Source organism: Mycobacterium sp. M26 (assembly GCF_001494595.1).
In the GTDB taxonomy this organism is placed as follows: Bacteria; Actinomycetota; Actinomycetes; order Mycobacteriales; family Mycobacteriaceae; genus Mycobacterium.
The window spans coordinates 833,973-1,064,658 of the sequence record NZ_LN929907.1 but is presented as its reverse complement, the minus strand read 5'-3'; the positions used below and the strand labels follow the sequence as shown (position 1 = coordinate 1,064,658).

182 protein-coding genes, 1 tRNA gene and 6 pseudogenes (2 of these 189 only partly in view) are annotated in these 230,686 nt (G+C 67.5%); 106 read left to right on the top strand and 83 right to left on the bottom strand.

Annotated elements, in window-relative coordinates:
* From BN3385_RS04965 to BN3385_RS28525, 5 genes are all read right to left on the bottom strand, one after another.
* On the bottom strand, nt 1-494 hold the 5' portion of the coding sequence (locus BN3385_RS04965) for a putative antibiotic biosynthesis monooxygenase (protein ID WP_231748632.1). It extends 451 nt beyond the left edge of the window; the window shows 494 of its 945 coding nt (coding positions 1-494); it begins with the start codon at nt 492-494; its stop codon lies beyond the left edge, outside the window.
* A gap of 40 nt (nt 495-534) precedes the next feature.
* The gene (locus tag BN3385_RS04960) at nt 535-1,932 is read right to left on the bottom strand and encodes an amidohydrolase family protein (RefSeq protein ID WP_059015501.1); all 1,398 of its coding nucleotides are present in this window, start codon (nt 1,930-1,932) and stop codon (nt 535-537) included.
* A gap of 49 nt (nt 1,933-1,981) precedes the next feature.
* Nucleotides 1,982-2,962, bottom strand: coding sequence for an antibiotic biosynthesis monooxygenase (locus BN3385_RS04955; protein WP_082690378.1), 981 nt, complete (start codon nt 2,960-2,962; stop codon nt 1,982-1,984).
* 9 nt (nt 2,963-2,971) lie between these two features.
* A complete protein-coding gene (locus BN3385_RS04950; protein WP_231748631.1) occupies nt 2,972-4,246 on the bottom strand; it encodes an FAD-binding oxidoreductase in 1,275 nt (424 codons plus the stop codon).
* A gap of 235 nt (nt 4,247-4,481) precedes the next feature.
* Nucleotides 4,482-4,841, bottom strand: coding sequence for a hypothetical protein (locus BN3385_RS28525; RefSeq protein ID WP_059015498.1), 360 nt, complete (start codon nt 4,839-4,841; stop codon nt 4,482-4,484).
* Between the two features lie 82 nt (nt 4,842-4,923).
* On the opposite strand from BN3385_RS28525, the gene BN3385_RS04940 reads away from it, so the two are divergent.
* The 9 genes from BN3385_RS04940 to BN3385_RS04900 all read left to right on the top strand — a co-directional run bounded on the left by BN3385_RS04940 (nt 4,924) and on the right by BN3385_RS04900 (nt 13,304).
* Nucleotides 4,924-5,592, top strand: coding sequence for a GAP family protein (locus BN3385_RS04940; RefSeq protein ID WP_059015497.1), 669 nt, complete (start codon nt 4,924-4,926; stop codon nt 5,590-5,592).
* An 80-nt stretch (nt 5,593-5,672) separates the two neighbouring features.
* Nucleotides 5,673-6,842, top strand: coding sequence for an FAD-binding oxidoreductase (locus tag BN3385_RS04935; RefSeq protein ID WP_059015496.1), 1,170 nt, complete (start codon nt 5,673-5,675; stop codon nt 6,840-6,842).
* A 94-nt stretch (nt 6,843-6,936) separates the two neighbouring features.
* Nucleotides 6,937-7,194, top strand: a complete 258-nt coding sequence (locus BN3385_RS04930) for a hypothetical protein (protein WP_059015495.1) — start codon at nt 6,937-6,939, stop codon at nt 7,192-7,194.
* Between the two features lie 7 nt (nt 7,195-7,201).
* Nucleotides 7,202-8,989: an acetate--CoA ligase gene (acsA, locus tag BN3385_RS04925; protein WP_059015494.1), complete on the top strand. Its 1,788-nt coding sequence runs from the start codon at nt 7,202-7,204 to the stop codon at nt 8,987-8,989.
* The gene (gene pdhA, locus BN3385_RS04920) at nt 8,986-9,954 is read left to right on the top strand and encodes a pyruvate dehydrogenase (acetyl-transferring) E1 component subunit alpha (protein ID WP_059015493.1); all 969 of its coding nucleotides are present in this window, start codon (nt 8,986-8,988) and stop codon (nt 9,952-9,954) included. Before acsA ends, pdhA begins: the two co-directional genes overlap by 4 nt.
* The gene (locus BN3385_RS04915; RefSeq protein ID WP_059015492.1) at nt 9,951-10,928 is read left to right on the top strand and encodes an alpha-ketoacid dehydrogenase subunit beta; all 978 of its coding nucleotides are present in this window, start codon (nt 9,951-9,953) and stop codon (nt 10,926-10,928) included. The genes pdhA and BN3385_RS04915 overlap by 4 nt, the downstream gene beginning before the upstream one ends.
* On the top strand, nt 10,925-12,139 hold the full coding sequence (locus tag BN3385_RS04910) for a dihydrolipoamide acetyltransferase family protein (protein ID WP_059015491.1): 1,215 nt from the start codon (nt 10,925-10,927) through the stop codon (nt 12,137-12,139). Before BN3385_RS04915 ends, BN3385_RS04910 begins: the two co-directional genes overlap by 4 nt.
* A gap of 10 nt (nt 12,140-12,149) precedes the next feature.
* The gene (locus BN3385_RS04905) at nt 12,150-12,392 is read left to right on the top strand and encodes an acyl carrier protein (RefSeq protein WP_082690377.1); all 243 of its coding nucleotides are present in this window, start codon (nt 12,150-12,152) and stop codon (nt 12,390-12,392) included.
* 9 nt (nt 12,393-12,401) lie between these two features.
* Nucleotides 12,402-13,304: an aldose 1-epimerase gene (locus tag BN3385_RS04900; RefSeq protein ID WP_059015489.1), complete on the top strand. Its 903-nt coding sequence runs from the start codon at nt 12,402-12,404 to the stop codon at nt 13,302-13,304.
* Nucleotides 13,305-13,390: 86 nt separating this feature from the next.
* Here BN3385_RS04900 and BN3385_RS04895 read toward each other — a convergent pair whose 3' ends face one another.
* From BN3385_RS04895 to dnaK, 4 genes and pseudogenes are all read right to left on the bottom strand, one after another.
* Complete coding sequence (locus BN3385_RS04895) at nt 13,391-13,771, bottom strand: heat shock protein transcriptional repressor HspR (RefSeq protein WP_059015488.1); 381 nt, start codon at nt 13,769-13,771, stop codon at nt 13,391-13,393.
* Nucleotides 13,768-15,022 (bottom strand): annotated as a pseudogene (dnaJ, locus tag BN3385_RS04890) (molecular chaperone DnaJ). Before dnaJ ends, BN3385_RS04895 begins: the two are co-directional and overlap by 4 nt.
* 30 nt (nt 15,023-15,052) lie before the next feature.
* Nucleotides 15,053-15,688 (bottom strand): nucleotide exchange factor GrpE, encoded by a 636-nt coding sequence (gene grpE, locus BN3385_RS04885; protein WP_082690287.1) that lies wholly within the window; start codon nt 15,686-15,688, stop codon nt 15,053-15,055.
* Entirely contained in the window at nt 15,685-17,538 is a 1,854-nt protein-coding gene (gene dnaK / locus BN3385_RS04880; protein ID WP_059015487.1) for a molecular chaperone DnaK, read from the bottom strand. The genes grpE and dnaK overlap by 4 nt, the downstream gene beginning before the upstream one ends.
* Nucleotides 17,539-17,734: 196 nt before the next feature.
* Between dnaK and BN3385_RS04875 the strand changes: the two genes are divergently transcribed.
* Nucleotides 17,735-18,154 carry a GlcG/HbpS family heme-binding protein gene (locus BN3385_RS04875; protein WP_059015486.1) on the top strand — a complete coding sequence of 140 codons (420 nt, stop codon included), beginning with the start codon at nt 17,735-17,737 and terminating at the stop codon, nt 18,152-18,154.
* 214 nt (nt 18,155-18,368) lie between these two features.
* Complete coding sequence (locus tag BN3385_RS04870) at nt 18,369-21,605, top strand: ATP-binding protein (protein WP_231748630.1); 3,237 nt, start codon at nt 18,369-18,371, stop codon at nt 21,603-21,605.
* Nucleotides 21,606-21,625: 20 nt separating this feature from the next.
* Here BN3385_RS04870 and BN3385_RS04865 read toward each other — a convergent pair whose 3' ends face one another.
* The 5 genes from BN3385_RS04865 to BN3385_RS04845 form a co-directional block, all read right to left on the bottom strand.
* Entirely contained in the window at nt 21,626-22,993 is a 1,368-nt protein-coding gene (locus BN3385_RS04865; RefSeq protein WP_059015485.1) for a PE-PPE domain-containing protein, read from the bottom strand.
* Nucleotides 22,994-23,143: 150 nt separating this feature from the next.
* Nucleotides 23,144-24,367: an MFS transporter gene (locus tag BN3385_RS04860; RefSeq protein ID WP_059015484.1), complete on the bottom strand. Its 1,224-nt coding sequence runs from the start codon at nt 24,365-24,367 to the stop codon at nt 23,144-23,146.
* 8 nt (nt 24,368-24,375) lie between these two features.
* Nucleotides 24,376-25,140: a GAP family protein gene (locus BN3385_RS04855; RefSeq protein ID WP_059015483.1), complete on the bottom strand. Its 765-nt coding sequence runs from the start codon at nt 25,138-25,140 to the stop codon at nt 24,376-24,378.
* Between the two features lie 4 nt (nt 25,141-25,144).
* Nucleotides 25,145-25,765, bottom strand: coding sequence for a DsbA family oxidoreductase (locus BN3385_RS04850; RefSeq protein WP_059015482.1), 621 nt, complete (start codon nt 25,763-25,765; stop codon nt 25,145-25,147).
* 35 nt (nt 25,766-25,800) lie between these two features.
* Nucleotides 25,801-26,826 (bottom strand): TIGR03617 family F420-dependent LLM class oxidoreductase, encoded by a 1,026-nt coding sequence (locus BN3385_RS04845; RefSeq protein ID WP_059015481.1) that lies wholly within the window; start codon nt 26,824-26,826, stop codon nt 25,801-25,803.
* Between the two features lie 43 nt (nt 26,827-26,869).
* Between BN3385_RS04845 and BN3385_RS04840 the strand changes: the two genes are divergently transcribed.
* The 7 genes from BN3385_RS04840 to BN3385_RS04810 all read left to right on the top strand — a co-directional run bounded on the left by BN3385_RS04840 (nt 26,870) and on the right by BN3385_RS04810 (nt 35,306).
* A complete protein-coding gene (locus tag BN3385_RS04840) occupies nt 26,870-27,727 on the top strand; it encodes an SDR family oxidoreductase (protein ID WP_059015480.1) in 858 nt (285 codons plus the stop codon).
* A gap of 327 nt (nt 27,728-28,054) precedes the next feature.
* Nucleotides 28,055-30,340: a hypothetical protein gene (locus tag BN3385_RS04835; RefSeq protein WP_156432559.1), complete on the top strand. Its 2,286-nt coding sequence runs from the start codon at nt 28,055-28,057 to the stop codon at nt 30,338-30,340.
* Complete coding sequence (locus BN3385_RS04830; RefSeq protein WP_059015478.1) at nt 30,337-31,278, top strand: glycosyltransferase family 2 protein; 942 nt, start codon at nt 30,337-30,339, stop codon at nt 31,276-31,278. The genes BN3385_RS04835 and BN3385_RS04830 overlap by 4 nt, the downstream gene beginning before the upstream one ends.
* Entirely contained in the window at nt 31,275-32,387 is a 1,113-nt protein-coding gene (locus tag BN3385_RS04825) for a glycosyltransferase family 4 protein (protein ID WP_059016400.1), read from the top strand. Before BN3385_RS04830 ends, BN3385_RS04825 begins: the two co-directional genes overlap by 4 nt.
* On the top strand, nt 32,384-33,601 hold the full coding sequence (locus BN3385_RS04820; protein ID WP_059015477.1) for a glycosyltransferase family 4 protein: 1,218 nt from the start codon (nt 32,384-32,386) through the stop codon (nt 33,599-33,601). Before BN3385_RS04825 ends, BN3385_RS04820 begins: the two co-directional genes overlap by 4 nt.
* Nucleotides 33,598-34,884: a lipopolysaccharide biosynthesis protein gene (locus BN3385_RS04815; RefSeq protein ID WP_059015476.1), complete on the top strand. Its 1,287-nt coding sequence runs from the start codon at nt 33,598-33,600 to the stop codon at nt 34,882-34,884. Before BN3385_RS04820 ends, BN3385_RS04815 begins: the two co-directional genes overlap by 4 nt.
* On the top strand, nt 34,881-35,306 hold the full coding sequence (locus BN3385_RS04810; protein ID WP_082690285.1) for a protease inhibitor I42 family protein: 426 nt from the start codon (nt 34,881-34,883) through the stop codon (nt 35,304-35,306). Before BN3385_RS04815 ends, BN3385_RS04810 begins: the two co-directional genes overlap by 4 nt.
* On the opposite strand, the gene BN3385_RS04805 is transcribed toward BN3385_RS04810, so the two are convergent.
* Nucleotides 35,303-37,042: an acyl-CoA dehydrogenase family protein gene (locus BN3385_RS04805; RefSeq protein ID WP_059015474.1), complete on the bottom strand. Its 1,740-nt coding sequence runs from the start codon at nt 37,040-37,042 to the stop codon at nt 35,303-35,305. The genes BN3385_RS04810 and BN3385_RS04805 overlap by 4 nt on opposite strands.
* Nucleotides 37,043-37,252: 210 nt before the next feature.
* On the opposite strand from BN3385_RS04805, the gene BN3385_RS04800 reads away from it, so the two are divergent.
* The 4 genes from BN3385_RS04800 (at nt 37,253) to BN3385_RS04785 (ending at nt 40,693) form a co-directional block, all read left to right on the top strand.
* Complete coding sequence (locus BN3385_RS04800; protein ID WP_059015473.1) at nt 37,253-37,888, top strand: hypothetical protein; 636 nt, start codon at nt 37,253-37,255, stop codon at nt 37,886-37,888.
* Nucleotides 37,858-39,201 (top strand): alkaline phosphatase family protein, encoded by a 1,344-nt coding sequence (locus tag BN3385_RS04795; RefSeq protein ID WP_231748629.1) that lies wholly within the window; start codon nt 37,858-37,860, stop codon nt 39,199-39,201. Before BN3385_RS04800 ends, BN3385_RS04795 begins: the two co-directional genes overlap by 31 nt.
* 66 nt (nt 39,202-39,267) lie before the next feature.
* Entirely contained in the window at nt 39,268-39,750 is a 483-nt protein-coding gene (locus BN3385_RS04790) for a hypothetical protein (protein ID WP_059015471.1), read from the top strand.
* A 10-nt stretch (nt 39,751-39,760) separates the two neighbouring features.
* The gene (locus BN3385_RS04785; RefSeq protein WP_082690283.1) at nt 39,761-40,693 is read left to right on the top strand and encodes an LLM class F420-dependent oxidoreductase; all 933 of its coding nucleotides are present in this window, start codon (nt 39,761-39,763) and stop codon (nt 40,691-40,693) included.
* Nucleotides 40,694-40,833: 140 nt separating this feature from the next.
* Here BN3385_RS04785 and BN3385_RS04780 read toward each other — a convergent pair whose 3' ends face one another.
* Entirely contained in the window at nt 40,834-41,139 is a 306-nt protein-coding gene (locus tag BN3385_RS04780) for a hypothetical protein (RefSeq protein ID WP_059015470.1), read from the bottom strand.
* A 15-nt stretch (nt 41,140-41,154) separates the two neighbouring features.
* On the opposite strand from BN3385_RS04780, the gene BN3385_RS28000 reads away from it, so the two are divergent.
* Both BN3385_RS28000 and BN3385_RS27470 read left to right on the top strand, forming a co-directional pair.
* Entirely contained in the window at nt 41,155-41,328 is a 174-nt protein-coding gene (locus BN3385_RS28000; protein WP_156432557.1) for a hypothetical protein, read from the top strand.
* Between the two features lie 18 nt (nt 41,329-41,346).
* On the top strand, nt 41,347-41,970 hold the full coding sequence (locus tag BN3385_RS27470; RefSeq protein WP_082690282.1) for a hypothetical protein: 624 nt from the start codon (nt 41,347-41,349) through the stop codon (nt 41,968-41,970).
* A 6-nt stretch (nt 41,971-41,976) separates the two neighbouring features.
* Here the strand turns inward: BN3385_RS27470 and BN3385_RS04770 are convergent, their stop codons facing one another.
* The gene (locus BN3385_RS04770; protein WP_059015468.1) at nt 41,977-43,461 is read right to left on the bottom strand and encodes a dynamin family protein; all 1,485 of its coding nucleotides are present in this window, start codon (nt 43,459-43,461) and stop codon (nt 41,977-41,979) included.
* Nucleotides 43,462-43,518: 57 nt separating this feature from the next.
* On the opposite strand from BN3385_RS04770, the gene BN3385_RS04765 reads away from it, so the two are divergent.
* Nucleotides 43,519-43,962 (top strand): hypothetical protein, encoded by a 444-nt coding sequence (locus tag BN3385_RS04765; protein WP_059015467.1) that lies wholly within the window; start codon nt 43,519-43,521, stop codon nt 43,960-43,962.
* On the opposite strand, the gene BN3385_RS04760 is transcribed toward BN3385_RS04765, so the two are convergent.
* From BN3385_RS04760 to BN3385_RS04750, 3 genes are all read right to left on the bottom strand, one after another.
* Nucleotides 43,963-45,789 (bottom strand): dynamin family protein, encoded by a 1,827-nt coding sequence (locus BN3385_RS04760; RefSeq protein ID WP_059015466.1) that lies wholly within the window; start codon nt 45,787-45,789, stop codon nt 43,963-43,965.
* Between the two features lie 79 nt (nt 45,790-45,868).
* Entirely contained in the window at nt 45,869-46,876 is a 1,008-nt protein-coding gene (locus BN3385_RS04755) for an IniB N-terminal domain-containing protein (RefSeq protein ID WP_059015465.1), read from the bottom strand.
* A gap of 232 nt (nt 46,877-47,108) precedes the next feature.
* Nucleotides 47,109-47,645 carry an Rv0340 family IniB-related protein gene (locus BN3385_RS04750; RefSeq protein WP_059015464.1) on the bottom strand — a complete coding sequence of 179 codons (537 nt, stop codon included), beginning with the start codon at nt 47,643-47,645 and terminating at the stop codon, nt 47,109-47,111.
* Between the two features lie 232 nt (nt 47,646-47,877).
* Between BN3385_RS04750 and BN3385_RS04745 the strand changes: the two genes are divergently transcribed.
* The 3 genes and pseudogenes from BN3385_RS04745 (at nt 47,878) to BN3385_RS04735 (ending at nt 55,433) form a co-directional block, all read left to right on the top strand.
* Entirely contained in the window at nt 47,878-49,875 is a 1,998-nt protein-coding gene (locus BN3385_RS04745) for an Hsp70 family protein (RefSeq protein WP_082690281.1), read from the top strand.
* A 7-nt stretch (nt 49,876-49,882) separates the two neighbouring features.
* Nucleotides 49,883-52,378 carry an isoniazid response ATPase/transcriptional regulator IniR gene (gene iniR, locus BN3385_RS04740; protein ID WP_197415123.1) on the top strand — a complete coding sequence of 832 codons (2,496 nt, stop codon included), beginning with the start codon at nt 49,883-49,885 and terminating at the stop codon, nt 52,376-52,378.
* A 386-nt stretch (nt 52,379-52,764) separates the two neighbouring features.
* A pseudogene (locus BN3385_RS04735) lies at nt 52,765-55,433 on the top strand ((Fe-S)-binding protein).
* A gap of 73 nt (nt 55,434-55,506) precedes the next feature.
* On the opposite strand, the gene BN3385_RS04730 reads toward BN3385_RS04735, so the two are convergent.
* Nucleotides 55,507-55,944, bottom strand: a complete 438-nt coding sequence (locus tag BN3385_RS04730; RefSeq protein ID WP_059015462.1) for a hypothetical protein — start codon at nt 55,942-55,944, stop codon at nt 55,507-55,509.
* Nucleotides 55,945-56,104: 160 nt separating this feature from the next.
* On the opposite strand from BN3385_RS04730, the gene BN3385_RS04725 reads away from it, so the two are divergent.
* Both BN3385_RS04725 and BN3385_RS04720 read left to right on the top strand, forming a co-directional pair.
* Nucleotides 56,105-57,397 carry a pyridoxal phosphate-dependent aminotransferase gene (locus BN3385_RS04725; protein ID WP_059015461.1) on the top strand — a complete coding sequence of 431 codons (1,293 nt, stop codon included), beginning with the start codon at nt 56,105-56,107 and terminating at the stop codon, nt 57,395-57,397.
* A 31-nt stretch (nt 57,398-57,428) separates the two neighbouring features.
* Nucleotides 57,429-58,679 carry a YibE/F family protein gene (locus BN3385_RS04720; RefSeq protein WP_059016396.1) on the top strand — a complete coding sequence of 417 codons (1,251 nt, stop codon included), beginning with the start codon at nt 57,429-57,431 and terminating at the stop codon, nt 58,677-58,679.
* On the opposite strand, the gene rfbA is transcribed toward BN3385_RS04720, so the two are convergent.
* From rfbA to dcd, 8 genes are all read right to left on the bottom strand, one after another.
* Entirely contained in the window at nt 58,630-59,496 is an 867-nt protein-coding gene (gene rfbA / locus BN3385_RS04715; RefSeq protein ID WP_059015460.1) for a glucose-1-phosphate thymidylyltransferase RfbA, read from the bottom strand. The two genes, BN3385_RS04720 and rfbA, sit on opposite strands and share 50 nt — an antisense overlap.
* Nucleotides 59,497-59,545: 49 nt before the next feature.
* On the bottom strand, nt 59,546-59,899 hold the full coding sequence (locus tag BN3385_RS04710; RefSeq protein ID WP_059015459.1) for a VOC family protein: 354 nt from the start codon (nt 59,897-59,899) through the stop codon (nt 59,546-59,548).
* A 65-nt stretch (nt 59,900-59,964) separates the two neighbouring features.
* Entirely contained in the window at nt 59,965-60,339 is a 375-nt protein-coding gene (locus tag BN3385_RS04705) for a nuclear transport factor 2 family protein (RefSeq protein WP_059015458.1), read from the bottom strand.
* Nucleotides 60,340-60,358: 19 nt separating this feature from the next.
* The gene (locus BN3385_RS04700; RefSeq protein ID WP_059015457.1) at nt 60,359-61,123 is read right to left on the bottom strand and encodes a maleylpyruvate isomerase N-terminal domain-containing protein; all 765 of its coding nucleotides are present in this window, start codon (nt 61,121-61,123) and stop codon (nt 60,359-60,361) included.
* A 9-nt stretch (nt 61,124-61,132) separates the two neighbouring features.
* Nucleotides 61,133-63,475, bottom strand: coding sequence for a putative bifunctional diguanylate cyclase/phosphodiesterase (locus BN3385_RS04695; RefSeq protein ID WP_059015456.1), 2,343 nt, complete (start codon nt 63,473-63,475; stop codon nt 61,133-61,135).
* Nucleotides 63,476-63,562: 87 nt separating this feature from the next.
* Nucleotides 63,563-64,891, bottom strand: coding sequence for a UDP-glucose dehydrogenase family protein (locus BN3385_RS04690; protein ID WP_059015455.1), 1,329 nt, complete (start codon nt 64,889-64,891; stop codon nt 63,563-63,565).
* Nucleotides 64,892-64,918: 27 nt separating this feature from the next.
* Nucleotides 64,919-66,613, bottom strand: a complete 1,695-nt coding sequence (locus BN3385_RS04685) for a DUF7159 family protein (RefSeq protein ID WP_231748628.1) — start codon at nt 66,611-66,613, stop codon at nt 64,919-64,921.
* Nucleotides 66,614-66,769: 156 nt separating this feature from the next.
* Complete coding sequence (dcd, locus tag BN3385_RS04680) at nt 66,770-67,351, bottom strand: dCTP deaminase (protein ID WP_059015454.1); 582 nt, start codon at nt 67,349-67,351, stop codon at nt 66,770-66,772.
* 37 nt (nt 67,352-67,388) lie between these two features.
* On the opposite strand from dcd, the gene BN3385_RS04675 reads away from it, so the two are divergent.
* The 4 genes from BN3385_RS04675 to BN3385_RS04660 all read left to right on the top strand — a co-directional run bounded on the left by BN3385_RS04675 (nt 67,389) and on the right by BN3385_RS04660 (nt 69,878).
* Complete coding sequence (locus tag BN3385_RS04675) at nt 67,389-68,243, top strand: hypothetical protein (RefSeq protein ID WP_231748627.1); 855 nt, start codon at nt 67,389-67,391, stop codon at nt 68,241-68,243.
* A 58-nt stretch (nt 68,244-68,301) separates the two neighbouring features.
* Nucleotides 68,302-68,372, top strand: a tRNA-Gly gene (locus tag BN3385_RS04670).
* A gap of 120 nt (nt 68,373-68,492) precedes the next feature.
* Nucleotides 68,493-69,152 (top strand): MOSC domain-containing protein, encoded by a 660-nt coding sequence (locus BN3385_RS04665; RefSeq protein ID WP_059015452.1) that lies wholly within the window; start codon nt 68,493-68,495, stop codon nt 69,150-69,152.
* A 222-nt stretch (nt 69,153-69,374) separates the two neighbouring features.
* A complete protein-coding gene (locus BN3385_RS04660; protein WP_059015451.1) occupies nt 69,375-69,878 on the top strand; it encodes an EXPERA domain-containing protein in 504 nt (167 codons plus the stop codon).
* 64 nt (nt 69,879-69,942) lie between these two features.
* On the opposite strand, the gene BN3385_RS04655 is transcribed toward BN3385_RS04660, so the two are convergent.
* Entirely contained in the window at nt 69,943-70,599 is a 657-nt protein-coding gene (locus BN3385_RS04655; protein WP_197415122.1) for a VldE C-terminal domain-containing protein, read from the bottom strand.
* Between the two features lie 250 nt (nt 70,600-70,849).
* Between BN3385_RS04655 and cax the strand changes: the two genes are divergently transcribed.
* Complete coding sequence (gene cax / locus BN3385_RS04650) at nt 70,850-71,968, top strand: calcium/proton exchanger (RefSeq protein ID WP_082690279.1); 1,119 nt, start codon at nt 70,850-70,852, stop codon at nt 71,966-71,968.
* 1 nt (nt 71,969) lies between these two features.
* Here the strand turns inward: cax and BN3385_RS04645 are convergent, their stop codons facing one another.
* On the bottom strand, nt 71,970-72,317 hold the full coding sequence (locus tag BN3385_RS04645) for an intersectin-EH binding protein Ibp1 (protein WP_156432555.1): 348 nt from the start codon (nt 72,315-72,317) through the stop codon (nt 71,970-71,972).
* A 69-nt stretch (nt 72,318-72,386) separates the two neighbouring features.
* Complete coding sequence (locus BN3385_RS04640) at nt 72,387-75,239, bottom strand: MMPL/RND family transporter (protein WP_059015448.1); 2,853 nt, start codon at nt 75,237-75,239, stop codon at nt 72,387-72,389.
* 297 nt (nt 75,240-75,536) lie between these two features.
* On the opposite strand from BN3385_RS04640, the gene BN3385_RS04635 reads away from it, so the two are divergent.
* Nucleotides 75,537-75,950: a hypothetical protein gene (locus BN3385_RS04635; RefSeq protein WP_059015447.1), complete on the top strand. Its 414-nt coding sequence runs from the start codon at nt 75,537-75,539 to the stop codon at nt 75,948-75,950.
* A 6-nt stretch (nt 75,951-75,956) separates the two neighbouring features.
* On the opposite strand, the gene BN3385_RS04630 is transcribed toward BN3385_RS04635, so the two are convergent.
* Nucleotides 75,957-76,763 carry a glycoside hydrolase family 16 protein gene (locus BN3385_RS04630; RefSeq protein WP_059015446.1) on the bottom strand — a complete coding sequence of 269 codons (807 nt, stop codon included), beginning with the start codon at nt 76,761-76,763 and terminating at the stop codon, nt 75,957-75,959.
* Nucleotides 76,764-77,005: 242 nt separating this feature from the next.
* On the opposite strand from BN3385_RS04630, the gene BN3385_RS04625 reads away from it, so the two are divergent.
* From BN3385_RS04625 to poxB, 9 genes are all read left to right on the top strand, one after another.
* Entirely contained in the window at nt 77,006-78,772 is a 1,767-nt protein-coding gene (locus BN3385_RS04625) for an acyl-CoA dehydrogenase (protein ID WP_059015445.1), read from the top strand.
* 50 nt (nt 78,773-78,822) lie between these two features.
* Entirely contained in the window at nt 78,823-79,731 is a 909-nt protein-coding gene (locus BN3385_RS04620; RefSeq protein ID WP_059015444.1) for a hypothetical protein, read from the top strand.
* Nucleotides 79,732-79,886: 155 nt separating this feature from the next.
* The gene (locus BN3385_RS04615) at nt 79,887-81,530 is read left to right on the top strand and encodes an ABC transporter substrate-binding protein (RefSeq protein WP_059015443.1); all 1,644 of its coding nucleotides are present in this window, start codon (nt 79,887-79,889) and stop codon (nt 81,528-81,530) included.
* An 8-nt stretch (nt 81,531-81,538) separates the two neighbouring features.
* The gene (locus BN3385_RS04610) at nt 81,539-82,516 is read left to right on the top strand and encodes an ABC transporter permease (RefSeq protein ID WP_059015442.1); all 978 of its coding nucleotides are present in this window, start codon (nt 81,539-81,541) and stop codon (nt 82,514-82,516) included.
* A 2-nt stretch (nt 82,517-82,518) separates the two neighbouring features.
* Nucleotides 82,519-83,481, top strand: coding sequence for an ABC transporter permease (locus BN3385_RS04605; RefSeq protein ID WP_059015441.1), 963 nt, complete (start codon nt 82,519-82,521; stop codon nt 83,479-83,481).
* Nucleotides 83,478-84,467: an ABC transporter ATP-binding protein gene (locus tag BN3385_RS04600; RefSeq protein ID WP_059015440.1), complete on the top strand. Its 990-nt coding sequence runs from the start codon at nt 83,478-83,480 to the stop codon at nt 84,465-84,467. The genes BN3385_RS04605 and BN3385_RS04600 overlap by 4 nt, the downstream gene beginning before the upstream one ends.
* The gene (locus tag BN3385_RS04595; RefSeq protein WP_059015439.1) at nt 84,464-85,450 is read left to right on the top strand and encodes an ABC transporter ATP-binding protein; all 987 of its coding nucleotides are present in this window, start codon (nt 84,464-84,466) and stop codon (nt 85,448-85,450) included. The genes BN3385_RS04600 and BN3385_RS04595 overlap by 4 nt, the downstream gene beginning before the upstream one ends.
* 53 nt (nt 85,451-85,503) lie before the next feature.
* Complete coding sequence (locus BN3385_RS04590; RefSeq protein WP_059015438.1) at nt 85,504-85,746, top strand: hypothetical protein; 243 nt, start codon at nt 85,504-85,506, stop codon at nt 85,744-85,746.
* Between the two features lie 2 nt (nt 85,747-85,748).
* The gene (poxB, locus tag BN3385_RS04585; RefSeq protein WP_059015437.1) at nt 85,749-87,485 is read left to right on the top strand and encodes a ubiquinone-dependent pyruvate dehydrogenase; all 1,737 of its coding nucleotides are present in this window, start codon (nt 85,749-85,751) and stop codon (nt 87,483-87,485) included.
* A gap of 7 nt (nt 87,486-87,492) precedes the next feature.
* Here the strand turns inward: poxB and adhE are convergent, their stop codons facing one another.
* Nucleotides 87,493-90,081 (bottom strand): bifunctional acetaldehyde-CoA/alcohol dehydrogenase, encoded by a 2,589-nt coding sequence (gene adhE, locus BN3385_RS04580; RefSeq protein WP_502688038.1) that lies wholly within the window; start codon nt 90,079-90,081, stop codon nt 87,493-87,495.
* Nucleotides 90,082-90,196: 115 nt separating this feature from the next.
* Between adhE and BN3385_RS04575 the strand changes: the two genes are divergently transcribed.
* The gene (locus BN3385_RS04575) at nt 90,197-91,210 is read left to right on the top strand and encodes an alcohol dehydrogenase catalytic domain-containing protein (RefSeq protein ID WP_059015435.1); all 1,014 of its coding nucleotides are present in this window, start codon (nt 90,197-90,199) and stop codon (nt 91,208-91,210) included.
* Here the strand turns inward: BN3385_RS04575 and BN3385_RS04570 are convergent.
* The 3 genes from BN3385_RS04570 to BN3385_RS04560 all read right to left on the bottom strand — a co-directional run bounded on the left by BN3385_RS04570 (nt 91,207) and on the right by BN3385_RS04560 (nt 93,949).
* On the bottom strand, nt 91,207-91,611 hold the full coding sequence (locus tag BN3385_RS04570; RefSeq protein WP_059015434.1) for an Rv0313 family protein: 405 nt from the start codon (nt 91,609-91,611) through the stop codon (nt 91,207-91,209). The two genes, BN3385_RS04575 and BN3385_RS04570, sit on opposite strands and share 4 nt — an antisense overlap.
* A gap of 64 nt (nt 91,612-91,675) precedes the next feature.
* Nucleotides 91,676-92,710 (bottom strand): NAD(P)H-dependent amine dehydrogenase family protein, encoded by a 1,035-nt coding sequence (locus BN3385_RS04565; protein ID WP_059015433.1) that lies wholly within the window; start codon nt 92,708-92,710, stop codon nt 91,676-91,678.
* 3 nt (nt 92,711-92,713) lie between these two features.
* The gene (locus tag BN3385_RS04560; RefSeq protein WP_059015432.1) at nt 92,714-93,949 is read right to left on the bottom strand and encodes a hypothetical protein; all 1,236 of its coding nucleotides are present in this window, start codon (nt 93,947-93,949) and stop codon (nt 92,714-92,716) included.
* 40 nt (nt 93,950-93,989) lie between these two features.
* On the opposite strand from BN3385_RS04560, the gene BN3385_RS04555 reads away from it, so the two are divergent.
* The gene (locus BN3385_RS04555; protein WP_059015431.1) at nt 93,990-94,586 is read left to right on the top strand and encodes a TetR/AcrR family transcriptional regulator; all 597 of its coding nucleotides are present in this window, start codon (nt 93,990-93,992) and stop codon (nt 94,584-94,586) included.
* Between the two features lie 480 nt (nt 94,587-95,066).
* A complete protein-coding gene (locus BN3385_RS04550) occupies nt 95,067-95,546 on the top strand; it encodes a nuclear transport factor 2 family protein (RefSeq protein WP_059015430.1) in 480 nt (159 codons plus the stop codon).
* On the opposite strand, the gene BN3385_RS04545 is transcribed toward BN3385_RS04550, so the two are convergent.
* A complete protein-coding gene (locus BN3385_RS04545; protein ID WP_059015429.1) occupies nt 95,539-96,201 on the bottom strand; it encodes a L,D-transpeptidase family protein in 663 nt (220 codons plus the stop codon). The two genes, BN3385_RS04550 and BN3385_RS04545, sit on opposite strands and share 8 nt — an antisense overlap.
* Nucleotides 96,202-96,676: 475 nt before the next feature.
* Here BN3385_RS04545 and BN3385_RS04540 point away from each other — a divergent pair, with 475 nt between their 5' ends.
* The 3 genes from BN3385_RS04540 to BN3385_RS04530 all read left to right on the top strand — a co-directional run bounded on the left by BN3385_RS04540 (nt 96,677) and on the right by BN3385_RS04530 (nt 99,844).
* On the top strand, nt 96,677-97,111 hold the full coding sequence (locus BN3385_RS04540) for a hypothetical protein (protein WP_059015428.1): 435 nt from the start codon (nt 96,677-96,679) through the stop codon (nt 97,109-97,111).
* Nucleotides 97,112-98,210: 1,099 nt separating this feature from the next.
* Complete coding sequence (locus tag BN3385_RS27995) at nt 98,211-98,873, top strand: DUF5631 domain-containing protein (RefSeq protein ID WP_059015427.1); 663 nt, start codon at nt 98,211-98,213, stop codon at nt 98,871-98,873.
* The gene (locus BN3385_RS04530; RefSeq protein ID WP_059015426.1) at nt 98,870-99,844 is read left to right on the top strand and encodes a hypothetical protein; all 975 of its coding nucleotides are present in this window, start codon (nt 98,870-98,872) and stop codon (nt 99,842-99,844) included. Before BN3385_RS27995 ends, BN3385_RS04530 begins: the two co-directional genes overlap by 4 nt.
* Here BN3385_RS04530 and BN3385_RS04525 read toward each other — a convergent pair whose 3' ends face one another.
* Entirely contained in the window at nt 99,845-101,719 is a 1,875-nt protein-coding gene (locus BN3385_RS04525; protein ID WP_059015425.1) for an alkaline phosphatase family protein, read from the bottom strand.
* Between the two features lie 145 nt (nt 101,720-101,864).
* Between BN3385_RS04525 and BN3385_RS04520 the strand changes: the two genes are divergently transcribed.
* Nucleotides 101,865-103,355: a bifunctional phosphatase PAP2/diacylglycerol kinase family protein gene (locus BN3385_RS04520; RefSeq protein WP_059015424.1), complete on the top strand. Its 1,491-nt coding sequence runs from the start codon at nt 101,865-101,867 to the stop codon at nt 103,353-103,355.
* Here the strand turns inward: BN3385_RS04520 and BN3385_RS04515 are convergent.
* On the bottom strand, nt 103,309-103,974 hold the full coding sequence (locus BN3385_RS04515; protein WP_059015423.1) for a phosphatase PAP2 family protein: 666 nt from the start codon (nt 103,972-103,974) through the stop codon (nt 103,309-103,311). The two genes, BN3385_RS04520 and BN3385_RS04515, sit on opposite strands and share 47 nt — an antisense overlap.
* Nucleotides 103,975-104,080: 106 nt before the next feature.
* Between BN3385_RS04515 and BN3385_RS04510 the strand changes: the two genes are divergently transcribed.
* The 4 genes from BN3385_RS04510 to BN3385_RS04495 all read left to right on the top strand — a co-directional run bounded on the left by BN3385_RS04510 (nt 104,081) and on the right by BN3385_RS04495 (nt 109,455).
* On the top strand, nt 104,081-105,472 hold the full coding sequence (locus BN3385_RS04510; RefSeq protein WP_502688037.1) for a sulfatase family protein: 1,392 nt from the start codon (nt 104,081-104,083) through the stop codon (nt 105,470-105,472).
* 66 nt (nt 105,473-105,538) lie between these two features.
* A complete protein-coding gene (gene stf0, locus BN3385_RS04505; protein WP_059015421.1) occupies nt 105,539-106,342 on the top strand; it encodes a trehalose 2-sulfotransferase in 804 nt (267 codons plus the stop codon).
* Nucleotides 106,343-106,390: 48 nt separating this feature from the next.
* Nucleotides 106,391-108,166 carry an ArnT family glycosyltransferase gene (locus BN3385_RS04500; protein WP_231748626.1) on the top strand — a complete coding sequence of 592 codons (1,776 nt, stop codon included), beginning with the start codon at nt 106,391-106,393 and terminating at the stop codon, nt 108,164-108,166.
* Nucleotides 108,167-108,237: 71 nt separating this feature from the next.
* On the top strand, nt 108,238-109,455 hold the full coding sequence (locus BN3385_RS04495) for an alpha/beta hydrolase family protein (protein ID WP_059015419.1): 1,218 nt from the start codon (nt 108,238-108,240) through the stop codon (nt 109,453-109,455).
* Here the strand turns inward: BN3385_RS04495 and BN3385_RS04490 are convergent.
* Both BN3385_RS04490 and BN3385_RS04485 read right to left on the bottom strand, forming a co-directional pair.
* Nucleotides 109,445-110,344, bottom strand: a complete 900-nt coding sequence (locus BN3385_RS04490; RefSeq protein WP_059015418.1) for a class I SAM-dependent methyltransferase — start codon at nt 110,342-110,344, stop codon at nt 109,445-109,447. The two genes, BN3385_RS04495 and BN3385_RS04490, sit on opposite strands and share 11 nt — an antisense overlap.
* Before the next feature lie 33 nt (nt 110,345-110,377).
* On the bottom strand, nt 110,378-111,280 hold the full coding sequence (locus tag BN3385_RS04485; RefSeq protein ID WP_059015416.1) for an oxygenase MpaB family protein: 903 nt from the start codon (nt 111,278-111,280) through the stop codon (nt 110,378-110,380).
* 82 nt (nt 111,281-111,362) lie between these two features.
* Between BN3385_RS04485 and BN3385_RS04480 the strand changes: the two genes are divergently transcribed.
* Nucleotides 111,363-111,986: a TetR/AcrR family transcriptional regulator gene (locus tag BN3385_RS04480; protein WP_059015414.1), complete on the top strand. Its 624-nt coding sequence runs from the start codon at nt 111,363-111,365 to the stop codon at nt 111,984-111,986.
* Here the strand turns inward: BN3385_RS04480 and BN3385_RS04475 are convergent.
* Complete coding sequence (locus tag BN3385_RS04475) at nt 111,983-112,564, bottom strand: VOC family protein (protein ID WP_059016392.1); 582 nt, start codon at nt 112,562-112,564, stop codon at nt 111,983-111,985. The genes BN3385_RS04480 and BN3385_RS04475 overlap by 4 nt on opposite strands.
* Nucleotides 112,565-112,764: 200 nt before the next feature.
* Between BN3385_RS04475 and BN3385_RS04470 the strand changes: the two genes are divergently transcribed.
* The 4 genes from BN3385_RS04470 to BN3385_RS04455 all read left to right on the top strand — a co-directional run bounded on the left by BN3385_RS04470 (nt 112,765) and on the right by BN3385_RS04455 (nt 118,450).
* Nucleotides 112,765-113,886 (top strand): alpha/beta hydrolase, encoded by a 1,122-nt coding sequence (locus BN3385_RS04470; protein ID WP_059015412.1) that lies wholly within the window; start codon nt 112,765-112,767, stop codon nt 113,884-113,886.
* Nucleotides 113,862-114,848, top strand: a complete 987-nt coding sequence (locus BN3385_RS04465; RefSeq protein ID WP_197415120.1) for a 2-hydroxyacid dehydrogenase — start codon at nt 113,862-113,864, stop codon at nt 114,846-114,848. Before BN3385_RS04470 ends, BN3385_RS04465 begins: the two co-directional genes overlap by 25 nt.
* Nucleotides 114,826-116,154 carry an MFS transporter gene (locus BN3385_RS04460; RefSeq protein ID WP_059015410.1) on the top strand — a complete coding sequence of 443 codons (1,329 nt, stop codon included), beginning with the start codon at nt 114,826-114,828 and terminating at the stop codon, nt 116,152-116,154. The genes BN3385_RS04465 and BN3385_RS04460 overlap by 23 nt, the downstream gene beginning before the upstream one ends.
* A 97-nt stretch (nt 116,155-116,251) precedes the next feature.
* A complete protein-coding gene (locus BN3385_RS04455; RefSeq protein WP_059016388.1) occupies nt 116,252-118,450 on the top strand; it encodes an acyl-CoA dehydrogenase family protein in 2,199 nt (732 codons plus the stop codon).
* 158 nt (nt 118,451-118,608) lie between these two features.
* Here BN3385_RS04455 and fadD2 read toward each other — a convergent pair whose 3' ends face one another.
* Complete coding sequence (fadD2, locus tag BN3385_RS04450) at nt 118,609-120,288, bottom strand: long-chain-fatty-acid--CoA ligase FadD2 (RefSeq protein ID WP_059015408.1); 1,680 nt, start codon at nt 120,286-120,288, stop codon at nt 118,609-118,611.
* 64 nt (nt 120,289-120,352) lie between these two features.
* Between fadD2 and BN3385_RS04445 the strand changes: the two genes are divergently transcribed.
* On the top strand, nt 120,353-121,555 hold the full coding sequence (locus BN3385_RS04445; protein WP_059015406.1) for a DNA polymerase domain-containing protein: 1,203 nt from the start codon (nt 120,353-120,355) through the stop codon (nt 121,553-121,555).
* Here BN3385_RS04445 and BN3385_RS04440 read toward each other — a convergent pair.
* Genes BN3385_RS04440 through BN3385_RS04360 form a run of 18 tightly spaced genes read right to left on the bottom strand, consistent with a single transcriptional unit; the run spans nt 121,534 to nt 152,217 of the window.
* Complete coding sequence (locus BN3385_RS04440; RefSeq protein WP_059015404.1) at nt 121,534-122,256, bottom strand: siderophore-interacting protein; 723 nt, start codon at nt 122,254-122,256, stop codon at nt 121,534-121,536. The two genes, BN3385_RS04445 and BN3385_RS04440, sit on opposite strands and share 22 nt — an antisense overlap.
* A gap of 14 nt (nt 122,257-122,270) precedes the next feature.
* Entirely contained in the window at nt 122,271-123,080 is an 810-nt protein-coding gene (eccE, locus tag BN3385_RS04435; protein WP_059015402.1) for a type VII secretion protein EccE, read from the bottom strand.
* Nucleotides 123,077-124,405, bottom strand: coding sequence for a type VII secretion-associated serine protease mycosin (gene mycP, locus BN3385_RS04430; protein WP_059015400.1), 1,329 nt, complete (start codon nt 124,403-124,405; stop codon nt 123,077-123,079). The genes eccE and mycP overlap by 4 nt, the downstream gene beginning before the upstream one ends.
* Complete coding sequence (eccD, locus tag BN3385_RS04425) at nt 124,402-125,787, bottom strand: type VII secretion integral membrane protein EccD (protein WP_059015398.1); 1,386 nt, start codon at nt 125,785-125,787, stop codon at nt 124,402-124,404. The genes mycP and eccD overlap by 4 nt, the downstream gene beginning before the upstream one ends.
* Before the next feature lie 16 nt (nt 125,788-125,803).
* Nucleotides 125,804-126,628, bottom strand: coding sequence for an ESX secretion-associated protein EspG (locus BN3385_RS04420; protein WP_059015396.1), 825 nt, complete (start codon nt 126,626-126,628; stop codon nt 125,804-125,806).
* A gap of 3 nt (nt 126,629-126,631) precedes the next feature.
* On the bottom strand, nt 126,632-126,919 hold the full coding sequence (locus BN3385_RS04415; RefSeq protein ID WP_059015394.1) for a WXG100 family type VII secretion target: 288 nt from the start codon (nt 126,917-126,919) through the stop codon (nt 126,632-126,634).
* Nucleotides 126,919-127,212, bottom strand: coding sequence for a hypothetical protein (locus BN3385_RS04410; protein ID WP_059015392.1), 294 nt, complete (start codon nt 127,210-127,212; stop codon nt 126,919-126,921). Before BN3385_RS04410 ends, BN3385_RS04415 begins: the two co-directional genes overlap by 1 nt.
* Nucleotides 127,209-128,756 (bottom strand): PPE family protein, encoded by a 1,548-nt coding sequence (locus tag BN3385_RS04405; protein WP_059015390.1) that lies wholly within the window; start codon nt 128,754-128,756, stop codon nt 127,209-127,211. Before BN3385_RS04405 ends, BN3385_RS04410 begins: the two co-directional genes overlap by 4 nt.
* Nucleotides 128,756-129,067: a PE family protein gene (locus tag BN3385_RS04400; protein ID WP_059015388.1), complete on the bottom strand. Its 312-nt coding sequence runs from the start codon at nt 129,065-129,067 to the stop codon at nt 128,756-128,758. The genes BN3385_RS04405 and BN3385_RS04400 overlap by 1 nt, the downstream gene beginning before the upstream one ends.
* Nucleotides 129,064-133,086, bottom strand: a complete 4,023-nt coding sequence (gene eccCa, locus BN3385_RS04395) for a type VII secretion protein EccCa (RefSeq protein WP_059015386.1) — start codon at nt 133,084-133,086, stop codon at nt 129,064-129,066. Before eccCa ends, BN3385_RS04400 begins: the two co-directional genes overlap by 4 nt.
* On the bottom strand, nt 133,083-134,627 hold the full coding sequence (gene eccB / locus BN3385_RS04390; protein WP_059015384.1) for a type VII secretion protein EccB: 1,545 nt from the start codon (nt 134,625-134,627) through the stop codon (nt 133,083-133,085). The genes eccCa and eccB overlap by 4 nt, the downstream gene beginning before the upstream one ends.
* A complete protein-coding gene (gene eccA / locus BN3385_RS04385; RefSeq protein WP_286141632.1) occupies nt 134,624-136,417 on the bottom strand; it encodes a type VII secretion AAA-ATPase EccA in 1,794 nt (597 codons plus the stop codon). Before eccA ends, eccB begins: the two co-directional genes overlap by 4 nt.
* Nucleotides 136,418-136,462: 45 nt before the next feature.
* On the bottom strand, nt 136,463-136,693 hold the full coding sequence (locus BN3385_RS04380; RefSeq protein ID WP_059015381.1) for an MbtH family protein: 231 nt from the start codon (nt 136,691-136,693) through the stop codon (nt 136,463-136,465).
* Nucleotides 136,674-137,960: an NADPH-dependent L-lysine N(6)-monooxygenase MbtG gene (mbtG, locus tag BN3385_RS04375; RefSeq protein ID WP_059015379.1), complete on the bottom strand. Its 1,287-nt coding sequence runs from the start codon at nt 137,958-137,960 to the stop codon at nt 136,674-136,676. Before mbtG ends, BN3385_RS04380 begins: the two co-directional genes overlap by 20 nt.
* Nucleotides 137,957-140,842: an amino acid adenylation domain-containing protein gene (locus BN3385_RS04370; RefSeq protein ID WP_353612217.1), complete on the bottom strand. Its 2,886-nt coding sequence runs from the start codon at nt 140,840-140,842 to the stop codon at nt 137,957-137,959. Before BN3385_RS04370 ends, mbtG begins: the two co-directional genes overlap by 4 nt.
* The gene (locus BN3385_RS29300; RefSeq protein WP_353612216.1) at nt 140,767-142,302 is read right to left on the bottom strand and encodes a condensation domain-containing protein; all 1,536 of its coding nucleotides are present in this window, start codon (nt 142,300-142,302) and stop codon (nt 140,767-140,769) included. Before BN3385_RS29300 ends, BN3385_RS04370 begins: the two co-directional genes overlap by 76 nt.
* Complete coding sequence (locus tag BN3385_RS04365; protein ID WP_059015377.1) at nt 142,299-148,727, bottom strand: non-ribosomal peptide synthetase; 6,429 nt, start codon at nt 148,725-148,727, stop codon at nt 142,299-142,301. Before BN3385_RS04365 ends, BN3385_RS29300 begins: the two co-directional genes overlap by 4 nt.
* A gap of 40 nt (nt 148,728-148,767) precedes the next feature.
* On the bottom strand, nt 148,768-152,217 hold the full coding sequence (locus tag BN3385_RS04360) for a non-ribosomal peptide synthetase (protein WP_059015375.1): 3,450 nt from the start codon (nt 152,215-152,217) through the stop codon (nt 148,768-148,770).
* Between the two features lie 112 nt (nt 152,218-152,329).
* On the opposite strand from BN3385_RS04360, the gene BN3385_RS04355 reads away from it, so the two are divergent.
* Nucleotides 152,330-153,925, top strand: coding sequence for a (2,3-dihydroxybenzoyl)adenylate synthase (locus BN3385_RS04355; protein ID WP_059015373.1), 1,596 nt, complete (start codon nt 152,330-152,332; stop codon nt 153,923-153,925).
* 156 nt (nt 153,926-154,081) lie between these two features.
* On the opposite strand, the gene BN3385_RS04350 is transcribed toward BN3385_RS04355, so the two are convergent.
* The 3 genes from BN3385_RS04350 to BN3385_RS04340 form a co-directional block, all read right to left on the bottom strand.
* Entirely contained in the window at nt 154,082-155,416 is a 1,335-nt protein-coding gene (locus BN3385_RS04350; protein WP_059015371.1) for a salicylate synthase, read from the bottom strand.
* A gap of 90 nt (nt 155,417-155,506) precedes the next feature.
* A complete protein-coding gene (locus BN3385_RS04345; RefSeq protein WP_059015369.1) occupies nt 155,507-156,889 on the bottom strand; it encodes a hypothetical protein in 1,383 nt (460 codons plus the stop codon).
* 165 nt (nt 156,890-157,054) lie between these two features.
* Nucleotides 157,055-157,654: a GNAT family N-acetyltransferase gene (locus BN3385_RS04340; protein WP_059015368.1), complete on the bottom strand. Its 600-nt coding sequence runs from the start codon at nt 157,652-157,654 to the stop codon at nt 157,055-157,057.
* Between the two features lie 53 nt (nt 157,655-157,707).
* Here BN3385_RS04340 and BN3385_RS04335 point away from each other — a divergent pair, with 53 nt between their 5' ends.
* Genes BN3385_RS04335 through BN3385_RS04315 form a run of 5 tightly spaced genes read left to right on the top strand, consistent with a single transcriptional unit; the run spans nt 157,708 to nt 162,405 of the window.
* Entirely contained in the window at nt 157,708-158,649 is a 942-nt protein-coding gene (locus BN3385_RS04335; protein WP_059015365.1) for a daunorubicin/doxorubicin resistance ABC transporter ATP-binding protein DrrA, read from the top strand.
* Nucleotides 158,646-159,383 (top strand): ABC transporter permease, encoded by a 738-nt coding sequence (locus BN3385_RS28855; protein ID WP_059015363.1) that lies wholly within the window; start codon nt 158,646-158,648, stop codon nt 159,381-159,383. The genes BN3385_RS04335 and BN3385_RS28855 overlap by 4 nt, the downstream gene beginning before the upstream one ends.
* Nucleotides 159,380-160,144, top strand: coding sequence for an ABC transporter permease (locus BN3385_RS28850; protein ID WP_059015360.1), 765 nt, complete (start codon nt 159,380-159,382; stop codon nt 160,142-160,144). Before BN3385_RS28855 ends, BN3385_RS28850 begins: the two co-directional genes overlap by 4 nt.
* 13 nt (nt 160,145-160,157) lie before the next feature.
* Entirely contained in the window at nt 160,158-160,625 is a 468-nt protein-coding gene (locus tag BN3385_RS04320) for an SRPBCC family protein (RefSeq protein ID WP_059015359.1), read from the top strand.
* Nucleotides 160,618-162,405, top strand: coding sequence for a sulfatase family protein (locus tag BN3385_RS04315; RefSeq protein ID WP_059015357.1), 1,788 nt, complete (start codon nt 160,618-160,620; stop codon nt 162,403-162,405). Before BN3385_RS04320 ends, BN3385_RS04315 begins: the two co-directional genes overlap by 8 nt.
* Here BN3385_RS04315 and BN3385_RS04310 read toward each other — a convergent pair.
* Nucleotides 162,402-162,620, bottom strand: coding sequence for a hypothetical protein (locus BN3385_RS04310; RefSeq protein ID WP_059015355.1), 219 nt, complete (start codon nt 162,618-162,620; stop codon nt 162,402-162,404). The two genes, BN3385_RS04315 and BN3385_RS04310, sit on opposite strands and share 4 nt — an antisense overlap.
* Nucleotides 162,621-162,756: 136 nt before the next feature.
* Between BN3385_RS04310 and BN3385_RS04305 the strand changes: the two genes are divergently transcribed.
* Together BN3385_RS04305 and BN3385_RS04300 are read left to right on the top strand one after the other, a co-directional pair.
* Complete coding sequence (locus tag BN3385_RS04305) at nt 162,757-163,887, top strand: VOC family protein (RefSeq protein WP_059015353.1); 1,131 nt, start codon at nt 162,757-162,759, stop codon at nt 163,885-163,887.
* Nucleotides 163,884-164,822, top strand: a complete 939-nt coding sequence (locus BN3385_RS04300) for a fumarylacetoacetate hydrolase family protein (RefSeq protein ID WP_059015351.1) — start codon at nt 163,884-163,886, stop codon at nt 164,820-164,822. Before BN3385_RS04305 ends, BN3385_RS04300 begins: the two co-directional genes overlap by 4 nt.
* On the opposite strand, the gene BN3385_RS04295 is transcribed toward BN3385_RS04300, so the two are convergent.
* On the bottom strand, nt 164,813-165,457 hold the full coding sequence (locus BN3385_RS04295) for a TetR/AcrR family transcriptional regulator (RefSeq protein WP_059015349.1): 645 nt from the start codon (nt 165,455-165,457) through the stop codon (nt 164,813-164,815). The two genes, BN3385_RS04300 and BN3385_RS04295, sit on opposite strands and share 10 nt — an antisense overlap.
* Before the next feature lie 106 nt (nt 165,458-165,563).
* Between BN3385_RS04295 and mhpA the strand changes: the two genes are divergently transcribed.
* Nucleotides 165,564-167,081, top strand: a complete 1,518-nt coding sequence (gene mhpA / locus BN3385_RS04290; protein WP_059015347.1) for a bifunctional 3-(3-hydroxy-phenyl)propionate/3-hydroxycinnamic acid hydroxylase MhpA — start codon at nt 165,564-165,566, stop codon at nt 167,079-167,081.
* Here mhpA and BN3385_RS04285 read toward each other — a convergent pair.
* The gene (locus tag BN3385_RS04285) at nt 167,067-167,318 is read right to left on the bottom strand and encodes a hypothetical protein (protein ID WP_059015345.1); all 252 of its coding nucleotides are present in this window, start codon (nt 167,316-167,318) and stop codon (nt 167,067-167,069) included. The two genes, mhpA and BN3385_RS04285, sit on opposite strands and share 15 nt — an antisense overlap.
* 131 nt (nt 167,319-167,449) lie before the next feature.
* Here BN3385_RS04285 and BN3385_RS04280 point away from each other — a divergent pair, with 131 nt between their 5' ends.
* Entirely contained in the window at nt 167,450-168,322 is an 873-nt protein-coding gene (locus BN3385_RS04280) for an LLM class flavin-dependent oxidoreductase (protein WP_059015343.1), read from the top strand.
* Nucleotide 168,323: 1 nt separating this feature from the next.
* Here the strand turns inward: BN3385_RS04280 and BN3385_RS04275 are convergent, their stop codons facing one another.
* Entirely contained in the window at nt 168,324-168,932 is a 609-nt protein-coding gene (locus BN3385_RS04275; protein WP_231748625.1) for a helix-turn-helix domain-containing protein, read from the bottom strand.
* A gap of 102 nt (nt 168,933-169,034) precedes the next feature.
* On the opposite strand from BN3385_RS04275, the gene BN3385_RS04270 reads away from it, so the two are divergent.
* The 3 genes from BN3385_RS04270 to BN3385_RS04260 are packed head-to-tail and all read left to right on the top strand — an operon-like array spanning nt 169,035 to nt 173,045.
* Nucleotides 169,035-170,378, top strand: coding sequence for an NAD-dependent succinate-semialdehyde dehydrogenase (locus BN3385_RS04270; RefSeq protein ID WP_059015341.1), 1,344 nt, complete (start codon nt 169,035-169,037; stop codon nt 170,376-170,378).
* 5 nt (nt 170,379-170,383) lie between these two features.
* Nucleotides 170,384-171,580 carry an acyl-CoA dehydrogenase family protein gene (locus BN3385_RS04265; RefSeq protein WP_059016384.1) on the top strand — a complete coding sequence of 399 codons (1,197 nt, stop codon included), beginning with the start codon at nt 170,384-170,386 and terminating at the stop codon, nt 171,578-171,580.
* A 1-nt stretch (nt 171,581) separates the two neighbouring features.
* Nucleotides 171,582-173,045 (top strand): aldehyde dehydrogenase family protein, encoded by a 1,464-nt coding sequence (locus tag BN3385_RS04260; RefSeq protein WP_059015339.1) that lies wholly within the window; start codon nt 171,582-171,584, stop codon nt 173,043-173,045.
* Between the two features lie 72 nt (nt 173,046-173,117).
* Here BN3385_RS04260 and BN3385_RS04255 read toward each other — a convergent pair whose 3' ends face one another.
* The gene (locus BN3385_RS04255; protein WP_059015337.1) at nt 173,118-174,179 is read right to left on the bottom strand and encodes a zinc-dependent dehydrogenase; all 1,062 of its coding nucleotides are present in this window, start codon (nt 174,177-174,179) and stop codon (nt 173,118-173,120) included.
* A 252-nt stretch (nt 174,180-174,431) separates the two neighbouring features.
* Between BN3385_RS04255 and BN3385_RS04250 the strand changes: the two genes are divergently transcribed.
* Complete coding sequence (locus BN3385_RS04250) at nt 174,432-176,324, top strand: PTS mannitol transporter subunit IICBA (RefSeq protein WP_231748688.1); 1,893 nt, start codon at nt 174,432-174,434, stop codon at nt 176,322-176,324.
* Between the two features lie 10 nt (nt 176,325-176,334).
* Complete coding sequence (locus BN3385_RS04245; protein ID WP_059015333.1) at nt 176,335-177,093, top strand: DeoR/GlpR family DNA-binding transcription regulator; 759 nt, start codon at nt 176,335-176,337, stop codon at nt 177,091-177,093.
* Here BN3385_RS04245 and BN3385_RS04240 read toward each other — a convergent pair.
* Complete coding sequence (locus tag BN3385_RS04240) at nt 177,087-178,553, bottom strand: peptide MFS transporter (RefSeq protein ID WP_059016382.1); 1,467 nt, start codon at nt 178,551-178,553, stop codon at nt 177,087-177,089. The two genes, BN3385_RS04245 and BN3385_RS04240, sit on opposite strands and share 7 nt — an antisense overlap.
* Before the next feature lie 43 nt (nt 178,554-178,596).
* On the opposite strand from BN3385_RS04240, the gene BN3385_RS04235 reads away from it, so the two are divergent.
* The 7 genes and pseudogenes from BN3385_RS04235 (at nt 178,597) to BN3385_RS04210 (ending at nt 196,678) form a co-directional block, all read left to right on the top strand.
* Nucleotides 178,597-179,037: an MOSC domain-containing protein gene (locus tag BN3385_RS04235; RefSeq protein WP_059015331.1), complete on the top strand. Its 441-nt coding sequence runs from the start codon at nt 178,597-178,599 to the stop codon at nt 179,035-179,037.
* 73 nt (nt 179,038-179,110) lie between these two features.
* Nucleotides 179,111-180,088 carry an alpha/beta hydrolase gene (locus tag BN3385_RS04230; RefSeq protein ID WP_059015329.1) on the top strand — a complete coding sequence of 326 codons (978 nt, stop codon included), beginning with the start codon at nt 179,111-179,113 and terminating at the stop codon, nt 180,086-180,088.
* A gap of 365 nt (nt 180,089-180,453) precedes the next feature.
* A pseudogene (locus BN3385_RS04225) lies at nt 180,454-189,492 on the top strand (amino acid adenylation domain-containing protein); the annotation flags it as partial.
* A gap of 55 nt (nt 189,493-189,547) precedes the next feature.
* A pseudogene (locus BN3385_RS29400) lies at nt 189,548-190,954 on the top strand (condensation domain-containing protein); the annotation flags it as partial.
* 167 nt (nt 190,955-191,121) lie between these two features.
* Nucleotides 191,122-192,708: pseudogene (locus BN3385_RS29395) on the top strand (thioester reductase domain-containing protein); the annotation flags it as partial.
* Between the two features lie 17 nt (nt 192,709-192,725).
* The gene (locus tag BN3385_RS04215) at nt 192,726-194,435 is read left to right on the top strand and encodes an ABC transporter ATP-binding protein (RefSeq protein ID WP_059015324.1); all 1,710 of its coding nucleotides are present in this window, start codon (nt 192,726-192,728) and stop codon (nt 194,433-194,435) included.
* A 32-nt stretch (nt 194,436-194,467) separates the two neighbouring features.
* Entirely contained in the window at nt 194,468-196,678 is a 2,211-nt protein-coding gene (locus tag BN3385_RS04210; protein ID WP_059016380.1) for an MMPL family transporter, read from the top strand.
* 19 nt (nt 196,679-196,697) lie between these two features.
* Here the strand turns inward: BN3385_RS04210 and BN3385_RS04205 are convergent, their stop codons facing one another.
* Complete coding sequence (locus BN3385_RS04205; protein WP_059015322.1) at nt 196,698-197,948, bottom strand: cytochrome P450; 1,251 nt, start codon at nt 197,946-197,948, stop codon at nt 196,698-196,700.
* Nucleotides 197,949-198,044: 96 nt separating this feature from the next.
* On the opposite strand from BN3385_RS04205, the gene BN3385_RS04200 reads away from it, so the two are divergent.
* The gene (locus BN3385_RS04200; protein WP_197415119.1) at nt 198,045-198,653 is read left to right on the top strand and encodes a TetR/AcrR family transcriptional regulator; all 609 of its coding nucleotides are present in this window, start codon (nt 198,045-198,047) and stop codon (nt 198,651-198,653) included.
* 3 nt (nt 198,654-198,656) lie between these two features.
* Here BN3385_RS04200 and BN3385_RS04195 read toward each other — a convergent pair whose 3' ends face one another.
* Genes BN3385_RS04195 through BN3385_RS04185 form a run of 3 tightly spaced genes read right to left on the bottom strand, consistent with a single transcriptional unit; the run spans nt 198,657 to nt 201,004 of the window.
* Entirely contained in the window at nt 198,657-199,463 is an 807-nt protein-coding gene (locus tag BN3385_RS04195) for an SDR family NAD(P)-dependent oxidoreductase (RefSeq protein WP_082690275.1), read from the bottom strand.
* Nucleotides 199,464-199,478: 15 nt separating this feature from the next.
* Nucleotides 199,479-200,081 carry a TetR/AcrR family transcriptional regulator gene (locus tag BN3385_RS04190; RefSeq protein WP_059015316.1) on the bottom strand — a complete coding sequence of 201 codons (603 nt, stop codon included), beginning with the start codon at nt 200,079-200,081 and terminating at the stop codon, nt 199,479-199,481.
* A gap of 53 nt (nt 200,082-200,134) precedes the next feature.
* Entirely contained in the window at nt 200,135-201,004 is an 870-nt protein-coding gene (locus BN3385_RS04185; protein ID WP_059015314.1) for a LysR family transcriptional regulator ArgP, read from the bottom strand.
* Between the two features lie 71 nt (nt 201,005-201,075).
* Between BN3385_RS04185 and BN3385_RS04180 the strand changes: the two genes are divergently transcribed.
* The 10 genes from BN3385_RS04180 (at nt 201,076) to BN3385_RS04135 (ending at nt 210,349) form a co-directional block, all read left to right on the top strand.
* Nucleotides 201,076-201,675, top strand: a complete 600-nt coding sequence (locus tag BN3385_RS04180) for a LysE/ArgO family amino acid transporter (protein ID WP_059015312.1) — start codon at nt 201,076-201,078, stop codon at nt 201,673-201,675.
* Between the two features lie 52 nt (nt 201,676-201,727).
* Nucleotides 201,728-202,312, top strand: coding sequence for an acyl-CoA-like ligand-binding transcription factor (locus tag BN3385_RS04175; RefSeq protein WP_059016378.1), 585 nt, complete (start codon nt 201,728-201,730; stop codon nt 202,310-202,312).
* Between the two features lie 14 nt (nt 202,313-202,326).
* The gene (locus BN3385_RS04170) at nt 202,327-203,310 is read left to right on the top strand and encodes an ABC transporter substrate-binding protein (RefSeq protein WP_082690274.1); all 984 of its coding nucleotides are present in this window, start codon (nt 202,327-202,329) and stop codon (nt 203,308-203,310) included.
* A 22-nt stretch (nt 203,311-203,332) separates the two neighbouring features.
* Nucleotides 203,333-204,034 (top strand): queuosine precursor transporter, encoded by a 702-nt coding sequence (locus tag BN3385_RS04165; protein ID WP_059015310.1) that lies wholly within the window; start codon nt 203,333-203,335, stop codon nt 204,032-204,034.
* Between the two features lie 110 nt (nt 204,035-204,144).
* Nucleotides 204,145-204,786: a 5-oxoprolinase subunit B family protein gene (locus tag BN3385_RS04160; RefSeq protein WP_059015307.1), complete on the top strand. Its 642-nt coding sequence runs from the start codon at nt 204,145-204,147 to the stop codon at nt 204,784-204,786.
* 8 nt (nt 204,787-204,794) lie between these two features.
* Nucleotides 204,795-205,688 carry a 5-oxoprolinase/urea amidolyase family protein gene (locus BN3385_RS04155; protein WP_059016374.1) on the top strand — a complete coding sequence of 298 codons (894 nt, stop codon included), beginning with the start codon at nt 204,795-204,797 and terminating at the stop codon, nt 205,686-205,688.
* Nucleotides 205,689-205,698: 10 nt separating this feature from the next.
* A complete protein-coding gene (locus BN3385_RS04150; RefSeq protein WP_059015305.1) occupies nt 205,699-206,250 on the top strand; it encodes a GNAT family N-acetyltransferase in 552 nt (183 codons plus the stop codon).
* Between the two features lie 256 nt (nt 206,251-206,506).
* On the top strand, nt 206,507-206,974 hold the full coding sequence (locus tag BN3385_RS04145; protein WP_231748623.1) for a MarR family winged helix-turn-helix transcriptional regulator: 468 nt from the start codon (nt 206,507-206,509) through the stop codon (nt 206,972-206,974).
* A 37-nt stretch (nt 206,975-207,011) separates the two neighbouring features.
* Nucleotides 207,012-207,452 carry an MmpS family transport accessory protein gene (locus BN3385_RS04140; RefSeq protein WP_059015303.1) on the top strand — a complete coding sequence of 147 codons (441 nt, stop codon included), beginning with the start codon at nt 207,012-207,014 and terminating at the stop codon, nt 207,450-207,452.
* Entirely contained in the window at nt 207,449-210,349 is a 2,901-nt protein-coding gene (locus BN3385_RS04135) for an MMPL/RND family transporter (RefSeq protein WP_059015300.1), read from the top strand. Before BN3385_RS04140 ends, BN3385_RS04135 begins: the two co-directional genes overlap by 4 nt.
* Here the strand turns inward: BN3385_RS04135 and BN3385_RS04130 are convergent, their stop codons facing one another.
* Complete coding sequence (locus tag BN3385_RS04130; RefSeq protein ID WP_059015298.1) at nt 210,350-211,111, bottom strand: isocitrate lyase/PEP mutase family protein; 762 nt, start codon at nt 211,109-211,111, stop codon at nt 210,350-210,352.
* 154 nt (nt 211,112-211,265) lie between these two features.
* On the opposite strand from BN3385_RS04130, the gene BN3385_RS04125 reads away from it, so the two are divergent.
* The 5 genes from BN3385_RS04125 (at nt 211,266) to BN3385_RS28515 (ending at nt 215,419) form a co-directional block, all read left to right on the top strand.
* The gene (locus BN3385_RS04125) at nt 211,266-211,562 is read left to right on the top strand and encodes an Rv0250c family protein (RefSeq protein WP_059015296.1); all 297 of its coding nucleotides are present in this window, start codon (nt 211,266-211,268) and stop codon (nt 211,560-211,562) included.
* 70 nt (nt 211,563-211,632) lie between these two features.
* Nucleotides 211,633-212,469 carry a succinate dehydrogenase subunit SdhC gene (gene sdhC / locus BN3385_RS04120; RefSeq protein WP_059015294.1) on the top strand — a complete coding sequence of 279 codons (837 nt, stop codon included), beginning with the start codon at nt 211,633-211,635 and terminating at the stop codon, nt 212,467-212,469.
* Between the two features lie 37 nt (nt 212,470-212,506).
* Nucleotides 212,507-214,417: a fumarate reductase/succinate dehydrogenase flavoprotein subunit gene (locus BN3385_RS04115; RefSeq protein WP_059015292.1), complete on the top strand. Its 1,911-nt coding sequence runs from the start codon at nt 212,507-212,509 to the stop codon at nt 214,415-214,417.
* Nucleotides 214,418-214,419: 2 nt separating this feature from the next.
* Nucleotides 214,420-215,172 (top strand): succinate dehydrogenase/fumarate reductase iron-sulfur subunit, encoded by a 753-nt coding sequence (locus BN3385_RS04110; protein ID WP_059015290.1) that lies wholly within the window; start codon nt 214,420-214,422, stop codon nt 215,170-215,172.
* Nucleotides 215,173-215,263: 91 nt separating this feature from the next.
* The gene (locus BN3385_RS28515; RefSeq protein ID WP_197415118.1) at nt 215,264-215,419 is read left to right on the top strand and encodes a hypothetical protein; all 156 of its coding nucleotides are present in this window, start codon (nt 215,264-215,266) and stop codon (nt 215,417-215,419) included.
* 24 nt (nt 215,420-215,443) lie between these two features.
* Here the strand turns inward: BN3385_RS28515 and BN3385_RS04105 are convergent, their stop codons facing one another.
* On the bottom strand, nt 215,444-215,926 hold the full coding sequence (locus tag BN3385_RS04105) for a flavin reductase family protein (protein ID WP_059015288.1): 483 nt from the start codon (nt 215,924-215,926) through the stop codon (nt 215,444-215,446).
* A gap of 64 nt (nt 215,927-215,990) precedes the next feature.
* Nucleotides 215,991-217,162, bottom strand: a pseudogene (locus BN3385_RS04100) (NAD(P)H-dependent amine dehydrogenase family protein).
* 248 nt (nt 217,163-217,410) lie between these two features.
* Here BN3385_RS04100 and BN3385_RS04095 point away from each other — a divergent pair.
* Entirely contained in the window at nt 217,411-219,246 is a 1,836-nt protein-coding gene (locus BN3385_RS04095; RefSeq protein ID WP_059015286.1) for an acyl-CoA dehydrogenase, read from the top strand.
* Between the two features lie 67 nt (nt 219,247-219,313).
* On the opposite strand, the gene BN3385_RS04090 is transcribed toward BN3385_RS04095, so the two are convergent.
* Both BN3385_RS04090 and BN3385_RS04085 read right to left on the bottom strand, forming a co-directional pair.
* Entirely contained in the window at nt 219,314-220,234 is a 921-nt protein-coding gene (locus BN3385_RS04090; protein ID WP_059015285.1) for a PE-PPE domain-containing protein, read from the bottom strand.
* 140 nt (nt 220,235-220,374) lie between these two features.
* A complete protein-coding gene (locus BN3385_RS04085; RefSeq protein WP_082690272.1) occupies nt 220,375-221,403 on the bottom strand; it encodes a PE-PPE domain-containing protein in 1,029 nt (342 codons plus the stop codon).
* 107 nt (nt 221,404-221,510) lie between these two features.
* On the opposite strand from BN3385_RS04085, the gene BN3385_RS04080 reads away from it, so the two are divergent.
* A complete protein-coding gene (locus BN3385_RS04080) occupies nt 221,511-222,746 on the top strand; it encodes an alpha/beta hydrolase family protein (RefSeq protein WP_059015281.1) in 1,236 nt (411 codons plus the stop codon).
* Between the two features lie 186 nt (nt 222,747-222,932).
* On the opposite strand, the gene BN3385_RS04075 is transcribed toward BN3385_RS04080, so the two are convergent.
* Nucleotides 222,933-224,228 carry an acetyl-CoA C-acetyltransferase gene (locus BN3385_RS04075; RefSeq protein WP_156432547.1) on the bottom strand — a complete coding sequence of 432 codons (1,296 nt, stop codon included), beginning with the start codon at nt 224,226-224,228 and terminating at the stop codon, nt 222,933-222,935.
* Between the two features lie 126 nt (nt 224,229-224,354).
* Between BN3385_RS04075 and BN3385_RS04070 the strand changes: the two genes are divergently transcribed.
* Both BN3385_RS04070 and BN3385_RS04065 read left to right on the top strand, forming a co-directional pair.
* A complete protein-coding gene (locus BN3385_RS04070; RefSeq protein ID WP_059015278.1) occupies nt 224,355-225,707 on the top strand; it encodes a 3-oxoacyl-ACP reductase in 1,353 nt (450 codons plus the stop codon).
* Nucleotides 225,708-225,712: 5 nt separating this feature from the next.
* Nucleotides 225,713-226,558, top strand: a complete 846-nt coding sequence (locus BN3385_RS04065; protein ID WP_059015270.1) for a MaoC/PaaZ C-terminal domain-containing protein — start codon at nt 225,713-225,715, stop codon at nt 226,556-226,558.
* Nucleotides 226,559-226,561: 3 nt separating this feature from the next.
* Here BN3385_RS04065 and BN3385_RS04060 read toward each other — a convergent pair whose 3' ends face one another.
* Together BN3385_RS04060 and BN3385_RS04055 are read right to left on the bottom strand one after the other, a co-directional pair.
* Nucleotides 226,562-227,188 (bottom strand): TetR/AcrR family transcriptional regulator, encoded by a 627-nt coding sequence (locus tag BN3385_RS04060; RefSeq protein ID WP_059015268.1) that lies wholly within the window; start codon nt 227,186-227,188, stop codon nt 226,562-226,564.
* A 30-nt stretch (nt 227,189-227,218) separates the two neighbouring features.
* Nucleotides 227,219-228,418 (bottom strand): glycoside hydrolase family 3 N-terminal domain-containing protein, encoded by a 1,200-nt coding sequence (locus BN3385_RS04055; RefSeq protein ID WP_059015265.1) that lies wholly within the window; start codon nt 228,416-228,418, stop codon nt 227,219-227,221.
* Between the two features lie 119 nt (nt 228,419-228,537).
* Here BN3385_RS04055 and BN3385_RS27450 point away from each other — a divergent pair, with 119 nt between their 5' ends.
* Nucleotides 228,538-228,711 (top strand): DUF2613 domain-containing protein, encoded by a 174-nt coding sequence (locus BN3385_RS27450; protein ID WP_082690271.1) that lies wholly within the window; start codon nt 228,538-228,540, stop codon nt 228,709-228,711.
* Between the two features lie 61 nt (nt 228,712-228,772).
* On the top strand, nt 228,773-230,686 hold the 5' end (the start) of the coding sequence (locus BN3385_RS04050) for an alpha-(1->3)-arabinofuranosyltransferase (RefSeq protein WP_156432543.1). 2,301 nt of this gene lie beyond the right edge of the window; 1,914 of the gene's 4,215 nt are visible here — the first part of the coding sequence; its start codon is at nt 228,773-228,775; its stop codon lies beyond the right edge, outside the window.

Here is a 230,686-nt window from a genome sequence, read left to right as displayed (position 1 = left end):
GCGGAACCCAGCCAGGTCGAGAGCTGATGATCGGTCCGGAACCGCAGCACCGACATCGACTCGCCACCGGAATCCGGGGCGAAGGTGCAGCAGCCTTCGAAGCCGCCGAAGTGTGCCGTGGCTTGCGCCAATTGCGCTTCGGCGGAGATGAATTCGGCTTGCCGACCGGCTGACACGGTGTGCCGGAACAGCCCCACGCCCGATGGCACACCGTCGCCCTCGGTGATCACCAGATCGGCGGTGGCGCGAAGAATTCCGCGCGCCTCGCCACCGGTGAGCACGGACCGCCGGGGCTCGCCATCCAGCCAGTCGTGCAGGGCCTGCTCGGCAGCGAAGCCGACCGCGATCCCCCAGTCCAGATGCGGCTCACCCAGGACCGAGATCCGGAAGTCGGTGGCGTCGGGCGCGGTGGCCCGTAGTTCTGCGGCCCACGCGGCGAAACCGGGTTCGTCGTTGGTCGGGTGGAAGATCGTGACGACCATGGCTGAGCTCATGCCCGTCAGGATCTCACCTCGCAGCGGCGCGTGACCCGATCTAGAGGGTGACGCGGTTGCCCTTCACGTACACCTCGGCCACCGATGACTCACGGATACCCATCAGGAGCGCGAACAAGGTCTGATCCCGCGCGAGCTCGGCGTCCTCCGAGCGGACGGCGTTACGCAGCAGGCCCTCCAGCGCGCCGGCCGGTTGCACGACCACGAAGTCGGCTTCCTTACCCAGATCGAAGTTGCCGAAACGGTCCTCCATATCGAGAGCCCTTGCACCGCCCAATGTTCCGATGAACAGCATTTCGGCAGGGTGCATCGACACCCCGTCATCGCCAGGCTCGGTGATGTGCTGTTTGAACGCGTCGCCCAGAACGCGGGGGATCAACCATTCGTCGCCACCACCGAAATCCGTTCCCGCCGCGATGTTCACGCCGGAGGCGACGGTGCGCTTCCACGGCATCGTGCCCGAGCCCAGGAACAGCTGCGACACCGGGCAGTGCGCGATCGAGGTACCGGTCTGCGCCATCCGCTCCAGTTCGACGTCCTGGCAGTGCACGCAATGCGCCAGGATGGACCGACGACCCAGCAGGCTCTTTCCGCCGACCGCCGATCCCGGCAAGAACTTCCCGTCGTAGGTATCCAGGTACGAATTGACCTGGAAATCCTGCTTTGTCACGGCGACCTCGCCGGTACCGGGACGGTCGTTCTCGTTCAGATGGGTGTGGAAGTAGACACCTTGGTCGCGGAACTCGTCGTAGAGCTCACCGAGATTCTTCAACGTCTCCGTTGTCACCGCCAGCGAGAACCGCGGCACGATCGCGACGTGCAGCAGCGCGGTGCTGACGTCCCCGGTATCAGCACCGTGCCATTTCTCGATCTCGGCCCGGGTCAGCCGAATGGCATCCTCCTCGGAGGTGATCAACGGCTCGGCGCTGTCCGGCCCGCGGGTGTGGATGCCGCGCCCGGAGACGATCCGCAGCCCGGCCTTCAGCGTCGTGCTGAACAGTGCGTCCTGAGCGTGGGGAAACGGGGAGCCGAACACCATCGCGGCCGTGGTACCCGCGGCGATCCGCCGCTTGGTGAATTCCACGGCGGCCTCGGCGGCGAATTCCGGGTCGGCGAACTTGGCCTCGGAAGGGAAGATGCACAGCGTCAGCCATTCCAGAAGCTGACCACCGCCGTAGGAGTCACCGGCATAGGTTTGGGGAAAGTGGACGTGGGCGTCGACGAAGCCGGGCAGCAGATAGCCACCCGGATGGTCATGTGCCGTGGCCGACTCATACTGCTGCGGTAGTTGCGACCGCTCGCCGACGAAGAGGATCCTGCCGTCATCGCCGACGACCAGCGCGCCGTCGGGGATGGATACCAGTGCGTCGGCAGCCTCGGTGATCGTGGGGCTGCCGGCCAGGTGGAAGATGTGGCCGTAGTGGACGTGTGAGGTCATTGTCTGTTCCTTGCTCGCATTTCGCGCTTGTGCCAAAAACTCCACTGCCTCACGGCAGTGTCCAGAAGTGAACGGTGCAGAGGTAGAAGATGAGCGCCCAGACCGCGTTGACGCCCAGGACCAGCAGGATTCCGCGCACGGCATTGCTGCGATTTCGCTGTGCCGCAGCAGGTTTGAGCCACCACGCCAGCAGTGGGTTGACGTAGTACGGCATGGTCAGATAGCTCATCACGAAGCTGGACAACAGGTTTCCGACGAGCATCCCCAGCCACAGCGGCATCCCGAGCGGAGCCGTCAACAACGTCAGGAACACCACCGTCGGGTACAGGCCGAGCCACACCGCGATGGATGTCCGGAAGTCCGACGGGGGCGGCTGGTTCGCACCGCCGAAGGAGAACCAGTTGCCGTACGAGTGATCGATCTTGCGCATGGTGAAATCACCGAACTGTTCGGCATCACCGAGCAGCGCCGCGCGCTCCGGTGACTCCAGCCACGCGTCGAGATAACGGGCCGAGTCGTAGCGGTAGGCGATCGTGTACTCCTGCGACGTGCTGTCGGGCGGCCGGAAAAGCTCCGAACCACGAAAACCCGGAAACCCCTCCTGCGCTTCATCGATTCGCTTACGCCAGCTCAGGAACTCGGCGACCCGTTCCGGGGCCACCTGATGGCTGATCACCACCGTGACGACCGATTCGAGTTGCTGACCGCCGGGCGCAACCACCTGTGCCGTTCCCGGTCCGTCGAACCAACGCTTGCCCTTGTCGATGAGCTCGAGCCGGGTCGCGCTGTTGAGCCAGTCCTGCAGGTGTGTGACGGTGTCGAACCGGCAGACCGCGATCCAGTCCGACTGACCATCGGCCGGTGCGGTCACCTCGGAGCCCGCGAAACCGGGGAAACCTGCGGCGGCGGTGTTGAACTGGTCCTGCCAGCGCCGGTAGTCCTCGTCGTGACCGTCGACGACACGCTGGCGGGTGATCAGGGTCGCCATATCACCGATCGGATTGTCTTTGGCCACAGCACCTTTCTCCATCATCGGCGCCTACAACGGTTGGGTGCTGAGAAGACGGCCCGGGTCGGTCCGATCGCGTAAAGCGCGCAGCCGAGCGAGATTTGCACCGAAGGCAAGTTCGACCTCACGCTCGGTCTCCGAAAAACCCGGACGCAGTTCAACGCTGTAGACGCCGATCGTGTCAGCCGCCAGGGCCGACAGGGTATGGCGTGCCCAGTCGTAACACGCCTCGCCGTCTTCCCGGTTCTGCCAGATGGCATTGAGCGGGACGTTCCATTCGCCGCCGCGACCCCAGAACGCGGTGTCGGAGTCGGGTATGTCGGCCAGCGCACCACCGGTGTGCTGAAAGTCGATGCGGCAGGCGCGGGTGGGTGCCGAGCGGATCGCGTCCTCGAGGGCCGCAGCGACGTCCTCCCCCAGTGTCGGCCCGCAGAACACCGACTTACCGTAGAACCAGCCGCGGTCCGAATCGTCGGCCGGAATGCTGATCGGCTGGGGCTCTTCGCCTCTCGACCCGGGAATCGCAAATTCCGGCAACCCACTCAGATACCGCCCGACGGTCTCATTCCGATACGTCGTCGGTGCGGCAGATGTCACTGCGGTGGTCGCGGCCCGCGCCGTCGCGATGTCGGAGTCACTGCCGCTGCGGCATGCCGTGTAGACGAACAGCACCGGGTCGGACTGGTCCGTACCGTCCGGGACGTAGCCGAGCACTGCGCCCATGGTGGTGTGGCGGGAAAGGCCAGGCGCGGTGGCAAAGTAGGCGGGTAGGGCCGCCAACCCCACCACCGCACGATCAACGAATACCGGTCCCTGGCGGCAAGTCCGCATCACCGCCGAGGTGACCACCCCGAAACAGGGCGCGCAGCCGCGCACCGCCCACCACAGCTCTGCTTCCTCGCCGTGGCTATCGTCGGACAGCCGCACGACCTCGCCGGTGGGCAACACCAGTTCGACCTCGACCAGATGATCGATGGTCAGTCCGACGCTGCGGGTCAGGTAGCCGACCCCGCCGCGGGTCGCCAGCCCGAATCCGGCCAGCGCGGCGATACCGACCGGGATCACGCGATCGGTGTGCGCCAACCCATCCAGCACGGACCCGACGACAGCCCCGCCTCCGACGGCCACCGTCTCACCGTCTGCGCGCGGAAGCACCCATCCCAGATGCACCGAGAGGTCGATCATCACCGCGCCGCCGGCCACGCAGTTGGAGCTCAGCCCACCGCCCCGAACCGTGACCGACCCACCGTGAGCCGCCACGATTTTCATCGTCTCCGCGACGTCGGCGGTATCGAGCGGATGCACGACGCACGAGGGTCGGCGCCGGGCCGCGTCGGGAAAGAACACTCGCCGAAGGGATTCGAGATATCCGGACGCGCCGGGGAGGTGGACACGGCCGGGCAAAACTCGGCAGAGCGCATCGGGCAGGTCGTCGGTCAGCACCCACCCTCCCGCTGTCAGGAAGCCGCGGACAACAGAACCGACGTTGGCCGGCTACACCTTAACCCGCAGGACACCTGTTGGCTCGGGATCAGCGTGATCAGAAGGCTCCGGCGATCGGCGGCGTCGTCGTGATGTTGGGGTCGGTGCTGGTGGTCGTCTCCGTCGTCGTGCTCGGTTCCGGAGGCACCATCTCGACCGCGCTCTCGGTGGACTCCTCGGTCACGGAGCTGGACTCCGTCGTCGTGGTGGTCGTCGTCGTGGTCGTCGTGGTGGTCGACGTGCGTGACGTGGTCGTGGTGGTGGTCGTGGTGCGCACCATCGTGGGGACCGTGTCAGGGGTGTGGTTCTGCGAGCTCTCCGCAGTGCGCAGCACCGCCCACACCAGGATCGCCAGCAACAGCACCGCAGCGACACCCGAGGCATACACCAGGGTGTGCTCGCGGCTGTCGGGTTCCACGGGCAGTGATAGTACGGACAGCGGCCAGTGGGGAAACGCACAATTGCTCGGCCCAGCTGTGCGGGATTGGTAGGTTCGTCGCGTGACGAGCAGTCTGGGCTCAGAGCTGGCCGAACTCATCCCGCTGGCGCTCGTGATCACGCTGTCGCCGCTGTCGATCATCCCGGGCATCCTGATGCTGCACACGCCTGCCCCGCGGCCGACCAGTCTGGCCTTTCTGCTCGGCTGGATCGTCGGTATCGGCGGGTTGACGGCCGGGTTCGTGGGGATCTCCAACGCCCTGGGCGGACTCAACAAACAGCCGACGTGGGCACCGTACGTCCGGATCGTGATCGGCGCCGCGCTCATCGTGTTCGGCCTGTACCGCCGGTTCACCCGTAACCGCTCCGCCCACACGCCGGCCTGGCTGACGTCGATGACCACCATCAAGCCGCCGCGCGCGTTCGTCACCGCCATCGTGCTCGCGGTGGTCAATCCCAAGGTGCTCTTCATGTGCGCGGCAGCCGGTTTGGCCATCGGTTCGGCGGGCCTGGGGGCCACCGGTGCCTGGACCGCCGACGTGGTGTTCACCGCCGTGGCCGCCTCGTCGGTCGCCCTGCCGGTACTGGCCTACCTGGTGGCCGGCGAGCGGCTCGACGAGCCGCTGACCCGGCTGAAGAACTGGATGGAGGAGAAGCACGCCGTCCTGGTGGCGGTCATCCTCGTCGTTATCGGTGTCATGGTGCTGTACAAGGGAATTCACGGCCTGTAGAGCGCGCGCAGCGCTCAGTGGCCGCGCGGCGGGCGGCCGCCGTCTTCTCCGGCGTTACGACCACGCCTAAAATCGCGGCCGTGGGCCTCGAGGACCGTGACGCACTGCGGGTGCTGCAGGCTGCCCTGGACCCGCACGCGGCCGGATCCGGGGAGCTGATTCGTCGGCTCTACACCCGCTGGTTCGCGATCGACCCCGACGTCCGCGACCTGTTCCCGCCCGAACTGGATCACCAGCGCGCCGCGTTCGGCCAGGCCATGCACTGGGTGTTCGGGGAATTCGTGGCCCAGCGGGCACAGGCCCCGGTGAGCTTCCTGGCCCAACTCGGTCGTGACCACCGCAAGTACGGGGTCACCGAGCACCACTACGTCACCATGCGCGACGCCTGGTACAGCACCCTGCGCAGCCACCTGATCGACGACTGGACCACCGCGGTCGACGACGCCGCCACCCAGGCGATCAACCTCATCACCGGCGTCATGGCGGGGGCCGCCGACGCCGAAGACGGTCCGGCCTGGTGGGACGGCACCGTGCTCGAACACCACCGGGTCTCGCGCGACCTGGCGGTCGTGCGCCTGCACCTGGACCGCCCGATGCCGTATCACCCGGGTCAGTACGTCAACGTGCAGATTCCGCAGTGGCCGCGGCGCTGGCGCTACCTCTCCCCCGCCATGCCGGCCGACCCGGACGGCTACATCGAATTCCACGTCCGCTCCGTGCTGGGCGGAATGGTCAGCAATGCGATGGTCTCGGAATGCCGGCCCGGCGACCGGTGGCGGCTATCCAGCCCGCACGGCGCGATGGAAGTCAACCGCGAGGCCGGCGACGTGCTGATGGTGGCCGGCAGCACCGGCTTGGCGCCGCTGCGGGCGATCATCATGGACCTGTGCCGGTACGGCGACAACCCGCGGGTGCACCTGTTCTTCGGCGCCCGCTACCCCTGCGAGTTGTACGACCTGCGCACACTGTGGGAGATCGCCGCCACCAGCCCGTGGCTGTCGGTCTCACCGGTCTCGGAGTACCCCGCCGACCCGCCGTGGGCGGCGGACTACCCCGACGTGCAACCGCCGCGCGGGCTGCACGTCCGCCAGACCGGCCGCCTTCCCGAGGTGGTGACCAAGTACGGCGGCTGGGGTGATCGGCAGATCCTGATCTGCGGTGGTGCCGACATGGTGCGGGCCACCCGCGAGGCCCTGATCGCCAAGGGCGCGCCGCCGGATCAGATCCAGCACGACCCGCTCTCGGGTTGAGACCCGCGGCCACGAGTTTCGTGACTTAGGTCCCTTACGAACCGCTCCCGGTGCGACGAGCATCACATCCGGGGATGGAAGTGAAGGGGCTGGGATGACGACCACGGGTCCGGCTGGGAAAGCCGGTGACCGCGAACTCGACACCGTCGCTTGGCAATTCCTCTGTTCGCCCTTCACCGGGCGGGAGTACTGGGACTACTCGCTGGAGCGCAGGCTGGATGCCTACCTGCGCCACCACGGCCGCCAGGACATTCTCAAGGACGGCGCCGCGTACGCCGTCGTCATCGAGCGGGTGATGGCGAACATCGGCCGCGCACGCCGCGATGGCGTGCTCACACCGCCACAGCGCTGAGGGGAACATGGACGTCATTCACAAAGGGGCGAGTGACTTCACCGTCACCCCGAACCTCGTCGATTACGAACAGACCCGGGCGTCGTTCACCTGGGCGGCGGTCCCCGACCTGTGCGCCGGGATGGGCGAGGGCGGATGCAACATCGCCTACGCTGCCGTCGACCGGCATGCCGCGGGCCCGCACGCCGACCGGACCGCGCTGCGGTTCGTCGCCGATGTCCCGGACCGCACCGACCTGGTCACCCACGACGTCAGCTATGCCGAGCTGGGCCGGCTCACCCGCAGGTTCACCAATGTGCTGCGCGGGCTGCAGGTCGGCAAGGGCGACCGCGTCTTCGTCATCATGGGCCGGGTCCCCGAGCTGTACGTCTCGATGCTGGGGGCACTGCGCAACGGCAGCGTCGTCTCACCGCTGTTCTCGGCGTTCGGCCCGGAACCGATCGCCACCCGGGTCACGATCGGCTCCGCCGACGTCATCGTCACCACCGCGGCGATCTACAAGCGCAAGATCGCCAAGATCCGCGACCAGCTCACGTCGGTCAAACACATCCTGGTCGTCGGTGACGAGGACGTCCCCGGCACCCTGAACTTCCACCGCCTGATGGCCGAGGCACTCGACGAGGCGCCGATCGAGCACACCACCGCCGCCGACCCGTCGTTGCTCCACTTCACCAGCGGCACCACCGGGACACCGAAGGGCGCCCAGCACGTGCACGGCGCGGTCGCGATGCACTACATCACCGGCCGCTACGCGCTGGACCTACATCCCGATGACATCTATTGGTGCACAGCCGATCCCGGCTGGGTCACCGGCACCTCGTACGGGATCATCTCGCCGTTGCTGCACGGGGTCACCTCGATCATCGATGAGGCCGAGTTCGATGCCGAGCGCTGGTACCGCATCCTGCAGGACGAGGCTGTCACCGTCTGGTACACCGCCCCGACCGCCATCCGCATGCTGATCAAGGCGGGCCCGGAATTGCCTGCCCAGTATCGCTTCCCGAAGCTGCGGTTCATCGCCAGCGTCGGGGAGCCGCTCAATGCCGAGGCGGTGTGGTGGGGAAAACGGGTGCTGGGCTTGCCGATTCACGACAACTGGTGGCAGACCGAGACCGGCGGCATCATGATCGCCAACACACCGGCCTTCGACATCAAGCCCGGCTCGATGGGCAGGCCACTGCCTGGGGTGGACGTCTGCGTGGTCGAGCACGACCAGGAGACTGGCACGGTCAGCATCATCGATGCGCCCGACGTGGAGGGCGAACTGGCCCTGCGGGTGGGCTGGCCGTCGATGTTCCGCGGCTACCTGAATCAGGACGAGCGCTATCGCAAGTGTTTTCACGCCGATCCCGGTGGAGAGCTGTACCTGTCCGGTGACCTGGTCAAGCGAGACGCCGACGGCTACCTGTGGTTCGTCGGGCGAGCCGATGACGTCATCAAGGCTTCCGGCCACCTGATCGGGCCGTTCGAGGTGGAGAACGTGCTGACCGATCATCCCGCGGTGGCCGAGGCCGCGGTGATCGGCAAGCCCGACCCCACCTATGGCGAACTCGTGAAGGCGTTCGTCACGTTGAAGTCCGGGTACAGCGGCGATGACGATCTGCGCCGCGATCTGATGGGCCACGCCCGCAAGCGGCTCGGAGCAGCGGTCGCGCCCAAGGAGATCGACTTCGTGGACTCGTTGCCGCACACCAGGTCCGGCAAGATCATGCGCCGGCTGCTCAAGGCCCGCGAACTCGGTCTGCCCGAGGGCGATATCTCCACCGTCGAAAGCCCGGCGGGGGTGAAGGCGTGACCGACCCCGAACTGGCCCGCGCGCTGCTGACCGACATGATCCGGGTGCGGCGTATGGAGGAGAAGTGCGCCGAGATGTATAGCGCCGGCAAGATTCGCGGCTTCCTGCACCTGTATGTCGGTGAAGAAGCCGTGGCTGCAGGCTCGTTGCGGGTGCTGGGCCCGCAGGACGCCGTAATCGCCACGTACCGTGAGCACGCGCACGCCCTGCTCCGCGGAATTCCGATGACCAAGATCATGGCCGAGATGTTCGGCAAGCAGGAGGGCTGCTCGGGTGGGCGCGGCGGTTCGATGCACCTGTTCGACGCCGATCGCCGCTTCTACGGCGGCAACGCCATCGTCGCCGGCGGTCTGCCTACCGCGGCGGGACTGGCCTTCGCTGACGCCTACCTGAACCGAAACCAGTTGACCGCCTGCTACTTCGGTGAGGGCGCGATGGCCGAAGGCGCGTTCCACGAGACCATGAACATGGCGCAGCTGTGGAAGTTGCCGGTGCTGTTCTGCTGTGAGAACAACCGCTACGCCATGGGTACCGCCATCGAGCGGGAGCTCTCCGACGTCGACCTGGTGGTGCTCGCGGAGTCCTACCGGATTCCGTCGGCGAGCACCGACGGGATGGACGTGCTGGCCTGTCACGACGCCATGCAGCAGGCCGTCGAGCACATCCGCACCAACGGCGGGCCGTTCTTCCTGGAGTTCCGCACCTACCGTTTCCGGCCGCATTCGATGTTCGATCCGGAGCTCTACCGGGACAAGGCCGAAGTCGAGACATGGCGCGAACACGACCCCATCCGCACCTTCACCGAGGCGTGCCTGTCCCATGAGCTGCTCACCGAGCAGGACGTCGCGGGCATCGAGGAGGCGGTGGCCGCCGAGGTCGCCGACGCCGTGGCCTACGCCGAAGCCGGAACGCTGGAAAGCGTCGAAACCCTCACCCGCGACGTGATGACCGGGCAGGCGTCATGAAGGCCACCTATCGCAGCGCGGTCCACGATGCCATCGCCGACGCCATGCGCGCCGACGAGCGGGTGGTGCTGCTCGGTGAGGACGTCGGCCGCTACGGCGGCACCTACGCCGTGTCCAAAGGTCTGCTCGAGGAGTTCGGTCCCGACCGCATCCGCGACACCCCGATCTCGGAGCTCGGCTTCGTCGGTATCGGGATCGGCGCCGCGCTCGGCGGGTTGCGGCCCCTCGTCGAGGTGATGACGGTCAACTTCAGCCTGCTGGCACTGGACCAGATCGTGAACACCGCTTCGGCGCTGCGGCACATGTCCAACGGTCAGTTCTCCGTTCCGCTGGTGGTGCGGATGGCCACCGGCGCCGGACGGCAACTGGCCGCGCAGCATTCGCACAGCCTGGAGAACTGGTATGCCCACATCCCGGGCATCACCGTGCTGGCACCGGCGACGGTGGCGGACGCCTACGGCATGCTGCGCACCGCCTTGGACAACCCGGATCCGGTGGTGATCTTCGAGCACGTCGGCCTGTACAACCTCGCAGCCGACGTCGAGGCGCTGGCGCCGACCGATATCGCCCGGGCAGCGGTGCGTCGCAGCGGTTCCGACGTCACGATCATCGCCTACGGAGGATGCCTGCCCAAGGCGCTCGATGCGGCCGAGCAACTCGCGCAGTCCGGAATCGACTGCGAGGTCATCGATCTGCGGGTGCTGCGGCCGCTGGATGACGAGACGATCCTGGACTCGGTGCGCAAGACGCATCGGGTGGTGATCGTCGACGAGGCGTGGCGCACCGGCAGCCTGGCCGGCGAGATCAGCGCCCGGATCGTCGAGGGCGCGTTCTACGAACTGGACGCACCGATCGCCCGGGTGTGCACCGTCGAGGTGCCCATCCCGTATGCCAAACACCTTGAGGAAGCCGCACTGCCTCAGCCGGACAAGATTGTGGCCGCAGTGCGCGGACTGTTTGGGGAAGCCCCTTGATTGATTTCACGATGCCGGCGCTGGGCGCCGATATGGACGAGGGCACCCTCAACGAGTGGCTGGTCAAGCCGGGTGACACAGTCAGCCGCGGCCAGATCGTCGCTGTCGTCGAAACCACCAAGGCAGCAGTCGAAATCGAATGCTGGCACGACGGTGTGATCGGCGAGTTGCTGGTCCCGGTCGGGCAGACGGTGGCCGTCGGCACACCGCTGGCCACGATCCTGGACGCCGGCGAGACTCCGCAGCCGCGCGCCGCCGAGCCCACCGCCGTTAGCACGGAAACGCCTGCCGCGACGCCGTCCGCACCCGTTACCGCGCACGAGGCGCCCGTCGGGCACCGACTGTGGGTATCGCCGGTGGCCCGGCGCACCGCCGCGTCCCTCGGGGTGGACCTGAAGACGCTGACCGGGACCGGCCCGCAGGGCGCGATCACTCTGCACGATGTCGAACACGCCGCAGCCACGGCACATCACGAAAAGCCCAAGCCGGTACCGAAACCCGTCGAGTCGGCCGAGCCCAAGTCGGCGGCCCAGAAGGCCCGGGAACGCGGTGCGGCCATGCGGGCCTCCATCGCAGCGGCCATGAGCCGCTCCAAACGCGAGATCCCGCACTACTACCTGTCCCACGAGATCATCCTCGACACCGCGCTGGCCTGGCTCACCGAGCAGAACGCCGGGGTACCGATCACCGAGCGGATGCTGGCTGCCGTCCTGCAACTGAAGGCCGTGGCGCTGGCCGCCCAGCGGTACGGCGAGTTCAACGGGTTCTGGCATGACGACGGATTCGAGGCATCGTCGCAAGTCCATGTGGGCGTGGCGATCTCGCTGCGCGGCGGCGGACTGGTCGCCCCCGCGATCCACGACGTCAACGAGAAGAAGCTCGACGAACTGATGCGCGATCTGACCGACCTGGTGGCCCGCGCCCGAGCCGGTTCGCTGCGCAGCTCGGAGATGTCGGATCCGACGATCACCCTGACCAACCTCGGCGACAAGGGGGTGGACTCTGTCTTCGGGGTCATCTATCCCCCGCAGGTGGCGATCGTCGGGTTCGGTAAACCCGCCCAGCGGGTGGTGGTGGTCGACGGTGGTATCCGGGTGGCCACCACGGTGCAGGCCAGCCTGGCCGCCGACCACCGGGCCAGCGACGGCGCGCGTGGCGCCCTATTCCTCGCCGAGATCGATCGGCTGCTGCAACAGCCCGAAGAGTTGTAAGGAGCTCATGATGAGTACCGCCGACATTCGCGATCAAGTGGTCGCCGAACTGCTCGCCATCGCCCCCGAGGTCGAGGAGGGCGACCTGTCCGACAGCGAACTGCTGCGCGACCAGGTGGACCTGGATTCGATGGACTGGTTGAACTTCCTGGTGCGCCTGCATGAGCGCTTCGAGGTCGACATCCCGGAGTCGGAGTACAAGTCGCTGCGCACCATCGACGACCTGACGAGCTACATCGGCTCCCATCGCTAGACTTCGACGATGGCCCAGCTGCCGTCCGTCATCCTGAGCGATCCCGCCTCCGCACTCACCGCCACCTTCGTGCCGTCGGCGGGCATGATCTGCACGTCGCTGTCCGACGGTGGTGTCGAGCTGCTCGGGCAGCGCCGCGGCCTACAGGCCTATCTGGACAACGGCAAGACGATGGGCATTCCCATCCTCTATCCCTGGGCAAACCGGTTGAGCGCCAATACCTATGACATCGACGGCGGCGCGGTGACGCTGACCCCCGGGGTTGGCGGGGTACGCGCCGACGAGAACGGTCTGCCCATCCACGGTGTGCTCTCGGCCTATCCGGGGTGGCTCGTCACCGAACAGACCGGCAACCGATTGACCGCCGATCTCGACTTCGGCGGGCAGCCGAGGCTGCTGGCCAGTTTCCCGTTCCCGCACATCGCCACCCTGGACGTCACACTGGCCGACCGGGCGCTGACGGTGCGTACGGCGGTCACACCGACGACGGCGGCGTCGGTGCCGCTGTGCTTCGGGTTTCACCCGTACTTCAGGATTCCGGACGTGCCGCGCGCGCAGTGGACGCTGCAGACACCGCCGCTACGCCACCTGCCGGTGGACGGCACCGGAATCCCGACCGGGGCGGCCCAGCAGTGGGGCCCGTTCTCGGAACCGTTGGGCGACAAAACCTTCGATGACGGCTTCGACGGTGTCGAGCCCGGTGCGGTGTTCGCCTTGTCGGGCGGGGACCACCGCATCGAGATCGTGTTCGAGCAGGGCTACCCAGCGGCGCAGATTTTCGCGCCGGGTGGTGAGGACGTGGTGGCCATCGAGCCGATGGCCGCCCCCACCAATGCGCTGCGGGTCGGCGGCTATCGCTCCGCGGTGCCGGGCCGGCCGGCGATCTCAGCCTTCACCATCCGCGTCACCTGACAGCACAACGAGATTGAACCCACGCCGGGTGTTACTCGAACATCTTCGGCATGAGTTCAATCTCGGCGCGGGTAGGGGTCGGCGGACTAGCGCCGGGGCTTCCAGACCACCAGCGCGGTGCTCTTGGGCACCACCGCCAGATCGCGCCGCTGATTGGCGCGCAACGAGTCGAGCTCCTTGGCCATCTCCTGCAGACGGGACTGCAGGGCCTCGACCTGATTGGTCAGCTCGATGATCCGCTTGATGCCGGCGAGGTTCACGCCCTCGTCCTGGGAGAGCCGCTGCACCTCGCGCAGCAGCTCCACGTCACGTTCCGAATACCGGCGCCCGCCACCGGAACTGCGCTGCGGGCTGACCAGGCCGAGCCGGTCGTAGGTGCGCAGTGTCTGCGCATGCATACCGGCCAGCTCGGCGGCCACCGAGATCAGGAACGTGCGCGACTCTCGTGATTCGCCGGCTGCGCTCATGCCCGGTTACCTGCCCATCCAGCGCGCGGGTCGAACCCGCTGGCCTTCTCCGCAGCCGCGTAGGCCTCGAGCGCTTCCAGCGCCGGGCCTTCCACGTTCGGTGGCACCGCGACCTTGACGGTGACCAGCAGGTCGCCGTGTCCGCCGCTGCGCTTGGGCACACCACGGCCGCGCACCCGCAGGATGCGTCCGTCGGCGGTGCCCTTCGGCACCCGCACCCCGACCTTGCCCTCCAGCGTGGGAACGGAAAGCGTTGTGCCCAGGGCCAGTTCAGTGAAACTCACCGGAACGGTCACGGTCAGGTCGTCGCCGTCGCGGCCGAAGACCTTGTCGGGACGGACGTGCACGGTGACATACAGGTCACCCGAGGGTGCCCCGCGCAACCCGGCCTCACCCTGACCGGCCAGCCGGATACGCTGACCGTCCTCCACACCCGGAGGGATCCGCACGTTGATGGTGCGGGTCCGGGTCGCGACGCCGGTCCCCCGGCACTCGTCACAGGGGTGCTCGATGATCGAACCGCTTCCGCGGCAGTCGGTGCACGGTTCGGAGAACCCGAACGCGCCCTGGTTGCGGTTGATCATCCCGGAGCCGTTGCAGGTGGCGCAGACCTTCGGGCTGGTGCCCGGCCGTGCGCCACTGCCATGGCAGTTGGTGCACGGAGCCGGGCTGGTCAGCCGCAGCGGCATGGCGACACCCTTGGTCGCCTCCAGGAAGTCGAGATCGGTTTCGGTCTCGAGATCCTTTCCGCGACGGGGCCGGCTCGGCCGGGGCTGGGCGCCCCGTCCGAACAGTCCGCCGAACAGGTCACCGATGTTGGCCCCACCGTCCTGCCCGGCCTGGCCGAACAGGTCGTTGAGGTTGAACTCTCCGCCGTCACCGCTGAAGCCACCGAAGCCGCCGCCGGCACCGCCCCCACCGCCGCCGTTGAAGCGACGGCCGAAGCCGCCCCCGCCGGCCGCCGGCACCGCCCCCACCGCCGCCGTTGAAGCGACGGCCGAAGCCGCCCCCGCCGGCGAACAGCCGGCGGGTCTCGTCGTACTCCTTGCGCTTGGCCGGGTCGGTCAGCACATCGCGGGCTTCTCCGACCTCCTTGTAGCGCTCTTCGGCCTGCGGGTTGTCCGGGTTGCGGTCGGGATGATTCTCGGCGAGCAGCTTCTTGGCGACCCGCTTGATCTCCGCGTCGTCGGCATCAGAGGAGACGCCGAGCACCTTGTAGAAGTCCTTTTCAACCCATTCGCGTTGAACCATGCAGCGTCACCTCCTTACCTGGTCTCGTTGTTACTGATCTGATTCTGCGTTCTGGGCGCCCGACTCCGCCGCGTTCGCGGGCGTGTCGGCGTGCCCGGCCTCGTCGTCGACCGTGTCGACGACCCCGACCAGCGCGTGCCGCAGCACCTGGTCGCCGAGCTTGTAGCCCTGTCGCATCACGGTGCCGATCACCGGCTTGGAGCCCTCACCCTCGTGCTGCACGGCTTCGTGCAGGGACGGGTCGAACTCGTCGCCTTCGGCGCCGAACGCACTGAGTCCCAGCCCGGTCAGGGCGGACACCAGCTTGTCGGCGACCGACTTGAGCGGGCCGCCCTCCAGATCACCGTGGCTGCGGGCGCGATCGAGGTCGTCGAGCACGGTGAGCAACTGGCTCACCACGACGGCCTTGGCCCGTTCGCCGGCCACCTGCTGGTCGCGCAGGGCGCGCTTGCGGTAGTTGGCGAAGTCGGCCTGCACACGCTGCAGGTCGGCGGTCAGTTCGGCGATCTTGTCAGCGTCGCCCGAAGCCGGTGCGGAGCCGCCCTCCGGCGCCGGCCCACCAGGGGCCGGGCCGGAGGCGGCGCCTTCGCGCACCTGGCCGGTGTTCGGGTCGATGCGACGCTTGTCGGTGACGGTCACCGGTTCGTCTGCATGCCCGTCGGTCACTTGTTCTCCTGATCGTCCTCGACAACCTCGGCGTCCACCACGTCGTCGGCACTGGAGCCAGCCTGGGCTCCGCCGCCCGCGGCCTGCTCGGCCTGGGTGGCCTCGTAGATCGCCTGGCCGAGAGCCTGGCTCTCGACGCCCAGCTTCTCCATGGCCGACTTGATGGCACCGATGTCGCTGCCTTCGAGCGCGGTCTTGGCCTCGGCGATGGCGCCGTCGACCTTGGTCAGCGTCTCCTCGGGAACCTTGGAGCCGCCCTCGGCCTCACGTTGCTCGGAGACGAACTTCTCCGTCTGGTAGACCAGCGACTCGGCCTGGTTGCGGACGTCGGCCTCTTCGCGACGCTTGCGGTCCTCCTCGGCGTGCGCCTCGGCGTCCTTGATCATCCGGTCGATCTCTTCCTTGGACAGGCCTGAGCCTTCCTGGATCTTGATCGTGTTCTCCTTGCCGGTGCCCTTGTCCTTGGCCGTGACGTGCACGATGCCGTTGGCGTCGATGTCGAAGGTGACCTCGATCTGGGGCACGCCACGCGGAGCCGGCGGGATACCGGTCAGCTCGAAGCTGCCGAGCAGCTTGTTGTGTGCGGCGATCTCGCGCTCACCCTGATAGACCTGGATCTGCACCGACGGCTGGTTGTCGTCGGCGGTGGTGAAGGTCTCCGACCGCTTGGTCGGGATGGTGGTGTTGCGCTCGATGAGCTTGGTCATCACGCCGCCCTTGGTCTCGATACCCAGCGACAGCGGGGTCACATCGAGCAGCAGGACGTCCTTGACCTCACCCTTGAGCACACCGGCCTGCAGGGCGGCGCCGACCGCGACGACCTCGTCGGGGTTGACGCCCTTGTTGGGCTCCTTGCCACCGGTCAGTTCCTTGACCAGATCGGTCACCGCGGGCATGCGGGTGGAACCACCCACCAGCACCACGTGATCGATGTCGGCCACCGAGATGCCGGCGTCCTTGATCACCTGCTGGAACGGCTGCCGCGTGCGGTCGAGCAGATCCTGGGTGATCTTCTGGAATTCCGAGCGGGTCAGCTGCTCGTCGAGGAACAGCGGGTTCTTGTCGGCGTCGACGGTGATGTAGGGCAGGTTGATCGAGGTGCTCTGCGAGCTCGAGAGTTCGATCTTGGCCTTCTCGGCGGCTTCCCGAAGCCGCTGCATGGCCATCTTGTCCTTGGTCAGGTCGATGCCGCTGGTGGCCTTGAACTTGTCGACGAGCCAGGTCACGACCCGGTCGTCCCAGTCGTCGCCACCGAGGTGGTTGTCACCGGAGGTCGCGCGGACCTCGACGACACCGTCACCGATCTCCAGCAGCGAGACGTCGAACGTGCCGCCACCGAGGTCGAAGACCAGGATGGTCTGTTCCTTGCTGCCCTTGTCCAGGCCGTAGGCCAGGGCCGCGGCAGTCGGTTCGTTGACGATGCGCAGCACGTTGAGGCCGGCGATCTGGCCGGCTTCCTTGGTGGCCTGACGCTGGGCGTCATTGAAGTAGGCGGGCACGGTGATGACCGCGTCGGTGATGTCCTCACCGAGGTAGCTTTCCGCGTCGCGCTTGAGCTTCATCAGCACACGGGCGCTGATCTCCTGCGCGGTGTAGTCCTTGCCGTCGATCTCGACGGACCAGTCGGTGCCCATATGCCGCTTGACCGAACGGATGGTCCGGTCGACGTTGGTCACTGCCTGGTTCTTGGCGGGCTGGCCAACCAGCACCTCGCCGTTGCGTGCAAAGGCAACCACCGACGGCGTGGTGCGGGACCCTTCGGAGTTGGCGACGACGACCGGGTCGCCACCCTCCAGTACCGCGACGACGGAGTTGGTGGTCCCGAGGTCGATGCCGACCGCACGAGCCATGATGTATTCCTCCTGAATAGTTACGTCTTAGGTCTGAGCGGACCAGACTCAAGACTGCTCCTGTCGGAGCCTGGCTGTCAAGCCTTAGTTGAGTCGAGTCCACTCAAGTTGTCGAAGTGGTCAACGGCGGCTGTCGCGGATTTGTTCCCGGTTCGGTCGGCTGCACCCTCTCGGGACAGCCCCTAGGTTGAGGCGCATGACCTCACCGACGATCGACCTGATCACCGCACAGCGGCTGGTGGCCGCCGCCCACACCGAGGCACAACGCCGGTCGATCAGGATTTCCGCGGCGGTGGTGGACGCGGGCGGCAATCTGGTCGCGTTCGGCCGGATGGACGGTGCCGAGATCGCCGGGCCGGTGCTCGCCGTCGACAAGGCCTACACCGCCGTCGCCAACAGCATCGCCACCGCGGAACTCGCGGTACTCGCCGCGCCGGGCGGGGAACTGTTCGGGCTGCAGGCCAATGGCGGCGGCCGATTCGTCATCTTTGGCGGCGGCATCCCGCTCCACTCCGGAGGCGACATCGTTGGCGCGGTCGGCGTCAGCGGCGCCAGCACCGACGACGACGTTGCCTGCGCCCAGGCCGCAGTGAGTTCCTGGGAGGCCGGGGCCTGACTACCGGCCGCTGATCGCGTCACGCCGCCGGCCCAGGAACCGGGCCAGCCACATCTGCGCGACCGCGAACAACGCCAGGAACACACCGACGATCCCGAACGCCCGAAAACGCGAGCGCCCCGGCCGCGAGCGTGCGCGTCAGCACACCGTTACGGCGTGTAGTTGGCGCACGCTCGGGAGTCAGAGTTGGTCGCGCCAGCGAATTGAGCAGACAGTGACGACCAGTGATGCCACGATTGTGGCCGTGGGCGCCAGCCGGGAGGGCGGCGGTGAGCTGACCGCAGCAGAGCACGAGTGCGGTTCATGCGGCGCGCATTCACCCTCGGCGGGCCCCTTCTGTAGCCGGTGCGGCGCCCGACTCGCTCCGGCCACCCACACCTCCGAGTACAAGCAGGTGACGGTCCTGTTCGCGGACGTGGTGCGCTCGATGGACATCGCGGCAACCGTGGACATCGAACGGCTACGCGACGTCATGACCGCAGTCGTGGAACGCTCCGCCGCGGTGGTGCAGCGCTACGGCGGCACGGTGGACTACAACGGGGACGGCGTCATGGCCGTCTTCGGAGCCCCAAAAGCCCTGGAAGATCACGCCTTTCGCGCATGCGCGAGCGCTCTAGCGATCCAAGATGCGATGGCCGAGCTAGCCAGCGAGGTGCAGCGCCGCGACGGAGTGACCCTGCAGGTGCGGGTGGGACTGAATTCGGGCCGGGTCATCGCCGGGGACCTCGGCTCCGGGATGCTGGGCTACGCCGCGACCGGGTCGCCCGTCGGAGTCGCCCAGCGGATCGAATCCGCCGCGCCCGCAGGCGGGGTGATGCTGTCGGAATCGACCGCGCGGCTGGTCGAACACACCGCGAGCCTGGGCGAACTGGAATGGGTATCCATCAAAGGATCCGACCAGCCGGTGCGGGCGTACCGACTCGTCGGAATCAAACCCCGAGACGGCCTCAGGGCGCGCGCCGAGGCCAGACTGGTTGGCCGGAGTTGGGAGATGGCGGCACTCGACGCTGTCGTGGACCGCGCCATAGATGGCCACGGCTCAGTGGTGGAAGTGGTTGGTTCACCGGGAATCGGCAAGAGCCGGACGGCACGTGAGATTGCGGCGTCGGCAGCAGCTCGCGGTGTCGACGTGTTCTGGGCATTCTGCGAATCCCACGCCAGCGACATCCCCTTCCACGCTGTGGCGGGCCTGCTTCGGGCGACAACCGGTGTAGCCGGCCTGGGCAGCGATACCGCCAGGACCCGGGTGCGGGAGCGATTCCCACACGCCGATCCGGAGGATCTGCTGCTTCTCGACGAACTGCTGGGAATCGCCGATCCTGCCGTCCCGCGGCCGGCTATCGCCGCCGATGCGCGCCGTCGCAGGCTGACCGCACTGATCAAGGGTGCGTCGCGGGCCCGCACCCGACCTGCGATGTTCATCATCGAGGACGCACACTGGGTCGATACGGTCAGCGAGTCGCTGATCGCAGACTTTCTGAGCGTGGTCCCGCACACCGCCTCGGCGGTGGCGATCACCTACCGGCCGGAGTACCAGGGGGCCTTGACTAGGCTGCCCGCCTCACAGCGAATAGCACTTGGCCCGTTGGGTGATTCGGACATCGCGGATCTGCTCGAGGAGCTTCTCGGGCCAGATCCCTCGGTGCGCGAACTGGCGGCGATCATCACCCAACGGGCTGCGGGCAATCCATTCTTCGCCGAGGAGATGGTGCACGAACTCGCCCAGCGCGCGGTGCTCGACGGGGACAGTGGAAGCTACGTGAGTCACGTCAGGGCTGCCGATGTGGCAGTGCCGGGCACGGTCCAAGCCGCCATCGAAGCGCGTATCGACAGGCTCGGCACTCAGGCAAAGCGGACGTTGAACGCCGCCTCGGTCATCGGGGCCCGGTTCAGCACCGAACTGTTGACGGCTGTCGGTATCGAAGCAGCAGTCGACCAACTTCTCGATGTCGAACTGATCGAGAGAATCGGGCCGATGAGCAACGCCGAGTATGCGTTTCGGCATCCGCTCATCCTCGCGGTCGCCTACGAATCGCAGCTGAAATCCGATCGTGCCGAATGGCACCGCCGCTTGGCGGCGGCAATCCAAACCCGCGACCCCAGCTCGGTCGAGGAGAACGCCGCACTCATCGCCGAACACCTGGAAGCCGCCAGCGATCTGCCAGCGGCCTACGACTGGCAGATGCGTGCAGCCGAGTGGTCCACCAATCGGGATCTCGTGGCGGCGCGACGTTGCTGGGAGCGAGCTACCGGCATCGCAGATGCACTGTCTGCCGACACCGCCGATCGGATGTCCATGCGTATCAAGCCGCGCGCCATGTTGTGCGCGACGGATTGGCAAGCTCGAGAGGTGCAGGAAAGCAGGAGCCGTTTCGAAGAACTGCAACAGCTGTGCGGTACGACGGGAGATACCGTCTCGCTGGCCATCGCCATGACCGGGCTCGCCACTGAGCTCCTGTATGCCGAGCGGGTGGCCGAGGGAGCGCGGCTGTCATCGCGGCAGATGGCACTGCTCGCCACGATCGACGACCCCGCGCCCGCCATGGGATTGGCAGCAATCGCCTTGTGTAACTGGCACGGAGTCTGCGAATTCGGCGAGGTTCTGCGCTGGGCACAGCGCATTGCCGACGTGGCGGCCGGCGACCCGGTCAAGGGAGCGGGCTACGGTTTCGGCTCCCCCCTCGCGATCGCGCTGGCGTGGCGCGGTACCGCTCGCTGGTGTCTGGGGGAGGAAGGCTGGGGGCCCGATCTCCACCAAGCCGTGGCACTGGCCCGCCGCGCCAACGCCGAAACCCTCTCGGCAGCCATCGCCTGGAGCTACGGATTCGCGATGCAGTGCGCCGTCTTCCACGTCGACGACACCCTGGTGACCGCCTGCGAGGAGGCAGTAGAGATTGCCGAGAAGGCCAGCAGCGATCGCGCGGTCGGTCTGGCCGCGTACACATTGGGTGTCGCACTGCTGCATAGCGACTCCGTCGCGGACCGCGACCGCGGTCTGCGATCCATGGCCAAGGCCCGCGACGTATGGCAGCGCAAGCGCGCCCTCTTTCTCCTCCCCGCCGCCGACGTCTGGACCGCGAGGGAAATGGCTAAGCGCGGGAACCTCGAGGCTGCTGTCGATACCTTGCGCGAAGCTGTCGGTCGACTACGCCGGGGATACCCGTTCTACGGCGTATGGGCCACCGGAGTTCTGGTGGAGACGTTGTTGGAACGCGGTGAAGTCGCCGACATCGATGAAGCCGGGGAGGCAGTCCGACGGTTGTCCAACGAGCCGGTAGCTCAGGGTTCGGTCCTACTCGACATCACCCTGCTTCGCCTGAGGACGCTGTTGGCGCGCGCCCACGGCGAGACCGACGCCTACGCGGATCTGGCGGCGCGCTACCTCGCCAGGGCGGAATCGCTGGGTTTCGAAGGACATATCGCGTGGGCGAGGGCACTCGCTGAGCGGTAGCGCTACTCCTGGTCGGAGTCTCAGCGTGCGGAGCCGCCCGTCGATGCCGCTGCCGCCGGCCGGGCAGCGCGTGCACCTTCGGCCGACTCCCGCTTCGACTGTGAGCGCGCGGAGCGACCAACCGGCTTGACCGGCTTGGTCGTCGACGACCTCAGTTCCCCATTCACGGCCCGCATCGACGGCAGGCTACGAGCGGTGGATGTCGTTGTGGCACCCACTGGTTCGGGTCCAGCCGGCGGAGGCACTTCCTCCTGCTGCGCAGCCGCCGAGGTGACGACGGCCGGGGCCGGTGCATCCGGACTCGGCGGCCCACCGAGGATGGCCAGGGCATTATTGATGCCTTCACCGACGGCCTTCGCCAGATCGGTGAGCACCTTGACCGGATTCAGACGTGGGATCAATCGCGCCGGGGTGGGCTGCCACGGCGGAATGCTGCGGTCGTAACCCAGCTCGACGAGCACACGAAAAAACGGCTCCACGATGTCGATCAGCTTCTCGGGCACGCCCAGGCTGCGCAGCGGTCCGAACAAGGGCAGGTCGGCGGTCGGAAACACGTAGTAGCTGGTGTCGCCGTGAGCCCCCTGGTAGGCAGGTGATGTCGTGGGGTCGTCGGCCGGCAGGCTGACGTCGAACGATCTCGTGTGTAGGTAAAGAATTCCAAGGACCGCGTTGAGGTCGGCCACGAGGTTGAGGGGGTACAGCGGGAAATCGGTAAATCCGTCGTACTGGCGGGCTATTTCGATTGTGTCAAACTGGGTGTCGGTGGGGGCGGCGCCGTTGAAGGTCCACTCCAGGATCGGGATGTGAAAGCCCGGAAAGCGGGCAAGAAGACCGCCGTTGGGAAGATTCTCATCGCCCTGCAGAACGAAATCGATATCGGGAGCAGTGGTGCCCTCGGGGTATTGCACGGCAAGATCTCGCTTGGTGACATTTGCGACGACTGCTCCCTGAGAGAGGCCGTAGATCACCAGATGATCGTCGCCGTGGTGCTGGATCGCCGTCTCCAGATCGGCGGCCCCCACTTCAATCGAACGGTCGAGGGTGAGGTCGAAGAGCCCGGATAGCTTCCACAACGGCACATCCGGCCACGCCGGACCGCCAGGCCCGAAAACGCGCGGGTCCCCGAACGCCAGCCCCAGAAGACGCAGCGCTCCCGTGATCGGCCAGGACTCCTCGGGTGTTGTCACGGCAACGTAGTCGATGTCCTGGCCGGGGTAGGCCGGTGAGATGTACTGATTCTTGACGATGTCGACAAAGGTGTCATCAGGAGTGGGGCAGGTAGTACCGCACAGAACGAGCGCGGTCGAATCGGCAGCCAGCGTCACCTGTGGCGTCGAATCCAGGTGTGCCGTGGCTGCCGCCACCGCAGCGGCGGTGCCGATCGACATCAGTATCGTCGCGGCTCGTCCAAGGGCCCTGACTTCCCGTGTGCGACGCATCCCCTGCCTCCGTTCCCACAGCGGCGATTCCGCTTTGCCCCAGCAACTGTCACTCGGATTCGGGGCCCGGGATTAAGTAGCGCGGCACTGCACCTGCGACTACTGACCGATGACGTCGTCGCGCCGCCGGCCCAGGAACCGGGCCAGCCACATCTGCGCGACCGCGAACAACGCCAGGAACGCACCGACGATCCCGAACGCCCCGTACACCCCGGCGCCCGAGGAGAACGCTCCGCCCACCGCGCTGTTCACCCCGACCGATACCGCCGCGCGGCCGAACTCCGAGGCCGCGGTCACTCCGCCGGCATGCTCCAGCGGCGTGAGTTCCTGACGCCACCGGGTCAGCACCAGCCGGGCGCAGACGTTGCCGATACCGAACAGGAACACCGCCACGATCATCACCGGCAGGTTCGCCGGTATCCAGCCCACCGCGAGCAGCACCGTCCCCACCGCACCGGCGAACACCCAGCCAGCACCCGACCCGCGATGCCGGGTCACCGCGTACAGCAATGCGCCCACCACACCGCCGAGGGCGAACGCCGAACCGACGTGGCCGACGTAGGCCGGTTGGTGCAGAAGGCCTTTGGCGAAGAACGCGCTGAGAATCTTGCGCAATTCGTAGAGGTGGAACAGCATCAAGCCGGCGACGACGATCAACAGGTACCGGTGCGCCACGATGTACTTCAGACCCGCCCACGTACCGCCGTGCGCATGTCCGGTTCCCAACTCAGCTTCCCTGGTCCGCAATGTCTTTGGGATGAGCAGATACAGCGCGGCTGACACCGCGAAGCCGACCGGGATGACGATATGCGGCACGATCCCGGCTGACCAGATCATCAGAGAACCGAGCATCAGCGGCCCGAGCACCGCCCCGACTTCGAAGGCGACCTCGTACCGGGAGTTGATCCGGTCCAGCAGATCACCACGATGCCCGGCCAGTTCGAGCGGCACGGTATGCACCGAGGTGTCGACATAGCCGCGGATCAATGCCTCCACGGTGTAACAGCTCATCACCCAGGTCAAGCCGGCGAATCCGAACGCCATCCCAATCGGGATGCCGGCCAACACGATTCCGCGCAGCAGGGTCGACATCACCAGGACCGTGCGGGCACCGAACCGTTCAGTCGGCCAGCCGCCGAGGTAGGTGCCCAGCATGTGCACCCCGGTACCGAAGGCCGAGAAGAACGCGGCACTGCCGAGCGACCCGGACATGTCGGCCACCAGCAGTGGCTGCGCCAGATGCACCGCGCTGTTGACGACCTGGGTGACGAAGACCCCGCTGAGCAATCCTGTCAGCCGGACCGAGTTCGGGTCGTCAGTCACGACGCACGTCAGTGTGCTGGTAGGTGGATGACTGCGTTGTACGCCACGAACGCTCCCGCTGCCAGCAGGAGAACCGCGACAACCCATCGGCCGTGGACCTTCATGATGCGCTCGTAGCCGTCCTTGATCCGGCCCGACGCCCCCGGCCGGACGAGTTCGATGACGGCGGGCGCCAGTGCGGGCACCACCGCGATGGCCGCGAACATCACCACCCCGAGGCTGCGGTGCGGGCCGTCGCTGATCTCCAGGATCTGGTGGCCCGCCGCGATGGCGATCGGAAAGACCTTGGGGTGCAGCCCGCAGATCGCGAAACCGGCGAAGACGGCTCGGCCGATGCGTTGTCGCGGCGTGAGGTCCGCCGAGGGATCCAAGCGGTGCATGGCCGCCGGGAAGCGTTCGGTGAGCCGGGCCCGTAACCGGCTCGTTTTGCGATCGGGCTCGGAGACATCGGCGATCGGTTTGTGCCGGATGGCGCCGATCGCCCGATAGACACCGATGGTGAGCAACGCTGCCGCGATGACCACCCGCAGGATGAAACCGCCCCAGGTGTCGTGATGGGCGGCTGACGCCGAACCGGCGCCGGACAGGTGAGCCAGCAGGATCCCGATTCCGGTGGCGAAGGCGATGCCCGCGATCCCGCCGGCGGCGAACGCGATCGCCGCCTGCCGGGGCACCTTCTTGTCACTGGCGACCACCAGCCCCAGCACCAGCGTCTCGGGGCTGAACAGGATCGCCAGCGCCAGAGTCGCCAGAACAGCGAAGTGTGTGCTCATCGGCTCACCCCAACAGGCTCTCGACGAAGGCTTCCGTCCCCTGCTTCCAGGCGATGACGAAGTTGCCCACATCGTCACGGCTGATGTCGAGGACCGGACAGAACCTGCTCTCGCCGTCGGCGGTGAAGAAGTGCGGCGACCCGATGACCCCGCGCGCCCGCCCCTCATCCCAATCTGCCTGCACCGCAGCAGAAGTCGCCTCCGCATCAAGAGGCTCAAGACCGAAGCGCGCAGCGATCGGCGCCACGACGTCGGGCTCACCGACATCCAGGCCCTGTTCGAAGACGGCGTCACGCAACGCCATGCCGACCTCCTCGACAAGCACCGCATCTCCGGTCCTGGCCGCGGCTGAGGTCAGCGCGAACGCGGTCATCGACGTCCTCGGGAACGTGGCGGTCGAGAAGCCTGCGAAGAGGTCGGGACGGACCGAGGCACGCAGCGCGGTGATCTCGGCACCGATGTGGTGGGCGTCCAGCGGTGCACCGTTGATCAGTTCCAGCGGCCACGCCCGGATGTTCAGCCGCGGCTCGGTGTGCCCCAGCGCGGTACGACGGTCGATCAGGGTGTGCAGGCCCGCGTGGGTGAACGGGCACAGGACATCGGCGAAGACCTCGACGGTACGCATGGCGGCAGGTTACCGCGACAGCCGGAAAATGCGGCCTACCCCGCGATGGCTGACAGGCGCCGGGCGACCTCTCCGTAACGCTCGAACCGCTGCGGGCTCGCTCCCACCGCGTTGTAGAGCACGATGCGGCTCGCGATCCCGGCGTATTTGGCGGCCAGCGCGTCGGCGAGGCCGTCCCACGTCGACTCGGTGGCGAAGACGGCGATGTGGTCGTCGGTGATCTGAGCGGCCATCCCGGCGAAGTCGCCCGCCTTCTGCTTCTCCCGGATCCGGGCCGTCGTGCCCTCGAAACCGGCTTCGTCCCAGATGAAGGCGTAGTTGGGGGTGCTGCCGTAGAAGCTCAGGCTGGCTCGCACCGATTCACGCTCGGCGTCACGTTCCTCGTCGGTATCACCGGCGATCGTCATCACCGGCACGATCAGCGCGACATCGGCGGCCGACCGGCCCGATATCGCCGCGCCCTCACCGACTTTCGGGACGACATGGCGGGCAAGGTAACCGGGCTCCCCAATCGGATGAACATGAACGCCGTCGGCCACCTCACCGGCCATCCGCAACATCCACGGGTTGACCGCGGCGATATCGACCTTGGGATCGGGGGCGTCAATGGGTCCTGCGCTCCACTGCGGGGTGATGAAGTCCAGGTTGTAGAACTCCCCGTGGTGGTCGAGTTTGCCGGTGCGGAACGCCGCGAAACAGGCTTTGACGGCCAGCACGTAATCACGCAGGCGGGGGCCCGGACGTTCGAACTCGGTGCTGTACCGGCGCACCACATGGGTGCGGACCTGGGTGCCCAGCCCGAGCCGGAACTTCCCGGACGTAGCCTCCTGAAGCTCCCACGCGGTCGCCGCGGTGATGAAGGGGCTGCGCGGGAACGCCACGGCCACACCGGTGGATAGCTGGAGTCCGGGTGCGGCCTGGGAGGCCACCGCGGCGTTCAGATAGGGGGTGCGACCTGTCTCGGTGAACAGCATCCCGGAGAACCCGGCCGCCTGTGTGCGGGCGGCCAGGGCGCCGATCTGGCCGAGCGGAAGAGCAGTGGTCATCACGTCGACGTGCACGCAGCGGACAGTACGCGAATGCCGAGCGCCTAAGGTCTCAAACGTGGGTACCTACGCAGTCACCGGTTCGGCCTCCGGCATGGGCCGTGCCGTCGTCGAGAAGCTTCAGGCCGACGGGCATACCGTCATCACCGTCGACATCAAGGGCGCCGACGTGGTGGCCGACCTGTCCACCCCGGCCGGGCGGCGGTCGGCCGCCGACGCGGTACTGGCCGCCAGCGGCGGCCGCCTCGACGGGGCGGTGCTGGCAGCCGGACTCGGTCCGACGCCCGGCGCCGACCGCTCCCGGCTGATCGTGCAGGTCAACTATTTCGGCGTCGTCGAATTGCTGACGGCCTGGCGTTCGGCCCTGGCCGCCACAGACCGGGCCAAGGTTGTCGTCTTCTCGAGTAACTCGACGACGACCGTGCCCGCGGTACCCAAACGAGCGGTCAACGCCCTGCTCAGCGGGGACGCTGAGAAGGCGGTGCGCGCCGTGCGGTTCTTCGGCCGCAACGCCCCTGCAATGGCCTACGCCGCCTCCAAGATCGCGGTCAGCCGGTGGTTGCGCCGGCAGGCGGTGACCCGCGAGTGGGCCGGGGCCGGCATCCGGCTCAATGCCCTGGCGCCGGGGGCGATTCTGACCCCGCTGCTCGAGGGCCAACTGGCCACCCCGAAGGAGGCCAAGATGATCCGGGCCTTCCCGGTTCCGATCGGCGGATTCGGCGACCCTGGGCAGCTGGCCGACTGGGTGGTGTTCATGCTGTCACCGTCCGCGGACTTCCTGTGCGGCAGCATCGTGTTCGTCGACGGCGGGTCGGATGCCTACTTCCGCGCCGACGACTGGCCAAGAACCGTGCCGGTCCGGCGCCTGGTGCCCTACCTTTGGCGCAGTAGGCAGTTCACCAGCTTCACCGAGTGACCCTCTAGGCCAGCGAATCCCGTTCCCACGAAAACTGATTGCGATCGCGACGAGCGCACCGGCCGCTAAGTTTGGTGAGCCTTCGTTTGCGGTAGCGAGGTCCGAACGGACTTTTCCCAGCACATCCCAGGTCGATATGCCAGTGCCACTGTGCCGTTGGGCGAACGAGGGCTGATCGCCGCTGCCCGGCGCGCGCTGCAACGGTTGGGCGTCATCGATCCATGAGCAATCGCGCCATCACCGGCCGCGGCGGGTGAACGGGGCCGCCGACGCGCCCGACCTGCGAAAGTGACAGCGGCAGCGGCCCAGGACACTCATGATGACACCGTGATTCTTGTCGCCTGGCAGACGCTGGCGCTGGCCCTTCAGGTCGGCGCCATCCTGCTGGCGCAACGGGGCCAGGACGGAATCGCCGAAGTCATCTCCGTTGCCGCATTCGCCCTGGCGTTCGGCAGTGCGCTCTATGTCCTGACCCGGCCGGTGTTGACCCGCGCGGCACGCAACACCGCTGTCGTCTGCCTCGGCCTGACTCCGGCACTGATGTGGCATGCCACCAACCCGTTGCTGTTCACCGGGTTCGACGAGCAACTCCACATGCGCACGCTGGGCGACATCATCTCCTCGCACCGCCTCTTCGAAGCCAACCCGCTGCTCGGGGTCAGCCCGCAGTATCCGGGGCTTGAGGCGCTCACCGTGCTCTTGCACCAGATCGGTCTGCCGGCCATGGCGGCTGCCGTCGTGGTGGTGTTCATCTGCCGGCTGCTACTGGTCACCGTGCTCTGTGATGCCGTCGAACAACTGACGGGTGACGCGCGGGCCGGCGGACTGGCCGTGGCGGCCTACGCGGTGTCGCCGCAGTTCGTGTTCTTCAATTCCCAGTTCGCCTACCAGACACTGGCTCTGCCCCTGGCCCTGGCGGCCGTGAGTCTGCTTGCCAGGGCTCGGTTCGCCGACAATCCCGTCCCGCTGTTCCTCGGAGCCACTGTCTGTTTGTTCGGTGTGGCGGTCACCCACCACATCACCAGCTTCCTCACCGCGGTGTTCCTGGTGCTGTGGACCGTGGTCGAACACGGCCAGGCTCGCATTCGGGTCTGCTACGGCGCGCTGGTTGCCGTGGCGTCGACGCTGGCGTGGGCGATGGTGCAGTGGTCGCTGCTACAGGGCTACTTCGGGCCCATCGTCGACGACGTCGCCGCGCAGCTCTCAGGTGGGTTGCGGCGCAAGCCCTTCCATGATTCCGGCGGGTCGGTGCTGCCGCTGTGGGAACGAATCCTGTTGCTCTACTATGCGATAGCGCTCGCACTCGCCGTTCTGGCATTGGCAATCTACGCATTCAACTGGTGGGGCCGACGGCTGATCGGCCCGCGTGAACACCGTCCCCGGCGCTGGCTGCCGTCCCTGCTGCTGTTGTTCCTGGTCTGCCTTCTCCCGGTTCTGATGGCTGCCCGGGTGGTGCCCAAGGGCGGTGAAATCTTCGACCGGTCCAGCAGTTTCCTGTTCCTGCCGTTCAGCCTTCTGGTGGGCCACTTCGCGGTGCGGTTCTGGTGGCATGACTCCCGGCACTCGAAGTCCCGGCGGGCACCGGCCGGACGAGCCGTGGCCATCGTGCTGGCCTCGCTGATGTTCGTCGGCGGATACATCCTGGGCAGCGGACCCACGTGGTCACGCCTGCCAGGGCCCTACCTTGTTGCCGCGGACAGTCGTTCGATGGATTCCGAGACGCTGGCCGCGGTCGCCTGGTCCCGCGACAACCTGCAACCGGGTAGCCGCATGGGCGCAGACCGGGTCAGCTCGACCTTGTTCGCCTCCGGAGCGGGCCTGTGGCCGGTCATGAAGGACGAAGACCTCGAACTCGACGTTCCCTCGCTGTACTTCGCCGATGACTGGAACCAGGCCCAGACCGACACCGCCCGCGGACTGCGGTTGCGCTACCTCTACGTCGATCGCCGGATGGCCGAGGAGTTACCGCATCTGGGTTCGTACTTCGTCAGCGGCGAGACTCCGGAAATCCAGCAACTCACCGACTGGGAGCTCACCAAATTCGATACCGTTCCCGGCATTCAACTCGTGTACCGGCACGGGCCGGTCTCGATCTACGACTTGAAAGGGCTTGGGGTGCCGGAGGCGCGCAATGGTTGGTACGGGCAGACGCCACACGTCAGTCTGCTGACGCAACTGCTCATCGGCGTCCTCGGCGGGCTCGCGATCACCGGCATCGGGCGAAGCCCATTGGGCGCCCGGATCGGATCCGGGGTACGGCGCTGGTACGACGCGGCCGGACCGGCCCTGATGTTCGCGATCACGGTCGCCGGCGCGGTGCTGGTCTCGATCATCCTGCTACTTCTGCACATCTGGCTGACACCGATCACGGTCGGAGTGCTGATCGCGATCGTGGTGGTATCCAACCCGCGCCGAACCGCAGCGCTGATCCGGGCCGGCTGGGACCGGGTGCAGTGGCGCCGCGTCGGGCAGGGCGTCCTCCTGGCGATTCCCATTTCGGGTGTGCTTGCCGTCGCCATTGTCGACGCCGCCGTGCGCGACAGCATCAGGGTCCACGAGATCCTCGATGATCCGGCGGCCGTTCACGTTCGACCTTCGGGCGGTGGCGCATGATCAGCTGTGCCGTGGTGATCTGTGTGTACACCGAGGACCGCTGGGAGGAGATCCTCGAGTCGGTGGAATCGGTTCGGGCGCAGAACCCGCCGCCACATGACCTCATCGTTGTGGTCGACCACAATCCCGCGCTCCAGGCCCGGCTGGTAGACCGGTTCCCCGACGTGCGGGTGGTGCCCAACAGTCACGAGCGGGGCCTGTCCGGCGCTCGCAACACCGGCGTGGAACTGACCACCGGCGATGTGGTGGTCTTCCTCGACGACGATGCCGCCGCCCAGCCCGGTTGGCTGGCCGGTCTGGCCCGGCACTATGAAGACCCCGACGTACTCGGGGTCGGCGGACGGATCGACCCGGAGTGGGCCACCGAACGTCCCGCCTGGTGGCCGCCCGAATTCGACTGGGTGATCGGCTGCAGTTACATCGGCCAGAAGCCCGGCGTGGTGCGAAATGTGATCGGCGCCAACGCTTCCTTCCGCAGACAGCTGTTCGCCGACGGCGGGTTCGCCTCCGATATCGGCCGCTCAGCGCTGATCTCACGACCGGTCGGCTGCGAAGAGACCGAGTTCTGCATCCGCGCCAACAAGGCCAACCCCGACGGTGTTTTCCTCTTCGACGACACCGCAGCGGTATCGCATCATGTTCCGGCCGGACGGCAGAGCTTCTCCTACTTCCGCACCCGCTGTTACTCCGAGGGTTTGTCCAAGGCACAGGTGACCCGGCTCGTCGGCGTCGGTGCCGGGTTGTCCTCGGAGCGCACCTACACCAGGGTCACCCTGCCGGCCGGGGTGTTGCGCGGCATCGGCGACACCTTCCGCGGGCAGGGCGCCGGCCTGCTGCGCGCCGCGGCGATCGTGATCGGGCTGGGCTACACCACAGTTGGTTATCTGGTCGGGACGGCGTCGGGCCGGATCGGCGCATGGCGGAGCAGGGCCTCATGACCGAACACACCCAACATCGGATGCGGGTCGCCATGGTGGCCGCCCGCGCGCTGCCTTTCATGGGCGGAATCGAGACCCACATCCATGAGGTCTCCCGCCGGCTGGCCGAGCGCGGCGTCGACGTCACCGTGCTGACCACCGACACCTCCGGCGAACTCCCCACTGACGAGATGATGGCGGGCTACCGGGTCCGGCGCTGGCCGGCCTACCCGCGCTCGAAGGACTACTACTTCGCCCCCGGCCTGTCGCGCTACCTTCGCCACACCCACGACTTCGACGTCGCCCACATCCAGGGCGTCCACACGCTGGTACCGCCGATGGCGCTGGCGGCGACCAGGCGGTCGCGGATCCCGACGGTGCTGACGTTCCACACCGGCGGCCACTCGTCAGGGTTGCGGGAGTCCGCCCGCTCGCTGCAATGGAAAGTGATTGCGCCACGGCTGCGTTCAGCGGCGGCCCTGGTGGCAGTGTGCGAGTTCGAACGGGACACCTTCGCCAAGGCACTCGGCATCCCGGCCGCCGAGATCCGGCTGATCCGCAACGGCTGCGACCCGCTGCCGGTCGACACCTCCGCACCGGTCCCCGACGGCGATCCCCTGCTGGTGTCCATCGGCCGGCTGGAACGCTACAAGGGTCACCACCGCATCCTGCGGGCACTGCCCGCGATCCTCGCGCAGGCTCCCGGTGCCCGGCTGGCGCTGATCGGCAGTGGCCCCTACGAGCAGGAGCTGCGGGACATGGCGGCAGAACTCGGTGTCGCAGAACGGGTGTCGATCCGCGGCTACGGCCCCGACGAGCGCGGTGAGATGGGCAACGTGGTGGCCAACTCCGACGTCGTCTGCCTGCTCAGCGACTACGAGGCCCATCCGGTGGCGGTGATGGAAGCCATCGGAACGGGCGCCAAGGCACTCATCGCCGACACCTCGGGGCTGTCCGAAATCGGCCGCGCCGGCCTGGCCACCACGATCGCACTGGAAGCCCCACCCGAGCAGGTCGCCGCGGCCGCCTTGGCCGTGGCGGCGGCCCCGCGTACGCCGCCGCCGCATATCGCGACCTGGGATGACTGTGCCGACGAGTTGCTCCGGCTGTACCAGGAGGTCCGCCGATGAGGATTCTCCTGCTGGCCCAGTTCCTGCCACCGGTGTCCGGCGGCGAGGAACGGCACGTGTGGAACCTCGCGCGCGCCTTGGTATCCCGCTCACATGACGTCACCCTGCTCGGCTTCGCCACCGACGCCGCCAGCGCAGGCGAGACGATCGAGGAGGGCGTTCGGGTGGTCCGGGTGCACACCGCCGCGGCTCGGCTGCCGATGCTCTACAGCGATCCCGAACGCCCGCATGCCCTGCCACTGCCGGACCCTGTCGTCAGCAGCGCGATCCGACGTCAGCTCGAAAGCCGACGCTTCGATGTGGTGCACGCGCACAACTGGATCGTCAACAGCGCCTTGGGACCGGTGGCACGCGCAGGGCTTCCGCTGGTGATGACGCTGCATGACTACAGCCACATCTGCGCCACCAAAAGGCTGATGGAGCATGGCAAGCAGCGCTGCCCGGGACCGGCGCCAAGGCGTTGCCTCTCGTGCGCGGCCGATCATTACGGACTACCGAACGGCACCGTCACCGTCCTGGCCAACGCGTGGACCGCACGGCGGCGGGCCAAGGGCATCAGCAAGGTCGCCGCCGTCAGCAGTGCGGTGGCCCAGGCGGTCGCACTGCCCGGTGACGGCTGGCTGCACCGCGCACGCCTGAACGCACGCGTCATCCCCAACTTCATCCCGGACGAGATCGTCCTGGACGAAATCCCGCCCACCGCGGACGACGCACCACTGCTCTTCGTTGGCGACCTCAGCCCCGACAAAGGTGTTCAAGTTCTGCTGGATGCCTATGCGGCACTGCCGGATCCGCCCCGACTCGTGCTGGCCGGACGGTCTACCGAGCAGTGGCAGTTCCCGCCGGGAGCCCAGTGGACCGGCCCGCTGCCGCACGCCGAAGTGGTCGAACTGTTCCGGTCGGCACGCGCCGTGGTGGTCCCCTCGGTGTGGGCCGACCCCTGCCCCACCGTCGTCCTCGAAGCGATGGCCGCGGGGCGGCCGGTGGTGGCGGCGGCCTCCGGCGGCATCGTGGACATGGTGGTCGACGGGCACACCGGCCGGCTCGTACCCCCCGGTGACGTCGCGGCGCTGTCCGCCGCACTGGCCGAGGTGTTGGCCGACCCGCAGCGAGCCACGGCCTTCGGTGAAGCGGGGCGGGACCGCGCCCGCGAATTCACCATCAGTTCCGTCGTCGAGCGCATCGAGCAGATGTACCGCGAGGCGGCGGGATGACCAGCGACGCCGAGCACCGCGGCAAGCTCGGTTTCCTGTTCCGCAGCGCCGCCTCGCTGGTGTCGACCACGGTGGTCACCTCTGGCCTGGGGTTCATCTACTGGGTGGTCGCCGCGCGCTTCTTCCCGGCCTCGGCGGTCGGTGAAGCGGCCACGGCGATTGCCGCGATGAACCTGATCGCCCCGTTCACCGTCCTGGGCTTCGGTACCGCGCTGATGGCACAACTGCCCTCGATGCGGGAGCGCCGCGGTCAGCTGGTGTCCACCGCCGCCGTCGTCTGCGGCGTGGTCGGCGGTGTCGTCGCCCTGATCTGCGCGCTGGTACTGCCGGCGAGTTTTCTCGGCATCACCGAAGTGGGCCACCAAGTCTGGACCACAGCGCTGTTTGCGGCGGGCGTCGGCGCCCAGGGCATCGGACTCATGCTGGACTCCGCACTGTTGAGCGTGCTCGGCGGCGGTATCCAATTCGGCCGCAATGCCATTCATGCAGTGGTGAAGCTGGCGCTCCTGATCGGGTTCGCGCTGAGCCTGTCATGGTTCGGCTCGATCAGCATCTACGCCAGCTGGTTCGTGGCCAACGTCGTCTCCATCACGGCGGTATCGATCTGGTTGATGTACAAGCGTCGGGTGGGCCTGCGCCGGGTCTTGCCGACCCTGTCGGTGCTGCACGGCCTGCATTTCGAAGCCGCCAAGCACCACGGGCTCAACCTGTCTCTGCAGGTGCCGTACTTCGCGATGCCGATCGTGGCCAATGTGACGATGGGTTCCCAGCAGGCCGGCTACCTCTACTCGGTGTGGTCGGTCGCGGGATTCGTCTTCGTCCTGCCGATCGCGCTATCGACAGCCTTGTTCGCCTCCGGGGCCAGGGATTCAAGCACCATCCTCAAAGAGTTCCGGGTGACGCTGCGCTATTCGATGCTGGCCTGCCTGGCCGCCAACATCCTGATCCTGCCGTTCGGCGGCCTGGTCCTGCGGATGTTCGGCCGTGCCTACGAGGAGTCCGGCCATCTGGCGCTGATCATTCTGTGCCTCGGCGGTTTCGGCGTCGTGATCCGGGACCATCACGTGGCCATGGCGCGCATCCTCGGCACCGTGGGGCGCGAAGCAGCACTGATCAGTGCGCTCAGCGCGGTGGAACTGACGGGCGCCGCGGTGGGTGCGCTGCGCGGCGGGCTGACCGGGCTTACCCTCGGCTGGGTGATCGCCATCGCCGTGGAAGTCGTCGTGCTCGGACCGCTGGTGTGGCGGGCCTACCGCGGACACCTCGAGGTCCCGGCCCGATGAGGCTTCGACTGCTCATCGGGCTGATGCTGGCCGCCGCCACCGCCTGCACCCACACCGACCCCCCGCCGGACAAGACCGTCACCGTCGAGGTGTCCTACGACGAGCTGCTGACCCAGAAGACCATCACCCGCCAAGCCGACCTGCGCGTCGGGGACACGCTGACGATCTCGCTCGGCGCCAACCCGTCCACCGGCTACCAGTGGTCGGCGCAGGCCCAAATCAGCGACGACGCGGTGCTGACCCAGTCCGGCCACCGGAGCATCGCCCCGACCGAAAGCCGGCCCGGCGCATCAGGATCCGACGAGTGGACGTTCCAGGCGATGGCGCCCGGGACCGCGACGATCACCACCACCTACGGCCAGCCGTGGCCCGGCGGTCAGAAGAACGCCTGGACCTTCACCGCCGACGTCACCGTCGGCTAGGGCCGCATCTCGTAGGCACCGTCGAAGTTCCTGACCTGCTGCCACACCCGATCGAACCGGTCGGTGTCGGTTACCGGCTTACGCACCGCCCCCAACGCCCAGTCCTGCTGCGCCTCGGTAGAGCCCGACTTGCCATGCAGGGCAACGGCATAGGCGGAGAAGTCACGGACCTGGACATCGAAGATCTGGTCGATGACGTCGCGGTCGATATCACGCAGTTCAGCCTGTTCCAGGATGAGCTGGCCGTACACCACCAGGGTGAACAGGTGGCCGACCACCAGCATGAAATCGAGGTCGCGCATCTGCTCGGCATCCGGTGCGGCGGTGGCGAGCAACTGCTGCAGTGCCCTGGCCTGCTCGAGGAACCGGCCGACGTTCGGGATGTCGGAGAGCCGCTCGTACACCGGAGCCCAGTCGGCGAACTGGATCTTCGAGGCTCCCCCGGCCGGTCCCTGAGCCCAGAAGAAGACGTCATCGGCTGGGTCGTCACGGGTGCCGATCTCCGGGTACTCGGCGGGGTTGAACAGATAGTTCGGCATGAACTTGAGGATCTGTGTCACGTTCACGTGCACCGTGCCCTCGAGACGGGGTAGTGCGCCGATCAGCCGAGCCACTTCGGCGAAGTACGTATTGCGCTCAAAACCCTTGGCCGCCAGCACATCCCACAACAGCCGGACGACGACTTCGCCTTCCGAGGTGACCTTGGCCTTGGTCACCGGATTGAACAGCAGGTAGCGCCGGTCCTCGAGGCTGGCGCTGCGGAAGTAGTCGATGGCCCGATCACTGAACAGCTTCATCGCCACCAGCCGGGCGTAGACCTCGACGAAACTCGCCCGCACGTGCGGGAAGTCGGTCACCGGGTTGCCGTAGAGAATCCGGTTGTTGGAGTGGGTGATCGCCTCGTAGAAGGCGTGCTCGCACATCCCGATCGAGGCGGTGCACAGGTTGAACTTGCCGACGTTGACGGTGTTCAACGCCACCGAGAAGGCATCCGGCCCGGTGCACAGGATGTCCTCTTCGCGCACCGGGTAGTCCTCGAGCCGGAAGTTGCTCACATACATCTGCCCGTGCACGACATTGCCGATCAGCTTGTAGGCCGGGTGGCTGCTCTCCGCGGCGAACCAGACGTAGCCGTCCGGCCCATCGATGTCGGCGCGGCGGGAGAACACCGAGACCAGGCCGGCGACGTTGCCGTTGCCGATGTAGTACTTCTCCCCCGAGGCGCGGAACACCACGCCCTCCTCGTCGCCGTCTGCGGCGGGCGTCAGGACCATGTCGGTGTTGTAGATGTCGGCGCCGTGCTCGCGCTCGGAGAGCGCGAAGGCCATCACCCCGCCGTTGTCCAGCTCGGCGGCGGCGCGTTCCTTGGCCTTGATGTTGTCGCTCTGCCAGATCGGGCCGAGACCGAGGATGGTGACCTGTTCGGCGTACCAGTAGGCCAGGCCGTAGAAACCGAGGATTTCGCTGAGGGCGGCGTTGCGCGAGGTGTCCCAGCGCTTGTTGTCATCGCCGATGCCGTACTCGGACGGGGTCAGGAACGTCGCGAAGATCCGTTCCTGCTTGATGAAGTCCAGGAAATCCGAAACCCAGGTCGCGTCCAAGTCGTCCTGCAGCAATTTGACCTTGCCGCGCGACTCGAACCAGTCGACGAGTGCCCGAAGCTGGCGACGGGTCTCCGGATCGAACTGCGAAAAATCGTTCGTATTCGGATTGAACAGTAGGGGGGAAGTCGCCATCGGGCTCCTTTCTGGGTACGGCGTCCGAATCTAGCGCGATCGGGGCACGCAAAAGCCTGATCGCCGACAACTCGAAGGTCCTGACCGCTGTCCGTAATAACTGACCTGGGACGGCTCAGCAAAGACTGTGAAAAGCCTGTGCATCCGCTGGCCGCACGTTAGCGTCACGGCCACAGCCGCATGCCAGCCGACGGACACCGGGAGTGCGATATGACGACGATCAAACAAGTTTGCCTGGGTGCCGCGGTCGCGGGCGTGGTCGCAGGTGCGGGAACGGTGCTGGGCACCGCCGTCGCGTACGCCGACGATTCGCCGTCGGACTCGCCAGGGACGTCGCAGTCGGATTCCCCCGGCGCTGCATCGTCGAAGGCCGGTTCGGCGGGCCGGTCGGCCCGATCGGCCGGCGCCACGAACACCGGGAGCGGGTCGGCCTCGGGTGACAGCACGCCGCAGCAGACCACGACAGCCGTGAAGACCCGCTCACCGGAGCCGAGCGCGGCGCAGCGCCGGACCGCGACCCTGTTGCGTGATCTGGCCCCGGCTGAGGAATCGAGCACCGAGACGGTCGCCGCCGAGGAGCCGGCAGCGACCGCCGCCGCGGCGCCGAAAGCCTCGGCGCCACTGGCCGCCGCCGTCGTCCCCGCGCTGGTTCGCGCACCCGCCCCAGCGGCCCCCGTCGCATTCCCGCTGCTGCCGTTGCTGCCCACGCCTGCCGTGCCGGCACCGGCCGCCGCGGTCACCCTGAGCGCCTCCGCGCCCCCGCCCCAGCGGCCCCCGTCGCATTCCCGCTGCTGCCGTTGCTGCCCACGCCTGCCGTGCCGGCACCGGCCGCCGCGGTCACCCTGAGCGCCTCGGCGACCAGTGGCCGGGTGCGCAGCGCCAGTGCGGTGACGACCCTGCTCGCCGCGCAGCCCACCCACGTCCTGCTGATCGGCACCGACGGCACGAACCTGGACAAGATCCTCGCCGACCCGGTGGCCAACGCGGACTTCATCAACCTGATGAACCAAAGCGTCACGGGCGCAACGAGCATCGTCGGGCACACCACGATCTCCGGGCCGTCCTGGACCACGATTCTGACCGGCGTGTGGGACAACAAGAGCGGGGTGATCAACAACCTGTTCAACCCGGCGCCGTACAACTCCTGGCCCACCGTGTTCAACCTGATCGAGTACAACGACTCCACGATCGACACCGCGGTGATCGCCGACTGGAAGTACATCAACGACATCGGCAATGCCGGCGGGTATGCCGCCGACGTCAACGAGTTCGTCGACTTCACCAACAGCTGGGCCGACACCGACGCCGAGGTCGTGTCGAAGACCATTCAGATGATCCAGAACACCTCGGCCACCGACTCGACGTTCATCTTCTCCTACCAGGTGCAGGTCGACGAGGCCGGTCACGCCTATGGCGGCGGCTCACCGGAGTACGCCCAGGCCGTCACCAATGTCAGCGACAACATCGGCGACATCATGGCCGCGATCGACGCTTGGGAGCTCGCCAATCCGGGCGAGGAGTGGACGGTGATCGTCACCACCGATCACGGCCACCAGCAGTCGAAGGGCTTCGGCCACGGCTTCCAGTCACCCAACGAGACGTCGTCGTTCGTCATCTTCGACCTCGAGGGCGACAGCGCCAACGACGGCAAGCAGAACCTGGGCTACACCAACGCCGACATCACGCCGACCATCATCAGCCTGTTCGGTTTGCCGGCACGCTCGGACTTCGACGGGGTGTCGCTGGCCACCAAGGGCAACAGCATCGTCGACCCGGTCGATCTGGTGCAGTCCCTCAACGACGCGGTGGACATGTTCGGCTACCCCAACATCGGAATCGACATCGCCCTCGGTGTCCGGACCGTGTTCGCCTCGATCCCGTACTTCCTGGACGGCTTCGTCACGACCATCACCGAGCAGCTGCAGGGCATCGTCGACCAGGACATCTTCCTGATCAGCGCGCTGGCCGGCATCGCCGAGGCGCTGGTGAAGATCACCGGCGACATCGTGGTGGGAACCACCCAGGCGCTGGCGCGGGTGGTGGCCACGGCCACCGGATCCGGTGTCATCGCGCCGACCGATCCGCCGCTTCCCCCGCCGCCCGGGGCCGCCGTAACACCCAGCCCGGCACCCGTCCTGGTCACCGTCAACGTCGCCTGACCAATCCGGGCTCGATCACTCGAGTCACTGCAGTAACTTTCGTCACGGAGTGCGTAGTCTGGACTAATGCGCTCAACGCACGGCGTGAAGGCCGGCCTGGCGGCGGTCCTGCTGGCCACCGCCACTCTGGCGGGCGCCGGCTGCAGCAGCACCATCGACGGCGCAGCGCCCACCACCACGACCACCCCGTCGGGACCGTCACAGGGCGGCGACACGCTGCCGCCCAGCGACAGCGGATACGTCTACATCGAGACCAAGTCCGGGCAGACCCGCTGTCAGATCAACTCCGAGTCGGTGGGCTGTGAGTCCGACTTCACCAACCCGCCGATCATCAACGACGAGCCGGCCAACGGTGTGGAGGTGACCGCCGAGGGCAGCGTCCGCTGGATCAGCGGCAATCTCGGTGCGATCCCCACCACCACGATCGACTACAGCGTCTACCACGCGGTGGGCTGGACCATCGACGCCAGCAGCAGCGGTACCCGCTTCACCAACGACGGCACCGGCCACGGGATGTTCATCAGCACAGAGGGCGTCGAGGTCTTCTAAGCTGGCGCAGGTGGACTTCCGTGTGTTCGTCGAACCCCAGCAGGGCGCCAGCTACAACGATCAGCTCGCCGTCGCGCAGGCAGCTGAATCCCTCGGCTACTCAGCCTTTTTCAGATCCGATCACTATGTGGCGATGAGCGGTGACGGGCTTCCGGGTCCGACCGACTCCTGGGTGACCCTGGCCGGCATCGCCCGCGAGACCACCACCATCCGACTGGGCACTCTGGTCACTTCCGCGACGTTCCGCTACCCCGGTCCGCTGGCGATCTCGGTGGCCCAGGTCGACGCGATGAGCTCGGGCCGGGTCGACTTCGGCATCGGGGCGGGCTGGTTCGAGGCCGAGCACCAGGCGTATGCGATCCCGTTCCCGCCACTGGGCGAACGCTTCGACCGGCTCACCGAACAGCTTGAGATCATCACCGGGCTGTGGACCACCCCGCCCGGGCAGACCTTCGGCTACGAGGGCACCCATTACACCGTCACGGAGTCCCCGGCGCTGCCCAAGCCGGTGCAGCAACCCCACCCGCCGATCGTCATCGGCGGCGGTGGCGCCAAGCGGACCCCGGCGCTGGCGGCCCGCTTCGCCGCGGAGTTCAACCTGGCATTCCCGACCCTCGACTTCGTCGAACCGCAGTACGGCCGGGTCCGGGCCGCCCTCGAGAAGGTCGGCCGCAGCCCCGACGACATCGTCTACTCGGCGGCGTTCGTCGTCTGCGCCGGGCGCGATGACGCCGAGATCGCCCGGCGGGCCGCCGCCATCTCCCGCGATGTCGATGAACTGCGCACCAACACCCCGCTCGTCGGCACCCCGTCGGAGATCGTCGACCGGCTGGCGCCCTACGTTGAGGCCGGGGTTCAGCGGGTGTACCTGCAGGTGCTCGACATGTCCGATCTCGACCATGTGGAGTTGTTCGCCACCGAGGTGGCCCGCCAGCTGACCTGATTGCGGAAAGTCTCATTCGTGCTGGCGGGGCGGCTAGCATAGGTAGCCGTGGCGAAAACTGACCCCACTGGGGCCACCGGCTATCCGGCCGAGGACGCCATCCCCTTTCCCGATCCGTTCGGCCCATACCCCGATCAGCCCTACCCGAGCGGATCGGCCGTGAGCCCGCCGCAGCCGACATCCAACGGCGCGGGAGAGCCGCCGCCACCGGTTGACGACGACGATCCGCCCACCGATCCCGCGCTGCCCGTGCTGGCCACGGACGACGGGTTCGACCCGTTCTCGGCCGACGCGTTCTGGTTTCCCGAGCGACCCTGGTACCGCAAGCAGTCCGCGACGATCGCCTTGTGGGCCATCGGCGCGGCCGTGGTCGCCATGGTCGTCGCGGCAGTACTGCTGGTGGTCCGCGACTCCGACGAGTCCGGCAGCCCCGGCAATGACGACACCTCGACGACGGCCCCGTGCCGGAAACCCCGCCGTCCTCGGCGGAGCCCCGCAACACCTGGGTGCCGCAATACCCGCGGCAGGCCGACAATGGCAGACCCAACGTCACGACTCCGCAGACCAGGCCGCCGCAGATCAGCGTCCGGCCCACCCACCGCCCGGCGTTCCCCAACCAGCCTGGCGGGGGCTGACGGCTACTATCGGAACCCGTGGCGCGCGACGGTTACCCCGACGACCCGAACAACTACTCCGATAGTGACCCCACCCAGTACGCCAACTACGGCGGCACGGGCGGTGAGGCCTATAGCGATTACCAGCAGCCGGGCTACGACCAGCCGGGCTATGGCCAGCCGACCGGCTACGGGCAGGTGCCCGAGCCTGAGCCGCCGACCCCGTGGCATCGAAAGCCGGTGGCGCTGATCGGTCTTGGTGTGCTCACCGCAGTGGTGCTGGCGTTGCTGGTGTACGCCGTCGTGAAGTTCACCAGTGGTGATTCCAGCAGCCCGGCGGTCACGTCGACCACCACGCCGACCTCGTCGGTGGACACCTCGTCGTCGGCCTCGGTGGCCCCCGGTCCCGGTGGCACCACCCAGACGGTGACCGAGTCGCCGAGCACGAGCACGGAAACCCCGACGACCACCACCGAGACGCCGACCACCACGACCACCACCCAGACGCCGTCGACGAGCACCAGTACGACCACGAGCACGAGCACGTCGACGAGCACCAGCACCACGGTGTCGACGGCCACCGTCACCGAGACGGTGACCACCACCCAGCAGGTGCTGCCCACCCTGCCGTCGCTGTTACCCCGGCCCGGCCAGAACGGCTAGTAGCGCTCAGTAGCCGCGCGAGGCGTACTGGGCGACCAACGCCTCGGCGCTGCGCACCGCGGCTCGGCACGCCCGGGTGGTGAACGGGTCGTTGAGGGGATGTTCGGCCCGTCGCCGCCAGCGTTGGGCCGCGGCGAACGCGGCCCGCGGACCGTCGTAGGGCACCTCGGGTGTCAGCCCGAGCCGGCTGGCCGGGTCGGTGCCCGACCCGCCGATGATGCGGCGCAGCGATGCCATCTCGTCCTCGGTGAATGTGGTTGACCGGGAACGTAACTGGCTCAGCAGCCGCAGTTCTTCGAAGGCGTGGGTGTCGGCCAGCAGCGGGTCGATATCCGCGATCACGTAGGGCGTCGCCTGAATCGGGTGGGTCTCGACGAACCGGCGCAGCGACACCAGCGCTGTGTGCGCCTTGAGCGATTCGGAGCGCTGCGCGAACTGCTGGTCGATGACGTCGCGCAGCGCCACCAGCCCGCTGCGCTCCAGCAGTTCGTCGGCCAGCGCCACCGAATCGGTGACACCCGAGCGCAGTACCGCGATCGAGATGCGGATGCCGAACATGCCGAACCGGTCCAGCAGTGCGGCGCGGGTGGGCACGTCGACGGGCAGCTCGATGTCCGGCCGGACGAAGCGGTCGACGCTGAGCATCGCCTTGTTCAACTCGGCGGGCTCGACGGCGGCGAGTTTCTCCAGTGCGGCGAACTCGCTCTGCCGCAGCGTGCGGGCGGTCAGCGCGAGCAACCCCGACACCGGGACCACCGCCTGGCAGATGCCGGTGCGGTCGAGTTCCTCGGTGAACCGGTTGGCCACATCCTTGGCCGACATCATCGCGTCGAGACGGCCGGCGCCGATCTCGTCGGCGCGGGAGGCCACCCCGATCACCCCGAGGGCGCCGGTGGAGCCGCCGACGAGTTCGCCGATCTGACGCAACAGCGCGATGTCGGCGGCGTTGAGCGTGCGCAGCAGGAACACCACGGCATCGACCCGCGGCACGCCGTCCTCGGGAACCAGCAATCGCAGGGTGCGTTCGGAGACGTCCCGCGACAGCGACGAGGTGCCCGGGGTGTCGATGATCGTGGCGTTGATCAGTTCGGCGGCCGGCCACTCCACGTCGAGGTCGGCGATGTCGACCGGGTCCAGATCACCGAAATCGAAGGTCAGTCCGTCACCGCGGGCGATCGGGACGTTCGTCCGGCGGCCGCCGACGTGATTGGCGGTGACCTTCGGGACCGGGCCGTGCCGGAACCAGGTGACGATCCGGGTGGCCTCGGTAGCATCGGTCGGCGCGATGGTCTCGCCCACGAGTGCATTGACCAGGGTCGACTTACCGGCCTTCAACGTGCCGGCCAGCGCGATCCGAATCGGCTGGTTGAGCCGGGCGGCGATGCGGTCCAGTTCGGCGAACACGTCGGGTCGCTGCTGGTATGCGGGTTCGGACTCATAGGCGCGACGGGTGCCTGCGAGGATGGCGCGGACCTGATCGCTGGTGCTCATCGAGGGTCGAGTCTACGGTCCAGCGCGCGCGGTGCCGGACGGCTAGTATCAGCCGCCATGGCCCCGGAGACGACGCCGTGGTACCGCACCTCGGCGGCCACCTTCGCTGCGGGACTGCTCGGTCTGGGCATCATCGCCGGTTTGGTGTACGCCGTCATCACCATGTCGGGGCAGTGGAGCGGCGACGACAGCGAGACTGTCGTGCCGCCCGGGACGCACCTTCCCGAGCCGCCGCACTTCGCCGCGACCACCACGTCGGCGACGTCGACCACCTACACCACGGTGCGGCTGTCGACCACCGACATCGGGCTGCCGGGCGAGGTGTCCTCCACCACCGGCACGACGACACCGACCGACCTTCCGGTGCCCACCTCGCCGCCGCCGGGCGCTGTGGCTCCGACCTTCCCGGGCAGCTTCCCGACGCGGGTCACCCATCCACCGGGCACCAACCGGACGGGTCCGCGGCTCAATGAGACTCGAACCCTGTTCCCGCAGCCGTAATTACCGTGCCGGAACCAGCTTTTCGGCGTTGTCGAGCACCTGGCCGAGGATGTTGAGCTGCCGTTCGAGCTCGCCGATGCGGTTGTTGCGTTCGGTCTCCTCCAGGCGCGCGGCCGCGATGGTGGACTGCAGTGACTCGTTGAGCGATCGGGTGGTCTGGTTGGCGATCTCGCGATAGTGGTCCCGCAGTTGGCGCTGGACGTTCTTGAGGCGGTCGCGGGATTCCTTGGTGACCACGAACAGGACGTCGTCGACGAAGCGGCGCAGGTTGGTCTTGGCCTCATTGCGCACCCGCATCATCCGGTTCTCCATGTCCTCCTTGTAGGCCTTGCGCCCGAGCAGGAGTCCGGCACCCAGTGACAGCGGGTTGAACATGCCCAGGCCGGCCACCGAGGTCAGCATGCCGAACATCAGCACACCGCCGTAGGAGCCCCGCATGCTGGTGATCACCTTGTGGCCCTTGCCAATCGGTTTGGACTCCAGCCGCGCCAGGGACTTGAGCCTGCCGACTTCGGCGCCCATCTCCCGCGCGCTCACCTCGGGCATCTTGATGGCGTCCAGGCCGGCTTCGACGAACGTGCGGGCCACCTCGGCGGCCAGCGCCTCGGCGCGCTGATAGGCCCAGACGAAGTTGTCCCCGACCGCGTTGGCGACGTCGTCCTCCACCTGGGCGCCGATCTCGGCCCATTGCTGGGTGGGGTCGCAGGAGTCGATGACACCCTCGGCATGCTGGGTGATCGCCCGGAACCGAGCGCGCAGATCGTGGTCGACATCGGCAGTCAGGTCGGCGATCCCGTCGTTGAGCACCTGCTGCCACAGCGCGGTCTGCTGCAGGGCGTCCTGCGCCTCCTGCTTGCGGCGCTCCAGATCGGCCGTCAGCCTGCCGATTTCATCCGGATCACTCAGGGCCGCCAGCTCCGCATCGACAGCAAGCCTCAAATGCTCGGCGGCGGAGCGGATTTCGTTGACCACATGGTCGCGTACCCGATCGTTCTCCCGGGAGAGCACCTTCTCGGACAGGAACTTCACGATCGCCGGGAAGTTGGACTCCTCGTTGAGTTCCTTGTCGTTGTACTGGATGGCGTGGCTGCGCAGCACCGAGGACACCGGGATCAGCGGCAGGTCCAGACCGGCCCGCCGCAGATGGGCGGTGTTGGTCTCGACGATCTGACGCCAGAACGGATACAGGTCGGTCTTGGTGGCGACGATGGCCGCGACCGGGCAGACCTCGTAGGCCTGGCGGATGAACCGCATCTCCGGTTCGGTGAACTCCTGGCTGGTGTCGCTGACCATCAGCATGGCGTCGGCGTCGGGCAGCAGACCCAGGGTGGCCGACAGGTGCGGCTGGCCGTGGCCACCGACACCGGGGGTGTCGATCAGCGTCAGGCCGCCTTTGAGTAACGGGCTGGGAGCGCCGACCTCGACCCGCAGCACCTCGCGTCCACCGGCTTGCGGGGCACGGCGAAGGTCATGGCGGATGTCGGCGACCGGGATGTCGATGACCTCCGGCTCCAGGCCCTCACCGGTCGACACGATCAGCCGGGCGGTGGGCTCGTCGGCGTAAGTGACGACGGTGACCAGCGCGGTGGTCTCGTCGTCGCCGACCCGGGCCACCGGGACATTGAGCAGCGAGTTGAGGAGCTGGCTCTTGCCCTGCTTGAGCTGGCCGGCGATGACCACCCGGATCTGCGGATCGCAGATCCGCTCCTTGGCCACCGCCAGGCGAGCCGCCAGATCACCGCGATCGTTGAGATTGGCGATCGCACTGGTGTGCTCGATCAGCTCGACGATCACCCTGACCCTGCGCGGGTCCTCTGGTTGCGTCACGTGTCCTCCCACTCCTGCCATCAACACCGTAGGCGCACAAAACGGCGGGGACCGTCATCCGGTCCCCGCCGTCGTGCGCTCAGAAGCCGAGCAGGTGATTACCCGACGCCAGCGCCAGGTCGTTGCTGTTGTCGAGCTGGCTGTTCACCAGCGTGGTGTCGTGGCTGGTGTCGAACAGCGCGTGGCTCGAGCTGTCCTGTGTCGAGGTCTCGGTCACGGTGGTGGGGTGCACCGAGCTGTCGGTGTGCTCGCTGACCGTGGTCGTCGTGGTGGTCTCGGTCTGGGTGTGCGTCGGGGTGATCACCGAGTTGCCGCTGTTGGTTGAGGTGTGACCGTCGATGATGGTGATGCCACCGCCACCGGCGTCGCCACCGGAGGTTCGGCCGCCACCAATGCCGATCAGGCTGTCACCGCCGGCCGCTCCGCCACCGTTGCCGCCACTGGCGTCCACGTCGTGGAAGACCGGGCCGCCGTTGTCCTTGATGACGGTGCTGCCACCGGTGGCCGTGGTGCCGTTGTCGTCGATCTGGCCATGTCCGACAGCAACATTGGAGCCGGTCCCGGCCAGCACATCGCCGTTGTTGACGTCGTTGTTGTTGCCGAGCACCGCGCCGTCCCCGCTGACGATGTCACCGCCGCTGGAGCCGCCGACCACGACGCCGCCGTCGGTGGCGGTCTGCGTGGTCTTGTTGCCGAAGGTGATGTCACCGAAGCCGAGGTTGAACGCGCCCTGCTGGGCGTTCGCGCCGGCGGCCTGATCAGGGCTCAGCAGCGAGGTGTCGTTGTGGCTGGCCAGGTCGGTCTGCGGGGCGAAGGTGGGAGCGGGGGCGTACACCGGCTGGAACGACGGCGCGTAGGCCGGGGCGAACCCGTACTGGTTGGACACCGCGCGCTGCAGGCCGACGATCGGGTCGCCGTCGCCGAGCACGAGCCCCGGGACTGCGGTGGCGGCCACCGCCGACACCTGGGCCGCGCTCACACCGGCCAGGCCGGCGTCGCGCAGCGACTGTTCCGGCGCGGAGACGAACGCGCGGGCGGCGTCCTCGTCGCGGAACAGGTTGAGGATCCAGTCGATCAGAGTGAGCATGGTCGGGCCTTTCGGTCGTGCTCGCCGGTCTGTCCGGCGATCTGAAAAACACGCTATGACCGCCGCGGAGCCCCGAAAACGGGGCGCAAACCCCTCGTCGACCGACCCCTACCGGGGGTCATTGAGGGCTCTTCGTTAGGGGATTAGGGGCTCCCTAGGGATTCCGGCAGAAATGGCGAAAGCCCCACGTCATCGGACGTGGGGCTGTCGCGCGCAGGCTCAGAAGAGGTCGTCAGAAGAGGTCGAAGCCCTGGTGCTCGGAGCCGGGGTGGGAGTCGTCGGTGTGTGAGTGCTCCCAGCCGGCGTCGGTGATCCAGTCGGGGGTCAGGCCCGGATCGGCCGGCTGGTCGAGGTACGGATCGGTGACCTGGGTCGACGGGTCGATTCCCGTCGGATCCGCCAGAGCCGGGTCGACGGCGGTATCCGCGACGAGGACGTGCCCGGCGGCGGCCGGATCCTGGATCACCCCGGCGTCGAGCGGGTGGGCATCGGGCAGTGCGTGCGCCGATGCGGCGTCGAACGCGTCGAAGGCGGCGGTGGCAGCCCCGCTGGCCCACACGTTGCCGTCCCCACCCGGGTCGGTACCGAAGCTGGGCGCCGCCATGGACAGTGAATCGGCCACCATCGGGATCAGGTTATTGACGTCGACGCTGGTCACATCTGTCAGATGGGCGTCGGCGATGGCACCGGCCGGGTCGGCGGCGTAGCGTGCGGCGGCATCGGGGTCGCGCACCAACGACATCACAAAGTCGAGCAACGAGTTTGCCATGTCACGCCTTCTCCCCTACCGCCGATAGTCACAGCAGAATTCCAGCTGCTGCCAAGAATGCTATCGGCGAAAGCAGGCGCCGGGATCGGTGCCGAACCCAGCCCGCCGACGTCGGCGTTAGGGGATGCAGCCTTAGGGGATTCGATGTCATTAGGGGTTTCCTGCCGGGGTTGGCGGCAGTCAGCCGCTATGGTGAAAACCGCCGCCGAGCGCAGCGGAAGGGAAGTGCGAATTGAGCGACTCGCTGGGGTTGTCGATCGGGACGGTCAACTTGGCGGCAGCCCGCCCCGGACGCCGGCCGGTGACCCGCCGATCGGTCCTGACGTTGTGGGACAACCGGCCTGCCGAGGTCGGTGTCCCGTCGCAGAACCCGGAGTTGACGAGCCCCAACCTGACCGAGGCCGGTCAGGTGTTGCGGGGCTTCGTCGAACGCGTCGGCGATCCCGTTCCCCTGGTCGCCGCCGACGGGTCGGCGCACAGCGGTGAAGCGCTTGCCGCCGAAGCACTCGAGGCCATGGCGCGCACGGTCGACGATGGCCAGCCGCCGTCGACGATCGTCATTGCGGTGCCGGCCTATTGGGGTCCGGGCGCCATTGGTGCGCTGCGCGGTGCGTTGCGGGCCCGTCCCGCGCTGTCCCCCGGCGGGGTGCCCCCGACGCTGATCTCGGATGCCACCGCGGCGCTGGCCTCCCTGCAGGCCGACCCGGGCCTACCCGGCCAGGGCGTGGTGGCGCTGTGCGACTTCGGCGGCAGCGGAACGAACATCACCCTGGCCGACGCGGGTGCCAACATGGCACCCATCGGCGAGACCGTGCGGTTCGCCGACTTCTCGGGTGAGCAGATTGATCAGGCCCTGCTGACCCAGGTGCTGGCCGCGGTGCGCGACGCAGCCAATGCCGACCCGGCCAGTACCGCGGCGGTGGGCGCTCTCACCCGGTTGCGCGACGAATGCCGTCAGGCCAAGGAGCGGCTGTCCGCCGAGACCGCGACCGTGGTGCCGGTGGAGCTTCCCGGGGTGCGTACCGAGATCCGGGTGACCAGGGCCGAACTCGAGGGCCTGATCGCCGAGCCGCTGGCCGGCTTCCTGGATGCCCTCGGAGATGCCCTGGAGCGCAACAGGATTCCGGCCGTCAACCTGGCCGCGGTGGCCACGGTGGGCGGGGGCGCCGCCATTCCGATCATCACCCAGCGCTTGTCGGAGGAACTGCGCGTGCCGGTGGTCACCACGCCACTGGCCGGGCTCAACCCGGCCATCGGGGCCGCGGTGATCGCCGCGCGGGGCACCGCCCCGGATGCGCCGACCGGGATGTCGGTCGCGGCCGCGGACGCCCCGACCGGTCTTGCACCTGCGGCATGGGCAGCGGGCGCGGCGGGTGCCGCCGCCACCGAGTCGGCCACCGACGGATCACCGTCTGCGACGTTCCGGGCACTGGCCTGGTCGCAGGACGACGAGGCCAGCGACGAACCGGTGCCCTACTCCGGTGAGGACTACACCTTCGACTACGCGCAGCAGGCCCAGGGGGCCACCGGGGCGCGCCCGATGGTCGAGTTCGACTCCGACGACCAGGAGACGATGCTCGTCGACACGCCGGTGCCGTGGTACCGGCGACCGCCGTTGCTGTTCGGCCTGGCCGCCGCAGTGGCGGCGGTGGCAGTCGGCGGATTGGCGATCACTCTGACCAGTGTGGACAGCACACCGACCACCACGACCACCCGCGTCACCAAACCGGGCGAGCAACCGGCCGACGCCGTCACCACGAGTGTCATTCCGCCGCAAACGGTTACGGTCACCGGTGACAACGGCAGTGCCACGGTGTCGACCATCCCGGCCTCGACCACCACCCAGCCGGCCAGCACCACCACGACCACGACGACGCCGTCGACCACCACGACGACGACAACGACGACCACCACCACAACCACGACGACCACCACCACCACCACGACGACCCCGCCGACGACCCCCCCCCCCCCCCCCCCACCGCCCCCGCCGACGACCACCACCACGACCACGACCACGCAGCCGCCCACCACCACGACGACGAAACCGCCGACGACCACCACGACGGAGGCCCCGCCGCCGACCACCACGGTGGCGCCGCCGACGACGACGGTCGCTCCGATCACGACGACGGCGGCTGCCGCACCCACCACGGCGCAGGTTCCCACCACCCAGGTGGTGGTGACCACCGAGGCACTGATCCCCGCCGTCATCGCACCCGAGAGCTAGCCGGGACGTGGCCGAACCGGTTGCGCCGCAAAGCCTTCCACCAGCCGCGAAGGCGATGGTGGAGGCACTGGCGGCGGCCCCGACCGGTCCGGCCAAAGTACTGGTGACCGGCGGAGTCGGTGCCGGCAAGAGCACGGTGCTGGCGGCGGTCCGAGAGGTGCTGCGCGACGGCGGTCTGCCCGTCAGCACCCGGCTCCCGGCCGCCGAGAACCGCCATGCGGTCGTGGTGATCGATGACGCACACCTGCTCAGCGCCGAGGAACTCGGCCGGCTCACCGACCTGACCGGCGATCCGGACTCGACGGTGATCATCGCCTCCGAGCCCCGCGAGAGTGACGATGCGCTGCGCGCGCTGACGACGGCCATCGAGCGCGAACGTCCCCGTGTCGCGCTGGGACCGCTTGGCGCGGCTGAGGTTTCGCGACTGCTGGCCGACCCGTCCGGGCATCCGCCGCGCACCGACCTGGTGACCAACATCATGGTCGCCACCGCAGGGATCCCGTTCCTGGTGGCGGCGGTCGCCGACTCGGTGCGACCTCCCTCGCCGAATTCGACTGCGCAGACGGCGTTTTTCGCGCTGATCGAGCGCCTGCGACGGCTGGGCGAACCGGAACTGGACGCCTTGCTGGTGTGCTCACTGAGCTATGACCTCGGCGCCACCGACCTTGCTGCGGCATTGGAACTTCCCGCCGAGCGAGCACAGGTGCTGGTGGACCGCGCCCGCGCCACCGGCCTGGTGGAGCCGTCGCACAGTCCGCACTTCCTGCGCTCGGTGCACCGCGCGGTGTCCCAGGTGGTGGGCAACGCCCGGCATCGCGAGCTCGAAACCGCCCTGCTGCGCACCCAAATCGAGATGTCCACCCTGTCCCCGGCGTTGGCGCTGCGGCTGGCCGAACACGGTGTCCAGGATCAGCAGCTGGCCGAAGTACTCCGTCGGCAGGCCGCGGCCGGGCGCAGCGATCCGGGATCGGCCGCGCGGCTGTACCGGGCGGCGGTCGACGCGGGCGCCGTCGAGTTGCGTGCCGAGCTCGCCGACGCACTGGCCCGATCCGGCGACGTCGCGGCTGCCGGCGGCGAGACCGACGACCTGCTCAGCTCACCGGACCCCCGGGAGCGGGCCGCCGCGGTGCGCGTCGCGGCGAGCATGGCGGCGCACAGCGGCAACAGCGCTCAGGCGGCTGAGCTGTTCACCTGGCTGGGCCCCTACCCTGACGCGGTGGTCAGCGCCGCCGCGGCGATCGTGCTGACCTCGGTCGGCGACGCGCAGGGGGCCAACGCGGCGCTGGCCGCCGAGGTGGCCGGTCCGCCGACCGCCGCATCGCGCGGTGCCCGCACCCTGGCAGATGGTCTGCTCACCACCCTGTCGGCGCCCTACTCTGCGGCGGCCGCCAAGCTCGGCCAGGCGATGGCCGCCGAGTACTCCGCGGGGCAGGTGCTGCCCGACAGCCCGGCTGCCCTGGTCACCCTCGCCGCCCTGCACGCCGGGGATCCGGTGCGGGCGCGCAGTGTGATCAGCCGGGCGGTACGCGCCGGCCGCGATAGCCCGGACCCGCTGTACGGGCACCGGCATCGGCTGTTGCTGGCCTGGACCAAGATGCAGGACGGCCACCTCGCCGGCGCCTCCAGCGAACTGGCCGGCATCGACGACTCGGCTCTGCACCGCCGCGATGCGCTGTGGGCGGCAGCCCTGCGGACCGCGATCGCGCGGCGCGGCGGTGACACCGGCGGAGTCCAGAAGCATTGGTATGCGGCCATGGAGGTGCTCGCCGAGTATTCGGTGGACCTCTTCTCCCTGCTGCCACTGGGTGAGCTGTGGGTGGCCTCGGCGCGGATGCGTCAGCAGGACCGGCTCACGCCGTCCCTCGACCAGGCGTTCGCGATCCTGTCCGCACTCGGCAACCCGTCCACCTGGTCGGTGCCACTGCACTGGGCCGGTGTGCATGCGGGCATCCTGGCCAGCGACCCGGCGGCGGTCACTCCGCACGGGCAGGCACTGGCCGGGGCCGCCGCCCACAACCCGTTCGCCAAGGCGCTGGCCGGGGCGGGCCGGACCTGGCTACGGGTGCTCGCCAATCAGGTCGACGCCGACGAGGTGAATGCCGCGGCGCACAGCCTGGCCCAGTTCGGACTCACCTCCGATGCCACCCGGCTGGCCGGGCAGGCTGCTCTGCAAGCCACCGATCCCAAGGTCTCAGGCCTGATGCTGCAGGTGGCCCGCGATCTCAAGGTCGCGGCGGGCGACGGCGCCGAGGACTCCGCGACCCCCGAACCGGGGCCCGGCGTCGGCGCGGTACGGCCGGCGTCGTCGCCGCTGTCGGACCGCGAGCGCGAAGTCGCCGAACTTCTTCTGATGGGCATGCCCTATCGGGACATCGGGGCCCAGCTGTTCATCTCCGCCAAAACCGTCGAACATCACGTCGCACGCATCCGCAGGCGGCTGGGCGCCGAATCCCGTTCGGAGATGTTGTCGATGCTGCGGGCAATCCTGACTCCCGAGGCGTGACCCCAGACACGATCTGGGGAAGTTAGGGCAGCCTTTGTGGCGGCGCCGATCGCGAAGATGCAACTATGAGCTGGAATGGAGCCAAGTTACCGACCGGTAACTTGCGCTAAGTTACTAACGAGTAACTTACACTAGGGAGGCAGTCCGTGACCGCTCTCGACTGGGGCCGGCTGGTAATTGGCCTGCTGGCGACCGCCATTGTGCTGGTCTTTGCCGCACGCCGTGTGCAGTTCCTGACCAAGCTGATCCGGTCGGGTCAGCCCGTCGGTGACGCGGCCGGCCGCAAAGACGACATCCCGGACCGGATCAAAGCCCAGTTCACCGAGGTCTTCGGTCAAAAGAAGCTGCTCAAGTGGTCCATCCCCGGCCTCGCTCACTTCTTCACGATGTGGGGCTTCTTCATTCTGGCCACGGTGTACCTCGAGGCCTACGGCGTGCTCTTCAACCCCGAGTTCCACATCCCGATCGTCGGCCGGTGGGACGCTCTGGGCTTCCTGCAGGACTTCTTCGCGGTCGCCGTGCTGCTCGGCATCATCACGTTCACGATCATCCGGCTGCGCTCCGAGCCGAAGGAACTCGGCCGCTCGTCGCGGTTCTACGGCTCGCACACCGGCGGTGCCTGGCTGATCCTGCTGATGATCTTCCTGGTCATCCTGACCTACGCGATCTTCCGCGCCGCCTCGGTCAACGTGCTGGGCGACGCCTTCCCCTACGGCTGGGGCGCCTTCTTCTCGCACGGCCTGGCCAAGCTGCTGGCCCCGCTGGGCCACACGGCCAACGAGTGGATCGAGACCATCGCGCTGCTCGGCCACATCGGCGTCATGCTGGCCTTCCTGCTGATCGTGCTGCACTCCAAGCACCTGCACATCGGCCTGGCCCCGATCAACGTCACCTACAAGCGGCTGCCCAACGCGCTGGGTCCGCTGCTGCCCGTCGAGTACCAGGGTGAGCCGGTCAACTTCGAGGATCCCGCCGAGGACGCCGTGCTCGGCCGCGGCAAGATCGAGGACTTCACCTGGAAGGGTTACCTCGACTTCACCACCTGTACCGAGTGCGGCCGCTGCCAGTCGCAGTGCCCGGCGTGGAACACCGGAAAGCCGTTGTCTCCCAAGCTCGTCATCATGAACCTGCGCGACCACCTGTTCGCCAAGGCGCCCTACATCATCGGCGGCAAGCCGATTCCGAACGGCGAGAACGAGGCCGAGCAGTTCGCCTCAGCCGAGGGCGGTTTCGTCGAGACCAAGCACGACGCCCACGACCACGTGCCGGAGTCCGGCTTCGAGCGCGTCATGGGCTCCGGTCCGGCACAGGCCACCCGCCCGCTGGTCGGCACCGCCGAGCAACTCGGCGTGATCGACCCCGACGTGCTGTGGTCCTGCACCACCTGCGGCGCCTGCGTCGAGCAGTGCCCGGTGGACATCGAGCACATCGATCACATCGTCGATATGCGCCGCTACCAGGTGATGATGGAGTCCGAGTTCCCCGGTGAGCTCGGCGTGCTCTACAAGAACCTGGAGAGCAAGGGCAACCCGTGGGGCCAGAACGCCAAGGAGCGCCTCACCTGGATCGACGAGGTCGATTTCGACGTGCCGGTGTACGGCAAGGACGTCGAGTCGTTCGCCGGCTTCGAGTACCTGTTCTGGGTCGGCTGCGCCGGCGCCTACGAGGACCGCGCCAAGAAGACCACCAAGGCGGTCGCCGAGCTGCTGTCGGCGGCCGGGGTCAAGTTCCTGGTGCTCGGCGACGGTGAGACCTGCAACGGCGACTCGGCCCGCCGTTCGGGCAACGAGTTCCTGTTCCAGCAGCTGGCCGCGCAGAACGTCGAGACCCTCAACGACCTGTTCGAGGGTGTCGAGCGGGTGGACCGCAAGATCGTCGTCACCTGCCCGCACTGCTTCAACACGCTGGGCCGCGAATACCCGCAGGTCGGCGGCACCTACACCGTGGTGCACCACACCCAGCTGCTGAACCGCCTGATCCGCGACAAGAAGCTGGTGCCGGTCAAGCCGGTCGAGGGCGGGTCCAACATCACCTACCACGACCCGTGCTACCTGGGCCGCCACAACAAGGTCTACGACGCACCGCGTGAGCTCATCGGTGCCTCCGGCGCGCAGCTCACCGAGATGCCGCGGCACGCCGACCGCGGCCTGTGCTGCGGCGCGGGTGGCGCCCGGATGTGGATGGAAGAGCACATCGGCAAGCGCGTCAACCACGAACGCGTCGACGAGGCGCTGGCGCTGGACCCGTCGAAGATCGCCACCGGCTGCCCGTTCTGCCGCGTGATGATCACCGACGGCGTCGGTGACCGCGAGAAGGCCGACGAGGTCGAGGTGCTCGACGTGGCCCAGCTGCTGCTCGGCACGCTGGACCTGAGCGGTGTCACGCTGCCGGAGAAGGGTGCCGCGGCCAAGGCGGCCGCTGCGGCCGCTCCGGTCAAGGCCCCGCCGAGCCCACCCCGGCTCCGGCCGAGCCCGCCGCGGCTGCGGCACCGGCTGCTCCGGCGGCACCGGCCGCAGAAGCTCCCGCGGCCGCGCCGGTCAAGGGCCTGGGCATCGCGGGCGGCGCCAAGCGCCCGGGTGCCAAGAAGGCTGCGGCTCCGTCCAACGGCGCAGCGGCCCCGGCTGCTGAGGCTGCTCCGGCCGCTGAGGCGCCCGCCGCAGTGCCCGTCAAGGGACTCGGCATCGCGGGCGGCGCGAAGCGTCCCGGTGCGAAGAAGGCTCCGGCGGCTCAGGCCACCGCAGCGGCAGCGCCGGCGGCCGAGGCGGCACCGGCCGCCGAGGCACCGAAGGCGGAGGCTCCTGCCGCCGAGGCTCCGGCCGTCGAGGTCAAGGGACTCGGGATCGCCGCAGGCGCCCGCCGGCCCGGCGCCAAGAAAGCTCCGGCCGCAGCACCTGCCGCGCCGGCTCCCGCCGAGGCAGCTCCGGCCGCTCCTGCCGCCGAGCCCGCTCCGGCTGCCGAGGCAGCTCCTGAAGCCGCGGCTGAGCCGGAACCGGCCGTCGAGGTCAAGGGACTGGGGATCGCACGGGGCGCCCGCCCGCCCGGCAAGAAGCGCTAGCGCCACCGATCCTGTCGTTGTCGACACCGCCACTCGCGCGACGTGTCGACAACGACAGTTTGGGTGGGAAGTGCTAGCCGATCTTCTGCATCTGGAAGGCGGCCTGGGTGATCTGCCCGCCGGGGCACTCGCCGTTGGAGTCCGTGGTCAGAAAGCCGGTCAGCGTCGCGGCGTCGATCGAGTAGGCGATCGAGACCGGCGCATAGCTGCCGTCGGAGCAGACGATGCCGTCGGGCTTGGTGACGGTGAAGTTCCAGCGGCCATTGGTCAAGGTGGCGACGCTGGTCCACCCGACGGTGCTGACCAGATTGGCTGTGCAGCCGTCAGTGAGGGTGACGCAGTTGGTGGTCGCGTTGACCTGGGCGCCATCGGCGCCGCCGACGACGGCGTAGGTACCACTCAACGGTGCCGGATCGGCGTTCGCCGGGGCGCTCAGCGCCACCGGGATCACGGCAGCGGCCGCCACCGAGACCAGGGTCGCCGCCAATGCAACGGTGCTGTGTTGTTTCATCTCTGCGCCTCCATGCTCGATGCAGCAAATTAGCAGCCTTTTCGCAGGGAATTCGGTAGGCAGCCGCCAAATGCCCGGTTGTGTCCGGGATGCTGCGCAACCGATGACGAACGGTTACGTCAGCGCAGCAAAATTGCGCCCTGACGGGCGGTTAATCGGTTTGCGCCGAGATGGGACAATTCTTGACGTGACTACTCATCAGCTGCCGTGGCATTGCACGAGCCAGCACCCCCGGCAGCGCACGTTCACGCAGTCGACCAAGCTGCAGGACGTTCTCTACGAGATCCGCGGGCCGATCCACGAGCACGCGAACCGGCTGGAGAACGAGGGTCATCGGATTCTCAAGCTCAACATCGGTAACCCCGCCCCGTTCGGGTTCGAAGCGCCCGACGTCATCATGCGCGACATCATCGCCGCGCTCCCCGACGCCCAGGGCTACTCGGACTCCAAAGGCATCGTCAGTGCCCGCCGGGCCGTTTTCACCCGCTATGAGCTGGTCGAAGGCTTCCCGAAGTTCGACATCGACGACGTCTACCTCGGCAACGGCGTCTCCGAGCTCATCACCATGACGCTGCAGGCGCTGCTCGACAACGGCGACCAGGTGCTCATCCCGGCCCCGGACTATCCGCTGTGGACGGCCTCGACCGCGCTGGCCGGGGGCACCCCCGTGCACTACCTGTGCGACGAGACCAACGGCTGGATGCCCGATATCGCCGACCTGGAGTCCAAGATCACCGACCGCACCAAGGCGCTGGTGGTCATCAACCCGAACAACCCCACCGGCGCGGTATACAGCCGCGAAGTCCTGCAGCAGATGGTCGAACTGGCCCGCAAACACCAGCTGCTGCTGCTGGCCGACGAGATCTACGACAAGATCCTCTACGACGAGGCCAAACACATCAGCCTGGCCTCACTGGCACCGGATCTGCTGACGCTGACCTTCAACGGCCTGTCCAAGGCCTACCGGGTGGCCGGCTACCGCTCCGGCTGGCTGATCATCACCGGCCCCAAGGAACACGCCAGCAGCTTCATCGAGGGCATCAGCCTGCTCGCCAACATGCGGCTGTGCCCGAATGTGCCTGCGCAGCATGCCATCCAGGTCGCCCTGGGCGGACACCAGAGCATCGAGGACCTCGTGCTACCCGGTGGCCGGCTGCTCGAGCAGCGCGACGTGGCCTGGGCCAAACTCAACGAGATCCCCGGTGTCTCCTGCGTGAAGCCCGAAGGCGCGCTGTATGCCTTCCCCCGGCTCGACCCGGAAGTCCATGACATCCACGACGACGAGCAGTTGGTCCTGGATCTGCTGCTGCAGGAGAAGATCCTGGTCACCCAGGGCACCGGGTTCAACTGGCCCGCGCCCGACCACCTGCGGATCGTGACGCTGCCCTGGGCGCGGGATCTGTCCAAGGCAATCGAACGGCTCGGCAACTTCCTGGCCAGCTACCGCCAGTAATAGTCCAGGCAGACGCATCTACCCTGTGCGGGTGACGCACTCGCACTCGCACTCACACACCGGCCCCGCGCCGCTGAGCCCACTGGCGGCCAGAACCGTGGCCATCATCCTGGCGGTGATCGGCCTGGCGGTGGTCATCGGCGCGGTCCTGCTGTGGCCGAGCAACCACAAGGTCGACATCCCGCTGCCGTTCCAGAACAGCGCCGGCGGAGCCGTCACCACCGAGGGCGGCCACGTGGTCTCGACCAGCCTCGCCGACTGCGGAAGCCCATCGGCCGGCCAGGTGCTCACCGCCTCGCCGGCGCCCGGACTGGCTGGTAGCGGGCAGTGCATCCAGAACGTCGTCGCCATCGACACCGGACCCAATCGTGGCGCCACCACCCTGCTGGAGTTCTCCCCGGGACCGGGCCAGCCAAACCTGTTGGCCGGAGACAATATTCGCATCTTTCGCCAGGTCGACCAGCAAGGCGCCACCAGCTACGGGTTCTACGACTACGAGCGCACCTGGCCGTTGATCGCACTGGCCGCGGCGTTCGCGCTCGTGATCGTCGCGGTGGCCCGCTGGCGGGGATTGCGCGCACTGGTCGGGATCGTGGTGGCCTTCCTGGTCCTGGTGATCTTCCTGCTCCCCGCCCTGCGGGACGGCTCACCGGCGGTGCCGGTGGCACTGGTGGCCTCGTCGGCCATCCTGTACGCGGTGCTCTACCTGGCGCACGGGGTGAGTCTGCGGACCAGCGCGGCGCTGCTCGGAACCTTGACCGCGATGCTGCTCTCAGCGCTGTTGTCCTGGGGCGCAATCGAAATGGCGCATCTCACCGGGTTGTCCGAGGACCAGAACAATGTGGTGGCCGCCTCGATGGGCCACGTGTCGATCCAGGGTCTGCTGCTGGCCGGGTTCATCATCGGCTCGCTGGGTGTGCTCAACGATGTGACGATCACCCAGGCCTCGGCTGTCTTCGAGCTGGCCCACCTGGGGCACGGTTCGCGGCGGCAGATCTTCCTGCGCGCCATGCGCATTGGCAGCGATCACATCGCTTCCACCGTCTACACCCTGGTGCTGGCGTATGCCGGCAGCTCGCTGTCGCTGCTGTTGCTGTTCAGCGTCGCTAACCGGTCGCTGGCCGATGTGCTGACCAGTGAAAGCGTGGCCATCGAGATCGCCCGCTCCGCGGTGGGCGGCATCGTGCTGGCGTTGGCGGTCCCGCTGACCACGGGGATCGCGGCGATCCTGGCTACCCCCGCTCCAGCAGCTCCAACAGGTAACCGCCATAGCCTGACTTGAGCAGGGTGTGCGCCCGCTCGGTGAGCTGGTCGTCGTCGATGAAACCCATCCGCCAGGCGATCTCTTCCGGGCAGGAGATCTTCAGTCCCTGTCGTGCTTCGATGGTGCGCACGAAATCGGCTGCGTCCAAAAGGGAATCGAACGTCCCGGTGTCCAGCCAGGCGGTTCCGCGTGGCAACACCTCGACGGTCAGCCTGCCCTGGTCGAGATAGATCTGGTTGATCTCGGTGATCTCCAGTTCGCCACGCGCCGACGGCGTGAGGCTGCGGGCGATGTCGATGACGTCGTTGTCGTAGAAGTACAGCCCGGGCACCGCGTAGTGGGATCGCGGGGCGGCGGGTTTTTCCTCTAGCGACACCGCGGTTCCGGTGGCGTCGAATTCGACGACGCCATAGGCCGACGGGTTGGCCACCCAGTAGGCGAAGATCGCGCCACCATCGACGTCGCTGAACCGGCTCAGGCTGGTGCCGACGCCGGGACCGTAGAAGATGTTGTCGCCCAGGATCAATGCCACCGGTTCGGTGCCGATGTGTTCGGCGCCGATCAGGAATGCCTGGGCCAGGCCCGCCGGCCGGTCCTGCACCGCGTAGCTGATCGCAGCGCCGAACGCCGAGCCGTCGCCGAGGAGGCGCTGGAAGGCCGGTGCGTCCGACGCCGTGGTGATCACCAGGATGTCGCGAATCCCCGCCAGCAGCAGCGTGGACAGCGGGTAGTAGATCATCGGCTTGTCGTACACCGGCAGCAGTTGCTTGCTGACTCCGGTGGTCACCGGGTACATGCGAGTGCCCGATCCCCCTGCCAGGATGATTCCCCGCATCCGGTAAGCCTAGAACGAGCGCCACAGTCCAGCCCGCCCGGTGCCGCCGTCAGTACTCGACGCGGAATCCCCCGATGAGCGTGATCTGGTTGCCGTCGGGATCGGCCAGCGTCGACAACCGCACACCCTTGTTCGCCTCGACGATCGCGCCGGGCATCAGGCCGCGGCCGCGCAGCTCCTCGAGGTGGCCGTCGAGATCGTCGACCGCAAAGTTGAGCAGCCCGCCGCCGGCCTTCCCGGGCTCGTCGAACACCTGCACCCACGCGCCGGGACGGACCTGCCACTCCAGCAGCGTGGGCATGGGATGGTTGTCGGCGGGCCTGCCGAACAAGGTCGCGTACCAGCGGCCGCTGGTGTCGACGTCGCGCACGGGGACGACGGCCAGCACATGATCAATCGCCATGTTTCACACCTCCTGTCTCAGAGGGTGTGACTACCCCGGCTCGCCGAAGTCATCGGTGAGGGTGATCAGACCTGCAGGTCCTCGTCGGTCAGCTCGGTGGCCTCCAGCGCGGCGGCCAGGCTGTCGTGGCGGAACACCGAGGTGACGTGGTCGTGGACCACCCGGAACGCCGAGGCCGCGGTGCTGGTGTCGGCGGGATCGGACTTCGACGTCAGTTGCTCTTCGACGACGACGACGCCGTCGTGGTAGTAGATCTGGCCGACCTCGATGGCCACCGTGGAGCCCTGCGCCCAGTCGCGCAGTGCGGCATGACCCTGCGCGGCGCCGTTGGCGTCGCCGATCTCGATGTCGTCGCTGGACAGCGACACCAGGGTGTCGAGGTCCGAGGAGTTCAGCGCGTCATGCCAGGCGAGAACGGTGGCGATCTCAGAGGTGCTCATGAAGGCTCAAGTTACCGGCTCAGAACGGCGTGCGGGCCAACCAGGTGTCCCAGACGTGCGCTTCGCCGAACATCTCGATGTCCAGCTCGGCCACCGGGGCGCGGCGCACGATCGCCAGCAGCAGGTCGCGAGCCGGGCCGCGCAGGGCGGTGGTGGCCTTGCCGTGCTCGTGGTCCACGGCGATCCCGTCGGGCCGACCCAGGATGGTCCACTCGCCGGCGGTCCCGAGGCCGGGGTCGGTGGCGTGCAGGTGCAGCGACTGGCCGTCGCCGAGCGGCCGGTCCCCGCCGGCCGGTCCTTCGGCGTCGGCGCGCACGAACACCCGCTCGAGGTACTCGGTGATGCCGTCGGCCGCGACCGCCGGGTCGAGGTAGAAGCCGGCCCCCAGGGCCAGGGCGGCATCGGCGCGGTGCACGGCGGTCTCGTGCAGGCGACGCCGGATCCACCACTTCGCCGGCCGGGGTCCCAGGAAGGTCCACACGGGGGTGTCCGGGCCGGTTCGGGCGACGGCCTCGATCAGCATCTGCGGGCCCTCGTGCAGCCAGGCCAGCTCGTTGTCGCGGCCCTCCGGGGGCTTACCCCCGGCGACGGTGCGCGGGTCGATGGCGTCCATCGACTGCTGGGCCACGATCTGCGTGCACCAGCGGTCACCCCGGCCGACATGGCGCATCAGCTGCGCGAGCGTCCACTCCGGGCAGGTCGGCACCGGGGTCGACAGGTCGGCGTCGTAGAAGAGTTCGGCGAAGGCCGCGTTCTCGGTGATCAGCTCTTCGGGGAAATCCATAGTCGCAACCTACGTCAGATGGTGTGAATGCCGACCGGGGATCGGTTGTGCGGGGCTGTTGGCCGCCAAGAGAATCTGCAGCAGTTCCAGGGGCGGTACCGGCGGGCTGTAGTAGAAGCCCTGCATCACGTCGCAGCCCAGTTCGGCGACCCGGGCTGCCAGGTCGGCACTTTCGACACCCTCGGCGACCGTCGTCAGACCCAGTTCGTGGGCCAGGTCCACGCTGTAACGCACCACCGTGGCGACCCGGGCGTCGTCGACGACGGCGGCGACGAGTTCGCGGTCCAGTTTCACTTCGTCGACGGGAAGGTCGCAGAGGTAGGCCAGGGTGGAGTAGCCGCTGCCGAAGTCGTCGATGGCGATCGCGATTCCGTTGCCGCGCAACACATCGAGCACTTCCCGGGTCTTCTCCAGATTGCCCAGCAGCAGGTCCTCGGTGATCTCCAGGGTGAGTGCGGAGGAACTGAGATTCCGGTCGGCCAGCGCGCGCGCCACCCGGGTGGGCAAGTGGGTGTCGGCGAACAGCGGCGCGGAGATGTTCACCGCGACAGAGAGATCCGGCGCCACCGTGCGGAACTGCAGCACATCGTCGAGGGCCATGTTGATGACGAGTTCGGTGATGGATCCCATCAGGCCGTAGCGGCGGACCAGCGGCAGGAACTCGTCGGGACCCAGCAGTCCGCGCTCGGGATGCCGCCAGCGCACCAGCGCCTCGACGCCGCCGATGTGTTGGGTGCGGATGTCGACCTTGGGTTGGTACAGGACGGTGAGTTCGAACTGGTCGATGGCCTGCCGGAGTTCGGCAAGCTGGGCGTCGACGACTCGATCCGATTGTCCTGCTGCGCCACCCAGTCGGTTGAGCGAGCCGTCATCGGCCATCCGGTACATCTCCGGGGAAAACCGCTGCACCCCATGGCTCCTGGCCTTCTTGGCCGAGTACATCGCCACGTCGGCTTGCTTGAGCAGATCCTCAGCCGACAGCGCGCCCTGACCGGTGTCGGCGACCGCCAGTCCCACGCTGGGGCGGATGAACAGTTCGTGGCCCTCGATGAGGAACGGCTTGTCGAACGAGGTCACCACCCGCTGCGCGATCCGATCCGCAGTGGCGGCATCACCTTCGACCAGGACCACGAACTCATCACCGCCGAGGCGGGCCACGGTGTCGCTGTTGCGGACGCAGCCGAGGATCCGTTCGCCGGCCCGGTTGAGCAGGTCGTCACCGGCGGCATGCCCCAACGTGTCGTTGACGAGCTTGAAATCGTTGAGGTCCAGCGCGATCAGGCTCACCGGGGTGTTGTCCCGGGCCCGCTGGCCCATCGCCAGGTCCAGCCGGTCGGCGAACATCGCGCGGTTGCCCAGCCCCGTCAGCGGATCACGCAGGGCTTGTTCGGCAACGACTTTCAGCAGGCGCCTGTTCTCACTGACCGCGACGAACTGACGGGCCAACACCGTCACCACCAGCAGCGCGCCGACGAATTCCACCAACGGCGTCTGGAATGTCGACGGAGGTTCGGTGGCCGCCACGATGCCGACCAGTAACAGCGGTGCGTACGGGAACCAGATGGACGCCCATCCCGGCAGCGACACCTGGCGGCGCGTGTCATGGGCACCTTCCCGGCTCGCCGTCGCCGCGACCATGATGAGCAGCAGCCCGGCCACCCACCCGATATCGATCACGTTGCCGCTGGTGTATTCGCTCTTGAGCGACAGGTAGGCAAAGGCACTGTCGGACAGGGCAATACAAGTCATCGCGACAGTGAGCAGGCTCAGCACCAGACGCTGGTCGGGAGCGGCCCGGACGGCTGCGACCGCGGCGATGGTCAGGATCACCACATCGGAGACCGGATAGGCCAGTGAGAGCACGAGAGTCAGCGTGGTGTCGGCACCGGCCTCATACAGCGGCCGCAGGATCGTCACCCAGCTGGCCAGGAACAACGATCCGGCCACGATCAGACCGTCGAGCAGCATGCGCCCACGGAACTGGCGGCTGCGATCGGCGGGGAACAGCAGCAGGCCGACGCAGAAGCCGACGGGCATGATCAGGTAGGCCGCGTCGGCAAGCGACGGGAAGGGCACCTCGTCGGCGGACAGTTCGTAGTAGGCCCAGAGGATGTCGCCGACGGCCCAGCCCACCAACCCGATGGCCATGGCGATCCACGCCGCGCGCAGCCGGCCGTTCGTGGAACGTGCCGCCATGGCGGCCAGGATGACCGACGGGATGGTGAGGACCACGAAGACGATGTCGTCGACGGCCTGCAGCGATGTCCCGTGCGAGAGGCCGCCGATGATCCACCCGACGAAGACGACGAACACGGCGGCGGCGGCAGTCGCGATGTGCGAGGTCTTCAACACATCGCCACCTCCCCCGGCATCGGCCCGACTATTTGCGGGCAAAGCGATCTTAAGGCGCGATGACGCCGGATGTGGCCGAGTGACGCGTTAGCGCGCGGGCGGCCGTCCCAGCGCGTGGACGGTCCAGCCGGCAGCCGACCAGCGTTCGTTGTCCAGGCAGTTGCGGCCGTCGACGATCACCTGGGCCCGCACCGTGGCTGCCAGGGTGTGCGGCTCGAGGTCGAGGAATTCCTGCCACTCGGTGAGCACCAGCACCGCGTCGGCGCGGTCGCAGGCCTCCAGCGCCGAGGTCGAGTAGTTGAGCGTGGGAAACAGCCGCTGCGAGTTCTCCATCGCCTTCGGGTCGTAGACGTTGACGGTGGCACCGTTGAGTTGCAGCATGCCGGCCACGTTGAGGGCCGGGGAGTCGCGCACATCGTCGGATTCGGGCTTGAACGCCGCCCCGAGCACAGCGACGTTGGCGCCCAGCAGCGAGCCGCCGCAGGCGGTGGTGGCCAGTTCCACCATGCGGGTGCGACGGCGCATGTTGATGCTGTCCACCTCCCGCAGGAATGTCAGGGCGTGATTGGCGCCGAGTTCGCCGGCACGGGCCATGAACGCGCGAATGTCCTTGGGCAGGCAACCACCGCCGAACCCGAGTCCGGCGTTGAGGAAGCGGCGGCCGATGCGCGGGTCATAGCCCAGCGCGTCGGCCAGCACGCGGACATCGGCGCCGGCTGCCTCACACACCTCCGAGATCGCATTGATGAACGAGATCTTGGTGGCCAGAAACGCGTTGGCCGAGACCTTGACCAGTTCAGCGGTCTGCAGATCGGTGAGCAGGAACGGCACGTCGTCGGCCAGCAGCGGTGCATACATCTCGCGCAACGCGGCTTCAGCCCGGGTCGAATCCGGTTGCACCCCAACGACGATGCGGTCGGGGTGCAGGGTGTCGTGCACTGCGAATCCTTCCCGGAGGAATTCCGGGTTCCAGGCGACTTCGACGTCGACGCCGTCGCGGGTCAGCGACTGCGCCCGCCGGGCGAGCTCGGCCGCGGTGCCCACCGGCACAGTCGATTTGCCGACGATCACGGCTGGCCGGGTCAGCCGCGGGACGAGTTCGTCGATCACGGCATTGACGTGGCGCAGGTCGGCGCCGTACTCGCCCTTCTTCTGCGGGGTGCCGACGCCCAGGAAATGCACGTCGGCGAAGTCGGCGGCCAGTTCATAGTCGGTGGTGAAGCGCAGCCGACCGGCAGACAAGTTGTCCCGCAACACTTTTGCCAGTCCCGGTTCGTAGAACGGGATGTCGCCGGCGGACAGTTTCGCGATCTTGCCGGGGTCGATGTCGACGCCGACAACCTCGTGGCCCAGTGCGGCCATCCCGGCGGCGTGCGTGGCTCCCAGGTAGCCGGTACCGAATACAGTGCATCGCATACTGCCTCTATAGGCAGCGGCGATGAGCTAACTGCATCGCGACACCAAGCGCCGGGCTAACGGCGGGTGAACTCGGGTCTCAGTGACCGAAACCGGGGAACAACGGCCAGATCGGGTTCTGCGACCCCCCGCCGCCGGACCCGCGGCCGCTGCTGCCATGCGATCCGCCGTCGGAGTCCGATCCTGAGCCACCGGAACCACTAGAACCGTAGTGTAGGTGGGCTCCGGGGTGTAGGTCGGCAGCGGCGTGTACGTCGGCGGCGCGGTGTACGTCGGAGTCGGTGTCGACGTCGGTGGGGTGTACGTCGGCGTCGGGGTGTACGTCGGAGTCGGTGTGTACTGCGGATATTGCGGGGTGCGGGGCCGCAGGAACGGCGGCAGCAGCGGGGGCAGCACCACGATCGGCGGCGCGATGACCGGTGCTTGAATCACCGGGGCCGGGGCCTGCACCACGGGTGCGGGCGCCGGTGCGGCCGGTGCGGGAGCGGGTGCCTCGGGCACCGGTGCCGGGGCCGCCGGTGCGGGCGCGGGTGCCTTCGGCGCCGGAGTCACGAAGACCGTGCGCGGCGCCTGTTGCACCACCTGGACCGGTTCCTGGATCGTCTCGGCGGGCGACGACGGCGCCGGTGCGGGCACCTGGGCTTCCGGTGTCGCCGGGGCCGGTGCCTGGCTGCTGGGGACGATGACGCTCTCGCCCGGGCTGGGCCGCTGGTCGACGGTGGGCCGGATGCTGACCGCCAGCGAGATCACCAGCGCCACCACCCCGACCACGAAGACCGAGGTCAGCGCGCTGCCGACCAGCAGGAACGGCTTACGTCCGGGCTCCTCGACGACGTCGTCGTCGACCTCGTCGAAGTCGGCGGGCACCGCGTCGTAGCCCAGGTCCTCGTCGGGCACTTCGCTGTAGCCCAGCGGGGCCATGTATCCGGCGGCGGCCATCTGGGTGGCGCCGGCGGCCATCTCGGTGTCGGCGCCCGCGGAGTACGCGGCGCCGGCGGTGGTGCCCTCGCGGTCCTGGGCGTAAGCCAGGCCGACGGTGGAGGCCTCGTAGCGAGGCGTGGTCGCCGATGCCAGGGCGGCACCGCGGGCCAAGGCCAGCTCAGCTTCATCCGGCGCGTGCACCGGAAGCGTCGTGCCTTGCGCGACCTGCGACTTGACGGCGGCGACGTCGATGCCGGAGCCGACCATGAACAGGCCCTGCGGCGGCTCGGCCAGGTCTTCGAGATCGGTGACCATCCGGGTCAGTTCGGCCACCGCATCGGGGGCGTGCAGGCTCTGGCTTTCGACCTTGACGATGTCGCCGGTCGCGGTCTGCACCACCGACAGGGTCGCAGTGTCACGCTCGAGGAACATCAGGGCGGTGCGGTCGTAGCCGACGGCTTGTCCGACCGCCTGGGCCAGCGCACCGGCGGCGTGCAGCTCGGACACCAGGACGACGTCGTCGATCTTGCGGGCGGCCAGCGCCTCGCGCAGTTCGGCGGCGCCGACGTAGTCGGTCCACGTGACGCCGGTCGCGATCAGGCGGTGGCCACCCTCTTGCGCGCTCTCCCGGGTGCCCAGGATGGCAGCGATCACCTGGTCGGCAGCTGTGGTTGCCGTGCCTTCATCGGTGCTGATGTCGAACGCGTCGTGGTCGACGGTGATCCCGTCGGCCTTCTCGCCTTCGACCAGCACCATGCGGACCGTTGTTGGTGTCATCGACACACCAAGCACGATGTCCACGAACCCTCCAAGGTTGTTTGCTAGCTGGTCCCGACCCGCTACCGCGCTCCCCCGGCGGAAGCCGGTCGACCTAGAAGTTTCATCGCCGCAGGTAGGGGCGGTGTTACAGCCAATCGGCTTAGCTGGCGGGGCGCAGCTGACCCTGGAGGTTCGAGGTTACTCGCCGCGCGGCGACTGGATGAAGTTCTGATACGAACGCGATGGTGTGGGACCGCGCTGACCCTGGTATTTCGAGCCGACCTTGGCGCTGCCGTACGGGTGCTCGGCAGGGCTGGTGAGCCGCAGCAGGCAGAGCTGGCCGATCTTCATCCCGGGCCACAGCGTGATCGGCAGGTTGGCGACGTTGGACAGCTCCAGGGTGATGTGCCCGGAGAAACCGGGGTCGATGAACCCGGCGGTGGAGTGCGTCAGCAGTCCCAGCCGGCCCAGCGAGGACTTGCCCTCCAGTCGGCCGGCGAGGTCGTCGGGCAGGCTGCAGCACTCCAGCGTCGATCCGAGGACGAACTCGCCGGGGTGCAGCACGAACGGCTCGCCGTCGACGGCCTGGACCAGGGTGGTCAGCTCGTCCTGCTGCTTGGCGGGGTCGATGTGGGTGTAGCGGGTGTTGTTGAACACCCGGAAGAGGTTGTCCAACCGGACGTCCACGCTCGACGGCTGCACCAGGGAGTCGTCGAACGGGTCAATGCCGAGTCTGCCGTCGGAGATGGCGGCACGGATGTCACGATCGGAGAGCAGCACGCGATGAGCGTATAGCTGCCAAGGGGGAGAGATGGGGATGGCGTCAAACGTTGCGCGGATGGCTGCTGCCCTGCTGGTGCTGACCGCGTGCGCGGCACCGCAGCGCGCGCCCGCGCCGGCCGCGATGCCGCTGGCCGACGGATCGGATCGGGCGGTGGCCACGGCGATCGACGCGATCACGACGTTCCCCACCGAGCTGGACCCACGGATCTGGGACGGGACCGCCATGCGCCAGGACGTGCGCTCGATGACGCTGAAGGTCGTCGACCGGGTGGTGGCCACGTCCGGTATCGCGGGCCTGACGGTGGATTCGGTGGAACTGTTCGGCAGCAACGCGTCCTACGAGTACGACGACACCTCCGATTTCGGGGTGCATGTGTTCGTGCATTCGACGTCGCTGTCGCCGGGGCAACTCGACGGGGTGCTCAGGCTGCTCAACGACGACGTGGAGCGGCGCCAGGAGGGACACATCACCTTCAACGGGGTGCCGTTGGAGCTGACGTTTCACGCCGAGCGCACCGAGCGCTACCGCGCCCAGCCCGGGCAAGGCCAGTACTCGATCTCGGCCGCCCGCTGGATCCAGACGCCGGTGCAGCAGCCGGATCGGTTCGACCGTACGCAGATGGACAAGGACTTGCGGATGTTCATCGGTGCGTACAACGACCTGGTGAAGGCCTACACGGCGAACAAGAAGGGTTTCGACTGTGCGCGGTTCGGTGCGCTGGACACCCGGTTGGATGACTACCGAAACTCGGTATTTGCCAACGGTTCTGGCAGCCGCTCGACGCAGAACCTGACCTATCGGGCGTTGCGGCGGCTGAACGTGTCGATCCCCGGCATGCTCGACACGCTCGAGGACGAGTGCGTGTTCGTCAACGAGTCGGTCGGGTGAATCACCGGAGCCGTGTGAACTCCCGGCGTCGGGTTGCTATCCTTCGACAGCACCACATGCCGATGTAGTTCAATGGCAGAACATCAGCTTCCCAAGCTGAATACGCGGGTTCGATTCCCGTCATCGGCTCTCACTTCCCGCTCCCTGATGCCAACCTGGAACCATCCCCCCACGCCCCGCGGTTCACTGCCTCGGATTCCGGCCCACTCAAGCGCTGAGCCCGCACGATATCGGCACTAATCTGACCTGATGGCAAAAGTGTTGTCGGTCAATCTGGCTCAAGTTCGGCCGAATCCCGATCCGGCCGCGCGCGGCAGGCCGACCGGTATCGACAAAGCCCCGACACCTGACGCTGTCTTAGTGCGGGCGCCAGGTCCGATGCACGACGGTCTCGGCAGCGGCCTCGTCGGCGACACCATCGGCAACCACAAGGTCCATGGCGGTGACGATCAAGCGGTTTACGCCTACGCCCGAGAGGACCTCGACGGGTGGGAGAGCGAACTCGGTCGGCCACTGACGAACGGAATGTTCGGCGAGAACCTCACCACGCTGGGAGTCGAGGTTTCGCACGCCCTGATCGGCGAACGCTGGCGGATCGGCACCGATGGGCTGGTGCTCGAGGTCTCCGCCCCGCGCATACCGTGCAATACCTTCAAGGCCTTCCTTGACGTGAACCGATGGGTCAAGACCTTCACCACGGCGGCCAAGCCCGGTGCTTACCTGCGCGTGATATCACCGGGAACCGTGCGCAGTGGCGACGAGGTTCTGATCGACTACCGTCCGGAGCACGACGTGACCATCGAGCTAGCCTTCCGCGCCCGAATGACCGAGCCGGCCCTTGCTCCGCAGCTGCTGGCTGCCGAAGCCCTCTCAGCCGAACTGAAAGACTTCGCCAAGAGCCGGCAGTAACGGCCGATCCATGGCCCGCGACTCGCAGGCGTACGCGGTTTGATGCAGGCGTCGACGTGGAAGCTCTCCACAGCACCCGGCTTGCAGTCGATATCATCACGGACCGAAATGGAATTCACCACGTGTTGTTCGGCTACTCGTTCTTGGCTTCTGATGTTGGGAGCACGGCCCCAGTCCCATTACCGGCGCCACGAATTCGCGCTCCCGCCTTACATTGACCCGATGACAACGACGTCACGCCGGCTGGTGCGGCGGCCGATCGATTACCTGCTGATCCCGGCCTTCATCCTGGGCATCATCAACGCCGTCGCGCTCAGCCTCCCGGAGGCGATCGGGATCCCCGTCGCCACCGACAGTCCGTGGCCGGTGCTACGCGCCCTGCACACCTGGGCCGTCGAGCAGGAACCGCAGCATCTGGTCATGCCGCCGACGTTGCAGGCCTCACTGCTCTACGACGCCTTCGTCCAGCTGCCGTTCCTCATCGTGCTGACCATCGGACTGTGGAAGCTCAAGCAGTGGCCGTGGCTGGGCATCCTGGCCCTGGTCTATTCAGTCAGCGCCGTGATGAACATGTACTTCTACTTCATGCAGACGTTCCTGGGTCCGGACGCTCCCCCGCATCTGGCCGTCTACCTGCCGATGAACCTGCCCTGGGCGATCGTGCCGATGTTGGTGGCCTACCGGTTCTGGCCGTACGGCGTGAACTTGTCGAAGACCGCCGTTTGAGTGTGCGTCCCGGGCGGGTAATCGCGCGAAATCCCGCCGTACACGCACACTCGATGAGCCGCACTCAGCGGTAGTAGACCTCATCACCGGTCGGGTATCCGCCGCCGGTCGTCGTGACGTGCACATGGTCGTAATGGCCGTAGCCGAAGCCTGACGGTCCACTCGGGGTGTAGTAGACACCGCGCCAGATCGCGTCCTGGATCCCGAACCGCTTGGCGTTCTTGAAGACGTACTCCACGATGGCGTTGCCCAGTGCGATGCCCTCAGCACTTCCCGGGTTGGGGATCATCACGTCGACCGCCAGGCCTTCGGGATGCCAGCGCAGCGCATCCGGGCGGACCCCGCCCATGCTGTGGATCTGGGGGAACTCGGCACTGATGGCGCGGGACACCAGAATGGTCTTGACCTGCAGACCCCGCTCCGGGGCCAGCCCGACGGGCAGGAAGCGCGACCGGGTATCCACCACCCACCGCGACGCGCGGGACGCCTGCGCCGCGAAAGCGACGCCCACCGGGTCACCGGGAGCGGCTGTCGCCGCATCGGCCACTACGAGCTGCAGGCAGCACGGTGCGCTCTCGACGACGGCCGGCGCCGGCTCCTTCTGGGCGGCCAGCGGTTGCACGTCGCCCCCGACGACCAGCGCCAGGGCGACGGGGACGCCAACGGCGGCGAGGACCATTGCTGGTCTGCGCCGCTTCTTGGCAAATAGGTGGCGTCCCACGAATGACACAATAGCGTGATCACGAACCAATAACAGCAACGTATCGAATCTTTAAATTCACCATTCTCCGATTCGGAGCCGCGGCGCCCAGGCAGCACGCACCGCTCTTTGCCCGATCGGCGCGCCTGCGGCGACCGGCTGTCGTACGCTGCCGCGGTGGGCCTGATGAGCGCGGCACCCCACGACACCTGATCGAGGTGACGCGAACGCCTCTGCGCCACAAAAGGTTTCGACAACAGAGGGGGAACGTGTGACCACCAGCCACACCACCGCAGCGCCGATGTGGACCCGCCGCGACCTCATCACCATCGCCGTCACGCTGGGCGCCGGGGCCGCCGCAGCAGCGCTGCATTTCGGCAACGGCAACGCCGTGGCCGCCTTCCTGCTGTCCGCGGCCGCGCTGGCCGCCCTGGCCTCGCTGGTCGGCCGCTCCGTCGAGGCACTCGGCGACCGACTCGGCGCCAAGGCCACCGGCCTACTGCAGACCGCGCTGGGCAACCTGCCGGAGCTGTTCGTCATCCTGTTTGCCCTGAAAGCGGGCCTGTTCGACGTGGTCAAGGCCACGCTGGTCGGCTCCATCCTGGCCAACGCGCTGCTGGTTCTGGGCGCCGCCATCATGGTCGGTGGGCTCAAGCACGGCAGGCAGCGTTTCGCCGCCGACGACTCCCGCACATTGGGTCTGATGTTCACCCTGGCGGTGTTCATCCTGGCGGTGCCGTCCCTGACCGCAGCCCTGCACACCCCGGCGGCCTCCCACGAGCGCACCGTCTCGATCGTGGTCTCGGTCATCATGCTGGCGCTGTTCGCGCTGTCGCTGCCGGCAACCATGCTGCGCTCCGAAAAGCACAACCCGATCGCCGCCAATGCCGAATCCGCCGCGGCCGCGAGCAAGGCAGCGGTGCACGGTGAATGGCCACTGGCCCTGGCGATCGGCATGCTGGCCGCCACCGGCGCGGGCGCGGCCTTTGTCTCGGAGTGGTTCGTGGCGGCCCTGCAGCCGGCGATGGATGCCGCGGGCATCAACGAAGTGTTCGCCGGTCTGGTGATCGTCGCGATCGCGGGCAATGCCGTGGAGAACGTCGTCGGTATTCAGTTGGCCGCCAAGAACCAGATGGATTTCGCGATTCAGGTGATCCTGCAGTCGCCAGTCCAGATCGCCCTCACGGTCGCACCGATCGTGGTGCTGGCGGCGGGATTCCTCGGCCAGCCCAGCTTCGATCTCGTGCTCTCACCGCTGCTGCTGGCTTCGATGATCATGTCCGCGCTCGTCGCGGTGCTGGTGACCTTCGACGGGGAGTCGCACTGGTTCGAGGGTGCGGTGCTGATCGCGTTGTATATCGCGATCGCCACCTCGTTCTGGTGGGGCTAAGTCACGGGCTCGGGGGTGCGACGGCAGGGGCCGTGACCGCCACCGACGTTCCGGGGTTCTCCGACAGCGTCGAACTGGCACTCGGGGTGGGCCCGACACCGAGCCCCTGCTCGGCCAGGCCGATGCACTCGTAGGAGTTCTGCCCGGTGCACGGGATGCCGTCGACCACCGGCAGACCGCCCTCCGGGGCGGTGGTTTCTGCGACGATATCGGGCGGAAGGCCCGGCATGCAGATACCGGTGCGCGGGTCGAAAGTCTCGTAGGTAGGGCACTTTTCGCCCGGGGCCGGGGAGGCGGGGCTGGACGTCACCACGCTGACGGCCATCGCGGCCAGCGCCGCGACCGCCATCAGAGGCAGAACAACCACCCGAGCCGACATGGCAAAAGAGTCAACCACAGCGGCCCAGCCTGCGCCGGGTTACCGAACCAGCTCACCCATCGGGGCCGGGCGCTGACGAACCAGTTTCGGCCACCAGAACCAGCGGCCGAGCAGAGCCGCGATCGCCGGGGTCATGAAGGCTCGCACGATCAGGGTGTCGAACAGCAGACCCATCCCGATCGTCGTGCCGATCTGGGCCACCACCACCATCGAACTGACCGACATCGCCATCATCGTGAACGCGAAGACCAAGCCGGCCGCGGTGACCACCGAGCCACTGCCACCCATGGCACGGATGATGCCGGTGTTGATGCCCGCGCCGATCTCTTCCTTCATCCGCGCAACCAGCAACAGGTTGTAGTCCGCACCGACAGCCAACAGGATGATCACCGCCATGGCCATCACCATGAACTGCAGGTCCTTGCCGAGAATGTGCTGCCACAACAGGATCGACATCCCGAACGAGGCGCCCAGTGAGAGCACGACCGTACCCACGATCACCGCGGCTGCGACGATGGCTCGGGTGATCAGCAGCATGATGATGAAGATCAGGGTCAGCGCCGCCACCCCGGCGATCATCAGGTCGTAGGCGTTGCCGATCTCGAGGTCCTTGAACGCCGAGGCGGTGCCACCCAGGTAGACCTTCGAGCCCTCCAGCGGTGTGCCCTTCATCGCCTCGAATACGGCATTCTTGATGGCGTCGATCCGCTTGATGCCCTCGGGGGACAGCGGATCTTCCTCATGCGAGATGATGAACCGGACGGCATGCCCGTTCGGCGAGATGAAGTTCTTCATGCCGCGCTTGAACTCGGTGTTGTCGAAGATCTCCGGCGGCAGATAGAACGTGTCGTCGTTGTGGGAGTCGTTGAACGCCTTGCCCATTGCGGTGGAGTTCTGATCCATCGCGGCCTGCTGATCCTGCTGGCCGGCCTGGGTGGCCTGCATGGTCAGCATCATGATGCGCATCCGCTTCATGCTCTCGACGGTCGGGACCATCATCGCGGCCATCTGCGGCATCAGTTCGTCGAGCTTGTGCATGTCGGGTAGCAACGACTGGATGTCGTCGGCCATGGTGTCGATACCGTCGATGCTGTCGAACGTCGACCGCAACGACCAGCACACCGGAATGTCGTAGCAGTGCGGTTCCCAGTACAGGTAGTTGCGGATCGGCCGGAAGAAGTCGTCGAAATCGGCTATGTGGTCCCGCAATTCGAAGATGTCGGCGGCCATCTGATCGGTCTGGGTGACCATGTTGTGCATAGTGCTGCTCATGCGTTCCATCAACCCGATCATCTGGGTCGTGGTGTTGATGGAGTCCTGCATCAGGTTGCCCTGCACGATCATGTCGGCCATCCGGTCCTGCAGGTAGGACCGGTTCATCGTCTGCATGGTGCCGCCCATGCTGAGCTGGGACGGAATCGTGCTGTACTTCAACGGTTTTCCGTCAGGCCGGGTGATCGACTGCACCCGCCCGATACCGGGGACCTTGGCGACCGCCTTGGCGATCCGCTCGATCACCAGGAAGTCAGCTGAGTTACGTAGGTCCTGATTGGTCTCCACCATCAGGATTTCCGGATTCAGCCGCGCGATCGGGAAGTGACGTTCGGCGGCGGCGAAGCCTTCGTTGGCCGGCAGATCGGCCGGCAGGTACTTGCGGTCGTTGTAGCTGGGCTGATAGCCGGGCAGCATGATCAGGCCGATCAGCGCGACCGCCACCGTCAGGAACAGCACCCAGCCCGGCCACCGAACCACCGCGGCCGCCAGCTTGCGCCAGAACCGAATACGCATGGCCCGCTTGGGTTCGAGCATGCCGAACCGGCTGGCGACGGTGATCATCGCCGGCCCCAGGGTCAGCGCCACCAGGACGGCGACCACCATGCCGGTGGCCATCGGCACACCCAGAGTCTGGAAGTACGGCAGCCGGGTGAACACCAGGCAGAACGTGGCACCGGCGATCGTCATACCGGAGGCCAGCACCACGTGCGCGGTGCCGTGGAACATCGTGTAGTAGGCCGATTCCTTGTCCTCACCGACCGTGCGCGCCTCTTGATATCGCCCGATAAGGAAGATCGCGTAGTCGGTGGACGCGGCTATCGCCAAGGTCACCAAGAGTTGGGTAGCGAACGGCGACAAGCCGATCAGCTCGTGGTAGCCGAGGAAGGCCACCACTCCCCGGGTCACCGACAACCCGAGAATCAGCATCACCAGCACCAGCAGGACGGTGAGGATCGACCGGTAGAAGAACAGCAGCATGAAGATGATGACGCCGACGGTCGCGAATTCGATGATCCGCAGACTCTTCTCGCCGACATGCTGTTGGTCGGCCTCCAGCGCCGGCCCACCGGTGACGAACACTTTGACCCCGGGCGGCGGCGTCAGACTCGCCACGATCTTCTGGACGGCTTCAACCGACTGGTTACTCAGCGGCTCGCCCATGTTGCCGGCGAGGTTCACCTGGACGTAGACGGCCTTGCCGTCGCCGCTCTGGGCGCCGACCCGGGTCAGCGGGTCACCCCAGAAGTCCTGGATGTGCTGGACGTGGGTGGTGTCGGCGCGCAGCTTGGCCACCATGTCGTCGTAGAAGGCGTGCGCGTCGTCGCCCAGGGGCTGATCGCCCTCCAGCACGATCATCGCCGAGCTGTCCGAATCGGACTCCTCGAAGACCTTGCCGACCCGGGTCATCGCCACGATCGACGGGGCTTCCCGGGGCGACATCGAGACCGCCCGCATCTTGGCGACGTCCTCGAGCTGCGGCACCATCACGTTGAGGACCGCGATCAGGCCGATCCACCCGAGAATGATCGGGACAGCCAGCCGACGGATCCACTTGGCCACGCCGCTTCGACGCGCCTCGTCAGCGCGGAGCTCAGGGTCGATCGTCGGAGCAGTCATGATGAGTTAGTCATACTAGCTATAACTGCGCCGCTGGTGGGGGCCAGCCTCCGGTCGTCACATTTGGCAGCCGTATGAAAGATTGCTGAAATCGCAAATTCCTGCACAAAACCGAGCAAAAACAGCTGCTTTAAACCACCCCCCGAATAACTACACTCGCACGCTCGGGAAAGTGCGAGATTGACGGCGCCACAACGGATTCGGATTACGGAAAGCAAAATCGGGGTACCTGTGGCAGAGGCTGTGCAGGCGTTCTAAAGTTCGCCCATCAGTCGTTCGCAGAACGAGGGGGTGGGCATGGAATTTCATCACAGTCCAGGATTCATTGCCGTTGCGATCGTCGCCGTCCCGATCCTCGTCGCGATGGTCGGTGCCATCTCCGGCTACGTCGCCCAGGAACTGCGCGACCGGGCCGACGGTGTGGTGGCCACGTGGGCCGGCTTGCGGATCACTCCGCAGCAGTTGGTGCTGGGCTATCACGCCAACGCCCGGCGCCTCCCCCTGCACGGACTGCGCGTCAACGTCGAGGAGACCGGCTCGCCGGTGCGCCGCCATCACAACCGGCGGGTGCACCTGACCATCGAGGTCGACGGGACGCCGATCGATCGCTGGCAGCCCTATTCGCGGGCCAGCCGCAGGTCAGCACACCGCTTCGCGACGACGCTGACCACGATGAGCCAGACCGTCGAGCGGCGCGAGCACAGCTTCTGAGGGGTCCTACCAGACCCGGACGTAGTCGACGAGCATGTCCGCGGGGTAGGTGCCCGGCCGCGGATCGCCACCTCCGGACCCGCTGACCGCGAGGTTGAGCACCGGGAACATCCGGTAGTCCGGGAAGTTGAACGGCCAGTCGTCCAGCGAGTTGGCCGGGACCGTGAAGTACGGCTCCTTGCCGTCGACGTAGTCCTGCCAGAAGTACATGCCGGAGTCGTTCCAGGTGACCCGCCAGGTGTGCCAGTTGCTATCGACACCGACCGGGTTGGTCGCGAACGACGTCCCGTCCAGGCGGGCGTGCACCGTGGTTCCCGACGGCCACTCACCGTTGCCGTACCACTCGACGAGGTCGACTTCGCCGCCCACTTCGGGGTGATCGTTCATCAGCCACCAGGCCGGCCAGGCGCCCGCCGTCAGGCAGTTGAACTTGATCCGTGCTTCCCAGGTGGTGCCGATCCCGCCCCACCAGGTCCCGACAACCTTGCCGCTGACGTACTTGCCGTCGTTGCGGGTGGCGCGGATGACGAGGTTGGAATTGCCGTCGAGGAAGACGTGCTGACGGTCGTCGCGGTACTGGCCCATGTTCTCGGGCCGGTCCCAGAACACCGGGTTCTTGATGGTCTCGCGCGCCTTCGCGATGTTCCACTTCGAGGGGTCCGGAGCCGAACCCGCGGGTCCGTCGAACTCGTCGTGGAACAGGTACGCCGGAGCGGCCGCGTTGGGCGCAGGCGCGTCCGGTCGGGCGGGACTGGCACCGGCCGCCGGCATGGGCAGCGCGGCGGCAATCGCACCGAAACCGGCCATGACCATCAGACTGCGGCGATCAATATCAGGCACCCCCAAACCTTAAAGGCGATCCGGGGCGCACCGCGCATCTGGGGCCGGTTCGACGCCGGCGCTAATTATGAACGGCAGCCGAGCATCTGACGAAATGCTTGTGAACAGCGCAAACGCCGATGCGCGACGGGATCGCCCGCGATCGGCTGACCCGATCCGTGTGTCGGCCGGATTCACCTAAGCGGTCCGCAGCGCCCGCGTAACGTGAGCGACTGATGAAGTCGACCATTCTGTCCCGCCGTGACCTGGATTTCCTGCTGTTCGAGTGGCTCGCCGCTGACGAGCTGACCAAACGGGCGCGCTTCGCCGAGCACTCCCGGGAAACCTTCTCCGATGTCCTGGACCTCTGTGAAGACCTGGCAACCCGATACTTCGCCACCCACAACAAGAAGAGCGACCAGAACGAGCCGACCTTCGACGGCACGACGGTGACGGTGATCCCCGAGGTCAAAGACGCCATCGACGCGTTCGCCGCCGCCGACCTGACCGGCATGAGCATGGACGAGGAACTCGGTGGGGCCCAGCTTCCGGCGACCATCGCCCAAGCCGGTTTCGCCTGGTTCATGGCGGCCAACATCAGCACAGCGGGCTACCTCATGCTGACCATCGCCAACGCCAACCTGCTGGTGAAGTTCGGCAGCCCCGATCAGGTGGAGCGGTTCGTCAATCCGATGCTCGCCGGCCGGTTCACCGGGACGATGGCGCTGTCTGAGCCGCAGGCCGGCTCGTCGCTGGCCGATATCGTCACGCGCGCCGAACCCCAGGACGACGGCACCTACCGGCTGTTCGGCTCCAAAATGTGGATCTCCGGCGCCGAGCACGAGATGTCGGAGAACATCGTCCACCTGGTGCTGGCCAAGATTCCGGGCGGCCCGGCCGGAACCAAGGGCATCTCGCTGTTCATCGTGCCCAAGTACCTGGTGGGCGACGACGGGGCGGTCGGGCAGCGCAACGACGTCGCGATCTCGGGCCTCAACCACAAGATGGGCCAGCGCGGCATCACCAACACCGTGCTCAACTTCAACGGCGCGGTGGGCTATCTGGTGGGCGAACCGCACCGCGGCATCGTCTACATGTTCCACATGATGAACGAGGCGCGCCTCGGAGTGGGCATGGGCGCGGTGGCGCTGGGCTACACCGGGTACCTGAAGTCCCTGCAGTACGCGTTGGAGCGGCCGCAGGGCCGTCCGATCACCACCAAGGACCCCACCACCGCGCAGGTGCCGATCGTCGACCACGCCGACGTCAAGCGAATGTTGTTGGCGCAGAAGTCGTATGCGGAAGGATCGCTGGCCCTGGCGCTGTACTGCGCCCGGCTGGTGGACTGGCAGCACAGTGCGGAGTCCGACGAGGAACGCGACTCCTCGGCACTGCTGCTCGATATCCTCACCCCGATCGCCAAGAGCTGGCCGTCGCAGTGGTGCGTGGAGGCCAACAGCCTGGCGATCCAGGTGCTCGGTGGTTACGGCTACACCCGCGAGTACGACGTCGAGCAGCACTACCGCGACAATCGGCTCAACCCGATCCACGAAGGCACCCACGGTATCCAGAGCCTGGATCTGTTGGGCCGCAAGGTGACTCAGCGTGGCGGCGCCAGCCTGACGGCGCTGAGCGCGGCCATCGGGCAGACGGTAGACGCGGCCAAAGCCGCCGGCGGCGAGGCGGCCGACCTGGCCGCGGATCTGGAAGCGTCCTGGCATCAGCTGGTCGAGGTGACGATGTCGATGTTCGCCTCCGGCGACGTCGAAGCGGCGATGGCCAACAGCGCCGTCTACCTGGAAGCGTTCGGGCACATCATCATTGCCTGGATGTGGCTGGAGCAGTTCGTGGCCACCAACGGGCACCCGGGTGACTTCTACGAGGGCAAGCGCCAGGCCGCCCGGTACTTCTTCCGCTACGAGCTTCCGCGCACCGGCCCGCAGCTACAGCTACTGCGTTCCCTTGATCGCACCACATTGGACATGCGCCCGGAGTGGTTCTGACCTGGCCCACCCCTTACGATGCCCTTTGATCGACGAAGGGGTCAGCAACAATGGGTAGCAGCAGGTACGTCGGCTATGTCGGTGGCGTGGCCGTCGCGGTAGGTGTCGGTGCGGCGATCGCCGCCGCTGGTCAGGGCACCGCCGCCGCGGACAGCGGCCGGTCGGATTCGACCGCCAGCACCTCGCAGGCCGACGCCGGACCGAAGAAGGCTGCCACCGGCACCACGGCCCACACCCGGCCACGCTCGACGCTGGGCAGCACCTCGACCGACGCCACCAACAACGTGAGCACGGTGCCCGCCGCGGCGAGCGTCGCGACGTCCAAGGCCTCGACCGTGCAAGCCGCCCGGGTGAACCGGCTCACCACCCTGTCGACCGGCTCCAGCGCCCGCAGTGCTGCGGCCGCCGCTGCCGCCACCACCGACTCGTCGACCCCCACGGCGTCGGACACCGTGTCGGTGCCGTGGAGCCCGAACCCGCTGCGCCCGATGCCGCCGGAGCCCGCACCCAACGACATGCCCGGGCCCATCTGGGACCTGGAGCAGGCCGTCGTCAACATCTTCCCGGACTTCTTCAAGCCGGTCCCGCGGGAGATCTTCGAGGGCGGCTACCGGCTGACGCAGATGATCCCGTGGGTCAACATCGTGGTGCCGTTCTCCAATATCGGCGCGAACCTGCAGGCCGCACTGTCCGGCGACAAGTCGGCCACCCAGCGCATCATCAACAACCTGATCGTGACGATCGAGCCGGTGGCCATCCTGTACTACGGCTACAACGAGATCGCCGATCTGGTGAACCTGGAACAGCAGGCACTGGATCTGCAGACGTGGGCCATCACCACCGCGTGGGACATCCTGGATCCGTTCCAGTTGCTGCACAACCGCGCTGAGTCGGGCCTGCCGCTGTCCACCACCACACCTCCGGCCTACCCGACCTCGGCGGCATCGGCGCTGGTGTAGCAGCCCGACCGGCACTACCGACCGGCCAGCGTCGCAGCATCTGTGACGCTTCAGGATGCAGCTCAGCAGTTCTGCCCCCAAGATCTAAGGATTGCGGCAGAGTGTCCTAAGCCTTGACGGGGTTCGCACGTCACGCGAGCAGACTGAGGAGCGGTATGAGCAAGCTGCGGAACGCCATCACCATCGTCAGCATCACCGCGGTGGCGACCTTCGGAGTCGCTGCCTGTGGGGGCGACAAGGGTGGCGGCGGGGGTGCCAAGGGCGGCGATATCAACGTCACGATGACGTCCTTCCCCGACTACGTCGACCCGCAGCTGTCGTACACCCTGGAAGGGTGGGAGGTGCTGTGGAACACCTACACCCCGCTGCTGACCTACAAGCACCAGAAGGGTGATCCCGGTACGGATGTGGTGCCCGGCCTGGCCAAGGCCATGCCGGAAATCTCGGCCGACGGCCTGACCTACAAGCTGACCCTGCGGCCGAACATGAAGTACTCCGACGGCACCCCGATCAAGGCCTCGGACTTCACCTACGCGATCAAGCGGCTCTTCAAAGCCGACTCCGGCGGCTCGGTGTTCTACGAAGGCATCGTCGGCGCAAAGGATTTCGCCGACGGTAAGGCCGACACCATTTCCGGTATCAAGACCGATGACGCCACCGGCGACATCACGATCCAGTTGGACAAGCCCAACGGCACGTTCAACAACCTCCTCGGCCTGATGTTCGCCGCCCCGATCCCGCAGAACACCCCGCTGGACAAGGACGCCACCAACAACCCGCCGCCGTCCAGCGGCCCGTTCGTGATCACCAAGGTCGACGCGCCGAACACCCTGACCCTGGAACGCAATCCGGAGTTCAAGACGGTCAAGGATGCCGGCGCCACCGAGGTGGCTGACGCCCAGGTCGACAAGATCATCGTCACCCAGAACAAGAACAACTCCGCTCAGGTCACCGGCGTTCAGCAGAACCAGATCGACTACATGACCGATCCGCCCGACGCCGACCGGCTGCCGGAGATCAAGGCCAAGTACGCCAGCCGATTCCGGCTCGAGGACTCGATCAACACCTACTACTTCTGGATGAACACCCAGAAGGCACCGTTCAACGATCTGAAGGTGCGCCAGGCCATCAACTACGCGATCGACCCCGAGGCCCTCAACCGGGTGTTCGGCGGCCGCCTGCATGCCACCCAGCAGATCCTGCCGCCCGGCATGCCCGGCTACGACGAGTACAAGCTGTACCCGGGACCGGACATGAACAAGGCCAAAGCCCTTCTTGCCGAGGCGAACCCGGCCGACAAGGACATCACCGTCTGGACCGATGACGAGCCGGACCGCAAGCGGATCGGCGAGTACTACCACGACCTGCTGACCCAGCTCGGCTTCAATGCCACCCTGAAGGTCATCTCCGGCGACACCTACTTCCAGACCATCGGCAACGAGTCGACACCGGATCTGGACACCGGGTTCTCCGACTGGTTCCAGGACTTCCCACACCCGGATGACTTCTTCCGTCCGCTGCTCAACGGCGAGAACATCCTGCCCACCAACAGCAACAACTTCTCCCGGGTCAACATCCCCGAGCTCGACGCCAAGCAGAACGAACTGCTGACCAAACAGCTCACCGACGACGTCCGCAAGCAGTACGCCGAGCTGGACAAGGCCTACATGGAGCAGGCGGTGTGGGCGCCGTACGGCAATGAGCAGTACACGACGTTCCTGTCGGAGCGGATGGACTTCGACAAGTCATATCGACATCTGCTGTTCAACCAGGACTACACCTCCTTCGCGTTGAAGTAGCCGACACCATGGTCACAGAAGTCCAGGGGCGCAGTCCCTGGCATCTGGCATGGGAACGATTGCGGCACAACAAGGTCGCCTTGGCCTTCGGCGTGCTGTTCATCCTGCTGGTGCTGTTCTCATTGGCCGCCCCGCTGTGGGCCGACCACGTCGCGCACACCGGACCCAACCAGAACCACATCACCGACAAGATCCTGATCGACGGCCAGGAGACCTACGTCGTCTCCCCGGACGGCACACCACTGGGGCCCGGACTGCGCGGTCGCTACCTGCTCGGCGCCGACCAGAACGGCCGGGATGTCATGGTGCGGTTGATGTACGGCGGACGCACCTCGATCTACATCGGCGTGATGGCCGCGGTGATCACCACCGTCTTCGCGGTGATCATCGGCATGCTGTCGGGGTACTACCGCGGCTGGATCGACTCCGTGCTGTCCCGAATCCTCGACGTGGTGTGGGCGTTCCCGGTGCTGCTGCTCGGTATCGCGCTGGGCACCACATTGGCCCTGGGCGGGTTCAAGATCGGTGGCCTGGTGGTTGCCGGTGACTCGCTGTGGATTCCGATCCTGATCATCGGTCTGGTGTATGTGCCGTACATGGCCCGACCGGTCCGCGGCGAGATCCTCGCGCTGCGGGAGAAGGAGTTCGTGGAAGCCGCCGTGGCCCAGGGCAAGGGACCGGTCCGCATCATGATCTCCGAGCTGCTGCCGAACATCATCTCGACCATCATCGTGTTCTTCACCCTCAACATCGCCAACAACATGCTGCTGGAGTCGGCGCTGTCGTTCCTGGGCGCCGGCGTGCGGCCACCCAACGCGTCCTGGGGCACGATGATCGCCGACGGCTATCAGACGATCTACACCGCACCGCATCTGACGATCGTTCCCGGTCTGATGATCGTGCTGACGGTGTTGTCGCTCAACGTGTTCGGTGACGGCCTGCGTGACGCGCTCGATCCGCGCGCCAAGATCCGGTTGGAGCACTAGCCATGCTTCGGTTCGTCGCCCGAAGGCTCATCGGCATGATCGCGGTGCTGTTCGCGATCTCGGTCATCGTGTTCCTGATCTTCAACGTCATCCCCAATTCCGATCCGGCGGCGCGCATCGCGGGAAAGAACGCCAACCCCGCGCTGATCGCCCGGGTCAGCGCCGACCTCGGCCTCGACAAGCCGCTGCCAGTGCAATACCTCACGATGATGAAGCAGATCTTCACCGGCGAACTCACCTCGTATGCCAGCAGTCAGAATGTGGCCGAACAGATCTGGGACGGTCTGCCCGCCACGTTGTCGCTGACCATCGGCGCCGCGGTGCTGTGGATGGCGCTGGCGATCTGGTTCGGCTACCTGAGCGCTGTGTACGCCGGCCGCTTCACCGACCGGGCGCTGACCATCCTGGCGCTGGTCGGCATCTCGATGCCGGTGTTCTGGCTGGCGGCGATCCTGCTGTACTTCTTCAGCTTCAAGACCCAGATCTTCCCGACGGGCAGTTACGTTCCGCTGACCGAGGATCCGCTGCAGTGGGCGTATCACCTGATCCTGCCGTGGGTCACGCTGGCGGTGCTCTATGTCGGCTTCTACAGCCGGGTGTTGCGGTCCAACATGCTCGACGCGATGAACGAGGACTATGTGCGGACCGCCCGCGCCAAGGGCATCAGCGAACGGCAGGTCCGGATCCGGCACGTGCTGCGCAACTCCATGATCCCGATCGTCACGCTGTTCGGCCTGGACTTCGGTGCCGTGGTGGGCGGCGGAGCGATCCTGACCGAGACGGTGTTCAACATCAACGGTGTGGGCCTGTATGCCGGGCAGGCGATCGGCAAGCTGGACCTGCCGCCGCTGATGGCGGTGACGATGTTCGGTGCGTTCTTCATCGTGCTGTTCAACACGATCGTTGACATCCTCTATGCGGTGCTGGATCCGCGGATCCGGCTCGGTGAGGCGGCGCCGGTATGAGCCCGATCCTGACTGTGCGCGACCTTCAGGTCAGCTTCCGCACCGACGACGGCGTGGTCCGTGCGGTCGACGGGGTGTCCTTCGAGGTCTCCCCGGGCGAAGTCGTCGCGATCGTCGGCGAATCCGGCAGCGGCAAGAGTGTGACGGCGCAGACGCTGATCGGTCTGACCCGTGCCCCGAACTCGAAGATCACCGGATCGGTGACGTTCGACGGCCGCGATCTGGTGACGCTGTCCGACGACGAATTCCGCGGTGTGCGTGGCGAACACATCGCGATGGTGTTCCAGGATCCGATGACCTCGCTCAACCCGGTCTACCGGGTGGGTGACCAGATCGCCGAGATGATCCGGGCCCATCGCGACGTGTCCAAGGCTGAGGCGCTGACCCAGGCCGTGGACCTACTGCGCTCCGTGGGCATCCCCAATCCCGAACGCCGGGTGTGTGATTACCCGCACGAGTTCTCCGGCGGTATGCGCCAGCGGGTGATGATCGCGATGGCACTGGCGCTGGATCCCGAAGTGCTGATCGCCGATGAACCCACCACCGCCCTCGACGTCACCATCCAAGCGCAGATCCTGCGTCTGCTGGAGAAGCTCAACGCCGAACGCAACCTGTCGGTGGTGCTCATCACCCACGATCTGGGCGTCGTTGCCGAACTGGCCGACCGGGTGGTGGTGATGTACGGCGGGCAGATCGTCGAGGACGGGCCGCTCCACGAGATCTTCTACAACCCGCAGCATCCCTACACCTGGGGACTGCTCGGATCGATCGCGCGTCTCGACGAAGCGCGACCCGAACGGCTGCCGCAGATTCCCGGTCAGCCGCCGTCGCTGCTGAACCCGCCGACCGGCTGCCGCTTCGCTGCCCGCTGCACGTACGCCTTCGAAGCCTGCACGCAGCCACCAACTCTGGAGGTTCGCGGCGGTGGCCCCGGCCATCTGGACCGCTGCTGGCTGCCCGCTGAGGAGAAGGTGGCGAGCCGATGAAAGGCGATCCGCTGCTGGAGGTCACCGACCTCGTCGTGCACTTCCCGATCAAGTCCGGCATCGTGGTAGACCGCGAAGTGGCGCGGGTGCATGCCGTCGACGGCGTCAGCTTCACCCTGCACGAAGGCGAAACCCTAGGTCTGGTCGGCGAATCCGGCTGCGGCAAGTCGACGTTGTGCCGGGCCATCCTGCAATTGGTGGCACCCACATCGGGGTCGGTCCGGTTCGACGGCCAGGAACTGGTGGGCCTGTCGCGGCGCGCGCTGCGGCCGCTGCGCCGCGAGATGCAGATGATCTTCCAGGATCCGTTCGCGTCGCTGAACCCACGCAAGCGGGTCGGTCAGATCATCGGCGATCCGCTGGAACTGCACGGACTGGCCAGCGGCGCCGAACTCAAGCGGCGGGTCCAGGACCTGCTCGACCGGGTCGGGCTGCAGGCCGAGCACTACAACCGCTATCCGCACGAGTTCTCCGGCGGGCAGCGCCAGCGCATCGGCATCGCACGGGCGTTGGCGCTACAGCCCAAGCTGATCATCGCCGACGAGCCGGTATCGGCACTCGACGTCTCGGTGCAGGCCCAGATCATCAACCTGCTCGAGGAACTGCAGGAGGAGTTCGGGCTGTCCTACCTGTTCGTTGCCCACGACCTGGGGGTGGTGCGGCACGTCTCGGACCGCGTCGCGGTGATGTATCTGGGCAAGGTCGTGGAGAACTCCGACTCCGACGGCCTCTACGACAGTCCACTGCACCCGTACACCAACGCCCTGCTGTCGGCGGTGCCGATCCCCGACCCGCGCAAGAATCTCGACCGGGAGCGCATCACGCTGGAAGGTGATGTGCCCAGCCCGATCGACCCGCCGCCGGGCTGCCGGTTCCACACCCGCTGCGTGTCTGCCACCGACATCTGCCGCACCGAGGAGCCGGCCCTGACCGCGCACGGCGACAGTCACGTGGTGGCCTGCCACCACCCACGCACCTCGTGATGTCGGTACCGAGCGACGATTAACCCGCCGACGTCGTGGGTATTGGTACTGCCATGGACGGTGCCGGGGAGATCCTGCGGACGGTGGGGCTACTACTCAACCTCACGGCGATCATTGGATTCGCCGTGTTCATGAGTTCGTTGGGTGGTGTTGGCGCCGGTCCGTCAGGGACCGCGGCGGCCGTCACCATCGGGGCCTTCGTGTCGAGTCTGCTGTGTTTCGCCGCCGATGGCCGCGATGAGGATGTTCTCAGCGAACCGCCAAGCGCGACGGGTGTTTTCACCCGTACTGTGTAGGCGTGCCAACTGTTGCGCAACACCTCCTTTCGACCCTGATCGCCAGCGATGTCCGCCGCGTCTACGGCTTGCCCGGTGACAGCCTCAACGGCTTCACCGATGCCATCCGCCGCTCCGGTGAGATCACCTGGGAACACGTCCGTCACGAGGAGACCGCTGCCTTCGCGGCCACCGCCGACGCGGCGCTCACCGGGCAGTTGGCCGTCTGCGCCGGTAGCTGCGGGCCCGGCAACACCCACCTGATCAACGGTCTCTACGACGCCCAGCGGACCCGGGTTCCGGTGCTGGCCATCGCCGCGCACATCCCCCTGAACGAGGTCGGCACCGGCTACTTCCAGGAAACCCACCCGCAGGAACTCTTCCGCGAGTGCAGCGTCTACTGCGAGCTGGTGAGCACCCCGGAGATGGCGCAGCGGCTGGTCGAGATCGCGATGCGGACCGCGGTCGAGGAGAATGGCGTCGCGGTCTTGGTGATCCCCGGTGAAGTCTTCTCCGCCCGGCTGCCGGAACGGGAGTGGAACATCCGCCCGGTGCTGCCCACCCGGTCGGTGCTGCGCCCCGATGACGAATCCCTGCGCCGCGCCGCTGCCCTGATCAATGCCGGGTCGCGGGTGACGATCCTGGGCGGTGCCGGCACCGCCGGTGCACACGACGAGCTGATCCAGCTGGCCGACACGGTGAAATCGCCCATCGTGCATGCATTCCGCGGCAAGGAGCACATCGAGTACGACAACCCCTTCGATGTGGGGATGACCGGGCTGCTCGGGTTCGCCTCGGGATACAAGGCCATCAAAGAAGCCGACGTGCTTCTGATGCTCGGTACCGACTTCCCCTACTCGCAGTTCTATCCCGAGGGCGCCACCGTGATCCAGGTGGACCTGCGCGGTAGTCACCTGGGCCGGCGCACGGCGGTGGACCTCGGTCTGGTCGGCGACGTGAAGGACACCATCGCGGCGCTGCTGCCGCTGCTGTCACCCAAGGGCGACCGCACCCACCTGGACCGCGCGCTGCATCACTACCAGCGCACCCGCAAATCGCTGGACGCGCTGGCGGTCAACGACCGTGACCGCACCCCGATCCGCCCGGAATACGTTGCGGGCGTGGTGAACCGGCTGGCCGATGATGACACCGTCTTCACCTTCGACGTGGGCTCGCCGACGATCTGGGCCGCCCGGTACCTGACGATGAACGGCAAACGCCGGCTCAGTGGCTCGTTCACCCACGGCACCATGGCCTGCGCGTTGACGCACGCCGTCGGCGCCCAGACCGCGTTCCCGGATCGTCAGGTGATCGCCCTGGCCGGTGACGGTGGGCTGGCGATGATGTTCGGCGAACTGCTGACCCTGGTGCAGAACAACCTGCCCGTGAAGGTCGTCGTGTTCAACAACTCGTCGCTGAACTTCGTCGAGCTGGAGATGAAGTCCGCCGGTGTGGTGAATTTCGGTACCGATCTGAAGAACCCGGACTTCGGCGCGGTCGCGCAGGCGATCGGCATCTTCGGCCGCCGCGTCGAGCAGCCGGGCGATCTGGAGCAGGCGGTGGCCGACGCGTTGGCGCACCCGGGGCCGGCCTTGATCGACGTCGTGGTGTCGCGCGAGGAGTTGACCATCCCGCCGGCCATCACCGCCGAGCAGGCGAAGGGATTCACGCTCTACGCGATCCGCACGATCCTCGCCGGCCGCGGCGACGAGCTGCTGGACCTGGTGAGCACCAACGTCGCGCGCCGCATCCTGGACTGAGCACCGCTCAGCCGTCGTACCCCTGCCGCAGCAGGTCGGTGATCTCGCTGACCAGCGGCATGCGCGGGTTGGTGCGATTGCTCAGGTCTTCGAACGCGGTCATCGCCAGCGCGGGCAGCGCCTCGGTGAATTCCGCTTCGCCGACCCCGAATTCGCGTAGCGACCGCGGCATGTGCAGCTCATCGAGAAGCTGGTCCACACCGGCGAACAACCGGGCTCGACTGTCCTCAGGGGTGTGCCCGCCAAAGATCAGTGAGCCGATCTGGGCGTACTTTTCCGGCGCGACGTACGCCGAGTATCCCGGGGCCGGCATGAACTTACTGGGCAGCCCGGCGTTGTAGCGCAGCACGTGCGGCAGGAAGATACCGTTGGCCCGGCCGTGCGGTATGTCGAAGGCCGCACCGGTGGCGTGCGCCAGCGCATGGTTGGTGCCCACAAACGCATTCGAGAATGCCAGCCCGGCCAGGGTCGCCGCATTCGACATCGCAGTGCGGGCCTCGAGGTCGTCGGGGTCGGCGTAGGCGCGCGGCAAGGCGTCGAAGATCAATCGCGCTGCCTGTGCACACAAAGCATCGGTGTACGGCGAGGCGAAGATCGACACTGCCGCCTCCAGCGCGTGGGTCAGAGCATCCACACCGGTGTCGGCGGTGAGCGAGGCCGGCATCGAGGACGTCAGCATCGGGTCGACGATCGCCATCTCCGGGACCAGGCTGTAGTCGACCAGCGTCTGCTTCCTGCCGCCCACGGTCAGCACCGCGGCTGGCGATACTTCCGATCCGGTCCCCGATGTGGTTGGTACGGCGACCAATTGGAGCCGATGGCGGTCGGTCGGATAGTCGGCGACACGCTTGCGCGGATCCAGGAACGGCATCGTGAGCTCGTCGAGCGTCTTCTCCGGATGCTCGTAGAACAACCGCATGGCCTTACCGGCGTCCAGCACCGACCCGCCGCCGACGGCGATCAGGACGTCGGGCTGAACCCGCTCCAGCAGCGCCACCCCGCGCCGGATCGTCGACTCGTCGGGCTCGGGAGTCACCTCGGCGAACACCTGGACGTGGCGGGTACGCAGCTTGCTGCGCAGAATGTCGGTCACGCCGCGCTCGTCGGAGAGCGCATCGGTCACGATAACGGCTGTCTCACAGTCGAGTTCGCGCAGATTGTCCAGCGCTCCGGCGTTGAAGTAGGTGTTGGACGGCACCCGGAACCACTGCGGCGGGGTGCGCCGCTGCGACACGGTCTTGATGTTGAGCAGCTGGCGGTAGTTCACGTTCTCGGTGGTGCTCGACCCGCCCCACGTTCCGCAGCCCAGCGAGAACGTCGGCGTCAGGTTGTTGTACACCCCGCCGAGTGCACCAACGGCCGTCGGCGCATTGACCAGAATCCGGCCGGTGCGCACCGCCATGCTGTAGGCGTCGATCACCGACTGGTCGGTGGCGTAGATGGCCGAGGTATGGCCCAGTCCCCCGTGCTCGGTCACCAGCACGGCGACGTCGATGGCGTGCTGCTCGGAGCGGGCCCGCACCACACCGAGCACCGGCATCAACTTTTCGGCCACCAGCGGGTGGGCGGCCAGCTCGTCGATATCCGAGGGCAGCGGAGCCAGCAGGATCTTCGTCGTAGGCGGCACGCTGAATCCGGCGCGGCTGGCCAACTCCGGCGCCTTCTGCCCGACGGCATCCATGGCCACCTTGTCGCCGCAGCCGAACGCGAAGTCGGCGATCTTGGCCGCCTCGTCGGGGCTCAGCAGGTAGGCGCCCATCTTCTGGAACTCGGCGATCATCGGGTCGTAGATCTGGTCGTCGATGATGCAGGTCTGCTCGGCAGGGCAAATGACCGAGGAATCAAAGGTTTTCGAGATCAGGATGTCGACGACGGCGCCGCGGACGTCGGCGGTGCGGTGGATGTAGATCGGGGCGTTGCCCGGTCCCACACTCAGCGCCGGCTTGCCGGCCTGGTTGGCCAGCGCGACGATGCGCGGCCCGCCCGTCACCCAGATGAAGTCGACTTTCGGATGTTTGAACAGGTAGTGCGTCACCTCGTGGGCGGCGTCGGGGATCACCTGCAGCGCACCGGGTGGCATGCCCGCCGCCTCAGCGGCCTCACGCAGGATCGCCACTGCGCGTTCACAACAGCGCACCGCATAGGGCGAGGGCCGGAACAGCACGGCGTTGCGGGTCTTGGCCGCCACGATCGCCTTGAACAGCACCGTGGAGGTCGGGTTGGTGACCGGGGTGATCGCCAGGACGACACCGATCGGTTCGGCCACGTAGACGATGTTGTGCTCGACGTCCTCGTCGACGACGCCCACCGACTTCTTGTCCCGCAGATAGTCATGCAGGAACTCGGTGGCCACGTAGTTCTTGACGACCTTGTCCTCGAAGACGCCGAACCCGGTCTCCTCGAGAGCCAGGGCGGCCAACTCGCCCGCGGCGCGAACACCGGCACGCACCATCGCTTCGACGATGGCGTCGACCTGCTCCTGGTCGAGTGCGCGGAAATCGCGGGCGGCCTGCGCGGCGGTGTCGACGATCGCGTCGATCTCAGCCGTGCGGATGGAGTCGGTCTGAAGTTGTGTTGCGTTCAGTGTTCCGGTCATGAACATGCCCCTCCCAGATGGGGGGATCGTAAGTTCGCCGCGATCGGGGTAGATAGGGATAAAAGACCTCTATATGCTGAGTTCAGTTGACTAGACCCAGAAGAAGCGAGGATCGATGCCCACCCACCGCGCAGTGCACGTGACGTCCGCCGGCCAACCGCTGGAACTCGTCGACGTCGACACCACCTCCCCCGGCCCCGGCCACGTCCGGATCGCGGTCAACGCGTGCGGCGTCTGCGGCACCGACCACGCCTTCGTCAACGGCGGCTTCCCCAACCTGAGCTGGCCCGTCACCCCCGGCCATGAGATCGCCGGCACCATCGCCGAGCTTGGTGAGGGCGTGGAGGGGTTCGCAGTGGGCGACCGGGTGGCGGTCGGCTGGTTCGGCGGTAACTGCAACCACTGCCTGCCGTGTCGCAAGGGACAGTTCATGCAGTGCGTCAACGGTCAGATCCCCAGCTGGCACTACCCGGGTGGGTACGCCGAGTCGGTGACCACCCCGGCCACCGCGCTGGCCCGGATCCCCGACGGGCTGTCCTTCGCCGAAGCGGCCCCGATGGGCTGCGCGGGGGTGACCACGTATAACGCGCTGCGACGCACCCGTGCGGTGGCCGGAGACCGGGTGGCCGTGCTCGGCATCGGCGGGCTCGGGCACCTCGGGGTGCAGTGGGCGCGGGCGATGGGTTTTGAGACGATCGCGATCGCTCGCGGCTCCGAGAAGTCCGCTGACGCACAGGAACTCGGCGCCCACCACTACATCGATTCGACCGCCGGTGATGTCGCCGAGGCGCTGCAGGCGCTCGGTGGTGCTCAGGTGGTACTGGCCACCGCCGCGAACTCGGCGGCGATGGCCGCGACGGTGGGCGGGTTGGCGCCGCAGGGAGAACTGGTGATCATCGGCGCCTCACCCGGGGAACTGCCGATCTCGCCGGGGGATCTGATCTTCGGCAACCTCAGCGTGGTCGGCCACCCGTCGGGCACGGCGGCCGACATCGAGGACACCATGCATTTCGCGTTGCTGTCCGGGGTGCGGGCCCGCATCGAGGAAGTCGGGTTGGAGCAGGCTGCCGAGGCCTACGAGGCGATGGACACCGGCCGCGCCCGCTACCGCATGGTGCTGACGACCTAGTCCTCGGTCGGCTCGGGCTGCTCCGGGGCGGCGTCGAGCACGCTGACGTCGATGCCGTAGGGCAGGAACCGGACGCTGCGGGTGGGGTCGGTGTTGTGCTTGTTGGCGCGCAGCGCGTCGAGTTCGGTCTTGTAAACCTGCTCGACGTGCGCCTTGCCGTCGGCATCGGAGATGTAGATGGCCCACACTCCGTCGCCGGCCTCGCCCGCGGTCTCCGGCTGCGTCCGGGGCCGGGAGCGGCGGGTGAACTCGTCGAAGATCATGCCGAAGCCGGCGGCTTCGCCCGGGGTGTTCATGAACCTGCTGAATCGCTCGACGACGTCACGCAGGCCCTCACCCGCCTCGCGCATCACGCGATCGATGTCGTCGGGGTCGAACCCGAACGGTCCGTTGTTCTCCATACCTGACAGTGTGCGCGCAGTTTGCTGCGCCGTCGAGAAGCGTTCGTTCGCGAGCAGCGAAACCTCAGCCGAACAGGCGTAACGGCAGGTCAGCCATGGTGACGAAACCAGCCGGGGCAGCGCAGACCGCGGGCACTGCGTTGACCGCCTGCATCGCGGTGGCCACGCTGGCCGAACGGACATGCTCATCGAGTGGCACGTCGCGGCGGAAGCTGGCCAAGGTCATCAGGTGCGCCTGCATCGACGGCGTGCCCTCGATGGTGACCGTCCAGCCGTGCTGCGGGCTGGGCCAATGCTTGGGTTGGGGTTCGCCAACGGTCCAGAGGGTTTCGACCTCGACGACGGGGGTGCCGTCGCGCCGGCCGATCCACTGCCAGTGCTGACCGGCGACGGTGCCGGCAGGCAGGGTGCGTCCGCAGATATCGCGGTCGACGCTGGCGGGGATCACTTCGAGTTCGGTGACGACCTCGTCGACACCGAGGCCGAGTGCGTCCCCGAGTAGCCAAACCTGTTGCTGGAAAAGCTCACTGGTGAACTTCGGGCCCGCAGTCTCGGTGGTGACCTCGTCGAGGGGGCTGCCGAAGCGCATCTGATCGAAGGTGATCTCCACGCTGTCGTACACCGACCAGTCAGCGCGCTCCTGGATCTTGATGTGCTCGATGCGCCGCGACATACCCGACAGCGCGATGGGGATGATCGCGCCGAGGTTGCCGGGGTTCAGGCCGGTGCCGTGCAGTGAGCTGTTGCCCGCGGTGCACGCCCGCTGCAGGCGGTCGCGGTCGGCGGGCGCCATCCGGGCAGGGTGAAAAGCGAACGCCGTGGTGATCAGGTTGGCGCCCGAGGCCAGGATCGCGGCGGCCTCGTCGACGGTGGGGTGGCGCGGCGCGTAGAGCACCGCGTCGACCCCGGTGGTGTCGACATCCTTGACGGCAGCGATGCCGAGGGGGTTGATGCCCGCCAGCTCACCGGCATCGCGTCCGACCTTGTCGTCGGTGTAGACCTTCACGCCGACCAGTTCCAGGTCGGGGTGATCGAGGATGCCGCGGATCGCCTCCACCCCCACCGCTCCGGTGCCCCATTGCACCACGCGGTACGTCATCGGCTAGACGACCGTCAGAGGAAGCGAACGGCGTTCCTCGAACTCGAACGTCGCACCGCCGCTGAACTTGGTGACCTCGACCTCCGGTGCCACTTTGGCTGCGGTGTCGGACTTTTCGAACTCGGCAGTCCAGTCGTCGGCGGTGCCGGTGATGCGCACTGCGATATGCGGGTCGATGGCTGTCGCGATGGCTTGCAGCGGCTCAACGGATGCCGGGGAGCACAACGCGATCCACGCGCCGTCCTGGTGCGCCGGAGACGGATGCACGTGCAGCCGTCCGCCTTCGACTTCGGCGACGACGTAGCCGGCCGGGTTGAGCAGCGGGTGCAGCTCGAGCACCTTGGACAGGCCGTCAAAGTCGTTGGGCAGCTTGAGGGCCCGCTGAATACGCTCGGAGGCCACACCGGCGATACCGATGAGCTGCTTGGTGCAGATCTGGGTGGCCAGATCGGCGTTGTCCCCGGCGCGGGCGCGCACCGCGATGCCGAACGACAGGTTCAGCAGGTGCATCTGCAGCACCACCTCGTCGGCGATGCGGACCAGTGCCGAATGGGAGAACGCGGTGAAGTCGATGTCAGACAGCAGCGGCCCGGAGTAGTCGGCCTGACCTTCGTCGTTCGGGTCGATGGGACCGAGTTCCCATGTGGCAGCTTTACTTTGGGCCACGATGTCGAGTGCGGGGATGCTGACGGCATCCGGATAGGACTCGTCGATGATGACGGTCCATGCGCAGTGCGGGTGCCGATCGGCCGGGGTGCGCGGCGGACGGTGGATCGGGCGGACCTGAGCCTTGGGGTTGGTGGCGACCGCGGTGGCGTCGAAGGTGGGGTCTTCGATGTCGTGGCACATGCCTTTGACGTAGTCGGGCCCCATCGGCTCGACGTCGAGCAGCGCGCCGCAGTGGTCCAGGTGAAACTCGCCGTTCCAACGGTCGTGGACGGTGTAGCGGAAGTCCATGAATTGCGGCGGGGCGCCGATGTCGAGTTGCAGGCCCTTGAAGATGGTGATGATGTCGATGCCCTCGTACTTCAGCGCCTTCTGCATGCGCTTGGTGTAGAGCGGACTCGAGCCTGCCCATTCCTCGATCGCGATCTGCAGCATCTCGGGGCGGCCGAAGGACTGGATGCACCACGCCATTCCGGACCGGTCGATGAGCTGGCCGATCAGCAGGAGTTCGGGGACCAGAACGGCCAGTTCGGCGCGGGTCAGCTGGGCATAGCGGCTGTGCGATTCGCTCACACGCGAAACATAATCGGCTCAATGTTATAAAGTCAACAATGTGAAAGCACTCGGGACGCCTCCTACGCGGCAGACCCTTGCGCCGCGCAAGCGAGGGGACGACACCCGCGCGCTGATCATCGACGAAACCGTGCGCTGCGTGGTCGAAGAGGGCTTTCAGGCTGCCACCGCCAAGCACGTCGCCGAGCGGGCCGGGGTCACCTGGGGTGTCATTCAGTACCACTTCGGCGACCGCAACGGCCTGCTGATGGCGGTGGTCGACGAGGGTGTGGCCCGGCTGGTCGAGGAACTCTCGGCCGCCGAGGTCGGCGATCTCGACCTGCGGGAGCGCATCGAGCTCGTCGTCGACACCGCCTTCCGCTGCTACAGCAGCCCCACATCGCTGGCAGCGTTCGAGATCCTGCGGGCCATGCGGGGCAGCCACGGCCAGAGCGCACGGCGGCATCTGCTGGAGATCAACGATGCGGTCAATCAGCTCGGCCGGCTCATCTGTGACGACCAGGGCGTGGCCGAGGTGATCTGGTCGGCGCTGCGCGGGATGGTGCTGGTGGAGATGATCGTCAACTCGCATCTGGAGTGGGAGCGCGAGCGTCGGCTGCTCGTGGAGATGGTGACCCGCTACCTTCAGGACCGCTGAGCCGCTTCAGCGAATCTCATTACCGGCTCCGGGGAGCGGGGTGTCGGCCGTCACAGGGGGTTGGACAGTCCCGCTGGTCATCGCCGTGATGTCACCAAAGTCACACGGCCAAAGTTGATTTACACGGAATTAACAAGGACCATCGAGCCGTTCCCCTAGCTGGCGATCCCGGTTAGGCGAACGCCAGCAGCAAACAACGCTCCTGCGGACCCAGGGGCACAAAGAGGAGTTGAGAAGAATGTCGTCGCTCGCGCGTTTTCGCAGTGACATGAAGCGGGCCATCAACCGTCGGCGTCTGCACGCACGTATCAATGCGATGCCCCCGTCAACGGTTCGCGATGAACTCGTTGCCATCGCTCAGCGGTACGAGAACACTCACCGCTGACCCAATTCGTGATCCGAAGCCGGCGAATCCCCCCAGGGGTCGCCGGCTTCGTCCGTTGAGACATCTCTATCGGTCGAGCGCTTCGTTGTGCTGCAATGACCGGCATGGCTGATGCGGAAGCGATCGAGGCAATCAAGCAGGTTAAGTACCGCTACATGCGGGCGCTGGACACCAAGCACTGGGACGATTTCGCCGACACCCTGACCGAGGACATCATCGGGGACTATGGCTCGTCGTTGGGCGAGGAGCACCACTTCACCAACCGCACCGAACTGGTGGAGTTCATGCGTAAGTCGATGCCCGCGGGCGTGCTGACCGAGCACCGGGTGACCCACCCGGAGATCACCGTCGACGGTGACGAGGCCGAGGCCATCTGGTACCTGCAGGACCGGGTCATCGTGCCGGAGTACAACTTCATGCTGATGGGGGCCGGGTTCTACCGGGACCGCTACCGCAAGACGGCCGACGGCTGGAAGATCAGCAAGACCGGATACGACCGCACCTACGAGGTGACGCAGTCGACGGAGAACATGAACTTCAAAGCGACGCCGGGTAAGGCTGTCGCGACTACTTAGCGACGGCGATCAGGGCGCCGGGCTGTAGCCAGCGGATGATCTTGACCAACGTGTCGTCGTCCAGGGACACGCAGCCCGCCGTCGGTCCGCCGTCGGTGGTGTGGACAAAGAACGCGCCACCGTTGCCGGGGATGCGGGCCTTGTTCACGCCCATGACGATGGCGTGCGCGTACTGCGGGATGTAGAGGTTCTCGGTGCCGCTGCTGGGGTTGGTGTTGAACGGGCAGTCGGCCTTCTTGCAGATCTGCATGGTGTTGTAGGTGGGGCTCTTCATGTCGCCGTCCCACCAATAGTCCGGGGTCACCTGCACGTACTGCAGGCCGCCGCCCGGGTTGGGCTGGGTGCCGAAGGCGAAGTCGAGGGTGAAGATGCCCATCGGCGTCTTCATTTCGCCGTCGTGGGATTGCGGGGTCATGCCGTTGGCGCCGACGTGCGCGGGGATGCCGGTGCCGACGGGCTCCCAGCCGGCGGCGCCGCGCTGCCAGACGTCGATCTTGGCGGTGGCACCGCCGGTGCTGACGACGGAGAGCACCTGGGTGGCGTTACCGACGTTGGCCTGGAACCACGGCGCTTCGGCGTGGCTCGGCGGTGCCGAGGTGAGGGCGAGGACCGCCGCGCTGAAGACAGCCGTCATCGAAAGCAGAACCCGCCGCATCGCTTCATGGTCCCTGTGCGGTTTCTGTGGGGTCAAGTCAAGGTTGGGCCACGGTTGGGTCTCGCGGTCTTGAACTGGCCGCTTATCTGGGGTTGGCGCCGGGGTCGGCCGTCCGCTCGCCTCTGTGTGGGTGGTGGAAGATCAAAAACGCGGTATCACCGGTGATACCGCGTTTTGGAGAACCTTTGTGAGGCCGACCCTGAGCCGCGAGCGGCTATCGCACTCGACGGGGCGAAGCGTAGCTGCCAGATTCCGAGTATCGGCGGCGGCGGATAGCTTGAACTGGCAATACGTCTAACTTGTACCCCGTTCGCGCCGACGAGTGAATAGCGCTCTGGCAAACACAAGGGATACGATCGCGAACATGTCGCAAGCACCGTACGGACCCGGGCCCGCCGCACCTGCACCCTGGCCGCCGCAGGGACCACCGCCCGGGCCCGGTGCAGCGTCCAGGATCCCGACGATCGTCGCAATCGTGCTCGCGGTTATCGCCATCGCGGTGGGAATCGGCGCCTGGTTCAAGCCAGCTCCCAAGCCTGAGGCTCCGGCCGCCAAGACATACAGCGAGCAGGAAGTTGCAGACGCAAAGAAGGCAGCATGTGATGCGTTCACCAATGCGCACGACATGTTGGTTAGCAACAGTAAGCGCGGAGGCACAAACCCAACCGAGGTCCTTATTGCCGGAGTAAACACCCGGCTGGCCGTCTTGACTGCAGGCAGCTACATCGATGCGGCACTAAATCAAAACCCTGCTTTGGCAAGCGATCTCGCTGAGAAGCTCCGACAACTGTCGAGCACATACATGACGATTGCTGTCGACCAACTGGGGGAGACGAGTCAAGAGAAGCTCGACGAGATCTACCAAGATGCAGAGACGAATGCGAAGGCGATCTCGGAGGCCTGCACTTGATTGATATACCCGAAGGCAGCTGGTCACAGCTTCTTGTTGGCCATCAATGGCCGAGTGGCGCAGCAGTATCTGTCACCAATTTGGCAGCATCCACCAGGGCGTCGATCAGCCAAGGCTACGAAGCTTACGGTTCAGCGTTGGACAGCGTTCGCAACAGTGTCCTGTCAGACCAAGAGGGTGTGACGGCAGACCGTACGAAAGAGATATTCGACCGCGGCGTGCATCTTTCACGAGAGATTGCAGAGAAGAACGCAAGTAAGTCGGTCTCGTATGAAGCGGCATGCAAGTCAGTCACATGCCTTCGCTCAGATCTCGAGGACATCGCAAGGTCAGGAAACAAAGAGATTCAGCGAATCCTGGCATCTTCAGAAACCTTCCCGGAGAAGGTGTCCGAAATCGTGAAGGTTGTAGTTGACGCACAAACTCAAGCGAACGCGAAGGCAGCAGCACACAGCGGCAACGTAGCCGGTGAGATTCAGAAGGTCCTCGACAGGGAACAACCTGGAGTATCCGCATACAAATTCGCAGATCTCAACGGAGTTGATCTGCAACGGGCATTCGGATCACCGAGTGAAGATTCGATTCGCCAACAGGTGACATCAATGCTGGACAGTTCATCAAAGGGATCCGCAGTTCCCGACAAAGCAACGGACCTGTTCAGTAACGGACAACCGAAGCCCGTATCCACCCCCAACAGCAGCCCGCAAACGCTGTTTACCCCGGGACAACCAGATGCAGCGACGATTGCGCCCTCGCCTGCAACGAGTCCACCCGACGGGCAAGGCATCTTTGCAGCCGGGCAAAGCCGAGTTCCAATGTCTCCTCCTCAGGCGGCACCTCCGGCCACAAGCCCGGGGGCTTCAACCGCAGGTACTGCAGGCCTGCCTCTAGTACCTCCCAACGCGGTTAGTACGCCTACAGGTGTGCAGATCGCCCAACCCCCACCCCACCGGCCGCGCCCGGCTCCGCTCCCGTCAGCCCCAACAGCGCCAGCTCACTGGCCCAGCCCGCCGTCGTCCGTCAACAACCGGCCCCGCTTGCCGCACCCTCGCCGGCCGGGCTCACCGAAAACGCCGTCGCTGCAACCGCAACCGGCGCCATGGCCGGGGCCAGCGCCGCCCAGACCCAAGCCCAGCAGCGCCTGCACCGACTCCTCGACGCCGTCGCCCGTCAGGAACCCAAACTGCGCTGGGCCATCGGCGACCGCGACGACGGCAGCACCACCCTGGCCACCGACCTCGCCAGCGGCTGGATCCCCCCGCACATCGAGATCCCCACCGGCCTGCGCCTGCCCACACCCGCGCACCGGCGCGCCAACCTCGCCGCCCTACTCGGCGAGACCACGCTCACCGCCGCCTACACCCCCGGCCAGTTCATCCCCAAAGCCGAAGATCCCGAACCAGTCTCGATGTCTATCCGCGCCCGCCAGACCCCCGACGTCGAGGACCTCGGCTGGGAACTGGCTCAGGCCACCAAGTGGCGTGACGGCCTCCCCCGACTGGCCCACACCCTGGCTAAAGCCGCCTCGACTGGCACCGGCTACCTGGACTCCGAAGTCGACCTGCTGCACGAACACCTCACCACCGTCGCCCAGCAGGTTCTGGGTGACTACCCCGACAACGTCGACCCCGCTAAGGTCGGCAACTGGCAGTTGCTGGCCACCATCGACGCCCTCATCAAGGGCGAAAAGACCAGCGCGAACTACCACTTCGCCTGGTTCCAGGCGTTGAACATGGCCGTCCGAGGGGAGGAACGCCGATGAGCGAAGGCCAGCTCGCCGCGAGCGCGGGCCACTACCTGCAAGCCAACGGCATGAACGTGCCACCGCCGCCGATCGCCTCCGATCCGCTGGTCACCGGCGCCACCCCGATCGAGCAGCTGCTCCGCGTCCTGGGCCTGGCCGCCAACCTCGGCGACCCAAAGGACAACGCCGACAGCATCGAAGAGCACGCCAAGCGTGACGCCAAGACCGCCGAGGCGGCTGCCAAGTTCCCCGCCCAGGACGAAGCCGCCTCGGCGGAGATGAAAGGCGTTGCCGCCCAAGGTGATGCCTCGCAGATGGCCCAGCAGCTGCCGCAGATGGCCTCCGGCATCGCCGGCGCGCTCGCCGGGGCCATGGGCGGCGCCCTGCAACCGCTGGCCCAGATCCCCCAGCAGATCGCACAGGGCGCTCAACAGGCCATGCAGGCCGGGATGGGCATGATGCAGCAGGCCGGCGGTTCGGCCGCCGAGCTGGACAAGGCCAGCCTGTCCGAGCTTCCGCTTGATGAATACGGCGCGGACGCCGGCGAATTCGGCTCCGGCGGTGGTGGTTCCGCTGGCGGCGGAGGCGGTGGCATCGGCGGCACGTCGCCTACCGCCATGCTCGGCCCACCACCCGTTCCCTCCGCAGGCACATCGCCGTCCTCGGCGCCGGTCATGGCAACCCGACCGCCGGCCCCACCTGCCGCCACATCAACACCGGTCGGCGGAATGTCCGGGATGCCGATGGTTCCGCCCGGCGCCATGCACGGTGGTGCCGGCGCCGACAAGGACGACAAGGCGGCCACCAAACGAGTTTCGGCGCCGTCCATCAAGAACGGCGCCCCCGTGCAGGGTCGCATCACCACGCCCCCGCCCGCGCCGCCTCAGGTCGTCAAGAAGGTCGACGGCAAGCCGGTGGCCACCAAGCGGATCGTCGTCCCCAACAGCACCCCGGCCGACGAGCCGCCCAGCGACAACCCGGCGAAGTAGTTACACCCAGAACTCGTTCATCGGCTGGGCGTAGGTGTCGTTGTTGTTCAAGGGGTTCAACCCCAAAGACAACTCGATGGTGCGCATCAGGCTGTAGTGGTTGTAGTAGTCGGTGGCGATGAACGCCCCGCCCTTCATCCCGTCCGGGTTCGACGGGCTGGCCAGCGCTCCTGGCGACGGAATCACCACCATCACAACGTGATTGCCGTCATTGCCGATCCCCCACGAGATGTTGTTGTAGTCCTCGTCGAAGGTGAGGAACACCGCACTCTTGGTGTTCGGGTCATTCCACAAATCCGAGCTGAACACCGTGGAGAGCTGCTCCTGCATGAACTGATCACCCGCCGCGACGTTGTACTGATGCGTGGTGAGTTGGCTTGCCGCCCATTGCAGAATCGCCGGCAGCGAGCTGATCGGACCTTCCATGTTGGTGGCCTCATCACCGGCGAGCCAGTTGAACGCAGCCACCCCGGAGTAGTTGCCGTTGAGATCGGTTTGCAGCGCTGAGATGTCGCGGATCTTCGCAGCCGTCGTCGGGTCGTTGTAGATGTCGGTGAACGCCAGGAACGGGGTGCGGTCGTTGGGATCGCTGTACCCGCCACCGCCGTCCTGGTAGGCCGCCCAGGATAGTCCGTCCTGACTGACCAGGTTGGGCTCCAGGAAGCACTTCGCGGCGCAGTTGTAGTTCAGCCCGAAGTCCGAACCGCCCAGGATGGGCCAGTAGTTCGGCATGCTCGGATGGGTCAGCGCGTAATAGTTCTGCGCATACCCGTAGGCATTGACCAGGCTGTTGATGTAGGGCGCGTTCGGGCTTCCGATGATGTCGTTGACCGAATGGTTCTCCATGTACACCAGGAAGATGTGGTCGAGCTGCCCGACGTTGGAGGTGGGTACCGCCAGCGTCCCGGGCGAGACGTCCGTGGACTCGACGCTGAACGACACGTTGTCGGCGTAGGCGTTGTTGTAGTTGCCCAGAATCGGGTTGAGGTCCTTGAACGTCACCACCACCTGCGCGCTGCGGGTACCCACCGGGATGTAGCCAGTCGTGTCACGTTCGGTGAGTCCGGTCTGGAACCAGCGATCCAGGGCCGTCACGGGTCCGACGTCGGCACTGCCGAGGTAGGCCTTGTTGGCGTCGAGGAAGTTGACCTTCACCGACGCCCGCGACGGATCGATCAGATAGCCACCCAGTTGGGCACTCAACACGAACGCCAGCCCGGCGGCGTTGGGGTCGGCGACATGGTCGATGGCCGTGGCGGCCCCGCTGAGGTCGACCACCTGGGTCAGCGACGAGTCGGCCACGTTCCCGCCGCCGAAGAACTGGTTACCGCCCCCGGTCGGGGCGGTCTGCGGGAAGCTCAGGAACGCAGGAAGCGTCGGCCCCTCGGTCCCGAAAAGGCCCGGCAGCCGCCGCAACGTGCCGTACTGGATCACCGTCGGTGTCCCCGTCACCGACCAGCCTGGCACGGTCACCGAGCTGTATCCGGACAGCGACGGATCACCCGCCTCGGCTCCCGAGTTGATCAGCAGGTTGCCGCTACTGAGCACGGGCGCCGGCGTCGTGACCACAGCCGCCTGCGGGACGGCAGCGAGCGACGTGCGCGCACTGTGCCCGACATCGCGTCGCACCACCTCCGCGACAGCCGCGGCCAGGGCCTGAGCCGGCGTCGCAGGATCCTGCGGGCTGGGGCTAGCACCGCCGGCCACATACGCCTTGGTGATGCTCTGATGCGACGAGGCACTGGCGGACTTGTGCGTCGCCGACCCGCCGCTGCGTCCCGAACTTCCGTGCGTGCTCGACGCGCCGGTGTCGGCACTACTCGTCGCCGAGGTTGCGGTGGCGATCGCCAACCCGACGCCGAGAGCGACCGCCAAACCTCCGACCCGACCGATATACCTGGCACAACTCATGGCACGTCCCTTCGCCGCCCGACCTTCCCCTGCGATTGGACACCCCGAACCTTGGAGCTGAGGCGAAATTGACAACCGTGTCGATCTGCGTCCCGGCTACGTTGGATTGATGAGGTCGCGAAGCGTGCTTGAAGGTCAGGGCATCCGTCAGATCACCAGCGGGCTGGGCACCCTCGACCGGGAGGTGTTCGAGGCCGTCGCCGAATCACCCAGCGTGCTGCTGGACAAGGCCATGCCGATCCTGACCCGGGCAGCCGATCACTCCAAGCTGTGGCTGGGTATCGCCGCGGGGCTGGCCGCGACGGGGTCACCCTCGGTACGCCGCGGTGCCAGCCGGGGAGTGGCCACCCTGGCGGTCACCAGCCTGGTGACCAACCAGGTGGCCAAGCGGGTGTGGAAGCGGGCCCGCCCGAACAAGACCCTGGTACCTCTGGTGCGCCGGGCCCGGCGCATGCCGACGTCGAACTCGCTGCCGTCCGGGCATTCGGCCAGCGCGGCGGCGTTCGCGGTCGGCGTCGGGCTGGAAAGCCCGCCGGTGGGCCTGGGCCTGGCCCTGCTGGCCGGACTGGTCGGCCTGTCCCGGGTGGCCACCGGCGCCCACTATCCCGGCGACGTGTTCGCCGGCTTCGGCATCGGGGCGGCCATCGCTGTCCTCGGCGGACGGCTGGTGCCGCCCATCGTGCCCGCCAAACTGCCGTCCACCGAACCGCTGGTGGTCGACACCCCGCAGCGTCCCGAGGGCGACGGGGTGGTGCTGGTGGTCAACCCCGCCTCCGGGAGCGGCACCGGCGCGCGAGTGATCGACGAGGTCCGTCAGAAGCTGCCGAAGGCCGAGATCGTCGAACTCGGCAAGGATGACGCCCCCGAGGAGGTGCTGCGCCAGGCCGCCCAGCGCGCCGAGGTGCTCGCCGTCGGCGGGGGCGACGGCACCGTGTCGTGTGCGGCGACGGTCGCCGTCGATCAGGGACTCCCGCTCGCGGTGTTCCCGGCCGGGACCTTCAACCACTTCGCCAAGGACATCGGCTGCGACACCGTGGAGCGCACCGTCTCGGCGATCCGCACCGGCAGCGTGTCGTGCGTGGACCTGGTGTGCCTCAACGAGGACCAGACGGTGATCAACACCGCCAGCATCGGGGCCTACCCGCGGTTCGTGCGCACTCGCGAGAAGCTCGAGCACAAGATCGGCAAACCGCTGGCCGGGCTGTACGCGATGCTGCACACCCTGCGCAGCGAGACACCGGTGCGCATCCGCTACGACAACAAGACCCTGGAGACCTCACTGTTCTTCCTCGGCAACTCGGTCTACCTGCCGTCAGGATTCGCCCCGGCCCGCCGCACCCGGATGGACGACGGGCTCATCGACGTGCGCATCCTGGAAACCGGCCGCCGGTTGAGCAAGCTCCGCATCTTGAGCGCACTTGCGGTGGGCCGGCTGGAACGCAGCCCGCTCTACCACGAGATGCAGGTGCCCGAGTTCACCTTCGAGGCCGTCGACGGCCCCACCCCGGTGGCTCGCGACGGCGAGGTGGGCAGCACCTACGACAAGGCCAGCTTCACCGCACGGTATCGAGCTCTGCCGGTGTTTCGGCCGCTGACGTGAGCGGCCGCGGCGGCATCAACCGCATACACAGCAGGTAGTACAGGAAGCCCAGCGCCCACCCGGCGACCACGTCGGAGGGGTGGTGGACGTTGAGCACCACCCGTCCGACCCCGATCAGGATGATCAACGCCGCCCCGATCACGGCCAACGGGATGCGCAGGCGGGACATCAACGGCCACAGCACGGTCAGGATGGCGAGCACACCTACGATCACGCCGAGCGCATGTCCGGATGGGAACGATGATGACGCCGCCTCAGCCAGGGCCGTGCTCGGCCGCGGGCGGCCGGCGATCCGTTTGGCCACCTCGGTGACCAAGCCCATCAGGCCCACGCTGAGCACCAGAAACAGCGCGGTCTGCATATTGCGCCGCAGCACAGCGATCACGATCAACACCAGCGCGATCAAGCGAAAAGCGTTGGGCCCCAACGCGGTACAGAAGGCATCCCAGAACGACACCCAGCCCGGGCGGGTCACCCCGAAGTCGTAGAACAACCGCAGCGCCGCGGTGTCGGCGGCGTCCAGCCATGCCCAGTTCTGGACGTAGCCGATCCACATCGCGGCGTAGAGGGTAGCCGCGACGATCGCCGCCGCGGCGATCCAGCGTTCTTTCGACGTCATCCCCGCGAGGGTAATGCCAGAGTGGAAAACCCAGCTGGAGATCGCCTGAGCGTTACGCTCGGCGGTCGGGGGGAACCCCGAGCCGGATCGATTGGAGGCAGAACGCGTGAGCCAGGCGCAACCAGACAACGTGCTGATCGTCCATTGGCATGACCTGGGCCGCTGTCTGGGCGCCTACGGCTACGACGGGGTATCGAGCCCACGGCTGGACCAGCTGGCCGCCGAGGGCATCCTGTTCACCCGGGCGCACGCCACCGCGCCACTGTGCTCACCGTCGCGCGGGTCGCTGTTCACCGGCCGCTACCCGCACAGCAACGGTCTGGTCGGGCTGGCCCACCATGGCTTCGAGTACCGCCCGGGCGTTCGGACCCTTCCGCAGATCCTGCACGAACACGGTTGGTACTCGGCCCTATTCGGGATGCAGCACGAGACGTCGTTTCCGGCCCGGCTGGGCTTCGACGAATTCGACGTCTCCAACTCCTACTGCGAGTACGTGGTGCAGCGGGCCCAGGAGTGGCTGGTCGACAGCGCTCCCATCGAGGAAGGCATCCCGTTCCTGCTGACCGCGGGCTTCTTCGAAACCCACCGGCCCTATCCGCGCGACCGCTACGAGCCGGCCGACACCACCGACGTCGACGTGCCCGACTCGCTGCCCGACACCCCGGATGTGCGCGGTGACCTGGCCGAGTTCTACGGATCGATCGCGGTGGCGGACGCCGCCGTCGGGCGCCTGCTCGACACCCTGGCCGAAACGGGTCTGGACCAGAGCACCTGGGTGGTGTTCATGACCGACCACGGCCCGGCCTTCCCGCGGGCGAAGTCCACCCTGTACGACGCCGGAACGGGTATCGCGCTGATCGTCCGCCCGCCGCTGCGCCTCGGCCGCGCGGCGCAGGTCTACGACCATCTGTTCAGCGGGGTGGACCTGCTGCCGACACTGCTCGAACTCGTCGGCATCACCCCGGGTGACGACATCGAAGGTCTCTCGCACGCATCGAAACTGGTTGCAGCCGAGGATGATCCGCAGGAAGTCCGCGATCACGTCTTTACCGAGAAGACCTACCACGACTCCTTCGATCCGATCCGCGCCATCCGCACCAAGGAATACAGCTACATCGAGAACTATGCCCAGCGTCCGCTGCTGGACCTGCCGCTCGACATCGAGGAAAGCGCATCGGGCCAGGCGGTCGAACCGTTCATCCACTCACCGCGGCCGGCCCGCGAACTCTACGACCTGACCGCCGACCCGACCGAAACCACCAACCTGCTGGTCGGGGAGGTCAGCGACGACGCCGAGAAGATCGCCGACGAGCTGGCGACCCGGCTCAACGACTGGCGGCACCAGACCGCTGACGTGATCCCCTCGGAGTTCGCCGGAACCCGCATCGCCGCCCGCTACACCGAGACCTACTTCCAGATTCACGGCATCACCCTGACCAGCCGCTCAGCCACCGCGGTCGAACGCGGGATCGACGACGAAGTTGGCTTCGCACAATAATTTTCGTCATAACGAGTTTAATCTGGCCCCGACGCGCGGTCGCATGAATGCGGTTAGGCTCTGCTCATGCCCGAGCCCGCGTCCGCGTACTTGGTGCTCGCCTCCCAGCGCAGCGGCAGCACATTGTTGGTCGAGTCACTGCGTGCCACCGGGGTGGCCGGTGAACCCGCCGAGTTCTTCCAGTACCTGCCGACCACCAGCATGTCGCCGCAGCCTCGGGAATGGTTCGCCGACGTCGAGGATGAATCGATCCTGCGACTGCTCGATCCACTGATCGAGGGCAAGCCGGACCTCGCGCCCGCAGAAATCTGGCGGAGCTACGTTCGCACCGTCGGCCGCACCCCCAATGGCATCTGGGGCGGCAAGCTGATGTGGAACCAAACCCCCCTGCTGCTCAGCCGCGCCAAGGATCTGCCCGACCGGTCCGGGTCGGGTCTGCTGTCGGCGATCCGCGATGTCGTCGGCAGCGATCCGGTGCTGATCCACGTCTACCGGCCCGATGTCATTTCGCAAGCGGTGTCGTTCTGGCGGGCGGTTCAGACCCGGGTATGGCGCGGCCGCCCCGATCCCGTGCGCGACGCCAGGGCCGAATACCACGCCGGAGCTATCGCCCATGTGGTCACGATGTTGCGCGCCCAGGAGGAAGGGTGGCGGCAGTGGTTCGCCGAGGAGGACGTGCACCCGATGGACGTGCCCTATCCGGTGTTGTGGCGCAACCTGACTCAGGTCGTCGCGCAGGTCCTCGAAGCACTCGGCCAGGACCCCCGGTTGGCGCCGGCACCCGTTCTGGAGCGCCAGGCCGACCAGCGCTCCGATGAATGGGTGGACCGCTACCGCAACGACGCGGAAGAGCTGGGCCTGCCGACCTGAGCAGCTAGCCCACAGCAACTTCCCAGCCCGGTACGGCACCGTATTGCCGTGACCCTGCGCTGGCCCCGCTTTGCGCTGCTCGGCCTGCTGACCGCCACCGCCGCGCTGTACCTGTGCAACCTGTCGATCAACGGCTATGGCAATACCTTCTACGCTGCCGCAGCACAGTCGGGCGCCAAGAACTGGAAAGCCTGGTTCTTCGGCTCGCTGGACCCCAACAACTTCATCACCGTCGACAAGCCACCGGCGTCGTTGTGGATCACCGGCCTCTCGGTGCGGCTGTTCGGCATGAACAGTTGGGCCGTGCTGGTGCCGCAGGCGCTGATGGGGGTGGCTGCGGTGGCCGTGCTGTACGCCACCGCGCAGCGCACCGTCGACGACCCGGCACGTGGCGCGATCTCGGGTCTGATCGCGGGAGCCGTCCTGGCCGTCACGCCCGCCGCGACATTGATGTTCCGGTACAACAACCCCGACGCACTCATGGTGCTGCTGATCACCGTGGCGGCCTATTTCTTCATCCGCGCCGTGCGCAGCGCCGACTGGCGCTGGCTGGCCCTCGTCGGGATCGCACTGGGCTTTGCCTTCCTGACCAAGATGCTGGCCGCACTGATGGTGCTGCCTGCCTTTGCGCTCGGCTACCTGTTGTTCGCGCCGGCGACGCGGGGCCGTCGTGTCCTCGATGTCCTCATTTGCCTTGGTGCTCTTGTCGTTTCGAGCGGCTGGTGGGTCGCGGCGGTCCAGCTGTGGCCGGCGGCGTCGCGTCCCTACGTCGGCGGGTCCACCGACGACAACGTGCTCAACCTCGCATTGGGCTACAACGGGGTCGACCGCATTGTCGGCGGTGGGGAGCGGCCCCATCCGCCCGACGGGCATCCCAGCGGCTGGGGTACCCATGCAGGTCCGGTCCGGCTGTTCTCCGCGGAGATGGGCTACGAGATCTCCTGGCTGCTGCCGGCTGTCGTCGTCGCCATCGCCGTCGGGATCTATCTGGCGATCCGGGGGCGTCTCACCGGCGTCGAGAAAGCCGCGCTGACGATGTGGACCAGCTGGTTCGTCGTCAACGCCGCGGTGTTCAGTTACATGACCGGCATGGTGCACCCGTATTACACCGTGGCGTTGGCTCCGGCGGTCGGTTCGTTGATCGGGCTGGCCGCCGTCTGGAGCAGACCGGCAGGCGCCGTGATGGGCCTGTCGGCTGCGGCATGGAGTGTGGTTCTGCTGCACCGCGCCCAACTCGGTCCGGTGTGGAGCCATTGGGTCATCGGGCTCGCCGCCGTGGCCGGCCTGGTGACGTTGGTTGCCGCGCTGTGGAAATGGCCCCGGCTGACTCCGGTGGCCGCGGCGGTGGCTCTGCTTGCGGGCCTGGGCGGGTCGACGATGTTCTCGGTGGCCACCGCCGCCACCCCGCACAGCGGGTCGATCCCCAACGCCGCCCACACCGCCACCGTGTGGCCCACCGTCGGGCAACGTTTCGAGCAGACCGCGACCATCGGTGCCGGCTCGGCACACGTCGATCCCCGGCTGGCCGATCTGCTGCGCTCGACCACCACCATCTGGTCGGCCGCGACGCCCGGCTCACAGGCCGCTGCCTCGCTGGAGATCGCCACCGGTACCGCGGTGATGGCGATCGGCGGGTGGAGCAGCGACCCCGTCCCCACGCTCGACGAATTCGTCGCCGCGGTGCACGCCGGGAAGATCGGCTACTACGTCGACAGCGGGAGGCTGCGCGGTCACGACCCCAACGGCACCGATATCGCGCGCTGGGTGGTGAAGAACTACCGCCCTGTGAAAGTCGGCGGGACGACGGTGTTCCGCCTGTCCTGACGCCGGCGGGCGGCTAGCATCCGAACCGGGGCTGACACCTGTCAAGAGTCAGCCGGAAAGGCTCCGCGACGATGACGTCGAATGTCGACTTGCCCATTCCCGTGCCGGTGCCGGACGTCCCCGGCGCTGATGCCGGACGCGCCGGCCTGCCCGCCCGATCTGATCTCACCCTGCTGCAGCGCACCGTGGTCGACACCTCGGCCATCGCCGACCTCGCGCTGCGTACCGCGATCTCGTCGCTGATCGGGGCCACCCTGCTGCCCTCGGTGGCCACCGGCCTGATGCGTCGCTCGCAGGTCACCCGCGAACGCGACAGCCTGGCGTTCTACGCCGAACTGGCCAGCCATCAGGACCCGGCGCTGTCGTTCCCTGCGCCCACCACCACCCCGACGGTCCGCAGCCGACCGGCCAATCCGGTCGCCGAGTACATCGCGCACGGAAATGTGCACACCATCTCGTTCCCGAGCAGCTTCCAGCCTGTCAACCCCGAGATGCGTCCACAGTGGAAACAGTTGGAGCGCAACAACACTGTGTGGGCCCAGCACTGGCGCCACGGTGACGGGCCCCGGCCCACACTGTGCGTGATCCACGGCTTCATGGGTTCGGCCTACCTGTTCAACGGGCTGTTCTTCTCACTGCCCTGGTTCTACCGCACCGGCTACGATGTGCTGCTCTACACCATGCCGTTCCATGGCCGCCGCGCCGAAAAGGGTTCGCCCTTCAGTGGTTACGGCATCTTCGCGCAAGGCATGGCCGGATTCGCCGAGACCATGGCCCAGGCGGTCCACGATTTCCGGTCGGTGCTGGACTGGTTACAGGAAACCGGGGTGGACCGCATCGCGCTGACCGGGATGTCGTTGGGCGGCTACACCTCTGCGCTGATCGCCTCGGTCGACGACCGGCTGGAGGCGGTGATCCCGAATGTCCCGGTGGTCACCCCGGAGTCGGCGTTCGACCAGTGGTGGCCGACCAGCAAGCTGGTCTCGTTGAGCCGCAACCTCGGTGGCATGAGCCGGGACGACTCGGTGGCGTCCTCGGCCTATCACTGCCCGCTGAACTACCGGCCGCTGGTGCCCAAGGATCGTCGGCTGATCATCACCGGTCTCGGTGACCGGCTGGCTCCGCCCGAACAGGCTGAAGCGCTGTGGGAGCACTGGGACCGCTGCGCGCTGCATTGGTTCCCCGGCAACCACATCCTGCACGTCAGCCAGCCGGAGTATCTGCGGCGCACCAACCGATTCCTACGCCCACTGATGTGGGACGAGCCCGACGTTCGGCTCAGTTCTTGACGGCGCGAACCAGCGAGACGCTGGACAGCATGTACTCGGCGTCGGCATCGCGGTTGACGACGGTGCGCCCCACCGAGGCCAGGTAGTCGGTCAGCACGGTCTCCTCGGACGACCAGCCGCGCTCGGAAAACCACTGTGCGGCAGGGGCATGCTGCTCGTTGTAGATCATCTGATACCACTGACCGCGGCTGTCGTCGACGGTCTTGGCTTCTGCCAGCTTGGCCTCGAACTCCGCGGAATCCATCGGCCTGCCCTCTTCGACCGCGACGTGGCTGTGGGCGCTGGCCAGCGAGTCGATCCCGGTGAACAGCTGCTCCTGCGCACTGGCCTGCAGGTAGATCAGCAGCCCCTCAGCGATCCAGGCCGACGGCTTGGCCGGGTCGAAACCGCTGTCGCGCAACGCCTGCGGCCAGTCGTCACGCAGATCGACCGCGACCTCGCGGCGCTCGGCCCTGGGCACGGCACCACTGGCGGCCAGTGTCTCGCGCTTGAACTCCAGCACCCGGGGCTGGTCGAGTTCGAACACCGTGGTTCCCGGCGCCCAGTCGAGGCGGTAGGCACGCGAATCCAGGCCCGCGGCCAGCAGGACGACCTGCTGCACACCGGCGGCGGCGACGTCCCGGAAGTAGGCGTCGAAGAAGCGGGTCCGCCCGGCCTGGAAGGCGACGAACGGGATACCGAACTCCGCGGTCTTCAGCGGATGGTCGGCAGCGTTACCGTCCAGCAGGTCCGCCCACGGACCGCCGACCGCGCGGCAGAACACCTCGGCGTACTCGTCGACCGCCAGCGGGTCGGGTTTCTGGGCCTCGAGCGCCCGCGCGGCGGCGACGAACAAAGCCGTCGATCCGACGCTGGTGGTGATGTCCCAGGAGTCCTTGTCGCTACGCACCTTGGCGAGGGTACGCGCGCAATCTGACAGTCCTCAGACCAAGGGGCGCCCGGTGCGGATGCGCCAATCCAGGTCGCGCAGCAGCACATTGAACGGGAAAGCACGCACGAACCGCGGGGCCAGGTTGTTGGCGAACCGGATGACGCCCATCAGCCGGTCGAACTGACGCTGCTTGTCCGGGTTCCAGTCGAAGTGCATCTCGTCGCGGAACTTCTGCGGCAGGAAGCCGGTGGTGATCAGCAGGGCCAGGCGTTCGTTGGCGCGCTGCACCGGGCCGGGCAGCCGCACGCCCCGAAGCCGCGAGACCGCGATCGGGTAGAGGTACTCGCGAATGGCGTCATCGATGTGCACCTTGTCGAGCGACTCCTGCCAGTACCGGTCGAAGGCGGCCCGGTCGGCCGGCCACATCTCGGCGGGTACCTGCAGGGTGGTGCCCAGCGACATGCCGTCGCGGTAATGCCGGTCGGCGGTCTCGTCGTCCATCTCCCCGACGAAGATCCGGTAGATGTCGACCGCACCCTTGTAGAGGCAGGCCGCCACCCACAGCTGCAGGTCCTTGTCGAAGGCGTTGTACTTCACCGGACTCTCGTCGGTCGAGTACACCTGGGCGTGCGACTTGTTGACCGCGCGCCGATAGGCCTTCTTCTGCTCCTCGCTGCCACGGGTGGCCACCGCCAGGTAGGTGAACGTGGTGCGAGCCCGCTTGACCGGGTGACGATCCACCCGTCCGCTCTCCACCCGGCTCTCCATCACGCCGTAGCCGACTCCGGGCCGGGCCAACTGCATGATCACGTTGGCTGGACCCGCGAGCAGGGCGACCCCCATCAGGCCGTCGTCGATGCCGGCGGTCCGCCTGCCGCGGCGTCCGGGTGCGGCCGGGGCGGGCGGTGCGCTGACGGCGCGTTCGACGTGGTCGAGGGGCTCACTGATGGTCACTCTTGCCTCACCTGTCGCATAATCTGAGAACCGATGTTTCCCGATATTGCCGGTTGCCTGCGGCTGGTGTCAAGATGACCGGATGACGACGCAGGCGCGGCCGTACGGCGGGGTGGACGCCGCCGACCGGCTGGCCCGGCGGCACGCCAGCCTGCTGGAGGCGGGGCTGGAACTGCTCGGCGGCGACGCCGACCCGGCCGAGCTGACGGTGCGCGGTATCTGCCGTCAGGCCGGTGTCGCCACCCGCTATTTCTACGAGAGCTTCGCCGACAAGGACGAGTTCGTCACCGCGGTCTTCGACTGGGCGGTGGCGGGCCTGGCCACCACCACACAGGCCGCCGTGGCAGCGGCCCCGCCCGCCGAGCAGAGCCGCGCGGGCATCGCGAATCTCGTCGAGACCGTGGAGCGCGATCCGCGCCTGGGCCGGTTGTTGTTCAGCGCGCAGGTGTCCAACTCCACGGTGGTGCGCAAGCGCCAGGAACTCGGCCCGGTGTTCGCGATGCTGTCGGGCCAGCATGTGGAGTCCACCCTCAATCGCCGGGCCAATGACCGGATCAAGGCCTTCGCCTATTTCGTGGTCGGCGGGGTGGGTCAGACCATCAGTGCCTGGCTGGCCGGCGCGGTCGGGCTGTCAGCAGCCGAGCTCGTCGACCAGATCACCGCGATGATCGAAGAGATCGGGGATCCGCGGCTGTTCCGCGACTAGGGCGCCGCGTGTAGCCGGGGCCGGCGGTCGGCCGCCGTCTTGGGCACCGTCGTCGCCTCACCCTCGACGAATTCCTTGGTCCAGCAGGCGAACTCGAGAAGAATTCCGTCGGGGTCGGTGAAGTAGAACGAGCGCACGTACACCCCGGGATGGACGGTGGGTGCCGCCTGCGAGGGGCTGTTGTCGTGGTTGAGTACCGGCCCCACCCGCACCCCCTTGTCCTTGAGGCGCTGGCGGTACTCGTCGAACTTCTCGGCGGGAACGTGGAAGGCGATGTGGTTCATCGAGCCCACCGCGGTGACGATGTCGCCGACGCCAGGCAGTGCGGCCGGCGTGGTCTCACCCGTGTGACCGTCCGGGGCGTCGGTGAACCAGAAGAAAGCCACGCAGTCGCCATTGCCGGCGTCGAAGAAGAAGTGCTGACCCATCCCGTTGGGCAGATCCAGGGACTTGATCAGCGGCATCCCGAGGACGTTGGTGTAGAAGTCCACGGTGCGCGCCATATCGGAGCACACCAGGGCGACGTGGTTGATCCCGCCGAGTTCGAATTCGGGGTTGGTGAAGCTGGGCCTGATCATGAACTGCTCCCGGTAGCGCCGCACGGTCACCTCGAAACTAGCACCGGACACCACCTCGATTGCCCAGCTCAGCATCGTTCACAACGCAACAATCACGGCCGGGCACGCATTTTTCGACGGATGTCAAAGATCAGGCGTGCGGGGCGGCGGTGGCGAATATCGTCTCCTCAGCGCTCTATCCCCGAGGAGGCCCGCGGACCATGGCAACCCCTGGAGTCGTTCGTGAGTTCGTCGGCGTCTCGTCGCCCACCGCCCGCCGGGCCGGTGCCGGTGGCCACCCCTGCCAGGGGCTCTACCACCGCGGCGTAGGGCGCAAGCCCAAGGTCGCGATCATCGCCACCCACTATCAGATCGACTTCTCCGAGCACTACCTCGCCGACTACATCGCGACCCGCGGGATCGGCTTTCTGGGCTGGAACACCCGGTTCCGGGGTTTCGAGAGCAGCTTTCTGCTCGATCACGCCCTGGTGGACATCGGCGTCGGAGTCCGCTGGCTGCGCGAGATCCAGGGCGTGGAAACCGTTGTTCTGCTGGGTAATTCAGGTGGCGGATCACTGATGGCGGCCTACCAGTCCCAGGCCGTCGAACCGAATGTGACGCCGCTGGAAGGGATGCGCCCGGCCGCCGGACTCGGAGAGCTGCCCGCCGCCGACGGCTATATCGCCAGTGCGGCACACCCCGGACGCCCCGAGGTGCTGACCGCGTGGATGGACGGGGCGGTGATCGACGAGAACGACCCGGTGGCCAGCGATCCCGACCTCGATCTGTTCGACGAACGCAACGGCCCGCCGTTCTCGGCCGAGTTCGTCGCCCGCTACCGCGACGCCCAGGTGGCCCGCAACAACGCCATCACCGACTGGGCCGAGACCGAACTCAAGCGAGTACAGGCCGCCGGCTTCTCGGACCGTCCGTTCACGGTCATGCGCACGTGGGCCGACCCGCGGATGGTGGACCCGACGATCGAACCCACCAAACGCCAGCCCAACCTCTGTTATGCCGGCGTGCCGGTGAAGGCCAACCGTTCCGCCCACGGCATCGCCGCGGCCTGCACGCTGCGCAACTGGCTCGGGATGTGGAGCCTGAAGACCGCCCAGACGCGCGCCGAACCGCACCTGGCGCGCATCACCTGCCCGGCCCTGGTGATCAACGCCGAGCAGGACACCGGGGTCTTCCCGTCGGATGCCCAACGGATCTTCGACGCGCTCGCCAGCACCGACAAGACGTTGTGTTCGGTCGACACCGACCACTACTTCACCACGCCGGGAGCCCGCAGCGAACAGGCGGATACCATTGCGAAATGGATCGCCAAGCGGTGGCGCTGAGAGTCCTCGCGCATTTCCTTCCCACCGACACCGTGCTGGGAATCGTTGCGCCCGAATCTGATTGGCTTGACGTCGTGTGGTGCCACGAGGACGACGACGAGACTCTGCACCGTGAGCTACCGCAGGCCGACGCGATCTGGCACGTTCTGCGGCCGCTGTCGGGCGACGACCTGCGCCGGGCACCGAATCTGCGCCTGGTGCACAAGCTGGGCGCCGGGGTCAACACCATCGATGTCGCCACCGCCACCGATCTCGGCATCGCGGTGGCCAACATGCCCGGCGCCAATGCGCCGTCGGTCGCCGAGGGCACCGTCCTGCTGATGCTGGCCGCGCTGCGCCGGCTACCCGCCCTGGATCAGGCGATCCGCGACGGTCGCGGCTGGCCTACGGATGCCACCCTCAGCGAGACCGTGCGCGATATCGGCAGTTGCACGGTAGGCCTGGTGGGTTACGGCAACATCGCCAAGCGGGTCGAGCGCATTCTGCACGCCATGGACGCAACGGTGTTGCACACCAACACTTCTGACGACGGTACCAATACCTGGCGTCCACTTCCCGACCTACTCGCGCAGAGCGATATCGTCAGCCTGCACCTACCGCTGACCCCGGCTACCGACAAGCTGATCGACCGCGCAGCATTGGAGCGGATGAAGCCGGAAGCCCTGCTGGTCAACACCTCTCGCGGCGGTGTGGTGGACGAGCCTGCATTGGTCGATGCGCTGCGCACCGGCCGGCTGGCCGCCGCCGGACTCGACGTATTCGCCGTCGAGCCGGTGGCCGACGACAATTCGCTGCTGCAACTGGACAATGTGGTGCTCACCCCGCACGTCACCTGGGTCACCCGCGACACCATGCGGCGCTACCTGCTCGAGGCCGTCGACAACTGCCGGCGGCTGCACGAAGGGCAGGATCTGGTCAACGTCGTCAACGGGAGGCAGGATGTCGGTCGCATCCACCGGTGAGCTGTCACTGGAAGCGCGCACGCTGCGCAAGGTGATCATCCGGACAGTGCCGTTTCTCATGGCGCTGTACTTCGTCAACTACCTCGACCGCACCAATCTCGGGATCGCCAAGGCCGATATCAGCGAGCACCTGCAGCTGACGTCGACCATGTTCGGGCTGGCGTCGGGCATCTTCTTCATCGGCTACGTGCTGGTGGAGGTGCCCTCCAACCTGGCTCTGGAACGGTTCGGCGCCCGGCGGTGGCTGGCCCGCATCGCCGTGTCGTGGGGAATCGTCGCGGTAGCAATCGGTTTCGCGCCCAATGCCGCCACCCTGCTGGTGTTGCGGTTCCTGCTCGGCGTGGCCGAGGCGGGACTGTTCCCGGGAGTGATCTTCTACCTGACGCGCTGGTTCCCCACCGCCTACCGGGCCCGCATCGTGGCCATGTTCATGATGGCCAGCCCGATCGCCGCGGCAGTCGGCACCCCGGTGTCGGCGTGGCTGATCTCGGCAGGCGAGGGCACGTTCGGCCTGGCTGGGTGGCAGTTCATGATGATCTCCGTCGGGCTGCCCGCGATCATCCTCGGCATCATCTGCTGGTTCTATCTGACCGACCGGCCCGCCGACGCACACTGGCTGGCGGCCGACGAACGGCAGTGGCTGATCGAGGTACTGGCCGCCGAGGAACGTGAGGTGGCCACCACCTTCGACTTCCCGCTGCGCCGGGCGTTGACCAGCCCTCGGATCTGGGCGCTATCGGTGGTGTACTTCGGTATCGCCTACGGGCTGTACGCGCTCGCATTCTTCCTGCCGTCCATCATCTCCGGGTTCAAGAAGACCTTCGGCGTGCACCTGTCCATCGTTCAGGTCGGTCTCATCACCGCCGTGCCCTATACATTCGCCGCGATCGCGATGTACTTGTGGTCTCGCCACGCCGACCGCGCCCGCGAGCACGTCTGGCATGTCGCCATCCCAATGTTGCTGGGCGGCTTGGCGATTCCGATCGCCCTCTACCTGCACAGCCCGCTGTTGGTGATGATCCCGGTGAGCATCGCGGCGATGGGCGTCTTCAGCGCCATCCCCAGCTTCTGGGCGCTGCCGGCACAGTTCCTCACCGGGGCGGCCGCCGCGGGCGGGATCGGTCTGATCAACTCGATCGGCAACCTCGGCGGCTTCGCCGCGCCCTACGCCACCGGCGCGCTGAACCAGTTCACCGGCAGCGACAAGGCCGGCATGTGGGCGGTCGGCATCTTCATGGTGATCTCCGCCGCCGTCGTCGTCGCCCTGCGCGCCACCCCCGAACCGGATGCCGATCCGCGAAACTGAGATCTGGACGCAGCCTCGCTCTCATCCGCGGGTACCCTCGGTCCCAACCCACCGGTTAGTTAATTGACATGGTCAGCCGACACAGGAGTCTGTGAACATGCCCATCGCCATCAGCCCCGAACACAACGATCTCGCGGATTCCGTGAAGTCCCTGGTGGCGCGCGTAGCGCCATCGGAGGTCCTGCACGAGGCGCTGGAGAACCCCATCCCCAATCCCCCGCCCTACTGGAAGGCCGCCGCCGAGCAGGGGCTGCACGGCGTGCACCTGGCCGAGTCGGTGGACGGCCAGGGCTTCGGCCTGCTGGAGCTGGCCATCGTTCTGGCCGAATTCGGCTACGGCGCCGTACCAGGGCCGTTCATCCCGTCGGCGATCGCCAGCGCACTGATCTCGGCGAACGATCCCGAGGCCAAGGTCCTCAGCCAGCTCGCCTCCGGCGACGTCATCGCCTCGTACGCTCTGGAGTCCGACCTGACCGCTGAAGAGCAGGGCGACGGGCTGGTCATCCGCGGTGAGGCGCGGTCGGTGGCCTCGGCCGCCCAGGCTTCCGTGCTGGTGCTGCCGGTGGCCATCGGCAGCGGGGTCGAATGGGTGGTGCTGGATGCCACCCAGCTCGAGATCGAGCCGGTGAAGTCCGTCGACCTGCTGCGCCCGGTCGCGCACGTGCGCGCCAATGGTGTCGAGGTGGGTACCGATCAGCTGCTGTCCAACCTGTCCCAGAATGCCGGGCGGGCCATCGTGACCACGCTGCTGTCCGCCGAGGCGATCGGCCTGGCCCGCTGGGCCACCGACACCGCCGCGGGCTACGCCAAGATCCGCGAGCAGTTCGGCCGCCCGATCGGCCAGTTCCAGGCGATCAAGCACAAGTGCGCCCAGATGATCGCCACCACGGAGCGGGCCACCGCCGCGGTGTGGGATGCCGCCCGCGCGATCGACGAGGCAGCCGAAAAGAACTGGGACAACGAGGAAACGGCCTACGAGTTCGCGGCCGCGGTGGCCGCCACCCTGGCCCCCGAGGCCGCCCAGCACTGCGCGCAGGACTGCATCCAGGTGCACGGCGGTATCGGCTTCACCTGGGAGCACGACACCAACGTCTACTACCGCCGCGCACTCGGTCTGGTCGCGGCGTTCGGCCGGTCCTCGGAGTACCAGCAGAAGGTCTTCGACACCGCCACCAGCACCGGCATGCGACCGGTCAACATCGACCTCGACCCCGAGACCGAGAAACTGCGCGACGAGATCCGCGCGGAAGTCGAAGCGCTCAAGGCGATTCCGCGCGAAGAACGCGCCACCGCGATCGCCGAGGGCGGCTGGGTGCAGCCGCATCTGCCCAAGCCGTGGGGTCGGGCGGCCACCCCGATCGAGCAGATCATCATCGCCCAGGAGTTCAGCGCCGGCCGGGTGCGCCGGCCGCAGATGGGCATCGCCGCCTGGCTGATCCCGTCGATCGTCGCCTTCGGCAATGACGAGCAGAAGCAGCGCTTCCTGCCGCCGACCTTCCGCGGCGAGATGATCTGGTGCCAGCTGTTCTCCGAGCCGGGTGCCGGTTCGGACCTGGCCAGCCTGACCACCAAGGCCACCAAGGTCGACGGCGGCTGGCGCATCACCGGCCAGAAGATCTGGACCACCGCCGCACAGTTCTCCCAGTGGGGTGCGCTGCTGGCGAGAACGGACCCGAACGCTCCAAAACATAACGGCATCACCTACTTCCTGCTCGACATGAAGAGCGAGGGCGTGGAGGTCAAGCCGCTGCGGGAGTTGACCGGCAACGCCATGTTCAACACCGTGTTCATCGACGACGTGTTCGTGCCCGACGAACTGGTGCTCGGCGAGGTGAACCGTGGCTGGGAGGTCAGCCGCAATACCTTGACCGCAGAACGTGTTTCGATCGGCAGCAGCGAGCCCGGCTTCCTGGCCACCCTCGACGGCTTCGTCGAGTTCGTCAGCGAGGGCCACTTCGACCAGATCGGGCATCACCGCGCCGGTGAGCTGATCGCCGAGGGGCACGCCGCCAAGCTGCTGAACCTGCGCTCGACACTGCTGACCCTGGCCGGCGGCGACGCCATGCCGTCGGCGGCGATCTCCAAGCTGCTGTCGATGCGCACCGGTCAGGGCTACGCGGAGTTCGCGGTGTCGTCGTTCGGAATCGACGGCGCCATCGGCGATCCCGAGTCGCTGCAGGGCAAGTGGGCCGAATACCTGCTGGCCAGCCGTGCCACCACGATCTACGGCGGCACCTCGGAGGTGCAGCTCAACATCATCGCCGAGCGGCTGCTCGGCCTGCCGCGCGACCCGTAGCCCTCACCGAGATCGACGAAAGGTAGCGCCCTACTCGCACTTTCCCGCCCGTGTGTCGGGTTGGGCGGGTAGGGGGCTACTGGATCTCGATCTGGCGCAGTTCGCGCTTGAGGATCTTGCCGGTGGGGTTGCGCGGCAGCTCGGCCAGGGGTAGGGGGCTACTGGATCTCGATCTGGCGCAGTTCGCGCTTGAGGATCTTGCCGGTGGGGTTGCGCGGCAGCTCGGCCAGGAAGACCACCTCGCGCGGAACCTTGTAGCGCGCAAGGTGTTCGCGCACGTAGGTCTTGATGGCGTCCTCGGTGGTCTCGGCCTCTTCCTTGAGGACGACGAAGGCCCGCAGCCGGGCTCCCCACTCCGGGTCATCGACACCGAGAGCGGTGGCCTCGACGACGTCGGGATGCCCGTTGATGAGGTCCTCGACCTCGGCCGGGAAGACGTTCTCGCCGCCGGAGACGATCATCTCGTCGTCGCGACCGCTGACGTAGAGCAGCCCGTTGTGGTCGAAGTAGCCGACGTCGCCGGAGGACAGCAGGCCGTCGATGATCTGCTTGTTGCCGCCACCGGTGTAACCCTCGAACGGGAAGGCGTTGCCGACGAAGATGCGGCCCACCTCCCCCTGCGGCAGCTCCTGACCGTTGTCGTCGAGGATCCGGATCTTCGTCCCGCGCACCACCTGGCCCACGGTGGCGGGGTTCTTCTGCAGATCAGCAGGCCCGGCGATGGTCGCCAACGCGACTTCCGTTGAGCCATACAGGTTGTAGATCACCGGGCCCAGGTGCTTCATTGCGCGGGTGGCCAGTTCGGCGCCGAGCTGGGAGCCCGACACGAACACGATCCGCAGTGACGACAGGTCGGGTTTGGTCTCCATCTTCTCCAGCGCGTCGAGCATCCGGGACAACATCACCGGCACGACGACGATTGCGGTGACCTGGTGCTTGGGAATGTCCTCGAGCACCGTGGCCGGTTTGAACCGCCGGTGCAGAACCAGCGTGGTCCCCATCGTCAGCGCGATGGTCGCGTGCAGGTAGCCCAGCGCGTGGAACATCGGCGACGGCAGCGAGGTCACCTCGCCGGCCCGGAACGGAACACTGGAGAGCACACCGCCGATCGGGGCCAGCGTCGGCGGGGTGTGCCGGGTGGCGCCCTTGGGGGTGCCGGTGGTGCCGCTGGTGAGGATGACGATGGCCGAGCGCTTGGTGGCCTTGGGCGCCGGTGCGCTGCTGCTGCGCGCGATCAGCTCGGCCAGGGTCTCGTCGGTACTGCCCGACGGCTCTACCTTGTCCGGGTTGGTGCCCAGCGCCCGCAGCTTGCCCAGCGGGGGCTCGGAGAGTTTGACGGCCTCGGTGTACTCGTCGTCGTAGATGATGACCCGCGCGCCTTCGCGCTCGGAGACCTCGCGGATCTGCGGTCCGGAGAACTCCGTGTTGAGCATGATCGTGCGGGCCCCGACCCGGGCCGCGCCGTAGTTGGCGATGACGAACCAGCGATGGTTACGGGCCAGGATCGCCACCCCGTCGCCGCCCTTGACACCCATTGCCAGCAGCCCATTGGCCACCGCGTTGGCGGCGTCGTCGAGCTCTTTGCACGTCATCGACCCCTCGTCGTCGATGATCGCCACCCGGTTGGGGGTGCGCCGGGCATTGAGCGCCGGGACCATCCCGATCTCACCCCAGCGGCGGATGTCGGCCACCATGCCGGCGAGGTTCTGCGGTGGTTCCAGGCCGAACGCCCCGGACTCGATCAGCTTCTGCAGGTAGTGCAATTCCGCAGCGCCGCGTTCGGCCAGGGTCTGGATCTTGGCCAGTGCCTTCGAGGGCAAGTCGATGAGACTAGACATGCCGCCACCCTAGGTGACGCACGTCGTGGGCTGAGCGGAATGCGCACGCACTTAGCATGGCCTTATGGAGGTAGGCGGCCGCCAGGTCAGCATCAGCCATCCGGACAAAGTGGTGTTCCCGGGCGTGGGTGACCGCGGCCCGGTGACCAAGCTGGATCTGGTCGACTACTACCTGGCGGTGGCCGACGGCGCGCTGCGCGGGGTCGCCGACCGGCCGATGATCCTCAAACGCTTCGTCAAGGGCATCACCGAGGAGGCGATCTTCCAGAAGCGTGCCCCGGAGAAGCGTCCGGACTGGATCGAGGTCGCCGAACTGCGCTACGCCCGGGGCACCTCGGCCAAGGAAGCGGTCCTCTACGACGCGGCCGGCCTGGTGTGGGCGGTCAATCTGGGCTGCGTCGACTTCAACCCGCATCCGGTGCGCTCCGGTGATCTGGACCATCCCGACGAGCTGCGGATCGACCTCGACCCGATGCCCGGGGTGACCTGGCCGCAGATCCTCGACGTCGCTCAGGTGGCGCGCGAGGTGCTCGAAGACCACGGCCTGACGGCCTGGCCCAAAACGTCCGGTTCGCGCGGCTTTCACATCTATGCCCGCATCGCCCCGCACTGGCCGTTCAAGCAGGTGCGGCTGGCCGCGGAGACGGTGGCCCGCGAGGTGGAGCGACGGGCGCCGGAGTTGGCGACCAGCCGGTGGTGGAAGGAAGACCGCGGGCAGACGGTGTTCGTCGACTTCAACCAGAACGCCAAGGACCGCACGGTCGCCTCGGCCTACTCGGTGCGCGCGACGCCCGATGCCCGGGTCTCGACACCCCTGCGGTGGGACGAGGTACCCGGTTGCCGGGCCGAGGCGTTCACCATCGACACCGTGCCCGCCCGGTTCGCCGAACAAGGCGACCCGTGGGCCGGGATGGACGACGCGGTGGGCTCGCTGGACGGGTTGTTGCGGCTGGCCGAGGAACTCGGCCCGGCCGAAAAACCGCCCAAGGGCAGCAAGCCGCTGATCGAGGTGGCCCGCACCAAGACCCGCGACGAGGCGATGGCCGCGCTGCAGGTGTGGACGTCGCGTCACCCGGAGGCGGCGGCGCTGCTGGCGCCCACCGACATCCTGGTCGACGGGATGCGCGGCCCCAGTTCGATCTGGTACCGCATTCGCATCAACCTCGAACACGTGCCCGCCGCGCAGCGGCCGCCCCAGGAGGATCTGATCGCCGATTACAGTCCCTGGCAAGGCTATTCAGGCCGTCAGGCGCCCTCAGCCCAGTAGGCCTGCGCCTTGATCGACGCGCGCGGGATGCGGTAGTCCTCACGAAGCACCTTGGCGACCGCCCGGGTGGTGCGGTTATCGGTGGCCACCCAGCCGAAGTGGTCCTCGGCGTCGTAAGCCGCCGCGCTCACCGCATCGACCAGACCGGCACCGGATTCGCCACGGTCGATCCACACCACATCGGCGGAACGGGCGACCGGCAGCGTCGGGTCGTCGTCGTGAGCGGCGCCCAGGAACACCTTGGCCGGGACATCGCCGATCGCGTCGAGCAGGGTGTTGATCGCCGGCAGCGAGGCGGTGTCGCCGACGATCAGATACCCCGCGGGCTGCGGATCGGGAAGGGTGAAGTTACTGCCCAGCACGGTCACACCGATGGTGTCTCCGGGCGCGGCGGCACCGGCCCAGCGTGAGGCGATCCCGTCGTGCAGCGCGAACTCGATGTCCACCCGGTCGGCGTCGGGGTCGGGGTTGACCAGGGTGTAGCCGCGCTGGTGCAGTTTGGCGCCGTCGGGAAACCACATCCGGACCCACATCGTGGGGTGCACGGGCCGGTCGGCAAGCATGCCACCGGCCGAGAAGCTCAGGCGCAGATAGTGTTCGGTGATCTGTTCACGTCCGGTCACGGTCAGTTCATAGTCACCGGCGCGCAGCAGCTTCAGCATGGCGCCCTGCCAGCCGCGGGACAGTTTCGTCTCGGTCATCGGTTCTCCATTTCTCAGTTGAGCAGTCGGCTACCCGACAGCGGGTGAAGTGCGGCCAGCGCGGCGGCCTGACGGCCGGTGAGCGCCACCGCACCGGGGATCGCCACGGGCGTGCTCTCGGTGCGGATCGCGAGGGCAGATCTGATCCTCGGATGGGTGGGGGTACCCGAGATCTCGACCACCGACCAGGATTCCGAACAGTGCGGCACCGGGTCGATCGCCGAGTCGCCGTAGGCGGTGAGGTGGCCACGGGAGTCGGTGACCGATCGCCAGCGTTCGCGGGCGTCATCGGCCACCAGATCGGGGACGTCAGCGGAGTCGACAAGCGTTGCTGTGACGCCCTGTTCGGCCAGTTGCTCGATCAGCCGGCGGCCGGTGTTGCGGGCCGTCTGGTGCAGCGGGATCTGCGGGGATCTGGCCTGCAGTGCAGCCAGGTTCTGAGCTGCGCTGAATCGCAGCCCGATCCAGACCGCGCGCCGGCCCGGCGTGCTTCTGGTGGTGATTCTGATCGATTCGCACCGCAGACCGTAGCGCTCGAGGTAGCCGGTCAGGAGGTCTGTTGGTGGTTCACCGTCCTCGATCCGCAGCAGGACGGTGGTGGCCGCCGGGTCATTTGGCACTGATATCCGTTTGCCTCGCAAGGCAATTCGCAGTCGCTCGGTGAGCAGGGTGGTGAGGTGGCGGCCGCGCCACCTCACCAGTGCGGCCGCGACCACCGCGGCGGCGACACCCAGCACCCACCGGTCGGGCCCCGACTGCCAGGGGTAGGCGTAGCCGGCGGTAATCGCCGCGGCGATCACCACGGTCAGGCGAACCCGATTCATACCTGCTCCTTTCGGCGGCTGCGCACGACCACGACGGCGGTCGCCACGGCGAGCAGGCCGGATCCGACGAACGCGACGGTGCGCGGTGTCGGGTCGACGGCGGGCGGCGGCACCGGTGCGGCGAGGCGGACCGTTGCCGGCACCCCGTGCTGCGGTGCACTCACCGTCCAGGTGAGCGCCCCCACCGGGTCGAGAGTTCCGGCACCGACGAGGTTGGACGGTGCTTGCGCGGCGTTGTGTGCGGTGGCGGTGAGCCGACGCACCACCTCGTCGGCGGGTATCTCCGGGAATCGGCTGCGCACCAGTGCGGCGGTGCCCGCGACGTAGGCGGCGGCATACCCCGAGCCGCTCAGCGCGGCCATACCGCCACGACCGTCCGGCATCCCGTCGGCCAGGCCGCCGCCGTCGCCGTTGCTCAGCGACACGATGTTCTCCCCCGGCGCGGCGATACCGACCCACGGACCGGCCATGGTGAACACGGCCGGTTGCCCGGCTGAGGTCAGCGCACCGACCGACAGCACGTATGGCTGCCACCACGACGGCACCGAGACCGACGTGACACCGACCCAGTTGCGGGGATCGGCCGGTTGATCCAGCCCGCCGAGCGGGTTCGAGGCGCAACCACCGGTGCCGGAATCGCCTGCGGCGGCGATGATCACGGCGTCCTTGTCGATGGCCGCGTAGCGCAGCGCCGCCCCGAGTGCCGGTTGGCTGTCCAGCCGGTCGGGTGCCAGACAGGTCGCGGTCGAGATGACGATCACGGTGGCGCCGAGATCGGCGGCGCGCACCACCGCACGCGCCGTGGTCTCGATGTCGACGCGGGCCTGGACCTCCTGCGGGTCGGACCCGGTTGCGCCTGGTGCGAATCGCGGTGAGGTTGCCCGGATCGACAGCAGCCGCGCCGCCGGCGCTACGCCGGTGAAACCGTCGGGGCCGGGCTGGCCGCCGATGATCCCGGCAACCAGTGTGCCGTGCCCGTCGCAGTCGGTCAGCCCGTCACCGGAGGACAGGAAGTCACCACCGCCGATCACGTTGGGAAGTCGCGGACCCGGGCGCACACCGGTGTCGATGACGGCGACGGTCTGCCCCTCGCCACGGGAGAATTGTCCTGCAGCAGCGAGATTCAGCATCGGCGGGTCGGCGAGGGTGCTGCCCGGGCGCAGGCCGGTGACCACACACTGGGCGCGCTGGCTCATCGCGGCGACCGGTCCGGCGGCGCCGGACGGCACCGGCACGGCCGGGTCGGCCACCGGTGGGCTCAGCGCCCCGGCCGTCGGCGCGGCGGCCAGCACTGCCGCCGCGACCACCGCGGCGGAGCGCATCATCGATCCAACACCCAGCTGAAGATGCCGATCAGGTAGACCGCCACCGGGATGAGCGAGGCATCCAGCGCCGAGGCGGCGAACCCGACCAGCCGCCGCAGAGGCAGCGAATACCGTTGCGCCGAGGCGATATCGGGGCTCACCGCCACCAGCACCCAGATGGCGGTCACGGCGGCGAGCACCGCCAGCACCCACGTCGCCGCCACCAGCCGGCCCTCGACCAGTGCGATCACCAGCAAGCCGACGCAGACCCCGAACGGCTGGGACAGCAGCCAGGCCTTGCATGCCGTGGTGTCCCAGACCCGGGCCCGCAGCACCGCCGCCGCGGTGCTGGCGGCGATCAGGTACCACCCCCACGTGCCGGGACCACCGGGCGTGGTGGCGACGAACAGTGCTCCGGCGACCGACAACATCACGCCTGCGGCGATCAGACCGCTCTGGTGGGCTTCGCCGCGCCGGATCCGGCGCGGCAGGTCGGCGAGTACCCGGTCCGGTGCCGCCGACGGAATCGGGTCGCCGGGGGCCGGGATCACCGGCAGCGGGAATCGGGCCCACACCGCGGCCAGTTGCGGCGCCGATACCGTCACCAGCAGCGCGAGCACGATGAGCAGACAGCCCACCGTCAGCGCGGGAAGCTGCCACAGCGTGGCCGCGGCCGTCACGAGAAGTGTTGCTGCTGCGACGGTCCCGGCCGCGGTGAAGACCGCCACCCGGTCCTCGCTCTGCGCCAGGACGATGACCGACCATGCTGCCACCGCTGCGGCGGCCAGCATGAGATGTGCCGGGCCCCAGGTCCCGGGGACGGCCAGCGCGAACGCCACCGCGATCGGCAGCAGTGCCAGCGCCGCGATCTCCCCGGCGATGCGCGACGACCGGGCCCGTAGGGCCAGTGCCGCCCCGGCGGCCACCACCGCCACCGCGGATACCAGGGCGAACGCGATGGGTGATCCGGCGCGGTGTGCGACGGCCACTGCCGACACGGCCACGATCAACGTCGCGACGGCAAGCCGCGCCCCGACCGCCAGCCGGGCCGGCCCCCACGGCCGTCGGCGGGCCTCGGAGAAGATCACCGCCGCGTCGGCGATGTCCTCGACCACGCCGACCGGGGTGGGCTGCTGCGGAACCGGCTGCAGGGCCAGCAGATCACCGTCGACGATGCCGACCGTGTCGAGGCTGGCATCCACGCTGAACGGCGCACCACCGATCGGGGCCAGCGTCAGCGGGGTGAGGTCGGGCTCCCCCGCGTCGTCGGGCTGCGGGACCAGACGGGTCAGTGCCGGCACGAGCTCGCGCAGCGGGAGTTCGGTGGGCACGGCGACGTCGGTGATCCGGCCGTGCGCCAGGACGGCGATGCGCACGATCGGCAGCACCGGGGTTTCGGTCATGGTCGTTGTCTCCTGATCAAGGGGCGGCGAAGTCGCGGGTCAGCACGGCCGACGGGAACCATCGCCCGGCGGGCAGGGTGTCGGTCAACCGGTCCAGCGCGGCGGCGATGGCGAACGGGGTTGCGGGCGCGAAGCTGGACAGCCACGTCCCGTCCTCGGCCTGCTGCGGGCTGACCAGCAGCCGGCCGGCCGGGGTGTCGACGATCCCGATCCCCACCTCGGACAGCTGGTGGCGGCCGTCGCGCGCACACCCGGCCCGAATCTCGAGGTAGTCGCTGCCGCCGGTGAACACCGAGCGCACCACCGCGGCCGCGGACGGCGGCACACCCAACTCGTCGAGCACGGCATCGACATCGGCACCGGCCCGCAACCGCTCATCGGCGCGGGCACCCACCCGCGTCGGAAGGATGAACTCGGTGAACCTCGCCGGTGTGCGATGCCGCAGTGGGGCGGTGACGGCGGGAACCAGGAACGCCGCGTCGCTGATGGGCAGCTCGGACACAGTGACCAGGGGGCCGCTGCGCAGCACCACGACGGTGTGATCGGCCCGCCGCGCTACCAATCCGCGTAGGACTGCTGCTCCGCGGTCGCGCACATACCGCAGTTCCAGCCAGGCCTGCGGTGCGCAGGCCGTGCGGATCCAGCGCGCCACCGCGGCGTGTACCGCTCCGTTGGGCAGCAGCACGCCCAGTTCGGTCATCTCCTCGCACACACTCGCGTTCTGCGACCGGTCGTGCGGGCCGGTGATCGCCAGGACCCACGGAAAGGATCCGGCACCAAGGCTTTCCGCGAGAAGCCACGCGGCGTCCGCGGTGAGTTCGACCGCATCAGGTGCGGTCACGTCTCATCCCCACTTGGCACCCTCGGCCTGATCCCGAGCGTTCATCGACAGCGTGTTGGTCTCGTGGGTGGTGGCCATCGCCCGGTAGGCGCGCACCAGTTCCTCCATCGCCAGGTTCCACTGCGCCTGCCAGGCCTGGTAGGTCATGCCGGTATCGCCCTGCCAGGCACCCTGCAGGGCGGCCTGTTCGGTGGCGATGTCGGCTCCGACGGCCTGCAGTGTGCCCGCGTAGCCGGCCATCTCGGCGGCGTGCCCGAGCATGGCCGGGTAGTTGTACATGATCTGGGACATCAGAATCCTCCGTATGTCGTTGCGGCGGCGGCATCTTCGGCGACGTAGCTGGCGCCGGCGTCGCCGAGGTTCACCTGGGCGATATCGAGCAGCGAGTTCACCTTCGCGGCGACCTCGACGAACCGGGCGTGGGATACCTGGAACGCGGCAGCGGACTCGCCCATGTGGAACGCCTGGGCAGCCATGGCGGCCTGCTCGGCCTGGGCGATCGTGCTGCGCATCAGCGCCGTCTTGGCGCCGAAGGCCGCCTCGGCGGCGACAATCTGCGGGATATGGGCATCAAGCATGCTCACGGTGTTTCTCCAATCATCTTGGCGTTGGGTTCGTCGTCGGTGTCCCAGGTGGCTGGGAGCATCGGCATGGTGGGGCGCTCGTCGAGGGTTCCGGCCGACAACTCGGTGAGCCCAGCGGCGACCTCGGCTCGGCGGGTGCGGGTTTCGGTACCGCTGAATCCGATCGGTCCGGCGCCGCGGTTGGAGGTGGTGACCGACGGGGGCGCAGTCGATTCGGACTCGGCGGGGCCGCTGTCGAGATCCATGTACTCGTCGCGGTGGCCGCGATCCTTGGCCTGCTGGGCCCGCCGCCGGGCACGGGCGGCGGTGCGCTGGCCGGCCACGACCGCGGCGGCGGGCGCTGCCTCGGACACCGGGGCCTTGCTTCCGCTGCCTTCGGTGAACGTCGGCCCGGGTCCGTCGTCCGGCTCCGGGCCGGCTACCGCGTAGAACATGCCCTGGGCGACGGGGGCCGGGGCAGACGGTGCGGGCGTGGACGCGGGGGCAGCCGTTCCTGCCGCCGACGCCGGGGCGGTCGCGGGAGCGCCCGGGGATGCGGTGGAGATGGCGATCGGCGAGACCCGTTGTGGTGCAGGGGATGCCGGTGCCGTTTCGGCGACGGGCGCAGGTGTGGCGACCGGTCCCTGAATGGCCAGCAAACCCAGCAGCGGTAGCGCTGCACCGAGAGCCAGCGGGATCAGGAAGGGTGAGGCCAGCGCCAGGCCCCAGGTGGTCCAGCCGAGTGGTTGGAAGATGGCCTGATAGAGCAGCGCGGACAGCAGCGGCCCCCAGGTGACCAGCGCCTGTGCGGGGTTGGTGGCGAAGTCGATCAGTATCTGCTGGATGGTGGAGACCGGATTGGTCAGGAAGTCCCAGATGAGGTCGCCGCCGGGCAGCGACTTGATGTAGGACTCCAGCATGTCGACGATGACGTTCGACTCGGTGAGGGCCGAGCCGGAATCGCTTGCCTGGGCCTGCGCGGCAGTGCCGGTACCGAGGTCGGTCAGCGCGAGTGCCTCGGCTCCGGGTGCGGCGATCGGCGGCGCGGGGGCGATGCGCGGAGCCGCGGCCAGTGCGGTTCCGGCTACAGCCTGGTAGACGGCCATCACCGTGGCTGCCTGGACCCACATCCGGACGTAATCGGCCTCGTTGAGGGCCAGCGGGATGGTATTGATGCCAAAGAAGTTGGTGCCCAACAACACTGCGTGAGTCGCGTGGTTGACGGCCAGCTCGGCGAGGGTGGGCATGGTGGCCAGAGCGGTGGCGTAGGCGGCCGCCGCCGTCTCGTGCTGGGCCGCGACCGCAGCACTGTCGACGCTGGCCTGCTCGAGCCACGTGAGGTAGGGAACGTGTGCGCTCTCATATCGCTGCGCACTGGGGCCTTGCCAGGAACCGGTCTGTACATCGGCGAGGATCGAGGTCAGTTCGGTTGCGGCTGCGGAATATTCGACGCTCAGCGCGGTCCATGCCGTGGCGGCGGCCAGCAGCTGACCGGGACCGGGACCGGCGCTGAGCAGTGCCGAGTGGATCTCCGGTGGGCTCGCCATCCAGATTGGGGCGGTCATCAGCCGCCCCGCGCCATCACGTAGGAGGAGGTGGCTGCGGCGTCGGTGGCCGCATAGCCGGTACCGGACTCGGCGACCGCGATCGCGGCCCGCACCAGCTCGGTGATGCCCTGAGCGGATACCGCGGCATGCTCGGCGCCCTGAGCGCTGAACCCGGCCGCGGTCTGCAGCGAGACGGGGTCGGCGCCGGGGGGCACCACGGCAGTCACCACCGGAGCGGCGCCGGCGTGCACGGCCGCCACCCGGGCGGCCAGTGCTTCGATGGCGACACTCGCGGCGACAAGGCCCTCGGGGACGACGCGCAGGGTCATGACGGATACCCCTCTCGGCTCTCAGATGTGCTGTGTACGTGTCTGAATGGATTGACCAATTGGATGTGGTCCCCACCATCACCACTGGCGCCGCCGCCCAGCAGCAGGGCACGTCCGGCGGGCAGGCGGGAGAACCGGTGTCCGCGGATCTTGGCGCCATCGGCGGGGTTGCCGGACAGCATCAGGACGTGCGCTTGCAGATCGCCCATCCGCCGCAGCAGCGGATTGGTCATCAACGCGTGCGCGGATCCGGCGGCACGGCCGGTGACGATGACCCGCAGGCCCAGGTCGCCGGCCGCCGACAGCAGGCTCAGCAGCGGCGTCCAGGGCCGGTGCCCGGCATACGGCCCGCTCAGGGCGGGCCCGTCGGGGATCTGGTCAACATCGTCGACGATCAGGTAGTGCACTGGCAGGCAATGGCTTTCGGACCTCGTCCGCCAGGTCGCCAGGTCGGCGGCCGTGACGTCGGCCGGGGGGCGACGGGTGCCCAGGAGCGCGGCCAGACCCATCACCGCGGGGGTGATCCGGTCGATGTCGGCGCTGTATTCGTTGTCGTCGAAGAGCGGCTCGTCGACGAGGTGCACCCGGCGGTCGAACACCGTGAAGGCGACGTCGTCGGCGGTGGTGTGGTCCCGGATGGTCCGGATCAGATGGCGCAGCAGCGTCGTCTTCCCGGACCTGCTGTCGCCGAACACCATCAGCAGCGGGTGCTGGGCGAAGTCGTGGACGACGGGGGCCAGATCGGCCTCACGCTGTCCGAGCACAACACGCTCGCCGCCCCGGAACACCGGTGCGACGGTCGCCGGGTCGAGGTCGGCGGGTAGCAACCGCACCGGTGGGGCGAGCTGGTCCGGGTAGCGGGCGTTGATCTGGGGAATGCGGCCCAGATCGGGCTCGGCGAGCAGGAAGTGCTCGCCGGCCATCGTCAGCCCGCGGCCCGGCTGGTCATGGGGCACTGTCTCAGAGGGCCGGCGCAGGCTGCCGGAAACGCGCACATTGCTGTCCCGGGGATCGGGCAGCCGCAACTCCAGGCGAAGTCCCAGCCCGTCGCGCATCGCCAGGGGCACCTCCAGCCAGTTCGGGGTGGTGACCACGACGTGGATGCCGTAGGCCAGTCCGGTGTTGGCCAGTTCGGTGACCTCGGCCAGCAGCGGGTTGCGGGTGTTGAACTGGTCGGTGTTGTCGCGGCCGAAGGCGTACAGGCTGTCGATCACCAGAAAGACTTCGCCATAGCCGTCCTGATAGCCGTCCTGATGGCCGTCGGGTTGGCCGGCGTCCGGGCGGGTGCGCTGTTGGCGGGCGCGCAACAGCTGCGCCAGTTCGCCGAACGTCCGCCGGATCCGTTCCGGTTCCAGTGGTGTGGCGACGCTGCCCACGTGGGCCAGTCCAGCCAGGGCGTGAAGGCGCCCGCCGCCGTAGTCCAGACAGTAGAAGGTGACCTCGCGCGGCGAGTGTAGTTCAGCGGCGGACAGTACGAATGTCGTCAGCGCCGTGGACTTTCCGGACTTGGCCCCGCCGTGGATCACCATATTGCCCGCTGCGGAGGCGGCGTCGAAGACCAGCGGATCACGCCGCATGTGGAAGGGCCGGTCGATCTCACCGAGCGGCCAGCGCCACTGACGCGCCGGGACGGCGGCATCCCGAAGCAGACCGCTCAGCGGGATCGGATCGTCCAGCGGCGGCAACCAGAGCGCCGGCGCCGTGGGACCGTATTGCGCCAACTGATCGCCGATGGTGGCGATCAGCTTGCGGGCGGCTCCGGCCGGTTCACGCTCCGCGCTGGGCAGGACCACGACGTCTTCGTGCAGCGCCACCGGCGCCGCGGTGAACAGCACCGGCTCGGGTGCCGCGGGGACCAGGTAGGAGCCGGCCGACCGCGGCGGATCGTAGATGCCGTCGACGTAGGTGCTGCGGAACTTGACCGGTGCCGCCCCCGGCGCCGGCACCAGGAAGCCAACACCTTTGTGTTCTCGACCGGATTCCAGGTGATAGGCGTCTTCGACACCGATGATCTGTCGCGAGGTGGCTGCGCTGGCCACTTTGAGCGCGATCCGGTAGGAGGTGTTCTTGTCGATGTCCTTGATGCGGCCGATGTCCAGGGTCTGCGAGGCGAACAGGAGGTGGATGCGAAACGACCGGCCTTTGCGCGCCACGTAGTCGAACAGGTCGGCGTACTCGGGGTGTTCGGCCAGCATCAGGGTGAACTCGTCGGCGACGACGAACAGCGTGGGCAGCGGGGGCAGGTCGATGCCGGCGGCCTCGGCCGCGGGGCGCGCGGCCTCGTATTCGGCCACCGAGTTGAACGCGCTGCCCTGCACCTGCCGGCCGGCGTCGCGCAGCAGGGTCTCGCGGCGGGCCACCTCACCGCGCAGGGTGTCGGCGAAGCGGTCGGCCAGTGACTTCTTCTCCGCCATATTGGAGATGACGGCGACGACCTGCGGGAAGTGCCGGAAGATGTCGGCACCGGCCTCGCCCTTGAAGTCGACGTAGATCACGATCAGCCGATCGGCGCTATGAGTTGTCAACAGCGACAATAGGATCGACATCAGTGTCTGGGACTTTCCGGAACCGGTCATACCGATCATCAGGCCGTGTGGACCCATCCCGCCTTCGGCTTCGTCCTTGAGGTCGAAGTACAGCGGCTCGCCGGTGGCGGTGACACCGATGGGCACCCGCAACTCCTCGTCGCGGGGTCGCGGCGCCCACAGGTCGGCGACGTCGAGCGCGGAGGCATCCGGGATACCCAGAAGCGTGGTGAACGTCGCGCCCCGGTGTGCCGCCGTGCGCAGGCCCCGATGGATCGGCGTGGCGTCCCACCGCGCTACCGCACGCGCGAGGTGGGTGATCTCGGGCTGGGTCATCTGGTCGGCGTGCGTGACGAACGGCTGCCAGCCCTCGCCGTCCCACCGGGTGATCGTCCCGTCGGCTATCCGCAGGACGGGCTGCTCCGGATCGGCATAGCGGCCCGGGCGCGACACGGCGTCGGTTCCGGCGATCTCGATCACGGTGACTCCGGCGCGACCGTCCGCCAGCACCGAATCCTGCACTGGTTGCGCGGGATCGTCGATCACGATGAGCAGATGGCGGTGCGGCTCGGCCGGCTCAGCGCCGAAATGCGGGTGGTGGGCCAGTTCCGGTCCGAGCGCGGTAATCAGGTCCTCGGTACTCGGCGCGAGGTGGCGGGCGGGCCCGCAACCGTCCAGCCGTCCCCCGGCGTCGGTGTGGGGCAGCCACTTCAGCCAGGCCCAGTCCGGCGACTCGAGTTCGGGGCTGGCCAAGGCCACGCCGAGGGAGGTGGTGTCGTGCCAGATGACGGCCTGGGCCAGCCAGGCTCGCAGGGCCGCCCGCACCTGGGCGCGCTCACCGATGACCGTGATGCGGGAGACGGCCTTCAGATCGATCCCGCGCGGCGCATCACGCACGGTGCGCTGGGCGTCCAGCAGTGCCCGTAACGCGCTGTGCGATACCGGTTCCAGGTCGATCTCGTCGGCAGCGTCCTTGACTCGAAGCGCGGTGTTCAGGGCGACGGTGTGCAGGCCGGCGCGCAGGATCAGATAGTCGCTGTCGTGCGGGTCGCGTTCCCACTGCCGGTGGGTTCCTGCCACCGCCGCCAGTGTGCCGGGGGAAGGGTGCGACCACAGCAGCGCGGCCCGTTGGGCCGCCGCGGCGCTGCGCGCGTTGTCGCGGATGGTCGACAGGTAGCGCAGATAGTCGGCCCGCTCTGCGTCGACCTCCTCGGTCCGCATCTTGTTGTCGGTGCCGCGGTAGAGCGCGGTCGCCGCCAGCAGCAACACGAATGGGAAGAACAGGGTCTGCGGCGAGATCAATCGCATCCCGGTGGCCACCATCGCGATGATCATGCCGACGATCAGCAGGACGATGAGGTAGGGCAGCGCGCGGCGCAGCAGCGAGGGCGGCACCACCCTGGGCAGCTCGGGAGGTGGCTCAATCACGATGGTGTCGTTCACTGTTGGTGGTCCGGGCAGTCGCCGGGTGGTCTCGAAGATCAGCCGGGTCATCGGGCCTCCTGGGGCAGTGCAGGCCCGACGGCGTCATGCGCGACCAGGGCGTCGGCCTGGGATAACGCGGGACCGGGAGCGAACAGGGTCAGCACGGACCACGGGATGGGCAGCGCCGGTTGATGGAGACCCAATGCGGCGAGGGCATTGTCGGTACTCGCCGCGTCTGTGCCGATGCCGTAGCGCACTCCGGTGTCGGAGATCCAGAACCGTGCTCCCGCCGGCGGCGAGGCCGGCTGCTGGCCGACGGTCTGGACCAGATAGCCGCGGCCCGGCGAAACCACTACCCGGCGTGCGGTATTCGTGTCCGCCCCGCCGACGAGATCCAGTGGTTGCGCACCGTCCGGGACGGGCAGCACCGCGCCCGACAGCAGCGTCAGGGAACTGGTTGTCGCGCCGGCGGCCCGCTCCCACCGTGCGCAGGTGACCGGGTGGCTGTCGGCAGCGACCAGGTCGACGGGTTGGACGGGGTAGGCCTCCACATCGAGCAGTGTCGAGGTCGGCAGCCGGGCAGCATCATCGGCGTCGAGCACCGGTGGCTGCGCCAGCCCGTAGGAGTCGGTGTTGCGCAGGATCGCAGCCAGGACCGGAGTGACGGGCTGCAGCCCGTCGGGCAGCACTGCATAGTTCATTGCAGTGCCGTCCGTGCGGTAGGAGAGCACCACCGCCCCTACCGGCGCGGGCACCGGCAGCGCGAATGTCGGTGCCAGCCCCGCTCCCGGGATCTGCGGTGCCCGCAGTGGCGGACCTTCGGGGATGGCATTGAACAGCCCCGGCGAGATGGGTCGGCTGGCTGTCCCGGGCGTCGGGAGGCCGAGGGCATCGGCCACCGCCCGGTCGGCCGGATCGACGGCGCTGCGCCGCCCGTTCCACAGCAACCAGGATCCCTGGGGGCCGTCGACAAGGATGGCGTCGGTGGCAGCCAGGGTGTCTGCCCGCGGACCACCGCGGTCGACGGCGCCGGCGATCACCGTGACGCCCGACGCGTCCGGGTCGGGTCCGACTCCGTCGCACACCGCCCAGTCGGCGTCCCGAGATGCATTCTGCACCAGCCGTTCCGGCGCTCCCGGAATGCCGATGGTGTTGCCGCGGGGGAAGGTGTCCAGCTGATCGCCGGCGACGAGGGCCGGGTCCACCGGTCGACCGACCGCCAGGCGCGCCGAGGCGAGGTTGAGCACCGGGTGCAGCGAGCCATCCAGCCGCACATACAGCGCGGCGGTGGACCGGTCGGCGAGCACCGGGTCGTTACCGGGTGCTCCGCCCGGTCGCAGGAACGAGAACACCAGGCAGCCCAGCACGGCGGTCACCGCCAGCAGCACCCCCATCAGCACCGCGCGGGTTTGGGTGCGCAGCGGGTCCACCAGCATCCGGGTGTCGTGCAGCGCGAGCCCGGCGGCGATGCGCCGCAGCACGAAACGCCATCCGGTGACCTGGTGGCGGGTGATGAACCCGCGCCGGTAGGTCACCTGGTCGGGGTTGCGGCTCGCGGGCGTTCGCGACGAGAACGACCGCCGGTCATCCTCGGGTGGGGTGCGCGTCATGCCGGGACCAACAGCCCCAGGCCCCGCAACAGCGGGACCACCGAGCTACGAACATCGGCCGCCGTGATCGTCATGAGCTGCTCGTCGGTGAAGTCCGTACCGGCCAGGTCGGTGTGATCGAGCCGGAATTCGCGTTCCTCCTCGGAGCGTTCGACGACGTTGCGCACGAAGCGGCCGTTGCCCGCGATATCCAGGCTGCGCCGGGCGACGCCGGTGGAGTCCGGCGTGCTTGAGCTGGCCAGCTGCGCGAAGAGCGCTTCGAGATCCGCCAGCGCGGACGTGTCGAAGACACTGTCGCGGGCGGCGGCCATCGCCACGGCGATCTCGACGAGCTCCGCAGCGGTGTAGGACGGGAAGACGATGCTGCGGGTAAACCGCGAGCGCAGACCCTCGTTGGTGTCCAGGAACCGGTCGAGGTCGGCCCGGTAGCCGGCGATGATCACCACCAGCCGGTCGCGGTCGTTTTCCATCCGGGCCAGCAGGGTGTCGATGGCGACCAGTCCGAAATCGTTCTTGGCGCCGGTGGCCACCAGGGCGTAGGCCTCGTCGAGGAACAGCACACCGTCGAGCGCACTGTCGATGACGGCGTTGGTCTTGGCCTCGGTCTCGCCGATGTGCTGACCGATCAGATCGGCCCGGTGTACCTCGCGGATGTTCTCGCGTTTGAGAAGTCCCAGCCCGCAATAGATCTTGGCGACCACCCGGGCGATCGTCGTCTTGCCGGTTCCCGGCGGACCGGCGAACACCAGGTGATGGGTGCGCTGGCCGACGGCAAGCCCCCGTTCCTCGCGACGCAGCGCCATGGCCACCGACGACTTCAACCGGGCAACCTGATCCTTGACCTCGTCGAGACCGATGAACTCGGCCAGTTCCCGCTCGGCCTGCGCCAGCAGCGAGATTTTGCGTTCCTCCGCATCCGGGTCGATGAAATCGCCTGCGGTGGGTTCGGTTTCGACATCCCACGGATCGGTCCTGGCCTCGATCCGGGCCGCAGTCGTGGTGAGGATGCCGAAGCTCGGATCCGACAATGCGGTCTGCGCCTGCTCGTTACCCGGGTCCGCGGCGTACAGCTCGTGCAGGACGTCGGCCGCGGAATCCTCGTCGCCGTAGGCGCGTAGCGACAGTGCCTTGGTCAGCGCGCCGTCGTGGACCGCCAGCGTGACCGGACCGTCGGGGTCGTCGAGATGCGACAGCGCGGGGGCGAACATGCCCAGCCGCGCCAGCGCGATACCGAGGGTCACTCTCGCGGCGTGCGCGAACGTCGGTTCCAGCTCAGGGTCGGTCACGATCGGGGTCAGCAGCCTGACGACGTCCGACCAGCGTTGGGCCCGGTGGTGCAGGGCGGCGTCGACCCATTGCGCCTGATGCCACTCGGGCCATCTGGACCTGATCCCGGCGAGCAACTGGTCCGCGGCGGCCAACTGGTCATCGATGGCCAGCGCTGCCGCCCGAGCCAGGGTGAACTCGTCCGGGGTGGTGGCCCGGAAGCGCAGATAGAGCCCGGTGTCGTACTCGAACCCGAGCGCCGCGGTAGGAAGTTCGATACGGCGCTGCAGTACGCCGCTGGTATCGGCGGTACGGACGATGGCGGCCAGCACATCAGGCGTGACGCTGCCCGAGGCTGCCAAGCCTGTCCACACATCACACTGGTCGTGGGCGATGCGGGTCAGCTCGGTGAAACCTTGCCGTGCCGCCGCGATGTCGGCGGGCCGGCGGCGGTCGTACACCGCAAGGCCGAGCGCCCTGCAACAGTGCGCGAACCGGCTGACCAGCTCCGCATCCACCCGCACCAACCGAACCTTTCACTTAGGGTTGCCTAAACTAACTTGAGGAAGTTAGCACCGCGCGACGGCACTGTCGAGGCCTCCCTCGCGCAGGCTCTTCGGCCGGATGTCCGGCCAGTTCTGTTCGACGAAGTCCAGGCAGTCGGTGCGGCCCGCCGCACCGAAGACCACCTGCCACCCGGCGGGAACCTCGGCGAATGTCGGCCACAGGCTGTGCTGTTCCTCGTGGTTGATCAGGACATAGAACTCGCCCTGCTCATCGTCAAACGGGTTGGTGCTCATGGGTTCTCCTGTTCTTCGGTGGGGCCGGGCGCAGATCTGCGCCCAGGATGCGGTCGGACAACAGACCCAGACAGCTCAGGTTCGGGAAGCCGGGGCCCTGGGCCAGTCCGGACAGATTCGGGACGAACAGCTTCGGCCACACCCCGGTCAGTGCCAGGTCGGCACCGACGGCATGTTGAAGTCGATCACCGGTCACCGGTGAGGTCAGGGCGACCTCGATCAGGTCCCGGGCATCCTGACCGAGCAGGGAAGTGAACCATGACGTGTCGGCCCCGGACCCGTCAATGACCAGGTCGAAACCGTGCACAGTCTCCAGGCGCTCGCCACAGTGGTTGGTGTGCAACGTGATCCGGATCCGGCCGTCGGCGGCCACCGCGTGGGCGACCCGGCCGCGCAGGTGCCGGATCCGGCCATCGGCCAGCAGCGAGTCCTGCACCCGGGCGGAGAACACCCCGCGGTCGGTGCGCATCATCACCTCCCGGCGCTCCGCGACGGTGAGACCCGGCCACTCCGTGGGGTCGCTGAACAATCGGTTCTCGAAGTAGCTCTCGCCGCGGGTGAACAGCGTCGCCTGGGGGGCGATCACGGTGATCGCCGAAACACGATGTCCGAGAAGCTCGTCGAGGATGGCTGCGGCCGTCTCACCTCCGCCGATCACCGCGACCCGGTCGGCGTCGATGCGCTGGTTCTGTTGGGCGCGCTGCCAGAACTGGGCGATGGAGAGCACCCGGTGGTGGCCGGGTAGGACTGAACGATCCGGCCGTCCGGGCCCGGTGATCATCACCGCGTCACCGCGCAGACACCCGTCGTGGGTGTGCACCAGCCACGACGTGCCATCGAGTGACAGCCTGACCGCCTCGCCGTGGACCACGTCCAACTGCGACTTCTGCGCTACCCACCGCAGGTAGTCCGACCACAGGTCGTGAGTCGGGGCGGGCTTGCCGCGGTCGACCCACTCGGCGAAGCTCCCCAGGTCCACGAGGTAGGACTGCCAGCTGACCTGAGCCATGCGCTGATCGAGTTCGGCATTGCGGCCCGGCACCATCGACGAGCGGTAGGGAAATCCGACGTCCTTCTCCGGGCTGGTACCCAGCCGGTGCCTGCCGTCGGTCCACCCGCCGACCGCATTCCAGTTGGCACCGACCGACCGACTCTCGACGGCCACGATGTCCGGTGCGGCCACGCCCATCTCCCGCAGCACGGCCGCCTTGGCGGCCACCGCGACCGCTTTGGCGCCCGCTCCGACAATCACCAACCGCGGCGTCATTGGTCCTCCTCGGCGATCTCGCCGAGTGCGGACTGCCAGAGTGATTGCAGCTCAACCACATCCGACCGGTCCAGAATCCCGGCCACGGTGCGCCACTGAGTGACCAGCCGACCGTCGGTGATCGCGGCGATGAGGGTCAGTTCGTGCCGAACCGCGGCATCGGGCGCGGGTATCGCCGACAGCGCGGGCAGGACCGAACCGGCACTGTGGAGGCGGCCGAGGTAGTTCAGCAGCACCTGGGGTTCGCGGTGGGCGCGCAACCGCTCGCCGGTGTCGGCCCGCAGGTAGCGCAGGAGTGCGTAGTCGCCGGGCAATCCGTCGATCTGAGGGAGGTCCTGGCCCGGCCGAACCCGCAGGGGATAGATGGCGCTGAGCAGACCCACGGTGTCGTCGGCACCGCCCGCACGCCCATGGGTTTCCAGTGCCAACAGTGGAATGGCCTCGGACTGACCCCGGAGGTGGCGCCACCGGGTGACCGTCCGGGCGTAGGCGTCGGCCAACACATCCTGCATGGGCGACTGCCGCATCAGGCGGGCGGTGATCTCCGATTCGGTGACGGTGACGCTGATGTCGAGGTCACCGGCCCGATCACGGTCGGGCCGAATTCGCCTGGCACCCAACGTCGGGTCCTCACCCCGGAGTTGAGCCAACCAGAAGTCCACGGTGTCCAGATCGGCAGCACGACGCACGGCCCGGTGCGCCCACCGCCGATAGGTCATGCGCTCCGCCGGGATCTCATGGCCCTCGGGCGCATCCAGGGCCGCGGTGAGCTCACCGAGTGCGATCCGCCACGATGCCGGATCCATGGCCAGCACATGGGCCACCAGCAGCAGCACCCCCGGCTCGCCGGGCGGGTGCAGCCAGACCGCCTCGGCGAGTCGGCCACGCTGGGGATCGAGGCGGTCGATCGCGGCGCCGGCCTGCTCGGTGACCGCATCGGCAAGATCCCCGACCACCAACTCCATGACCGGGATATCCGTGGTCTCCCCCGGGTGAAAGACCATGCTCAACAGGTCGATTCGGCTGGTGATCATGGGGTGGGCCGCGCCGAGAGCGCTCAGCGTCGAGTGCAGGTCGGCTGCCGTGATACCGGTCGGCAGTGGGATCGCCTGGGTCTGCGCCAGCCGTCGGGGGTCGCCGTACTCGTAGAGCCAGTGCACGTTGGGCAGCGCGGGAATCGGGCCGTCCGGTTCCGATTCATCAGCAGCGACGCCGTCGGCGGACTCCTGGTCGACCGCTGCGGCCAGCTCCCGAAGCGTTGCACTCTCCTGGATGAGCCGCGCGGGCAGGGACAGTCCACTGCGCCGGGCGATCTGAACCAGTGACAGGGCGACGATGCTGTCGAGTCCGAGCTCGAGCAGTTCGGCGTCGATGTCAATGTGGCTGCGGCCCAGTAGTTCCGCGACGGACCGCTCCAGCAGCACTTCGGTCGGGCTGGCCGGTGGCGTGCGGGTGTCGTCGGGCACAATCATGGCGGCCAGCGCGGCGTCGTCCACTTTGCCGTTGGTGGTCAGCGGGATCGTGTCGACCGCGATGATGCGGTGTGGTTGCAGATAGCGGGGCAGCCGGCCACGCAGTTCGGTGCGCAGGCTGGGCACCGTTGCCTCGCCGACCACGTAGGCGATCAGCCGGGGTCCGGCCTGATCCTGATGAGTGCAGACCCGGACATGTCGCACTCCGGGTAGCGAGGCCAGAACCGTTTCGATCTCGGCCGGCTCGACGCGGTGCCCGCGTACCTGGATCTGAGCGTCCGCGCGACCCACGAACACCAGTGCGCCGTCGGCGTTGCGCCGCACCAGGTCTCCGGTCCGGTACATCCGGCGGCCGTCGCCGGCGGCGACGAACCGGACGGCAGTCTCGGCAGGCCGGCCCAGGTATCCGCGGGTCAGTTGATCTCCGGTGAGGTAGAGCTCCCCCACCACGCCATCGGGTACCGGGTGCAACCAGGCGTCGAGTACGGCGCAGCCGGTGCCCTGGGTGGGGTAGCCGATGACCGGGGTGTCGTGCTCACTGATCGCGGCGACGACGGCTTCGACGGTGGTCTCGGTCGGCCCGTAGCAGTTGTGCGCCGCCAGAATGCCGGTGGCGCAGGTCTTGCGGATGTCGTCCCACTCGGCGGTACCGACCGCCTCACCACCCAAGGCCAGGACGTGGAGCTTGCCGACATCGAGTAGACCGGCTTGGCGCAGGTGTGCGAACAGCGACGGGGTGACGTCGAGCAGGTCGATCCCGTACTCGTCGACGACGCCCACCAGGGCTTCGGCGTCGCGGCGGTCTTCTTCGCCGACGAGGTGGACGGTGTGGCCGAACAGCAGGCCTGCCAGCGGTTGCCAGGCTGCGTCGAACGCGAACGACCAGGCGTGGCCGATGCGCAGCCGTCGACCGAGACGCTCGGCCGCGGGCCGCAGCATTCGGTCGGCGTGGTCGTCGAGGTAGGACTCCAGGGCTCGGTGAGTTCCGATGACGCCCTTGGGTTCTCCGGTGGTTCCCGAGGTGAACACGACGTAGGCGGCCTGGTTGGGTTCGACGGCGACCAGGCGCCGGGGTGCCTGTCGGGCGGCGACTATGGTGGCATCGTCGATCACCAGGTGGGCCCCGCTCTGGGCCAACATCGATGCCATCCGCGCGGGCGGCATGCCCGGTTCGAGTGGCACGTACGTCGCGCCCGCCTTGAGTACGCCGAGGATCGCGACGACGTAATCCGCGCCCCGGGGCAGCCGGATCGCCACCGGGGTCTCCCGGGAGACGCCAGACTGAATGAGCAGGCCGGCCAGGCGATCCGAGCGTTCATCGAGTTCGCGATAACTCAGTTGGCCACCCGCCCAGGACAGCGCGGTGGATTCGGCGAACCGGGCTGCGGTGGTGGCGAACCGCTGAGCCACCCCACCGGCGGGCTCGGCGGTGACCCGTCCCGCCGGGAGGACAGCGCGGTGGATTCGGCGACCCGGGCTGCGGTGGTGGCGACCCGCTGAGCCACCCCACCGGCGGGCTCGGCGGTGACCCGTCCCGCCGTGACGGGATGGGCGGTGTCCTCGTCGGCCAGCAGAATGCTGACCTGTCCCAGTGGGGCATCCCAGCTGTCGAGGAGGCGGTGCATCGTGGCGATGACCCTGCGACCCAGCACCTCCGCCGTCATCGGTCCGAGGGCCTCGTCGGTGACCTCGATCAGCACCGCCATCCCGGTCCGGCCAGGGTGCGCGGCGATGGTGACCGGGAAGTGGGTCAGGCTCTCCATGGCGTCGGGCCGGAAGCTCACCGCACCCGCGACGAATTCCCGGCCACCCACGACGTCGCCGGGCGGGAAGCTCTCGTACACCAGCAGGCTGTCGAACATCTCGCCGACCCCGGCCAGTGAGCGCAGCTGGGAGTGGGTCAGATAGCTGTGGTCGCGCAGCTCGGCCGCGTCGCGCTGCAGGTTCGAACAGTGCTGGGCGACCGTTGTTCTGGGGTCCAGCTTCACCCGTAAGGGGATGGTGTTGATGAACAGCCCGACCATGGTCTCCACGCCGGTCAACTCCGGAGGCCGGCCCGAGACGGTGACGCCGAAGACGATGTCATCGCGTCCGGTGAGTCGGGAGACGATCAGCGCCCACGCCATCTGCAGCACCGTGTTCACGGTCACCCCGTGACGGCGCGCAGCCATGGTGACTCGCTCGGTGTCTGTGTCGGCCAACACGATCTCGGTGCGGGTGGGCAGTCCCCCGGCCCGTCCGCCGAGCGCGGCCGACAGCAGCGTCGGGCCCGGCAGCCCCTCCAGATGCCGTCGCCAGACGTGCTCGTCGGCCGCGGTGTCACGGTGCGCGAGCCAGCCGATGTAGTCGCGGTAGAGCCGCGGGGCCGGCAGCGCATCGGAATCGCCGCCGCTGCGATACAGGGTGAGCAACTCAGCGATGAACACCGGCAGCGACCAACCGTCGATAACGATATGGTGTGCCGTGATCACCAATCGCCATGTCTGATCGGGCAATTCGACGAGCAGGAACCGGATCAGCGGGCCGTCGGTGAGGGTGAACCGGCTGCGGCGTTCGGCCTCCTCGATCCCGGTCACCTGGTCGGCCGCGGCGCGGATGTGCCGCCACGGCAGCTCGACACCGGCGGGCACGATCTGGACGGGCCGGGACAGCCCTTCGTGCCAGAAACTGGCCCGCAGGTTGGGATGGCGGTCCAGCATCGTCGCCGCGCAGTCGCGCAGCAGTGCGACGTCGAGTGGGCCGGTGATGTCGGCCGACATCGCGATGACGTAGGGATCTTCCCCGTCGGGTCCGAGCAGCGTGGCGTGGGAGTAGAGGCCGAGTTGCAGGGGTGAGAGGGCCAGGATGTCGTCGACGTCGGGCGTGATCACGAGGTGCGGGCCTTCGACCAGGACGCGGTCACCGCGGTGAGTTCATCAGCGGATAGCCCCGATGCCGCCATCGGCTGATAGCGGGTGTCGGGCCGTTCGGTCTCATCCTGCACCGTCGGGGCGGTGTCGATCGCCGCGGCCAAGCCCGCCACGGTCGGGTGTTCGAAGATCGTTCGCGGGTCGACGGCCAGGCCGGCGGCGCGCAGACGCGCGGCCAGCTGTACCGACAGGATGCTGTCACCGCCGAGGGCGAAGAACTCGTCGTCCCGCCCGATGTCGGTGACGTTCAACAGCCCGCCCATCGCCGTAGCCACGGCCCGCTCGGTGGCGGTGGCAGCGGGTGCGCGCCGTCCCGTGGTGTGCACATCGGGCCGGGGAAGCCCGGGACGGTTGAGCTTTCCCGACTCGGTCTTCGGTAGTGCATCGAGCACCGAGATCGTGGCGGGCACCATGTATCCGGGCAGGATCGCCGCGACGCAGGCACGCACACCGGCGGTGAACGCGGCGGGGTCGTCGACCGGAGGGTCGGCGACGACGTAGCCCGCCAGGGTGGTCCCGGCAGGTGACTCCCAGGTACGCGCCGCGGCGAGGGCAACCCCGTCGGCCCGCTTCAGTGCGGCCTCGACTTCGGCCAGTTCGACCCGGAAGCCGCGCACCTTCACCTGATGATCGGTCCGGCCGATGAACTCCAGGGTGCCGTCGGGCGTCCAGCGACCGCGGTCACCGCTGCGATAGAACCGGGCACCGGGTTCGGCGGCGTAGGGGTTGGCCACGAAGCGGGTGGCGGTCAGGCGCGGCTGGTTCCAGTACCCACGCGCCAGTTGCTCACCGGCGTAGTACAACTCGCCGACCACTCCGATCGGGACGGGCTTGAGCGCGTCGTCGAGCAGGTAGACCTGAGAACCCTCCATCGGGACACCGATTGTCGGCGTCGGCATCGCCAAGGGGCCGCGCACCAGTGCGCCGGAGGTCTCGGTGGCGCCGATCGCGTTGAGCAGTTCGCCGCTGTAGTCGGGTCCGACGCAGGACGCCAACCGGTCCAGCACGGCGGCACTGACAGGCTCGCCGCAGCAGACCAGCCGCTGCAGGGAGCGGACCGCGTAGGGCGCGCACTCCACCAGCGCGGCGGCCAGGCTGGCGACCGCGGTGACCTGGCCGATCGAATGCTGGTCGATCAGCCGTGCCAGTGCTTCGGCGTCACGATGCTCGGCGTCGTCGGCGAAGATCAGGGTGGCGCCGGCGGCCAGCCCGGCCAACGTCTCGATACATCCTTCCAGGAACGTCATAGGCGCCTGTGCCAGCCGAATATCGTTGCCGGACAAAGGATAATGCCGCAGCTGCCAGGTGATCCGGGTGCTCATCGCGCGGTGGGTTCCCACCACGCCCTTCGGCTTGCCGGTGGACCCGGAGGTGAACATCAGATACATCGGGTCGTCCGGGTGCGGCGCCGGCAGGGGCGCCGGTGGTTGATCGGTGTCCAGCACGACACAGACTGCCGGATCGTCCATCGAGATCAGTGCCACACCGTCGGCGTGCGGCATAGTGGTGGCGGCGTCGGATGTCACCACGACGACGGCAGGCTCGACATCGTCGAGCAGGAACTGCTTGCGCGCCGCGGGGTAGCCGGGATCGACCGGGAAGAAGCCGGCGCCGGCCTTCATGATGCCGACCAGAGCGACCACCAGGTCGATCCCGCGGCGCATCGACAGCCCGACCAGCGCACCCGGCCCGACACCGTGACGGGAGAGCAGCTGAGCGAGATGCCCTGAGCGCCGGTGTAGTTCGGCGTAGTCGATCTGATCTTTGCCGCACCGGACGGCCACCCTGGCTGCGTCGGTCGGCCAGTTGTCCTCCAGTAGTTCCGGAACTGTGCGCGGCCGATCGGCCGGTGAGTGCGGGCCCCGGCTCTGCGCCAGCATGGTCTGCTGCTCGGTGCCGTCGAGCAGCGTGATGTCGCGCAGGCGCGCGTCCGAGTGCGCGGCGAACGCCTCGACCACCCGGCTCAACCACTCGGTGAATCGTTGCGCGGTGGCGGGGTGGTAGAGCTCGCTGCGGTAGATGACGTGGCCCCGATAGCCGTCGGGTCCGACGAAGAAGTTCACGCTCAGATCGGCGTGGGCGACGTCGAATGTCGGCTCCAGTGCGGAGAAGACGGTGTCACCGTCGGGGCCGGTCTCGATGACCTGGTGGTCCGGCAGTTCCTCCCGGACGTGGACGACGACACCGAACAGTGGATTCCTCGACAGCGAGCGCACCGGGTTGACCGCGTCGACCACCCGGTCGAACGGCAGGTCCTGGTGGGCGTAGGCGGCCAACGCTGTCTGCCGGGCCCGCGCCAGGATGTCGCGCAGGGTGGGGTTCCCGGACAGGTCGTTGCGCAGGACGAGGATGTTGACGAAAAAGCCGACCAGATCGTCGAATTCGGCATGGGTTCGGCCGGCAACCGGGGTGCCCAGCGGGATGTCATCACCACCGCCCGCCTTGTGCAGGACGACGGCGACGGCGGCCTGCAGGAGCATGAACTCGGTGATGCCGAGGTCGCGGCTCACCGCGACGAGCCGCTCACGGGTCGCGGCGTCGATCCGGATCGGGACGGACGCCGCGGCGCCACCGGCCACCGGGGGCCGTGAGAAGTCCGGGCGCAGTCCGGTGTCCTCCGGCAGACCGTCGAGTTGGCTGATCCAGAACTCTCGCTGCGTGGCGACCAGGTCGGTATCGGCGAGCAGCTGACCCTGGAACTGCGCATAGTCGCGGTACTGCAGCGGCAGGGCCGGCCAGCCCGGCGGCCTGCCGTGCTCGCGGCGCGACCGGTACGCGGTGAGCAGGTCGGCGAACAAGACACCTGCCGACCAGTGGTCGGCAGCGATGTGATGGACGACCATCGACAACACCCGTTCGGTGTCGGTGCTCAACACCGCCACCCGGATCGGCCACTGCTGCTCCAGGTCGAAGCAGTGGCTGCGCTCGACGTCGAGTTGTGTCGTGAGCCAGTCCCCGTCGGCACCGCTGAGTCGGCGTACGACCACCGGCGCGACCGCTTCGACAATCTGCTGGGGCACCCCCTCGATCTCCCGGTAGATCGTGCGCAGGATCTCGTGCCGGGCGATGACGTCGCCGACCGCGGCGACCAGAGCATCGAGGTCACACGGCCCGGTCAGCCGGGCGGCGAAGGGAATGTTGTTGACCGGGCTCGGCCCGTCGAGCCGGTACTGGAACCAGCTGCGCAGTTGCGCGGCCGACAACGGTGACGGTTCCACGGCGTCGCCGCGGGTGATCACAGCGGGTTTGGGCAGCGCCGTCGGGGTGGTGCGCCGGGCGTCGACCAGTGCTGCGATTTCCGCGGGGGTGCCTCGCTCAAAGACATCCCGGATGCCGACCTCGACGTCGAACTCGGTACGGATGGCCGCGGCGAGCTTCGTGGCCAGCAGCGAGTGCCCGCCGAGGTCGAAGAACATATCGTCGCAACCCACCTCGTCGACGCCGAGCACCCGGGCGAACAGTGCGACGACGGCACGCTCGGTGTCGGTGACCGGAGCGCGGTATACGGCCGCAGGCACGATCTCGGGGTCAGGCAACGCCGCACGGTCGAGCTTTCCGTTGGCGGTGATGGGGATCTCGTCCACGACGACGTAGGCGGTGGGCACCATGTACTCGGGCAGGGCCGCGGCGACCCGCGCCTTGATCCGGTCGACCTGGACGTCCTCCCCGGCTGTTGCGGTGAGGTAGGCGATCAGGCTCTTGCCGAGGTGCGGCAGATCGCGGGCGACCACCACCGCGGTGCCGACGCTGGGGTCGACGGTGATCGCGGCGGCCACCTCACCGAGTTCGATGCGGAATCCCCGGATCTTGACCTGCTCGTCGGCGCGTCCGACGAACTCGAGGTCGCCGTCGCTGGTGCGGCGGGCCAGATCACCCGACCGGTAGAGCCGGCCGCCCGGGGTGAACGGGTCGGCGACGAACCGTTCCGCGGTCAGCGCAGACCTGCGATGGTAGCCGTGCGCCAGATGTGTTCCACCGATATAGATTTCACCGATCACGCCGACCGGGACGGGTCGCAGCGCCTTGTCGAGCAGGTGAATCCGGGTGTTGATCTTGGGGGTGCCGATCGGCACGGTGCCCACGCCTTGGCGGCCCTCCACCTTGTATCGGGTGGCGTTCAGCACGGTTTCGGTGGGCCCGTAGAAGTTGTGCAGCAGCGCGTCGAAGGTGGCGTGGAACTTGTCAGCGAGCTCACCGGGCAGGGCCTCGCCGCCGATCGGCACCCGGCGTAGCGTCCGCCATTGCTCGACCCCGGGCAGGGAGAGGAACAGCGCGAGGAGCGAGGGGACGAAGTGCATGGCCGTGATCGCTTCGCGGTGCAGCAGGTCGGTCAGATACCCGATGTCACGCAGGCCGTCGGGCCGGGGGATCACCAGCCGGGCGCCCTGGGCGAGTACCCCGAAGATCTCGCCGATCGAGACATCGAAGCTGGGTGAGGCGACCTGCAGCAGCCGGTCCTGCGGGCCGCTCGCGTAGTCGTCGGCGAACCACCGGAAGTACTCGGTGATCGGGGTGTGCGGCACCGCAACACCTTTAGGCAGTCCGGTCGACCCCGAGGTGTAGATCAGGTAGGCGGTGTTGGCGGCGCTGTGCGGGCGGAGCAGGTCGGCCGGTGCCGGCTCCTGCGACGAGAAGCCCTCGGTGCCGGCGATCGGCTCCCGGATCACCATGGCCGGGTCGGCATCGCCGAGGATGTAGGCGATCCGGTCGGCTGGATACTCCGGGTCCACCGGCAGATAAACCGCGCCGGCCTTCACGATGCCCAGTGCAGTGCTCACTAGTTCCGGTGACTTGTCCAGGAGCACCGCCACCCGGTCCTCGCTGCCGATACCGCGGGCGATCAGCCAGTGCGCGATGCGGTTGGCCTCGGCATTGATCTCCCGATAGCTGTAGTGCCGTCCGTCGTGGACGACGGCCGTCTCCTCGGGTTGTTGCGCGGCCCGCTCGGCGACGAGAGCACCGAGAGTCACTGGTGTGCAATCGAAGTCGGCACCCCGCGATACGCGGTCCAGCCATTCGGCATCGGCTGCGGTCACGAGGTCGAGGTCGGCGACAGCACAGTCGGGCCTGGCCAGGGCATCGGCGAGCAGTACGGTGAAGCTGTCGATCAGTCGGCGCGCGAGGTCGCCGTCGATCACCTCGGTGAGGTACTCGGCCTCGATGAGGGCTCCGTCACCGCTGAACTCGACCATGACACCCAGCGGCAGTTGCGCATACAGAGCACGCAGATCGGCTCGTTCACAACGAATCCCGGCCGGGCAGAACCCGCTGCCGTCGGCTTCGCGGATGCCGAATCCGACCCGGGCCATCCGCTCCACCCCATGCCGCCGATCAGGGTTGAGATCGCGGACCACCCGGTCGAGGTTGACCCGCTGGTGGGCGAACGCGCCGAGGACGGTGTCGCGTGCGGTGTGCAGCAGGTCACGGAAGCTCGTCCATGGTGTCAGGCGCATCCGCATCGCGACGGTGTTGCCGTAGTAACCGATCACGTCCTCGGAGGTCCGGTTAAGGACCGGCGTGGCGACCAGGAAGTCGCCGGCATGGGTGTAGCGCTGCACCACCGCCGAAAATGACGATAGCAGAACGGTATACGGTGTCGAGCCGGTGGCATCAGCCAGCGCTTGGACGGCACGCACCGTCTCGGCGCTCAACCGAGTCGCGCACCGCTGCGCCCGCCACGTCTGCGGCACCACCGACCCGCTGGGACCGGGCAGTTCGAGGGGTTCAGGGGGATCGGCCAGCACCGCCCGCCAGTACTGGACGTCGGCGTCGTCGTCCCCCGCCACCGGGTGAGCGGCAGGCGCGGGTGCGAGATCGGCGCCCTGGTAGGCGCGGGTGAGGTCGGTGAAGAACACCTGCCAGGACGCGTCGTCCCAGGCGATGTGGTGGGCGGTCAGCAGCACGACATGCTCGGTGGCGCTGATTCGGACCACGGTGAGGCGCAGGGGTGCCTCGGTACTCAGATCGAACGACGTGCCGAAGACGCGCTGGGCAATGACTTCCAGCCGCAGATCGCGGGCTTGTGGACTCAGCTCGGACAGGTCGTGCTCAGCCCAGCCCGGGGTGAGGTCGGCGTGCACCGTCATCTCCGGCTCGCCGTCCGTGCCGCTGCGGTAGGTGCTGCGCAGAACCGGGTGGCGGCCGGTGACGACAGCCAGCGCGGTCCGCAACCGAGCGGTGTCCAACGCTCCGGTGAGGCGGTAGGACACACAGACGTTGAGCAGGGCTCCGGTGGGATCGACGGAGTGGACGAACCACATCCGGCGCTGGGCGTCCGTCATGGTCGCGGGGTCCGTGGCGGGAGCTCCGGAGAGCAGGCCTCGCTGGGCGAGTCTGCGGCGCAGCAGTTCCCAGCGCTGATGGTCGGATTCGAGAACGTCGGTCATGGTGGGTTTCCTCAGGTCTGTGGTGGGCGGTGCCGCGGCGTCAGCCGGCGAGCGCCGCCGCCACCTGGGTGGTGTCCATCGCGGCGACGTCGAGGTACACCGCGGCGACCTCGTGTAGCCGATGCGGTGAATCGAGGGCACCGAGACGGTCGGCGATGGCCGCGACGGTGCGACCGGCGAAGATGTCGGCCACGCTGGCCGAGGGCACGTCGAGCCACTGCCGGATCCGGGCCACCACGGTGGTGGCCAGGACCGAATCGCCGCCACGAGCGAAGAAGTCGTCGTCGACTCCGATCCGGCGGCATTCCAGGACCTCGGCGACGATGTGAACCAGTGCCGACTGCAGTGGATTAACCGGGGCACGGTAGGCCGTCCCGGTGTCCGCCGACTCGGCCAACAGCCGGGCGACCGCCCGCCGGTCGACCTTCCCGCCGAGAGTGAAGGGAATCGACGCCACCAGTTCGAGGTGGTGCGGAACCATATGCTGGGGAAGCTCATTGGCGAGCGCGGCCCGTAGCGTGTCCGGCTGCCACTGATCGGCGTCGGCCTGGACGGCTGCGCCCAGCCGGGTGTGTGAACCGCCGCTGATCGCGGCGACGGCGGCGCGCACACCCGGGATTCTGGTCAGCGCCGCTTCCACCTCGCCGAGTTCGACCCGGTACCCGCTGATCTTCACCCGCTCATCGGCCCTGCCGACGAACTCGCACGTCCCATCCGGCCAGAACCGGGCGAGATCCCCGGTCCGGTACCAGGTGAGGCCGTCGTGACGGACGAACCGCTCGGCGGTCAGGTCCGGCCGGCCGCGATACCCGCGGGCCACGCCACGCCCACCGATCCACAGTTCACCGACCACCCAGTCCGGGCAGTCCCGCCCGGTCGGGCCGACGATGCGACAGCGGTTGTTGCGCAACGGCTTTCCGAACGGGATGGCAGTCCAGTTCGCCGGGACCTCACCGACTTCGCAGATGGTGTTGTGGATGGCGGTTTCGGTGGCGCCACCGAGGCCGGCGAACCGGGCCCGCGGGGCACGATCACGCAGTTGTCGCGCCATCGCAGGGGTGACCCAGTCACCGCCGGTGGGTACCGCCCGCACGGTAGGCAGGGGCCCGGCGACCTCGAGCAGCATCGCCAGCCAGCCCGGCAGGAAGTGCAGCACCGTGACGCCGTGCCTCTCGATGAGTCGCACCCAGTGATCCGGGTTGCGGCGATCCTCCTCATCGATCATCACGATGGCACCACCGGTGCCGAGGGTGGCGAAGATGTCCAGGACCGAGATGTCGCATTCCAGCGTGGATACCGACAGACAACGGTCGTCGGGGCCGAGACCGAAGTGCTCGGTGATGAACTCGACAGTGTTCATCGCGGCGTCGTGGGTGACCTCGACACCTTTGGGTTCGCCGGTGGAACCGGAGGTGAACAGCACATAGGCCAACCGGCTGGGATCTCCGCAGCACACCGCGACAGCGTCGGCTGTGCCGCGTTCGAGGGCGTGGGCGACGCGCAGTGCCGGGATCGCCACGTCCGGTATCGGCCCGTCGCCGCAGACCAGCACCAGATCCACGTCACCGCCGGCAAGGATCCGCTGGGCCCGCTCGGCCGGCTGATCGGCACCGACCGGGAGGTACGCGCATCCGGCGGCGTGGATTCCCAGCAAGGCCGGAACCTGTTCGGCGCCTTTGGGTCCCAGGACCGCGACCGTATCGCCGGCGCGAACACCCGCTGCCGCGAGAGCTGCGGACACTGCCAGCGCCTGGCTGCGCAGCTGCCCGTAGGTGACGGTGTGCGAGCCGCTGAACATCGCCGGTGCGTCGGGTTGTCGTGCGGCGATCTCGAAGAAGCCGTCGTGCAACATCTTTCCGCTGGGTTCGGTGATCCGGCTGTTGACCGACTCCCGGGTCGCGCGCTGGGCAGCGGGCAACAGCGTCGTGCGTCCGGCCTCCCACGCATCGGCGTTGGCGGCCAGCGCGAGCACTTCGTCGATGTGGCGATCGAACATCGCGTCGATCACGCCGGGCCGGAATGCCTCTTCGCGGACGTCCCAGTTCAGCAGGATGCCGCCGTCGAATTCCGTCACCTGCGCATCGAGAAGAACCTGGGGTCCCTGCGAGATGATCCAGACGGCCGAGCCGAACTGCGCGGTGACATCCGGGGAGAACAGCTCGCCGAGACTGAGGGCGCTGGTGAACACCACCGGCGCCAGCGCCTGTGCACCGCGGTGCCGGGTGAGATCCCGCAGCACCGACAGTCCCGGATACGACGCGTGCGCGGCAGATTCGTGCAGGGTCCGCTGCAGGGCGAGGGCGCGCTGGGTCGCGGTGGCGGCGGCAGCCAGATCGACGTCGAGCAACAGTGACGAGGTGAAATCGCCTACCACGTTGTCGATATCGGGGTGCACGGGGTGCCGTCCGAACATCGGCACGTTGAGCAGGAACCGTGGGTCGGTGGACCAGCCGGCTACGGTGTCGGCGAAGGAGGCCGCCAGCGCCATCGCCGGGGTGACGCCGTGGCGCTTGGCCTGTTCGAACAGGCCGTCACGAATCTCCGGGTTTAGCCAGCGCCAGCGACGTTCGGTGCGGCGCGGATCGGTCTGCTGTCCGAGCGGAACGAGCGGCAGTGCGGGCGCGTCCGGGAGGTCGGCCAACCGGTCGCGCCACCACGCGCGGTCGGCGTCGGCGGCACGTGGCTGCGAAACCTCCTGCCGGTACTGCTGATACGTGTAGCCCAGTGTGGGTAGTGTCGCGCCCCGGTACAGCAGGGCGAGGTCATTCATCAGGGTGCGGTAGCTCATCGCATCCGCAGCCTGCATGTCGAGGTCGACGTGCAGGCGGGTCCGCTGCCCCGGCAGCAGACTCAGCGTGAGCTCGAAGACCTGGCCGTCCAGTTGTTGATGCGACTTGCCGCGCCGGATCGCCGCGAGGCGGCCTTCGACCTCGTCGGCAGCCATCGCCTGAGAATCGTTGATCGCCAGCGGGAATTCCAGCGGCGGAGCACCGATGCGCTGCCGTCCGTCGGGCAGGAACTCCACCCGCAGCATCGGGTGCCGCACGGCCAGGCTGGTGGCGGCATCCCGCAGCCGCTCCGGATCGACGGCGCCACCGTCGAATTCGACGTAGAGGTGGCCTGCGACGCCACCCAACGGCTGCTGGGGTTGCCTGCCGATCCACATCGCGTGCTGCATCGGCGCGAGAGCGAACGACTCCCCCTCGGTGGCCGCCCGGTACGACTCGAGCGGTGCGACGCGGTCGGTACCGGTCAGCAGATGCACCCAGTCCCGGATCGAGGGCGCCGCGACGAGCCTGGCGAAGTCGACGTCATGTCCATCGCGCCGCCACCGACCGGCCAGCGACATCATTCGGACCGAGTCCAGGCCCTGCGCGATCAGATCGCCGTCCTGGTCGATGGCAGCCGGATCGATCCCGAGAACTTCGGCGACGCGGCCTGCGATTTCCGCGCTGGTCAGCAGCGGTGAGCCGTCTGCACCCGTCGTCACCGCCGCCTCCCGATCCAACGTAGCCTCGCCCAACTTTTGAGGTAGCCTGCCCTAACTTTGGGAAGGCTACCCTATCTAGATCCTCCCGCCAGGCCTACGTCAGGAGCGCCCGATGACTGGTTTCGTCCCGTTTCCGCCCGCCCGCGCGGCCACGTATCGCGCGGCCGGCTACTGGACCGGGCAGGCTCTCGACGAGATCTTGCGGAGCGCGGCGACGACCTGGCCGGAGCGCCCCGCGGTGATCGACGACCGATCCCATCTGACCTACGCCGAACTCGACCGCCGCGCCGATTCAGCGGCCGCCGGACTTCACGCACTCGGAATCGGTTGCGGCGACGCGATTCTGGTGCAACTTCCGAACAGCTGCGAGTTCGCAGTGGCACTGTTCGCGGTGCTGCGAACCGGTGCACTCCCGGTGATGTGCCTGCCCGGGCACCGGGAGGCGGAACTCGCGCACTTCCTCGACGTCAGCCGGGCGACGGCGATCATCGTCGGCGGCGGGAGCACGGTGGACTATCCGGCGATAGCTCGCCGACTTGCCAGGCGCGACAACGAGCTTCGACACATCATCATCGACGGTGAGGCGGGCCCGGACATCCCGTGGGCGCAGCTGTGCGCATCCGTCGGGCCGAGCCCGGCGCTGCGCCCCGACACCGCGGCACCCGCCCTGCTCCTGGTGTCCGGCGGCACCACCGGCGCTCCGAAGCTCATCCCCCGCACCCACGACGACTACGTGTACAACGCCACCGCCAGCGCCCGGGTGTGCCGGCTGACCGAGGACGACGTCTATCTCGCCGCGCTCCCCGCAGGCCACAACTTCCCGCTGGCCTGCCCCGGACTGCTGGGCGCGATGAGTGTCGGGGCACCGGTGGTGTTCACCACCGATCCGAGTCCGGAGTCGGCATTCGCCACGATCGCCCGCCACGGTGTCACGGTCACCGCACTGGTGCCCGCACTCGCCCGGCTGTGGGCGCAGGCCTGCGAGTGGGAGGAGCACCGCCCCCACACACTGCGCCTGCTTCAGGTCGGCGGCGCCAAGCTCGCCGCCGACGATGCGCGGCATATCCGCGCCACCCTCACACCCGGCCTTCAGCAGGTGTTCGGGATGGCCGAAGGCCTGTTGTGCTACACCGGAATCGAGGATGGCCCCGACCTCGTGGACCATACCCAGGGCCGGCCGCTGTCCCCGCATGACGAGGTGCGGGTGGTCGGTGCGGACGACACACCCGTCCCGGCCGGCGAGCCCGGCGAGTTGCTGGTGCGTGGGCCGTACACGATCAACGGCTACTTCCGCGCCGACGAGGACAACCGGCGATCCTTCACCACCGACGGCTTCTATCGCACCGGCGATCGGGTCCGCCGGTTCGGCAACGGCTATCTGGAAGTGACCGGCCGGGTCAAGGACGTGATCACCCGGGCCGGTGAGACGGTGTCGGCACTCGACCTCGAAAGCCACCTGCTGGCCCATCCGCGGATCTCCGCAGCGGCCGCCGTGGGTTTGCCTGATCCCTTCCTCGGGGAGAGGATCTGCGCTGCCGTTGTGGTGCAGGGTGATTCGCTGTCTCTCGCCGAGATCAACAGCCATCTGGATCGTCGTGGAGTCGCCGTGCACTGCCGTCCGGATACCGTCGCGCCGATGGCGTCGCTGCCCACCACCGCCGTCGGCAAGGTCGACAAACGCGCGATCGTCGCGCAGCTTCGGTCGTGAGGCGACTCAGACCCGCGTCAGGAATTCACTGCTATCCTCACCACTTCACCGAGGCTGTCGTTATCGCGCAAGAGTGCGAGTAGCCAGCACGATAACTACAGTCTCGCAGTAACGAGGGGCATGCGCGACTGCCTGAAAATGATCGACTCACGATGCTCAGTCCCGCTGCGGCACCAGATAGGGCGCCAGACAGGCGAGTTTCTCGCAGGTCTCCTCGAACTCACGCTCCGGCGTCGACGCCGCGATGATGCCCGCGCCGGCGCGCAGCCACGTACGTGAACCCCGTTGGTAGGCCGTGCGCAGTGCGAGCGCGGCGTCCAGGCCGCCATCTGGCGTGATCATCACCACCGCACCCGAATACAGCTCCCGCGGCGACTCATCGAGCCGCAGAATCGCCTCCACACCTTCGGCTTTCGGGATACCCGATGCGGTGACCGCCGGGAACAGAGCCTGCAGGGCATCGAACCGGGTGAAGGACGGATCCAGCCGGGCGCCGACAGTCGAGCCCAGATGTTGCACGCTGCCGCGTTCCCGCACCGTCATGAAGTCGGTGACCGCGGCGCTGCCCGGTACGGCGACTTCGGCGATCTCGTCCAGCGAACTGCGCACCGACAGTGCGTGCTCGACGATCTCCTTGGCGTCGGAGGTCAGTTGCTCGCGGGCCCGCCAGTCATCGGCGTCGCCGCGGCCCAACGCGCGGGTCCCCGCCAACGGCTCGGTGACCACCGCACCGTCGCCGTGGACGGCGGCCACCAGTTCCGGGCTGAATCCGGCAGCGCGAAAACCGCCCATCCGCAACAGGAACGACCGGGCCGGCGTGTTGTGCCGGCCGGCCTCGGCATAGGTGGCGGGGAAGTCGATGTCGAACGGGATATCCACGGTGCGGGACAGGATCACCTTCTGGTAGCGACCGTCGCGGATCTCGCCGATCGCCGTCGCCACCCGGTCGCGGTAGCGGGTGTGGTCAGGGTTGACGTCGACGTGGCCTGTCGACCGGGGCGGGCCCGGCTGCAGGTTCGCCACGGCCGCGCGCAGTCGATCGTCGTCGCCGAAGAGCTGAATACCGCCGTCGGAGATCGTGATGCGGTGCAGTGGTGTGAAGATCCGTGCCAGCGGTGTGTCCTGCGCCAGCCGGCCAGTCAGGCCGAAGCGGTGCGCCCCCCATTCGAAGGCGATCCAGCCGAGGGCGATCTCGCCATCGGGCACCGCGATGTCGAGAGCCTCCGCCAGCACATCGGCCGGCCGGCCACTCCATCGGTGCGTGACGACGCTGCTGCCGTTGTTGATTCGGCACTCGTCACGGTCGAGCTCGATGGCCGACCGGACGCCGACGGCCACCGTCCAGCAGCCGTGCCGTTCGTAGACCAGGTAGTCGGTGCCGTCGCCTTCCGGCACTGCGGTGACGAGTTGAGCGACGGCGTCCGCCGGCCGCAGCCCCGGCGGCAACCCGCTCCAGCAGGCGGCTGGTGCCGTGACGGAAGTTTCGGTCATGCGGGCAGGCTCCTCACGATGGTGGTGCAGGTGCGTGCTGCGCTGGCCGGGCCCTCCCCCGGGAAGACCCGGCCGCGCAGCAGTGCGGCTCTAGTCCGACGAGTCGGAGGAATCCGAGGAACTGGAACTCGAGGACGAGTCCGACCCCGACGACGCCGTCGACTTCTTGGCCTGAGCCTTGCGGGAGCCGCCGACCGACTTCTTCACCTGGTCACCACTGCTGGTGGTGCTCGTGGTGTCCGAATCCGTGCTGCGATCCGAGCGGGTGCTCGATGCCGCCGATCGAGCCGATGTGGCCGGCTTGGTGACGGTGGTCGTCGAATCCGATTCGGCAGCAGACGAAGTCGAAGCTTCCGTCGATTCGGCCTGGGTGGCCGGCTCCGTGCTGACCGTTTCGGCGGTCGCCGTCTCCGATGTCGCCGCCTCGGTGACCTCGGCCGTGGCAGCCAGCGCGGTGGCCGGGGCGGCACTGGCCGCTGCCGTGGTCGTGGCCGGCGTAATGGCGGCGGCGATCGCCTGCGGGATGCTCACCAACAGCCGACCGAGCAGCCCGATCGACGTGCCGGTACGGGTGACGCCGTTCTCCGGATCGGTCGGCGGGGCCACCGGAATGAAGGTCAGCAGTGCCGGGAACGGCGCCGCCGAGATCGGATGCTGCCAGCCGTTGAGCAAGCCGTTGACCATCAGACCCGGAAGGTTGACCAACGAGTTGACGGCACCCTGGATGTCACCGGCGGAGACCGACTGGGCGAAACCGGCCAGTCCGTCGCCGGCCGACGCCAGCACGCTCAGCGTCGTGCCGTAGACCGACTGGAACAGATTGCTCACCACGACGGTCGAGGAGAACAGGACGCCAACGGCATTAGCGACATTCTGGGCAATCGTCTGGGGGATACCAGGATTGGCCACAGTGCTTCCCCGCGGGGTGTAGGTCAGCAGAGTGTTGAGCACCGGCAAGACCGTGGCCTGCAGACCGTAGAGCACGAAACTGCTCAGGTAGTTCACCGCGCCGCCGACGTCACCGGCATCCAGCGACGTCTGCAGGCTGGCCAGGAACGTCGCGCCGCGACCCTCGGCGTAGGTCTGCCAGCCCGCCGGAATCGCGCCGATGGCGCCGCCGATCTCCTGGGCGTAGCCGATCTGGTTGCGGATCACCTGGGACAGGATCGGCAAGGGGTTGGCCAGGATGGCCTGGCTCAGGGCCGACACGTTGTCGAAGGTGTCCGACAGGATCTCGGAGTACACCTCGATCGGTGACGCGGTGACAGCAGCCGACAGTCCGGTGAGTTCGACGGCGTGATGCTGAATCTGGGCGGGCAGATTCAGATTCTGCGCGGTCGGGCCCGCGAGCAGAGCACCCGCCGTGACCACCGCAGCACCGGTGACCAGGAACCTGTTGGCGCGCCGCGCCGAACCGGTGGAACTGGACAGGACATCGGCCTCAGCGAGGCTGAGGCGTAACGCTCGTTGCACGGAATCTCCTTCTTCATGGGTTTGCCGAGTGGCACCGCGACGGAGATTAGCTGAGACTAACCTAAGTAACAATAGGTATGCCTAACCTAATTCTCAGGAAGGTTCCAGCCGCGGACTGTGCAGCAGGCGGCGCGAATCAAGAAGCGCGAGCGCGGATTCCCGCGCTCAGACGGTGCTGACCGGCCGGTCGAAGGCGTACAGCGCCATCCGGCGATTGGTCATCTGATGCTCACCAAGGAACCGGCACCCCACCGCTTCGCACACCTTTCGGGCAGCCCCATTGCGGTGGTCGGGGTCGAACATGATCCGCTCGCAGAACGGGTCGAGCGTGAAGAGACTGGCCACGATGGCCGGCAGGAGCATGGGCCCCAGACCGGTGTTCACCAGGTCCAGATTCGCAATCGCTGCGTGCAGCCCCAGGTCGTGCGGGTGGGCCTGATAGCGGGCCGCGATGGAATCCTTGGCCGCCCGATAGATCTCGAGGTAGCCACCGGGTACGCCGTGAACGCTGGCGATGACCGGTAACGAATACGCGCTATCGAGCTGGGCCACAAGGTGTTTGCGCCAGCGCGCAACCGGCCAGTCGTACTCCCACGCAGCGGCCAGATGCGGCCGGTTCATCCACTCGGCCACCAGCTCGGCATCCGACGGGGTCGCGGCCCGCAGATCGAAGGGCGGGTCGACCACCGGCACAGGGGGCCCGGGCACCGCCGCCACCGCAGTGGACAGATCGGTGAGCGCACGGGCAAGCACAACCTCGGTCATCGTGGCAGAGCGTAGCCCACACAAATTAGGTTAGGCATGCCATAGTTCAGCTCATGACTGAGTTGGCCATCGAGGTGATCGACGTCGCCAAGACCTTCAGCCGCAGCTCACCGCCCGCGCTTGCCGGTGTCTCGTTCAGCGCGCGCACCGGTTCGGTACTGGGTCTGCTGGGCCCCAACGGCGCAGGCAAGACGACGACGATCAACATCCTGTCCACCCTGTCGCTGCCCAGCTCGGGACAGGCGCGGGTGTCCGGGTTCGACGTCGTCACCCAGGACGCTGCGGTGCGCGAGGCGATCGGTTTGACCGGGCAGTACGCCGCCGTCGACGAAATGCTCACCGGCCGTGAGAATCTGGTGCTCTTCGGCCGGTTGCGCGGACTCAGCCGAGCGCAGGCGCGGCGACGGGCCGAGGAACTGCTGGACCAGTTCTCGCTGTCGGACGCCGCCGACCGCCGCGTCGGCAAGTACTCCGGCGGCATGCGCCGACGGGTGGACATCGCCTGCGGACTCGTCGTCCCACCGCGGGTGCTCTTCCTCGACGAGCCGACGACGGGATTGGACCCGCGCAGCAGGCAGGACGTCTGGGCGCTGGTGTCGAGGCTGCGGGATGACGGCATCACCGTCCTGCTGACCACGCAGTATCTCGAAGAGGCCGACGCGCTGGCCGACGACATCGTCGTCATCGACCACGGCACCGTGATCGCCAGCGGAAGTCCCGAAGAACTCAAACACCGTGTGGGCGGGAGCTTCTGCCAGGTGACCCCGGTCGCCACCGGCGATCTCGGCCAGATCGCCGCCGCGCTGAGCGGTATGCCCGGCCTCGAAGTCGGCGACACCTCGGTGTCGCTTCCGGCACCCGACGGGCTGGCGACACTGGCCGAGGTGTTCCGCCGCATCGAACCACTTGACGTCGCCGTCGCCGATGTGGCCCTGCGCCGGCCCTCACTCGACGAGGTGTTCTTCCGCCTGACCGGCGCCGGGGTGGGCACGTGACGGCACTGGCCGCGCTGACCGAACGCTCGGTGCTGGGGACCGTTCGCGACGGCGATCTGGTGTTCGCGATCCTCGGGCCGATCGCCTTTTTCGTCTGCTTCAACATCACGCTGCGCAACGTGATCAACACCGGCGGCATGAGCTACGCCCAGTACATCCTGCCGGTCATCGTCATCCAGGCCATGATCTTCACCGCGATGACGACGGCGGACCGCTCGGCGCGTGATCATCTCAACGGCATGGGCGTGCGGCTGCGCTCGCTGCCGCTGGGCAGGTTCGCCCCGGTCTCGGCGCGGATGCTCTCGTCGCTCATCCGGGCATCGGCGGCGCTGGCGGCCGCACTGGCCACGGGGTATCTGTTCGGGTTCCGGTTCGCCGGATCGGTCGGCTATGTGGTGGCATTTGTTGTTCTCGCACTCGGACTTTCGCTCGCCCTGTCCTTGGGGGCGGACGCGATGGGCGCGGTGTCGCAGAGTGCGGAGGCCGCCAGCCAGACGCTGCTGGTTCCGCAGCTACTGCTGGTGATGCTGTCCACCGGCATCGCACCGGCGACCGCGTTCCCCGGCTGGCTGGAGCCCTTCGTGCGCAACCAGCCGGTGTCCCAGATCTCAACGACCCTGCGGGGCTTCGCATCCGGCGAGCAGGTCAACCTCGGTGTCAGCCTCGCCTGGTGCGCAGGGCTGCTGATCGCCTTCGGCGCGATCGCCTTGCGGATGCAACGGAGAACGACATGACCACACTGGTGACCCAGGGCGGCCTGCACGCCGGCCGGCTCCTCACCCGCTGGCGCCGTGAACCGATCGTGTTGGTCCAGGCGATCGTGTTCCCCACCTTTCTGCTCGTCGTGTACAAAACGGTGATCGGCAAGTCGATCCTCGCGCTCACCGGTGACGACAGCCTCTACGGCCTGGTGCCGATGTGCGCCGTCGCCGGTGTCCTGTTCGGCGCCATCGGCACTGGCGTCGCGATCCCCGATGAACGCCAGTCGGGATTGCTGAGCAGGCTGTGGGTGCTGCCCGTGCATCGCGCCAGCGCGCTGAGCGGACGGCTGCTCGCCGAAGCTGCGCGGGCGTTCGCCGGGACGGTCGTCATCACCGCCGTGGGTGTCGCGATGGGGCTGCGATTCACCCAGGGCGTGCCGGCGGCGCTGGGCTTCCTGCTGGTCCCGGTCATCGTGGTCATCGGCTTCGCCACTGTGGTGGTGGCCCTGGCCGTGCGCGCCAACGGCAAGAACATCGTGACCGGGCTGTCGTCGGTGTGCTTCCTGCTGCTGTTCTTCAACACCGGCATGGTGCCGCTGGCGGTGTTCCCCGGCTGGGTCCAGCCGATCGTGCAGATCCAGCCGATGTCTCCGGCGATCGAGGCCATGCGAGGGCTGGCACAGGGCGGCCCGATTCTGTGGCCGCTCGTGCACACGCTGGGGTGGACGCTGACCCTGGTCGCCGTCTTCGGCCCGCTCGCGGTCCGGGGCTATCGCAACGCGACAGGGCGCTGACAGCCACGCCTCGATGAGGTTGGATGGGCTGGTGGCCGACTCCCGTCGCAGCAGAACCATACCGACCGAGGCACAACCCATCTGGGACGTCCTCGCCGACTTCGGTGCCATCAGCTCCTGGGCCGACATCGTCGACCACTCCTGTCTACTGACTCCCGCCGCCGACGGTATCGGTGTCGGCGCGGCCCGCAGAATCCAGCTCGGCCGCAATGTCGTCGTCGAGCGCATCACCGATTTCGATCCGCCACACACCCTGGCCTACGACATCGAGGGCCTTCCCGCTCAGGTGCACCGGCTCAACAACCGTTGGACGCTGCAGCCGGTCAGCGGCGGCACCGAGGTCACGTTGACCACGACGGTCGAGATCGGACCGAATCGATTGCAGCACCTCGCCGAGAACGCGGTCGCCCGCTTCTCCGCCAAGCAACTCGACGCGCTTCTGGAGGCGCTGTCTCGCAGAATGGAGCGAGCCCATGTCTGATCGTCCCGACGTCATCATCGTGATGACCGACGAGGAACGCGCAATTCCGCCGTACGAGTCGGATGCCGTTCTCGGCTGGCGCCGCCGCGTCCTGACCGGACGAAAGTGGTTCGAGGACAACGGAGTCAGCTTCACCCGCCACTACACCGGGTCGTTGGCCTGTGTGCCGAGCCGGCCCACGATCTTCACCGGGCAGTACCCCGACCTGCACGGCGTCACCCAGACCGACGGTATCGGCAAGACCTACGAGGACAGTCGGATGCGCTGGTTGCGTCCCGGCGAAGTACCGACCCTGGGCAACTGGTTCCGTGCCGCCGGGTACGACACCCACTATGACGGCAAGTGGCATATCTCGCATGCCGACCTGACCGATGACAAGGGCGCCCCGCTGGCGACGAACGACGACGACGGAACTGTCGACCACGCCGCCGTCCAGCGCTATCTCGAGGCGAATCCCCTTGATCACTATGGCTTTTCCGGATGGGTGGGTCCGGAGCCGCACGGAGCCGGGCTGGCCAACAGCGGCACCCGGCGCGACCCGCTGATCGCCGACCGGGTGGTGGCCTGGTTGCAGGACCGCTACGACCGGCGGCGGGCCGGTGACCCGGATGCGCTGCGCCCGTTCCTGCTGGTGGCCAGCTTCGTCAACCCGCACGACATCGTGCTGTTCCCCACCTGGGTACGCAAGACGCCCTTGGCGGAGCCCTCCCCGCTGGACCCGCCGCCGGTGGCGGCGCCGCCGACGGCCGACGAGGATCTCAAGACCAAACCTGCGGCGCAGATCGCGTTCCGCGAGGCCTACTACTCCGGGTACGGGCCCGCCGCGGCGATCCAGCGCATGTATGACGGCAACGCCCAGCGCTACCGCGACCTGTATTACCGCTTGCACGCCGAAGTGGATGCACCGATCGACCGGGTCCGCCGCGCGGTGACCGAGGGCGGTTCGGCCAACGCGGTTCTGGTGCGCACCTCCGATCACGGCGACCTGCTCGGCGCGCACGGCGGCCTGCACCAGAAGTGGTTCAACCTCTACGACGAGGCCACCCGGGTTCCGTTCGTGATCGCGCGGATCGGCGACCAGGCCACCGCCGCGCGTACGGTGTCGGCCCCCACCTCGCACGTCGATCTGGTGCCCACACTGCTGGGTGCCGCGGGTATCGACGTGCAGGCCACCGCGGCGGTGCTCGCCGAAACGTTCAGCGAAGTGCACCCGCTGCCGGGCCGCGACCTGACGCCGATCGTCGACGGGGCCGCCGAGGACAGTGATCGCGCCGTCTACCTCCTGACTCGCGACAACATGCTCGAAGGTGACAGCGGTGCCTCGGGGTTGGGACGCCGGCTGAAGGCTACGGTGAATCCGCCTGCGCTACTGCGCATTCGGGTACCCGCACACGTGGCGGCGAACTTCGAGGGCCTGGTGGTGCAGGTGGACGAGTCGGCAGCGCCAGGTGGCGCCGGGCATCTGTGGAAGCTCGTGCGCACCTTCGACGATCCGGGTACCTGGACCGAGCCCGGGGTTCGCCATCTGGCCGCCAACGGCGCAGGAGGTGACACCTACCGGACCAGCCCGCTCGACGACCAGTGGGAGCTCTACGACCTGACCGCCGATCCGATCGAGGCCGTCAACCGGTGGACCGATCCGCTCCTGGACGAACTGCGCCAGCATCTGCGCACTCAGCTCAAACAGGTCCGCACCGATGCGGTGCCGGAGCGCAACAATCCGTGGCCGTACGCCTCGCGGCGGCCACCGGTGCGCAAGCGCAGGCGGCTGTTCGGCTAACCGGCCTTGGGCTCACCCCAGTACGGGGTGGCCTTCACCGTGGGCTTCGCGGTCATCGAGAAGTCCTGCGTCGGGTCGACCAGTGTCGTCTGTGAACTTGACTGCTGCTTGCCAGGGCTCGGGGTGGGCGACACCAGTGCGGCCTGCGCCATCGGGGCTCCCCCGATCAGCGCGCAGGCGACCGCAGCCCCGAGCAGGGTGGTGGCTTTCACCATCGCACTCTCCTTACTTTGTCGGCGATATACCTTGATGATACCCCCTGGGGTATTTATCCGATTGTGCAATCTGTCACTTGACTGAGAACTCCGTCGTATGTGACGATTTCGTCAGTCATCTAACGAGGAGGGTTCGATGAGTGACGTCGTCGGCGCACACAACGACCTGCACAGCGATCAGGGTGCCCTGCGGGGTGAGCACCCCGGCCGGTCCCGCAATCCGGTCATCAAGGTGGCCGGGCTGGCCTGGCTCGAATTCGAGAAACCCGACCTGAACAGGGCCGAAGCATTCGCACGGGCCTTCGGCTTCACCGTCGCGCAGCGAACGGCCGACGAGCTGCAGTTGCGCGGAACTGATCCGAACGCACCCTGTGTGCTGATCCGCCAGGGCCCGTGCACCCGCTTCGCCGGCCTGGCGTTCGAAGCCCAGGACGAGATCGACGTGCTGCGCCTGGCCGAGCACACCAATGCGCCCACCCGGGCGCTGCCGGAATCGCTCGGCGGCCTAGCCGTCGAGCTCACCGACCCCAACGGGACGCCGGTCAAGGTCGTCAGCGGTCTCGACCGGCTGCCCGCGCTGACCGCCCAGCAGCCGCACACCTTCAACTTCGGCCACGACGACGCCCGCATCAACGCCACCCAGCGCCCGCCGCGGGTGCCCGCGTCGGTGCAGCGCCTCGGCCACGTCGTCCTGCAGTCGACGACCTACATCGAGACGCTGAACTGGTACCTGGACCATTTCGGCCTGATCGTCAGCGACTTCCTCTACTACTCCGGCCAGCGGGACCGCGGTCCGACCATGAGCTTCATCCGTTGCGACCTCGGCTCCACCCCGACCGATCACCACACGCTCGCGATGGCCCTCGGGCCCGCGAATCGCTATGTGCACTCGGCGTTTCAGGTCGCCGACCTCGACGCCCTGGCCGCCGGGGGCGAGTATCTCCTGGAGCGCGGGTACCTGCGCTCCTGGGGCATCGGCCGGCACATCCAGGGCAGCCAATTGTTCGACTACTGGCGCGATCCCGACGGCTTCCTGGTGGAGCACTATGCCGACGGTGATCTGTTCGACAACACACTGGAACCCGGCTGGGCGCCCTTCACCGCGTCCGGCCTGGCCCAGTGGGGCCCGCCGGCCTCCAAGGACTTCCTGGGCACCAATCCGAAAAACGCCCGCCACGAAGTCGGTTCGATGATCTCCGCCCTTCGCGACAAGAACGAGTTCGACCTCACCCGCCTGATCGGCCTACTGAAAGTTGCAGCCTCATGAGCACATCCATCCTCCGCACCGCAGACGCCTGGTGGGTTGCCACCCCGGCGGGTGCCGCCAAGATCGCGACCGCCGCGCAGACCACCGCCGAACTGCTGGCGGACCGGGCTGCGATCGATGCCGCGGCGGGTAGTCCGGACACCGTCGACGTCGCGGGACTGGAACTGCTCAGCCCCGTCACCACACCGTGCCGGGTGGTGGCGCAGATGACGAACTTCGCCTCCCACGTGATCGATGCCGGCATGGATCCGAAGACCATTCCGCTGACGTTCTTCCGCAAGTCCTCGGCCTCGATCAGCGGACCGTTCGAGCCGGTGACCAAGCCCGCTCACGTGAAGTTCCTCGACTACGAAGTGGAGATCGGCCTGGTCATCGGCCGCGAGATCCCGGTCGGCACCATCATTTCCGAGGCCAATCTCAGCGACTACATCGCGGGTCTGGTCGTCACCAATGACGTCTCGGCGCGCGACATCCAGCTTCCGCAGACCCAGTTTTACGAGGCCAAGTCCTACCCGACGTTCACCCCCACCGGGCCGGCACTGGTGCTGCTGGACGCCGATGAACTCAAGCGCTTCGGGGACCTGCGGCTGCGACTGCGGGTCAACGGTCAGGAACGGCAGAACGCCGTCGTGGACGGCGACATGCTCTACCGGCCTCTGGAAGCATTGCAGTCGCTGAGCCGATTCCAGGACCTCGCCGCCGGTGACCTGGTGCTCACCGGCACACCGGTGGGCACCGCGCTGAGCGCACCGCCGAAGATCGTCGGCATGATCGCGAATCTGTTGCCGCCTGCGGTCAAGTGGAATGCTTTCTTCAAGAGCCAGGCCAAGAATCCGAAGTACCTGCACAACGGCGACGTGATCGAGGCATCGGTGGGTACCGATGACGGCGCGATCGACCTCGGCACCCAGCGGATGACGGTGGTCTACGCCTGAAGGTCGATGTCCGGCAACGGCATTGCGCAGACCGCCCGGGCGTCCTTGGCCGACATCCCGAACAGTCGCAACAGACTCTCGGTGACCGAGTCGGCCGTCGCCGCCGCATCGCGATCAGGGTGGGACTCCAGCAGATAACCGAGTCCGAGCAACGCGCCGCCGGCCACCGACAGCGCCAATTCGGGATCATCGATCTCGAAGCGCCCCGCCGCGACGGCGGCCTTGATGTCCCGCGTCGCGCGCGGTGCCAGACCACGGTCCGACGACAGCAGCGCTCCCCAGTTGGCCATCAGGATCCGGCTCTCCTGTGGGCGGGCGCGGAAGAACCGGCCTGTCAGCCGGAAGCTGCACGCGAACACCTCAGCCGGGTCCGCGATATCGGCGGTCAGCAGATCCAGGACGGCCCCGTGGCGGTCCAGCACATCGCTGACCGCGGCCTCGAAGAGCTGCTCCTTGCTCTCGAAGTGGTTGTAGAACGACCCCATGCCGACATCGGCGGCCTGGGTGATCTCCAGGACGGGGACATTGAGCCTGCCTTCGGCGATCAGCGCCTGCGCCGACTTGATCAGTGCCGCGCGGGTGCGTTGTTTACGCCGCTCAAGGCGGTTGATCGACGGTGCGGATTCGTCTGTCACGGGCTGATCGTACCGCCTTTACTCACTACTGATGATTTCATCAGAAAGACTTGACTGACGCGGTCATCGTATGTGACGATTTCGTCAGTTGAGTGAAGGAGTCCAGATGGACGGGACCTATCGGGTTGTGATCGTCGGCGCCGGACCGACCGGTGTCACCGCCGCCACGCTGCTCGCCCAGCACGGCGTCGAGACGTTGATCCTGGACCGCTGGGCGGAGGTGTACCCGCAGCCCCGTGCCGTCCATCTCGACGACGAGGTCTACCGCATCGTGCACCGACTCGGCGTCGCCGAGGAGTTCGCGAAGATCTCCCGGCCCGCCCTCGGCCTGCGGTTGATCGATCCCCGGCGCAAGGTGCTCGCCGAGTTCCAGCGCGACCACAGCCGGACCCGACACGGCCATCCCGAGGCCAACATGTTCGACCAGCCCGAGTTCGAGGCGCTACTGCGCACGAACCTGGAGCGCTACCCGCTGGCCACCCTGCGGGGCAATGTCGAAGTCACCGACCTCGTCGATCTGGATGGGGCCCGAACCCGCGTCACTTACGCCGACCGGACCGACGGCCAGACCCACACCGTGGTGGCCGATTTCGTGCTCGGCTGCGACGGGGCCAACAGCCTGGTGCGGTCGCGTATCGGGGTGGACATGCGTGATCTGAAGTTCGACCAGCGCTGGCTGGTTGTCGACGTCGCCACCAGTGCCAACCTCGATCAGTGGTCCGGCGTCCATCAGCTGTGCGATCCGCACCGGGCGGGCACGTTCATGCAGATCGGTGATGTGCGCTACCGCTGGGAGTTTCGCCTTCTGCCCGGCGAGACCGCCGACGACTTCCGGTCGCTGGCCGCACTGCGACCGCTCATCGCGCCGTGGATCGGCGAGGTGGGTGATGACCGGCTCGAGTTGATTCGCGTCGCGGAGTACACCTTCCGGGCCAAGATCGCCGACCACTGGCGACGCGGCAATGTCTTCCTGCTCGGCGATGCCGCCCATCTCACCCCGCCGTTCGTGGGACAGGGCATGGGAGCGGGGCTGCGTGACGCCATGAACCTGGCCTGGAAGCTGGCCGGCGTGCTCGACGGCTCACTGAGCCCGGACCTCCTGGACACCTACGAGCAGGAGCGAAAGCCGCACGCCCGCAGGATGATCGGGCTGGCTCTTATGGTGGGCCGGTCCATGACCGCCGGCGGTGATGTCGGGGATCTGTTGCGGCGCATCGTCGTGCCGCGGATGCACCTACTCCCCGGACTGCGGGAACGGGTGGTTGATTCGCAGACCCCGGCCCTGCACCGTTCAGCCTTGGTACACCGCGGTTTTGGTCCAGGCCAGCTGGGCGGCACACTGTGCCCGAACGCCGTGACAGCCGACGGCCGGCGCGTCGACGATGTGCTCGATGGCGCGTTCGCGGTGATCGTCGATCAGGAGTTGACCGCCGCGCAACGCACGGCGGTTGCGCGTTGTGGCGCAGACGTCGTCATCGCCGAGCCGCAGTCAGCGCTCGCCGGATGGCTGCATGCCGGCCACGCGCACGCCGCCGTGGTGCGGCCGGACCGTACCGTGTTGAAGGCGGGACGAAATGTCGACGAGGTATGTCAGGTGCTGACGGGAGTGCTACTCGGGCGCTAGCTGGTGACTGTCGACGAAAGCCAGTGTGCCGCTGTCCAACAGCACAGCCCACCGGCGTGCGGCATCGGCGATGTGGGTATCACCGAGGTCGACGCTCTGTCCCGCGAGATCACCGAAATCCTCGACGACGACACCACGCGTCTCATCCTCGGTGTCGACATAGACCCGTACTCGCTGGTCGATTTCCACGGGTTGCTCACCGTCTTTGCGGCGCAACACTTTGACCGACTTGGCCATCTTTGGCAACCTCCCCCTGCGGGATTCAGTATCGCCAGTACAGCACGAAAAAGCCCTGTTCGGAAGAAATTGCCCGACATGTCACCATTCAGTGGGCCCCGCCCCCACGACGCGAACGGAGACTCTGCGGTATGGATATCGGCCTCTCGATCCCCTCGACCATCGCCGGGGCCGACCGCGACACGCTGTGCGAATGGATCCGCCGAGTGGACGCGGGGCCGTTCTCGACGCTGGCCACCGGCGAGCGGTTGGCCTCGGATTTCCTGGATCTGATGGGGGTGTTGTCCGCCGCTGCCGTCATCACCGATCGGGTGCGCATCCAGTCGCTGATCGCCCTGGCTCCGCTGCACGAACCGGTGCTGCTGGCCAAGCAGGCTGCCACCGTGGACGTGCTCAGCGGCGGACGCTTCACCCTCGGTGTCGGAGTGGGCATGCGCGCCTACGACTACGAGCTGGCAGGCAAGGCATCGGCCTTCGAGCGCCGGGTGGCGGTCCTCGACGAACGGGTCGAGACGATGCGGCAGGTGTGGCCCCCTGGTGCCCCGCCGATCGGCCCGGCCCCCGTCCAGGCCGGCGGCCCACCGGTCTTCTCGTCGTCACTGGGCCCGAAATCGATACGGCGCGCGGTGCACTGGGCCGACGGCCTGGCCGGCTTCGATATGGTGCCCGACCTGCGCGCCGTCGGCGCGACCTTCGATACCTTCCGCCGGGCATGGCAGGACGCCGAGCGATCCGGGACACCGACCGTGCAGACGTCCTTCTGGTTCGGCCTGACCGGTGATGCGCCACAACGGGTCCGGGATTTCGCGGCGGACTACCTGATGATCTTCGGCCCGGACTTCGCCGCGAGGATGAGTCAACGCTGCTGGGCGACCTCACCCGCGGCACTGCGTGACATCCTGGCCCAGCTCGAACAACTGGGGTGCGACGAGGTGATCCTGGCCCCGACCACGGCCGACCTCGACGAGCTATCGGCCGCAGAGGATTTCGTCGCCGGACTGTGACTCAGCTAGGTCCACCGGCGCGCGGAAGGGGCGGCACGATCGACCACAACACCTCGGACTCCTCGTCACCGGGGTTGTCCCACGAGTGCACGGCACGGGCCGAAAAGGTATAGCTGTCACCGGTTTCGAGCACCGACTCCTGCCCGTCGACCATCAGTCGCAGACAACCCCGCACCACGAAGACGAAGATGGTCTCCGAGTCCAGGGTGTAGGCGCCGCCGGTGCCACCACCGGGCTGTAGCACCGAGCGCATCACCTGCAGGTGACGCTCGGTCTGCGGGGTCAGCAGATACTCGCGGATACCGCTGCCACCCATCTCCACGGGCGCGCCGCGGCCGTCGCGCACCACGGCGGACTCCGGATAGTCGAACAGCGAGCCCAGCGAGACGCCGAGGATGTCGCACACCTTGAGCAGGTTCGGCACCGAGATGGTGGTCTGGCCGCGTTCCACCAGACTCAGAAAACCCTTGGTCAGACCCGCTCGGTCGGCGACGGCTTCCAGCGTCAGCGCCCGGTCCTTGCGCAGCGCGCGCAGCTTGGGGCCAAGCCGGGTCATCCACCCGTCGGCGCTGTCCGTGATGTCGTCAGCGGCCGCTGCATTGCGGGACATCCGGGCACCTCACCTTCGCTTATCGGCCGCAGGCCTTGCGGAGCCAAAGTTTAGCGGTATATAACTTCTGTAGTTTTACACTACTAAACACCAGGACGGGACATGAGTCTGTACGCAGTGGTCGACCCCAAGACCGGAGACGTCGTGCGGGAGTATCCGACCGCCACCGACGAGCAGATCGAGCAGGCGCTGGCTTCTGCCACCACGGCATACCGGGAATGGTCGAAGAGCACCACCGTGGCCGAGCGGGCCGCCCTGGTGCGGCGCGTCGCCGAGTTGCACACCGAGCGCCGCGAGAAGCTGGCCGAGATCATCCATCGCGAGATGGGCAAGCAGATGGATCAGGCCCTCGGCGAGGTGGACTTCAGCGCCGCGATCTACGAGTACTACGCCGACAACGCCGAGAAGTTCCTGGCCGACGAGCCGATCGACCTGCTCGACGGTGAGGGCAGTGCGGTGATCAAGCGCGGCCCGGTCGGCGTGCTGCTGGGCATCATGCCGTGGAACTACCCGTACTACCAGGTGGCCCGCTTCGCCGGCCCGAACCTGGTGCTGGGCAACACCATCGTGCTCAAGCACGCCCCGCAGTGCCCGGAATCGGCCGAAGCCATTCAGCAGATCTTCGACGACGCCGGCTTCCCCGCGGGCGCCTACGTCAACGTCTATGCCACCAACGAGCAGATCGCCACGGCGATCGCCGATCCGCGGGTGCAGGGTGTCTCGCTGACCGGTTCGGAGCGTGCGGGTGCGGCGGTCGCCGAGATCGCCGGCCGCAACCTGAAGAAGGTCGTCCTCGAACTCGGTGGCTCGGATCCGTTCATCCTGCTGAGCACCGACGACCTCGATGCCACCGTGGAGGCCGCCATCGCCGGACGCTTCGAGAACGCCGGGCAGGCCTGCAACGCCGCCAAGCGGTTCATCGTCGCCGCCGACCTCTACGACGAGTTCCTGGACAAGTTCACCAAGAAGGTGCTCGACACCGCCGACGAGCTGGCCCCGCTGTCCTCGCTGGGTGCCGCCCAGCGGCTGGCCGAGCAGATCGACCGGGCGGTATCCGACGGCGCCAACCTGGTATCCGGCGGTGAGCGCAACGGCGCCTACTTCCCGCCCGGTGTGCTCACCGGCGTCACCCCGGACTCCCCGACCTACCGCGAGGAGTTGTTCGGCCCGGTGGCCATGGTCTTCAAGGTGGACTCCGAGGACGAGGCCGTCGAGCTGGCCAACGACATCCCGTTCGGGCTGGGCTCCTATGTGTTCACCACCGATAAGGCGCAAGCCCAGCGGGTCGCCGACAAGATCGACGCCGGCATGGTCTTCGTCAACCTGGTGGGTGCCGACGGTGTCGAGCTGCCCTTCGGCGGGGTGAAGCGCTCCGGTTACGGGCGCGAGCTCGGCCGCTTCGGCATCGATGAGTTCGTCAACAAGAAGCTGATCCGGATCGGATGATCATCATGAGCGCCACCACCACTGCACCGCCCAAGAAGGACACCTACAGTCCGCTCGAGCTCTTCGCCATCGACCGGCTCCTCGACGAAGACGAACGCGACATTGCCGCCACGGTGCGCAAGTTCGTCGACACCCGGCTTCGCCCGAACGTCGAGGACTGGTTCGAATCGGCCACCCTGCCCAAGGAATTGGCCAAGGAGTTCGGTGAACTGGGCGTGCTGGGGATGCACCTGCAGGGCTACGGCTGCGCGGGCACCAATGCCGTCAGCTACGGCCTGGCCTGTATGGAGCTGGAGGCCGGCGACAGCGGCTTCCGCAGCTTCGTGTCGGTGCAGGGCTCATTGTCGATGTTCTCGATCTACCGGTACGGCTCGGAGGAGCAGAAGAACGAATGGCTGCCCCGGCTCGCCGCCGGGGACGCCATCGGCTGCTTCGGGCTGACCGAGCCGGACTTCGGGTCCAACCCGGCCGGGATGCGTACCCGCGCACGGCGCGACGGCAGCGACTGGGTGCTCAACGGCACCAAGATGTGGATCACCAACGGCAACCTCGCCGATGTGGCCACCGTGTGGGCGCAAACCGACGAGGGCATCCGCGGGTTCCTGGTGCCGACGGACACCCCGGGGTTCACGGCCAACGCCATCCACAAGAAACTGTCGCTGCGGGCATCGGTCACCTCGGAGCTGGTGCTGGACAATGTCCGGCTGCCGGCATCGGCCCAGCTGCCGCTGGCCGAGGGCCTCGGCGCACCGCTGTCGTGCCTCAACGAGGCGCGCTTCGGCATCGTGTTCGGCTCGCTGGGCGCGGCGCGGGACAGCTTGGAGACCGCGATCGCCTACACCCAGTCCCGCGACGTGTTCGACCGCCCGCTGTCGAGTTACCAGCTCACCCAGGAGAAGCTGGCGAACATGACGGTGGAGCTGGGCAAGGGCACGCTGCTGGCGATCCACCTCGGCCGGATCAAGGACGCCGAAGGGGTGCGCCCCGAGCAGATCAGCCTGGGCAAGCTCAACAATGTGCGCGAAGCGCTGGCGATTGCCCGCGAGTGCCGAACGCTGTTGGGCGGCAGTGGGATCACGCTGGAGTACTCGCCGCTGCGACATGCCAACAACCTGGAGTCCGTGCTGACCTACGAGGGCACCTCCGAGATGCACCTGCTGTCGATCGGCCGGGCGCTCACCGGGCAGGCTGCGTTCCGCTGAGATGACCGCAGCTGTGGAACTCCGGCATCTCATTGCCGGAGAGTGGCACCGCGGCGGCGGCTCGGAGCTGGTCAGCGTCAATCCGGCGCGACCCAGTGTCATTGTCGCCGAAGGTGTTTCAGCGGCCTCCGCTGATCTGGAGAACGCGGTGGCAGCCGCCGGGAGCGCGGCGCGGTCCTGGGCGGCCACCCCGATCCACCAGCGCGGGGCGATCCTGCTCGAGGCCGCCGCGGTGGTGGACCGCAATGCCGAGGACTGGGGCCTGGAGCTCGCCGTCGAGGAAGGCAAGACCCGCGCCGAGGGTGTCGGTGAGGTCCGGCGCGCCGCGCAGATCCTGCGCTATTACGGCAACGAGGGTGACCGGTCGGCCGGGGAGATCTTCGCCTCGCCGCGAGCCGGCGAGCAGATTCTGGTGACCCGCAAGCCGATCGGCGTCGTCGGAGTCATCACCCCGTTCAACTTCCCGATCGCGATCCCGGCCTGGAAGATCGCGCCCGCCCTGGTGTACGGCAACACGGTGGTGTGGAAACCGGCCAGTACCGTTCCGCTGCTGGCGATTCGGCTCGCCGATGCGCTGCGCACCGCGGGGCTGCCCGACGGGGTTCTCAATGTGGTGATCGGGGATGCCGCGATCGGCGACGGACTGGTGAACCACGACGGGGTGGACGCCATCACGTTCACCGGGTCGACCGGGGTAGGACGGCGGATCGCCGCGGCCGCGGCGGCGCGGGGTGTGCCGGTGCAGGCCGAGATGGGCGGCAAGAACGCCGCGGTGGTGCTCGACGACGCCGACATGGACCTGGCGCTGGAGCAGGTCATGCTGGGCGCCTTCCGGTCCACTGGCCAGAAGTGCACCGCCACATCACGATTGATCGTCACCGACGGTATTGCCGACCGTTTCCTGGCCGCTCTGGCCGAGCGGGCCGGTGCGCTGGCGGTGGGCGATCCGATCGACGACGCGACCCAGATGGGCCCGGTGATCACCGGATCGGCCCAGAAGAGCATCCAGGCCGGCATCGACTCGGCGGTGGCCCAGGGCGGCAGCGTGCTGACCGGCGGTACGCCGTATCGCGACGGGCCGCTGGCCGACGGCTTCTTCGTCGCGCCGACCATCGTGGAGATCAACGGGCCTGCTGACATCTGGGCCGACGAGCTGTTCGGCCCGGTCGTCGCGGTCCGCCGGGCAGCCGACGCCGAGGAGGCGTTCGCGCTGGCCAACGACAGCGAGTTCGGTTTGTCCGCAGCGGTGTTCACCCAGGACCTGACCCGGGCGCTGCAGGCGGTCGAGCACATCGACGTCGGCGTGCTGCACGTCAACTCCGAGTCAGCGGGTGCCGATCCGCATGTGCCGTTCGGTGGTGCCAAGAAAAGCGGGCTGGGGCCGAAGGAACAGGGCCAGGCGGCGCGGGAGTTCTTCACCCACACCACTACGGTCTATCTGCGCGGAGGCCAGCCCCGCGCCTGACGCGCACCGAACGTCACACCAGAGTGACATCGAGTGCCCAACGCGACGCTGGTGTGACGTTCGGCGTGGGGTTTACTTCGGCTCGACGGTCACCTTGATGGCCTCGCCGCTCTTGACGATGCCGAACGCATCGAGCACGTCGTCGAGGGCGATGTGACTGGTGATGAGGTCCTTGACCGGCACCTGCCCGGTGGAGATGTACTCCAGCGCACGCTTATTGTGTTCGGGCGCCGAACCATTGGCGCCGTGGATGTGCAGCTGGCGGTAGTGCACCACGTTGGAATCGCAGGTGATCGTCGGATTGGTCTTGGGCAGGCCGCCGAAGAACGAGATCCGCCCGTTGCGGGCGGCCATCGCGATGGCCTGCTCCTGGGTGATGTTGGCGGCCGTGGCGGTGATGACGACATCGGCACCGCGACCCCCGGTGAGTTCCATGACCTTCTCGACGACGTCGACGTCGGCGGCATTGATGACCTCGTCCGGGTGCACCGCGTCGGCCGACATCTTCAGCCGGCTGTCGTTGACGTCGACGAGATAGACCGGGCCGCACTTGTGCACGCCGCGGGCGATGCGGATGTGCATACAACCGATCGGGCCCGCGCCGAAGACGACGACGGTGTCACCCTCCTCGATGCCGAGTAGCTCTTGGGCGTTGATGGCGCACGCGAACGGCTCTGCGGCAGAGGCCTCGTCGTAGCCGACGTTGTCGGGGATGCGGTTGAGGCCGTCGACCTTGAGCACCTGCTTGGGCACGATCATGTACTCGGCGAACCCGCCGTCGTACTGATAGCCCACCGAGGTCTGGTTCTGACAGACCGCCATCCACCCCTTACGGCACTCATGGCATTCACCGCACGGCACGGCGGCGATGACCTGGACGCGATCGCCCTCTTTCCAGTCGCTGCCATAGGTCGCGTTGACCTGCGCGCCGACCTCGACGATCTCGCCGGCGACCTCATGGCCGATGGTGCGCGGCGGCGTCAGGTTCTGGTGGCCGTTGTGGAAGATCTTGACGTCGGTGCCGCACGTCGAGCAGTTGCGCACCCGGATCTTGACCTCGTCGGGACCGCACTGCGGCTCGGGTACGTCTTCCAGGCGGACATCCTCCGGCGCGTAGAAACGCAGGGCCTTCATCGTCGTCGTCCTTCCGGTGTGCGATTGCCGTCACACAGCACTCTAGCGCAGTCCGGGCAGAAAACCACCCCAATTTGTGCCCATTTGTGCCCGTTTGCTTGCAATGGTGCCCATTTGTGGGATTTACTGGTGCAACGATGTGACTCGCATCACCAGACCCCAGATCGGAGGCCAGCAGTGACCACCACTGAAGCCACGCCCCGCGCCGGTGCCCGTGTGCACGTGCAGAAGCTCGGCACCTCGCTGTCGAACATGGTTATGCCCAATATCGGCGCGTTCATCGCGTGGGGCCTGATCACCGCCCTGTTCATCAAGGCCGGCTGGCTCACCGGCCTGTTCGAAGGACTGCGCAGCCCGGACGGCTGGGTGGCCAAGATCGGCGGCTGGGGCGACTTCGCCGACGGCGGCATCGTCGCGCCGATGATCACCTACCTGCTGCCCATCCTGATCGGCGCCACCGGCGGCCGGATGGTCTACGGCATCCGCGGCGGTGTGGTGGGTGCCATCGCGACCATGGGCGTCATCGCGGGCTCGGACATCCCAATGTTCCTCGGCGCGATGATCATGGGCCCGCTCGGCGGCTGGCTGATGAAGAAGATCGACGCCATCTGGGACGGCAAGATTCGGCCCGGCTTCGAGATGCTGGTGGACAACTTCTCGGCCGGCATCGTCGGCCTGATCCTGGCGGTGTTCGGGTTCTTCGGCATCGGCCCGATCGTGACCGCATTCTCCAAGGGCGCCGGTCATGTCGTCGACTTCCTGGTGGCACACAACCTGCTTCCGCTGACCTCGATCTTCATCGAGCCGGCCAAGGTGCTGTTCCTCAACAACGCGATCAACCACGGGGTCCTCACTCCGCTGGGCACCACCCAGGCGCTGGAGACCGGCAAGTCGGTGCTGTTCCTGCTCGAGGCCAACCCCGGCCCCGGCCTGGGAATCCTGTTGGCCTATATGGCGTTCGGCAAGGGCGCCGCGCGGGCTTCGGCACCGGGCGCGGCGATCATCCAGTTCTTCGGCGGCATCCACGAGATCTACTTCCCGTATGTCCTGATGAAGCCGAAGCTGATCGCCGCCACCATCCTCGGCGGGATGACGGGCATCTTCATCAACGTGCTGTTCGGCTCCGGCCTGCGCGCTCCGGCCGCGCCCGGTTCCATCATCGCGGTCTACGCCCAGACCGCGTCCGGCAGCTTCCTGGGCGTCACCCTGTCGGTGTTCGGCGCTGCCGCAGTGTCATTCGCGGTGGCCGCGCTGCTACTCAAGACCGACCGCGCCGAGGACGACGGTGACCTGGCGGCCGCGACGGCCGATATGGAAGCGCTGAAGGGCAAGAAGTCCAGCGTGTCGGCTGCACTAGTCGGCTCCGCCACCGGGGGCCCGATCAGCTCCATTGTGTTCGCCTGCGACGCCGGGATGGGATCGTCGGCGATGGGTGCCTCGGTGTTGCGGAAAAAGGTTCAGGCGGCAGGTTTTTCGAACGTCAAGGTGACCAACCAGTCCATCGCCAACCTGACCGACACCTACGGGCTGGTGGTCACCCACCAGGATCTGACGGCCCGAGCCCGGCAGAAGACCCCGTCGGCCGTGCACGTCTCGGTGGACAACTTCATGAATGCTCCGCAGTACGACGAGATCGTCGAACTGCTCGGCAGAACCAACGGCGCCACCGGTAGTACGCCCGCCGCGGCCGCGCCGGCCGACGAGGCACCCGCCGGTGACGTACTGGCGGTGGAGTCGATCGTGCTGACCGGAACGGCGACCACCCGCGACGGCGCGATCGGCGAGGCCGGCCGACTGCTGGTGGCCAGCGGGGCCGTCGAGCCGGCTTACGTCGAGGCGATGTACGAGCGGGAGGGCTCGGTCTCGACCTACATGGGCAACGGCCTGGCCATCCCACACGGCACCAACGAGGCCAAGACCGCGATCAACCGGACCGGCATCTCGTTCGTGCGGTACGCCGAACCCATCGACTGGAACGGCAAGCCTGCCGAGTTCGTGGTCGGTATCGCCGGCGCCGGTAAGGACCACATGGCGCTGCTGACCCAGATCGCCGGGGTGTTCCTCAACAAGGACGAGGTGGCCCGGCTGCGGGCAGCCCAGACTCCCGAGGAGGTCCGGGAGGTGCTCGCCGGCCCCGGCAAGTGAGAATGTCGACGTGGACTCCGAAACCCGCCAAAGTCGCATCGTCGAATTCGCCCGCACCCGGGGGCGCGTCGAGGTGGCCTCGCTCGCCGAGGAACTCGACGTGGCCACGGAGACGATCCGGCGCGACCTGAAGGTGCTGGCCGGCCGGCGCCTGCTCAAGCGGGTGCACGGCGGGGCCATCCCGTTGGAGACCGTCGCCTTCGAGTCGACGGTGGAGTACCGCAGCCAGGCCGACCTGGCCGAGAAGCACCGGATCGCCGCCGCGGCCGCGGAGCTGTTACACGGCGCCGAAACGGTCTACCTGGACGAGGGTTTCACACCGAGACTGATCGCCGAGCGGATCGCCGAACGCGACCTGACGGTGGTGACCTCCTCGCTGCTGGTGGCCGAGGTGCTGGCGCACAGCACCACGGTGACCGTGCTGCTGCTCGGTGGACGGTTACGCGGACGGACCCTGGCCACCGTCGACCACTGGGCCACCGACATGCTCGGCAGCCTGGTGATCGACGTGGCTTACCTTGGCACCAACGGCATCTCGATCGAACATGGCCTGACCACCCCCGACCCCGCGGTGGCCGCCGTCAAGCACACCGCGGTCAAGGTGGCCCGCCGTCGGATCCTCGTCGCGGCGAACTCGAAGTTCGGCGCCAACAGCTTCTGCCGCTTCGCCGAGGTGTCGGACTTCGAGGCGATCGTCACCGACACCGGACTGTCAGCGGCCGAGGCCCGTCGCTACGAGGATCTCGGGCCCTCGGTGCTGCGTCAGTGAACGCCTTCCATGAGACGGCTGATCCGGGGCGCCAGCACCCAGACGACCAGGCCGACCACGATGGCGGCCACCCCGAGGGTGCCGAAGTACGCGAATTCGTGGTCGGCGTCGTAGTAGCGCGCCAGCACACCTGACAGCGCGGTGCCAAGGCCCACCGAGAAGAAGTACAGCGCCATCATCTGGGCTCGAAAAGCGTTGGGCGCCAACTGTGTCGTCACCGAAAGCCCGATGGGTGAGAGCATCAGTTCGGACACGGCGAACACTGCCATGATGGCGACCACCGCCAGGGCGGGAACGCTGCGGCCGGTGGTGGCGGCCATCGGCAGGAACAGCAGGAACGCCACCCCCATCCCGATCACCCCGTAGGCGAACTTGCGCGGGGTGGTCGGGGCGCGCCGGCCGAGCTTGGTCCACATCAGCGCGAACAACGGGGACAGCAGGATGATCCACACCGGTTCGATCGAGCCGATCCAGTTCGACGGCGCCGTCCACCCGAAGATCGACCAGTTCATCCGCTCATCGGAGTACACCGCCAGCACGGTGAAGATCTGCTGGAACAGCGACCAGAACACCGCGTTGGCGATGAACAGCGGGATGAACGCCCGCACCCGGGTCCGCTCCAGGGCATTGACCTTCGGGCTGCTCAGCATCACCGCGAAGTAGCCGATCGAGGCCACGATGATGACGCCGGTGGTGACCTGCGACAGGTTGGCCAGCGTGATGACGCCGACGAGGAACGCCACCACGACGACGGCGACGAGCACGGCCGCCGCGATCGCGGTGCGCCAGAAATCCTTGTGCGACAACGGGTGCGGGACGGTGCGGCCATGCTCGCCGAGGTTGCGGCGGAAGGCGACGTACTGGGCCAGCCCCAGCGCCATCCCGATCGCGGCGGCACCGAACCCGTAGTGGAAACCGAGGTGGGTCTGCAGCAGTCCGGTGATCAGCGGGCCGATGAAGGCGCCCAGGTTGATGCCGAGATAGAACAGGGTGAAGCCGCCGTCGCGGCGCGGATCGCCCTCGTCGTAGAGCGTGCCCAGCAACGACGACGCGTTGGCCTTCAATGCCCCGGAGCCCAGCGCGATGAGCACCAGGCCCACACCGACACCGCTCAGTCCCGGCAGGATCGCCAGGGCGATGTGGCCGCACATGACCACCACGCCGCCGTAGAACACCGTGCGTTCCATGCCGAGCACCCGGTCGGCGATCCACCCGCCCAGCACGGTCGACAGGTACACCAGGCCGCCGTAGGCACCGACGATGCCGGTCGCGGTGGCTTTCGGCAGGGCCAGTCCCCCGTCGGTCAGCGAGTAGTACAGGTAGTACCCGAGGATGGTGAGCATCCCGTAGAACGAAAACCGCTCCCACAGTTCGACACCGAACAGGTTGGCCAGACCGATCGGATGCCCGAACACGGTGCGAGGCGCAGGATTGCCGGTGCGTTCAGCGAGTTCAGCCATGCGCACAACCATGCCACGCGGCGGCCGCCGATAAACTCCGGTCGTGAAAGTGCTCGCCATCCACCTGGCACCCGGCACCCGGCTGCCGGTGCGCGCCGTCGACTCGGTGACAGCCGAAGCGGGCATCGGACTGGTCGGCGATCGCTACCACGGCGCCAAGCACCGGCACGTGACGATCCAGTCCCAGGAGTTCCTGGACCGCGCCGCCGCCGACCTCGGCTACGACTTCGACCCCGGTGCCACCCGACGCAACATCACGGTGGACGCCGGTGAGATCCCCACCCAGCCGGGCAGTCGGCTACAGATCGGTGAGGTCGTTCTCGAGGTCGTCCGGGTGGCCGCACCGTGCCGGTTGCTCGACGACAGCGTGGGCCCCGGGGCCGCCGCGGCCTTGCGGCGGCGGGCCGGCTCGGTGTGCCGGCTGCTGACCTCCGGCACCATTCACGTTGGCGACGCCGTCGAGGTGGTCCTGCCCGCGGGTTGAGCCGCAGGTCAGTCCCGGCAGGCAGTATCGCGAAAAATTGCCGCGCGCGTAAATCTGACCACATAATCAGCGCATGATCCTGAGCCCCGTACGCATGCTGGCCGTCGTTCTGGCCGCCCTGCTGCCGATGCTGTCGGTCCCAGCCGCCCACGCGGAGCCGGGTGAAGCCGCGCACATCACCGATATCCAGCATGTCACCGATCGCTGGGACAAGGTGTCGGTGTATTCGCCGTCGATGAACAAGATCATCGTCAACGACGTCTACAAGGCACCGCGGTCGGGGGCACCGGTCTTCTATCTGCTGCCCGGTATCGACGGCGGGGACAACCTGGATCCCGGCGTCAGCTTCGCACCGGGCACCAAGAGCTGGTTCGGGATGACCGACATCCAGGGCTTCTTCGCCAACAAGAACGTCAACGTGGTCTCCCCACTGGGTGGGCAGTTCAGCTGGTACACCGACTGGGTCAACGATCCCGGCAAGCAGTACCAGACCTATATGACCAAAGAACTGCCCCCGGTGATCAACGCGCAGTACAAGACCAACGGCCGCAACGCCGTCGGGGGACTGTCCAGCACCGGCGGCACCGCCATCGACTACGCCATCCAGGCCCCCGGGCTCTATCGCGCCGTCGCGTCCTACAGCGGGTTCCCGGCCCCTTCCGACTCGGCCCAGAACGTCGCGCTGACCCTGTCGGGCGGCGGCGCCAACGCGGCCGACATGTGGGGTCCGCTGGGCGGCCCCGGCTGGGTGGCTCATGACCCGTCGAAGAACGCCGCCCGGCTGAAGGGGGTGGCGGTGTACGCGGCCGCATCCGGCGGTGGCCAGGGTGCCGTCGACCGTCTTCCCGACGGCTTCGGCAACAACATCGCCGGTGGGTTCATCGAGGGCATCGTCGCCCAAAACACCCGTCAATTCGCCGACGCCGCGGCTGCGGCCGGAATCCCCATCACCTACGTCGTGCGACCCGAGGGCACCCACACCTGGGGTCTGTTCGAATCGGAGATGCAGGAATCCTGGAACACCACCGTCGGTCCTGCCCTGGGCGCCTAGGGCGAACTCCTTCGGCTTGGTATCGGTAGCGGCGATGCGCGCCTGAAATTGCCGCATGCAGCACTCGACCCGGCGGGATTCAGCAAGCCGATTACAGCGCCGAAATCGGGCCGTTGAGCTATGTTGACCTCTCCGGATGCGTCGGAGGGCCGACGCGCCCGCAACGAATGGCCACGCCCTTGCCGGGAGGATCGTTCGCAGAGTCGCCGGCGCGCAGGGAGGAGGCCACGTGAGCAACGACCGGCCGTCCGCCGCGCACCTGCCAGCACGCCGGGACCGACACTGACCGGCGATCCATCCGGTCTGAGGACCGGATGACGTCGCAGGACATCGTGTCGTCGTCGGCTGCCGACGATCACCGCGAACCGGTCGCGGCGGCCATCACCGAGATCTACCGGCAGGTCCTGCGCGCGGAGCAGGTAGGTCCGTACGATTCGTTCTTCGACCTCGGCGGCGACTCGCTGGCCGCGATGCGGGTGGTCGCGGCCGTCAATGCACGCCTCAACGTTGCGCTGACGGTCGGCGCGTTGTTCGAGGCGCCCACGGTGAACCAGCTGAGCGCCCGCATCGACGGCATGTCTGCCGGGCTGACCTCGCTGACCGCCATGGCCCGGCCCACCACGATCCCGCTGTCCCACGCCCAGAGCCGGTTGTGGTTCATCGATCAGCTGGACGGTCCGTCCGGGGTGTACAACCGGGCAGTCACCCTGCGCCTGCGCGGCCCGCTCGACGTCGACGCGCTACAGCTGGCGCTGACCGACGTGATCGCCCGCCATGAGAGCCTGCGCACCGTCTTCGTGGCATCCGACGGTGTGCCCAGCCAGGTGGTGCTACCGGCCGACCGAGCTGACTTCGGTTGGCACGTCACCGACGCCGCCGGCTGGACCGACGCCCGACTCGACGATGCCGTAACTGAGCTGGCGGACTACCGCTTCGACCTGTCCGCCGAAATCCCGATCCGGGCAGAGCTTTTCAGTACCTCAACCGACGAGCACACGCTCGTGATCGTGGTGCACCACATCGCCGGGGACGGCTGGTCGGTCAGTGTCCTGGCGGCAGACCTGGCCGTGGCGTACACCGGCAGGCGTGCGGGCCAACCCCCACAGTGGGCGGCGCTGCCGGTGCAGTACGTGGACTACGCCCTGTGGCAGCGAGCCAATCTCGGCGACCTCGACGACGGCACCAGTTCCCTGGCCACCCAGGTGCGCTACTGGGAGCACGCGCTGCGCGGACTGCCGCCACTGCTCGAACTTCCCACCGACCGGCCGTATCCGGCGGTCGCCGATCATCGCGGCGCCACCGTCACCCTCGACTGGCCTGCGCGCCTGCACCAGCAGGTGCTCGACATCGGCCGAGCGCACGGTGCGACGAGCTTCATGGTGGTGCAGGCCGCCCTGGCGGTGCTGCTATCCCGGCTGAGCGCCAATCCCGATGTCGCCGTGGGGTTTCCGATTGCCGGTCGCAACGATCCCGCACTGGAGGGACTGGTCGGGTTCTTCGTCAACACCCTGGTCCTGCGGGTCGATCTGAGCGGTGATCCCACGGTCGCCGACCTGCTAACACAGGTTCGTGACCGCAGCCTGGCGGCCTACGAACACCAGGACGTGCCGTTCGAGGTGCTGGTCGAGCGCCTCAACCCGGCCCGGTCGCTGACCCATCATCCGTTGATCCAGGTGATGCTGGCCTGGCAGGCCGGCACGCCACAGCACCTCACCTCCGGTGATATCGACGTGACGATCACGCCCGTCGAAACCCAGACTGCCCATCTGGATCTGGCGTTCTATCTCGCCGAGCGACTCACCGAGGACGGTGCCGCCGCGGGCATCGGCGGCCGGGTGCAGTTCCGTACCGATGTGTTCGACGCGCAGACGATCGCGACGTTGACCCGGCGGTGGGAGCAGGTGCTCGCAGCCATGCTGTCCGACCCGACCCGCCCGGTATCCGCCATCGACCTGCTCGACGACTCCGAACGGTCGACGCTCGACACCTGGTCCAACCGTGCCATTTTGGGCCAACCCGCACCCGCAGCGGTGTCCATACCGGGACAGTTCACCGCGCAGGCCAGCCGGGTACCCGAGGCCACCGCGGTGGCGTTCGACGGGCGGTCGACGACCTACCGCGAACTCGACGACGCGTCGAACCGGTTGGCGCACAATCTCTGCGCCCGCGGTGTCGGGCCGGGAACGCGTGCCGCAGTCCTGCTCGATCGGTCGGCCCATTCGGTGACGGCCATCCTCGCGGTCCTCAAGACCGGAGCCACCTTTCTGCCGTTGGACCCGAAGCTACCCGACGTCCGGCTGAACTTCCTCATCGACGATGCCGAGCCGGTGGCCGTGATCACCGATGCGAATCTCGCTGGCCGGATAAGCGGGCGGATTCCGGTCATCGACATCGACGATCCGCGCATCGCGACAGCGCCATCGCACGCTCTCCTTGAACCCGATCCCGACAGCACCGCCTATCTGATCTACACCTCGGGCACCACGGGTGTCCCCAAAGGTGTTGCGGTCAGCCATCGCAACCTGACCCAGTTGATCAGCTCGCTCGACGGTGGACTGCCCCCACCGACCGAACAGGTGTGGTCGCACTGGCACTCCTATTCCTTCGACTTCTCCGCCTGGGAGATGTGGGCAGCACTGCTGCGCGGCGGCCGATTGGTCGTCATCGCCGACTCGGTGGCAGCCTCACCGGCCGACCTGAAGGACCTGCTGATCCGCGAGGGCGTCACCGTGCTCACCCAGACCCCGTCGGCGGTCGGGATGCTGGCGCCGGAGGAGTTGGAATCGGTGGCCCTGGTCCTGGGTGGCGAAGCGTGCCCGGCCGAGGTCGTCGACCACTGGGCACCGGGCCGCGTCCTGGTCAACGCGTACGGGCCCACCGAAACCACCATCTACGCCACCCTCAGCGCACCGCTGACGGCCGGGTGCGGAACGCCGCCGATCGGCTCTCCGGCACCCGGGGCGGCCGTGTTCGTTCTCGACGCCCGGCTGCGTCCGGTTGCCCCGGGGGTGGTCGGCGAACTCTACATTGCGGGTCATGGTGTCGCCGAGGGCTATTGGCGTCGTAGCGTTCTGACCGCGACGCGATTCGTCGCCTGCCCCTTCGGGGCACCGGGAGACCGGATGTACCGCACCGGCGACCTCGTCCGGTGGGGAGCCGACGGTCAGTTGCGCTATGTCGGGCGCAGCGACGACCAGGTCAAGATCCGCGGCTACCGCGTCGAACTGGGTGAGATCCGCAGTGCCCTGGCCGGAATCGCCGGCGTCGAGCAGGCGGTAGCCGTGGTCCGCGAGGACCACCCCGGAGACAGGCGCCTGGTGGGCTACCTCACCGGGACCGCCGACGGTGCCGCTGCGCGCGCCGCACTCGCGCAGATTCTGCCGCCCTACCTGGTTCCGGCTGCGGTGGTACAGCTCGACGCCATTCCGCTGACGGTGAGCGGAAAGCTCGATGTCGCAGCCCTTCCCGCCCCCGACTATCAGGATGCCGAGCACTACCGAGCGCCCGCCAACGCCGTCGAGGAGATCGTGGCGGGCATCTTCGCTCACGTGCTGGGGCTGCCCCGGGTCGGGCGCGATGATTCGTTCTTCAACCTCGGTGGTGACTCGTTGTCGGCGATGCGGGTCATCGGGGCCATCAACACGGCGTTTCACATCGAGCTTTCGGTGCGGGTCCTGTTCGACGGTCCGACGGTGGCTCAGCTGGCCCAGGGTGTCCACATCGGCACCGTGGAACCCCTCAGCTCCGCCGACCGTCCCGAAGTACTGCCGGTTTCGTTCGCGCAGAACCGGATGTGGGTCCTCGACCAGCTCTACGGACCGTCACCGATGTACAACATGGCCGTGGCGGTGCGGCTGCGCGGGCCGCTGGACCACGACGATCTTGCGCACGCCCTGCGCGATGTCGTGGGTCGTCACGAAGCGCTGCGAACGCTCATCACCGCACCAGACGGAATCCCCCGGCAGGTCATCGTGTCGGCGGAATCAGCGGATGTCGGTTGGCAGGTGCTCGACGCATCGGGCTGGCCGCCGGACCAGCTGGACCGGTCGCTGGCCGAGCTGGCGGCGCACTGCTTCGATCTCGCGCAGGAGATCCCAATCCGCACAATGCTTTTCCACCTGGGTGATGACGACCATGTGCTGGCCGTCGTCGTCCATCACATCGCCGCCGACGGGATGTCGGTAGCGCCCCTAATGCGCGATCTCGCGGCCGCCTACACCGCACGGCGCACCGGCGGCGATCCAGACTGGCCGGCGCTGACGGTGCACTACGCGGACTACACGCTGTGGCAGCGCGAGCGGCTCGGCGACCTGACCGACGATGCCAGCCCGATCGGTGCCCAGCTGAGGTACTGGCGTTCGACGCTGGCCGGGATGCCAGAGCGCATCGCGCTGCCCACGGACCGGCCGTACCCGCCGGTGGCGGATCACCGCGGGGATACCGTCGCAGTCCAGTGGGACGCCGACGTGCAGCAGGCCATTCACCGGCTGGCCCGCAGCCACAACGCCACCGGTTTCATGGTGGTGCAGGCGGCGCTGGCAGTGCTGCTGTCGCGACTGAGTGCCAGTCCTGATGTGGCCGTGGGCTTCCCGATCGCCGGGCGCCGGGATCCCGCGCTGGCGGATCTCGTCGGCTTCTTCGTCAACACGCTCGTGCTGCGGGTGGACCTCGCAGGTGATCCCACCGTCGGGGAACTGATCGAGCAGGTGCGGGAGCGCAGCCTGGCTGCCTACGACCATCAGGATGTTCCGTTCGAAGTCCTTGTGGAGAAGCTCAACCCGGCCCGCTCCCTGACCCATCACCCGCTGATCCAGGTGATGCTGGCGTGGCAGAACGCCGATCCGATGGCGGATCTGACGGTCGGTGATCTTGAGATCACCCCGGTGCCCCTGGACAAGCACACCGCTCGGCTGGACCTGATGGTCACCCTCACCGAATGCTGGAAAGCCGACGGTGCGGCGTCCGGTATCCGCGGTGCGGTCGAGTTCCGCACCGATGTCTTCGACACGGCGAGCGTGCAGGTGCTGACCGAGCGGCTGCGGCGGGTCCTCGTCGCGCTGGCGGCTGATCCGTCGGCACGGGTGTCCGCAGTGAATGTGCTGGCTGACGGCGAACGTTCACAGCTGGATCGCTGGGGGCACCGGTCGGTTCTGACCCGGCCCACACCCACACCGATGTCGATTCCAGCGGCCTTGGCTGCGCAGGTACACCGCGATCCCGACGCGACCGCGCTGGTGTGCGGGGAGCGAACGTGGACCTACCGGGAGTTCGATCGCGCCACCAATCGACTGGCTCGCTGGTTGGCAGACCACGGCGCTGCACCGGGAACGATTGTGGCGCTGATCTTTCCGCGTTCAGCCGATGCGGTCCTGGCGATGACCGCCGTCCTGAAGACCGGTGCGGCGTATCTGCCCATCGACCCGGCCCTGCCTGCCGAACGGATCGAGTTCATGCTCGGCGATGCCGAACCGGTCGCCACGCTGACCACAGCGAACCTCGCGGAGCGGCTCACCCGGGCCGGTACAGCGGTGCTCGACATCGACGACCCCCGGATCCTGAGTCACCCGGACACACCGCTTCCACTGCCGTCGGCGGACGATCTCGCCTACCTCATCTACACCTCGGGGACCACCGGAACACCCAAAGGTGTTGCCATCGCGCATCGCAACGTCACCAGGATGTTCGGTATCCCCAGTTTCCTGCAGACCGTGTCGCAGCCGGGCCCGGTCGACTTCACCGTCACCCAGTGGCATTCGCACTCCTTCGACGTCTCGGTGTGGGAGATCTGGGCCGCGCTGCTGTTCGGCGGCCGGCTGGTGGTGCTGCCCGACGAGGTTGCCCACGATCCCGACGCACTGCGAAGCACGCTGTCCGGCGGGCCGCTCACCGTGCTGAGCGAAACACCCTCCGCCGCAGCGATGCTGGACACCGACGGATTGGATTCGGTGGCGCTGGTGGTGGCCGGTGAGGCCTGCCCGCCGTCGCTGGTGCAGCGATGGGCGCCGGGCCGGGTGATGATCAACGCCTACGGCCCGACCGAGGCCACGGTGTACGCGGCGATGAGCGCGCCCCTGGTCCCCGACGGTCATACGCCGCCGATCGGTTCACCGATGCCCGGGGCTGCCCTGTTCGTGGTGGACGCCAGATTGCAGCCGGTGCCGCCGGGCGTCGTCGGCGAGCTGTACGTAGCGGGACACGGTGTCGGAACCGGCTATTGGCGTCGGCCCGGATTGACCGCATCACGTTTCGTCGCCTGCCCGTTCGGTGGCCCCGGTGATCGCATGTACCGCACCGGAGACCTGGCCTACTGGGGTGTCGACGGCCAGTTGCGCTACGTCGGCCGCACCGACGACCAGGTCAAGCTGCGCGGCTACCGGATCGAACTCGGCGAAGTCCAGGCGGCGCTCGCGCAGCTGGAGGGGGTGCGCCAGGCCGTGGCCGTCGTGCGCGAGGACCGCCCGGGTGACCGCCGGTTGGTCGGGTACGTGACCGGCACGGCCGACCCGGCGGCTGCTCGCAGCCGCCTTGCCGAACTCCTGCCGCCCTATCTGGTACCCGCGGCGGTGGTGGGCATCGACACGGTGCCGCTGACCGTCAACGGAAAGCTGGACGTCGCGGCTCTTCCGGCACCGCACTACCGCGACCCGGACCAGTACCGGGCACCCACGACGCCAGTCGAGGAGATCCTGGCCGACCTCTATGCGGCTGTCCTCGGGCTGGACCGGGTCGGCATCGACGACCCGTTCTTCGAGCTCGGCGGCGACAGCATCATGGCGATGCAGGTGGTGGCCCGGGCCCGCCAGTCCGGCGTGCTGATCCGGCCACAGGACATCTTCGTCGAGCAGTCAGTGGCCGGCGTCGCCCGCATCGCCCGTCATGCGGACAGGGCGACCGCCGAGCCCGATGACGGTGTCGGCGACCTGCCCGCCACACCGATCATGCGCTGGCTCTACGAGATGGGCGGGGCTGTCGGCGAATTCCATCAGACGGTGCTGCTGCAGGCACCCGAGGGTACGACCCGCGACGATGTGGTGACCGTCCTGCAAGCGGTGCTCGACACCCATCCGATGCTGCGGGTTTCGGTCGGTCTCGGTGACGACGGTCTTCGGCTCCTTCGGGCTGGCGAGCCGGGGTCGGTGGACGCGGATCGATGTGTCGTATCGGTTCCGGCGCTGTCTGATGAGGCCCTGCTGGCGGCGCGGTCACGCCTGGACCCGGCTACCGGATCGATGCTCAGCTGCCTGTGGGTCAATGGCACCGGTCACCTGGCGCTGTTGGTGCATCACCTGGCCGTCGACGGTGTGTCGTGGCGGATCCTGCTGGAGGACTTGGCTATCGCCTGGTCCCAGCATCACCGCGGTCACTCGATCGCGCTGCCGGTCGAGGTGACCTCCTTCCGCCGGTGGGCGAGCCTGCTCGAGGAGACCGCCCACGACCCGGCCGTCGTCGAACACGCACCGGCCTGGCGAGCGGTGACTGATGCCGCCCCGGCACTGCCGCCAGTGAACCCGGTGTCGGACACGGTCGCCACCGCCGGACACTTCTCGGCGGCCTTGGACGCCGAAACCACCCGGCTGTTGCTCGGACCCGCAACCGCCTGCCTGCACGCCGGGGTGCAGGAACTGCTGGTGATCGCGCTCGCACTGGCCTTCTCGGAGTTCACCGGCAGCCGGGGTGCCCCGTTCCTCATCGACGTGGAAAGCCATGGCCGCCAGGAGGATCTGGGCCTCGGTGTCGACCTGTCGCGAACCGTGGGGTGGTTCACCGCCAAGAGCCCGGTCCGGCTCGACCTCGGTAGCGCGGCCTGGCCTCAGGTGCGATCCGGTGATGCCACGCTGGCTGCCCTGCTCAAGAAGGCCAAGGAACAGCTGCGGGCCACGCCGGACCCGTTGACCTACGGCATGCTGCGCTATCTCAACGCCGAGGTGGACCTGACCGGGCCGGAGCCCTCGATCGGATTCAACTATCTCGGGCGTCCGCCGGCCGCCGGCGCCGACGGCTGGCGCGTCGAACGCTGGGGTGCGTTGTTCTCCGAGAGCGAGGGCACAGGGCCGGCGATACCCCTCATGCACGCGGTGGAGGTCACCGCCGTCACTGTCGACGACGGCGACGGACCCCGGCTGCAGGCCGATTGGATGTGGGCACCGTCGCTTCTCGACCGCCTCGATATCGTGCGGCTCGCGCAGCTGTGGACCGAAGCGCTGCAGGGGATCTGTGCCGTCGCCCACCGAGGCGGTGGCGGATTGACACCGTCCGATATCGCACCGGCCCGTCTCACCCAGGACCAGATCGACGCTCTGGAGCGGCAGTACCGGGTCGCCGACATCCTGCCCGTCACCGCACTGCAGCAGGGTCTGCTGTATCACGCCGACTCGGGCAGCGATCTGTATGCGGTGCAGGTGTCGGTGGATGTGGCGGGCATGCTGGACCCGCAAGCACTCCACGATGCCGTCGACACGGTGGTGGCGCGCCACCCCAACCTGGCTGCCCGGTTCTGCCTCACCGGGTACCCACCGGTTCAGGTGCTCACCCGACATCCGTTGGTGCCCTGGCAGTATTGCGATCTCACCGATGAGCAGACCGGGCAACTGTGCGCCGAGGAGCGCGCCGCGGTGGGTGACCTCGACGGTGCCGTCCCGGTGCGTGCCGCTCTGATTCGGACGGCACCCGGGAGCTATCGTTTCGTGCTGACGATGCATCATGCCGTGGTCGACGGCTGGTCGGTGCCGATCCTGCTGCAGGAGATCCTGGCCTGCTACCGCGGTGCGGCGCTGCCGGCGCCCGTGCCCTACCGGCGGTTCCTCAGCTGGCTGGCCGAGCGCGATGTCGACACCGCACGGGCAACGTGGCGAAACATGTTGAGCGGCTTCGACACTCCCACCCTGCTGGCCGCACCAGTGCGATCGGGCCCAGCCGAGCGCGACGTGCACTCGGTCCGGATAACGGCCTCGATGACCGCCGCCTTAAACGAACTCGCCCGCGCCACCCACACCACACTCAATACCGTGCTGCAGGCGGGCTGGGCACAGCTGCTGATGGCACTGACCGGCCGCCACGACGTCATCTTCGGGACGACCGTATCGGGACGCCCGGCTGATCTGCCCGGGGCCGAATCGATGGTCGGCCTGCTGATCAACACCATCCCGGTGCGGGCCACGGCGGCACCGACCACGACAATCACCGACCTGATCACGGCACTGCACGACGCCCGGCACGCGACGCTCGAGCACGACTATCTGCCGTTGACCGAGATTCACCAGATCACCGGTTGCGAGCAGCTTTTCGACACGCTGTTCGTCTACGAGAACTACCCGATCGCAGTCCCCACCGACGAGACATCGGCACTCGACGGCACCCCGGCGATTACCCGCACCACCAGTCACGAGCGGGCGCATTACCCGCTTGTGGTGACCGTCTCGCCCGGCCCGGAATTGGGGCTGCGGGTGGAGTTTCGGGTGGATCTACCAACCCCCCACCAACACCCTCGAAGACCTCCTCGCCACCATCTACACCACCACCCTCGGCCACCCCCGCATCAGCACCACCGACTCCTTCTTCGACCTCGGCGGCGACTCCCTGTCCGCCATGCGCGCCATCGCCACCATCAACACCACCCTGCACACCCACCTCACCGTCCGCACCCTCTTCCACACCCCCACCATCACCCAACTCGCGGCTGTGGTCCGGCAGCAGAGCGGCGGCACCGAACCGCTGCTCCCGGTGGAGCGTCCCGATGTGGTGCCGCTGTCGTTCGCCCAGACCCGGATGTGGTTCCTCAACCATCTGCTCGGCTCCTCCGCCGTGTACAACCTCGCGGTGGCGCTACGTCTGCGCGGCCGGCTCGACACCGAGGCCCTTCGGCTGGCCCTGCGCGACGTCGTGGGGCGGCACGAGAGCCTGCGGACGGTGTTTCCGTCGACCGACGGTGTGCCACAGCAGGTCATCGTCCCCGCCGAGCAGGTCGACACCGGATGGCAGGTCATCGACGCCGTGGACTGGTCGACCGAGCGGCTCGAGGCGGCGATCGCGGAGCAGGGGCGCCACGATTTCGATCTGGACTGCGAAACACCGCTGCGGACAGTTCTTTTCAGGATCGATGACGACTCTCACGTGCTGGTGGCCACGGCCCACCACATCGCCGCCGACGGCTGGTCGGTGACGCCACTGGTGCGGGATCTGGCCACCGCCTACACGAGTCGCTCCGCGGGACACCCGCCGCCGTGGGCGCCGCTGCCGGTGCAGTACGTCGACTACACCCTCTGGCAACGCCGCGCACTCGGCGACCTCGACGACAGCACAAGCCCGATTGCGGCACAGCTGGCCTATTGGGAGCAGGCACTGGCCGGGATGCCCGAACGCCTTCACCTGCCCACCGACCGGCCCTATCCCCCGGTCGCCGACTACCGCGGCGCCACCCTCGACATCGACTGGACGGCTGAGCTACACGCCGGAGTCCGCAAGCTCGCCCGCGACCACAACACCACCACCTTCATGGTGATCCAGACCGCCCTGGCCATTCTGCTCGGCGCACTGGGCGGCAGTACCGATGTGGCGGTGGGGATCCCGGTGGCCGGTCGCGGCGATCCCGCACTGGACGACCTGGTCGGATTCTTCGTCAACACCCTGGTGCTACGGGTCGACCTGTCCGGCGATCCGACGGTGGCGGAGTTGCTGGCCCAGGTGCGGGAGCGGAGCCTGGCGGCCTATGAGAACCAGGACGTTCCGTTCGAAGTTCTGGTGGAGCGGCTCAAACCGGCCCGGTCACTGACCCACCACCCGCTGGTTCAGGTCCTGCTGACCTGGCAGAGCTATCCCGGGCACCGTAGCGAGTCCGACAGCGCATTACACCTTGGTGACCTCGACGTCATCGCCACGCCCATCGAAACCCACACTGCCCGGATGGATCTCACCTTCTCACTGTCCGAACAGTTCACCGAGAACGGCGAACCGGCCGGCATCAGCGGCTCGGTGGAGTTTCGGGTGGATGTGTTTGATGGGGTGGGGGTGTTGGTGGATCGGTTGGTGGCGGTGTCTACCAACCCCCCACCAACACCCTCGAAGACCTCCTCGCCACCATCTACACCACCACCCTCGGCCACCCCCGCATCAGCACCACCGACTCCTTCTTCGACCTCGGCGGCGACTCCCTGTCCGCCATGCGCGCCATCGCCACCATCAACACCACCCTGCACACCCACCTCACCGTCCGCACCCTCTTCCACACCCCCACCATCACCCAACTCGCCCGCCACATCATGGACACGCGGCGGGAAAAGGATTCGGAGGATTCACTTTTCGTCGCCGTTCACGGCCACCACCCCGACGTCGTGCGCGCGGCCGACCTCACCCTCGACAGGTTCATCGACGAGGCGACACTGGCCACCGCCACGACCCTTCCCGGGCCGCGCGCCGAGATGCGCACGGTGCTGCTCACCGGCGCGACCGGATTCCTGGGTCGCTACCTGACACTGCACCTGCTCGAACAGATGCAGGCGGTGGACGGCCGGCTCATCTGCCTGGTGCGGGCCGAGTCGGCCGCCGATGGGTGGCGCCGCCTCGAAGAGTCCTTCGACCGTGGCGACCCGAACCTGCTGCGGCACTTCCGCGAACTCGCCGCCGAGCACCTGGACGTGGTGGCCGGCGACAAGGTCGAGCCGAACCTCGGCCTCGACCTGCCGACGTGGCAGCGGCTGGCCGACGAGGTCGACCTGATCGTGGACTCCGCTGCACACGTCAACGGCGTGCTGCCCTACAGCGAGGTGTTCCGGCCCAATGTCGTTGGCACCGCTGAGCTGATCCGGTTGGCGCTGACGACGCGCAAGACGCCGTACGCCTACGTTTCGACGGCCAATGTGGGCGACCAGCTCGACCCCTCGGCGTTCGTCGAGGATGCCGACATCCGGGTGATCAGCCCTACCCGCCGCAACGACGGCGGGCCCGCCAACGGCTACGGCAACAGCAAGTGGGCCGGGGAAGTGCTGCTCAGGGAGGCCAACGAACTCTGCGACCTCCCGGTCTCGGTGTTCCGCTGCGATCTGATCATGGCCGACACCAGTTATGCCGGCCAGGTCAACACCTCGGACATGTTCACCCGGATGGTGCTGAGCCTGGTAGCCACCGGGATCGCGCCACGCTCCTTCTACCGACTCGACGAACACGGTGAACGTCAGCAGGCCCACTTCGACGGATTGCCGGTCGAATTCGTGGCCGAGGCCATCGCGACGCTCGGCGCCCAGGTAGCCGACGGATTCGAGACCTATCACGTGATGAACCCGCACGAGGACGGAATCGGCATCGACGAGTACGTGGACTGGCTGATCGAGGCGGGGCATCCGATCCGGCGGATCGACGACTTCGGTGACTGGTTGCAGCAGTTCGAGGTGGCCCTGCGCGGACTGCCCGAGGAACAACGCCGGCACTCGGTATGGCAGGCGCTGTTGTTCGGGGAGACCGGGCGTCTACAACCGCTCACGCCGACCAGCGGCGGCATCGCTGCGGCGCCGCGGTTCCGCGCGGCGGTGCAGGCCGCCAAACTCGGCTCGGACAAAGACATTCCGCACGTCTCGCCGGCGATGATCGCCCAGTACGTCACCGACTTGCAGCTGCTGGGACTGCTCTGAACGCCCGGGGGAACACCATGCTCGGTCTGCTGCGCACCCACTGGAAGCCGATGGCGGGCAGCCTCCTCCTGCTTGGTGTCGCTGCGGTGCTGACCCTGCTGCAACCGCTGATGGCCGGACTGATCGTCGACCGGGCTGCCGCCGGCGCACCGATTCTGGCCTTGATCGTGGTGCTGGCCGTGCTGCTGGTCAGCCAGTTGGCCCTGGAGTCGGTGGGACAGTTTCAGCTGGATCGTACGGGCGAGAACATCGTGCGGGCGCAACGCACGGTGTTCACCAATCATGTTGTGCGCCTGCCGATCGGCGTGCTGGACCGGACCAGGACCGGGGAACTGCTGGCCCGCGGCACCAATGATGCCGGCGTGCTGCGCGAGGTCCCCCGTGCGATCGGCGATATCGCGTTCGGCACGTTGGCACTGCTCGGCGCCGGTGCCTTCATGGTCGCCATCGACGCACTCACCGTGGTCGTGGTCGTGGCCCTGCTCGCGATCGCGCTGGCCGCCAGTATTCCCTTTCTGTCCCGGATCCAGCGGGCCGCGCTGGCTCGTCAGGCCGCACTGAGCGAGTACACCGCCGCGCTGGAACGAGCCCTCGGTGCGGCGCGCACCGTCAAACTGTTCGGCGCCGAAGACCGCGAGGCGCAGTCCATCGCGGTCAGTGCGCAGGCGGCGTATGAGGCCGGGGTGCGCATCGCCTCGTCCACCGCGATCGCTGTCCGCACCGTGCGACTGGCCGTCACCGCGTCGTTTCTGGCGATCATGCTGATCGACGGTCGACGCGTCGCCGACGGCAGCTTGACCATCGGCCAGTTCGTCACACTGTTCACCTTCGGGCTGTACGCGATCTTCCCGATCACCGCGGCGGTGCGTGCGCTGACCGAACTGCGGACCGCGGCAGGCGCCTACCAGCACCTGACAGCCACCTTGCGCAGCCTCCCGGAGGACAACCCTGCTTCGCCGACGGTGGTGACACCGGCTGAACTGCAACAGGTTTCGCAAGGCTCCGCGCTGGTGGAGTTCGATCGCGTGTCGTTCGCCTACGGGACGGACACGGTGCTCAACGAGGTGTCCTTCCACCTCGACCGCGACCGCATCACCGCTCTGATCGGACCGTCGGGTGCCGGCAAGTCGACGATCCTGGCCCTGCTGTGCCGATTCCACGAGCCCGCCGGCGGAGTGATCCGCTGGGACGGCCACGATGTCCGCGACATCCCGATCGGCACCCTGCGATCCCGGCTGGGCCTGCTGGAGCAGGACGCCCCGGTGCTGCACGGAACGATTCGCGACAACCTGCTCATCGCCGACCCACAGGCCGGCGACGACGACCTGTGGCGGGTACTCCGGCAGGCGAATCTCGCCGACGAGATCGCCGGCCTGCCCGGCCAACTGGACGCCCCGGTGCTGCAGCACGGGCGCAGCCTGTCCGGCGGACAGCGCCAACGACTGGCCCTGGCGCGGGCACTGCTGTCCCGCTCGCAACTCATCCTGATGGACGAGCCGACCGCACATCTGGACCGTGCCAACGAGTACGACGTGATGACGAATCTTGCGCAGGCGCGGGGTGAGCGCAGCGTGTTCGTCGTCGCACACCGCCTGTCGACGGTGACCACCGCCGACCAGATCCTGGTCCTGCGCGATGGCCGGATCCAGGCGAGCGGCACACACCAAGAACTGTTGGACATGCCGGTCTACCGGAACCTGATCGAACAGGAATTCACCCAGCGCTAGCGCCGGGTGACATCACGCGGGAGGAGATGGTCGTGCTGCAGGCGGTGACCCGGCTCGCCATCGCCGCACCGCGCCGTGTCCTGGCGGTCGCACTGCTCGTGATGGTCGCCTGCGGGCTGTTCGGTGTCACCGCGATCAAGAATCTCTCGGGCGGCGGGGGCCTGGATCCGGGTTCGGAGTCCTCCCAGGCCACCGATCTGCTGTCCCGCACGTTCGACCGCGGCGGGATGGGGCTGGTGATCACCGTGACGGCCGACGACGGCGCCACCGGGCGACGGGCCAGAGCCGTGGGCACCGACGTGGTTGCCCAGCTGCGGAACTCACCACACATCGCGAACATCCAGTCCGCCTGGACCGTCCCGCCCGCCGCAGCCCGGTCGTTCATCAGTACCGACGGCCGGATCGGCTTGATCACCGCCACCGTCACCGGCGACGACACCGAAGCCCAGAAGTACGCCCGGCAGATCGCCGACGAGCTGGTGCAGGAGCGCAATGGTGTGGTCGTGCGTGCCGGCGGCGAGGCCACCGTCTACTGGCAGGTGAACAGCCAGACCCAGAAAGACCTGTTGGTGATGGAGTCGGTGGCGCTGCCGCTGAGCTTCCTGGTACTCGTCTGGGTGTTCGGCGGGCTGGTTGCCGCCGCACTGCCGGTGGCGGTCGGCATCGTGGCGATCCTGGGCGCACTGGCTGCGCTGCACGGGATCTCGTTGTTCACCGACGTCTCGGTGTTCGCCCTGAACCTTTGCGTCGCCATGGGAATGGCGTTGGCGGTGGACTACACCCTGCTGATTCTCAGCCGCTTCCGGGAAGAACTCGCCGACGGTCAGAGCCGGGAGAAGGCGCTGACGACCACGATGGCCACCGCCGGGCGAACCGTGCTCTTCTCGGCGGTGACGGTGGCGCTGTGCATGGCCACGATGGTGGTGTTCCCGCAGTACTTCCTGAAGTCGTTCGCGTATGCGGGCGCCGCCGTAGTCGCATTCGCCGCCGGGGCCGCCCTCATCGTGACCCCGGCCGCGATCACGCTCTTGGGGCGGCGACTCGATGCACTGGATGTCCGGCCTGCGATGCGCCGGCTGCTCTGGGGGGTTCAGGGAGTTCCGCGCACCTGGGAAGGGTTGTCCTGGTATCGGTGGACGCGTTTCGTCATCCGCCACGCGGTGCCGATCGGCATTGCGGTCACCGCCGTGCTCCTGCTGCTGGGCTCACCGTTCCACCGGGCGCAGTGGGGCTTCGCCGACGACCGCATCCTTCCGGCATCGGCATCGGCACGGCAGGTGGGAGATCAACTGCGCAGCCAGTTTCCGGGCAGTACTGTCCCGGACGTCACCGTCGTCCTGCCCGACGTCGCGGGTCTGCCGGCCCGGGACCTCGACATCTACGGTGCCGCATTGTCGATGGTCTCCGACGTGGCATCGGTGTCGGCACCGGGTGGGGCGTTCGTCAACGGGCGCCGTGTGGGAGCACCGTCGGCACCCACCGGAATCAGGGACGGCAGCGCCTTTCTCACGGTGCGGACCACCGCACCGCCGTACACCACCGCCTCGGCCGTACAGCTGGACGGGTTGCACGCCGTGCCCGTCCCAGGTGGGCGAGCGATGCAGCTGACCGGAGTCGCGCAGAGCAACCGCGACAGCGTCCGCGCCATCGCCTCGCGCCTGCCCGTCGTCCTCGGGCTGATCGCATTGATCACAGTGGTGCTGGTGTTCCTGTTGACCGGAAGTGTGGTGCTGCCGGTCAAGGCGGTCCTGATGAACCTGCTCTCCCTGACCGCGGCGTTCGGCGCGCTGGTGTGGGTGTTCCAAGAGGGGCACCTCGGCGGTCTGGGTACCTCGGCCACCGGCGTGCTGGGCGTTCAGCTGCCGGTGTTGTTGTTCTGCATCGCCTTTGGGTTATCGATGGACTACGAGGTGTTCCTGATGGCCCGCATCCGGGAGTACTGGCTGCGCTCTGACCGCGGACCGCAGGCCAATGACGAGAGCGTGGCCCTGGGAGTCGCGCATACCGCCCGGGTGATCACCGCGGCCGCGCTCATCATGACGATCTCGTTCGCGGCACTGATGGCCGCGCAGGTCTCGTTCATGCGGTTGTTCGGTTTCGGGCTCACCATGGCCGTACTCGCCGATGCGACACTGGTGCGGATGGTGCTGGTGCCAGCCTTTATGCACGTGCTGGGACGGCTCAACTGGTGGGCACCGGCGCCGTTGGCGCGGCTGCACCAACGGCTCGGCCTGCACGAGTAGGACCGCCGCCCGGCCGAATTCAGCGCAGCGAGTACCGAATCGGCAGGTGCTTGACTCCGCCGACGAACGTGCTGGCGACGATCTGCGGGTCACCGGCGAGTTCGATGCTCTTGATCCGCGGGACGAGCTCGGAGAAGAAGCTGTTCATCTCCATCCGGGCCAGCGAAGCACCCAGGCAGAAGTGCACGCCGTAGCCGAACGCCAGATGCTTGTTCGGGTCTCGGCTGACGTCGAAGCGCATCGGATCGGTGAACACATCCTCGTCGCGGTTGGCCGAAACATAGGACAGCAGAACCGATTCCCCCTTGGCGATCGGCACGCCGCGGACCTCGGTGTCGGCCTGGGCGGTACGCATGAACTCCCGCACCGGGGTGGTGAACCGCACCATCTCCTCGACCGCGGTGCCCATCAACCCGGGATCGGCTTGCAGCCTGGCCAGTTCACCGGGGTTGCGCAGCAGTTCGAGCAACCCGCCTGCGATGCCCGCACTGGTGGTGTCATGGCCGGCGCTGGCCACGATCACGTAGTAGGACAGCGTGTCCATGTCGGACAGGGGTTCGCCGTTGATCTTGGCGTTGGCCACCGCGGAGGCCAGGTCCTCGGTCGGCGTCTCGCGACGGGAGGCGGTCAGCGCGGCGAAGTAGGCGAAGAATTCCATCAGGGTGGCCAGCAAGGCCTCCGGGTCGACATCGCGCTGGAACTCGGAGTCCTCACTGCCGAACAACTCCTGGGTGAGCTTGAGCATGCGGGGGAAGTCCGATTCGGGCAGACCCAGCAGGGTGAGAATCACGTACAGCGGGTAGTTGACCGCGATCTCCTGGGCGAAGTCGAGCTCCGGCCCCTTCTCCACCATCATGTCGACGTACTGCTTGGCCAACTCGTCGCAGCGCGCCTTGAGCACCCGCAGCGCCGACGGCTTGAACCAGTCCGCACCGATCTTGCGCAGATCACGGTGGTGCGGGTCGTCGATGTGGATCAGGGTGGCCAGCCCGGCGCCCGCCTCCCGATCAGCCCGCATCTGGGCATCCAGAGCCGCATCGAGCAGCACTGCCCGCGGCGCGTTGGTGAACAGATCATTCTGGCGCTCGATGTCCATGATGTCGGCGTGTTTGGTGATCGCCCAGAACGGATCGAAGCCCTCGACGTCGACCCAGGACACCGGGGCGTGCGCGCGCAGGTGAGCCAGCGCCTCGTGCAGCCGCTTCTCGTCGGCGTAGGCCGTCGGGTCGGCCAGCACCCGTCCGGCCGGGTCCATGATCCGAGTGGTCATCGTTGTCACTCCCTCGCCGACGAGCGGCCTCGCGTAATCTAGAACGAACTCGTTCTAGATTATGACCGGCGCCACAGAATGGTCAAGGATGGGCTCATGACAGTCGACGGCCGCACCTACGGCGGGCTGACCGCCGAGCAGCGGTCCCGGGAGCGCAGACAGCGCCTGCTCGACGCGGCGCGGGCGCTGATCGCCGAGGTCGGGGTGGCGCCGTTGACCGTCGACCTGGTGTGCCAGCGGGCCAATCTCAGCAAGCGCTACTTCTACGACGAGTTCGCCACCAAGGACGATCTGCTCGACGTCTGCGCCGACGATCTGTACACCCGGCTCTACGACACGATGACCGAGGTGGTGCGCACGGCACCGATGGACAGCAGGGTCAGCGGGTCGATCCGCGCGACCCTGGACATCCTGGCGGCCAACCCGTCGGATGCCCAGCTGTATCGGGAATCTCCGGGATTCCCGCGGCTACGGGCCCGCCAGCAGCGGGCCGTGCGGGACGTCACGGCGTTGATGGCGCGGGGCGGGCTACCGTTCACCGGCCGGGCGAAACCCTCGATCGATCGCACGCTGGCCACCCGCGCCTTGGTCACGGCCACAACGGAATTGATCATCGGCTGGCTTCAGGGTGATGTCGACACCGACGAGGACACGCTGATCGCGACGATCACCGCCACCTCCCTGGGCGCGGCCCGCAACCTGTAACGCCTACTTACCCAGGCCCTTTTCCATGAATCGGCCGACGGTCTCGACCGCCCGGCGCCGGCTCATCAGCCGGGTGTTGATGAGCGTGAACAGATGGTTGGCCCGCCCCGGAGTGATCATGTGCTTGCGCCCGATCGACGACAGGATCTGGGTCGCGCACTGATTCGGATCGGCGATCTGCCACTTGGGGTAGTTGTCCAAGGCATCACCCTGGGTGTCCATCAGGCCGGCCGACACCACAAGAACGTCGACTCCGGTGTGGCGCAACTCGAACCACAGCGCCTCGCCGAAGGCGATCTGAAACGCCTTGTTTCCGGCATAGGCACCGGTATAGGGCGTCGGAGTCAGCCCCGCCGCCGAGGACACCACCACGACCGCGCCCCGGCCCCGGTTCACCATCAGGGTGGCCAGGGGGTGGATGAGATTCACGTATGCCCGCGCGTTGATGTCGATCATCGCGTTGTGCACGTCGAGATCCATGTCGAGGATGGTCGGGGTGTCCTTCGGGGTGAACATGTGGTTGCAGATCAGCACGTCCACGGTGATGTCGTTGAGCGCCTGCATGATTCGCGGATAGGAGGCCAGATCCCCGAGGTCGGCGGCGATCGGGCGCACCTCGATTCCGTAGGCGCTGCGCAGTTCGTCGGCCCGGGTCTGCAGATCGGCTTCCAGGATGTCGACGAGGACCACGTTGATCCTGTGCTCGGCCAGCTGGCGGGCCAGCGCGTAGCCGAGACCTTCGGCGCGAGCGCTGCCGGTGACCAACGCCCACGATCCGGCGAAACGGTCGACAGGATGCCCAGCTGTCATGGCCGCCTCACTCGCTCAGTGCTTGTCGCCGGCCGGGGTGAGAACAAGATCCACCGCGTCGTCCAGCGCACCGGCCATCGCGCCGTAACCGCCCGGAGTCGACCGGGCGTGCAACAGGGCTCCGGAGAACACCATGTGCAAGGTCGCCGCAATGGCCGGTGGGTAGCCGGGTCCCAGCGACGCGCTGATCCGCCGGCCGATCTCGCCGGCGATCTTGAGCCGGACCGCTTCGACAGCGGCATCGTCGGCGATGATCGCGATAGTGCAGGCGTCCGCCAGGTAGGGCCGGTCGGCCATCAGGAGCAACAGGCTGCGCAACAGCGCCTTGACCCGGGTCGCCGCAGTGTCGTTGACATCGGTGAAGGTCGGCGCATCGCGCAGCAGCCGAAGGTAGACCTCGGCGACCAGGGCTTCCTTCGAGGGGAAATACGTGTAGGCCGTGGTTGGCGAGACACCAGCCCGCGCGGCCACCCCACGCACCGTCAGATCGCTGTACGGGATCTGCGTGAGCTCGTCGACCGTCGCATCGAGCACCTTGCGGATACTCTGCTCGGACCGCAGGTTCTTGCGCCGCCGTACCGGCGGGACGGCTGCCTCCGCCGCAACGTTTCCGGACACCTGTTCAGATTAAGCTCGGCCCGCGTGATCCGCAAGAGGTCCCGGCCGCCGGCTCATACCGGCCCGTCGGACGCGGCGGCGACCACCGCGCCGGTGATCGTGCGAACCAGTTCGCTGTCCAACTTCCAGCACTGCCAGAACAACGGAACGTCGAGGTTGACGTCACAGACCCGGACGAACACCCCGCTCTCGATGCCCACGGCGGCCAGTTGCTCGGGGAACATGCCCCAGCCCAGCCCGGCCCGTACCGCGGCACCGAAGCCCTCCGCCGTCGGCACGTAGTGCACCGGCCTGGTGACGTCATGCCGAAACACCTTGCGGATCAACATGTTCTGCAGCGCGTCATCACGATTCCAGGCCAGCGAGGGCGCCACGGCCGCAGCCCGGGCGGTGAATCCGTCGGGCAGGTACCGCTGAATGTAGGCGGCGCTGGCCACCGGCACATACCGCATGACACCCAGCGGATGGACGCGACACCCGCCGATCGGGGTGCGCTCGGTGGTGACCGCACCCATCACCGCGCCCTCCCGCAGCAGCCGCGCCGAGTGGTCCTGGTCCTCGATCCGCAGATCGAACATGACGTCGGGCAGCGAGGTGAACACGGTGGTGAACCAGGTGGCCATCGAGTCGGCGTTGACCGCGATCGATACCCGGGCGGCCGGGCCGTCAGCACCGGTTTCACGCAGAGCCTCCGACTCCAGCAGCGCGATCTGGGCAGCCAGCCTCAGCAGTGGCACCCCCGCACCGGTGACCGAACATGGCTTCTGCCGGACCACCAGCACCTGACCGACGCGTTGCTCGAGCGCCTTGATCCGCTGACTCACCGCTGACGGCGTGACGTGGAGGCGTTCAGCGGCAGCATCGAAGCTGCCGAGATCGATCACGGCGGCGAACGCCGCGAGCTGGTCCCCGTCGATGGCCACATTAGCAATACTAATCCAGCTTCAGAATCATTAGTTGGACTTCAGCAGGCCGGGCTTTTAGCGTCGATGGCATGTCCTCACCCCTGCTCGTCGGTTTCCTGACGTCCCTGACGCTGATCGCGGCCATCGGCGCTCAGAACGCCTTCGTGCTGCGCCAGGGCATCCGCGGTGAGCACGTGCTGGCGGTCGTCAGCGTCTGCGCGCTATCCGATCTGGTGCTGATCGTCGCCGGCATCGCCGGGATCGGCGCCCTCATCACCGCACATCCGCAGACCGTCACCATCGCCAAAATCGGTGGCGCGGCGTTCCTGTTCGGCTACGGTGCGCTGGCCGCCCGCCGGGCACTGCGTCCGTCGACCCTGAACGCCACCCAGGACGGCCCGGCCCGACTGGTCTCGGTATTGCTCACCTGCCTGGCGCTGACCTTCCTCAACCCGCACGTCTACCTCGATACGGTCGTGCTGCTGGGGACGATCGCCAACCAGCACGCCGACAGCCGGTGGCTCTTCGGTATCGGCGCGATCAGCGCCAGCGTGGTGTGGTTCGTCAGCCTCGGTTTCGGGGCGCGCCGACTGGCCGGGTTGTTCGCCACCCCGGTCACCTGGCGGATCCTCGACGGGCTGATCGCCGCGACCATGATCGCGCTGGGGATCTCGCTGCTCGTCGGCTAGGACTTCGCGCGCCGACAGGCGCGTCAATAGCCCGGTGGGTGACAATCGGTACATGGCGGAGGCTATGCGTTTCCCCAGCCTGCGGGAACGGAAGAAAGCCAAGACGCGCGAGAGTATTCGGCGCGAGGCGTTCCGCCTGTTCGAGGAGCGCGGCTACGCCGAGACCACCGTCGAGCACATCGCCGAGGCCGCCGAGATCTCGGCCAGCACCTTCTTCCGCTATTTCCCGAGCAAGGAGTCGGTTCTGCTGGCGGATGACCTCAGCCTGGTGATGCTGGAAGCGCTGGCCACCCAGAACGTCGAGATGACACCGATCGCGGCGTTCCGGCAGGCCGTGCACGACGCGTATGAACGGATGACGGCCGACGAATGGGATACCGAGAAGACCCGGCAGCGGCTGATCTACTCACTGCCCGAACTGCAACCCGCACTGCGCGAAGAGTTCAACACCCTGGTGACCGGGGTGTCCGAGGCGATGGGCCGGCGCCTGGAACGCGGAGCACACGAACTGGAGATCCGCGCGTTCGCCGGTGCCGTCGTCGGCGCGGTGATGGCGCTGGGCAACCGGGGCCCCTTCTCGCTGGACAACGTCGACCAGGCACTGGACGTATTGGAGTCGGGTCTGCGGCTGGATTGAGCTAATGTCGCGCCGTGGGCACGCACTGGAGCAGGCGTGAGTTTCTGGGGGCCGCCGGAGCGGCCGGGTTGCTGTTCGCGACGGCGTGCTCGTCGAAGGACGCCGGGGGCTCCACGCCGAAATCGGTCACCGTCAAGCACATCTTCGGCGAGACCACACTGAACGCTCCACCCAAACGAGTGGTCAGTGCGGGGCTGACCGAGCAGGACGACCTGCTGGCCGTCGGGGTGGTTCCCATCGCCGTCACCAATTGGTTCGGCGATCAACCCTTCGGCGTATGGCCGTGGGCCGCACCCAAACTGGGTCCCGCGCAACCTGTTGTCCTGAACCTGGACAACGGAATTCAGGTCGACCAGATCGCCGCGCTCAAGCCCGACCTCATCGTCGCCGTCAACGCCGGACTCGACGCCGACACCTATCAGAAGCTCAGCGCTATCGCGCCCACCATCGCCCAGTCCGACGGTGCCGCCTTCTTCGAGCCGTGGAAGGACCAGGCCGCTGCAGTCGCGACCGCGGTGTTCAGGGCCGACGAGATGCAACAGCTGATCACCGCGGTGGACGCCAGGTTCGCCGACATCGCCAAGAACAACACCGGCTTCAAGGACAAGAAAGCCGTGCTGCTGGCGGGCACCCTCTCGGCCGGTACCGCAACGGCGACGCTGCCCGGTTGGCGTACCGAGTTCCTGACCGCCATGGGTCTGCAGATCGCGGACAGCGTGACCCGCTTCGCGGTCGACGATCACCAGGCCGCTATTCCGCTGGACAAACTCGGCGATGCGCTGGACGGTGCCGACGTGCTGATCTGGTCCACCGAGAGCGACGCCGACCAGGCCGCCCTGTTGGCCGATCCGGCTGTGGCCGCGCTGACGGCGACCAAGCAGAACCGCAACGTGTTCACCGGCAAGGACCTCGCGGGCGCGATCGCCTTCTCCTCGCCGCTGTCCTACCCCCTGGTCGCCGATCAGCTGCCCGCACTGATCACCCGCGCGCTGGGCTGACCCGCATGTTTGGATAGCACCCGTGACAAGCAGCCAGACCGACGCGACACAGCAGGACGCCCCCATCCCGGGCTTCGCCCAGGTCGGCTCTCGTTACTATCCGATTCTCGTCGCCGTCTTCACCGCCCTGGTGATCATCTCGAACGTCACCGCCACCAAGGGTGTCGCGTTCGGCCCGATCATCACCGACGGCGGCTTCATCGTCTTCCCGCTCACCTATGTGATCGGCGACGTCCTGTCCGAGGTGTACGGGTTCAAGGCCGCCCGGCGTGCCATCATTCTCGGCTTCGCAATGAATGGTTTGGCGGCGCTTGCCTTCTGGGTGACGATCTACCTGCCCGCGGCCGACTTCTACACCAATCAGGAACACTTCGAGAACATCGTCCACGCCTACACCCAGCTGATCGTCGCGGGACTGGCCGGCTTCATCGTCGGACAGACCATCAATGCCTGGACGGTGGTGAAGATCAAGGAGCGGACCAAGGAGAAGCACCTGTGGGCGCGGCTGGTGGGGTCGACCTTCGCCGGCCAACTCGGTGACACCCTGGTGTTCTGCAGCATCGCCGCCGGCGCCATCGGGATCACCACGTTCGGTGACTTCGCCACCTACACCGCGCTGGGTTGGCTCTACAAGACCGCCGTCGAGGTGGTCATGCTGCCGGTCACCTACCGCGTCATCGCCTACATCAAACGCCATGAGCCCACTTACACCGCGATGGTGTGACGGCAGCGATAAATATGAGATGCCTGGCAGGTCTGAATCTTTGGTAAGGCAGCTCTGGCAGTGCTCGAAAATCCGGGAAGCAGGATCGCCGGCGGATCTACCGTCGGCCCATGAGTGTGGTGACAGATCTCATGGTGTCCAACACAATCCGTGACTACGGCGACCAGGCCCTGCTGCTCGAGTGCGAGTCGGCGGACGAGGTGCTGGCACTGACCTCGGCACTACACCGCGATCCGATTCCCGGCGTGCTCGACGTCGTTCCCGGCGCCCGCACCGTCCTGGTCAAGCTGGCCGGGTCGCACGTGCAGGCAACCGTTCGTCAACGCCTGACTGCGCTGGCCGGCGAATACTCCGCCGACGCCACAGGGCACCGTACCGAGGTGGTGATCGACGTCGTCTACGACGGGGCCGACCTGCCGGATGTCGCACGCCACACCGGTCTCGATGTGGCAGCCGTGGTCGAGGCCCACACTGCCACCGCCTGGCGGGTCGGATTCGGCGGATTCGCACCGGGTTTCGCCTATCTGATCGACGGTGACCCACGACTTCGGGTACCGCGCCGAAGCGATCCGCGCACCCGGGTTCCTGCCGGATCAGTAGGCCTGGCAGGAGAATTCAGCGGTATCTACCCCCGCCAATCACCGGGCGGGTGGCAGCTCATCGGGCGCACCGACGCGGTGTTATGGGATATCGACCGTCCGGCGCCTGCCCTGTTGCTGCCCGGTATGTGGGTGCGGTTCCGGGCGGTCTGAGGAGCGACATGATCACCCTGGAGATTCTGCGGACCGGGCCGTTGGCGCTCGTCGAAGACCTCGGCCGCCCCGGCCTGGCGCACATCGGCGTCACCCGCTCAGGTGCCGCCGACCGGCGCTCCCATCGGCTGGCGAACCGCCTGGTGGCCAACCCCGACGACTGCGCCACCGTAGAGGTGATGCTCGGGGGATTCGCCGCCCGCATCCACGGCGGTGACGCCGACATTGCGGTGACCGGCGCGGACACCGATCCTGCTGTCGGAGGAGTTCCGTTCGGCACCAATAGTATTCATCATGTTCGCGACGGTGAGGTGATCTCCCTGGGCGCACCACACGCGGGCGTCCGGTCCTATCTGGCGGTGCGCGGCGGTATCGCCGTGCAGCCGGTGCTCGGCTCCCGCAGCTACGACATGATGTCGGCCATCGGACCCCGGCCGCTGCGCGCCGGCGACGTGCTTCCGGTCGGATCACACACCGACGCCTATCCCGAGCTCGACCAGGCGCCCGTCGCCTCGATCGCCGGTGACCTCCTCGAGTTGCACGTCGTTCCCGGCCCGCGCGACGACTGGTTCACCAATGCCGACGACCTGGTGCACACCGACTGGGTGGCCAGCGACCGCAGCGACCGCGTCGGCACCCGGTTGGTCGGCACGCCGCTGGTCCACCGCTGGCCGGACCGGCAACTGCCCAGCGAGGGCGCCACCCGCGGCGCCATCCAGGTGCCGCCGAACGGCCAGCCGGTGATCCTGGGCCCCGATCACCCGGTGACCGGCGGCTACCCCGTCATCGGCGTGGTCACCGACGCCGACACGGACAAGGTGGCCCAGATCCGCCCGGGCCAGAAGCTGCGGCTGCACTGGACCCGTCCGCGTATTCCAGCGGGACGGCCCGCGGGCTGGTAGAGCTGACGGTGTGCACGCGCAGGTTCACACCGCCCGGCTGATCCACACCAGCGACTTGGACAACGAAACCCGCCAGGACGCCCACCGCATGGTGACCGAAGCGTTCGACGGATTCGCCGAGTTCACCGACGCCGACTGGGAGCATGCACTCGGCGGCATGCACGCCGTGATCGTCCACCGCGGGGCGCTGATCGCGCACGCGGCCGTGGTCCAGCGCCGGATCCTCTATCAGGGCGCCGCCCTGCGGTGCGGGTACGTCGAGGGGGTGGCCGTCCGGGAGGACTGGCGCGGTCAGGGCCTCGGACATGCCGTGATGGACGCCATCGAGCAGGTGATCCGCGGGGCCTACCAACTGGGAGCGCTCAGTGCCAGCCCGGCCGGGGAGAAGATCTACCGTCCCCGCGGCTGGCTGCACTGGCAAGGTCCGACGTCGGTGCTGGCACCGGGCGGACTGACCCGCACCCCGGACGACGACGGATCAATCTACGTCCTGCCGGTCGAGGTGACCATGGATCCCGCAGCCGAGCTGGCCTGTGACTGGCGCGACGGGGACGTCTGGTAGCACCAGCTCCATAACACGCTTTATCTACCTTCGGTCGGCGGCTTCCGACCGGGTCCGAGGCTGACCTGCTTGGATGATCCATAACTGTTGCGGTAGGGCATATTTCGATAGTTCAGCGTTGCGCTGCCCGCAATGGCGCCTTCGCGAAGTGGATGACCGGCCCTCCCGAGCACCTCGGCATTCCTGGAAAGTGGCTGTGAAACCGCTGATCCGGGCCTCTATTGCAGCTATATAATGCCCGTGATATAGATTCCTGGTGGGTATACAGCTGACCGATAACGATGTCAGCGAGTGCGTCGGGGACGTCTTCGATCAGGCCGTGGATCTCACGGCCCGCTTCCTCGCCGATCGCGCCGACTTGAGCACGACGGCCGCGTTCACCTTGAACCGGGTCAACCGCGAGGGCCCGATCAGGCTCACCACCCTGGCCAGCCGGGAAGGCATCAGCCAGCCGTCGATGACGCAGTTGGTCCAGAGGCTGGAGCGCGCGGGGCTGGTGACCCGGCTCCCCGATCCCGACGACGGGCGGGCGGCTCTGATCGACATCACCGATGCCGGAACAACACTGCTCGACGAACGACGCCGCCAGCGCCGGGAACGCCTGGCCCCGTTGCTCGCCAGCCTCAGCCCCGAAGAGCAGTGCGCACTGTGGCATTCGGCCCAGGTGGTTCTGCCCCTCATCCACAAACTGGCCGCACAGGCCGACAGAGCGGCCACCGAATAGCTCCGGCAACCGACTCTTTTTGGCGAAAGGCATTGACATGAAGGCGGTTCCGGTGGCCCGCGTCCTGAAGAAGGTGTGGATTCCGCTGGTGTTGATCGTGGTGCTGGCGGTCTCGGGACTGGTGGTATCGCGGCTGCACAAGATGTTCGCATCCCAGGATCTCAACGCCGGCGCGGGCGCGGGTATCGAGATCGTTCAGTTCAACCCCAAGGTTCTGGTCTACGACGTCTACGGCGCGCCGGGCAGCACCGCCCAGATCAGTTACTTCGACCCGGAGGCCAACGTGCATCTGATCACCGCTCCGCTGCCATGGTCGATCACTCTGTCGACCACGCTGCCCGCCGTCAGCGCCAGCCTGATGGCGCAGGCCGATGGTGATCAGATCGGATGCCGGGTGACGGTGAACGGCGTTGTACGCGAGGAACAATCGGCTGACGGCGTGAATGCCCAGACCTACTGCCTGGTGAAGTCCGCATGACCCACACGATCACCGCCCCGGAGTCCGGCAGTCACCAGAAGCGTCCGGTACTGCCCCACCTGATCCGCATCCTCGCGCTGCCGATCGTGCTGTTCTGGATCGCGGTCGCCGTCGTGGTCAACGTGGTGGCACCGCAGCTCGAGGTCGTCGGGGAAATGCACTCGGCACCGATGGCACCCAACGACGCTCCGTCGATGGTCGCGATGAAGCGGATGGGCTCGGAGTTCCAGGAGTTCAACTCCAACAGCACGATCATGATCGTCATCGAAGGTCAGCAGCCGCTGGGTCAGGACGCCCACGACTACTACGACGAGATCATCCGCAAGCTGCGCCAGGACCCCGAGCACATCCAGCACATCCAGGACTTCTGGGGTGACACGCTGACAGCCGCGGGTGCCCAGAGCGCCGACGGCAAAGCGGCCTACGTGATGCTGAATCTGGCCGGCGAACAGGGCCAGACGCTGGCCAACGAAGGCGTCCAGGCGGTGCGCAAGGTCATCGCCGACACGAAAGCCCCACCGGGAGTTCAGGCCTACGTCGCCGGGCCGGCAGCGCTCACCGACGATCTGCACGTCATCGGCAACGCCAGCCTCGCCGAGATCACCCTGATCACCCTCCTGGCGATCGCGGGCATGCTGCTGGTGGTCTACCGGTCGATCCGTACCACCCTCATCCAGCTGTTCCTGACCTTCCTGGCACTGCTCACCGCGCGCGGGGTGGTGGCACTGCTGGCCACCCACGGCGCCTTCGGGCTGACCACGTTCGCCGGGAACATCCTGACCATGCTCGCCATCGCGGCGGCAACCGATTACGGCATCTTCATCTTCGGCCGGTACCGCGAGGATCGCGGCATGGGACTGGACCGCGACGAGTCCTATTACGCCACTTTCAAATCCGTGGCCCCCGTCATCGTGGGGTCCGGTCTGACCATCGCGGGCGCGACCTACTGCCTGAGCTTCGCCCGGCTGCCCTACTTCTACACCATGGGCGCACCGGTGGCGATCGGCATGCTGGTCGTGGTGGCGATCGCCGCCACCCTGGGTCCGGCCGTCCTCTATCTGGGCAGCCGCGTTGGACTCTACGAGTCCAAGCGCCCGCCGCAGAGCAGGTTCTGGCGCCGGGTCGGTACCGCTGTGGTGCGCTGGCCCGCACCGATTTTCGTGGCCAGCCTGTTCGTGGTGCTGATCGGTCTCGTCGCGATCCCCGGCTACAAGCCGGCCTACAACGATCGCTACTACCTGCCGAAGGACGCACCGGTCAACATCGGATTCGCTGCGGCTGACCGGCATTTCACCCAGGCCAGGATGAACCCCGACATCATGATGATCGAGGCCGACCACGATATGCGTAATCCCGCCGACATGCTGGTGCTCAACAAGGTGGCCAGCAATGTCATGCACACCGACGGGATCGCGATGGTGCAGAGCATCACCCGGCCGCTGGGCATCCCGATCCAGCACAGCTCGATACCGTTCCAGACCAGCGTGGCCGGTCAGACCACCAACATGAACCTGCCTTTCCAGCAGGATCAGCTGGCCAATCAGCTCAAGACCGTCGACGCGATGAACACCTCGATCGATATCCTGGAGAAGCAATACCAGTTGTCACTCAAGCAAACTCAGCTCACCCAGGACTCGGCGGCCAAGTCCGAGGACCTACTGGAGACCACCAAGGAACTGCGCGACAACATCGCCAACTTCGACGACCAGTTCCGGCCGTTGCGCAACTACTTCTACTGGGAACCGCACTGTTTCGACATCCCGCTGTGTGCGGCGACGAAGTCCCTCTTCGACTCGCTGGACGGAATCGACGAGGTCACCGACAAAACCCAGGCGGTGCAGGGCAACACCGATCAGCTGGCCAGCCTGGCGCCACAGCTGACCGCGCTGCTGCCACAGACGATCGCGTCGATGAAAGTCAGCCGGGATCTGGCACTGGCCTCCTACAACAACCAGAAGGCGCTGCTGGATCAGATGCAGGCCAGCAACGACACCGCGCTGGCCATGGGCTCCAGCTTCGACCAGGCCAAGAACGACGACCTGTTCTTCCTGCCGCCGGAGGCGTTCCAAAACCCGGACTTTCAGCGTGGTCTGAAGATGTTCATGTCCCCGGACGGCAAGGCCGCCCGGATGTTCATCACCCACGAGGGTGATCCGGCGACCGTCAACGGCATCGCCCGGGTCGACTCCGAACGCAAGGCCGCCCAAGAGGCACTCAAGATGTCGTCGCTGTCCAACGCCAAGGTGTATCTCGGCGGCGTCGCGGCGACCTACAAGGACATGTCCGACGGTGCCCGGTATGACCTGCTGATCGCCGTGGTGTCATCGCTGACGCTGATCTTCATGATCATGCTGATCCTGACCCGCAGTGTGGTGGCCGCACTGGTGATCGTGGGTACCGCGGGCTCCTCGATCGCCGCGTCCTTCGGTATCTCGGTGCTGATCTGGCAGGACCTGTTCGGCATCCAGGTGCAGTGGCTGGTCATGCTGATGTCGGTCATCATCCTGCTGGCCGTCGGCTCGGACTACAACCTGCTGCTGGTCTCGCGGTTCAAGGACGAAATCCATGCCGGGCTCAAGACCGGCATCATCCGGTCGATGGCGGGCACCGGTGGTGTGGTGACCTCGGCCGGGCTGGTGTTCGCCGCGACCATGGCGGGCATGATGTTCAGCCAGTTGACGGTGCTGGCCCAGATGGGGTCGACCATCGCCATCGGTCTGCTGATCGACACCTTCATCGTGCGCTCACTGCTGATGCCGTCGATCGCGACCATGCTGGGCCGGTGGTTCTGGTGGCCGCAGGTGGTCTACCCACGCGGAGACAACCACTTCCGGGCCCGTCGGTCCACACCGCCGCCGAGCGACGTGGATACCGCGGAGCTACCCGCCAGGGCCTAGTTACTGCCAGCGGCCGAGGATTTCGCGGGCCCGCACCGCCAGTGCGGCCTGCCAGAACGGTCCGAAGCTGATCCGTCCCACGCCCAGCGGCCCGAACCGGGCCGGATCGTCGGCCTCCGGCAGGGCGATCGCGTTGATCGGCAGCGGCAGTTCGGTGGCCAGCCGGCGCAGGGTGTCGTCGTCGTGGCGGCCCACGGGATAGAGAACGTCGGCGCCGGCATCGGCGGCCTCGGTGAGTCGGGCGATGGCACGGTCCACCCGATCGGCGGCGTCGCCGTCCTGGCGCAGGAACAGATCGGTTCGGGCATTGACCACAACGTGCACGCCGGCGGCGTCGGCGGCACCGCGCAGGGCGCCCACCAGTTCGGCGTGTTCGGCCGCCGAGCGCAGCCGGCCGCCCTCGGAGTGCACGGTGTCCTCGATGTTGAGGCCGACCGCCCCGACGCTCAGCAGGCCGTCGATCAGACGCGCGGCAGGCAGCCCGTACCCGGACTCGATGTCGACCGAGATCGGCGCATCGACCGCCGCGGTGATCTGCGCGACGCGGGCCAGCAGGTCCTCGAAGGTCATGCCCTCGTTGTCCGGCTTGCCAATGGAGTCGGCGACCGGGTGACTGCCGACGGTCAGCGCGCTGAATCCGGCGTCGACGGCGAGCTTGGCCGACCAGGCATCCCACACGGTCGGCAGGACCACCGGGTTGCCGGGCTGATGCAGGGCCAACAAGGTCTGGGCGCGTTCGGCGAGGATCTTCGGGTCGGTCATGGCGGCAGTCCTTCTCTCGAATGGTTTCGGGTGGTGCAACACGGCCCTGGACAGACCCTTACCGGACGTGACTTGTCTCACGTTTGCTTCGGGACGTGGCTAACATCGGGTGTCGTACTGTGATTCGTAACACCTTCAGCCCCGAGGAGGTCTGTTGTCCACCACGACGGAATTGACCGAACTGCACCATCTGATCGGCGGCCTGCGGCGGTGTGTGTCGTCCCTCAAGGCCAAATACGGCGACTCTCCGGCAATGCGCCGAATCGTCAACGACACCGAGCGAATCCTCAATGACGTCGAGCTTCTCGATATCGACGCCAATGAGCTCGAGCTCAGCCAGCAAACGATTGTCGTGTCCGGCGAGAAGATCCCGATCCCCGACACCCCGTACGACACCGCCTTCTGGCGCGACGTCGATGACGAGGGTGTCGGCGGGCACAACCGTCGTTGAGACCCACTTTTCATCGGGTGCCGTGATCTAGGTACCCTCCGAACAGTTCATGCGAAGGGGATCACAGTAGATGAGCGCACCTGCGGGTAACCGCCCTGCGACCGGCGTCTTCTCGCCGGGTCGCGCCCAGATAGCGCAGCGCACGCTGCGGACCGACAACTGGCTGAAGTCACCGATCCTGACGGACCTGGGCTTCGCGGCGTTCATCATCTACGCGACGGTGCGTGCCTTCCAGCGGGACCACTTCTTCGTCCCGGAGTACCACTACCTCACGCCGTTCTACTCGCCGTGTCTGAGCAAGGCGTGTGGTGAGGCCAGTGACTTCTGGCCGCAGATCCTGCCCGCCACCGGGCCGCTGTCGTTCCTCCCGTACGCCTTGCTGTCGCTGCCGTTCCTGCTGCTGTTCCGGCTGACCTGCTACTACTACCGCGGCGCCTACTACCGCTCGGTGTGGCAGTCCCCGACCGCCTGCGCCGTCGCCGAGCCGCATGCGAAATACACTGGCGAGACCCGCTTCCCGCTGATCATCCAGAACACCCACCGGTACTTCTTCTATATCGCCGGCATCATCTCGCTGATCAACACCTACGACGCCATCGTCGCCTTCCACTCCGACAAGACCGCCAGCGGTTTCGGATTCGGCCTGGGCAACATCATCCTGGTGGTCAACGTGATCCTGCTGTGGGTCTACACGCTGTCCTGCCATTCCTGCCGGCACGTCACCGGCGGCCGGCTCAAGCACTTCTCCAAGCACCCGGTCCGCTACTGGATCTGGACCCAGGTCAGCAGGCTGAACACCCGGCACAAGCTGTACGCCTGGATCACCCTCGGCACCCTGATGCTCACCGACTTCTACGTCATGCTCGTGGCCAGTGGGACCATCTCTGACCTGAGATTCATTGGCTGACAAGCAATTTTCTACAAATAGTTTGAGTGAGGACAGCATGACGGTGGAAGTCGAACGGCATTCCTACGACGTGGTCGTGATCGGAGCCGGCGGCGCGGGCCTACGAGCGGTCATCGAGGCCCGGGAGCGGGGCCTGCGGGTTGCCGTGGTGACGAAGTCGCTCTTCGGCAAGGCCCACACCGTCATGGCCGAAGGTGGCTGCGCCGCGGCGATGCGCAACGTCAACACCAAGGACAGCTGGCAGGTGCACTTCGGTGACACCATGCGCGGCGGCAAGTTCCTCAACAACTGGCGGATGGCCGAGCTGCATGCGCAGGAAGCACCCGACCGGGTGTGGGAGCTGGAGACCTACGGTGCGCTGTTCGACCGCACCAAGGACGGCAAGATCAGCCAGCGCAACTTCGGCGGCCACACCTACCCGCGGCTGGCGCACGTCGGTGACCGCACCGGCCTGGAGATCATCCGCACCCTGCAGCAGAAGATCGTCTCGCTGCAGCAGGAGGACAAGAAGGAACTCGGCGACTACGAGGCCCGGATCAAGGTCTTCCACGAGTGCTCGATCACCGATCTGATCAAGGACGGCGACGCGATCGCCGGCGCGTTCGGGTACTGGCGCGAGACGGGCAAGTTCATCCTGTTCGAGACGCCGGCCGTGGTGCTCGCCACCGGCGGTATCGGCAAGTCCTTCAAGGTCTCGTCGAACTCCTGGGAGTACACCGGCGACGGCCACGCGCTGGCTCTGCGCGCGGGTTCCGGCCTGATCAACATGGAGTTCATCCAGTTCCACCCGACCGGCATGGTCTGGCCGCTGTCGGTGAAGGGCATCCTGGTCACCGAGGGTGTACGTGGTGACGGCGGGGTTCTGAAGAACTCCGAGGGCAAGCGCTTCATGTTCGACTACATCCCCGATGTCTTCAAGGGGCAGTACGCCGAGACCGAAGCGGAAGCCGACCAGTGGCTCAAGGACAACGACTCGGCCCGCCGCACGCCTGACCTGTTGCCCCGCGACGAGGTGGCCCGCGCCATCAACGACGAGGTGAAGGCCGGCCGCGGCAGCCCACACGGCGGCGTCTACCTCGATATCGCGTCGCGCATGACGCCCGAGGAGATCAAGAAGCGGCTGCCGTCGATGTACCACCAGTTCATCGAGCTGGCCGAGGTCGACATCACCAAGGACATGATGGAGGTCGGGCCGACCTGCCATTACGTCATGGGCGGCATCGAGGTCGATCCGGACACCGGCGCCGGCGCCACCCCCGGCCTGTTCGCCGCGGGCGAGTGCTCCGGCGGTATGCACGGTTCCAACCGCCTCGGCGGTAACTCGCTCTCCGACCTGCTGGTCTTCGGCCGGCGCGCCGGCCTGGGCGCCTCCGACTACGTGCGGGCCCTGTCGCAGCGGCCCGCGGTGTCCGACGAGGCGGTCGAGGAGGCCACCAAGCTGGCGCTGGCGCCGTTCGAGCCGAAGGCCAACGCCGAGAACCCTTACACCCTGCATGCCGAGCTGCAGCAGTCCATGAACGACCTCGCGGGCATCATCCGCAAGGAGGGCGAACTGCTCGAGGCATTGGCCAAGATCGACGAACTCAAGGCGCGTTACGCCAACGTCGTCGTCGAGGGCGGCCGGGTCTTCAACCCCGGCTGGCACCTGGCGATCGACCTGCGCAACATGCTGCTGGTCAGCGAGTGTGTGGCCAAGGCTGCGCTGGCGCGTACCGAGAGCCGTGGCGGGCACACCCGTGACGACTTCCCCAAGATGGATTCGCACTGGCGCAACAAGCTGCTGGTCTGCCGGGTGGCACCCGGCGACGAGATCGTGCCTGACGTCACGGTCACCCCTGAGCAGCAGCCGGTCATGCGACCTGATCTGCTGGCCACGTTTGAGCTGTCCGAGCTGGAGAAGTACTACACCGAGGATCAACTCGCCGAGCACCCGGACCGGAAGGGCTGAGAATGGCTGCTTACGACGCAAAACTGCGGGTGTGGCGCGGTGACGAAACCGGCGGCGACCTGCAGGACTACACCGTCGAGGTCAACGACGGCGAGGTGGTGCTCGACATCGTGCACCGGCTGCAGGCTACCCAGGCCGGTGACCTTGCGGTGCGGTGGAACTGCAAGGCCGGCAAGTGCGGTTCCTGTTCGGCCGAGATCAACGGCCGGCCGCGGCTGATGTGCATGACCCGCATGTCGACGTTCGGCCAGGACGAAGTCGTGACCATCACGCCGCTCCGCACCTTCCCGGTGATGCGCGACCTGGTCACGGACGTGTCGTTCAACTACGAGAAGGCGCGCGAGATCCCGTCGTTCACGCCGCCGAAGGACCTGCAGCCCGGTGAGTACCGCATGCAGCAGGAGGATGTGAACCGCAGCCAGGAATTCCGCAAGTGCATCGAGTGCTTCCTGTGCCAGAACGTGTGCCACGTCAACCGTGACCACGAGGAGAACAAGAAGTCCTTCGCCGGTCCGCGTTATCTGATGCGCCAGGCCGAGCTGTCGATGCACCCGCTGGACACCCTGGACCGCCGCGATATGGCCCAGGACGAGAACGGCCTCGGCTTCTGCAACATCACCAAGTGCTGCACCGAGGTGTGCCCCGAGCACATCAAGATCACCGACAACGCGCTGATCCCCATGAAGGAGCGCGTGGCCGACAAGAAGTACGACCCGGTGGTCTGGCTCGGCAACAAATTGTTCCGGCGGGGTTAGGTCCTCTGCAACGAGCGTGAATCCACTGCGAAATCTCTGCTGATTTTTCGCACTGGGTTCACGCTCGTTGCTATCTGGGTAGCCTCGCGCTATGGGAACGACCCACAGCATCAACGAGATTCGCACCGCGATCCGGGAACTGTCGGCCCGCGCCGAGTTGGCCCGGAAAGAGGGTAGGCCCGATGATGCCGCCGAGATCGAGCGGCGCATCGCGGGCTATCGCGACGAACTCGCCGAGCGGCCCTGACGGCCCACTGCCGGTCAGACTGGGCTAGCTGCCCAGTCTGCGAAACGCGCTGCGGTGAAACACGATCGGCGCGACCTCGTCGTGCACGGTGATATCGGTGACCCGCAGGATGACGATGGTGTGATCGCCGGCCGGGATGCGCTGCTCGATAGCGCTCTCCAGCCAGACGCTGGTCCCGTGGATGAACACCGCACCGTTGCGTGACTCGGTCTGCAGGCCGGCGAACCGGTCACCGGTCTTGGCGGCCAGCGTGCGGGCGGCCTGATCGTGGGCCTCACCGAGGACGCTGATCCCCAGCAGCGGCAGGTTCTCCAGCTTGGGCCACGTCTCGGAGGTGTTCTGCACGCAGAACGACACCAGCGGCGGGTCCAGCGACACCGGCACGAAGGTGCTGGCGGCCAGGCCGATGCGGGTGCCGTCGACTTCTGCGGCGATCGCGATGACGCCGGAGGGGAAATGCCCGAAGGCCTCGCGCAACGAGGCGGGGCTCAGATCCGTACCACTCATAACGACTTCATCCTCACACGCAGCACGCCGGCACGCCGAGCCTCCAAATCATGGTGAATCGAGGTTAATCCGTCGACCACCGTTGGGCCTCCACGTGTCCCGGCAGTTGGGGATGCAGCGGAACCTCGAGACCGTCGTAGACACCCGGCTTCTGTTCGGCCAGCCACCCGATGGCGCCGAGCAGCCGGTTGGCGGCCGTGGTGTTGCCGCCGTCGGCCCGGGTCCCGCCCGGCACGTCGGCGCGCACGACGATGCTCAACTGCGGGTCACCGTCGATGATCACCCGGTGGTCGCCGACACCCTCGTCGGGCTGCGGCCAGTCCGGTGCGCAGGCGGGATCGACCCGGGTGATGTGGTCGATGACGATCCGCTCGCGGCCGCCCGAGTGCCCGATGATCTTGAGCCAGAAAGCTCCCTGGGTGCCTGCCTCGAACCGGCCCATGGCGGTGTCGACGGCCGCGTCCAGCGGACGCCGCTCGACCTCCTCGGTGATCTCGTCGATCTCCAGCCCGAGGCCACGACCGATGAGCCGGATGTTGCCGCCCCAGATCATGGTCGGTACCGACGGCAGCAGCATCATCGGCACGTCGTCCATGGGCTGGCCGAATCCGCACAGCACGCGGACGGCATGTTCCTGGTCGTAGGTGGAGTAGTCGAAGATCTCTTGACAGTGAATGGTCCGGATGCGCGTGCACAGGCCGGCCGCCACCACCGCCAGTGCGTCGTTGGCCCAGCCCGGGTCGACACCACTGACCAGGATGCCCGCCCCGCCGGCCTCGGCCGCTGCCGACAACCTGGCCGCCAGTTCGGCGGGTGCCAGCCCGGGTCGACACCACTGACCAGGATGCCCGCCCCGCCGGCCTCGGCCGCTGCCGACAACCTGGCCGCCAGTTCGGCGGGTGCCGATGCGGGATCGTAGAGGGAGTACAGCGACGGCGTCACGACGTGACAGCCGGCCTGCAGGCAGCGCTCGATGTCGGCCAGCGCGTCGTCGGGGCGGACGTCGCCGGAAGCCATGTAGGCCACGGCGTCGCAGCCGTCCAATACGGCGTCGACGTCATCGGTGGCCGTCACTCCCGTTGGCTCCGGCAACCCGGCGAAGTCGGCAGCATCGGAGCCGATCTTGGCCGGCGACGAGGTGATCAGGCCCGTCAGCGTCAGCCCCGGAAAGGCGACCGCGGAGCGGATCGCGGTAGCACCCATATTGCCCGTTCCCCACACCGCGACTCGCTGCATTCCGCCACCGTAACCGGCCATCGGCAGCCTGATCGTGACAGGTATCACACAGTGGGAACACCCCAGGTCAAGCAGCGAAAACGCGGCGAAACGGGCTCCCGATCAACCACTGGGTTGCCTCGCCGGCCAAATCCTCGTCACACCGTCTTGCGTTCAAGTTACCGAGCGGTATAGTTGCCGTGTTACTGGTGGGTAACTTAGAGCCAAGTACCCAACCCGAAAAGTGGCATTCTCATCGAGGAGGAACAGTGAGCCACTACAAGAGCAACGTACGCGACCAGGAGTTCAACCTCTTCGAGGTGCTCGGCCTGGACAAGGTCTTCGGCGAGGGCGAGTACAGCGACCTCGACCCCGACACCGTGCGCGAGATGCTGGCCGAGTCGGCCCGCCTCTGTGAAGGGCCCGTCGCGGCGTCCTTCGTCGACGGTGACCGCAATCCCCCGGTCTTCGACCCGAACACCCATACCGTGACCCTGCCCGAGTCGTTCAAGAAGTCGGTGCAGGCGTTCATCGACGGTGGCTGGGACAAGGTCGGTATTCCGGAGTCGCTCGGCGGTATGCCGATGCCCCGGATTCTGGTGTGGGCCATCCATGAGCACGTGCTGGGCGCCAACCCCGCGGTCTGGATGTACGGCGGCGGCGCCGGATTCGCCAACATCCTGCACCACCTGGGCACCGACGAGCAGAAGAAGTGGGCCGAGCTGGCCGCCGAGCGCGGCTGGGGCGCCACCATGGTGCTGACCGAGCCGGACGCCGGTTCCGATGTCGGCGCCGGCCGGACCAAGGCTGTCCAGCAGGCCGACGGCTCGTGGCACATCGACGGTGTGAAGCGGTTCATCACGTCCGCGGACTCTGACGACCTGTTCGAGAACATCTTCCACCTGGTGCTGGCCCGCCCCGAGGGCGCAGGCCCCGGCACCAAGGGTCTGTCGCTGTTCTTCGTGCCGAAGTTCCTCTTCGATCCCGAGACCGGTGAGCCCGGCGAGCGTAACGGCGTCTTCGTCACCAACGTCGAACACAAGATGGGCCTGAAGGTTTCGGCCACCTGCGAGCTCACCATGGGTCAGCACGGCGTCCCGGCCAAGGGCTGGCTCGTCGGCGAGGTGCACGACGGCATCGCGCAGATGTTCGACGTCATCGAGCAGGCTCGAATGATGGTGGGCACCAAGGCCATTTCGACCCTGTCGACCGGTTACCTCAACGCCCTGGAGTACGCCAAGGAGCGCGTGCAGGGCGCCGATCTGACCCAGATGACCGACAAGACCGCGCCGCGCGTCACGATCACCCATCACCCGGACGTCCGCCGCAGCCTGATGACCCAGAAGGCCTACGCCGAGGGCGGCCGCGCGCTGTACCTCTACACCGCGAGCTACCAGGACGCGGCGCTGGCCAAGGCCGTGCACGGCGTCGACGCCGAGCTGGCCGCCAAGGTCAACGACCTGCTGCTGCCGATCGTCAAGGGCTGCGGCTCCGAGCAGGCCTACGCCAAGCTCACCGAGAGCCTGCAGACCTTCGGTGGCTCCGGCTTCCTGCAGGACTACCCGGTTGAGCAGTACATCCGCGACGCCAAGATCGACTCGCTCTACGAAGGCACCACCGCCATCCAGGCGCAGGACTTCTTCTTCCGGAAGATCGTCCGCGACAAGGGCGTTGCGCTGGGCCACGTGGCCGGCCAGATCGGCGAGTTCATCAAGAACGAGTCCGGTAACGGCCGCCTGAAGACCGAGCGCGAGCTGCTGGCCAAGGCGCTCGAGGACGTCCAGGGCATGGCGGCGACCATGACCGGTTACCTGATGGCCGCGCAGGAGGATCCGCAGTCCATCTACAAGGTGGGCCTGGCCTCGGTGCGCTTCCTGATGAGCGTCGGCGATCTGCTGACCGGCTGGCTGCTGGCGCGCCAGGCTGCGGTGGCGATCGCGGCCCTCGACGCCGGTGCCACCGGTGCCGAGCGTTCGTTCTACGAGGGCAAGATCGCGGTGGCGTCGTTCTTCGCCAAGAACATGCTGCCGCTGCTGACCAGCACGCGTCAGGTCATCGAGACCATCGACAACGAGATCATGGAGCTCGACGAAGCGGCTTTCTGAGCCGTCTGAACACGCGAAACCACACGGCCCCAGGACCTTTCGGTCCCGGGGCCGTGTGCTTACCGGGTCAGTGCCGACGCGCCGAGGAGCCTGCCGCTTTCGACGCGCCTGACGCATGTCGGTCGGCTGTCACAGTCGCTGGCTTGCCGCGAATCCCGTTGCCGTGCGCGCGAACTACCGGACTCTTGGGCCGCACAGCGAGGTACCCCTCGTCGATGACCGGCCGCAGTGACACGTCGATCCGGTCGACGACATCGTCGGGTACCCCGAGCTGCCGTAGCGGCATGGTCAGCGGCAACTGCGCGGTCGGAACGCGGTAGGTGGACGTCGTGCCGCCCATGCTGTTCGTCGTCGTGGTGATGTTCTGCTCCGGAACCGTTGACAGGTCGGAGTCCTGGGCGCGTACGTGTACCGATAGGACCGCCATGACGGCGTTCAGATCGGTCAGCAGATTCCATGGCCGCTGGATCGGATCGGCGAAGGGGTCGTACTGGTTGATGACGACGACGGTGCGGAACCGAGTCTGCGGCATCGGCGCGGGCGTGTAGTCGAGCACCGGAACGTATACGCCGGGCCAGGTTCGCAGCAGGCCGAGGTTGGGGTCGGCGATGAGGATGAACGTGGTGTCCGACGGAATCGTCGGATCGTCGTTCAGATCGGCGGCGGCGCGCTGGACCACCATCGCTCCCTGCGAGGTACCCGCGACGACGATGGGGCCATCGACGTTGTGCGCCAACGCTTTCAGCCTCGCAGTTCCGATCTCGATCGAATCTCCCAGGGTGGGGTCGAGCGGGCCACTGAATGGGCCGATCGAGGCCGGGTAGTCGACGTTGATGAGGGGGGCACCGGCGTAGCGGCCGGCCAGCAACTGGTCTGATGTCATCGGTCCGCTGGGGATCAGGTCACAGTAGGCGAGGCACACCGTTCCGCCGACCCACAGCACGGTGGCCGCATCGGCAGGCGCCGCCAGCAGGATCGCGATCGTCACGAGAAGCGGAATGAGTGCGCTCCTGCGCCGATGGGATCTGGCTCCGCGCGCCATGTGCCGAACACTACGCACCGACGGGAGAACCACGCGTGGCTTGACGTAATCCGGGACCGAGTGGGGACCTTGGTCCCGCCACGCGGCTAGCGCTGACGTTTCGAACCGCCGGTCGACTTGGTGGAGGCGGCGGACCCGCCAGCCTTGGTGGCCGACTTGGTGGTCGAGCGCTTGCGACCCGTCGAACCGGTGTGCAACGCCAGCGACGCGGTCGCCGACACCGATGCCGCGGGGCGGGTCGCCGGCACCGGCTCATAGCCCTGGTCGATGATCGGGCGCAGCTGTGCGTCGATCGCGTCGACGATGTCGTCGGGAACCCCCAAGTCACGCAACGGCATTGTCAGCGGCAGCTTTTCGGTGGGCACGTAGTAGACCGTGGTGGTCCCGCCCTGGCTGTTCGTGGTGGTGGTGATGTTCTCCGCGGGCACCGTCGACAGATCCGTCGTATGCGCGAGCGCGTGGACGTAGTAGATCCCCATCAGGGCGTTGATGACCGTCAGCAGGTTCCACGGCTGGGTGATGGGTTGAGCGAAGCCGTCGTACTGGTTGACCACCACGACGATGTTGAACCGGGTCTCGGGCATATCGATGGGGCTGTAGTCCAGGATCGGGATGTAGACACCGTGCAGGTTGGCGAACAACCCGAAGTTGGGATCGGCGATCAGGACGAACGTGGTGTCCGAGGACACGCTGAGATCGGCATTCATGGCGGCGGCGGCCTGCTGGACCACCATTGCGCCCTGGGACACCCCGATGACCACCAGTGACCCCGAAGCCGTGGCGAGCGCGGTCACGGCCGCCTCCAGGTTGGCCACCCCGTCGGTCACCGAGATCCCCAGAGTCGGATCCAGTACGCCCGTGATCGGCCAGATAGCCGACGGGTACTCGACGGTGGTGATCGTGTCGTCCTCGTAGGCCCCGCCCAGCAAAGGCGCGTCGATCGTGAAGATCTGCGAGAGCACCGCACCGAGCGAGCCACTGGTCCCGGGAACCCACAGCACACTGGACGCATTCACCGGCGCTCCCAGCGCGACGGCGAACGCCACCACCATGCACACAATGCCCCCCGCCCGTCGCGGGGAAGCGCGACGAAGCGGGACGGGGTCCCGACCCATGTAGGCAGACTAATTGGTTCAGCAAACTACGCAACCGCGACGCACAGGGACTGTAATCGGGACCTTGGCCTCTGGTGCGCGGGCAAGCATCAGATAGGTTCAACGGTATGGCAACGCCCGATAACAGCAAAGATGCTGTACCGAGTGCCCCCCGCCCGGACGCCGATAAACCGTCCTCGAGTGGTCCCCTGGCGACGATCGTCGGGCCCTTCACAAAGGCGGGCAGCTACTACGCGCGTTCCTGGGGTGCCTATCTCGACGGTGGGCGCGGCGAGTTACCGGTGGCTCGTCCGACCCTGTCCTTGGCCACCCACGCCCTGCGCGACGAGATCGTGCTCGTCGGGTTGCGCTTGCGTCGTCCGCTGAGCGACGCCACGGTCTACGAGCGAATCAACGCCGAGGTGGCCGACGCTGTCTCGCTCTACGACAAGAAGGGCTGGCTGGCCAAACCAGCGAAGTTTTTCGCCGCGCCGCCGGCCCCCACCGATGTGTCGATCCGGTCATTCACCAACCGCAATCGCACCCACGAGCGGCTGTCGTTCACGAGCGGCTACCAGCCCTATCCGAAGGAGCCGGGCCGCGAGCGCTGGCTGAGCTACCGCGGGAATCACCGCGAGTACGCGCTGATGCTGCGCCATCCCGAGCCGCGGCCGTGGCTGGTGTGCGTACACGGCACCGAGATGGGCCGGGTGGGGCTCGACCTGACCCTGTTCCGGGCCTGGCACCTGCACGAGGACTTCGGCCTCAACGTGGTGTTGCCGGTACTGCCGATGCACGGGCCACGGGCCAAGGGCCTGCCCAAGAACGCTGTCTATCCGGGTGAGGATGTGATGGATGACGTCCACGCGACCGCGCAGGCGGTGTGGGATGTACGACGGGTCATCGCCTGGATTCGCGCCCAGCAGCCCGATGCCCAGATCGGGCTCAACAGCATCTCGCTGGGCGGCTACATCGCCGCCCTCGTGGCCAGCCTCGAGGACGGGTTGTCCTGCGCCATCCTCGGGGTGCCTCCGTCCAACCTGGTGGAGATCCTGGGCCGCCATGCCGGCCTGGACAAGAACGATCCGCGACGCAGGACCCTGGAGCTGGCGGCGCCGATCGGCCGGATGATCTCGCCACTGTCGCTGGAGCCGAAGGTGGCTCCGGCAGGTCGATTCATCTACGCGGGTGTCGCCGACCGGATCGTGCATCCGCGCGAGCAGGTGCTGCAGCTGTGGGAACACTGGGGACGGCCCGACATCGGTTGGTACCACGGCGGGCACACGGGATTCTTCCAGGCTCGGCCGGTGCAGCGATTCGTGGATGCCGCACTGGTTCAGTCGGGTCTCGTCGACAAAAAATAATGACCGCCGCTGGACTCCCCTCTCTCCAGCGGCGGTCCTTCATCCGTGTCAATAAAGGCCCGGATAAAGAGGATGCCCCGTGTTGCCGTCGGGTCGGGGGGTCAGACGGCAACACGGAGCTATCCGGTACATCGGGTACCCGAGACGGGGCGTTACAAACTCCGCCAACTTTTTTTCAACATTTTTCTACGCCTCCAGGATCGCGGTCACACCCTGCCCGCCAGCAGCACAAATGGAGATCAGACCGCGCACCGGCTGACCGGTCTGCGCCTTCTTCTCGGCCAACTGCTTGGCCAACTGGGCAACGATTCGACCACCGGTGGCCGCGAACGGATGCCCTGCGGCCAGTGAGGATCCGTTCACATTGAGCTTGGAGCGGTCGATGGTGCCCAGCGCGGCGTCCAGGCCCAGCCGTTCCTTGCAGTACTCCTCGGACTCCCAGGCCTGCAGGTGAGCCAGCACCACCGAGGCGAACGCCTCGTGGATCTCGTAGAAGTCGAAGTCGCCCAGGCCCAGTCCATTACGGGCGAGCAGGCGCGGCACGGCGTACGTGGGCGCCATCAGCAGGCCATCAGCGCCGTTGACGTAATCCACCGCTGCGGTCTCGGAATCGACGAAGTAGGCCAGCGGGGTCAGCGAATGTGATTCTGCCCACTCCTCACTGGCGAGTAGCGCCACCGAGGCGCCGTCGGTCAGCGGGGTGGAGTTGCCTGCCGTCATCGTCGCGTCGCCGTTGCGCACCCCGAAGACAGGCTTGAGCGTGGCCAGCTTCTCGGCACTGGAGTCGGCGCGAAGGTTGTTGTCGCGGTAGAGACCCAGGAACGGTGTGACGAGATCGTCGAAGAAACCGCGGTCATAGGCGGCCGCCATGTTGCGGTGGCTGGCGGCGGCCAGTTCGTCCTGGTCGACCCGCTTGATGCCCATCTGCTTGGCGGTGATGGCGGCGTGGTCGCCCATCGACAAACCGGTGCGCGGTTCGCCGTTGGTGGGGATCTCCACGCCGAGCGCAGCCGGAAGCTTGCCGACCAGCTTGAGCCGGTCGACGTTGGACTTCGACCGGCGCAGCCCGAGCAGGGTGCGACGTAAATTGTCGCCCAAGCCAATTGGCGCATCCGACGTGGTGTCGACCCCGCCGGCGACAGCCGATTCGTACCGCCCGGCGGCGATGCCGTCCGCTGCCGCAATGGCCGCCTGCAGACCGGTGCCACACGCCTGTTGCAGATCGATGGCCGGGGTATAGGGCGACAGCGCGCTGCCCAGCACGCTCTCGCGCATCAGATTGAAGTCGCGACTGTGCTTGAGGACCGCGCCACCGATGACAGCGCCGAGTTGTTCACCGGCAAGACCGAATCGGTCCACCAGGCCGTCGAGCGCGGCGGTGAACATGTCCTGGTTCGACGCTTCGGCGTAGGCGCCGTCGGACCGGGCGAACGGAATGCGATTGCCGCCGAGGACGGCAACGCGGCGAGGTTTCTGACTCATAGCCACAGGAATCTCCGCTGTGTCGTGGGTTCGAGGTGGGTATCCGGACCCATAGTACCCACCGTTCTTACTCTAGAGTAAGTTCGTTCCCGGTCCACCCGCTCCGCAAACGCGAAAGGCAGATTCGTGGCTACCGACCTGTTCTCGCAAGTCCTCAACTCCGCCCCCGGATCGTTCCTGGCCAAGCAGCTCGGCGTCCCGCAGGCCGAGAACCTGCGTCGCTACCGGCCGGGCGAGCCGCCGCTGGCGGGCTCGCTGCTGATCGGCGGCGAGGGTCGTGTCGTGGAACCGCTGCGGGCCGCACTGGCCGAGGACTACAACCTGGTGGCCGACAACCTCGGCGGTCGCTGGGCCGACTCGTTCGGCGGTCTGGTCTACGACGCCACCGGCATCACCGACCCATCCGCATTGCGCGGGCTCTACGAGTTCTTCACCCCGCTGCTGCGCAATCTCGGACCGTCGGGCCGGGTGGTCGTCATCGGCACCACCCCCGATGAGACCGGCAGCGTCGACGAGCGCATCTGCCAGCGCGCGCTGGAAGGCTTCACCCGCTCGCTGGGCAAGGAGCTCCGCCGCGGCGCCACCGCGACTCTCGTGTACCTGTCCCCCGCCGCCAAACCCGCTGCCACCGGCCTGGAGTCGACGATGCGGTTCGTCCTGTCGGGCAAGTCCGCCTACGTCGACGGACAGGTGTTCTACGTCGGGGCGGCCGACTCGACACCGCCCGCGGACTGGGACAAGCCCCTGGCCGGCAAGGTCGCCATCGTGACCGGCGCGGCCCGCGGTATCGGCGCCACCATCGCCGAGGTATTCGCCCGGGACGGCGCCAAGGTGGTGGCGATCGACGTCGAGCAGGCGCACGACGCGCTGACCGAGACCGCCGCCAAGGTCGGCGGGACCGCACTGCCGCTCGATGTCACCGCCGAGGATGCCGTGCAGAAGATCACCGAGCATCTGCGCGAGCACTATGACGGCCATGCCGACATCCTGGTGAACAACGCCGGGATCACCCGGGACAAGTTGCTGGCCAATATGGACGACGCCCGCTGGGATGCCGTGATCGCCGTGAATCTCCTTGCCCCGCAACGCCTGACCGAAGGATTGGTGGATAACGGCAGCATCGGCGAGGGCGGCCGGATCATCGGGCTGTCGTCGATGGCCGGTATCGCCGGCAACCGCGGCCAGACCAACTACGCCACCACCAAGGCCGGCATGATCGGTATCACGCAGGCCCTGGCACCGGCGTACGCCGAGAAGGGCATCACGATCAATGCCGTGGCGCCGGGCTTCATCGAGACCGCGATGACGGCGGCGATCCCGCTGGCCACCCGCGAGGTGGGCCGCCGGCTCAACTCGTTGTCTCAGGGCGGCAAGCCGGTCGATGTCGCCGAGACCATCGCCTACTTCGCCAGCCCGGCATCGAATGCGGTGACGGGCAACGTGATCCGGGTCTGCGGCCAGGCCATGCTGGGGGCGTGACGACGATGAGCGAACAGCCCAGTGGCCTGCGCAACATGCTGCGGGCGGCGGCGGGGTCGCTGCCGTTCATCCCGCGCAGCGACAGTCTGCCGACCCGGACGCTGAGTTTCGACGGACTGGCCATCGACCGCTCCAATGTGGCCGAGTACGCGGCGGTGACCGGTCTGCGCTTCGGCGACACGGTTCCGTTGACCTACCCGTTCGCGCTGACCTTCCCGACGGTGATGTCGCTGGTGACCGCCTTCGACTTCCCTTTCGCCGCAATGGGTGCCGTGCATGTGGAGAACCACATCACCCGGTACCGGCCGATCTCGGTCACCGACACCGTGGGTGTCAGCGTGCATGCCGAGAACCTGCGTGAGCACCGCAAGGGTCTGCTGGTGGACCTGGTCACCGAGGTGAAGGTCGGCAATGAGCCGGCCTGGCATCAGGTCACGACATTCCTGCACCAGCAACGCACCAGCCTGTCCGACGAGGCCCGTCCCGAGCCGCCGAAACAGCCGAAGTTGCCACCGCCCAATGCGATTCTGCGGATCACCCCGGGCCAGATTCGCCGGTACGCCTCGGTCAGCGGAGACCACAACCCGATTCACACCAACACGATCGGAGCCAAGCTGTTCGGGTTCCCCACCGTCATCGCCCACGGAATGTTCAGTGCGGCAGCAGTTCTGGCCAACATCGAAGGCCAGATTCCGGACGCGGTGCGGTACTCGGTCAAGTTCGGCAAGCCAGTGGTACTGCCGGCCAGCGCCGGTCTCTACGTCGATCGAGTGGCCGACGGCTGGGATATCGCACTGCGCAACGTCGCCAAGGGCTACCCGCACCTGACCGGGACGATCCGCTCGCTGTAACGGTCAGTGCGAGCTGGCGGGGGTGACTTCCTTTTCCGAGGGCGCACCTTTGAGGCCGCGCCAGAACAGGTTGATCAGCAGCGCCGCCGCCTCGTCGACGTCGGCGTCTCCGGCGCTCACCCGCGCCGCCACGGCCTCACCCGCACCCACCAGGGCCACGGCCATCATGTGGAAGTCGGTGTCCGGCTCGGGATGTCGGGTACCGGTCTCCAGCAGCCGGGCCACCATGTCGATGATCTTCTCGCGGCCTTCGCGCACGGTGTGCGCGAAAGCCTGCGAACTGGTGGCCTGGGTGTAGAGCACGATCCACGACGCCCGATTGGCGTCGATGTACCGCAGCACCGACAGGATCACGCTGCGCAACAGATCGTGCGGGCTCTGCTTGAGGTCGATGTCCTCACCCACCGCCTCGATGAAGCGGCTCAGTTCCCGGCTCAGGCACGCCCCGAACAGCTCCTCTTTGGAGCCGTAGTAGAGGTACAGCATCGGCTTGGAGATCTGCGCTTCGGCGGCGATGACGTCCATCGACGTCTCGTGGTAGCCGTTGACCGAGAACATCTGCACAGCCGCGTCGAGCATCTGCTGCTCACGCACGGCACGCGGCAACCGTTTGGTGCCACCTGCCGCCATGATCTCGCCTTTCGCCGTCTTAGGAAGAGGCTAGCCGCCGCAGCGCGGACTCGGGCCCTTCAAGCCCGCCAGACGCTGCACCGAGGCGTCAACAGCCGGCATCGACAGCTCGCCGCCGTTGACGGCCGCCTCGAGGCGGTCGAGGACCGCGGGCACCTCGTCGGTGGTCACCCACAGCCCGACGTCGGCCCCGGCCTGCAACGCCCGCAGCACCGCCTCGGCCACCCCGTAGTGCGACGAGATGGCGGCCATGCTGGACAGGTCGTCGGTGAAGACGATGCCGTTGAACCCGGGTCCGCCGTAGCCGCCGCTGCGCAACAGGCCGACCGCGGCCGGGCTGAGGCTGGCCGGAACCCCGCCGGTCAGCCCGGGTACCTCGAGGTGACCGATCATCACCGCGACGGGCGCCTCGGTGGTCAGCGTCTGGTACGGGATCAGGTCGTTGGTCAGCAGATCCGACAGCGGCGGCGTGGTGACAGCACCGGCGGTGTGCGAGTCACCGGAGCCGTGGCCGTGACCCGGGAAGTGCTTGAGCACCGGCAGCAGACCGGCATCGCGCAGGCCGCGGGCGTAGGCGCCGGCGTAGGCGGTGACCACCGCAGGGTCATTGGAGAACGACCGGTCGCCGATGACGGTGTCGTCGGCGTCGCTGGAGACGTCGACCACCGGCGCGAAATCGATGGTGAACCCGAGGCCCTTCATCTTGCGACCGCGGTCCAGGGCCAGCTGATACACCTCGTCGGGGGATTTGGTCTGGGCCAGCACCCGGGCCGAGGGTGCCGCCCCGATCAGGCTCGTCAGCCGGGAGACCCGGCCACCCTCCTCGTCGACGCTGACCGCCAGCGGCAGCGGCCCGGCATTCGCGATATCGGGCAGCGAGCCGTCGGTGAGCATCGACAGGTCGGTCCAGCTGCCGATGAAGATGCCGCCGACGTGGTAGTTGGTCACCACGGCACGGGCGTCGGCGGCATTGCGCACCCCGACCATGAGCAGCTGCGCGAGCTTGTCGCGGGTGGACATCGTCAGTGGGTCACCACACACCGGTGGTGCCGGGGCCGCGGGAGCCGGAACCGGGCCGACCAGCGGTGCCACCCCGGTGCCCGAGGTCGCGCTGACCGGCGACGAAGAGGCCGGAGCGCTGGTGGTGGCGGTGGAGGAACAACCCAGGAGCAGAAGCGGCAGGGTCGACACCGCGGCGATTCCGCGGAGGGAGAGCGGGCGTCTGGCCATCCGGACATGCTGTCACGAGCGCCGCCGTGGTCCAACCGTGGTTGGACGCGTGTTAGGTTGACCAGCGGGTACCCCCCACTCGATTCGACCCGTTCCCGTACAGCAGAGGAGACCCGATCATGACCCGGTTCGTGGTTCCCGCCGCCGCCAGCATCGTGGTCGGCCTGCTGCTCGGAGCGGCCGCGGTGTTCGGGGTGACGCTGATGATCCAGCAGGACACCAAGCCGCCGCTGTCGCCGGGCGACCCGGCGTCGTCGGTGCTCAACCGCGTCGAGTACGGCAACCGCGGCTAGCCTGAGCACTCTCGCCGCCGCCTCCCCCGCGGTCACGGAGGCACCCGTCACCACCACACCGCTGTCCCGGCGCTGGCTGGGCGGTGCGTTCGTAGTCGCCCTGGTGCTGTGCTTCGCACAGTCCCCGGGCATGATCTCGCCCGACACCAAACTGGATCTGACCGCCAATCCGCTGCGATTCCTGGCCCGCGCCGCCAACCTCTGGAACAGCGACCTGCCCTTCGGCCAAGCGCAAAACCAGGCCTATGGCTACCTGTTCCCGCACGGGGCGTTCTTTCTCCTCGGCGACACCCTGGGCCTGCCCGGCTGGGTGACCCAGCGGCTGTGGTGGGCACTGTTGCTCACGGCCGGCTTCTGGGGTCTGCTGCGGGTGGCCGAGGCGCTCGGCATCGGCAACCGGCCGTCGCGGGTGATCGCGGCGGTGGCGTTCGCGCTGTCGCCGCGGGTGCTGACCACGCTGGGATCGATCTCCTCGGAGACGCTGCCGATGATGCTGGCACCGTGGGTGCTGCTCCCGGTCATCCTGGCGCTCAAGGGCGATAGCGGCAGGCCGCTGCGGGTCCTGGCCGCCCGGGCCGGGATCGCGCTGGCATTGATGGGCGCGGTCAACGCGGTGGCCACCCTGACCGGCTGTCTGCCGGCCATCATCTGGTGGCTGTGCCACCGGCCGAACCGCACCTGGTGGCGGTTCACCGCCTGGTGGGCGCTCGCCTCGGTGTTGGCGGTCACCTGGTGGGTGATCGCCCTGCTGCTGCTCGGCCGGATCAGCCCGCCGTTCCTGGACTTCATCGAATCCTCCGGGGTGACCACCCAATGGACCTCGCTTACCGAGGTGCTGCGCGGCACCGACAGCTGGACGCCGTTCGTCTCACCGAATGCGACGGCGGGTTCGTCGCTGGTCACCCAGCCGGTGATGGTGCTGGCCACCACGCTGGTGGCGGCCGGCGGGCTGGCCGGGCTGGCGTTGCGGTCCATGCCCGCGCGCGGCCGGTTGGTCACCATGCTGCTGGTCGGGGTGGCGTTGCTGGCCGTCGGCTACTCCGGCGGGCTCGGGTCGCCACTGGCCCATCAGGTGCAGCTGTTCCTGGACGCCGCGGGCGCACCGCTGCGCAATGTGCACAAGCTGGAGCCGGTGGTCCGCATCCCCCTGGTGCTGGGAATCGCCCATCTGCTCAGCCGCATCCCCCTGCCCGGCAGTGCGCCGCGACCGGTGTGGATCCGGGCCTTCGCCCGCCCCGAGGACGACAAGCGGGTGGCCGTTGGCATCGTCGTGCTCGCCGCGCTGGCCGTGGCCACCTCGATGGCCTGGACGGGCCGGCTCACTCCGCCCGGCACGTTCCGGGCGATCCCGGACTACTGGCAGCAGGCCGCGCAGTGGCTGGCCGAGCACAACACCGGCACCCCGGCGCCCGGCCGCGTGCTGGTGGCCCCCGGCGCTCCGTTCGCCACCCAGGTGTGGGGCAACAGCCACGATGAGCCCCTGCAGGTCTTGAGCCAAGGCCCTTGGGGGGTAAGGGATTCCATTCCGCTGACCCCGCCCCAGACCATTCGCGCATTGGATTCGGTGCAACGCCTGTTCGCCGCGGGCCGGCCGTCGGCCGGGCTGGCCGACACCCTGCTGCGTCAGGGCATCTCCTATGTGGTGGTGCGCAACGACCTCGACCCGGACACCTCCCGCTCGGCCCGGCCACTGCTGGTGCACCGGGCGATCGACGGCTCACCGGGCCTGACGAAGGTGGCCGAGTTCGGCGACCCGGTGGGTGCGGGCACTCTGTCGGGCTTCATCAGCGACAGCGGACTGCGACCCCGCTACCCGGCAGTGGAGATCTATCGCGTTGATAACCAAGGCAATCCGGGCGCGCCCTATCTGACCGACGCGAACCGGATGGCCCGGGTCGACGGCGGACCCGAAGTGCTGCTGCGACTGGACGAACGGCGCCGCCTGCTCGGCAAGGCCGCTTTAGGGCCGGTGCTG

Coding starts and splice junctions, on each gene's coding strand:
- BN3385_RS04960 (WP_059015501.1), bottom strand. CDS start 1,932: ATGACCTCACACGTCCACTACGGCCACATCTTCCACCTGGCCGGCAGC.
- BN3385_RS04955 (WP_082690378.1), bottom strand. CDS start 2,962: ATGGAGAAAGGTGCTGTGGCCAAAGACAATCCGATCGGTGATATGGCG.
- BN3385_RS04930 (WP_059015495.1), top strand. CDS start 6,937: ATGACGACCACGGGTCCGGCTGGGAAAGCCGGTGACCGCGAACTCGAC.
- acsA (WP_059015494.1), top strand. CDS start 7,202: ATGGACGTCATTCACAAAGGGGCGAGTGACTTCACCGTCACCCCGAAC.
- BN3385_RS04915 (WP_059015492.1), top strand. CDS start 9,951: ATGAAGGCCACCTATCGCAGCGCGGTCCACGATGCCATCGCCGACGCC.
- BN3385_RS04905 (WP_082690377.1), top strand. CDS start 12,150: ATGAGTACCGCCGACATTCGCGATCAAGTGGTCGCCGAACTGCTCGCC.
- BN3385_RS04900 (WP_059015489.1), top strand. CDS start 12,402: ATGGCCCAGCTGCCGTCCGTCATCCTGAGCGATCCCGCCTCCGCACTC.
- BN3385_RS04895 (WP_059015488.1), bottom strand. CDS start 13,771: ATGAGCGCAGCCGGCGAATCACGAGAGTCGCGCACGTTCCTGATCTCG.
- dnaK (WP_059015487.1), bottom strand. CDS start 17,538: ATGGCTCGTGCGGTCGGCATCGACCTCGGGACCACCAACTCCGTCGTC.
- BN3385_RS04875 (WP_059015486.1), top strand. CDS start 17,735: ATGACCTCACCGACGATCGACCTGATCACCGCACAGCGGCTGGTGGCC.
- BN3385_RS04865 (WP_059015485.1), bottom strand. CDS start 22,993: ATGTCGATCGGCACCGCCGCTGCGGTGGCGGCAGCCACGGCACACCTG.
- BN3385_RS04855 (WP_059015483.1), bottom strand. CDS start 25,140: ATGAGCACACACTTCGCTGTTCTGGCGACTCTGGCGCTGGCGATCCTG.
- BN3385_RS04850 (WP_059015482.1), bottom strand. CDS start 25,765: ATGCGTACCGTCGAGGTCTTCGCCGATGTCCTGTGCCCGTTCACCCAC.
- BN3385_RS04830 (WP_059015478.1), top strand. CDS start 30,337: ATGATCAGCTGTGCCGTGGTGATCTGTGTGTACACCGAGGACCGCTGG.
- BN3385_RS04825 (WP_059016400.1), top strand. CDS start 31,275: ATGACCGAACACACCCAACATCGGATGCGGGTCGCCATGGTGGCCGCC.
- BN3385_RS04820 (WP_059015477.1), top strand. CDS start 32,384: ATGAGGATTCTCCTGCTGGCCCAGTTCCTGCCACCGGTGTCCGGCGGC.
- BN3385_RS04815 (WP_059015476.1), top strand. CDS start 33,598: ATGACCAGCGACGCCGAGCACCGCGGCAAGCTCGGTTTCCTGTTCCGC.
- BN3385_RS04810 (WP_082690285.1), top strand. CDS start 34,881: ATGAGGCTTCGACTGCTCATCGGGCTGATGCTGGCCGCCGCCACCGCC.
- BN3385_RS04805 (WP_059015474.1), bottom strand. CDS start 37,042: ATGGCGACTTCCCCCCTACTGTTCAATCCGAATACGAACGATTTTTCG.
- BN3385_RS04800 (WP_059015473.1), top strand. CDS start 37,253: ATGACGACGATCAAACAAGTTTGCCTGGGTGCCGCGGTCGCGGGCGTG.
- BN3385_RS04790 (WP_059015471.1), top strand. CDS start 39,268: ATGCGCTCAACGCACGGCGTGAAGGCCGGCCTGGCGGCGGTCCTGCTG.
- BN3385_RS04770 (WP_059015468.1), bottom strand. CDS start 43,461: ATGAGCACCAGCGATCAGGTCCGCGCCATCCTCGCAGGCACCCGTCGC.
- BN3385_RS04765 (WP_059015467.1), top strand. CDS start 43,519: ATGGCCCCGGAGACGACGCCGTGGTACCGCACCTCGGCGGCCACCTTC.
- BN3385_RS04755 (WP_059015465.1), bottom strand. CDS start 46,876: ATGCTCACTCTGATCGACTGGATCCTCAACCTGTTCCGCGACGAGGAC.
- BN3385_RS04750 (WP_059015464.1), bottom strand. CDS start 47,645: ATGGCAAACTCGTTGCTCGACTTTGTGATGTCGTTGGTGCGCGACCCC.
- BN3385_RS04730 (WP_059015462.1), bottom strand. CDS start 55,944: ATGAAACAACACAGCACCGTTGCATTGGCGGCGACCCTGGTCTCGGTG.
- rfbA (WP_059015460.1), bottom strand. CDS start 59,496: ATGCGGGGAATCATCCTGGCAGGGGGATCGGGCACTCGCATGTACCCG.
- BN3385_RS04710 (WP_059015459.1), bottom strand. CDS start 59,899: ATGGCGATTGATCATGTGCTGGCCGTCGTCCCCGTGCGCGACGTCGAC.
- BN3385_RS04705 (WP_059015458.1), bottom strand. CDS start 60,339: ATGAGCACCTCTGAGATCGCCACCGTTCTCGCCTGGCATGACGCGCTG.
- BN3385_RS04700 (WP_059015457.1), bottom strand. CDS start 61,123: ATGGATTTCCCCGAAGAGCTGATCACCGAGAACGCGGCCTTCGCCGAA.
- BN3385_RS04690 (WP_059015455.1), bottom strand. CDS start 64,891: ATGCGATGCACTGTATTCGGTACCGGCTACCTGGGAGCCACGCACGCC.
- BN3385_RS04675 (WP_231748627.1), top strand. CDS start 67,389: ATGGCGTCAAACGTTGCGCGGATGGCTGCTGCCCTGCTGGTGCTGACC.
- BN3385_RS04665 (WP_059015452.1), top strand. CDS start 68,493: ATGGCAAAAGTGTTGTCGGTCAATCTGGCTCAAGTTCGGCCGAATCCC.
- BN3385_RS04660 (WP_059015451.1), top strand. CDS start 69,375: ATGACAACGACGTCACGCCGGCTGGTGCGGCGGCCGATCGATTACCTG.
- BN3385_RS04645 (WP_156432555.1), bottom strand. CDS start 72,317: ATGGCGGTCGCGGCGCTGGCCGCGATGGCCGTCAGCGTGGTGACGTCC.
- BN3385_RS04640 (WP_059015448.1), bottom strand. CDS start 75,239: ATGACTGCTCCGACGATCGACCCTGAGCTCCGCGCTGACGAGGCGCGT.
- BN3385_RS04635 (WP_059015447.1), top strand. CDS start 75,537: ATGGAATTTCATCACAGTCCAGGATTCATTGCCGTTGCGATCGTCGCC.
- BN3385_RS04630 (WP_059015446.1), bottom strand. CDS start 76,763: ATGGTCATGGCCGGTTTCGGTGCGATTGCCGCCGCGCTGCCCATGCCG.
- BN3385_RS04625 (WP_059015445.1), top strand. CDS start 77,006: ATGAAGTCGACCATTCTGTCCCGCCGTGACCTGGATTTCCTGCTGTTC.
- BN3385_RS04620 (WP_059015444.1), top strand. CDS start 78,823: ATGGGTAGCAGCAGGTACGTCGGCTATGTCGGTGGCGTGGCCGTCGCG.
- BN3385_RS04615 (WP_059015443.1), top strand. CDS start 79,887: ATGAGCAAGCTGCGGAACGCCATCACCATCGTCAGCATCACCGCGGTG.
- BN3385_RS04610 (WP_059015442.1), top strand. CDS start 81,539: ATGGTCACAGAAGTCCAGGGGCGCAGTCCCTGGCATCTGGCATGGGAA.
- BN3385_RS04605 (WP_059015441.1), top strand. CDS start 82,519: ATGCTTCGGTTCGTCGCCCGAAGGCTCATCGGCATGATCGCGGTGCTG.
- BN3385_RS04600 (WP_059015440.1), top strand. CDS start 83,478: ATGAGCCCGATCCTGACTGTGCGCGACCTTCAGGTCAGCTTCCGCACC.
- BN3385_RS04595 (WP_059015439.1), top strand. CDS start 84,464: ATGAAAGGCGATCCGCTGCTGGAGGTCACCGACCTCGTCGTGCACTTC.
- BN3385_RS04590 (WP_059015438.1), top strand. CDS start 85,504: ATGGACGGTGCCGGGGAGATCCTGCGGACGGTGGGGCTACTACTCAAC.
- adhE (WP_502688038.1), bottom strand. CDS start 90,081: ATGACCGGAACACTGAACGCAACACAACTTCAGACCGACTCCATCCGC.
- BN3385_RS04575 (WP_059015435.1), top strand. CDS start 90,197: ATGCCCACCCACCGCGCAGTGCACGTGACGTCCGCCGGCCAACCGCTG.
- BN3385_RS04570 (WP_059015434.1), bottom strand. CDS start 91,611: ATGGAGAACAACGGACCGTTCGGGTTCGACCCCGACGACATCGATCGC.
- BN3385_RS04565 (WP_059015433.1), bottom strand. CDS start 92,710: ATGACGTACCGCGTGGTGCAATGGGGCACCGGAGCGGTGGGGGTGGAG.
- BN3385_RS04550 (WP_059015430.1), top strand. CDS start 95,067: ATGACCGGCATGGCTGATGCGGAAGCGATCGAGGCAATCAAGCAGGTT.
- BN3385_RS04545 (WP_059015429.1), bottom strand. CDS start 96,201: ATGCGGCGGGTTCTGCTTTCGATGACGGCTGTCTTCAGCGCGGCGGTC.
- BN3385_RS27995 (WP_059015427.1), top strand. CDS start 98,211: ATGGCCGGGGCCAGCGCCGCCCAGACCCAAGCCCAGCAGCGCCTGCAC.
- BN3385_RS04530 (WP_059015426.1), top strand. CDS start 98,870: ATGAGCGAAGGCCAGCTCGCCGCGAGCGCGGGCCACTACCTGCAAGCC.
- BN3385_RS04520 (WP_059015424.1), top strand. CDS start 101,865: ATGAGGTCGCGAAGCGTGCTTGAAGGTCAGGGCATCCGTCAGATCACC.
- BN3385_RS04515 (WP_059015423.1), bottom strand. CDS start 103,974: ATGACGTCGAAAGAACGCTGGATCGCCGCGGCGGCGATCGTCGCGGCT.
- stf0 (WP_059015421.1), top strand. CDS start 105,539: ATGCCCGAGCCCGCGTCCGCGTACTTGGTGCTCGCCTCCCAGCGCAGC.
- BN3385_RS04495 (WP_059015419.1), top strand. CDS start 108,238: ATGACGTCGAATGTCGACTTGCCCATTCCCGTGCCGGTGCCGGACGTC.
- BN3385_RS04480 (WP_059015414.1), top strand. CDS start 111,363: ATGACGACGCAGGCGCGGCCGTACGGCGGGGTGGACGCCGCCGACCGG.
- BN3385_RS04475 (WP_059016392.1), bottom strand. CDS start 112,564: ATGATCAGGCCCAGCTTCACCAACCCCGAATTCGAACTCGGCGGGATC.
- BN3385_RS04470 (WP_059015412.1), top strand. CDS start 112,765: ATGGCAACCCCTGGAGTCGTTCGTGAGTTCGTCGGCGTCTCGTCGCCC.
- BN3385_RS04465 (WP_197415120.1), top strand. CDS start 113,862: ATGGATCGCCAAGCGGTGGCGCTGAGAGTCCTCGCGCATTTCCTTCCC.
- BN3385_RS04460 (WP_059015410.1), top strand. CDS start 114,826: ATGTCGGTCGCATCCACCGGTGAGCTGTCACTGGAAGCGCGCACGCTG.
- BN3385_RS04455 (WP_059016388.1), top strand. CDS start 116,252: ATGCCCATCGCCATCAGCCCCGAACACAACGATCTCGCGGATTCCGTG.
- fadD2 (WP_059015408.1), bottom strand. CDS start 120,288: ATGTCTAGTCTCATCGACTTGCCCTCGAAGGCACTGGCCAAGATCCAG.
- BN3385_RS04445 (WP_059015406.1), top strand. CDS start 120,353: ATGGAGGTAGGCGGCCGCCAGGTCAGCATCAGCCATCCGGACAAAGTG.
- BN3385_RS04440 (WP_059015404.1), bottom strand. CDS start 122,256: ATGACCGAGACGAAACTGTCCCGCGGCTGGCAGGGCGCCATGCTGAAG.
- eccE (WP_059015402.1), bottom strand. CDS start 123,080: ATGAATCGGGTTCGCCTGACCGTGGTGATCGCCGCGGCGATTACCGCC.
- mycP (WP_059015400.1), bottom strand. CDS start 124,405: ATGATGCGCTCCGCCGCGGTGGTCGCGGCGGCAGTGCTGGCCGCCGCG.
- eccD (WP_059015398.1), bottom strand. CDS start 125,787: ATGACCGAAACCCCGGTGCTGCCGATCGTGCGCATCGCCGTCCTGGCG.
- BN3385_RS04415 (WP_059015394.1), bottom strand. CDS start 126,919: ATGTCCCAGATCATGTACAACTACCCGGCCATGCTCGGGCACGCCGCC.
- BN3385_RS04405 (WP_059015390.1), bottom strand. CDS start 128,756: ATGACCGCCCCAATCTGGATGGCGAGCCCACCGGAGATCCACTCGGCA.
- BN3385_RS04400 (WP_059015388.1), bottom strand. CDS start 129,067: ATGACCCTGCGCGTCGTCCCCGAGGGCCTTGTCGCCGCGAGTGTCGCC.
- eccCa (WP_059015386.1), bottom strand. CDS start 133,086: ATGACCCGGCTGATCTTCGAGACCACCCGGCGACTGCCCGGACCACCA.
- eccB (WP_059015384.1), bottom strand. CDS start 134,627: ATGACGCGCACCCCACCCGAGGATGACCGGCGGTCGTTCTCGTCGCGA.
- BN3385_RS04380 (WP_059015381.1), bottom strand. CDS start 136,693: ATGAGCACCAACCCGTTTGACGATGAGCAGGGCGAGTTCTATGTCCTG.
- mbtG (WP_059015379.1), bottom strand. CDS start 137,960: ATGACGCCGCGGTTGGTGATTGTCGGAGCGGGCGCCAAAGCGGTCGCG.
- BN3385_RS04365 (WP_059015377.1), bottom strand. CDS start 148,727: ATGACCGACGTTCTCGAATCCGACCATCAGCGCTGGGAACTGCTGCGC.
- BN3385_RS04355 (WP_059015373.1), top strand. CDS start 152,330: ATGACTGGTTTCGTCCCGTTTCCGCCCGCCCGCGCGGCCACGTATCGC.
- BN3385_RS04350 (WP_059015371.1), bottom strand. CDS start 155,416: ATGACCGAAACTTCCGTCACGGCACCAGCCGCCTGCTGGAGCGGGTTG.
- BN3385_RS04340 (WP_059015368.1), bottom strand. CDS start 157,654: ATGACCGAGGTTGTGCTTGCCCGTGCGCTCACCGATCTGTCCACTGCG.
- BN3385_RS04335 (WP_059015365.1), top strand. CDS start 157,708: ATGACTGAGTTGGCCATCGAGGTGATCGACGTCGCCAAGACCTTCAGC.
- BN3385_RS28850 (WP_059015360.1), top strand. CDS start 159,380: ATGACCACACTGGTGACCCAGGGCGGCCTGCACGCCGGCCGGCTCCTC.
- BN3385_RS04320 (WP_059015359.1), top strand. CDS start 160,158: ATGAGGTTGGATGGGCTGGTGGCCGACTCCCGTCGCAGCAGAACCATA.
- BN3385_RS04315 (WP_059015357.1), top strand. CDS start 160,618: ATGTCTGATCGTCCCGACGTCATCATCGTGATGACCGACGAGGAACGC.
- BN3385_RS04310 (WP_059015355.1), bottom strand. CDS start 162,620: ATGGTGAAAGCCACCACCCTGCTCGGGGCTGCGGTCGCCTGCGCGCTG.
- BN3385_RS04305 (WP_059015353.1), top strand. CDS start 162,757: ATGAGTGACGTCGTCGGCGCACACAACGACCTGCACAGCGATCAGGGT.
- BN3385_RS04300 (WP_059015351.1), top strand. CDS start 163,884: ATGAGCACATCCATCCTCCGCACCGCAGACGCCTGGTGGGTTGCCACC.
- mhpA (WP_059015347.1), top strand. CDS start 165,564: ATGGACGGGACCTATCGGGTTGTGATCGTCGGCGCCGGACCGACCGGT.
- BN3385_RS04285 (WP_059015345.1), bottom strand. CDS start 167,318: ATGGCCAAGTCGGTCAAAGTGTTGCGCCGCAAAGACGGTGAGCAACCC.
- BN3385_RS04280 (WP_059015343.1), top strand. CDS start 167,450: ATGGATATCGGCCTCTCGATCCCCTCGACCATCGCCGGGGCCGACCGC.
- BN3385_RS04275 (WP_231748625.1), bottom strand. CDS start 168,932: ATGTCCCGCAATGCAGCGGCCGCTGACGACATCACGGACAGCGCCGAC.
- BN3385_RS04270 (WP_059015341.1), top strand. CDS start 169,035: ATGAGTCTGTACGCAGTGGTCGACCCCAAGACCGGAGACGTCGTGCGG.
- BN3385_RS04265 (WP_059016384.1), top strand. CDS start 170,384: ATGAGCGCCACCACCACTGCACCGCCCAAGAAGGACACCTACAGTCCG.
- BN3385_RS04260 (WP_059015339.1), top strand. CDS start 171,582: ATGACCGCAGCTGTGGAACTCCGGCATCTCATTGCCGGAGAGTGGCAC.
- BN3385_RS04255 (WP_059015337.1), bottom strand. CDS start 174,179: ATGAAGGCCCTGCGTTTCTACGCGCCGGAGGATGTCCGCCTGGAAGAC.
- BN3385_RS04250 (WP_231748688.1), top strand. CDS start 174,432: ATGGTTATGCCCAATATCGGCGCGTTCATCGCGTGGGGCCTGATCACC.
- BN3385_RS04240 (WP_059016382.1), bottom strand. CDS start 178,553: ATGGCTGAACTCGCTGAACGCACCGGCAATCCTGCGCCTCGCACCGTG.
- BN3385_RS04230 (WP_059015329.1), top strand. CDS start 179,111: ATGATCCTGAGCCCCGTACGCATGCTGGCCGTCGTTCTGGCCGCCCTG.
- BN3385_RS04215 (WP_059015324.1), top strand. CDS start 192,726: ATGCTCGGTCTGCTGCGCACCCACTGGAAGCCGATGGCGGGCAGCCTC.
- BN3385_RS04205 (WP_059015322.1), bottom strand. CDS start 197,948: ATGACCACTCGGATCATGGACCCGGCCGGACGGGTGCTGGCCGACCCG.
- BN3385_RS04200 (WP_197415119.1), top strand. CDS start 198,045: ATGACAGTCGACGGCCGCACCTACGGCGGGCTGACCGCCGAGCAGCGG.
- BN3385_RS04195 (WP_082690275.1), bottom strand. CDS start 199,463: ATGACAGCTGGGCATCCTGTCGACCGTTTCGCCGGATCGTGGGCGTTG.
- BN3385_RS04180 (WP_059015312.1), top strand. CDS start 201,076: ATGTCCTCACCCCTGCTCGTCGGTTTCCTGACGTCCCTGACGCTGATC.
- BN3385_RS04175 (WP_059016378.1), top strand. CDS start 201,728: ATGGCGGAGGCTATGCGTTTCCCCAGCCTGCGGGAACGGAAGAAAGCC.
- BN3385_RS04160 (WP_059015307.1), top strand. CDS start 204,145: ATGAGTGTGGTGACAGATCTCATGGTGTCCAACACAATCCGTGACTAC.
- BN3385_RS04155 (WP_059016374.1), top strand. CDS start 204,795: ATGATCACCCTGGAGATTCTGCGGACCGGGCCGTTGGCGCTCGTCGAA.
- BN3385_RS04140 (WP_059015303.1), top strand. CDS start 207,012: ATGAAGGCGGTTCCGGTGGCCCGCGTCCTGAAGAAGGTGTGGATTCCG.
- BN3385_RS04135 (WP_059015300.1), top strand. CDS start 207,449: ATGACCCACACGATCACCGCCCCGGAGTCCGGCAGTCACCAGAAGCGT.
- BN3385_RS04130 (WP_059015298.1), bottom strand. CDS start 211,111: ATGACCGACCCGAAGATCCTCGCCGAACGCGCCCAGACCTTGTTGGCC.
- sdhC (WP_059015294.1), top strand. CDS start 211,633: ATGAGCGCACCTGCGGGTAACCGCCCTGCGACCGGCGTCTTCTCGCCG.
- BN3385_RS04115 (WP_059015292.1), top strand. CDS start 212,507: ATGACGGTGGAAGTCGAACGGCATTCCTACGACGTGGTCGTGATCGGA.
- BN3385_RS04110 (WP_059015290.1), top strand. CDS start 214,420: ATGGCTGCTTACGACGCAAAACTGCGGGTGTGGCGCGGTGACGAAACC.
- BN3385_RS28515 (WP_197415118.1), top strand. CDS start 215,264: ATGGGAACGACCCACAGCATCAACGAGATTCGCACCGCGATCCGGGAA.
- BN3385_RS04105 (WP_059015288.1), bottom strand. CDS start 215,926: ATGAGTGGTACGGATCTGAGCCCCGCCTCGTTGCGCGAGGCCTTCGGG.
- BN3385_RS04085 (WP_082690272.1), bottom strand. CDS start 221,403: ATGGGTCGGGACCCCGTCCCGCTTCGTCGCGCTTCCCCGCGACGGGCG.
- BN3385_RS04080 (WP_059015281.1), top strand. CDS start 221,511: ATGGCAACGCCCGATAACAGCAAAGATGCTGTACCGAGTGCCCCCCGC.
- BN3385_RS04075 (WP_156432547.1), bottom strand. CDS start 224,228: ATGAGTCAGAAACCTCGCCGCGTTGCCGTCCTCGGCGGCAATCGCATT.
- BN3385_RS04065 (WP_059015270.1), top strand. CDS start 225,713: ATGAGCGAACAGCCCAGTGGCCTGCGCAACATGCTGCGGGCGGCGGCG.
- BN3385_RS04060 (WP_059015268.1), bottom strand. CDS start 227,188: ATGGCGGCAGGTGGCACCAAACGGTTGCCGCGTGCCGTGCGTGAGCAG.
- BN3385_RS04055 (WP_059015265.1), bottom strand. CDS start 228,418: ATGGCCAGACGCCCGCTCTCCCTCCGCGGAATCGCCGCGGTGTCGACC.
- BN3385_RS27450 (WP_082690271.1), top strand. CDS start 228,538: ATGACCCGGTTCGTGGTTCCCGCCGCCGCCAGCATCGTGGTCGGCCTG.